Annotated in this window: 176 protein-coding genes, 1 tRNA gene and 3 pseudogenes; 73 read left to right on the forward strand and 107 right to left on the reverse strand. The window is 62.3% G+C overall.

Translation table 11 applies throughout. From position 1 onward, the window contains the following. From ACFX5Q_RS16625 to ACFX5Q_RS16640, 4 genes are all read left to right on the forward strand, one after another. Nucleotides 1-230, forward strand: a 230-nt coding sequence (locus ACFX5Q_RS16625) for a DUF982 domain-containing protein (protein WP_404279696.1), incomplete at its 5' end; no start/stop codon positions are given. Between the two features lie 25 nt (nucleotides 231-255). Then, complete coding sequence (locus ACFX5Q_RS16630) at nucleotides 256-501, forward strand: DUF982 domain-containing protein (RefSeq protein ID WP_404279698.1); 246 nt, start codon at nucleotides 256-258, stop codon at nucleotides 499-501. A 428-nt stretch (nucleotides 502-929) separates the two neighbouring features. Next, on the forward strand, nucleotides 930-1178 hold the full coding sequence (locus ACFX5Q_RS16635) for a hypothetical protein (RefSeq protein ID WP_404279700.1): 249 nt from the start codon (nucleotides 930-932) through the stop codon (nucleotides 1176-1178). Nucleotides 1179-1190: 12 nt separating this feature from the next. Next, complete coding sequence (locus tag ACFX5Q_RS16640) at nucleotides 1191-2396, forward strand: tyrosine-type recombinase/integrase (protein ID WP_404279702.1); 1206 nt, start codon at nucleotides 1191-1193, stop codon at nucleotides 2394-2396. A gap of 260 nt (nucleotides 2397-2656) precedes the next feature. Here ACFX5Q_RS16640 and ACFX5Q_RS16645 read toward each other — a convergent pair whose 3' ends face one another. Beyond that, nucleotides 2657-3052 (reverse strand): VOC family protein, encoded by a 396-nt coding sequence (locus tag ACFX5Q_RS16645; RefSeq protein ID WP_404279704.1) that lies wholly within the window; start codon nucleotides 3050-3052, stop codon nucleotides 2657-2659. Nucleotides 3053-3291: 239 nt separating this feature from the next. Here ACFX5Q_RS16645 and ACFX5Q_RS16650 point away from each other — a divergent pair, with 239 nt between their 5' ends. From ACFX5Q_RS16650 to ACFX5Q_RS16660, 3 genes are all read left to right on the forward strand, one after another. Continuing rightward, on the forward strand, nucleotides 3292-3597 hold the full coding sequence (locus ACFX5Q_RS16650; RefSeq protein WP_404279706.1) for a ribbon-helix-helix domain-containing protein: 306 nt from the start codon (nucleotides 3292-3294) through the stop codon (nucleotides 3595-3597). A 187-nt stretch (nucleotides 3598-3784) separates the two neighbouring features. Further along, entirely contained in the window at nucleotides 3785-4258 is a 474-nt protein-coding gene (locus ACFX5Q_RS16655) for a hypothetical protein (protein WP_192259834.1), read from the forward strand. A gap of 102 nt (nucleotides 4259-4360) precedes the next feature. Continuing rightward, complete coding sequence (locus tag ACFX5Q_RS16660) at nucleotides 4361-6448, forward strand: sigma-54-dependent Fis family transcriptional regulator (protein ID WP_192259835.1); 2088 nt, start codon at nucleotides 4361-4363, stop codon at nucleotides 6446-6448. A gap of 105 nt (nucleotides 6449-6553) precedes the next feature. On the opposite strand, the gene ACFX5Q_RS16665 is transcribed toward ACFX5Q_RS16660, so the two are convergent. The 10 genes from ACFX5Q_RS16665 to ACFX5Q_RS16710 form a co-directional block, all read right to left on the reverse strand. Continuing rightward, nucleotides 6554-7189: a DUF1097 domain-containing protein gene (locus ACFX5Q_RS16665; RefSeq protein WP_192259837.1), complete on the reverse strand. Its 636-nt coding sequence runs from the start codon at nucleotides 7187-7189 to the stop codon at nucleotides 6554-6556. Further along, nucleotides 7190-7879, reverse strand: a complete 690-nt coding sequence (locus ACFX5Q_RS16670; RefSeq protein ID WP_404279709.1) for an MIP family channel protein — start codon at nucleotides 7877-7879, stop codon at nucleotides 7190-7192. 71 nt (nucleotides 7880-7950) lie between these two features. Beyond that, nucleotides 7951-8994 (reverse strand): NAD(P)-dependent alcohol dehydrogenase, encoded by a 1044-nt coding sequence (locus ACFX5Q_RS16675; RefSeq protein ID WP_192259839.1) that lies wholly within the window; start codon nucleotides 8992-8994, stop codon nucleotides 7951-7953. A 38-nt stretch (nucleotides 8995-9032) separates the two neighbouring features. Further along, on the reverse strand, nucleotides 9033-10664 hold the full coding sequence (locus ACFX5Q_RS16680; protein WP_404279711.1) for a molecular chaperone GroEL: 1632 nt from the start codon (nucleotides 10662-10664) through the stop codon (nucleotides 9033-9035). Nucleotides 10665-10740: 76 nt separating this feature from the next. Continuing rightward, nucleotides 10741-11538: an iron-sulfur cluster assembly protein gene (locus ACFX5Q_RS16685; RefSeq protein WP_404279713.1), complete on the reverse strand. Its 798-nt coding sequence runs from the start codon at nucleotides 11536-11538 to the stop codon at nucleotides 10741-10743. 5 nt (nucleotides 11539-11543) lie between these two features. Then, nucleotides 11544-12566, reverse strand: a complete 1023-nt coding sequence (locus ACFX5Q_RS16690; RefSeq protein WP_404279715.1) for an amidohydrolase family protein — start codon at nucleotides 12564-12566, stop codon at nucleotides 11544-11546. 73 nt (nucleotides 12567-12639) lie between these two features. Next, the gene (locus tag ACFX5Q_RS16695) at nucleotides 12640-13011 is read right to left on the reverse strand and encodes an MmoB/DmpM family protein (RefSeq protein WP_404279717.1); all 372 of its coding nucleotides are present in this window, start codon (nucleotides 13009-13011) and stop codon (nucleotides 12640-12642) included. Nucleotides 13012-13029: 18 nt separating this feature from the next. After that, a complete protein-coding gene (locus ACFX5Q_RS16700; RefSeq protein ID WP_404279719.1) occupies nucleotides 13030-14088 on the reverse strand; it encodes an aromatic/alkene monooxygenase hydroxylase subunit beta in 1059 nt (352 codons plus the stop codon). 49 nt (nucleotides 14089-14137) lie between these two features. Beyond that, nucleotides 14138-15199: an NADH:ubiquinone reductase (Na(+)-transporting) subunit F gene (locus ACFX5Q_RS16705; RefSeq protein ID WP_404279721.1), complete on the reverse strand. Its 1062-nt coding sequence runs from the start codon at nucleotides 15197-15199 to the stop codon at nucleotides 14138-14140. Nucleotides 15200-15252: 53 nt separating this feature from the next. After that, a complete protein-coding gene (locus ACFX5Q_RS16710; protein WP_352531471.1) occupies nucleotides 15253-16926 on the reverse strand; it encodes an aromatic/alkene/methane monooxygenase hydroxylase/oxygenase subunit alpha in 1674 nt (557 codons plus the stop codon). Between the two features lie 561 nt (nucleotides 16927-17487). Here ACFX5Q_RS16710 and ACFX5Q_RS16715 point away from each other — a divergent pair. The 5 genes and pseudogenes from ACFX5Q_RS16715 to ACFX5Q_RS16735 form a co-directional block, all read left to right on the forward strand. Continuing rightward, the gene (locus tag ACFX5Q_RS16715) at nucleotides 17488-17964 is read left to right on the forward strand and encodes a hypothetical protein (protein WP_404279723.1); all 477 of its coding nucleotides are present in this window, start codon (nucleotides 17488-17490) and stop codon (nucleotides 17962-17964) included. A gap of 12 nt (nucleotides 17965-17976) precedes the next feature. Further along, nucleotides 17977-18288: a hypothetical protein gene (locus tag ACFX5Q_RS16720; protein ID WP_192259862.1), complete on the forward strand. Its 312-nt coding sequence runs from the start codon at nucleotides 17977-17979 to the stop codon at nucleotides 18286-18288. Nucleotides 18289-18302: 14 nt separating this feature from the next. After that, nucleotides 18303-19430: a WD40 repeat domain-containing protein gene (locus tag ACFX5Q_RS16725; RefSeq protein ID WP_192259864.1), complete on the forward strand. Its 1128-nt coding sequence runs from the start codon at nucleotides 18303-18305 to the stop codon at nucleotides 19428-19430. A gap of 14 nt (nucleotides 19431-19444) precedes the next feature. Next, a complete protein-coding gene (locus ACFX5Q_RS16730; RefSeq protein ID WP_404279726.1) occupies nucleotides 19445-19636 on the forward strand; it encodes a hypothetical protein in 192 nt (63 codons plus the stop codon). Nucleotides 19637-19754: 118 nt separating this feature from the next. Next, a pseudogene (locus ACFX5Q_RS16735) lies at nucleotides 19755-19896 on the forward strand (short-chain fatty acyl-CoA regulator family protein); the annotation flags it as partial. Nucleotides 19897-20033: 137 nt separating this feature from the next. Here ACFX5Q_RS16735 and ACFX5Q_RS16740 read toward each other — a convergent pair. The 11 genes from ACFX5Q_RS16740 to ACFX5Q_RS16790 form a co-directional block, all read right to left on the reverse strand. After that, nucleotides 20034-20318, reverse strand: a complete 285-nt coding sequence (locus ACFX5Q_RS16740; protein WP_404279728.1) for a muconolactone Delta-isomerase family protein — start codon at nucleotides 20316-20318, stop codon at nucleotides 20034-20036. Nucleotides 20319-20335: 17 nt separating this feature from the next. Beyond that, nucleotides 20336-21949 carry a GMC family oxidoreductase gene (locus tag ACFX5Q_RS16745; RefSeq protein WP_192259868.1) on the reverse strand — a complete coding sequence of 538 codons (1614 nt, stop codon included), beginning with the start codon at nucleotides 21947-21949 and terminating at the stop codon, nucleotides 20336-20338. 78 nt (nucleotides 21950-22027) lie between these two features. After that, nucleotides 22028-22804, reverse strand: coding sequence for an enoyl-CoA hydratase-related protein (locus ACFX5Q_RS16750; RefSeq protein WP_404279729.1), 777 nt, complete (start codon nucleotides 22802-22804; stop codon nucleotides 22028-22030). Between the two features lie 3 nt (nucleotides 22805-22807). Continuing rightward, entirely contained in the window at nucleotides 22808-23773 is a 966-nt protein-coding gene (locus ACFX5Q_RS16755) for a dihydrodipicolinate synthase family protein (protein ID WP_404279731.1), read from the reverse strand. Between the two features lie 63 nt (nucleotides 23774-23836). Next, nucleotides 23837-24784 (reverse strand): substrate-binding domain-containing protein, encoded by a 948-nt coding sequence (locus ACFX5Q_RS16760; RefSeq protein WP_404279733.1) that lies wholly within the window; start codon nucleotides 24782-24784, stop codon nucleotides 23837-23839. Nucleotides 24785-24867: 83 nt separating this feature from the next. Next, a complete protein-coding gene (locus ACFX5Q_RS16765) occupies nucleotides 24868-25863 on the reverse strand; it encodes an ABC transporter permease (RefSeq protein ID WP_192259876.1) in 996 nt (331 codons plus the stop codon). Further along, complete coding sequence (locus ACFX5Q_RS16770; protein ID WP_404279736.1) at nucleotides 25856-26698, reverse strand: Cof-type HAD-IIB family hydrolase; 843 nt, start codon at nucleotides 26696-26698, stop codon at nucleotides 25856-25858. Before ACFX5Q_RS16770 ends, ACFX5Q_RS16765 begins: the two co-directional genes overlap by 8 nt. 8 nt (nucleotides 26699-26706) lie before the next feature. Further along, a complete protein-coding gene (locus ACFX5Q_RS16775) occupies nucleotides 26707-28176 on the reverse strand; it encodes an aldehyde dehydrogenase family protein (RefSeq protein ID WP_192259880.1) in 1470 nt (489 codons plus the stop codon). Between the two features lie 8 nt (nucleotides 28177-28184). Next, nucleotides 28185-29678 carry a sugar ABC transporter ATP-binding protein gene (locus tag ACFX5Q_RS16780; protein WP_404279738.1) on the reverse strand — a complete coding sequence of 498 codons (1494 nt, stop codon included), beginning with the start codon at nucleotides 29676-29678 and terminating at the stop codon, nucleotides 28185-28187. 51 nt (nucleotides 29679-29729) lie between these two features. Continuing rightward, nucleotides 29730-30560: a 3-ketoacyl-ACP reductase gene (locus ACFX5Q_RS16785; RefSeq protein WP_404279739.1), complete on the reverse strand. Its 831-nt coding sequence runs from the start codon at nucleotides 30558-30560 to the stop codon at nucleotides 29730-29732. Next, on the reverse strand, nucleotides 30560-31777 hold the full coding sequence (locus tag ACFX5Q_RS16790) for a CaiB/BaiF CoA-transferase family protein (RefSeq protein WP_192259886.1): 1218 nt from the start codon (nucleotides 31775-31777) through the stop codon (nucleotides 30560-30562). The genes ACFX5Q_RS16785 and ACFX5Q_RS16790 overlap by 1 nt, the downstream gene beginning before the upstream one ends. 178 nt (nucleotides 31778-31955) lie before the next feature. On the opposite strand from ACFX5Q_RS16790, the gene ACFX5Q_RS16795 reads away from it, so the two are divergent. Continuing rightward, complete coding sequence (locus tag ACFX5Q_RS16795) at nucleotides 31956-32978, forward strand: LacI family DNA-binding transcriptional regulator (RefSeq protein WP_404279741.1); 1023 nt, start codon at nucleotides 31956-31958, stop codon at nucleotides 32976-32978. 192 nt (nucleotides 32979-33170) lie between these two features. Here the strand turns inward: ACFX5Q_RS16795 and ACFX5Q_RS16800 are convergent, their stop codons facing one another. Then, nucleotides 33171-33869: a TetR/AcrR family transcriptional regulator gene (locus tag ACFX5Q_RS16800; protein WP_404279743.1), complete on the reverse strand. Its 699-nt coding sequence runs from the start codon at nucleotides 33867-33869 to the stop codon at nucleotides 33171-33173. Between the two features lie 198 nt (nucleotides 33870-34067). Here ACFX5Q_RS16800 and ACFX5Q_RS16805 point away from each other — a divergent pair, with 198 nt between their 5' ends. The 7 genes from ACFX5Q_RS16805 to ACFX5Q_RS16835 all read left to right on the forward strand — a co-directional run bounded on the left by ACFX5Q_RS16805 (nucleotide 34068) and on the right by ACFX5Q_RS16835 (nucleotide 41202). Continuing rightward, nucleotides 34068-34934, forward strand: coding sequence for a shikimate dehydrogenase (locus ACFX5Q_RS16805; RefSeq protein ID WP_404279968.1), 867 nt, complete (start codon nucleotides 34068-34070; stop codon nucleotides 34932-34934). 19 nt (nucleotides 34935-34953) lie between these two features. Further along, nucleotides 34954-35940: a TRAP transporter substrate-binding protein DctP gene (dctP, locus tag ACFX5Q_RS16810; RefSeq protein WP_404279745.1), complete on the forward strand. Its 987-nt coding sequence runs from the start codon at nucleotides 34954-34956 to the stop codon at nucleotides 35938-35940. A gap of 78 nt (nucleotides 35941-36018) precedes the next feature. Next, nucleotides 36019-36537 carry a TRAP transporter small permease gene (locus ACFX5Q_RS16815; protein WP_404279747.1) on the forward strand — a complete coding sequence of 173 codons (519 nt, stop codon included), beginning with the start codon at nucleotides 36019-36021 and terminating at the stop codon, nucleotides 36535-36537. Continuing rightward, nucleotides 36534-37835, forward strand: a complete 1302-nt coding sequence (locus ACFX5Q_RS16820; protein ID WP_404279749.1) for a TRAP transporter large permease — start codon at nucleotides 36534-36536, stop codon at nucleotides 37833-37835. Before ACFX5Q_RS16815 ends, ACFX5Q_RS16820 begins: the two co-directional genes overlap by 4 nt. A 20-nt stretch (nucleotides 37836-37855) precedes the next feature. After that, entirely contained in the window at nucleotides 37856-38290 is a 435-nt protein-coding gene (locus ACFX5Q_RS16825) for a type II 3-dehydroquinate dehydratase (protein ID WP_404279751.1), read from the forward strand. 226 nt (nucleotides 38291-38516) lie between these two features. Then, entirely contained in the window at nucleotides 38517-39236 is a 720-nt protein-coding gene (locus tag ACFX5Q_RS16830) for a cyclase family protein (RefSeq protein ID WP_404279753.1), read from the forward strand. Nucleotides 39237-39318: 82 nt separating this feature from the next. After that, complete coding sequence (locus ACFX5Q_RS16835; RefSeq protein ID WP_404279755.1) at nucleotides 39319-41202, forward strand: bifunctional sugar phosphate isomerase/epimerase/4-hydroxyphenylpyruvate dioxygenase family protein; 1884 nt, start codon at nucleotides 39319-39321, stop codon at nucleotides 41200-41202. Between the two features lie 340 nt (nucleotides 41203-41542). On the opposite strand, the gene ACFX5Q_RS16840 is transcribed toward ACFX5Q_RS16835, so the two are convergent. The 7 genes from ACFX5Q_RS16840 to ACFX5Q_RS16870 all read right to left on the reverse strand — a co-directional run bounded on the left by ACFX5Q_RS16840 (nucleotide 41543) and on the right by ACFX5Q_RS16870 (nucleotide 46989). Beyond that, a complete protein-coding gene (locus ACFX5Q_RS16840; RefSeq protein ID WP_192259904.1) occupies nucleotides 41543-41779 on the reverse strand; it encodes a hypothetical protein in 237 nt (78 codons plus the stop codon). Between the two features lie 28 nt (nucleotides 41780-41807). Then, nucleotides 41808-42092 (reverse strand): MurR/RpiR family transcriptional regulator, encoded by a 285-nt coding sequence (locus ACFX5Q_RS16845; RefSeq protein WP_210388208.1) that lies wholly within the window; start codon nucleotides 42090-42092, stop codon nucleotides 41808-41810. A 30-nt stretch (nucleotides 42093-42122) separates the two neighbouring features. After that, the gene (locus tag ACFX5Q_RS16850; RefSeq protein WP_203277285.1) at nucleotides 42123-43139 is read right to left on the reverse strand and encodes a Gfo/Idh/MocA family oxidoreductase; all 1017 of its coding nucleotides are present in this window, start codon (nucleotides 43137-43139) and stop codon (nucleotides 42123-42125) included. A gap of 32 nt (nucleotides 43140-43171) precedes the next feature. After that, nucleotides 43172-43966: a hydroxypyruvate isomerase family protein gene (locus ACFX5Q_RS16855; RefSeq protein ID WP_192259910.1), complete on the reverse strand. Its 795-nt coding sequence runs from the start codon at nucleotides 43964-43966 to the stop codon at nucleotides 43172-43174. Nucleotides 43967-44044: 78 nt separating this feature from the next. Next, entirely contained in the window at nucleotides 44045-44833 is a 789-nt protein-coding gene (locus tag ACFX5Q_RS16860) for an ATP-binding cassette domain-containing protein (RefSeq protein ID WP_404279759.1), read from the reverse strand. Further along, on the reverse strand, nucleotides 44833-45936 hold the full coding sequence (locus ACFX5Q_RS16865; RefSeq protein ID WP_192259912.1) for an ABC transporter permease: 1104 nt from the start codon (nucleotides 45934-45936) through the stop codon (nucleotides 44833-44835). The genes ACFX5Q_RS16860 and ACFX5Q_RS16865 overlap by 1 nt, the downstream gene beginning before the upstream one ends. A 102-nt stretch (nucleotides 45937-46038) precedes the next feature. Continuing rightward, a complete protein-coding gene (locus ACFX5Q_RS16870; RefSeq protein WP_192259914.1) occupies nucleotides 46039-46989 on the reverse strand; it encodes a sugar ABC transporter substrate-binding protein in 951 nt (316 codons plus the stop codon). Between the two features lie 178 nt (nucleotides 46990-47167). Between ACFX5Q_RS16870 and ACFX5Q_RS16875 the strand changes: the two genes are divergently transcribed. Both ACFX5Q_RS16875 and iolE read left to right on the forward strand, forming a co-directional pair. After that, the gene (locus tag ACFX5Q_RS16875; RefSeq protein ID WP_203277929.1) at nucleotides 47168-48163 is read left to right on the forward strand and encodes a LacI family DNA-binding transcriptional regulator; all 996 of its coding nucleotides are present in this window, start codon (nucleotides 47168-47170) and stop codon (nucleotides 48161-48163) included. 87 nt (nucleotides 48164-48250) lie between these two features. Further along, nucleotides 48251-49174: a myo-inosose-2 dehydratase gene (gene iolE, locus ACFX5Q_RS16880; protein WP_192259916.1), complete on the forward strand. Its 924-nt coding sequence runs from the start codon at nucleotides 48251-48253 to the stop codon at nucleotides 49172-49174. A 154-nt stretch (nucleotides 49175-49328) separates the two neighbouring features. On the opposite strand, the gene ACFX5Q_RS16885 is transcribed toward iolE, so the two are convergent. The 14 genes from ACFX5Q_RS16885 to ACFX5Q_RS16950 form a co-directional block, all read right to left on the reverse strand. Further along, nucleotides 49329-50156, reverse strand: coding sequence for a 3-methyl-2-oxobutanoate hydroxymethyltransferase (locus tag ACFX5Q_RS16885; RefSeq protein WP_192259918.1), 828 nt, complete (start codon nucleotides 50154-50156; stop codon nucleotides 49329-49331). Nucleotides 50157-50187: 31 nt separating this feature from the next. Next, nucleotides 50188-50502 carry a MocE family 2Fe-2S type ferredoxin gene (locus ACFX5Q_RS16890; RefSeq protein WP_192259928.1) on the reverse strand — a complete coding sequence of 105 codons (315 nt, stop codon included), beginning with the start codon at nucleotides 50500-50502 and terminating at the stop codon, nucleotides 50188-50190. 45 nt (nucleotides 50503-50547) lie between these two features. Beyond that, nucleotides 50548-51633, reverse strand: a complete 1086-nt coding sequence (locus tag ACFX5Q_RS16895) for a fatty acid desaturase family protein (protein ID WP_404279970.1) — start codon at nucleotides 51631-51633, stop codon at nucleotides 50548-50550. 82 nt (nucleotides 51634-51715) lie between these two features. Then, entirely contained in the window at nucleotides 51716-52897 is a 1182-nt protein-coding gene (locus tag ACFX5Q_RS16900; protein WP_192259930.1) for an aldose 1-epimerase family protein, read from the reverse strand. A gap of 4 nt (nucleotides 52898-52901) precedes the next feature. Continuing rightward, nucleotides 52902-53678: an ATP-binding cassette domain-containing protein gene (locus tag ACFX5Q_RS16905; protein ID WP_192260139.1), complete on the reverse strand. Its 777-nt coding sequence runs from the start codon at nucleotides 53676-53678 to the stop codon at nucleotides 52902-52904. Nucleotides 53679-53680: 2 nt separating this feature from the next. Then, a complete protein-coding gene (locus tag ACFX5Q_RS16910) occupies nucleotides 53681-54685 on the reverse strand; it encodes an ABC transporter permease (protein ID WP_246501960.1) in 1005 nt (334 codons plus the stop codon). A gap of 58 nt (nucleotides 54686-54743) precedes the next feature. Next, complete coding sequence (locus ACFX5Q_RS16915; RefSeq protein ID WP_192259934.1) at nucleotides 54744-55688, reverse strand: substrate-binding domain-containing protein; 945 nt, start codon at nucleotides 55686-55688, stop codon at nucleotides 54744-54746. A 25-nt stretch (nucleotides 55689-55713) separates the two neighbouring features. Beyond that, complete coding sequence (locus ACFX5Q_RS16920) at nucleotides 55714-56628, reverse strand: sugar phosphate isomerase/epimerase (RefSeq protein WP_192259936.1); 915 nt, start codon at nucleotides 56626-56628, stop codon at nucleotides 55714-55716. 55 nt (nucleotides 56629-56683) lie between these two features. Further along, nucleotides 56684-57769 carry a Gfo/Idh/MocA family protein gene (locus ACFX5Q_RS16925; RefSeq protein ID WP_192259938.1) on the reverse strand — a complete coding sequence of 362 codons (1086 nt, stop codon included), beginning with the start codon at nucleotides 57767-57769 and terminating at the stop codon, nucleotides 56684-56686. A 35-nt stretch (nucleotides 57770-57804) separates the two neighbouring features. Beyond that, nucleotides 57805-58866 carry an ABC transporter ATP-binding protein gene (locus ACFX5Q_RS16930; protein WP_192259940.1) on the reverse strand — a complete coding sequence of 354 codons (1062 nt, stop codon included), beginning with the start codon at nucleotides 58864-58866 and terminating at the stop codon, nucleotides 57805-57807. A gap of 1 nt (nucleotide 58867) precedes the next feature. After that, entirely contained in the window at nucleotides 58868-59959 is a 1092-nt protein-coding gene (locus ACFX5Q_RS16935; RefSeq protein ID WP_192259942.1) for an ABC transporter ATP-binding protein, read from the reverse strand. Then, the gene (locus ACFX5Q_RS16940; RefSeq protein WP_192259944.1) at nucleotides 59956-60915 is read right to left on the reverse strand and encodes a carbohydrate ABC transporter permease; all 960 of its coding nucleotides are present in this window, start codon (nucleotides 60913-60915) and stop codon (nucleotides 59956-59958) included. Before ACFX5Q_RS16940 ends, ACFX5Q_RS16935 begins: the two co-directional genes overlap by 4 nt. Then, nucleotides 60912-61772, reverse strand: coding sequence for a carbohydrate ABC transporter permease (locus ACFX5Q_RS16945; protein WP_064988056.1), 861 nt, complete (start codon nucleotides 61770-61772; stop codon nucleotides 60912-60914). Before ACFX5Q_RS16945 ends, ACFX5Q_RS16940 begins: the two co-directional genes overlap by 4 nt. A gap of 82 nt (nucleotides 61773-61854) precedes the next feature. Beyond that, a complete protein-coding gene (locus ACFX5Q_RS16950) occupies nucleotides 61855-63468 on the reverse strand; it encodes an extracellular solute-binding protein (RefSeq protein ID WP_192259953.1) in 1614 nt (537 codons plus the stop codon). A 357-nt stretch (nucleotides 63469-63825) separates the two neighbouring features. On the opposite strand from ACFX5Q_RS16950, the gene ACFX5Q_RS16955 reads away from it, so the two are divergent. After that, nucleotides 63826-64854, forward strand: a complete 1029-nt coding sequence (locus tag ACFX5Q_RS16955; protein WP_192259955.1) for a LacI family DNA-binding transcriptional regulator — start codon at nucleotides 63826-63828, stop codon at nucleotides 64852-64854. A 173-nt stretch (nucleotides 64855-65027) separates the two neighbouring features. On the opposite strand, the gene ACFX5Q_RS16960 is transcribed toward ACFX5Q_RS16955, so the two are convergent. The 10 genes from ACFX5Q_RS16960 to ACFX5Q_RS17005 form a co-directional block, all read right to left on the reverse strand. Next, complete coding sequence (locus ACFX5Q_RS16960; RefSeq protein WP_404279767.1) at nucleotides 65028-66089, reverse strand: ABC transporter ATP-binding protein; 1062 nt, start codon at nucleotides 66087-66089, stop codon at nucleotides 65028-65030. A gap of 9 nt (nucleotides 66090-66098) precedes the next feature. Next, nucleotides 66099-66911: a carbohydrate ABC transporter permease gene (locus ACFX5Q_RS16965; protein ID WP_404279769.1), complete on the reverse strand. Its 813-nt coding sequence runs from the start codon at nucleotides 66909-66911 to the stop codon at nucleotides 66099-66101. Continuing rightward, nucleotides 66911-67783 (reverse strand): carbohydrate ABC transporter permease, encoded by an 873-nt coding sequence (locus ACFX5Q_RS16970; protein ID WP_404279771.1) that lies wholly within the window; start codon nucleotides 67781-67783, stop codon nucleotides 66911-66913. The genes ACFX5Q_RS16965 and ACFX5Q_RS16970 overlap by 1 nt, the downstream gene beginning before the upstream one ends. A gap of 81 nt (nucleotides 67784-67864) precedes the next feature. Further along, nucleotides 67865-69157, reverse strand: a complete 1293-nt coding sequence (locus ACFX5Q_RS16975; protein WP_404279773.1) for an ABC transporter substrate-binding protein — start codon at nucleotides 69155-69157, stop codon at nucleotides 67865-67867. Nucleotides 69158-69222: 65 nt separating this feature from the next. After that, nucleotides 69223-70239: a Gfo/Idh/MocA family protein gene (locus ACFX5Q_RS16980; protein ID WP_404279775.1), complete on the reverse strand. Its 1017-nt coding sequence runs from the start codon at nucleotides 70237-70239 to the stop codon at nucleotides 69223-69225. After that, nucleotides 70236-70952: an N-acetylmannosamine-6-phosphate 2-epimerase gene (locus ACFX5Q_RS16985; RefSeq protein ID WP_404279777.1), complete on the reverse strand. Its 717-nt coding sequence runs from the start codon at nucleotides 70950-70952 to the stop codon at nucleotides 70236-70238. Before ACFX5Q_RS16985 ends, ACFX5Q_RS16980 begins: the two co-directional genes overlap by 4 nt. Before the next feature lie 87 nt (nucleotides 70953-71039). Continuing rightward, on the reverse strand, nucleotides 71040-71927 hold the full coding sequence (locus ACFX5Q_RS16990; RefSeq protein WP_404279779.1) for an N-acetylmannosamine kinase: 888 nt from the start codon (nucleotides 71925-71927) through the stop codon (nucleotides 71040-71042). Beyond that, the gene (locus ACFX5Q_RS16995; protein ID WP_404279781.1) at nucleotides 71911-72738 is read right to left on the reverse strand and encodes a MurR/RpiR family transcriptional regulator; all 828 of its coding nucleotides are present in this window, start codon (nucleotides 72736-72738) and stop codon (nucleotides 71911-71913) included. Before ACFX5Q_RS16995 ends, ACFX5Q_RS16990 begins: the two co-directional genes overlap by 17 nt. Nucleotides 72739-72760: 22 nt before the next feature. After that, nucleotides 72761-73885 (reverse strand): enhanced intracellular survival protein Eis, encoded by a 1125-nt coding sequence (gene eis, locus ACFX5Q_RS17000; protein WP_404279783.1) that lies wholly within the window; start codon nucleotides 73883-73885, stop codon nucleotides 72761-72763. Between the two features lie 230 nt (nucleotides 73886-74115). Then, the gene (locus tag ACFX5Q_RS17005; RefSeq protein ID WP_404279785.1) at nucleotides 74116-74328 is read right to left on the reverse strand and encodes a hypothetical protein; all 213 of its coding nucleotides are present in this window, start codon (nucleotides 74326-74328) and stop codon (nucleotides 74116-74118) included. A 411-nt stretch (nucleotides 74329-74739) separates the two neighbouring features. Here ACFX5Q_RS17005 and ACFX5Q_RS17010 point away from each other — a divergent pair, with 411 nt between their 5' ends. From ACFX5Q_RS17010 to ACFX5Q_RS17020, 3 genes are all read left to right on the forward strand, one after another. Further along, nucleotides 74740-76125 (forward strand): site-specific DNA-methyltransferase, encoded by a 1386-nt coding sequence (locus ACFX5Q_RS17010; RefSeq protein WP_404279787.1) that lies wholly within the window; start codon nucleotides 74740-74742, stop codon nucleotides 76123-76125. 327 nt (nucleotides 76126-76452) lie between these two features. Continuing rightward, on the forward strand, nucleotides 76453-76887 hold the full coding sequence (locus ACFX5Q_RS17015) for a DUF5681 domain-containing protein (protein WP_404279789.1): 435 nt from the start codon (nucleotides 76453-76455) through the stop codon (nucleotides 76885-76887). Then, nucleotides 76880-78355 carry a hypothetical protein gene (locus ACFX5Q_RS17020; protein WP_404279791.1) on the forward strand — a complete coding sequence of 492 codons (1476 nt, stop codon included), beginning with the start codon at nucleotides 76880-76882 and terminating at the stop codon, nucleotides 78353-78355. Before ACFX5Q_RS17015 ends, ACFX5Q_RS17020 begins: the two co-directional genes overlap by 8 nt. Here the strand turns inward: ACFX5Q_RS17020 and ACFX5Q_RS17025 are convergent. After that, complete coding sequence (locus tag ACFX5Q_RS17025) at nucleotides 78318-79064, reverse strand: TIGR04141 family sporadically distributed protein (protein WP_404279793.1); 747 nt, start codon at nucleotides 79062-79064, stop codon at nucleotides 78318-78320. The genes ACFX5Q_RS17020 and ACFX5Q_RS17025 overlap by 38 nt on opposite strands. 940 nt (nucleotides 79065-80004) lie before the next feature. Between ACFX5Q_RS17025 and ACFX5Q_RS17030 the strand changes: the two genes are divergently transcribed. The 5 genes from ACFX5Q_RS17030 (at nucleotide 80005) to ACFX5Q_RS17050 (ending at nucleotide 87911) form a co-directional block, all read left to right on the forward strand. Further along, on the forward strand, nucleotides 80005-83988 hold the full coding sequence (locus ACFX5Q_RS17030) for a hypothetical protein (protein ID WP_404279794.1): 3984 nt from the start codon (nucleotides 80005-80007) through the stop codon (nucleotides 83986-83988). A 2-nt stretch (nucleotides 83989-83990) separates the two neighbouring features. Then, nucleotides 83991-84932, forward strand: coding sequence for a DUF3800 domain-containing protein (locus ACFX5Q_RS17035; RefSeq protein ID WP_404279797.1), 942 nt, complete (start codon nucleotides 83991-83993; stop codon nucleotides 84930-84932). 407 nt (nucleotides 84933-85339) lie between these two features. Beyond that, nucleotides 85340-85714 (forward strand): DUF3489 domain-containing protein, encoded by a 375-nt coding sequence (locus ACFX5Q_RS17040; protein ID WP_404279799.1) that lies wholly within the window; start codon nucleotides 85340-85342, stop codon nucleotides 85712-85714. A gap of 5 nt (nucleotides 85715-85719) precedes the next feature. Continuing rightward, the gene (locus tag ACFX5Q_RS17045; protein ID WP_404279974.1) at nucleotides 85720-86226 is read left to right on the forward strand and encodes a DUF2924 domain-containing protein; all 507 of its coding nucleotides are present in this window, start codon (nucleotides 85720-85722) and stop codon (nucleotides 86224-86226) included. Next, nucleotides 86223-87911, forward strand: a complete 1689-nt coding sequence (locus ACFX5Q_RS17050) for a recombinase family protein (protein ID WP_404279802.1) — start codon at nucleotides 86223-86225, stop codon at nucleotides 87909-87911. The genes ACFX5Q_RS17045 and ACFX5Q_RS17050 overlap by 4 nt, the downstream gene beginning before the upstream one ends. 215 nt (nucleotides 87912-88126) lie before the next feature. Here ACFX5Q_RS17050 and ACFX5Q_RS17055 read toward each other — a convergent pair. Beyond that, nucleotides 88127-88202: transfer RNA gene (locus ACFX5Q_RS17055), tRNA-Ile, on the reverse strand. A 133-nt stretch (nucleotides 88203-88335) separates the two neighbouring features. Between ACFX5Q_RS17055 and ACFX5Q_RS17060 the strand changes: the two genes are divergently transcribed. Continuing rightward, nucleotides 88336-89061 (forward strand): SIMPL domain-containing protein, encoded by a 726-nt coding sequence (locus ACFX5Q_RS17060; protein WP_404279804.1) that lies wholly within the window; start codon nucleotides 88336-88338, stop codon nucleotides 89059-89061. 179 nt (nucleotides 89062-89240) lie between these two features. Here ACFX5Q_RS17060 and ACFX5Q_RS17065 read toward each other — a convergent pair whose 3' ends face one another. Together ACFX5Q_RS17065 and ACFX5Q_RS17070 are read right to left on the reverse strand one after the other, a co-directional pair. Further along, nucleotides 89241-89591, reverse strand: coding sequence for a hypothetical protein (locus ACFX5Q_RS17065; protein ID WP_404279806.1), 351 nt, complete (start codon nucleotides 89589-89591; stop codon nucleotides 89241-89243). Between the two features lie 239 nt (nucleotides 89592-89830). After that, nucleotides 89831-90277, reverse strand: coding sequence for a YcgN family cysteine cluster protein (locus ACFX5Q_RS17070; protein WP_404279976.1), 447 nt, complete (start codon nucleotides 90275-90277; stop codon nucleotides 89831-89833). A 229-nt stretch (nucleotides 90278-90506) separates the two neighbouring features. Here ACFX5Q_RS17070 and ACFX5Q_RS17075 point away from each other — a divergent pair, with 229 nt between their 5' ends. Together ACFX5Q_RS17075 and ACFX5Q_RS17080 are read left to right on the forward strand one after the other, a co-directional pair. Continuing rightward, on the forward strand, nucleotides 90507-92657 hold the full coding sequence (locus tag ACFX5Q_RS17075; RefSeq protein ID WP_404279809.1) for an OmpA family protein: 2151 nt from the start codon (nucleotides 90507-90509) through the stop codon (nucleotides 92655-92657). A 318-nt stretch (nucleotides 92658-92975) separates the two neighbouring features. Further along, nucleotides 92976-93468, forward strand: a pseudogene (locus tag ACFX5Q_RS17080) (TIGR00645 family protein). 16 nt (nucleotides 93469-93484) lie between these two features. Here the strand turns inward: ACFX5Q_RS17080 and ACFX5Q_RS17085 are convergent. The 3 genes from ACFX5Q_RS17085 to ACFX5Q_RS17095 all read right to left on the reverse strand — a co-directional run bounded on the left by ACFX5Q_RS17085 (nucleotide 93485) and on the right by ACFX5Q_RS17095 (nucleotide 96154). Continuing rightward, entirely contained in the window at nucleotides 93485-94351 is an 867-nt protein-coding gene (locus tag ACFX5Q_RS17085) for an SDR family oxidoreductase (protein WP_404279812.1), read from the reverse strand. 268 nt (nucleotides 94352-94619) lie between these two features. Next, nucleotides 94620-95273 carry a response regulator transcription factor gene (locus tag ACFX5Q_RS17090; RefSeq protein WP_404279814.1) on the reverse strand — a complete coding sequence of 218 codons (654 nt, stop codon included), beginning with the start codon at nucleotides 95271-95273 and terminating at the stop codon, nucleotides 94620-94622. A gap of 8 nt (nucleotides 95274-95281) precedes the next feature. Then, complete coding sequence (locus ACFX5Q_RS17095; protein ID WP_404279815.1) at nucleotides 95282-96154, reverse strand: S1C family serine protease; 873 nt, start codon at nucleotides 96152-96154, stop codon at nucleotides 95282-95284. A 168-nt stretch (nucleotides 96155-96322) separates the two neighbouring features. Between ACFX5Q_RS17095 and ACFX5Q_RS17100 the strand changes: the two genes are divergently transcribed. Next, a complete protein-coding gene (locus tag ACFX5Q_RS17100; protein ID WP_404279818.1) occupies nucleotides 96323-97273 on the forward strand; it encodes a S1C family serine protease in 951 nt (316 codons plus the stop codon). A gap of 12 nt (nucleotides 97274-97285) precedes the next feature. On the opposite strand, the gene ACFX5Q_RS17105 is transcribed toward ACFX5Q_RS17100, so the two are convergent. Beyond that, on the reverse strand, nucleotides 97286-98188 hold the full coding sequence (locus ACFX5Q_RS17105) for an arginase family protein (RefSeq protein WP_404279820.1): 903 nt from the start codon (nucleotides 98186-98188) through the stop codon (nucleotides 97286-97288). A gap of 101 nt (nucleotides 98189-98289) precedes the next feature. Next, a complete protein-coding gene (locus ACFX5Q_RS17110; protein ID WP_404279822.1) occupies nucleotides 98290-98715 on the reverse strand; it encodes a VOC family protein in 426 nt (141 codons plus the stop codon). 66 nt (nucleotides 98716-98781) lie between these two features. Here ACFX5Q_RS17110 and ACFX5Q_RS17115 point away from each other — a divergent pair, with 66 nt between their 5' ends. Then, nucleotides 98782-99390 (forward strand): helix-turn-helix domain-containing protein, encoded by a 609-nt coding sequence (locus tag ACFX5Q_RS17115; protein WP_404279824.1) that lies wholly within the window; start codon nucleotides 98782-98784, stop codon nucleotides 99388-99390. 45 nt (nucleotides 99391-99435) lie between these two features. Here ACFX5Q_RS17115 and ACFX5Q_RS17120 read toward each other — a convergent pair whose 3' ends face one another. Further along, complete coding sequence (locus ACFX5Q_RS17120) at nucleotides 99436-100395, reverse strand: LysR family transcriptional regulator (protein WP_404279826.1); 960 nt, start codon at nucleotides 100393-100395, stop codon at nucleotides 99436-99438. 108 nt (nucleotides 100396-100503) lie between these two features. On the opposite strand from ACFX5Q_RS17120, the gene ACFX5Q_RS17125 reads away from it, so the two are divergent. Beyond that, the gene (locus ACFX5Q_RS17125; protein WP_404279828.1) at nucleotides 100504-101145 is read left to right on the forward strand and encodes an FMN-dependent NADH-azoreductase; all 642 of its coding nucleotides are present in this window, start codon (nucleotides 100504-100506) and stop codon (nucleotides 101143-101145) included. Nucleotides 101146-101362: 217 nt separating this feature from the next. On the opposite strand, the gene ACFX5Q_RS17130 is transcribed toward ACFX5Q_RS17125, so the two are convergent. Further along, a complete protein-coding gene (locus ACFX5Q_RS17130) occupies nucleotides 101363-101656 on the reverse strand; it encodes an HlyU family transcriptional regulator (protein ID WP_192182855.1) in 294 nt (97 codons plus the stop codon). Between the two features lie 59 nt (nucleotides 101657-101715). After that, entirely contained in the window at nucleotides 101716-102357 is a 642-nt protein-coding gene (locus ACFX5Q_RS17135) for a TetR/AcrR family transcriptional regulator (RefSeq protein ID WP_404279831.1), read from the reverse strand. Nucleotides 102358-102523: 166 nt separating this feature from the next. On the opposite strand from ACFX5Q_RS17135, the gene ACFX5Q_RS17140 reads away from it, so the two are divergent. Together ACFX5Q_RS17140 and ACFX5Q_RS17145 are read left to right on the forward strand one after the other, a co-directional pair. Continuing rightward, nucleotides 102524-103201 carry a PspA/IM30 family protein gene (locus ACFX5Q_RS17140; RefSeq protein WP_404279833.1) on the forward strand — a complete coding sequence of 226 codons (678 nt, stop codon included), beginning with the start codon at nucleotides 102524-102526 and terminating at the stop codon, nucleotides 103199-103201. A 59-nt stretch (nucleotides 103202-103260) separates the two neighbouring features. Next, nucleotides 103261-103521, forward strand: a complete 261-nt coding sequence (locus ACFX5Q_RS17145; RefSeq protein ID WP_404279835.1) for a YiaA/YiaB family inner membrane protein — start codon at nucleotides 103261-103263, stop codon at nucleotides 103519-103521. A 95-nt stretch (nucleotides 103522-103616) separates the two neighbouring features. Here the strand turns inward: ACFX5Q_RS17145 and ACFX5Q_RS17150 are convergent, their stop codons facing one another. From ACFX5Q_RS17150 to ACFX5Q_RS17175, 6 genes are all read right to left on the reverse strand, one after another. Next, a complete protein-coding gene (locus ACFX5Q_RS17150; protein ID WP_404279837.1) occupies nucleotides 103617-104282 on the reverse strand; it encodes a PadR family transcriptional regulator in 666 nt (221 codons plus the stop codon). 161 nt (nucleotides 104283-104443) lie between these two features. Then, nucleotides 104444-104812, reverse strand: a complete 369-nt coding sequence (locus tag ACFX5Q_RS17155; protein ID WP_404279839.1) for a thiol-disulfide oxidoreductase DCC family protein — start codon at nucleotides 104810-104812, stop codon at nucleotides 104444-104446. A 117-nt stretch (nucleotides 104813-104929) separates the two neighbouring features. Further along, nucleotides 104930-105223 (reverse strand): GYD domain-containing protein, encoded by a 294-nt coding sequence (locus ACFX5Q_RS17160; RefSeq protein WP_192182849.1) that lies wholly within the window; start codon nucleotides 105221-105223, stop codon nucleotides 104930-104932. Nucleotides 105224-105417: 194 nt separating this feature from the next. Then, on the reverse strand, nucleotides 105418-107445 hold the full coding sequence (gene rpoD / locus ACFX5Q_RS17165) for an RNA polymerase sigma factor RpoD (protein WP_404279841.1): 2028 nt from the start codon (nucleotides 107443-107445) through the stop codon (nucleotides 105418-105420). Between the two features lie 363 nt (nucleotides 107446-107808). Continuing rightward, complete coding sequence (gene dnaG / locus ACFX5Q_RS17170; RefSeq protein ID WP_404279843.1) at nucleotides 107809-109752, reverse strand: DNA primase; 1944 nt, start codon at nucleotides 109750-109752, stop codon at nucleotides 107809-107811. A gap of 137 nt (nucleotides 109753-109889) precedes the next feature. Continuing rightward, entirely contained in the window at nucleotides 109890-110261 is a 372-nt protein-coding gene (locus ACFX5Q_RS17175) for an RcnB family protein (RefSeq protein WP_404279845.1), read from the reverse strand. A 389-nt stretch (nucleotides 110262-110650) separates the two neighbouring features. Between ACFX5Q_RS17175 and ACFX5Q_RS17180 the strand changes: the two genes are divergently transcribed. The 3 genes from ACFX5Q_RS17180 to ACFX5Q_RS17190 all read left to right on the forward strand — a co-directional run bounded on the left by ACFX5Q_RS17180 (nucleotide 110651) and on the right by ACFX5Q_RS17190 (nucleotide 113946). After that, complete coding sequence (locus tag ACFX5Q_RS17180) at nucleotides 110651-112312, forward strand: Na/Pi cotransporter family protein (RefSeq protein ID WP_404279847.1); 1662 nt, start codon at nucleotides 110651-110653, stop codon at nucleotides 112310-112312. A 136-nt stretch (nucleotides 112313-112448) separates the two neighbouring features. Then, entirely contained in the window at nucleotides 112449-112658 is a 210-nt protein-coding gene (locus ACFX5Q_RS17185; protein ID WP_006200031.1) for a DUF2061 domain-containing protein, read from the forward strand. A 106-nt stretch (nucleotides 112659-112764) separates the two neighbouring features. Further along, nucleotides 112765-113946, forward strand: coding sequence for an MFS transporter (locus tag ACFX5Q_RS17190; protein ID WP_404279850.1), 1182 nt, complete (start codon nucleotides 112765-112767; stop codon nucleotides 113944-113946). Between the two features lie 6 nt (nucleotides 113947-113952). Here ACFX5Q_RS17190 and ACFX5Q_RS17195 read toward each other — a convergent pair whose 3' ends face one another. The 3 genes from ACFX5Q_RS17195 to ACFX5Q_RS17205 form a co-directional block, all read right to left on the reverse strand. Continuing rightward, nucleotides 113953-114510 carry a GNAT family N-acetyltransferase gene (locus ACFX5Q_RS17195; RefSeq protein ID WP_404279852.1) on the reverse strand — a complete coding sequence of 186 codons (558 nt, stop codon included), beginning with the start codon at nucleotides 114508-114510 and terminating at the stop codon, nucleotides 113953-113955. A gap of 45 nt (nucleotides 114511-114555) precedes the next feature. Beyond that, nucleotides 114556-115281 (reverse strand): DNA helicase, encoded by a 726-nt coding sequence (locus ACFX5Q_RS17200; protein ID WP_404279854.1) that lies wholly within the window; start codon nucleotides 115279-115281, stop codon nucleotides 114556-114558. A 204-nt stretch (nucleotides 115282-115485) separates the two neighbouring features. Next, nucleotides 115486-115935 carry a GatB/YqeY domain-containing protein gene (locus ACFX5Q_RS17205; protein ID WP_404279856.1) on the reverse strand — a complete coding sequence of 150 codons (450 nt, stop codon included), beginning with the start codon at nucleotides 115933-115935 and terminating at the stop codon, nucleotides 115486-115488. Nucleotides 115936-116197: 262 nt separating this feature from the next. On the opposite strand from ACFX5Q_RS17205, the gene carA reads away from it, so the two are divergent. Then, nucleotides 116198-117415 (forward strand): glutamine-hydrolyzing carbamoyl-phosphate synthase small subunit, encoded by a 1218-nt coding sequence (gene carA, locus ACFX5Q_RS17210; RefSeq protein WP_404279858.1) that lies wholly within the window; start codon nucleotides 116198-116200, stop codon nucleotides 117413-117415. Between the two features lie 42 nt (nucleotides 117416-117457). Here the strand turns inward: carA and ACFX5Q_RS17215 are convergent, their stop codons facing one another. Together ACFX5Q_RS17215 and ACFX5Q_RS17220 are read right to left on the reverse strand one after the other, a co-directional pair. Beyond that, on the reverse strand, nucleotides 117458-118726 hold the full coding sequence (locus tag ACFX5Q_RS17215; RefSeq protein WP_404279861.1) for a TCR/Tet family MFS transporter: 1269 nt from the start codon (nucleotides 118724-118726) through the stop codon (nucleotides 117458-117460). A gap of 152 nt (nucleotides 118727-118878) precedes the next feature. Continuing rightward, a complete protein-coding gene (locus ACFX5Q_RS17220; RefSeq protein ID WP_404279863.1) occupies nucleotides 118879-119805 on the reverse strand; it encodes a neutral zinc metallopeptidase in 927 nt (308 codons plus the stop codon). 14 nt (nucleotides 119806-119819) lie between these two features. Here ACFX5Q_RS17220 and ACFX5Q_RS17225 point away from each other — a divergent pair, with 14 nt between their 5' ends. Genes ACFX5Q_RS17225 through ACFX5Q_RS17240 form a run of 4 tightly spaced genes read left to right on the forward strand, consistent with a single transcriptional unit; the run spans nucleotide 119820 to nucleotide 122062 of the window. Beyond that, nucleotides 119820-119975: a hypothetical protein gene (locus ACFX5Q_RS17225; RefSeq protein ID WP_404279865.1), complete on the forward strand. Its 156-nt coding sequence runs from the start codon at nucleotides 119820-119822 to the stop codon at nucleotides 119973-119975. 32 nt (nucleotides 119976-120007) lie between these two features. Then, nucleotides 120008-120298: a hypothetical protein gene (locus tag ACFX5Q_RS17230; RefSeq protein ID WP_404279867.1), complete on the forward strand. Its 291-nt coding sequence runs from the start codon at nucleotides 120008-120010 to the stop codon at nucleotides 120296-120298. Nucleotides 120299-120303: 5 nt separating this feature from the next. After that, nucleotides 120304-121773, forward strand: coding sequence for a hypothetical protein (locus tag ACFX5Q_RS17235; RefSeq protein ID WP_404279869.1), 1470 nt, complete (start codon nucleotides 120304-120306; stop codon nucleotides 121771-121773). Continuing rightward, nucleotides 121673-122062 carry a hypothetical protein gene (locus ACFX5Q_RS17240; RefSeq protein WP_404279871.1) on the forward strand — a complete coding sequence of 130 codons (390 nt, stop codon included), beginning with the start codon at nucleotides 121673-121675 and terminating at the stop codon, nucleotides 122060-122062. The genes ACFX5Q_RS17235 and ACFX5Q_RS17240 overlap by 101 nt, the downstream gene beginning before the upstream one ends. A gap of 28 nt (nucleotides 122063-122090) precedes the next feature. On the opposite strand, the gene ACFX5Q_RS17245 is transcribed toward ACFX5Q_RS17240, so the two are convergent. Together ACFX5Q_RS17245 and mntR are read right to left on the reverse strand one after the other, a co-directional pair. Next, nucleotides 122091-122279 (reverse strand): hypothetical protein, encoded by a 189-nt coding sequence (locus tag ACFX5Q_RS17245; protein ID WP_006200039.1) that lies wholly within the window; start codon nucleotides 122277-122279, stop codon nucleotides 122091-122093. Between the two features lie 83 nt (nucleotides 122280-122362). Then, nucleotides 122363-122818, reverse strand: coding sequence for a manganese-binding transcriptional regulator MntR (mntR, locus tag ACFX5Q_RS17250; RefSeq protein WP_192182838.1), 456 nt, complete (start codon nucleotides 122816-122818; stop codon nucleotides 122363-122365). A 238-nt stretch (nucleotides 122819-123056) separates the two neighbouring features. Between mntR and ACFX5Q_RS17255 the strand changes: the two genes are divergently transcribed. From ACFX5Q_RS17255 to ACFX5Q_RS17265, 3 genes are all read left to right on the forward strand, one after another. Continuing rightward, nucleotides 123057-124424 carry an Nramp family divalent metal transporter gene (locus tag ACFX5Q_RS17255; RefSeq protein WP_404279873.1) on the forward strand — a complete coding sequence of 456 codons (1368 nt, stop codon included), beginning with the start codon at nucleotides 123057-123059 and terminating at the stop codon, nucleotides 124422-124424. A gap of 54 nt (nucleotides 124425-124478) precedes the next feature. Then, nucleotides 124479-125315: a protein-L-isoaspartate O-methyltransferase gene (locus ACFX5Q_RS17260; protein ID WP_404279876.1), complete on the forward strand. Its 837-nt coding sequence runs from the start codon at nucleotides 124479-124481 to the stop codon at nucleotides 125313-125315. 121 nt (nucleotides 125316-125436) lie between these two features. Then, on the forward strand, nucleotides 125437-126087 hold the full coding sequence (locus ACFX5Q_RS17265) for a dihydrofolate reductase family protein (protein ID WP_404279878.1): 651 nt from the start codon (nucleotides 125437-125439) through the stop codon (nucleotides 126085-126087). Nucleotides 126088-126132: 45 nt separating this feature from the next. On the opposite strand, the gene ACFX5Q_RS17270 is transcribed toward ACFX5Q_RS17265, so the two are convergent. Next, the gene (locus tag ACFX5Q_RS17270; RefSeq protein WP_404279880.1) at nucleotides 126133-127002 is read right to left on the reverse strand and encodes a LysR family transcriptional regulator; all 870 of its coding nucleotides are present in this window, start codon (nucleotides 127000-127002) and stop codon (nucleotides 126133-126135) included. Nucleotides 127003-127098: 96 nt separating this feature from the next. Between ACFX5Q_RS17270 and ACFX5Q_RS17275 the strand changes: the two genes are divergently transcribed. Beyond that, nucleotides 127099-127698 carry a LysE family translocator gene (locus ACFX5Q_RS17275; protein ID WP_404279882.1) on the forward strand — a complete coding sequence of 200 codons (600 nt, stop codon included), beginning with the start codon at nucleotides 127099-127101 and terminating at the stop codon, nucleotides 127696-127698. Nucleotides 127699-127717: 19 nt separating this feature from the next. Here ACFX5Q_RS17275 and ACFX5Q_RS17280 read toward each other — a convergent pair whose 3' ends face one another. Next, nucleotides 127718-128512 (reverse strand): SDR family NAD(P)-dependent oxidoreductase, encoded by a 795-nt coding sequence (locus ACFX5Q_RS17280; protein WP_404279884.1) that lies wholly within the window; start codon nucleotides 128510-128512, stop codon nucleotides 127718-127720. A 180-nt stretch (nucleotides 128513-128692) separates the two neighbouring features. On the opposite strand from ACFX5Q_RS17280, the gene ACFX5Q_RS17285 reads away from it, so the two are divergent. Next, nucleotides 128693-129148 carry a MarR family winged helix-turn-helix transcriptional regulator gene (locus ACFX5Q_RS17285; RefSeq protein ID WP_404279888.1) on the forward strand — a complete coding sequence of 152 codons (456 nt, stop codon included), beginning with the start codon at nucleotides 128693-128695 and terminating at the stop codon, nucleotides 129146-129148. 23 nt (nucleotides 129149-129171) lie between these two features. On the opposite strand, the gene ACFX5Q_RS17290 is transcribed toward ACFX5Q_RS17285, so the two are convergent. Beyond that, on the reverse strand, nucleotides 129172-130350 hold the full coding sequence (locus ACFX5Q_RS17290) for an MFS transporter (RefSeq protein ID WP_404279890.1): 1179 nt from the start codon (nucleotides 130348-130350) through the stop codon (nucleotides 129172-129174). Nucleotides 130351-130567: 217 nt separating this feature from the next. Here ACFX5Q_RS17290 and ACFX5Q_RS17295 point away from each other — a divergent pair, with 217 nt between their 5' ends. The 4 genes from ACFX5Q_RS17295 to carB all read left to right on the forward strand — a co-directional run bounded on the left by ACFX5Q_RS17295 (nucleotide 130568) and on the right by carB (nucleotide 136625). Further along, a complete protein-coding gene (locus tag ACFX5Q_RS17295; RefSeq protein ID WP_404279892.1) occupies nucleotides 130568-130927 on the forward strand; it encodes an ArsR/SmtB family transcription factor in 360 nt (119 codons plus the stop codon). Nucleotides 130928-131024: 97 nt separating this feature from the next. Beyond that, on the forward strand, nucleotides 131025-131783 hold the full coding sequence (locus ACFX5Q_RS17300; protein ID WP_404279895.1) for a metallophosphoesterase family protein: 759 nt from the start codon (nucleotides 131025-131027) through the stop codon (nucleotides 131781-131783). 174 nt (nucleotides 131784-131957) lie between these two features. Next, nucleotides 131958-132755 carry an SH3 domain-containing protein gene (locus tag ACFX5Q_RS17305; RefSeq protein WP_404279897.1) on the forward strand — a complete coding sequence of 266 codons (798 nt, stop codon included), beginning with the start codon at nucleotides 131958-131960 and terminating at the stop codon, nucleotides 132753-132755. 366 nt (nucleotides 132756-133121) lie between these two features. Beyond that, nucleotides 133122-136625: a carbamoyl-phosphate synthase large subunit gene (gene carB / locus ACFX5Q_RS17310; protein ID WP_404279900.1), complete on the forward strand. Its 3504-nt coding sequence runs from the start codon at nucleotides 133122-133124 to the stop codon at nucleotides 136623-136625. A gap of 144 nt (nucleotides 136626-136769) precedes the next feature. Here carB and ACFX5Q_RS17315 read toward each other — a convergent pair whose 3' ends face one another. The 5 genes from ACFX5Q_RS17315 to ACFX5Q_RS17335 all read right to left on the reverse strand — a co-directional run bounded on the left by ACFX5Q_RS17315 (nucleotide 136770) and on the right by ACFX5Q_RS17335 (nucleotide 139798). Continuing rightward, nucleotides 136770-138134 carry a caspase family protein gene (locus tag ACFX5Q_RS17315; RefSeq protein ID WP_404279979.1) on the reverse strand — a complete coding sequence of 455 codons (1365 nt, stop codon included), beginning with the start codon at nucleotides 138132-138134 and terminating at the stop codon, nucleotides 136770-136772. Continuing rightward, complete coding sequence (locus ACFX5Q_RS17320) at nucleotides 138080-138280, reverse strand: hypothetical protein (protein ID WP_404279902.1); 201 nt, start codon at nucleotides 138278-138280, stop codon at nucleotides 138080-138082. The genes ACFX5Q_RS17315 and ACFX5Q_RS17320 overlap by 55 nt, the downstream gene beginning before the upstream one ends. 195 nt (nucleotides 138281-138475) lie before the next feature. Continuing rightward, on the reverse strand, nucleotides 138476-138868 hold the full coding sequence (locus tag ACFX5Q_RS17325) for a Rid family hydrolase (RefSeq protein WP_404279905.1): 393 nt from the start codon (nucleotides 138866-138868) through the stop codon (nucleotides 138476-138478). Between the two features lie 72 nt (nucleotides 138869-138940). Beyond that, on the reverse strand, nucleotides 138941-139408 hold the full coding sequence (locus ACFX5Q_RS17330; RefSeq protein WP_404279908.1) for a hypothetical protein: 468 nt from the start codon (nucleotides 139406-139408) through the stop codon (nucleotides 138941-138943). Next, nucleotides 139409-139798, reverse strand: a complete 390-nt coding sequence (locus tag ACFX5Q_RS17335; RefSeq protein ID WP_404279910.1) for a DUF6152 family protein — start codon at nucleotides 139796-139798, stop codon at nucleotides 139409-139411. A 278-nt stretch (nucleotides 139799-140076) separates the two neighbouring features. On the opposite strand from ACFX5Q_RS17335, the gene ACFX5Q_RS17340 reads away from it, so the two are divergent. Further along, nucleotides 140077-140397, forward strand: a complete 321-nt coding sequence (locus ACFX5Q_RS17340) for a DUF1476 domain-containing protein (RefSeq protein WP_404279913.1) — start codon at nucleotides 140077-140079, stop codon at nucleotides 140395-140397. A gap of 7 nt (nucleotides 140398-140404) precedes the next feature. Here ACFX5Q_RS17340 and ACFX5Q_RS17345 read toward each other — a convergent pair whose 3' ends face one another. The 5 genes from ACFX5Q_RS17345 to ACFX5Q_RS17365 all read right to left on the reverse strand — a co-directional run bounded on the left by ACFX5Q_RS17345 (nucleotide 140405) and on the right by ACFX5Q_RS17365 (nucleotide 145719). Continuing rightward, complete coding sequence (locus ACFX5Q_RS17345) at nucleotides 140405-140869, reverse strand: cupin domain-containing protein (RefSeq protein WP_404279916.1); 465 nt, start codon at nucleotides 140867-140869, stop codon at nucleotides 140405-140407. A gap of 283 nt (nucleotides 140870-141152) precedes the next feature. Beyond that, the gene (locus ACFX5Q_RS17350) at nucleotides 141153-141896 is read right to left on the reverse strand and encodes a DUF899 family protein (protein WP_404279982.1); all 744 of its coding nucleotides are present in this window, start codon (nucleotides 141894-141896) and stop codon (nucleotides 141153-141155) included. A 566-nt stretch (nucleotides 141897-142462) separates the two neighbouring features. Then, the gene (locus ACFX5Q_RS17355; protein WP_404279918.1) at nucleotides 142463-144049 is read right to left on the reverse strand and encodes a heme peroxidase family protein; all 1587 of its coding nucleotides are present in this window, start codon (nucleotides 144047-144049) and stop codon (nucleotides 142463-142465) included. Between the two features lie 270 nt (nucleotides 144050-144319). After that, nucleotides 144320-144808: a GNAT family N-acetyltransferase gene (locus ACFX5Q_RS17360; RefSeq protein ID WP_404279920.1), complete on the reverse strand. Its 489-nt coding sequence runs from the start codon at nucleotides 144806-144808 to the stop codon at nucleotides 144320-144322. A gap of 5 nt (nucleotides 144809-144813) precedes the next feature. Continuing rightward, nucleotides 144814-145719 carry a transglycosylase SLT domain-containing protein gene (locus ACFX5Q_RS17365; protein ID WP_404279922.1) on the reverse strand — a complete coding sequence of 302 codons (906 nt, stop codon included), beginning with the start codon at nucleotides 145717-145719 and terminating at the stop codon, nucleotides 144814-144816. Between the two features lie 168 nt (nucleotides 145720-145887). Here ACFX5Q_RS17365 and ACFX5Q_RS17370 point away from each other — a divergent pair, with 168 nt between their 5' ends. Further along, nucleotides 145888-146454 carry a methylated-DNA--[protein]-cysteine S-methyltransferase gene (locus ACFX5Q_RS17370; protein WP_404279923.1) on the forward strand — a complete coding sequence of 189 codons (567 nt, stop codon included), beginning with the start codon at nucleotides 145888-145890 and terminating at the stop codon, nucleotides 146452-146454. Between the two features lie 11 nt (nucleotides 146455-146465). On the opposite strand, the gene ACFX5Q_RS17375 is transcribed toward ACFX5Q_RS17370, so the two are convergent. Next, nucleotides 146466-146795 (reverse strand): hypothetical protein, encoded by a 330-nt coding sequence (locus tag ACFX5Q_RS17375; RefSeq protein WP_404279925.1) that lies wholly within the window; start codon nucleotides 146793-146795, stop codon nucleotides 146466-146468. 334 nt (nucleotides 146796-147129) lie between these two features. On the opposite strand from ACFX5Q_RS17375, the gene ACFX5Q_RS17380 reads away from it, so the two are divergent. Next, complete coding sequence (locus ACFX5Q_RS17380; protein ID WP_006202464.1) at nucleotides 147130-147342, forward strand: cold-shock protein; 213 nt, start codon at nucleotides 147130-147132, stop codon at nucleotides 147340-147342. Nucleotides 147343-147683: 341 nt separating this feature from the next. Here ACFX5Q_RS17380 and ACFX5Q_RS17385 read toward each other — a convergent pair whose 3' ends face one another. The 3 genes from ACFX5Q_RS17385 to ACFX5Q_RS17395 all read right to left on the reverse strand — a co-directional run bounded on the left by ACFX5Q_RS17385 (nucleotide 147684) and on the right by ACFX5Q_RS17395 (nucleotide 150131). Continuing rightward, nucleotides 147684-148292, reverse strand: a complete 609-nt coding sequence (locus ACFX5Q_RS17385; protein ID WP_404279928.1) for a glutathione S-transferase family protein — start codon at nucleotides 148290-148292, stop codon at nucleotides 147684-147686. A gap of 85 nt (nucleotides 148293-148377) precedes the next feature. Next, complete coding sequence (locus ACFX5Q_RS17390; RefSeq protein ID WP_404279930.1) at nucleotides 148378-149238, reverse strand: EAL domain-containing protein; 861 nt, start codon at nucleotides 149236-149238, stop codon at nucleotides 148378-148380. Further along, entirely contained in the window at nucleotides 149235-150131 is an 897-nt protein-coding gene (locus tag ACFX5Q_RS17395; RefSeq protein WP_404279932.1) for an EAL domain-containing protein, read from the reverse strand. The genes ACFX5Q_RS17390 and ACFX5Q_RS17395 overlap by 4 nt, the downstream gene beginning before the upstream one ends. 200 nt (nucleotides 150132-150331) lie before the next feature. Here ACFX5Q_RS17395 and ACFX5Q_RS17400 point away from each other — a divergent pair, with 200 nt between their 5' ends. After that, on the forward strand, nucleotides 150332-151534 hold the full coding sequence (locus tag ACFX5Q_RS17400; protein ID WP_404279934.1) for a pyridoxal phosphate-dependent aminotransferase: 1203 nt from the start codon (nucleotides 150332-150334) through the stop codon (nucleotides 151532-151534). A gap of 73 nt (nucleotides 151535-151607) precedes the next feature. Here the strand turns inward: ACFX5Q_RS17400 and ACFX5Q_RS17405 are convergent, their stop codons facing one another. Together ACFX5Q_RS17405 and ACFX5Q_RS17410 are read right to left on the reverse strand one after the other, a co-directional pair. Then, complete coding sequence (locus ACFX5Q_RS17405) at nucleotides 151608-152003, reverse strand: cupin domain-containing protein (protein WP_404279935.1); 396 nt, start codon at nucleotides 152001-152003, stop codon at nucleotides 151608-151610. A gap of 151 nt (nucleotides 152004-152154) precedes the next feature. Beyond that, complete coding sequence (locus tag ACFX5Q_RS17410) at nucleotides 152155-152703, reverse strand: isoprenylcysteine carboxylmethyltransferase family protein (protein WP_246801245.1); 549 nt, start codon at nucleotides 152701-152703, stop codon at nucleotides 152155-152157. A gap of 137 nt (nucleotides 152704-152840) precedes the next feature. Here ACFX5Q_RS17410 and ACFX5Q_RS17415 point away from each other — a divergent pair, with 137 nt between their 5' ends. The 4 genes and pseudogenes from ACFX5Q_RS17415 to ACFX5Q_RS17430 all read left to right on the forward strand — a co-directional run bounded on the left by ACFX5Q_RS17415 (nucleotide 152841) and on the right by ACFX5Q_RS17430 (nucleotide 157338). Then, the gene (locus ACFX5Q_RS17415) at nucleotides 152841-153707 is read left to right on the forward strand and encodes an alpha/beta fold hydrolase (protein WP_404279938.1); all 867 of its coding nucleotides are present in this window, start codon (nucleotides 152841-152843) and stop codon (nucleotides 153705-153707) included. A gap of 28 nt (nucleotides 153708-153735) precedes the next feature. Next, a pseudogene (locus ACFX5Q_RS17420) lies at nucleotides 153736-153960 on the forward strand (EAL domain-containing protein); the annotation flags it as partial. Nucleotides 153961-154117: 157 nt separating this feature from the next. After that, nucleotides 154118-156169 carry an elongation factor G gene (locus tag ACFX5Q_RS17425; RefSeq protein ID WP_404279940.1) on the forward strand — a complete coding sequence of 684 codons (2052 nt, stop codon included), beginning with the start codon at nucleotides 154118-154120 and terminating at the stop codon, nucleotides 156167-156169. A gap of 671 nt (nucleotides 156170-156840) precedes the next feature. Continuing rightward, a complete protein-coding gene (locus ACFX5Q_RS17430; RefSeq protein WP_404279941.1) occupies nucleotides 156841-157338 on the forward strand; it encodes a methyltransferase family protein in 498 nt (165 codons plus the stop codon). Nucleotides 157339-157405: 67 nt separating this feature from the next. Here the strand turns inward: ACFX5Q_RS17430 and ACFX5Q_RS17435 are convergent, their stop codons facing one another. Both ACFX5Q_RS17435 and trxB read right to left on the reverse strand, forming a co-directional pair. Continuing rightward, entirely contained in the window at nucleotides 157406-158302 is an 897-nt protein-coding gene (locus tag ACFX5Q_RS17435; protein ID WP_006202475.1) for a LysR family transcriptional regulator, read from the reverse strand. A 71-nt stretch (nucleotides 158303-158373) separates the two neighbouring features. Further along, nucleotides 158374-159348, reverse strand: a complete 975-nt coding sequence (gene trxB / locus ACFX5Q_RS17440; protein WP_404279944.1) for a thioredoxin-disulfide reductase — start codon at nucleotides 159346-159348, stop codon at nucleotides 158374-158376. A gap of 243 nt (nucleotides 159349-159591) precedes the next feature. Between trxB and ACFX5Q_RS17445 the strand changes: the two genes are divergently transcribed. Further along, the gene (locus tag ACFX5Q_RS17445) at nucleotides 159592-160068 is read left to right on the forward strand and encodes an Lrp/AsnC family transcriptional regulator (protein ID WP_006202477.1); all 477 of its coding nucleotides are present in this window, start codon (nucleotides 159592-159594) and stop codon (nucleotides 160066-160068) included. Between the two features lie 89 nt (nucleotides 160069-160157). On the opposite strand, the gene ACFX5Q_RS17450 is transcribed toward ACFX5Q_RS17445, so the two are convergent. The 4 genes from ACFX5Q_RS17450 to ACFX5Q_RS17465 all read right to left on the reverse strand — a co-directional run bounded on the left by ACFX5Q_RS17450 (nucleotide 160158) and on the right by ACFX5Q_RS17465 (nucleotide 163639). Next, nucleotides 160158-160802 carry an HAD-IIIA family hydrolase gene (locus ACFX5Q_RS17450; protein ID WP_404279946.1) on the reverse strand — a complete coding sequence of 215 codons (645 nt, stop codon included), beginning with the start codon at nucleotides 160800-160802 and terminating at the stop codon, nucleotides 160158-160160. Next, entirely contained in the window at nucleotides 160795-161367 is a 573-nt protein-coding gene (locus tag ACFX5Q_RS17455; protein ID WP_006202479.1) for an SIS domain-containing protein, read from the reverse strand. The genes ACFX5Q_RS17450 and ACFX5Q_RS17455 overlap by 8 nt, the downstream gene beginning before the upstream one ends. Nucleotides 161368-161374: 7 nt before the next feature. Beyond that, nucleotides 161375-162862 (reverse strand): D-glycero-beta-D-manno-heptose-7-phosphate kinase, encoded by a 1488-nt coding sequence (gene rfaE1, locus ACFX5Q_RS17460; RefSeq protein WP_404279949.1) that lies wholly within the window; start codon nucleotides 162860-162862, stop codon nucleotides 161375-161377. A gap of 144 nt (nucleotides 162863-163006) precedes the next feature. Then, on the reverse strand, nucleotides 163007-163639 hold the full coding sequence (locus ACFX5Q_RS17465) for a LysE family translocator (protein ID WP_404279951.1): 633 nt from the start codon (nucleotides 163637-163639) through the stop codon (nucleotides 163007-163009). 161 nt (nucleotides 163640-163800) lie between these two features. On the opposite strand from ACFX5Q_RS17465, the gene rfaD reads away from it, so the two are divergent. The 3 genes from rfaD to waaC are packed head-to-tail and all read left to right on the forward strand — an operon-like array spanning nucleotide 163801 to nucleotide 166711. Beyond that, on the forward strand, nucleotides 163801-164751 hold the full coding sequence (gene rfaD / locus ACFX5Q_RS17470) for an ADP-glyceromanno-heptose 6-epimerase (protein WP_404279953.1): 951 nt from the start codon (nucleotides 163801-163803) through the stop codon (nucleotides 164749-164751). Beyond that, entirely contained in the window at nucleotides 164724-165731 is a 1008-nt protein-coding gene (waaF, locus tag ACFX5Q_RS17475; protein WP_404279955.1) for a lipopolysaccharide heptosyltransferase II, read from the forward strand. The genes rfaD and waaF overlap by 28 nt, the downstream gene beginning before the upstream one ends. Further along, nucleotides 165728-166711 (forward strand): lipopolysaccharide heptosyltransferase I, encoded by a 984-nt coding sequence (gene waaC, locus ACFX5Q_RS17480; protein ID WP_404279957.1) that lies wholly within the window; start codon nucleotides 165728-165730, stop codon nucleotides 166709-166711. Before waaF ends, waaC begins: the two co-directional genes overlap by 4 nt. A gap of 232 nt (nucleotides 166712-166943) precedes the next feature. Here the strand turns inward: waaC and greA are convergent, their stop codons facing one another. Together greA and ACFX5Q_RS17490 are read right to left on the reverse strand one after the other, a co-directional pair. Next, complete coding sequence (gene greA / locus ACFX5Q_RS17485) at nucleotides 166944-167417, reverse strand: transcription elongation factor GreA (RefSeq protein ID WP_006202485.1); 474 nt, start codon at nucleotides 167415-167417, stop codon at nucleotides 166944-166946. Between the two features lie 272 nt (nucleotides 167418-167689). Continuing rightward, on the reverse strand, nucleotides 167690-168223 hold the full coding sequence (locus ACFX5Q_RS17490) for a tetratricopeptide repeat protein (protein WP_404279959.1): 534 nt from the start codon (nucleotides 168221-168223) through the stop codon (nucleotides 167690-167692). A gap of 180 nt (nucleotides 168224-168403) precedes the next feature. Here ACFX5Q_RS17490 and ACFX5Q_RS17495 point away from each other — a divergent pair, with 180 nt between their 5' ends. The 5 genes from ACFX5Q_RS17495 to ACFX5Q_RS17515 all read left to right on the forward strand — a co-directional run bounded on the left by ACFX5Q_RS17495 (nucleotide 168404) and on the right by ACFX5Q_RS17515 (nucleotide 172952). Further along, a complete protein-coding gene (locus ACFX5Q_RS17495) occupies nucleotides 168404-168829 on the forward strand; it encodes a DUF3775 domain-containing protein (protein WP_006202487.1) in 426 nt (141 codons plus the stop codon). A gap of 76 nt (nucleotides 168830-168905) precedes the next feature. After that, a complete protein-coding gene (locus ACFX5Q_RS17500) occupies nucleotides 168906-169808 on the forward strand; it encodes an extensin family protein (RefSeq protein ID WP_404279961.1) in 903 nt (300 codons plus the stop codon). A gap of 123 nt (nucleotides 169809-169931) precedes the next feature. Beyond that, the gene (locus tag ACFX5Q_RS17505; RefSeq protein WP_404279963.1) at nucleotides 169932-170756 is read left to right on the forward strand and encodes an extensin family protein; all 825 of its coding nucleotides are present in this window, start codon (nucleotides 169932-169934) and stop codon (nucleotides 170754-170756) included. Between the two features lie 74 nt (nucleotides 170757-170830). Further along, on the forward strand, nucleotides 170831-171538 hold the full coding sequence (locus tag ACFX5Q_RS17510; RefSeq protein ID WP_192183834.1) for an LssY C-terminal domain-containing protein: 708 nt from the start codon (nucleotides 170831-170833) through the stop codon (nucleotides 171536-171538). A 103-nt stretch (nucleotides 171539-171641) separates the two neighbouring features. Next, entirely contained in the window at nucleotides 171642-172952 is a 1311-nt protein-coding gene (locus ACFX5Q_RS17515; RefSeq protein WP_404279966.1) for a hemolysin family protein, read from the forward strand. Nucleotides 172953-172996: 44 nt separating this feature from the next. Here the strand turns inward: ACFX5Q_RS17515 and ACFX5Q_RS17520 are convergent. After that, the coding region (locus ACFX5Q_RS17520) for a hypothetical protein (protein ID WP_404279985.1) at nucleotides 172997-173225 on the reverse strand (229 nt) is incomplete at its 5' end.

The following is a 173225-nucleotide window of genomic DNA, read 5'->3' on the forward strand; positions in this document are numbered from 1 at the left end:
TGCTCGAGGAATGGCCGCCATCGAAGCGGAACGCTGCTCATGGCATCGCGCTCAATGCCTGCAGGGCAGCCCTCGCCGGCAAGGTGGATGCCGAAACCGCTCGCAGCACTTTTGTTGCCTTCGCCCGTCGCATGGATTTGCTTGTACTGGCCGCAGGGGACATCGTCGCGGCTAACGCAGTCGGCGCCTTGGGCGTCGCTTCGGGAAGCCATTACAACAAGTCGATGTAATCGAACCGTGGGAGCGGAGGAAGCTATGAGGGATATTCGATTTCCTGAACCAGTGAGACTGCGCCTGAAACCCTCAAGGGAGCGCATGGTTGCCAGTTGCTCGGAAGCGCTCGAGTGCCTCCACGACCAATGGCCAGAATGGGCGAGAGGACCGAGCTATCGGGCAGCGTGCCGCACTTGCCGCGACTCCTTGGAGGGTTGGCGGGCTCCGCAACAAGCAAGAAGGGCATTCTTAAAAGCGGCCCGTCGTGCCGGTCTGGTCCAACCCTGATGGCTGGGTGCAACTAAGCAAAGGATGTCATCGCCGAGTCAGGTCTTGGTCCGCAAACGTCGCGATCTGTATGTTTCTAATGGCAACTGACTAAATGTCTGAAAAGCGCCGGGAACCGTGCAATCCGTCATTTGACAATCCTCTCAATCAAACCTGTGCATTTGAAGCAGGTTGTGGCAGCACCGAGATCGGTTCTATCATGCGCAGCATCGTAGAAAATATTGCAGGTTTTCCGAATGGGGGGAAAGGTGGTAGCGCTCTCCCGACTCGAACCCCTGAACTCACACAACCATCCTATTTGTACGCCCCGACCGCAATTTACCGCAGGGCTTGATCGGCGCCCTTCCGGCGGAGGTTGATACAATCTAGATCCTGATCTCTGAACGGAAGTCCGTGCACCAGGGCGGACACATGCCGGCGGCGAGATCATGAAAAGCGACACCCTCTCCTATCCTCCTCGCGGCCTCTCACGCGAAGAAGCCGCCCGATATGTTGGCGTGGGCATAACCAAATTCGACCAGATGGTTGCTGACCGCCGCATGCCGAAGCCGAAGAAAGTTGACGGCCGTGTGATTTGGGATCGCCTTAAACTCGAAGCGGCGTTTGCCGAACTACCTGGAGACGATGAAGAGAATATCGTCGACTTCCTGCTGCAAGGGAATCATCGCAGAGAATAGATTCATTCTACCATGACCGACAAATATCCCGGCCTCTCCTCCTACACCGATCGCCATGGAAAACTTCGCTGGCGCTATCGAACGAAAGAGCGTGTAGTGAGTCTACCCGCTCCCAATCAGCCAGGATTCAAGGACGCATACCAAGCAGCGGTCGAGGGCCGGAAAGTCCCCAAGGCTCCCGTCGTTCGTATGCCTGGAGCCTCCCTGCCCGGTACATTTGGAGCGGCCTTTCAACGGTTGAAGATCTCAGTCAAGTGGCTGGCGCTGGACGAAGCCAGCAAGCGCAAGAACACGAGGCTGATTGAAGAATTTCTAGAACTGCGAGTGGTCCCTGATCACCCACTCATCTGGCGGGAGGTAGCGGTTAAGAACCTTAGACGTATCCATATTGAAGAGCTTCTTGGCCGCTTCATCGCCACGCCCCATAAGGCCAAGCATCTGCTGGTGGGCATACGCAAGCTAGTTTATGTCGCGCTGCGGCAAGACTGGATCGAAATCGATCCCACAGCGGCGGTCGAGTGGCGGCCCGCCTATGCCGGTTGGAAAGCCTGGTCGCGCGAAGCGATGGCGCAATTCGAAAACCGTTGGCAGCTCGGCACCGCGGCACGCACTTGCTACGGTTTGGCGCTTTGGCTCGGCAACCGCCGCGGCGACGTCGCGGGCCTGCGCTGGGATCAGAGGGTCACCCGCCGTGTGTTCATCGATGGTGTCGAGCGTCACTTCGACGGGTTTGATATCGTTCAGGCCAAGAACAAGGGACGAACAGGTGGCAAACGGCTTTTCGTGCCGATCACACCGATGCTGTCTGAGATCCTTGATGCAGCCGACAGGCGCGGCGAGACCGTTCTGGTCAACGGCTATGGTGAGCCCTTCTCCGCCAAGTCACTGACTGGGATGATGGCGCATTGGTGCAAGCTTGCCGGTCTTCCGAAGGGTCTGACCCTACATGGTCTGAGGAAGTCGCTCGGTGTTTATCTGGCGGAGGCCGAGGCCTCAACCAGACAGCTCATGGACGTACTAGGGCACGACGATATCGATCATGCGGAGCTCTATTCGCGCGAGGCATCGCAGGTACGGCTGGCGGTCCAGGGGATGGATCGAGTCGTGCGTCTCGTGGCGCGCAAGCCGATGCTTGGCGAACCTATTGGCGAACCTCGTGGCGAACCACCCTCTAACGCATTGATAAATAACGACAATGGTGGTGGAGGCAGTCTGTAGCGAACCCGTCTCCGACCAAAATTCCCTGATAAACGCCGAAAAACAGGGAAACTGCGCGAAAAGCCGCGAAATTGGCAAAATTGAAGCTGTGATTGACACGTAATTTCAATTGCTTAGACATCAGATTCCCTAGCAAAACGATCAGGGAATATATCTCGACAACAGGGAAATTAGTTCTGCAATGCAGTGAATGGATTGACCGAGCAGGAATGTCGTACGTTATCAGCGTCGTCGACCGCCGCTGAGGGGCGCAACGTCCCCTATTTGTAGCGTCCGTGGCGCTGCAGCACCTCGATCTGGTAGCCGTCGGGGTCGGCCACGAAAAAGAACCGCGCCCGCAGCACGCCTTCGTGGTTGAACTCGACAATTTTTCGCGGATTGAAACCTTCTGCCACCAAGCGCCTGTGTTTTGCCTCGATATCGTCGACGCAAAGAGCCAAATGACCATAGCCGTCGCCAAGCACGTAGGGCTCTGCCCTGCCCTTGTTGATCGTCAGTTCAAGCTCGAAATCGGCTTCCGCACTGCGCAGATAGACCAGTGTGAACGTGTCGAAATCCAACCGGTCCGCAACATCGAGTCCGAATGCACTTTTGTAGAAACTGACCGATAGGTTCTCGTCTACCACCCGGATCATCGAATGAATCGCTTTCGCCAAAGGAGCCTCCAGCCTGCCGCGTGGCCTCGGATACCGCCGACGATGGCCCATTGGTTGCATAAAGGGGTGGCAGCCGGTTACCACGTCAGGAAATTGGCGTAAGGCTGGTTCACGCACTAAGGTCCGATTGTAGTCACTGCAAATTGAGCGGAAAATGCGCTTCGGGTTGGTATCATCTCGGCGAATGGGCCCAGAAGCCGCGCCTTCGCCCAAAGCGACATCAAACGGGAGGTCTTCGCATGTGTAAGGTCTTTGCCGGGCAGGATCCGGAAGGGTATCGCCTAATCAATCGCTCAGTTCGAATAGGTGGCCATTCGACGAGCATCCAGCTCGAGGCCACTTTTTGGACGCTGTTGGACGAGATCGCCCAGGGACAGGGGATGACGGCGCCGAAATTCCTCTCGACGCTTTACGACGAAGCGCTGGAGATCAACGGCCATATCCCGAACTTTGCCTCCATGCTGCGCACCACGTGCGCGCTCTACCTGCGCGACAGGCAACCACTCGACAGCGAACCCTCGGAATTGAGGAACAAGGCAGCCTGACCCGCGGACATTGCTCACGTTCGAATACCGGAAATCCGGTGTAGCAGCCGCCTGCTACCACCGACCCACATTTTGGTGCTATGTGTGTGATATGAATGGCGAACTCCACCGGGGCGGTGTAGAGTTCACCTCAAAAGAAGATAAAGAGCCGTATCGACGGCAACGCTGAGCGAATCTGGGAGGATTCATGGTCGAAATCATCTCCAAGCGGGATGGCCCGCGGCGCGAGGACATGCAGGTCAAAAGACTGATCGAGCAGAACCGCTCGACCATCGTTCGCCTTGCCGACCAGATCAGCGGCGGCGGCTATTCGGCTTCAAGGAAGCCACGCCAGCAACCAAAGGCGGAAGGCCTGATCATCCATGTTGGCGGCGGCGCCGCGCCTGTGGCCGAGGCCAAACCGTCTATCCATGTCACCATGAACGGCCGCGTGATCTCAAAGGATCAGAACACAGGCCGCCAACTTCATCACATCGGCGATATCCGCAACCGGAGCGGGGACCAGATCTTCGTGCTGGCGACAAAGCAGAACGGCTTCTTCTCGCCGGTCGACGAAACCGTCGGCGAGGCGCTAGCCGATCTGGACGGATCCCGCCTCACCGCCACCTATACCGAAGACCAGCTTGCCGCCGATATCGGCGCAAAACTCGGCATCGGCTGACCGGGCAGACGCCTGGGCGTGCTCCTCACGTCCAACCCGCGGCAGCATACGAACGCGACAGCATACAGAAATGGCATGCCTCAAAGGTTCTGTGATGACTGAATGAAACGCGAGATAGGCCCCCATCAGATGAAGATCGATGCTCTTCCGGCGCGTGCGTCGGCGACCGCCGGGCAAATGGTTCTGGGGAACATCGATTATGACGAGCGCGCCACCATGCGCGCCTGGGAAAGTTTTCTGGCCGACGAGCCCAAATGTGCCCGCGATCCTGTCCATCCAAGCCACGTCCGCTCCCTCATTCACGATTCCTGGTATCGCAGCGCCACCGGCGGCATCAACGCTCAAGGGATTGAAGCGCCTCTAAGCAGCGATCGCGACGAGATCGAATATTTGACCCGCGCCAATGCAGAACTGCTTTCGGCGGCGCGCCGGTCGTTCGCCTCCCTTGGCCAGTTGCTGGACGGGACAGGCGCAATGCTGGTTCTAGCCGACAGCGACGGTGTGCTGATCGATGCCATCGGCGACAAGAAGACGCTGCATGACGGCATGGATATCCACCTCGCCATCGGCGGCAAATGGAACGAGGGCGCCGTCGGCACCAACGGCATCGGCACGGCGCTGTGGACCGGTCAGCCGACCTTCGTCCATGCGGCCGAGCATTTCTGCGCCGGCATCAAATCCTGGACCTGCGCCGGCGCGCCGATCCGCGATCCGCTGGACGGCAAGATCATCGGTGTGGTCGACCTATCAGGCTATTCGCCGATCTTCCGGCCGCACAACACCGCGCTCGTCGCCGCCACAGCCCGGCAGATCGAAAAGGCATTGGCCGAACAGCAGCAGGAACAGCGCACCCGCCTGCTCGAAGCCTTCATCTCGTCGGCTCCCAGCTACCGCCGAAAAGACGGGCTGGTGATTGTCGACCATCGCGGCCGCGCCATCTTCTGCAACAACGTGCCTGACGGCGAGACCACCGAGATGATGGACGGCCCGATGGAGCCAGGCCGTGGCCGCTGGCTGATGAACCTTCCGTCGTCCGGCTCCGACGCCGACCTTGCCAAGGCGCTGCCGGCGCATCTGCGATCCTGCCACATCACACCGCTCAAGCTCGACGGCGACCTCCGCGGCGCGGCGCTGGTATTCCCCCCCGTGCCGGCAGTCTCCAGCTTCGCAGTGGTCCACCGGGAAGTGAACAAGCATCTTCAGGATGCTGTCGCCTTGATCGTCGGCGAAAGCGAAGCGCTGCAGGCCGCCATTGACGTCGCCTGCCGCGTCGCTCGGTCGAGCAGCGTCACATCGCTGTTGGTCGAAGGTGAGACAGGCGTCGGGAAAGAGTTGTTTGCACGGCTTGTCCATGCCGGCAGCCGACGCACGGCGAACGACCCGTTCATTGCGATGAATTGCGGGGCGATCACCAGGGACCTGTTTGGCAGCGAATTGTTCGGCCATGTCGCCGGCGCCTTTACCGGCGCCTCGCGTGAGGGCAAACCGGGCGTTTTCGAGCTCGCCAATGGCGGCGTCCTCAGTCTCGACGAGATCGGCGAATTGCCACTCGAGATCCAGCCATTTCTGCTGCGTGTCCTGGAAGAGCGCGTGGTCAACCGCCTTGGCGACAGCCGGGGTCGCCCGGTGGATGTGCGCCTGGTCGCCTCGACCAATCGCGATCTCAAGCAGGAAGTTGCCGCAGGCCGCTTCCGCCGCGATCTCTATTATCGAATTGGCGCGGTCTCGATCACCGTCCCGCCGCTGCGCGAGCGCGGCGACGATGTGCTGCTGCTGATCGAACATTTCAACCGGCAGATCGCGACCTCGGCAGGCGAAGACCCGCTGGAATTCTCGCACCAAGCGCTAGACGCGTTGCTCGCCTATCATTGGCCGGGCAATGTGCGCGAACTGAAGAACCTCGTTGGGCGGTTGCACATCCTGGCGCGCGGCGGCACCGTTGAGCTTCAGGATCTCCCCGGGGAAATCAGTGCGGGCAATCGCAACAATATGACCATGCACGGCGATCATCCTGCAGCCATGCTCGAAGCACCGGTGTGCACATTCGAGGATGCGGAATGTCAGGCGATCAAGAACGCGCTTGCCGCAGAGAGTGGCAATCTGAGCAAGGTCGCCCTGAGGCTCGGTATTTCGCGGCCGACGCTCTATCGCAAGCTCGGCCAATACGGGATTCGACGCGGTTTCCTCTAGGCCCAGGCCCGTTCACCGGCACAACAAAAAACCCGCGGCATTCGCGCCGCGGGGTTGGGAAATTCGTCAATCGAGATTGCCTTCAGGCAGCGGTCGCGGGGATGATCAGGCCTTTACGACAGCACCGGTCACTTTCTCCGAGACGTAGCCGAGGATGTTGCCGATGATCAGCGAGATAACCACAGCGGTCGCGACCTTGGCGATGCCGCTGATGCCTTCGCCATAGGCGGCGGCGCCAAGCAGAAAAAGCGCGGCGGTCGTTGCATAGCCATAGACCGCCGACGGAATGGCGCTCAGCAATGGCAGCTTGGCGGCGAGAATCAGGACGACGATTGAAATGCCGACGCAAATGCCGGCCATGATCGCCGTAACACCAGTGGACGTCAGTGCTATCAATGCGCCGGCGGCGCAGATCGCTCCCCAGAGGTTTGCAACCGCCGAATTCTTGAAACCGGCTTCCTTGCCGCCACAGTGATAGAAACTTCCCCAACCGACAAACACCGCCCAGATCAGCAAATAGGGGTTTCCGATGGTGATCGCCGCCCACGTTGCAATGCCGCCCATAATGCCGATGACGACGGCCAACCCTGTGACAAGATCCATATTGTCCTCCCGTTTTTCCAAAGCTCGAAGCAAAGAAACTCGTTTCAGGATCGCGCTTCGCTGACGTCCCGACACGGAAAACGCCATGGCATCAGCCACAGGGTTCAGGAAGAAAAGCTTGCCGGGTCCGGCAAGCAATCAGGCCGGCTGAGCCGCCGGTTCACCCGCGCCGATCACCCCAGCGCGCAATGCCAGTCCGGCTGCGGCCGCGCCAAGGCACGGCGCCACGATATAGAGCCAGAGCTGCGACAGGGCAGCTCCGCCGGCAAAGAGCGCCGGGCCGAGCGAGCGGGCCGGATTGACAGACGATCCGGAGACGGCAATGCGGGCGAGATGGATCATGACCAGCGTCAGCCCGATCGCCAGGCCGGCCAGGGGGCCGGCGCCGCCTTCGGCGGTGGCGCGAAGGATGACGAGCAGAAACAGGAAAGTGGCGACCGCCTCGAACAGGAACGCCGAGGTCACCGAGTAGGTCGACCAGCCATTCTGGGCAAAGCCGTTCGCCGCCACGTCGTAGCCACCACCCTTGCCTTGCACGATCACATAAAGCACCGCCGATGCGATGATCGCTCCAACGCATTGCGCAATGACGTAGCCGATAAGATCGTTCGATTTCATGCGGCCGGAGATGAAGAAACCGAGGCTGACAGCCGGATTGAGATGGGCGCCCGAAATCGGCCCGATCGAATAGGCCATCGCCACCACCGACAGGCCAAAGGCCAAGGCGACGCCCAGCAGACCGACCTCGGAGCGCATGAACAGAACCGTCGCGCAACCGAAGAAGACCAGCGCGAAGGTTCCGATGAATTCACAGATGTATTTGTTCATATCTTTTCTCCCTCTGGATGATGATGGGTACCGGACATCGCACCCGTCCGCGCGAGGTCCGGTCCAAAGTTTCAAGGCACGATGACGCCGCGGCCGGTGAACCGCCGGTTCTTGAAATCGTCGAGGGCGGTGTTGATGCTGGCGAGGTTGTATTCGGTGTAGTGCATCTTCACCTTGCCGTCGGCGTTGAGCTCCATCAGTTCGACGAGCTCGGTGAAATTGCCGACCAGGCTGCCGCCGATGTTGATCTCCTCGATGACAAGGTGCGCGGTCGGTACGTTGATGTGGCCGCCATAGCCGACGACGAACAGTTGGCCGCCCTTGCGCACCATCTTCCAGCAGATGTTCTCGACGCCGAGTTCGCCGACGAAGTCGATGACCACATGGGCGCCGCCGCCGGTGATCTGGCTGACCTCCTCGACGATGTTCGGCCCGCCATCAAGAACGTAGTCGGCGCCAAGATCCCTGGCCAACACCTGTGCTGCCGGCTCGCGATCAACGGCGATGATGCGGCAGCCCGAGATCGCGTGCAGCGATTGCAGCGCGATATGGCCGAGCCCGCCTATGCCGAGCAGCACACAGTAACTCCCCGGCCTCAAGAGCTTGGCCGCCCGCTTGGCGGCGCGGTAGGCGGTGATGCCGGCATCGGCCAGCGGCGCCACTTCGATCGGCGTGATGTTGGCGTTCAGCTTGATCAGCGAGCGTTCGCTGGTGATGAAATACTCGGCGAAACCGCCATTCATGCCAAGGCCAGGAAACTGGCCGTTGTCGCAGTACATGTCCTCGCCGTGTCGACAGTTGAGACAGATGCCGCACGAGCGGAAGGGATGGCAGATCACCGCGTCGCCGCGCTTGACCGATCTGACGCCGCTGCCGACCTCCTCGACCCAGCCGGCATTCTCGTGGCCCATAATGTAAGGCAACAGCGTGCCTTCTGGATCCATCGTCGGCTTCCACACGCCTTCGATGATGTGCAGGTCGGTGCGGCAGAGGCCGGCGGCGCCAACCCGCACGATCACCTCGTCGGGGGCGGTGATCGTTGGCGCCTTGACCTCCTCGATCTTGAGCTGGACGTTCATCTTCGGGTCGTATTCGTAAAGTCTGGCAGCTTTCATCGTCGTATCCTTTCGACGTCGAGATTGTTCGGATTGCTTCAGGCGCGGCCGAGCTTTTCTGAGCCGCCGCCGCGAGCCGGTCCGGCCGTCGGGTCCTCGTCCTCGGCGAGATGGCCGATCAACGTTTCCGTGGTCAGGATCAGCGTCGCCACCGAAGCTGCGTTGGCGAGTGCTGTGTAGGTGACGCGGACCGGATCGATGATCCCTGCCTCGAACATGTTTTGGTAGCTGCCGGCGGACGCGTTGTAACCGTAGCCGCCATTGATGCGCGTGACTTCCGCCACCACCGCTTCGGGATCGGCGCCGGCATTGGCGGCGATGCGCCAGAGCGGTCGCGACAGCACCGACCGCACCAGGCGCACGCCTTCAGCGACATCGCCGTCGACGCCGGCCGCCACCTTGTCGAGCAGCGGCGCGATCTGGGCAAGCGCCGAGCCACCGCCGGCGACCACGCCCTCCTCCGATGCTGCGCGCACCGCATTGAGCGAATCCTCGATGAGCTGAATGGTTCGCTTCTGCTCGACCGGCGTAACACCGCCGGCGTAAAGGATCGCGGTGCCGCCAGAGAGCTTGGCCAGGCGTTCGCGCAGCTTGTCCTGATCGATGTTCGGCGGCGAGGCTTCATACTGCCGCTGCACCTGGGCGCGGCGCGAGGCGATTGCCGCATGGTCGCCGCCGCCACGAATGATCGAGGTATAGGACGCACTGGTCTTCACCCGGTCAGCCGTTCCGAGATCGTCGCCAGTGATGTCCTCCAGCCGGCCGCCAAGGTCGCGGGCGATCACCTTGCCGCCGGTGATGATGGCCAGATCCTCCATCATCGCCTTGCGCCAATGGCCATATTCCGGAGGATGCACGACGAGGTATTTTCCCGGTCCCTGCTTGCCGAGCAGCGTCACCACCACTTCCGGCGACATCTCCTCGGACACGATCAGCAACGGTCGGCCGGCCTCGTCAGCGATGCGGCGAACCGCATCGAGTTGCCCGGGCTCCTTGATCTTGAGGTCGGTCATCAGGATGTAGGGCCGTTCGAGAACCGCCTCCATCTTCTCCTGATCGGTCACCATGTGATGAGACAGGTAGCCGCGTTCGAAGGACATGCCCTCGACGACATCGAGCGTGGTCTCGGTGGTGACGCTGAAGTCAGTGGTGATGACGCCTTCGGCCCCCACCCGTTGATGAGCTTCCGCCACCAGTGCGCCAAGCTTGGCATTGGTGGCCGCGATGTTAGCGACCGAAGCCAGGATGCCGTTGCCCTTGGCGGGCTTGGCCGATGCCTTGAGCGCCGCTACCACCGCCGCCACGGCAAGGTCGATGCCCTTGCAGAGGTCGACGGATTTCGCGCCGCGTTCATTCGCCTCCACACCGCCCTGGATGAGCGCGTTAGCGAGCACGATGGCAGTCGTGGTGCCGTCGCCGGCGACCTCGTTGGTCTGCATCGACACTTCGCGGACGACCTGCGCGCCCATGTTTTCGAAACGGTCGTGCAGTTCGATTTCGGAGGCGATGCTGACGCCGTCGCGGGTCACCATCGGCGTGCCGATGGGCCGGTCGATCATGGCGTTCATGCCTTTGGGGCCGAGCGTCGGCTCGACGGCAGCGGCTAGCCGGAAGACGCCACGGGCGAGAGCACGGCGGGCCTCGGAATTGTGAAGCATTATTTTAGGCATGATTCCTCCTTCCGCCTTACGGGCGGGTTGTTGGTTAGGGGCCTCGTGCAAGGGAGGCCGTTGTTTCAGCTCTGCTTCAGGCGGTCGGCGCGGCTCGTGCCGGCACGCGGTCCATGATGAAATCGACCAACATCGGTTCGCCTTCGACTACATCAAGCTCCTTGTATCTGGTCTGCTTGAGCCCACGGCAAAGCGCGCCGTTGAACTCCATATTGACGCGCACACCGCGCAGTTCAGCGAGATGGGCACCGAGTGCTTCGGCCGGTATGCCTTGCCCTTCCCACGTCATGAAGACGGGATCATCCGCCCGGCGGTCGGGAAAGCGTTCAAGCAAGGCCGCCCTGTACCTCGGCTTTTGTTTGGCCGCTTCGCCCGCCTCGAACCGCGCCACGTCATATGCCGGCAGGTCCATGCCGAGGATTTCCCGATCCGTCAGACCGTGCTGCCGAAGGCCACGCAAGACCGCCTCCTGGCGCCGCTTGAATGCCTTCATCCTGAAGGTTTCGCGCAAAGCGCCAAGATCCTGATCCTCGGCAAGATCGGCGAAAATATCGCCGAACGTCTTGCCGGCTTCCATGCCGCGATTGACCTCTTCCGCGAACATGTGGTCGTGCAGCTTGACGCGATAGGCCGGCGACCAGGAGAGCTGGTCGAGCGCCTTGCGGACGCCGTCCAGCATCAGGAACGCGAAGTTGGGCGAGCACCAGTAGGTCGGCAGGCGGAAATCGACCTCCACGCTGCCATCGCCCTTCACCGCGGCCCGCTCGACAAAGCCCATCTCGGTGACGGGTTCGTCGAGTTCCGGGTCGTTGACCTCACCAAGGCGCCGCCAGAGTTCGTTCTCGCGGTTGCCGGAAACGCTGGCGGTTGCCATGGCTCCTACTCCGCTGCGATGCTGAAGGGCGAAGTGGCGAGCGCCTTCTTCTTGGCTTCGATATCGATGTTGTAGAGACGCGCGGCGTTGAGGCCCAGGATCTTCTCCTTGATCTCGTTGGTCAGTTGCACACCACGTTCTGCGGCGATGTCCTCTGGAATCTGGTAGGCCCAGAATTTCTCGACCAGCCAGCGCGGCGTCCAGATCGCGTAGTCGGAACCGAACAGGATCTTCTCCGGCCCGATCCAGAACAGCAGTTCGGCGATGACCTCGCCGAAATAGCGCGGGCGAGAATGGATGAAGGGCAGCGCCACCGCCAGCCCGCCATAGACGTTGGTTTCCTGCGTCGCGATCCAGCAGAAATCGTCGAGGCGCGGCAGGCCGCAATGCTCGACAATCCAGTTGAGGTTCTGGAAATCCGTCGCCGCATGATCGACGTCATGCACGTCGAAGGCGTCCTTGCTGAGCGGTATGATGGTTGGACCCTTGTGGACGTGGATGTTCTTGATGCCCAGCTTGTCGCAGAGTTCGAAGCATTTGTAGGCATCGGGGTCCGTGAGCTTCCAGCCCTTGGAGGCGCCATTCCATTCGGCCGTGTACATCTTCACGCCCTTGACGTCATAGGTCTCCTTGAGGAAGTGGATGTACTCAAGTGCCTTCTCGCCGTCGCGCGGATCGAAGGCGCCATTGACGATGAAACGCTCCGGATAGCGCTTGGCCACTTCGGCGTTGCGCTCGATCGTGTTGAAGCCCTTCTTGTAGAAATCCTTGAGATAGGTCGACTGGACGATCGCCACATCATCGGGACCGTCGATGAACAGGTCACGATAGAGATCGTCGGCGCTGTATTTCTCGAACTTGCTCTTCTCCCACAGCTGGTCCTTGGGGCTCAGCCCCGTATGATAGGCGTAGAAGCAATCGATGAACTGCTTGCCGTGAATATTCTTCTGGTTCTCCGGGCTGCCGTCCCAGAAATGGGTGTGGCCGTCGACCACGAAAATATCCTTGCCTTCCGGTGTTCTAAACATTCTTCCCTCCGCAAAGTGGGTGTTGATCGGTTAGGCGCGCCGCAACCAGGCGGCGCGCCTGAATTTTTGGCGTCTATTCGATGTATTCGAAAATCTCGTCCATGTTGCCGAACAGGATCACGGTGTTGTCGTCGATGCGCACCATCCGCCCGTAGTGGGTCGAGCTGTTGACCTCGAAGGTTTCCGCTGTCATCTCGCGGCCGAGATACTCGCTGATCTCGTCCATCTTGAAGATCAGCTTGCCGCTGCCATCGATGCGGATCATCGCCGGTTGGTAGGTGACGATTACGTTCGGCTTCAGGCCCATGAATTCAGCGATGGCCCTGGCTTCCACGGAGTCGTTCATGGTGACGCCGCACTGATGCGAAATCGTCTGTTCGAAGGTGATGTCCTTCATCGCCCTGAAGATGTTGGATTGCGATGCGTCGCGTGCTGCTGTTGACATGACGGTTTCTCCTTGGTGTCAGCGCTTGAGGCCAAGTTCGCCGAGTATCTGCCCAATCCGTTCCTCGGATTTGGCGCGGACATCGGCGAAAGCGACCGGCTTGGAATGCGGCATCGACCAGATCGGCTGCAGGCCGGTGGCTGCCTTGTCGGCGAGCGCGCCGTGCTTCTTGACCCAGCCCTGGAAGAGCTTCTTGTTCGCCGCGCCATGCTTCTCGTCATTGGCGAGGATGTGCATGAGGTCGATCGTGTTGGCGAGGTTGCGCTCGTAGTCGGCTTCCGCCGCCGAGATCACCGCAGGCGTGATGAAGTCGTGGTTGGCGGCTGCGATCTGCATCAGGAAGCCTGAGCGGAACACTTCGCCGACCAGCGGTTCGAAGACGATGTTGATGGCAAAATACTGTTCGAGATAATCGGTCGCGCCCATGATGGTCTCGACCGCTTCGCGGGTACCTTGCCAGTTCTGGTCCTCAAGCCATGACTTCTTGCCAAGTTCGTCGTCCCAGCCGGGCAAGTCCATGCCGATTTCGGCGAGGTAGAGCGTGATGTCCTGGGCAAGCCGCAGCTTGTAGGACGAGTTGGTCAGCGTCGCGTTGTTGATCATCTGGGTGTAGCCGTAACGCTGCGCCTGCATCAGCGAGGTGCCGAGGCCGAATTCGGCGTGTTTCCAGGCGCCGAGCTGCGTCTGCAGGATCTTGACCCAAGCCTTGTCGAAGGTCTTCGGCGCCCCCGACTTGCGGGCATTGTTGATGACGCTCTGGACCATCGTCTCGATTTTCGACTGGCGCTGGTAGTGCGTGCGTTCCCACTCCTGATCGGGGGCGCGGTAGGCATGCCAGTTGGAGCTCTGCGCGGCGGTGTTCTGCTTGACATAAGCGCCCTTGCCGTCAGCGAAGGAGATGATCCAGTCCTGGATCAGGTAGCGCTCAGGGTCAGGCTGCACGTCGACCGTCATGTCTTCGTAGTGCGTGGCGCGCTGGCCCTTCGGGTCGAAATACCGGTACTTCCGGCTGTCGGAGTCGGCAAAGATCGCCGCGCCGGCGGCTCCGGATCCGACTGAACTCGAAATAGCTGGCATAGTCTTCACTCCCTTGTTGCAATTGTGGTTGCAGTCGCGTGGCCGCCCCTCAGTGGGTCGGCGTAGCCCCTGCCGATGTGGTGAACTTGTCGAAGAAGATCCGCTCCGTTTCGAACCCGTTCATGAACAGAACCGGCTGAAGCGCATCGATCATCGGCGGCGGCCCACAGGCATGGACATCGCCCTGCCCGTCGACCGCCAGTTGCTTGAGCTTGGCGTCGACACTCTGGTGTACGAAACCGCGTTCGCCCTCCCATTCGGCGTCATCAGTCGCGTGCGACAGCACGGGAATGAAAGTGACATCCGAATGCTGGCCGATCAGCGCGGCGATCCTGTCGAGATAGAACAGGTCGTTGCGCGTCCTGGCACCGTAGAAGAAATAGACCGGACGTTTCTCGCCGCTCTTCAGATGGTCGTTGAGGATCGACCAGATCGGCGACAAGCCCGAGCCGGCTCCGACCAGGACTAGGGGGCCTTGCCGTTCTTCCCGACGGAAACAGGTTCCGTAGGGGCCGACGACGGTGACTTCGGCTCCAACCTTGATTCCTCCGGAATCGAGTTCTCCGGAGAACTTTCCCTCAGGGTATTTTTTGATGATGAAGCAGAGTTTTTGGGTTTGGTCCGGCGTATTTGCCATGGAGAACGAGCGCGTAATCGTCTCCCCTTTTTCCGTGGTAACCGTGATGTCGACATATTGCCCCGCCCAGAACTTTATCGGCGAGCCGAGTTCGATCTCGATGCCGCGAATGTCGTGGGTCAGGTGCTCGATAAGAGCAATCCGGCCCTTGAACGTCTTCACGGCGATCGCTTTCGCCAAAATCTCCTCGTCGTAGTTGAGAAGCTCGACTTCCAGATCGGAGTAGGCGATGCAGCGGCACAAAAGGACGTGACCGCTCTCCTTCTCCATGTCGTTCAGCGCGAAGGTCGAGTATTTGAGCATGTCGACTTCGCCATCGAGCAACACGCTCTTGCAGGCCGAACATTGCCCTTCCTTGCAGCCGTGCGGCAGTGCGATGCCCTGGCGGAAAGCGGCATTGAGTACCGTTTCGCCATGCTCGACGTCGAATTCGACGCCGACCGGGCTAAGCCTGACCGTGTGGGTTTCCGACATACGGACCTCCAGTAAAAGGAAGGGGGCGGGACGAACCCGCCCCCTTGGCCTGATCAGTTGCAGGGATTGATGGTGAAGCCCTTGGCGTAGTCCGCCAGGTGCTGCGCGCGTGCTTCCGGCGTCATGCCGCGGAGCGCGTTCAACGGCGATCCCAGCTTGTTGCCGCGCACGTCGTCCAACGTCCACATCTCCTTGTCGTCGAAGCGCATATGCGGCTGTGGAACGAGTGTCTTGCCATCGGAGCGGACGAAGTTCAGGTCCTTGATGGCATCGGCCAGATCCCAGCCGTCATAGAGCGTCTCCCACTCGCGCTTGCCGCTGAAGCGGCCCATCGCGGGTGTCGGACGGCCCTCATATTCGTCGGCGAAGGCCACGGTCGCGGTCCACTTGTCGAGCTCATGGGCGAAGGTGTGCAACTGGCCATCGATCTCGCCGACCACCATGTCTTCGCGGATCAGGCAGGGAACGAGGCAAGACCAGCAGCGGTGCGGATAGACGTAACCGACGTCGCTGTTGAACAGGAGCACCTTCTCGCCCTTGTGGCTGAGCTTGGCGTACCATTTCCAGAAGTCGCCGAATTCGGCGTACCAGCCCGGATACTTGTGCTCGAACCACTCGAAGTCCTTGTCGGTCTGGGCTTCGATGCGCCAGAAATTGACCGGCCAGCCGACCGCGAAGAATTGTCCGACCTTGTGGACATAATTCTTCTTGGTGATGCGTTCCCAAGCCGCCTGGACGTCGTCGTGATGGACCTTGATGCCGTATTTCTCGAGCGGCAGCATGTAGGTGCGGTAGTAGTCCTCATAGATCCAGCGGTGCCACATTTCCGCGTAAGACTCCTTGTTCTTGTCGCGGTTGGTGGTGCCGTATTCGATGAAGGTGCCGATGGCCGCATCGACGATCGCGTGGTTCTGCCAGAAGGCGTAGCGCAGGTCGCGCTCGAGCAGCAGGTGGTTCTCCGGCTCCTTGAGCGCCGCCATCAGCAGCGAGTGGCCATTGCCGATATGCCGGCTCTCGTCGGACTGCACCGACAGGAAGACGGTGGGCAGCGCATAGTCGCCATTGCGGGCGGCTTCCGAAGGCATGGCGACAAACAGCGTGTTGGTGAAGGCGGTCTCGGCGACCACGGTCAGGTACATGCAGGCGGCGGTCATGGTGTCGCCGGTGATGAAGCCTTCCGCGAACTGCCGGCCGATGGTCGTGGCGTAGCATTTTCCGAAGGCTTCTTCCGTGATGTCGAAGCCCGCCGGGTCGATGTAGTTCTCCATGTACCATTTCTTCAGGTTCATCTGGATCGTCGAGTGGCGGAACTCGTCGATCATCTGCATCGTGAAGCCGGTTCTGAGTTCCTCGCCGGGTGCGATACGGGCGACCATTGCCATCGAGCGGGCAGCGGAGATTTCCGGGAATGGAATGATCGCCAGGAAGAGTTTCATCCACTCGACCCAGCGCGGTTCCACATTGCGGAACATGTCGCCGCGCAGCGCCGCGTCCAGCGCACCGTAGACCCGGTTGTCCTTCTCTTCCTGCATCGGGAAGTAGGACCGCAGAACCTGTTTCATCGGGTCGCGCGGTGTCTTGTTGATCTTGTAGTCTGTCGGAAACGTCATCGCTTCCTGGACGTAGGAAGGATTCCAGCCGAGATCGGCAATCTTCTTGGTTGCCTCGCCCACGGAGATTCCGCGTTGCGAGGTAATCTTGTTGAGCGTCAGAGACGTCATGGTCATAAGCCTCCACCAGGTTTGAACCACGGATCCCTTGATCCGAGGCGTGAGACGGCAAACAGCGCCGCCAGTGAGAATGCGAACGGCACGACAAAGGGATGCGCATTCAGGCGCGAGCCATAGTCCGGCCATTCAAGTGGATCGCGGCAAAGGTGTTGGAGGCGTCTGGCAGGGTCCGAGGCGCCAACCGCATTTGCGGTGGGCGCATCGAAGCGGATGTGACCTGCTTCCTCCGTTCCTTCGTTCTTTTGGCACCGCGTCAAAGCGCGATGGGCTTCTTCTGGAAATGTACAAAGCAAGCGCCGTGCCAATCTGAAAATGGCGCTCACGGCGGGGCTCAAAACAAAATCGCTGCTCTTTCGGTGCGTGAGAAGATATCCGACTGTAACGTTATTTTACAATTGTAAAGTACGCCTGTAATATTTGGTATCTATTCGCAACTGCAATATATTTAGTTAGCAAATGCAGCAAATGCGAAAACAAACATCACCCTATTCAATTCTTTCTTTTTATCTACTATTTGAAGGCGACGGCTCTTGGACGGGCCTAGCGCTGGAGAGAGCCATGCCGAACGATACGGACAGAAGGGGGACGCCCGAGCCAATGTCCAGCCAGGCCGACGGCGTGACCGGCGATCTTGTCAGGCTGATGCCCCGCGATCTGGTCTTTGTCATGCGCTTCATGGGCGAAAGCCAATATCGCCTGCAGAGCCATTTCCAGGACTTCATCCGGGCCGAGCTTGCTGCCGGCGGCGTCACCGCGGAAACGCATCCGATGATCCATCTGTTCATCGAGAACCATGCGATCCTATTGCGGGACTTCGTGTTTTCCGGCGTTTCGCTGTCGCGCCAGTTTCGCGTCGACGAGATCGAGCGCCTCACCGGCGATACGACCTCGATAATCCGGGTCGACATCTGGGATCAGCTCAAGAGCCACATCGAAACGGCTGAAAGGCAGTTCCAATCGCAGGCCGGCGCGTTGCCAAAATTGCTGTCGGCCTTCGAAAAACCGCCCGGACCGATGGCGGGGAGCGAAAAATGACAGGAGGATCCGATGGGTCAAACTTCCAAGCATGACACGCTGCTCGCACGCCGGCTTGATCTTGTCGCCAACGTCTCCGCGCTCACTGCCGAGGCGCTGCGGCTCAATCAGAAACGCGCCGGCATCGAGATGGATGTGCTGCGCCTGGAACTCGAAATCGGCAGGAACGGCCCCAGCCCGCAACTGGTGCGGGACTTGCATGAAGCGCAGGAGAGAGCCGCGGCAATCATGCACGAATGCGCGGCGTGCGAGGACAGCATCGTTGCCGCGGAAGGCGACGTCGAGGACGTCGACCGCAGCCTCGCGGCAACGGATGGAAACTGACGAAGGGAACCGCCATGAACCAGCACGCGATACAAAACCTGACCTTGTTCGACCTGCTGGCGCGAAGCTGGCGTCGCCCGTCGGCGATCGCCGATCTGCGCTTCAGCGCCGATGGCTCGTCGGTCGCCTTCACCTGCGTAGATGGAACAGTCGCCATAGCCGCGGTCGCGGACCAGGAGCCGCCGGAATCGCGGATCAGGGTGAGCGGCGATCTCGGCCAGACGACGATCCGGCCAAGGGAGAAATTGCCGGCGCCATTGATAGCCACCGCTGCGATGGGAGATGGCAACGTTCCGCTCGCCAGCTACCTTGCCTCCGGTTTTCTTATCGGAACGGAAGCCGGCGAAGCGGTGCATCTGACCGCGGACGGCAATGTGATGGAGACGCTGGTCAAGGTCGACGGACCGGTCGTCGCCGTCGACCACAGCCCCCGGACGGCCATGACAGCCGTCAGCAACGGGCAGGATGTCTTCCTGTCACGCGGCCAAGGCGATGCAGTGAGACTGCGACACGGTGCGACACCGTCCACTAATGGGCTTGCCTTTTCGCCAGGCGGAAGGCGCCTCGCCTATGGCCTAGACGACGGACTGTCGATCTGGATGGTCGAAGGCGACGCCACCCTGATACGCGATATCGCCTTTTCAGCGCGTCCGATATCGATCCGCTGGAGTGGCGACGGCACCTGGCTGGCCTGCGGGCTCGAAACCGGAGGCTTTGCTCTGGTCAGCATGACCGATGGCCGAGCTGAGATCGTCGCGGGATTTCCATCGCCGGTCCGGACAGTGTGCTGGAGCCTGCCGGAGAACGCGCTTTTTGCATCGGGCGCCTTCCGGATCGCCGGCTGGTCGATGACCGCGCCACCACTTGACGGCGAAACCTCTGGCGCGCTGGAGACCGGTCGCGCCGGGCTGGTTCCGGTCGAGACAGTGGCTGCGCACCCGGAGAAAAAACTGATTGCCGCCGGCTATGCCAACGGTCGGATCACCATCGCCCAGATCGGCGCCCGGGACGAACTCCTCGTCAGCCCCCTGGGCAGCGCGGTGACCGCGCTTGCATGGTCCGGCGACGGACTGCACCTTGCGGTGGGCGCCGTCGACGGCACCGCCGCGATCGTCACCTTTCCCTCGCAGATGTTCAAATAGCAAAGATAGCCCGCATGCAACAGGAGCACAAAATGCAAACCGAACCCTCCCCCGAGGACGAAAGCAAGGACGAATTTTTCGATCGGCTCGCCAAACTGTCGGAAGAAATGGTGGCCAAGCACGGCAAGGATTTCAGTATGGGCGCGTTGGTGCTTGCCGCCCGCTGGATTGCCGAAAACCGCGTCGGCCAATTGACGACCAACTAGGCTCACGACCGACCAATTGCGCTCACAAGCCATGCTCAGAAGGAGCTTCAGGCGGCGCCATGGCTTGCGGTCGTCTTGATCGCGAGACGCTCGCTGACTCCCAACTCGCCATGGTCGCGATCGCGCCGGAAACATCACCAAGCGTCATAGCGCTGCGAAACTGCAATTCGCTCGCTTCGGGGCAGCATGCCCGCTCTGGAATGTACATCCAGGCATTTGAAACGCCGGGCCGACGCTGCCATCAATCAGGAATCTGCCCGTATCGTTCCGTGTAGTTCCGCAACAGCCGAAGAGTCGAACTTAGCGACCCTATTTCTCCCTCGCGCAAATGAGCCGACATTCGGAACCCAGCAGGCAACTACTCAGCGCCAACAGCGGGCCTTCGGTTTAAGCTTTCTCACGGCGGGCTGAAACCAGCGTAGGGCTTCAGCGGAACGATTTCGAAATCGAGCATCCCTGCCCTCGCCAGCGGCAGCGTCGCCAGCCTCTCACGAACTTCGCTCTCATCCTTTGCCTCAACGACCTGGCAGGCGCCGGGCATGTCGCCGCGATGCCAGATCTGGCGCGTGAAGCCGATGCTATAGAGATGGCGGGCCTGTGCCCCCTCGCTGGGTACCAGCTGTTCGAAATCCGCGTCGCTGAATTGGTTGGTCCGGCGGCGAGACAAAACGAGGAATTGCATAGGTTTGGCCCCTGTACTCAGGCGACTGCTGCCATCGCGTGATGGGAAGGATCAGACCGGACGCCCTTCACCAGATCGGCGCCTTTTTCACCAATCATCATCGTCGGCCCATTTGTATTGCCGCTGATCAGCACCGGCATGATCGATGAGTCGATCACTCGCAACCTGTCGATGCCACGCACCCGCAATTCCGGGTCGACGACCGCGGTCTCGTCGACGCCCATCTTGCAGGTGCCGACGGGGTGATAGTCGCAGCACGCATATTGCCTGATGTAGGCCATCAGTTCCTCGTCGGTCTTCGCAGCCGGCCCAGGCAGCCGCTCGATCTTGATGAACTTGGCGATTTCGCTTTGCGCCAGCACCTCCCGGATGATCCGTACCGATTTCAGTGCCATGCCGCGATCATAGGGATCAGAAAGATAGTTGGGGTCGACCAGCGGCTCGTCGGCGGGGTTCGACGAGCGCAGCTTCACCGAGCCGATGCTACGTGGTCGAAGGAATGTCGAGTTGATGGTAAAACCATGCCCGTCGAGCCGCGTCTGGCCGCCGCGCACCACCATCGCTGGCGCGACGTGGATTTGCAGGTCGGGTCGCTCCGCTCCCTCACTCTGGAAGAAACCGCCGCCCTCGACTATGACCGAGGCGGCAGGGCCATTGCGATAGAGCAGCCAGCGAATGCCGTGCAGGAGTGCCTTGGGATAGCGATCCTGGCCGTCATAGCTGATCGGGTCCTTGAGCGTCAGATGAACGTTGGTGCAGAGATGGTCCTGGAGGTTCCGGCCGACACCGCTGAGATCGGCGATCGGCGCGATCCCGAGAGCTTTCAACTCGTCGGCCGGTCCGATACCGGACAGCATCAGCAGGCGCGGCGAGTTGATGGCTCCTGCCGATACGACCACCTCGCTTTCGGCCCGCAGCACCTTCCGCAATTTGCCCTCGGAAAGTTCGACGCCGACGGCGCGGCCGTTCTCGACGACGATCCTTGTGACCCGGGCGTGTGTCCTGACCGTCAAGTTGGGCCGCCTGCTGACGGGATGCAGATAGGAGACAGCGGACGAGCGGCGGCGGCCATCGCGGCAGGTGACCTGGTAGAAGCCGGCGCCATACATGGTGTCGCCATTGAAGTCGGGATTGTACGGCAGGCCATATTGTTGCACGGCGCGAACAAAGGCCCGGGTCAATGGATGCGGGCCGACCTGATCTGAGACTGCAAGCGGACCGCCCTGCCCGTGATAGCGATCGGCGAGCCGATCATTGTCCTCGGATTTGCGGAAATAGGGCAAGATATCCTCATAAGCCCAGCCGTCGTTTCCGAGTGCTGCCCAATTGTCGTAGTCCTCCTTTTGGCATCGGATGTAGATCATCGCGTTGATCGAGCTCGACCCGCCAAGTGTCTTGCCCTGCGGATACCAGATGGAGCGGTTGTCGAGGTTCTTCTGCGGCACTGTGTGGAACCGCCAGTTGACGCCCGGCCCGAACAGCTTGCCGATGCCTCCAGGAATATGGATCATCGGATTCCAATCCCGGCTGCCGGCTTCCAGCAGCAGGACCTTGACTTGGGGATCCTCGGACAAGCGGTTTGCCAGCACGCAACCGGCCGAGCCCGCGCCGACAATGATGTAATCCCACATATTCTGCCTCCACTCGCGCCCGAAGGCGCCTACCCGCCGACGCCGCCAAACCGGCCGCCGGCCCCTTGCTCCTCAGTCCTATTTGCCCCTGAAGGCCGGCGCCCGTTTCTCGGCAAAGGCTCGCAGCCCTTCAATCCGATCCTCCTTGCCGAACGCCTCGACGGTCAGCCGGTGCTCAATCTCGAGCCCGCTTTGCAGCTCGGTTTCGAATGCCGCCTGAACGGCCTTCTTGGCATAGGGCGTGATGGCAACTGACTTGGCGGCGATCGCACCGGCGATCTCCAGCGCGCGCGGCAGGAGCCTGTCGGCCGCCACAACCTCGCTGACCAGTCCTTTGCGCTCGGCGAGCGTCGCGTCGACCATGTCGCCGGTCAGCACCATCTGCATGGCAAAGGATTTGCCGACCAGACGCGGCAGTCGCTGCGTGCCGCCATCGCCCGGGAATGAGCCGATCTTGATTTCCGGCGTCGCGAATTGAGCTGTCTGCGAAGCGATGATGATGTCGCACAGCAGCGCAAGCTCCAGCCCGCCGCCCAGCGCATAACCATTCACGGCGGCGATAATGGGCTTGGAGAAGCCCTCGATGGCGCGCCAGCATGCCAGGCGCTCCGGATCGGTATAGGAGGCGACGCCGCGTTCCAGCATGTCAGAAATGTCGGCGCCCGCCGCAAAGGCGCGACCGGCACCCGTCAGCACCAGGCAGCCGACCTCTGTGTCGGCGTCAAAGCCAGCAAGCAGTTGACTCAATTCGCCTAGCAGCGCTTTGGACAACGCGTTCAGCTTGTCCGGCCGGTTGAGCGTCAGCAGCCGGATGCCGGGCGCCGGTTCCACTGCCTGAACGAGGCGGTTTATCATCGACTAGGCGACCTTCCTGTAAAGCGTCTCCGCGCTCAATTCGGCAGCAGCCAGCAGTCCCCGGATCTTCTCGATCTCGGCGGGGCTTGGCTTCATCAGTGGAGGCCGGACATGAGCTTCGTCCAGTCGACCGAGCAGCACCAGCGCCTCTTTCATGCGATTGTGCATATCGAGAAGCGGCGCGTCATAAAAGGCCCGGACCGTCGGGTAGATGCGGTCGTTGATCGCCTTGGCAGTCTTGAGATCGTTTGCCTGCACCGCGCGGAATAGCGCAACCTGAAGGCTGGCGATGACGCTGCCGGCACCTGACAGGAGCCCGTCGCAGCCAAGCGCCAGCGAACCGAGCAGCCAGGCGCTGTGGGTGGTGAGGGTGTTGACCGGACGGTCTAGGGCTTTCAATTCGCGGATCTGGCGTTCATGCAAATTGCCGTCGCCGCACTGGTCCTTGATCGCGACGATCGAAGGAAAGCGGCGGCAGAGTTCGAGCAACGTCGGCAGTGGGTAGGCAAGGTTCGATGCCAGTGGATACTGAAACAGAATGATCGGCAGGTTGGACGCATCGGTGATGCGCTTGAGATGCTCGACGATCATCTCTGGCCGCAAGTGCCCACCGAGAGTCATGAAGTCCGGCGGGAAAACCAGCAGCGCGTCGGCACCCTCCCGCTCCGCGTAAGCGGCGATGCGCGCGGCCTCAAGGCTGGAGTTTGTATAGACGCCGACAATGGTCGGAACCTGGTCCAGCAGCACATCCTTGGTTACCACGATCGCGCGGTATTGTTCGTCGATGGTGAGGGCATGCACTTCGGCCGCATGACCATTGATGGTGATGCCGGAAATGCCGTCGACTGACGAGACATCAGCGAGGTGCTTGCGGTAGGCGCTCTCGTCGACAGCCAGATCGGCGGTGAACGGCATCAGGCAGGCGGGAATGACCCCATGGGCCGCAAACGGTTTCTTGTCGCTCATCATCCAGTTCCTATTTGAAATTTCGGGACGCCGCGCCAGTGCGGCGTCCCGTTGCCCAGGGAGGACTTAGAAGCCCTTGCCGATCATGTCGGCGATGTTGTCCGGGGTCACTGAGACCGTTGGCAAGGTGATCGTCTCCGGGACCTCTTCACCCTTGGCCACCTTGTAAGCGGTCTCGATCCCTTCGGGCGCCACGAACGGATAAACGAAGGTTGCGGCGAGCTTGCCCTGTTTGACCGCCTCGAAAGCAGTCTCCTGGCCGTCGATACCGACCACCGCCACTTCATTGAGCCGGCCGGCGGCCTCCAGCACCTGGATAGCGCCGAGTGCCATTTCGTCATTGTGCGCGTATACCGCCTGGATCTGGCCGGGACCAAACCGCTGCACCATGTCTTCCATGAACTTCACCGCCTTGTCGCGGGTGTAGTCACAGTTCTGCGATGCGACCACCTTCATGTCCGGGTGCTTTGCGATCGCTTCCGCAAACCCCTTGTTGCGATCGATGGTGGCCGATGCCCCCGCCGTCCCCTGCAACTCGATGATGTTGCCCTTGCCATTCAACTTCTTCGCAAGGAACTCGCCTGCGCCAACGCCGAGCGGCAGGTTCTCGCCGCCGACATGAACGGTGACGGGCGTGTTGACCTTGCGGTCGAGAGTCACAACCTTGATCCCGGCGTCCATTGCTTCCTTGACGACCGGAGTCAGTGCCTGCTCGGTAAGCGGCGAGATCATCAGCACCTTGATGCCTTGTGCGATCAGGCTTTCGACGTCTGCCACCTGCTTGGAAGCATCGTTGTTGCCGTCAGTGACGATAAGATCGACATCCGGATAATGCTCGGCCGCATACTTCTTGTTGCCCTCCACCATGGCGACGCGCCAAGGATGGTTCATGGTGCCTTGACTGAAGCCGATCTTGATCTTGTCCTGAGCCAAGACCGCGCCCGGCATCATGGCGCCCAGTACCAGGTTGGCGGCAAGTGCTGTGGTGCGTAGGAAATGTCTGCGACTGGTCATTTTTTCACTCCTCCATTGTTTTTCATTTCAGGCTCCAAAGCGCGACGGCCGGCCCGTCTGGCAAGTGCCGCCGCGCATGGATGTCAGGACCGTCTTTTGTGACGGTAGACCTCGAACATCACCGCGGCGATGATGATGGCGCCCTTCACGATCTGCTGCGTGAATGGCGATATGCCTAGCAGATTCAATATATTAGCCATGACAGCTATGATTGCGGCGCCGATCACGGTGCCGATGACGCCGCCTTCGCCGCCAAACAGGCTAGTGCCGCCGATGACGACGATAGAGATGGCCTCGAGTTCGAGATTGGTGCCAGCGGTGGGCTCACCAACGGTCAGACGCGATACAAAAACCAGGGCGGTCAGCGCCGACAGCACTCCTGAGATGGCATAGACCGACATCAGCACGCGCGGCACGTTGATGCCGGCAAGCCGCGCCGCCTCGGTGTTTGAACCGACCGCGTAGATCTGGCGACCGAAAGGCGTGTGTCGCAGGACAACGAAAGCCGCGGCGGCTATGGCAACGAATATCCAGATCGGTACGGGAATGCCGAAGAGAAAACCGCTGCCCAGATAGGAGAAAGCATCCGAAGCATCGCCAAGCGTCTTCGGCTCGCCGTTGGCAATTGTCATGGCAATGCCGCGCCCCATCACCAGCGTGCCGAGGGTCATGATGAAGGGCGGCATGCCGAAGAAAACGACGCCAGCTCCGTTGATGGCGCCGAACACGGCTCCCATCCCCAGCGCCGCGATCATCGCCAACGGGATTGGAACGCCAGATGAGAGCATCAGCGCTGTGGCAACCGCGACGACGCCGACGATGGATCCAACGGAGAGATCGATGCCGCGTGTCAGTATGACGAAGGTCATGCCGACGCTGACGATGCCAAACAGCGCCACCTGGCGGCCGACATTCAACATGTTGCCGGTCTGGATGAAGCTCGGCGACAGATACACCGCGAATGCGCACAACACGATCAGGACCCAGAGCAGGCTAAGGCTTTGCGCCCAGCCTCGCAACCGACCCACCGACCCCGGCCGGATCGACGCCAATCCTTGTCCCGCTGTCATCTCAGCCATTCCTTCCTCCCGTTTCGTCTGCCATTGCGAGGGTCGATTGCCGTTGCAGCAGCCAGGCCACCGCATCGGCCAGCCCGCCCTTGTCGCAGGACGGCCCAAGGAAATGCGCGAGCCGCTTGGCTTCCGGGACCGCGTTTTCGACCGTGACTGCCGTTCCGGCCCAGGCCAGCATCTCAAGATCATTCTCGGCGTCGCCGGCGGCGGCGCAGTCCTGCGCGGCCATTCCGAGTTCGGCCGCAACGGTTGCAATGGCGGTCTTCTTGGAGATGCCGAGCGGACCGATCTCAAGCAGACGTGGATGCGATCCCGATACCGACAGGCACCCGCCGAGCTGCACGCGGAGAGCTTCAAAGGCTTCACGGTCTGTGGGCTGCGCGGCGACACACATGATCTTGCCCGGTTCCCCCGGCATGTCTTCCAGCGCCTTCGCCACGATCAAAGGTTCTGTGGTCACGCCAGCTTCACGTGCGATGATCGGGTCTTCGGCAAGTGCGTGAATGGCGTGACCGGTAAACCACATTGGCCGAACGCCCGCCGCTTGCGCCGTAGCCATGGTGTGTAGCGCATCGGTGCGGCCAATCCGCTGCTCGGACAGCGCAACGCCGGTCGAGACATTACCGATCCAGCCACCGTTGAAGCAGATAGCGAGGCCCGCAATCCCAAGCTTCTCCGCATAGGGCTTTAGCCCGAGCGGCGAGCGCGCCGTTGCCAGAACAATCATGATGCCGGCCTCTCGTGCCACGTGCAGAGCGTCGGCCACACGCTGCGGAAGCACATGGTCGTGCGTCAGCAAGGTGCGGTCGACATCGGTGACGATAAGGCGCGGAATGGTCATGACCCGCCTCAGACCGGAAACACCGGAGCGCGCGGCCCGGTCTGAATGAGAAGCGTCTTGAGTTGGGTGAACTCTTCAAAGCCGGCCTGGCCCATCTCGTAGCCGAAGCCGGATCCCTTCACCCCAGTGAGCGGCAGTTGCGGGGCGCCGTCGATGATTGTGTTGGCCTGCACCCAGCCGCTCTTCAACCGCTTGGCGACGGTCAGGACCGTGTCGATATTCTTCGACCAGATGTAGTTGGACAGGCCATAGGCAGTATCATTGGCCAACCGCACCGCGTCATCCACCGTATCGAACCGTGTGATGCTGAGCACCGGGCCAAAGATCTCTTCGCGGAAGATGGTCATATGCGGCTCGACCCGGTCGAAAATGGTCGCTTCGTGAAAATGACCGACCGCCCCTGCCGCTACATCGCCGCCGAGTACCAGTTGGGCACCTTCCTCGATCCCGCTTTTGACGAAGCCGGTCACCTTGGCCAGATGATTGTGGTCGATCAGCGCGCCGACATCGGTGTCGTCGTCGAACGGATTGCCGACCTTCATCTTGCGGGAGCGCGCCACCACCTTGGCGATGAAATCGTCAGCGATGGACGACTGTACGAACAGCCGTGACCCCGAAACGCAGCACTCGCCATTGTTGAAGAACACGCCCATCAGCGCGCCATCCGCCGCGGCTTCCAGATCCGCATCGGCAAAGACGATATTGGCCGACTTGCCGCCCAGTTCGACCGAGGATTTGACCAGATGACGGGACGTGTTGCCGACGACACGGCTGCCGGTGCGCGTCGAACCGGTGAAGGAAACGAAGTCGACGCCCGGATGCCCGGTCAGATGGTCGCCGGCGGTGGCGCCATAGCCGCTGACGACATTGAAGGCGCCGGCCGGCACGCCTGCCGCCGCCGCAAGCGCGGCGATTTCGAACGCGGAGCCTGACGTAAACTCGGATGGCTTCAGCACCACAGTGCAGCCGGCAGCGAGCGCGAACGGGACTTTCTGCGACAGGATCAGCGCCGGGAAATTCCATGGCGTGACCAGTGCCACGACGCCCACTGCTTCGCGGCTGATCAGCGCCGTCTTGCCATCGCCGATGTTCGTGTAGGTCAGGCCCGCCATCTGCATGGCCAGCGAAGCTGCATAGCGTGTCAGGCCGGCTGCACCATCAATATCGCCGCGCGCAAAACGAACTGGCTTGCCGACCTCCTCGACCTCAATCCTGACCAGCCTGTCGCGATTGATGCGGATCAAATCGGCAAGACGGTTCAGGACCTCGGCGCGCTCCATGCCGCTCATACGCGGCCACGGCCCTTCCTCAAATGCGATGCGCGCCGCCTCGACGGCAAGATCGACATCCTCGGGCGTGCCATCAGCATAGCGGGCGACCAGGTCACCTGTGGCCGGCGACCGGCGCTCGATTGAGCCGGAGCCTGAATCGTCGACAAACCGCCCGCCGATGAATTGTTGATAGCTGCGCGTGCTCATGTCGTTCCTCACTGCCAAACCGCATGGGCCATGATTGTTTCCTCGGTCGCGCCCTCGGCCTCGAGAACCGCCGAAATGGCCCCCTCGCGCATGACGATGATGCGATTGCAGAGGCCAAGGATTTCTGGCAATTCCGACGAGACCATCAAGACACTTGCACCGCGCTTCGATGTCAGTTCGGCGAGCAGGTCGTAGATTTCGCGCTTAGCTGCCACGTCGACGCCGCGCGTCGGTTCGTCGACCAGAAGGATTTCCGTCCCCGCATGCAGTTGACGGGCGATGCCGCATTTCTGCTGATTGCCGCCCGACAGCGTGCGGACCTTGGCGCTGGGGCTCGGCGTCTTGATGCGCATCTGCTGGATGAACCGGGAGACAGCCTCGTGCTCGCGCCAGCCACTGATCAGGCCGCCGCGGGTCAACGGCGCCATCTGGGAAACGGTGACGTTGAATGCGACCGACTGGTCGAGGAAGAGCCCCTCGGTCTTGCGATCCTCCGGCAGCAGGCCGACGCCGTGCGCAAGCGCCCGACGCGGTCCGTCGATGGCGACCAATTGGCCGTCGATCCTGATTTCGCCGCCGTCGAGCGCATCGGCGCCGGCGATGGCGCGCAACACCTCGGTCCGACCCGCGCCGGCAAGGCCGCAGATGCCGACAATCTCGCCGCGCCTAACATTGAAGGAGATATCCTTCAGCACGCCGGCCCGCGACAGGTTGCGTACGTCTAAGCGAATCTCGTCGCCGGGCTGCGAGCGCGGTGGAAACACGTCTTTGAGTTCACGCCCAACCATATGCCGGATGAGATCGGCTGTGGTCGTCTGGCCAAGCGGCATCGAGGCTACGACCTGGCCGTCCCGCAGCACGGTGACCTCGTCGCAGATCTCATAGAGTTCCTTCAGGCGATGGGTGATGTAGATGAACGAAACGCCGTGCTCGCTGCTCAGCCGCCTGATCGTCTTGAAAAGATGCTCAAGCTCAACGTCGCCCAGAACAGCGGACGGCTCATCGAGCACCACGATGCGAGCGTCGCGGGCAATCGCCTTGGCTATCTCCACCATCTGGCGCTGCGCGACGCTGATCGTGTCGATGCGCGCTGCCGGATCGACACGGAAGCCAAGCCTGTCGAGCACATCCTGAGCTGCGGCTTTGGCCCGGCGCCAGTCGATCGTGCCCAGACGCGTTTTCGGCAGGCGGCCGATAAAGATGTTTTCAGCCACCGTGAGATGCGGAGCCTGGGCGAGTTCCTGATAGATGACCGCGATTCCGAGCTCGAGCATCCGCTCAGGCGTCGGCGCCGCCACCACATCTCCGTCGATGGCCACTTCACCCTCGTTGGCCAGGAACGCGCCAGACAGGACGCGCATCAATGTCGACTTGCCGGCGCCGTTTTCACCGATGACGCCGTGCACGCTTCCCCTGCTGACGGCGAAGCTGACATTGTTCAGCGCATACACGCCCGGAAAGCGCTTGTGGATGCCGCGCATTTCGAGAACTGCATCCTTCATCACGTCGTCTCCCAAACCGAGAAATCGTTTTCTGGGCTCCTCAAAAAAAGCTCACAGGCGGTGCAACTGCATGCCGCCGCCGATGTGGTAGATATCCCCGGTGCTGAAGGGCATGCCGCCGACGGCCAACGTCGCCACGCCGCGGGCGATGTCTTCGGGCTGCCCCCACCGCCTGATTGCCGAGAGTTGTCCGGCCTCGACCTGCCCCGAATACTTATCGTAGACATCGGCGGTCATGTCGGTCTGGATCAGGCCTGGGCGAATCTCGTGTACCCGGATGCCTGCATCCGCCAGACGAATGGCGAACTGCTGGGAAGCCATCGAAAGTCCGGCCTTGGATATGCAGTACGGCCCCTTTTCCGGAGAGACTAACCCCGCGTTCGCAGAGGTGATCGTCACCACCGACCGTTCGAGCCGGGCTTGCGGCCGGGAAATCATCGCGCGGGCTACGGCCTGGGTGAAGAAGAACGTGCCGCGCAGATTGATGCCGACGAGCCGGTCGAAGCTCTCCTCGGTAACATCGAGAAGATCGCCGCGCACGGAAACCTGGACGCCGGCGTTGTTGACCAGGCAAGTGGTTCCCCCTAGATCGGCTTCGATGCGCTCTATGAACGCCGCATTGTCCGAGGTCTCGGATATGTCCTTGCGATAAAAGGCGGCATTTCGTCCGTGCGTGCGGGCAAGGTTGACGGTCTCGCTGGCATTCTCGTCGTCGACTATGTCGACTACAGCGATATCGAAACCCGCCTGCGCGAGTTCACAACAGATGGCCCGCCCGATGCCGCGACGGCCGCCCGTCACAATGGCAAGTCCGCGGTTGAGGGATGCCGGCTTTTCAGGCATCGCGGAGGAAACTGCAGAGGAAGGGGCTTGGTCCAGCATCACGAAGCCTTCCGTTCCATGTCATCGCCCTTTTCGCGGGAAGCGACCACAGCCTTCGACGCCAGCAGGCGCTGAACCTCGTCATCGGCATAGCCAAGCTCATCCAGAACCTCGCGCGTGTGCTCGCCGATCTCCAAAGCGAGGTATCGCAGCGCGGGCACCTCGCCGTCGTAGCGGTTGGGATGGTTGATAAGGTGGATCGTTCGGCCGCGCACGTTCACCTGCCGGAACACTTGCGCGTGGCTGAGCTGCGCGTCGGCCAGCAGATCGTCATAGTAATTGATGGGCGCCCACCAGATGCCATGGCGGTCAAAGCGCTCGGCGAGTTCGGCCACCGCGAACTGGGCCGTGGCACTGGCCAGCCGGCGAGCATAGTCGTCGCGTTTAACGTAGCGGTCGACACCGGCTACCTCGCGAAGCCCTTCGCTGTCGAGCGCTTCGGCCAGCACGGATGCATCACACAGCGACACCACCACGTGGCCATCGGTAGCAGGATAGACACCGTAGGGCGCGGCATGGAACCACGTCGCCAGATTCGCCTCGCGGTTCAGCACCTCGCGAGTCATGCCGCCGGCGAAGTAATTGACCAGCGCCTCGCCCTGAAGGTCGATCGCTGAGTTGATCAGGCTTGCCTCGACGCGCGTACCTTTGCCGTCGCGCAGGCGGCGCACCAGCGCACCCAGGATGCCCATTGCAAGCAATGCACCGCCATGCTGATCGACAATTGCTGCCCCTACCGGCGTGGGGCCGCGCTGCGGGGTTCCGGTGACGCTCATGAGGCCCGAACGCGCCTGGGCAAGAAGATCCTGGCCAGGCTTCAGCGCCATCGGGCCTGTCGCGCCAAAACCGCTCGCCGACGCAAAAATCAGATTGGGATTGATGTCCCGGAGCGCATCATCGTCAAAGCCGAGCTTGGCGAATACACCGGGCCGGAAATTCTCCATCACCACATCGGCGCCGGCGATCAGGCGGCGGGCGACCTGCTTGCCTTCGGTGCTCTTCAGGTCAATGCCGATGGAGCGCTTGTTGCGGTTGGCGCAGAGATAGAAGCCACTGATCCCTTCCACATAGACGTCCGCACCCGACCAGCGGCGTTCATGGGCGCCATCAATGGGTTCGACCTTGACGACATCTGCGCCCATGTCGGCGAGATATTGAGCCCCCGCAGGACCCTGCAGAAAATGGCAGAAGCTGACGACTTTGATGCCGCTGAGCATTTCTCTTCCCTTGTTTCTGCGCTATGAGTTGCGCATTTGTGAAATCGTTTTCACGCCTTTTCTCATCGCTGTCAAGCCCAATTTGAAAGGCTTTCTCCAAGAAAGATGATGTAGCGTTCAGAAAAGAAATGTGTCATCTGGAAAACGGTTTCTCAAAAACCGTCGGATTCGAGGCTCAATGGATATCGAGGATGGCGGCGCAAAGCTGATTGACGTGGCCAGGCTTGCTAACTGCTCGCCGGCCACCGTCTCCCGCGTGCTCAACGGCAATCCCAACGTGAACGAGGTCGTGCGGGATCGTGTTGTCCGGGCGGCGCGCGATCTCGGCTATGTGCCCAATGGTTCCGCCAGGGCGCTGCGGTCGACCCGGACAAGGTTGGTCGGCGCGATCATCCCCACATTGGACCACGCTATCTATGCCACGATGGTCGATGGACTTCAGGCGCGGCTTTCCGAAAAAGACGTTTCGCTCATCATCAACACCTCGGGGTACGACATCGATCTTGAGTACGAGCAGGCACGTCTACTGGTCGAGCGCGGGGTCGAATCGGTGGTGCTTGTCGGGTCAACGCACCGGCCAGCCACTCTGGCCATGTTCGAACAGAAGCGCATCAACTATGTGTACACCTACACGTCAAAGGCGACAGAGGCCGGTGCAGCCGTGGGGTTCGACAACGAAAAGGCAGGGCGAACGGCCGCCCGTTACCTCCTCGACCTCGGCCACACCAAATTCGCGATGATCGCCGGCATCACCCAGGACAATGATCGCGCGGCCGGCCGCCGCGACGGTTTCTTGATTGAACTCGAACAATCAGGCATCGATCGACGCATGGTTCCGGTCGTCGAGGGAGCCTACAGGTTGGATGACGGCCGCACCTGCATGCAGCGGCTGATGGGCGACGCCAGGAGGCCTACTGCGGTATTTTGTGGGAGTGATATTCTCGCCGCCGGCGCCATCAAGTACTGCCACGCCGAAGGCATCGCAGTCCCGCAAGAGGTTTCGGTTGTCGGATTCGACAATCTGGAGATTGCAGAATTGACCTCGCCCGAACTGACCACACTGGAGGTGCCCGCGCGCGACATGGGCCGGATTGCCGCCGACTACATCCTGGCCTCACCATCGCAGCGACTGCATCTCAGACAACAGGAACTGGCCATTAGGCTGATTGTTAGGGGAAGCACGGCTGTCGTGAGACGCTAAAAACAGGCGGTCGCGTGAGCCGTACCCATCCTGAGGCGATTGGACCGAATGACCACTAGGGGCCGAAAGCGGACCGGCGGCTCTTGGCGTCCGAAGAACGATAAGAGGACGTGCAGGCCAGTGGGACAAGGTCTGCAGCAGGCCCGCAACAGCCTCTCAGCTCTCAAAGCTGAATATCGGGAAGCACGACGATCAGGGGCGTGCCGCTCCACGAGTGCGCCCTTTCGGATGGCCGGGTTTCAGCGCAAGGCCGACGACCATTTCCACCAAATGCTCTCGCAGCGAGCGCTGCCCGTCCACAGTGTAGAGCGTGCTGCCAAAAATGCGTGAGAAGGTGGCATGGTTGGAGACGTTGAAGAAGCTCGACGCGCTGATGTGCCAGTGCAGTTCGAGAGGGGACACGTCTTCACGAAAAAGGCCATCCGCACGCCCGCGCCGGCAGATCGCCTCAAGCTTTTGAATTGCCCCTGCATTCAACAGCCTGATCAGCTCTGATTGTTCTAGATACACGCCATGATGGACGTTTTCGATCATCACGATCCTGATGAAATCCGGATGGCGGCTGTGATGATCGAAGGTGAACTCGGCGAGCCGCTTGAGTGCCTCGACCGGCGACAGATGATCAAGCTCCAGCTCCTCCTCGCCCGTTCGCACCTGCCGGTAGGCTTCCTCGAGGACGCGGCCGTAGAGCCGTTCCTTGTCGCCGAAATAGTAGTAGATCATCCGCTTTGACGTATGCGTCTTTGCCGCGATCTCGTCGATGCGCGCGCCCGACAGGCCGTTTGCGGCAAACTCGGTCATCGCCACCGCGAGTATGTTCTTTTGAACGCCGGCGGGATCCTGCTTCCACCCGCTGCGGCCGCCCGCTGCCACCTTCTCGTTCAGCACCATCTCATCACTCATGTCCGCTCCTCGCAATCGTGACACCAGCACCTGAGTCTAGCAAATTAACCGAATGGTACAAAGTTGTTGACGAAATTAACTGAATGGTACAAAGTTGCCTCCAGTTCGATTTGGGAGGATCGCTTGGCCTCGTTGGCCACCACCACTGCGGAGAAATGGGAGACGCCTCCCAGTTCGCGCCGCATATTGGTCGGCTTGCTTGGGCGCGGAATTCAGCTGTCCCGGACGCCCGCGATGCACGAGGCGGAAGGCCGTGCCCAGGGACTCTCCTGCGTTTATACGCTGCTCGATACCGAAACGATGGGTGAGACTGCCCCGCCTTTGGCCGATCTCATCGCCTTTGCCGGGCACTTCGGCTTTACCGGCTTCAACGTCACGTTCCCCTACAAACAGGAAATCATCCCGCTGCTCGATGAGCTTTCCGAGGCGGCCGAGATCCTTGGCTCGGTCAACACCGTGGTGTTCCGGGGCGGCCGGCGCATCGGCCACAACACCGACAAATGGGGGTTCAAGGAGAATTTTCGCCACGGGCTGGCCGGAGAGAAGCGTCGGAAGGTGCTCCTGCTGGGAGCCGGCGGCGCCGGTGCCGCCGTGGCCCAAGCCTTGTTCGAAAGCGGTGTCGAGACGCTGCTGGTGACCGACTTGCAGGTTGATCGGGCCGAAGCGCTGGCGTCGCGGCTCAGGTCGGCCGGCCGCACGCAAAAGGTGGAGGTCGTCTCGGACCTCGCTGAGGCCTCGGCTCGCGCAGACGGCATCGTCAACGCGACGCCGGTCGGGATGGAAAAGGTGCCTGGCATGCCGATCGCCGCCGATCTGTTGCGACCGGAGTGCTGGGTCGCCGACATCGTCTACCTGCCGCTCGAAACGGAACTGCTCAGGCAGGCACGGCAACGGGGCTGCCGCACGCTCAGTGGCGAGGGAATGGCCGTGTTCCAGGCCGTGCGGGCTTTTGAACTTTTCACCGGACTTGCGCCCGATGTTGAACGGATGAAGGCGGCGTTTTCCGCCTTTGGGAGAGTCCGTGATCCGGCCGACACAGGACTTGGACAATAGCCAATAGGGAGGAAAGACCATGACTATCAATGCCACACGCAGGGAACTCCTGGTCGGGGCGGGCGCGTTCGCCACGACGGCAGCCTTTCCGGCACTCGCCCAGGACAAGCCGAAGCTGCGCTTCTCGGCCGTGTTCTCCGAACAGGACATCCGCGCCGACATGATGAAAATGTTCGCCGACTCGACCAAGGATGACTTCGTCTTTGAGGGCTACTACGGCGGCAATCTGTTCAAGCAGGGTACCGAACTCGTTGCCCTGCAGCGCGGCAATCTCGAGATGGGCAACATCGCACCGCAGGATATTTCCAAGCAGATCCCGGCATGGTCGATCGTCACCGCCGCCTATTTGTTCCGCGACGCCGCGCATTTGAAAACCTTCTTCGCCGGCGATCTCGGCGCAGAGATGAAGAAGATGACCGAGGACCAGCTTGGCGTGCGCGTGCTCGGGCCAACCTATTTCGGCGCCCGGCAGATCGGCCTCAAGCCGGACAAGAAGATCACCACGCCGGCCGACATGGCGGGCATCAAGCTGCGCATGCCGGGCGGTGACGCCTGGCAGTTTCTCGGCACCGCGCTCGGGGCCAATCCCGTCGCGATGGCTTACGCCGAGGTCTACACCGGGCTGCAGACTGGTGCGATCGACGGCCAGGACAATCCGCTGCCGAACGTCGAGAACATGAAGTTCTACGAGGTCATGTCGCAGATCGTGCTGACCTCGCACCTGGTCGGCTTCGATCTGCTGACCGTGTCGAAGAAGGTGTGGGATGACATGGGCGCGGACAAGCAGGCGAAGTTCCAGGCCGCCGCCGACGCCGCCATCGAATTCAGCACGCAGAAGCACCTTGCGCGCGAGAAGGAACTGGTCGAGCTGTTCAAGGGCAAGGGCCTCAAGCTCTACGAGCCCGACATCGCCGCGTTCCGCAAATACGCTCAGGAGAAATACCTGTCGTCGGACCTCGCCAAGGATTGGCCGGCCGGCATGGTCGACAAGATCAACGCGCTCTAAGCCAGGAGGTGCGACGGGCATTGCCTTGCGCCGCTCCTCCTCATACTGGAAATGGCTTTCACAGGCGGAGAAGCCCGCGTGAACCCTTCGCTCCGAAATCTTGGCCGCTGGCTATACCGGCGCGCCGAGAACGTCCTCGCCGTCATGCTGGCCGCAATGTTCGCCGCCTTCCTGCTGCAGATCGTCTTTCGCTACCTGCTCAACATGCCGATCGGCTGGACCAACGAAATCAGCGTGATCCTGTGGATCTGGCTGGTGCTGTGGGGTGCAGCCTTCGTTGTCCGCGAGGAGGAGGAGATCCGCTTCGACCTCTTCTACGCATCGGCCCCACCGCGCGTTCGCCGCATCATGTTCCTCATCGCGGCCGCTTCGCTGATCGCGCTCTACGCGATTTCGTTTTCTGCCGTGCTCGACTACGTGACGTTCATGAAGGTCGAAAAGACCGCCTATTTGAAGATCCGCTTCGACTGGCTGTTCTCGATCTACATCCTGTTCGTCGTGGCTATCATTGTCCGCTACCTCTGGCTGTCTTGGCAGGCCGTGTTCGGCAAGGCGCCAAAGGAGTTCGATCCTACCAAGGCGGGGTCGGGCGTATGAATCTCGCCAGCCCGTTCTCGATCTCGGTCGTCGCGATCACCGTGCTTGCCTTCCTCGGACTGCCGATCGGGCACTCGATGATCGCCGGCTCGATCCTCTATCTGCTGCTGGCAGGGCTCGATATGGGGACGGCGGCCGAGCAGCTCCTGAACGGGATGTACAACAACTACATCATCCTCGCCGTGCCGCTGTTCATCCTGGCTGCGGAGCTGATGAACATCGGCTCGATGACCGAGCGCCTGCTGCGCTTCTGCGATGCCGTGGTCGGCCGGTTCCGGGGCGGTCTCGCCTACGTCAACGTCGTCCAGAGCATCATCTTTGCGGGCATGTCGGGATCGGCCATCGCCGATGCAGCCGGCACCGGCAAGATGATGCAGATGATGATGACCAAGGACGGCAAGTACACGCCGAGCTACGCCGCGGCGCTGACGGCCGTGACCGCGGTCATCGGGCCGATCATCCCGCCGTCGATCCCCATGGTCATCTATGCGCTCGTGTCCGACGCCTCGATCGGCTACCTGTTCCTCGGCGGCGTCATCCCCGGCCTGCTGATGGCGGCGGCGCAGATGGGGATCGTGGCATACCAGGCGCAGCGCAACAACTTTCCGGTCGAAGCGCCGACACCGCTGCGCGAACTGCCGGGCGTTACCTGGCGTGCCTTCCCCTCGCTTATGATGCCGGTCGTCCTGCTCGGCGGTATTTACACCGGCGCCACCACGCCAACCGAAGCGGCGGCCGTGGCCGCGGCCTATGCTCTGGTCATCTCAGTCGTGCTTTACCGCAGTGTCAGCTTCGCCAACTTCTACCATTCCGTGCTGGCCAGCGCGCGCACCTCGGCCTCGATCGGCATGCTGATCGCCGGCGCCCTGGTCTTCAATTATGTAGTCACCGTCGAAAACATCCCTGAATCGATCAAGGCCGTTCTCACAAGCTGGGATCTTTCGCCGATCGGCTTCCTGATCCTGGTCAATATCCTGCTGCTGCTGCTCGGCTGCGTGCTCGAAGGCACCACGATTCTCCTCGTGATCGTGCCCGTCCTTATCCCGACGGCGCGCGCGCTCGGCATCGACATGGTGCATTTCGGGGTGATGGTGGTGGTCAACATCATGCTCGGCCTGGTGACGCCGCCATACGGTCTGCTGCTGTTCATCATGACGAGGATCGCCGAGGTGCCGCTCAAGGACATCGTCCGCGACGTACTTCCGTTCCTGTGGGCGATGATCGCCTCGCTGGCTCTCATCACTTTTTTCCCCGAACTCGTGCTCTGGCTGCCCCGCCTGCTGGGCTACCAGGGCTGATCGAAGACAAAGGAGCCGTCATGGCGAAGCCAATCTACGTGATCAACGGCCCGAATCTGAATCGGCTCGGCAAGCGCGAGCCGGAAATCTACGGCACGACGACGCTGGCCGAGATCGAGGCCTTCTGCCGCGATGCGGCCGGCGACACGCCCGTCCGCTTCCATCAGTCGAACAGCGAAGCCCAGATCATCGACTGGATCCACGAAGCGATCGACGAGGGAGCCGGGATTGTCATCAACCCGGCCGGTTTCTCCTTCACGTCGATTGCGATCCTCGACGCGCTGAAGATGTTTTCCGGGCCGATCATCGAGCTTCACATCTCGAATATTCATAGGCGCGAGGAGATCTACCACCGATCGCTTGTGTCGAAGATCGCGACCGCGGTCATCGCCGGCCTCGGGCCTCGGGGATATGCCACCGCCGTGAAATCATTGAGGGAGTTGGCCGACGAATAGCGATGGTCGGCGATCTACCAGGCACCACTCGCCGCAAGAATGAACGAACTGGTTAGTACAATAGTCGTTTCAAGTTTTGACTGGACTTAACAACGAAGGGAAGGAAAGCCACATGTGTCCTCCAGGATGCCTACATTCGATCTGCGAAAACGCCTCTCGCAGAGGCCTTCTGAAAGCCGGATTTACGCTCGGCCTTGGCGCTGCAGCGGCAGCCGCGCTTCCAACCGTGCCGCGAGCCGAGGCGGCGACGACGAGTTTTACCGACACGGTCGACCTCTCTCACGCGCTCTATGAAGGGTTTCCAACCTTCAGCGGCGAGAAATGGTTCACGGTTGAGCATCTCGTTACCTTCTCCAAGGACAAGGTGAACCTCAATCGTTGGACGATCGTCGAGCACAGCGGCACCCATATGGACGCGCCTATCCACTTCTCCGCCGACGGTTTGACGGCCGACATGATCCCGATCTCTGATCTGATCGTCCCTGTCGCCGTCATCAACATCGCGGCGCGCGCCGCCGAGAACGCGGACACATCGCTCACGCCGGAGGACATCAAGGCGTGGGAGACAAAGAACGGACCACTCCCGGAAGGCTGTTGCGTGGTGATGAACTCGGGATGGCACAAGCTGGTGGGCGACCCGAAGTTCACCGGCAACGACAATGAGAAGAGAAATCACACCCCCGGTTTTCATGTCGAGACCGCGCAGTTCCTAATTGGCGAGCGAAAGGTGAAGGGGATCGGCGTCGACACGCTTTCACTGGACACAGGGCTTAACTCGAGCGGAGCGTTTCCCGTCCACTACGAATGGTTGGGCAGCGGTCGTTGGGGCGTGGAATGCCTGGCGAATCTCGACGCAATCCCTGAATCCGGAGCGCGTCTCTTCCTCGGGATTCCCAAGGTGAAAGGCGCGACCGGCGGGCCCACCCGCGTCATCGCGCTTCTTTGATGCGAGCAGGAACGTCAGCTTACCGATCCTATCTGCTCCTTGGACTTGGCCAAGTCCAAGGAGCATGGCTTGGACCTCGGCGATGAAAACCTCGATCGCCACCGTCTCGATCAGCGGTGACCTCCGCGAGAAGCTCGCGGCCATCGCCGCGGCCGGCTTCGACGGCGTGGAAATATTCGAGAATGACTTTCTTGCTTACGACGGCAGTCCTGCCGAAGTCGGGCGGATGATCAGGGACCACGGTTTGGAGATCACCCTCTTCCAGCCTTTCCGCGATTTCGAAGGAATGCCAGAACCGCAACGTTCGCGTGCCTTCGATCGAGCGGAACGCAAGTTCGATCTGATGGGCGAGCTGGGTACCGATCTCATGCTTGTTTGTTCCAACGTCTCGCCCGCCGCACTCGGCGGCATCGACCGTGCCGCCGACGATTTCCATGCACTCGGTGAGTTGGCGGCGAAACGGGGCCTGCGCGTCGGCTACGAGGCGCTCGCCTGGGGGCGGCATATCGGCGACCATCGCGACGCATGGGAGATCGTCAGGCGGGCGAACCATCTCAACATCGGACTGATCCTTGACTCCTTCCACACCTTGGCCCGACGGGTGGATGTGGAGACGATCCGCGCCATCCCCGGCGATCGCATTTTCATCGTCCAGCTTGCCGACGCTCCGCTGATCGACATGGACCTGCTGTACTGGAGCCGCCATTTCCGCAACATGCCGGGCGAAGGTGACCTGCCGGTGGTCGACTTCATGCGAGCGGTCGCGGCAACCGGCTACGACGGGCCGTTGTCGCTCGAAATATTCAACGACCAGTTCCGCGGCGGATCGCCCAGGTCTATCGCGGTCGATGGCCACAGGTCCCTGATCTACCTCATGGACCAGGTTGCGCGCGCCGAGCCGGACATCACGATCGACATTCCGGCTTTGCCGGAACGTGTCGCGGTCAGCGGCGTCGAGTTCGTCGAGTTCGCTGCAAACGAGACCGAGGCTGAAGAGTTGGTGCTGCTGCTGCGTGCCATGGGGTTCTCGCTGGTCGGTCGCCACAAGAACAAGGACGTGGTGCTGCTTCGCCAGGGCGCCATCAACATTGTCGTCAACACCGAAAAGGAAGGGCTGGCGCACTCCTCGTACCTCGTTCACGGCGCTTCTGCCTATGCGTTCGGCCTGAAGGTCGACGACGCGGCCGCAACCGTGGCCCGCGCTCGCGCATTGGGCGCCGAGCCCTTTGAACAGCGCCATGGTCCCGATGAGCTGGCGATACCGGCAATACGCGGGGTCGGAGGCGGCGTGATCTACTTCATCGACGGCAAGAGCGAGTTGGCTAACGTCTGGGAGATCGAATTCGAACCGGTCAACGACGCCGGCGACGACGCCGGGCTGATGGCAATCGACCACCTCGCTCAATCAATGAACTATGAGGAGATGTTGACCTGGCTGCTTTTTTACACATCGATCTTCAGGACAAAAAAATTGCCCATGGTGGATGTGATCGATCCGGCCGGCGTCGTGCGCAGCCAGGTCGTGGAGAGCGATGATGGCGGGCTTAGGCTTACTTTGAACGGTGCGGAGAACCGCAGGACGCTGGCCGGCCATTTTATCGCTGAGAGTTTCGGCTCGGGCGTGCAGCATCTGGCCTTCTCCAGCCGCGATATCTTCCAGACCGCCGACCGCCTGACCGAGCTCGGCTTCAAAGGGTTGGAGATTTCCCCGAACTACTACGACGATCTCGAAGCACGCCTCGGGCTCGAACCGGAATTTACAAACCGGTTGCGGGCCCGAAACATCCTCTTCGATCGGGATGAGGGCGGTGACTATTTCCAGCTCTACAGCCAGACCTACGGCGAAGGTTTCTTCTTCGAGATCGTCGAGCGTCGCGGCTATCGCGGCTATGGGGCGGCAAACGCTCCGTTCCGCATTGCCGCCCAGAAGCGAACACTGCGGCCCATAGGCATGCCAAGGATCTAACCTTTCGACATCACCGAAAAGCGAAATGTCCACTTGGGTCAAAAGCTGCCTTGGCTCCGCCTTCGCTACTAGTGCAAACGTGCCGCCTCGCCTGTGTGCTCGGATGTCTGCTTTTGGGATGCGGCTAAGTCTGCTCAACGGCCGGCATGAGGCGCAAAGCTGTCGTTCAAAGGTAGCACGCTTGGAAGTTCGTGCCGACGCGCTATCTGGCGCATGTGCCAGAAGTCGCTGCCTTCAAAGCTATCCAAAAACCGAATCTAGTGTCCCACTTGTCCATAAGCAACCGCAATTCAGGCTGACGCGCGACGCAGAAAGTTCGAAAAGCTTCCAGGAATCCCAGTCAAACTGGATGCCCTTTAGACAAGACGGTTCCCGAGGCTTGCTCCGAAGATAGAGCCCCAGTGGTTTCCACAAGCAAATCAAATGGTTGCCGAAATACAGCGCGAATCTCGCCGTGTTCCCACGTGCAGTGCGACAGCAGCAGATTCAGAAGCCGTTTCTTCTCACCGGGGGCCTGCCGGACAAACAGTTGGCGGGCGTTGCGTGCCAACTCCAGCAAGCGCACGCCATCCTCCATGTATGATCCATCCCTGCATTGGTTGGAGCTAACCAGCCTTCAGGCTTGTTGCCTTCCTTAGGTGCAGCCGAAAAAAACCCCTGAAGTCTCGAAAATCGGCGAAACCGAGGCCCGTAGCGGCGCGCACCACCGTAGAGGGCGAGACGGAGCATTCGGCGGCGATCGAGCTGACGGTGCCAAAAGCTATCACGTCTGGCTTCGCCAGTGCCATCCGAGCAACTTGTTCCTGCTGCTCCGGAAGTGTGATCGTCCGTGAGGCAATCATGCCTTTGAGGTCGCTCACGTCGCTTGGCCGTTTGATGGCCTCGTGCATGACCACACTCCTCTGTAGCTCCAGAAGCTTCTATCGCAGCGGAATGGCTTGCTTCTTCGAGACGGACTCGATGCAGGCAAGCGCAATTTTTAGAGCGTTGCGCGCGTCCTCGCCCGTCGGTCCTTCAACTTTACAGGTACGAGAGGCTCGAACGAACGAGGCGAGCTGCGCCGTGTAGCCTTGGACGAAATGGTCGGTGTCGCGGCGCCAGGTATCGTTCGACAGGCCGTTCTTGTCGAAGAGCGTCATGCTGGAGCGACGAACGTCGCCCATGGTCACCATGCCGCCGGAGCCGAAGACCTCGCCGCGGATGTCATAGCCGTAGAGTGCCGAGAAGCTTGCTTCGGCGACGGCAACGGAGCCGTTGTCGAACCGGACTGTGACTACCGCTGTGTCAAGGAAGCCGTTTTCCCTGAAATCCGGCCGCACTAAAGCGTCGGCTACAGCAGACACCTCTACCGGCTGCGCGCCCGGATTGAGCCACAACAGCGTGTCGAAGTCGTGGATGAGCGTCTCGTAGAAGATGGTCCAGAGCGGGATCCGCGCCGGATCGGCGCCGAACGGGCCTGGATCGCGCGTGAGAGAGCGAAGGAGCTGCGGCGTCCCGACTTTCCCGGCATCAATCGCTGCTCGCCCCTCAGCAAATGCCTGATCCCAGCGCCGGTTGAAGCCGACCTGGAGCGGAACGCCCGCCGAGCGCGCCGCGGCGATTGCCCGGTCGGCATCTTCCAGGGTCAATGCCATCGGCTTCTCGCAGAAAATCGCCTTGCCTGCCTCGGCTGCCTGCACGAGGACATTCGTGTGAAACCGCGCTGGAGTGGCGATGATCACGGCCTCCAGTCCCGGATGGGCAAGGAGGTCAGCAACATCCGTGTACGCACTTTCGACGTCAAGTTTGTCGGCGAGGTTGGCTGCGGCGTTTGGCGCCGGATCCGCGATGGCAACGAGATCGGCGTCGACCAGGCGGCGTGCGACAGTCTCACCGTGGAAAGATCCGATGCGGCCGGCACCAATGAGACCGACATTGACGGGTTTGCTCTTGGGCATTCGAGAGGTCCTATGAATGGGTTGGTGGTAAATCAGATGGTGAAGGCGTCGCGGAAGGCTCCCAGCGCGGCTTCGGGATCGCCGGCGGCCCACGCTTCCATGCCGACGGGGCCGGAATAGCCAATGGCCTTCAGGGCCGTGGCAATCCCGCGCCAGTTGATCTCGCCAGTACCCGGTTCGCAGCGACCCGGAACGTCCGCTACCTGGATCTCGCCGATCCACGGCAGGCACTTGCGGCAAAGCTCAATCAGGTTCCCCTCGCCGATCTGGGCGTGGTAGAGATCGAGGTTCAGGCGCAGCCGCGGGTGGTTGACGTTCGAAACCAGGGCCAGCGTGTCCTCAGCGCGGCCGAAGGGCACACCTGGATGATCGACCGGCAGGTTGAGGTTCTCGAGCGTGAAGGTGACCCCTTCCTTCTCGGCCAGTTCGACGACGCGGCAGAGTGTGTCGCGCGCCTTCAGCCACATGGCACCGGTCACCACTTCGATGGGCTGGACGGGGAGGCCCCTGTCCCCCAGACCGGTACCGTGAAGGTTGAGGCGCTGCACACCGAGCCGCTTGCCGACCTGCGCAGTCTCGCGGGCCGTTCTGATCAGTTCGGCCGCGCCTTCGTCGTCGGTCAGACGACCGGCAAGGTAGCCGTTCATGATCGTGAAGGTCGCGCCAGTTGCTTCCAGCTTATTGAGGTCGTGCTCCGGCCAATTCCAGAGACCGACACCAAAGCCCATCTCCTTCAGGCGCGAGGCGCGCCAATCGATCGGCTTGTCGCACCACAGCATCTCGGCGCAGGCTGCGAGGGGGAAAGGAGAGGTTGTAGGTCCACTCATTGGCGGTTCTCGTATTCTGGGTATGACGACGGGTGGTGCGGCGCGATTGCGCCGCACCGACATGTGAAAAGCTCTCGATCAGATCGTTCCGCCGAGTTCCTCTGAGAGCGACTGCAGCTCCTTGCCGCCTGCCATCAGGTTCTGGAGCTCGTCGATGCCGATCTGATCTTTCCTATAAGTGCCGAGCGTCTTGCCGCGATTGAGCACCGTGAAGCGGTCGCCGACGGCATAGGCGTGACGGACATTGTGGGTGATGAAGATCACACCGAGACCCTTGTTGCGGACCTGGCCGATGTACTTCAGCACCATGGAGGTCTGGGCAACGCCAAGAGCGGACGTCGGCTCGTCCAGGATGAGGACCTTGGCGCCGAAATAAACCGCGCGGGCGATCGCAATACACTGACGCTCGCCGCCTGAAAGCGTTCCAACGGCCTGCTGAGGGTCACGCACGTCGATGCCGATCCTGTGCATCTCGTCTCGTGTGATGTTGTCGGCGTGCTCCATATCCATGCGTTTGAAAGGTCCGAAACCGACCACGGGCTCGCGTCCCATGAAGAAGTTGCGGGTCACCGACATCAGCGGGATCATGGCAAGATCCTGATACACGGTGGCGATGCCGGCATCGAGGGCATCGCGCGGTCCCGAGAACAGGCGCGGCTGGCCTTCGACCAGGAATTGTCCGGACGTCGGCTTGTGCACGCCGGCGAGCGTGTTGATCAGCGTCGACTTGCCAGCGCCGTTGTCCCCCAATAGGCAAAGCACTTCGTTCGCATTGACGCTCATCGACACACCGTTGAGCGCAATGACCGAACCGAAATGCTTGACGATGTCTTTGACCTCGATGAGGGGCGTTTGGGACGTGGCCATCAGCGTTCTCCCGTTACGCGCTTGCGAATGACGTTGTTGAAGATGACCGCGATCAGCAGCATGCCGCCGAGGAAGACGAGGTACCAATCCTGGTCGATCGAGGTGTAGGTAAGGCCGATCAGAACCATGCCGAACACGATCGACCCGAAGAAGGCGCCGATTGCCGAGCCATAGCCTCCCGTCAGCAGGCACCCGCCGATGACAGCTGCGATGATCGCCTCGAACTCCTTCTGGAAGCCGCGGCGGGCGTCGGTCGAACCGGCATCCAGAACAGTGAGAATGGCAACCAGAGTGGCGCAGAGCGCTGTGATTACGAAGAGCGTTGTCTTTACCCTTGCGACCGGCACGGCCGATTTGCGAGCAGCGCGGGGGTCACCGCCGGCGGCGAAAATCCAGTTGCCAAAGCGCGTCCGCAGCAGAACCCATGTTGCAAGAAGGGCGATCGCGATGAACCACAGGATCTCGACGGGAATGCCCGGCACCTTTGGAGCGCCGCTGGGGAATACCTCGATGATGCCCTTCGAGGCCAGCCATGAAAACAGACCAGAAAAAGCGTCTCCCGAGAAGAACGGCGCAAGCGGGCTGCCGGCGACTGCCTCCTTCATGCCGCGAAGCTGGGTGGAACCGCCGCTTGCCCATTTCAAGCCGACCAGCGTCAGCCCGCGTAAAATGAAGAGAAAGGCAAGCGTAACGATAAAGGAGGGCAGGCCGGTGCGCATGGTGATCTGCGCGTTGGTGACGCCGATGAAGACCGCGAAGGCGACGGCAACGATGATCGCGACGCTGAGCGGCGCATGCCAGACGACGAGCGCGGTGCCGAAGACCAAACCGGCAAAGGCCACCATCGATCCGATCGAAAGATCGAACTCGCCACCGATCATGAGCAGCGCAGCGCCGATGGCCAAAATGCCAAGCTGGGCGGCTGGCGCCATGAAGTTCATTATTCCGGCGAGCGTGAACATCGCCGGATTCGCGGTGAAAAAGAAGAAGATTGATACGAGCACCAGGCCCGCAACGGCGCCGAGTTCGGGTCGCCGCAGAAGCGCGGTCATCGAGGAGACCTTCTTCAGCCGCTCATCGGAATGAGATGTGGTCGCAGTCATTATTCTTTCCTCCCGATTTTGGTCCAGATGCTGGCGGACGTGGTCCGCCTTCCGGCACTTGCAAAGGCGGCCCCCGCCGAAGCGAGGGCCGGCAGCTTCGCATTAGCGGATGCCTTGGGAGGATTTCTCGATGACGGAAGCGGCCGTGTCCTTCTCGACGAAGCTCGGACCGGAGGGCACATTGCCAGCGGGGATCGTACCGTAGCGGGCATAGAGCGCGAGGAACGTCACCGGCAGATAGCCTTGCAGATAGGGCTGCTGATCGACCGCGAACAAAGCCTTGCCGTCGGCAACCGCCTTCAGGAAGCCCGCCGACAGGTCATAGGAGGCAACCTTCACCTTGTCGCCGACGCCCATCTTCTCGACGACTGCGACCGCACGCTCGCCGACGAGCGGGGCCGAGAGACCGAGCACCACGTCGATCGACGGATCGGATGTGAGCGCGGCCTGGATCTTCGCTTCGATTTCGGCCGGATCGGCCGTTGTCGGCAGCACGGTCACCTTGCCGCCCTCAAAACCCTTTTCGGTGCCGGCACAACGCTGGTCGAGAGCGGCATTGCCCACTTCCTGGTTGACGCAGAGAACGTGCTTCAGGCCGAGGGATTTCAATTTCTCGCCGACCTTGATGCCCGCTGGGCCTTCGTCCTGGCCAACATGCAGCTTGATGCCGAGCTTCTCTGCCGCCGAGATGCCTGAATTCATCGAAATCACCGGAATGCCGGCCGCGACAGCCTTCTCGATTGCCGGACCGAGCGCATCCGGGTCAGGGTCCGAGATGACGATGCCGGCAGGCTTCTGATTAGCGGCAGCCTCGATCAGTTGGCCCATTGCCACCATGTCGAAGGTTTCCGGAGCGCGATAGTCGACTTTGACATTGCTGTCCTTCCCGGCCTGCATCATCCCGTTCTTCACGATGGACCAGAATGGATCTGACGCCTGTCCGTGGGTGACCGCGATAATGGAAATATCCTCAGCTCTGGCGCTGATGGCCACTGAAGCTGCTGCACCGAGGATGACGGCACCGACTGCGAGTCTCTTTAGAATGGATTTCATCTGCTCCTCCTAACGTTGCCGTCTCCTCCTGAGGCGGCAAAAAAGCGAATGCTACCGGGTGCAAATGCGTTTGCTACCGGGTGCAAACGCGTGCATCATAGCTTTTGATACGCTAAAAGCAAGCGTTCATTTCACGGAATCAGAAAATGGAATGGACGTTTCATTTTGTGGAGGCTTCATGAGAAGGCGGGCAACGGCGAAGAACGTGGCAGATGCGGCCGGCGTCTCAAAATGGACAGTTATCCGTGCGTTCACGCCGGGCGCATCGATTACCGAGGAGAGCAAACGTAGGGTTCTGCAGGCTGCAGCGGCGCTTAACTACTCGCCGAACCTCCTCGCCCGCAGCTTGGCCACCAATCTTACGCATCAGGTGGCGATCTTCGTCGACGACTTTGCCAACCCTCAGAAGTTGCCCTTCCTGGAGACTTTGACCGATCGGCTGCAGGCTGAAGGGCTGGTCGCCATGCTGATCAACATCAACAATCACTTCGATCATGTGCGTGCCCTGCTCAACGCGGATCAGCGCCAGGTCGATGCCATCATCATGTTCGGCACTGCTTTTCGCAGCGAAACGTTGAATGACAGGCGGCTGGGCCGGAGCATGCCGCCGATGTTCGTGCTGGCAAGGGACAGCCAGATTGATGGCGTGCCTGCCGTTGTCTGTGACGCCGAGCTGGCGTTGAAGGAGATCGTCGATCATCTTTATGAAAAGGGATACCGGCGTCCGGGCTTCATGGCTGGGGCGCCGGCCCTCTCCACGGCGCTCAGGCGCCGGCATCATTTCATCGATTTCTGGAAACAGAAGGGTGTAGACGAGACCGCGGTGATATCGGCGGAAAGGTATAGCGCGCAGGCCGGAGCAGAATCCGTTCGCCACTATCTTCAGAATACGGACGCCAAGGATAGGGTCGACGTCCTCATGTGCGAGAACGACATCCTGGCCATCGGCGCGCTTGACGAAATCCGCGGGCAGTTTGGCTTGCGTGTGCCGCAGGACATGGCCGTCATCGGCTTCGACAATTACGAGCTGGGCGGAGCATCGGTCTATGGCCTTTCCACATACGAGCAGCCGAAGGACGAAATGGTTGAGGTTGTCATCGAGATGATTACCGGGCGGCGGCCCCCTGAGACTGTCACACTGCCGGGAAAGCTCATCGTCAGGAATTCTGCCTGAGATACTTCTCAGAGCCAATCGGGGAAACGGCGAACGTTGTCCTGCCTAGGCCTCTCAGTTCCAATCGAACATTGTGCAGGGAATGCAATGACCCAGATTGATATCTTGCTGCCGCCCGACGTGCGACTAGCCGTCAGTCCGCTGTCCTGGGCGAACGACGTTCTTGAAGACCTTGGCGCGGATATACCGCTGGAAACCTGCCTGCGTGACGCCGCCGATGCTGGATATCATGGCGTGGAGCTCGGGCGAAAGTTTCCGCGAGATGCAAACACCCTGAGCCCGCTGCTTGCTAGCCATGGTCTCGCCCTGGCGTCCGGCTGGCATTCGGGAAAACTAGCTGAACATGGCGTTGGCGAAGAAATGGAAGCGGTCGCCAGCCATGCCGGCCTCCTGCACGCGATGGATTGCAAAGTGATGGTTTACGGCGAGGTCGCGATGATGACGCCGGGATCGCCGCTCGATGTTCCGATGTCAAAGCGAGTAATCATGCCAAAGGCGGACATGGCTGCGTATGCTGCGCGGTTGACCGAGTTCGCGAAGCGTCTTGCCGAGGAGTACGATCTTAAACTTGCGTACCATCATCATCTGATGATGGTTGCCGAGACATTCGACGAGATCTCGGGAATCTTCGACAAAGTGGGACCACAGACAGGCTTGCTGCTCGACACCGGTCACGCCGTGGCAGCCGGCTTTGACTACGTCCGACTGATCGAGCGCTTTGGAGACCGTATCAACCATATCCACCTCAAGGATATCCGCAGGCCGGTTCTGGAAGAAGTCCGTACCGGCGATCTGAGCTTCAATGCCGGTGTGCGCAGGGGAGTATTCACAGTGCCGGGAGATGGGATCGTAGACTTCGTCCCAATTGCCCGCTTTGTCAGGGATCAAGGTTATGGCGGGTGGCTCGTGGTCGAAGCCGAGCAGGACCCAGCGGTCGCCCCACCCCGTCTCGCCGTCGCACGAGCCTTTGAGCATATGTGCGATGTTTTCGCCAACCGACCAGATGCGTAGTGGAGGTTCAGTGCTGGCGTTATCAGGACCTCTAGTGTAGCCGCAGGACAATGTCTGCTTTCAGGAAGCGGCCAAGCTGGTCCTAGGGTCGACATGAGGCGCAAAGCAGCCGTTCCGGCGGCCGACCATGGGAATTCGAATTTGTTGCGCGCCGCTAGGCCAGACTATTGGAGAGAGTAGAGTTCGCCTTATTCAGGTGTTCAAAGAACAGGGTTAGTTCGTCCGGAGCCATGTGCACGATATGCCTGTCTTCCGGGTAGCCGCCGCTGTTGACGTCCGCGACATATTCGGAAAACGCCGCGATGCGCTCTTGTTGCAGCCGGTCATATTCGGCGGCGAAGTTGCGGTAGACTTTCGAATGGCGCGGCATGTGACCGCGATTGGTGCCGAGAATATCCTCGGCGAACAGATATTGCGCGTCGCAGCCCGTGCCCGCGCCCATCGACAGCATGATGAGCGGGGTGCGCTCGGAGATCGCTTTCGCCACTTCCACCGGAACCACCTCGATCTCAGCGCCGATAGCGCCGGCGGCTTCCAGCTGCTTGACCGCCTCGAACACATGCATGGCGGTGTCGGCGGTCTTGCCGACCGCCTTGAAGCCGCCGGTCCAGGTGGCGCGCGAGGGGATCAGGCCGACATGGCCGATGACGGGAATGGCATCGTCGGCCATGCGCTTGATCGTGGCATAGCCGGCGCTGCAATAGACGGCGTCGGCGCCCGCCTTGTAGAGGCGGAACGACCAGCGAACGAAATCGTCGGCCGTGCCGATCTCGAAAAAGTTGTCGCCCGGCATGGTGAAGAGGCTGGGCGCGGCATCGCGATATTGCGGATTGAGAACCAGTTCCGGCGGCACCGAGACAATGTCGATGCCGGCCCGCTCGGCGGCCTCCGCTTCTTCCAGCGTCAGCACGCGCAGCATGGTCAGTTGTCGCTTGCCCTTCATGGCGCGCAGATCGGCAACGGTCGGTCTCTTTCGGCTCATCGCAATGTCCCTGTTGATTTCGCCCACCGCCTTAGCCGATCTCGATCATCACCTTGCCGGCCTCGATCTTGACCGGATAGGTCTTGAGGTTGACGCAGACCGGCGCGCCCTTGGCCTGGCCAGTCTTGTAGTTGAAGCGGCCATTGTGCTTGGGGCATTCGATGATGTCGTCCATCACCAGCCCCTCGGCGAGATGCGCCTTTTCATGCGTGCAGAACCCGTCGGTCGCGAAGAACTCGTCGTCCGGCGAACGATAGATCGCGAAAGTGCGGCCGCCATGGTCGAAGCGGATCACATCCTCCTCGTCCACGTCGTCGACCGCGCACGCTTCAACCCACTCCGCCATCATCTTTCTCCGGCCATCATCTTTTTCTGGATTACCACGCGACACCTATTCGGCGGCCGCGGCCGTTATGTCGAGATCGTGGAACTCGCCGCGATAGGGCTTGGCCGTCGGCGGCAACTCGCGCTTGAGATAATAGTCCTCGTATTTGAGCTGCCTGAGCAGCACCGGCCACACCTCGCGATAGGCGTGCCACATCGATGGGTTCGGCACCGGAAGGTCGTGCTTGATCAGCTCATGCAGCTTCGGCAGCGCGTGATAGGGTACCATCGGGAACATGTGATGCTCCACATGGTAGTTCATGTTCCAGTAGATGAACCGGCTGATCGAGTTCATGTAGACCGTGCGCGTGTTCAGCCGGTGATCGGTGACGTTGTCGGCCAGCCCGATATGCTGCAGGAGGCCGGTAAGCACCATGTGCCAGGTGCCGTAGAGGCGCGGCAGGCCGATCAGCACCAGCGGTATCCATGATTTAAGCGCGATCGCGAGAGCGATCGTCGCGGCGTAGACGACCATATGCCACCGAGCCGCGATCACCGCCTTATGCTGCTCCATTTCCGGGATGTAGCTCTTCTCGTCCTCCGATAATTTGCCGAACGCCTGGCGCACCAGTGTCGGCAGCGAATAGCGGAAGTCGAGGATGCCGGTGAAGGCGAGCGCCGCCTTCAAGAGATCCGGCGGCCGCATCACCGCGATCTCGGCGTCGCGGCCGACGATGATGGTGTCGGTGTGGTGGCGCGCATGGCTCCAGCGCCATTGCACCGGATTGCGCATCAGCATGAACGAGGCGATGTGGTAGACGACATCGTTCATCCAGCGCGTGCGGAAGGCCGTGCCGTGGCTGCATTCATGCCAGCGCGAGTCGCTCGACGAACCGTAGAGCACGCCATAAACGAATAGAAACGGCACGACCCACCATGTGCCCCAGAACCAGATTATGCCGGCGGCCGAGCCCAGGATCAGCACGATCCAGATGAGGGTGTCGCGGATCGCCGGCCCGTCGGAGCGCTGCATCAATTCCTTCATGGTCTTGCGCGACACGTCGGTGTGGTACCACTCGGCCGAGGCAAGTCCGGTCTCGATCGCCCGTCGCGTGCCTTCGCCGACAAGGCTGTAGTCGCGCTTCTTCGCCATCGTCACATTGGCCTCCAATATTCACGCACCGCTGGTAATCCGGTCCGCCGGCCGAAGGGCTTGCCAAGGATAATTGTCACGCTCATGTCATGCCCGCCAGTCTTGGAAACATGCCGGACGGCTGAGGGTAATCCTGCTCGGGCTGGCGGGCGATCGCCGCGATCCTGCCTTCGGCGCCGGCGATCGCCTCCTTGCCGTCGAGGACGCGGAAGACCGCGTCATAGGCGCGGGTCTCGCCGTGCTCCAGCCAGATCATCTCGCCACGCTCGCGCGCGGCAAGATTGCCGAGCACATGGTGTGTTGACGGTTCGATGCCAAGCGCATACTGCCCGGCCTGGAAATTCTGCCACTCGTAACAACAAGGCAGTTGGTCCTTGCGGGTGACGACCTCGAAGCCGAGGCCGAGGCGGTCGTTGACTACGGCCACAGGCACCTCGCCCCTGGCGTCGGCGCCGAGCTCATGCTGCCACACCTGTTCGCTGAAACCGAACTGAGGCGCCGGCACGGTCCGGTAGCCGATCTTCTGCGCTTGGTAGCGCTCGCCGGCATGCGCGGCCCAGACCACGTCGCGGATCGGCGCCAGGTAGCGCGAACCTTCGTCGAGCAGCGGATGCCCGACATTGACATGGTAGAAATACATGTGCGGCGTGCGGTGGAAGCCGTGATTGACGACGCGGTCCGAAACCCGGATTTCACTGCCGCCGAGATCGGCCTCGATGCGGCGGATGAGGTGCAGATCCTCGCCGAACACGCTTGCCTGCTGGACGATGCCTTCCGCCCACAAAACACAGCGGTCGCCGTCCCAGCTTTCGCCATAGCCGGTCAGCCGCGCGGGGATGGTTCCAACGCGGCCGTGCAGTGAATGCGTGACCGTCTTGCGTCCAGGATAATTATAGTTTTCGGCCGGAACCTCGTTGCGGCCGAGAATGTGGTCGAGGCCGCAGGTGACGAGCAGGCCGGAGAAGGATCGCCCCCAAGCAAACCCATCCTCGCCTTCATAGTCGTGCAGGCCCGGGTTGCGGAACCCGCTCGGCGAATGCCAGCCGATGGCCTGGCCCTTATATTCGCAATCGGCGATGTCGAGCGCCCGGTCGACGAGCGCGGTGAAGCGCATGCCCGAGCCGGTGCGGAACTCGAGCATGCGGATGCCGCGCTCGACACCGTCGCCAAGCGTCATCAGCCGCACGCCGGCGAATTGCGACAGCATGCCGGAACGTTCGGCGACCTGCCGGCGCGAAAGCATCTGGCCGTAGAGCTTCACCATGCCGTCACAGCGCCCTTTTCATCAGGGACGACAGGTCGGCGCCGGTTATCAGGCTTTCCACCGTCAGAAGGTCGGTGTCGGCGACGGTCTGCTCGGCGACGATCTCGCCGCGCCGCATGACGACGATGCGGTCGGCGACTTCGAACACATGGTGGATGTTGTGGGTGATCAGGAGCACCGAATGCCCTGCCTCGCGCATCTCTTTCACGAAGCGTAGCACGCCATGCGTTTCCTCGACGCCGAGATTGTTGGTCGGCTCGTCGAGGATAATCACCCTGGCGGCGAACTGCATGGCGCGCGAGATCGCGATCGACTGCCGCTCGCCGCCGGACAGCGTTGAGATCAACGCGTCAGCGTCGAGCTTCTTCGAGATGCCGACACGCTTCAGCAGCGCCGAGGCAGCATCGCGCAGCTTGGCGAGATCGAGCGGCGCGAAGACGCCGAGCCATTTGAGATTGACCGGCTCGCGGCCAAGGAACAGGTTGCGCGCGATGCTGAGGTCGGGCGCCAGCGAGGTGTCCTGGTGGATGGTCTCGATGCCGAGATCCATCGCCTCGCGCGTCGAGCGGATCGAGACCTTCTCGCCGCGCACATAGATATCGCCGCGATCGATTGGGAAAAAGCCGGAGATCGCCTTGATCAGCGTCGACTTGCCGGCGCCATTGTCGCCAAGCAGCGCCACCACCTCGCCCTCCTTGAGCGTCAGCGAGGCATTCTTCAGCGCGCGCACGCTACCGAAGGATTTTTGCAAATTCTGCAGCCGGAGCACTTCCTGCATCATCATCAGCTCCTCGCAGCGTTTTTCTGCAGCAGCGCGTGCAGGATGAGCATGGCGAGTATAATGACGCCGACGAAGATGTTGTAGGCGAGCCCGGGCACGCCGACGAGCACGATGCCGTTGCGGATCGCGCGCAGCATCAGCGCGCCCACGATGGTGCCGAGGATCGTGCCGCGGCCGCCGGTGAGCGCCGTGCCGCCGACCACCACCATGGCTATCACTTCGAGCTCATAGCCGGTTCCCGCCACGGGCGAGGCCGCCGAGATGCGAAAAGCGCTGATCATGCCGGCGAGCCCGGCAAGCACCGAGGTCAGGATGAACAGCCATATCTTGACGGCATCAGCCGGCACGCCGCGCGCCACCGCCGCGCTGCGGTTGGAGCCGATGGCGCTGATCCAATTGCCGAGCTTGGCGTAGCGCAGCACATAGACCGCAAGCAGCGACAGCCCTATGAACCACCAGAGCGAGGTATAGAAGCGAAACGCGCCGATGTTGAAGCTGCCAGCAAGCAGCGTGACGAAGAAGCCCGGCTGGTCCCAGGACTTCAGCGGAAAGCCCTGCGTGATGTAGAGCGCCGCCCCGCGCACGACGAGCAGAATCGACAGCGTCACCAGGAAAGACGAAATGCCGATCTTGGTGACGATCAGCCCGTTGATCGCACCGATCGCGATGCACAGGACAAGCCCGGCCAGCAAAGCGATGCCGATAGCCCAGCCGCCGTTCTGCACCAGAAGCATCACCACCACCGGCGCCAGTCCGAACACGGCGCCGACGGACAGGTCGAATTCGCCCGCCGTCAAAAGCAGCGTCATGCCGAGCGCGATGATGCCGAGCTCTGGCAGGAACGCCATCATGTTGGAGATGTTGAGCGGCGACAGGAAATTGCGGTCGGCGATGGCGAATACCGCAAGCAGGACAATGAGGATGACGAGCGAGGAGAATTGCGGCGAGCGTATCAGGCTCGATCTGCGTTTCCCGACAGGCATCTCGTCTTCTGCGGCGATCGTCATGACTGTTTGAACCATGCTTGAAGGACGCCCGCCGCTTTCGCAGCGGGCGCTGCTTTTCTCACTTCTTGTCGTAAAGCTTCAGGATCGGGTCGACGCTGGAGGCGTCGTAGAGACCGAAAGTGTGGATGTCGTAGCCGATCGGTTCGCCCGACGCGGCGAGCCCGAGCAGTGCCACCGGCATGAAGCCCTGCGCGGACGGGTACTGCCAGGCGGCGGCGTTGACGAAGCCATCCTTGACGGCCTGCGCCGTCTCCTTGGAATTGCCCCAGCCAACAACCGGGATCTTGCCCGCCGGCACGCCCGCGCCGTCGAACACACGCTTGACGCTGGCCGCGACGGAATCGCCGAGCGCGATGATGGCCGGCGGATTGTTGGCAACCATATAGTCGGTCATCTTGGCGATGATGCCGGCCGGATCGGTGCCGCAATCGACCACGTCGTATTTGATGCCGAGCGGGTCGAAAACGCTGGCGATCCCCTCGGTTTCCAGCTGCTGATAGCTGGCGCCGGGAACCTCCACCGGCAGGAACACCTTGTCGCCCTGCTTCACCATCTTGTGGTCGACGAGATACTTCGCCCAGATCGCGCCGGCCTCCTTGAGATCTGCGCCGACATAGGCCTGGCGCCCGGTCGCCGGATCGTCGGTGTTGAAGAACACGATCGGGATGCCGGCCGCCTTGGCCGCCTTCACTTCTTCCGTCCACAGGCCGGGCTGCGCCGACGTGGTGGCGATGCCGTCGGGCTTGGCGGCAAGGGCCGAGTTGAAGGCCTCCTTCTGCGCCGCCATGTCGCCGCCGCTGAAGGAGATCTTGCAGGTCACTTTGAGCTGGTCGCAGGCCTTGGTCGCGCCGGCGTTCCAGTCGATCCAGAAGGCATCGGAAGGTCCACCATGCGACAGCAGATAGAAGGTCTTCTGGCCATCCTGTGCCCGCGCCGTCGTACCGAGGGCGACGCCGGCGAGCACTGTCGCGGCGGCCGCCAATTTACAAGCGAATTTCAACATTCTTTCTTCCCTCTGTTTGGAGCCATCACAGGCCGTTGGCGCGGAACTTCCCGTCGAGGAATGTCTTGGCGCGCGGCACGTCGTCTTCCGACAGATGCTCGATGATAACGGGGATGTTCGGATGCTTTTCCGACAGCCGCTTGAGGTAGAGATCGTAGTTCAGCGAGCCGAGGCCGGGCGCCGGCAGTTCGATTTCGCCGACGCCACGGAAGGTGTGGCTCTCCAGTGCATCCTCGTCACCGATATCGACGTGCTTCTCGGACTTGTCGCCACCCGAACGCTTGACGTCCTTGGCGTGCGCAATCCTGATCTTGTCGGTCAGCGTGTCGAACACCTGGTTGAGGATCTGGTCCATCTTGTCGATGTTGTGCGTCTCGAAATAATTGGTCGGATCCATCAACAGCCCAAGGCCGGGGTGGTCGACCTGCGCGAACATCTTCACCGTTTCCTCGACCGAGCCGACGACGTTGTTCACATAGGTTTCGAGCAGGAACACAGCGCCGTGGTCGTAGGCTGTCTGGGCAAGGTCGGCGATCACCTTGCGGCATTCCTCAAAACCTTCCTCAGTCTTGTTCTTGGGGTGATGCACCCAGTCAGATTCGGTGTTGTAGGTCCCGGTTTCCGAGATCACGTAAGGCGAGCCGAAATGGCGAGCGTTGCGGATGATCTCCTTGAGATAGCCGACGCGCTTGTCGCGCTCGGCCTTGTCGGGATGGATGATGTTGGTATAGCCCGACACGCAGCAGGCCGGCAGATTGTGGTCGCGGAAGACATCGCGCACCTTCTTCGCCTTGTCCTTGGTGATCTGCCCGGCCGACAGGTCGACATCCTTGAAGTGCAGGTCGAGCTGCACCGTGTTGAAACCGAGGCCGCGGATTTTCTTCGCCGTCTCTTCGAGGCCGTACGGGAAATAGCCCGTGAAAATACCTGCCTGCATCATGGTGTGAATTCCTCCCTGTAAGCGATTCAGTTGTCTGGTGTTTCAGTTGCGGTGATCAGATAGCGATTTCGGAAAGCCTGATCGTGCGGCCCTCCGCCATCGAGCGGTAGCCGGCCTCGACCAGCGCCATCGTCTTGACGTTGTCGGCGACCGACAGCGCCGGCGGCGAGCCTGTCTTCACCGCATGCTGCAATTGTTCCATCACGCCGATGAAGGCATGCGGGAACCACATCGTGTCCCAGCTTGGGCTCACCCACTCGCCGCCGGTCGTCTCGGCCGAGGCATAGGTCAGCGTCGAAGCCGCCCCTGTCGGCCAGCCGATCGTGCCCTTGGCGACGCCCTTGGTACCGTCGACACGCCAGTTGATGTGCTGGTCGTCCTTGTAGCCGTCCTGGCGCGGGCCGGACCAGACGTCCTCCAGCGACACGGCAAGCACGCCCGACGGGAAGCGCAGCGTCGAGACGGTGATGCCGTCCAGATGGTCGAATGTCGTGCGCGGATCCTTGCGCGTCAGCGTCGTGATCTCGTCCGGGTCGCCAAACAGGAAGCGCAGCACGTCGAGATGGTGCACGCTCATATTGGCGAGCGTCAGCCTGTCGTAGTCCTCGAGGAAGGTCTGCCAATGCGGGATGGCATGCATGTCGATCTGCGCGAAGACGATGTCGCCGAGCGCGCCGCTGTCGATGATCTGGTCCAGCACGCGCATCGACTGGTCATAGCGCATGTTCTGGTTGACCGAGAGGATCTTGCCGGCCTTCGCCGCCTCGTCGCGCAGCTTGACGGCTTCCTCGACCGACAGCGCCAAGGGCTTCTGCGCCAGGATGGCCTTGATGTGCTTCTGCTTCAGCGCATGGCGGATCAGCGCCGGCTGCAGGTCGGGCGGAAAGGCCAGATCGATGATCTCGACGTTGGTGTCCTCGATAAGCTGTTCCGGCGTGTCATGCACGGTCGGGATGCCCCAGCGTGTCGCGACCTTTTGCGCGTTCGCGGGCGTGCGTGAGGCGATCGCCACCACCGGAAAGCCTGCCTCCTTGTAGGCTGCCAGATGGCACTCGGCCATGATCATGCCGGCACCGACGCAGCCGATCTTGTATTCCTTGGTGCGGACCTTCACGTCCGGCTCGAAGCCTTTGGCTGTCATGCTTTCCTCCCGAAACTCTGTCCTCGCGGCCGCAATCATCTCGCCAACGCGCCTCCGCTCTGCCCGAAATAATGCACGCGGGCCGGCTCGCAGGATATCGCCACCATCGCGTCAGGCCTGATGTCAGGCTGGCCGCGCAACAGCGCCTTCAGTCGCGCCTGCCCGGCGGCGAGTGTCACGACGGTGTAGCCGCCGAGCGGCTCGACCTCGAACACCCGTGCCGGGCGGCCCGAGCCCCCGCCCGCCCAGGGGTTGACCTTGATGTCTTCCGGCCTCAGCCCGATCTCGACAGCATCAACGGGAGCAGCCTTGTCGGCAATCTGGATCGTGCCTTCGGCCGCTTCGACGCCGCCCTCGCCCCGAGCCGATTTGAGGATGTTCATGACAGGCGAGCCGAGCAGCCGCGCCACATAGGTGTTGGCCGGCCGGTCATAGATCTCGGCCGGGGCGCCGATCTGCCGGATCCTGCCATTGTCCAGTATGGCGATACGATCGGCGATCGACATCGCCTCTTCCTGGTCGTGGGTAACATAGATCAGCGTCTTGCCGAGCTCGCGCTGGATACGCTTCAGCTCGACCCGCGTCTCTTCGCGCAGCCTGGCGTCGAGTGCTGAGATCGGATCGTCCATCAGATAGGCATTGGGATCGCGCACCAACGCACGCGCGATCGCCACACGCTGGCGCTCGCCGCCCGAAAGCTGCGCCGGCTGCTTGTGCAGGATGTGGCCGATATGCAGCTTGGCCGCGACGTCGGCGACCCGCTTTTTGATCTGGAGCTCGGCGACGCCGCGTTCGACCAGCGGAAAGCGCACATTGTCGAGCGCGCTCATATGCGGGAACAGCGCCAGATTCTGGAACACCATCGCCACATTGCGCTCCGCCGGCGAGGCAGCGTTGACCGATCTGCCGCCGATCAGGATTTCTCCGGTATCAGGCGTCTCCAGCCCGAGCACCAGGCGCAGGATCGTCGACTTGCCCGACAGCGGCGGCCCGAAGAAACAGAAGAACTCGTTGTCGTTGACGGTGAACGAGGCGTCGTCGACGGCGAGTGTGTTGCCGTAGCGCTTAGTCACATTGCGAAAGACGATGTCAGCCATCTCAACCTGCTTTCATCGCAACACCAGAGGAGGCATCGAAGACACGTACCGACGACGCGTCGGGGGCGACAACTGCGGTTTGCCCGATCGCCAGCCCGACATCATTGTCGAAGACCGCCTTCACGGCGCCCTCGCCTTGGCCGAGATGGACGATGGTGCGCGCGCCGATGCGCTCGACGAAGGTGACAGGCATGGCAAGCCCGCGCCCGTCTTGCGCCAAAGCCACCTGCTCCGGTCGGAAGCCATAGAGCACATCGCCGCGTGCACCGCGCAAAGTGGCCGCCAGTTCATCCGGCAGCGGCGGTGTGATGCCCAGCGGCCTGAGATCGACGACCAGGCCGCGATCACTCTCCGCCGGCCTGCCCTTGAGCAGGTTCATGCCCGGCGCGCCGATGAAGCGGGCGACGAAGACATTGACCGGATTGTTGTAGACTTCGAGCGGCGTGCCGACCTGCTGCAGCACGCCGTGGTCCATGACGGCGATGCGGTCGGCCATGGTCATGGCTTCGAGCTGGTCGTGGGTGACGTAGACCATGGTCTGCCTGAACTGGCGCTGCAGCTGTTTCAGCTCGATGCGCATGACAGCCCGGAACGCCGCATCGACATTGGACAGGGGCTCGTCGAGCAGGAAGATCGCCGGCTCCATGATCGCCGAGCGGCCGATCGCCACGCGCTGCAAGATGTTGACCGAGAGCCGGTCGGCCTTGCGGTCGAGCAGCGGCGTTAGTTGCAGCAGCTCGGCGATGGCGCCGACGCGGCGGTCGATCTCGGCTTTGGCGGCGCGGCGCATCCTCGGCCCGTAGGCGAGGTTCTGGCGCACCGTCATATGCGTGAAAATGGCATAGTTCTGGAAGACGAAGCCGACGCCGCGCCGGCCCATCGGCACGCCGGCCATGTCGCGCTCGCCAAACAGGATCCTGCCGCTGGTCGGCTCTTCCATGCCGGCGATCATGTTCATCGTCGTCGACTTGCCGCAGCCAGACGGCCCAAGCAGCGCCATGAACTCGCCATCCGCTATATCGAGATCCATGGTCTTCAGCGCGGTGAAGTCACCGAATGTTTTGGTGAGGTTGCGCAGTTGGATCGCGCTCATGCCGGCACCTGCCTTGCCCGCGCCATTCGCTTCATGGCGAACACGGCAACGATGGAGAGCACGATCAGGATGGCGAGCGCGATTGCCGCGACATAGCCCCAGATCAAATCCTGAGTGGTGACCTTGTAAATGTAGACCGAGATCGTTTCGGTGGCGACGCCGGGACCGCCGCCGGTCATGATGTAGAGCGTGTCGAAGATCTTGAAGTTCTCGATCACCCGGATCGCCAGCGCAATGATGATGATGGTCTTCATCTTCGGCAGCACGATGGTGGTAAAGCGCTGCCACGGATTGGCGCCGAGCAGCGTGGCGGCCTTCATCTGGTCCTCCGGAACGCCGACGAGGCCGGCCAGCAGGATGAGGAACATCAGCGGCGTCCACTGCCAGATGTCGGCGATCATCACCGCGATCAGCGCCAGGGTCGGGTCCGACAGCCAGGCGATGGTGACCTGCGTGCCCGATATGGCGGACAGGATGTCGTTCACTGGCCCGCCCGACTGGAACAGCATGAAGAACATGTAGCCGGCCACCGCCGGCACCACCATCATCGGCATCAGCAGGATCGAATAGAAGATGCGCTTGCCCGGGAAATCGTCGGCGAACAGCGTCGCCAGCGCGAGGCCCAGCAGGAATTCCGCCGGCACGCAGACGATCATGACGATGGCCGTGCGCTTCAGCGCGCTCCAGAAGCGCGCATCGGCTGCAAGGTCGGTGTAGTTCGCGAAACTGTTCCACATCTCCCAGGCATTCCACCAGCCGAGGCCCGAAAGCGGCGACCAGTCGGTGACGCTGATGTAGAGCTGCATCAGCAGCGGGAAGACCGAGATGAACAGCACCAGGATCTGCGCCGGCAGCGTCAGCCGGAAGCCGAGCCGCGCGCCTTCGTCACGCAGGGCCGGCTTCAAACGCGCGGCACCCATGTCGTCCTCCGAAACAGTCACAGTCACCGCGCTCATTGCTTGAGCGCCCCGAAGGTGAGACCACGCACCAGATGGCGCTGGATGGCGATGCCCATGATGACGGGCGGCACGGCGGCGATGAGCCCCAGAGCCGCCTTGGCGCCATAGAGCTGGCCGGTCATCGAGGACGACAGCGAGGCCATGTAGACCGGGATCGTCACCCATTCGCGCGTCGTCAAAAGCAGCGCGATCAGATAGTCCGACCAGTTGAGGATGAAGACGAAGAGGGCGGCACTTGCGAGCGGCGCGCGCATCATCGGCAGCGTGATGCGGGTGAAGACGCGCAGCCGCGAACAGCCTTCGACCAAAGCGGCTTCCTCGATCTCGCGCGGCATGTCGTCGAAGAAGGTCTTCATCAGCCAGAAGGCGAAGGGCAGAGTGACGATGCCGTAGATCAGCGCCAGGCCCCACCAGCTGTCGGTGAAATTCAGGAACGACCACATGATCATGACAGGGATCATCACCGCCATCGGCGGAAACAGCCGCAGCTGGATCAGCGCCAGCGGCAGGTTCTGGCCCGAGCCGAAGCGCGACAGGCCGTAAGCCGCGGCCGTGCCCGCCGACATGGCGATGGCGGTGCCGAATACCGCCGACAGAAGCGACGACAGGATCGGCTTCAGTGCGGTGCGGTCGAGCGCGACGATCAGGCTGTTGGTGGATTCGCCGAACACGAAGCGGAAATTGCTGAGCGTCGGGTTCTTCGGCCACCATGTCAGGTCGGCACCGGTCGCCGACCATTCGGCGATCGGCTTGAAGGCCATCGACACCATCCACAGGATCGGCACCAGCGTCACCGCCATCGCCGCGAGGATCGCGGCGTAGCGGAATATCTCGAAAGGAACGGAACGCTTCATCTGGCTGCTTTTCCTGGTGGCGTTGAGTGCGGAGGGGAAGAGCCTTCGCCCCTCCCCTCCGGCTCTGATCCAGGGAGACGGATCAGCTGATCGGATCGAGAACGGTCGGCCAGGCCTCCTTGTTGGTTCGGATGGCTTCGAGCAATTTGTCCTCGCCAATGCGCCGGGCGATCTTCTTCCACTCGGTCTCGGTGTCGGCCATCGCCTGCTCCGATGTCTTGGCCTTGGTCAGCGAGGCCATGAGGTTTTCGTCGAGCGCGTTGTGGAAGGCGGTTGCGCCGGGATAGTTGATGGTCGGCACCGTGCGGGCGACCGTCTCGCGCACCACGTCCATGTGGTAGGCGTGATAGGTCTGGCGTACCAGCGGATCGGAGAAATCCGAAAGCCGGAACGGATCGAGATAGCCGCCCGGGTTGGCGCTCATCCAGGCATAGATGCGGGCCGAGCCCAGCCATTGCAGCAGGAGATAGGCGACCTCCTGGTTTTTCGACTGCGACGAGACCATGCCGGTCAGCGAGAACCACAGCACCGAGCGGCTGATCAGCTTGCCGTCGATCTCGCGGCCGGGCGGCAGCATCGAGCCGATCTTGCCCGTGACGGCCGAATCCTTGTTGCCGGCATTGTCGAGGAATTTCGGCAGGTTGGAGAAGGCGCAGGTCATCGCCGCACCGCCCTTGGCGAAATTGCCGTACTGTTCCGGCCAGCCCCAGGAGATCGCATCCGGGGAGTGGTGGACGAGCGATTCGACATATTCGTCGGTGGCGGCGATGCCGTGTTCGGAATTGATCAGCGGCTTGCCGTCGTCGCCGAACAGGAACTGGTTGGGCGAAGCCATGGAGACATAGCGCTGGTACCAGTTGGTGTAGCCCCAGCCCTGGTTGCGCAGGTCGGTCGAGCCGAACAGGCCCTTGTCCGGGCGCTGGAAGAAGGCGGCGATGTCGCCGTGCTGCTTCCAGGTCTTCGGCGGCGCCAGATCGTAGCCGTACTTGTCCTTGAAAGCCTTCTGCTCGGCTGCGTCACCGAACAGGTCGGTGCGGTAGACCCAGGTCTGGAAGTCGCCGTCCAGCGACACGCCATAGTTCGAGCCGCGATATTTGTTGAGCAGCGACACGCCCTTGGCACCATCGACATAGCCGGTCTTGGGATCGTCCCACTCAGGCTTGTACTGGGCAACGAAGTCGTCGAGCTTGGCGATGCCGCCGGTCTCGGCGAGGTCCCCGAGGCGGTTCCATTCGGTCGAATAGATGTCATAGGCCCCACCCTTGGTGGAGATGTCCTGCATCGTCTTGGTGAATTCCTGGCCGTTCGGCAGGCCGACGATTTCAATCGGAATGCCGGTCTCTTTTTCCCAGAGATCCTTGATCGACGGCGCGCCGGCCGGGAACGGCTGCGTCAGCTGGCCGATCGAGCCGTCCGAAAGACCGAGCACGATCTTGGCCGGCGCCTTGCCGGCGCCCTTCAGCGCCTTGGCCGCGTCGATGGCGCGGCCCTCCGGCGTATCGGCGCCATACTGGTAGCGCTCGGCGCCCTCGAAGCCGGTCGGGCCGCCGATCATGCCGGGTGCCAGTGCGTCGGCGGCATAAGCGCGGCCGGGACGAATGAATTGCGGTGCGATACCCGTGGCGGCTACGAACACCGCCGCCTTTCCTCCGGACGCCAGCAACCGGCGTCGCGATATGCGGATCAGATCAGACATTGGAATTCCTCCCTCAGGGCTCACGTTTCCTCCACGAGCCCATGAGGGATATTGACGGCAGTATCGAAAGGCTGTCAACATCATAAATAATCAAAATACCTCACAACATGGCAATGAAGCGAGGAAATGCGTCACACCGGGGTCCATATGCCGCTCCAGATGCCTCGATTTGATGGGAAATGTGTCTTCTCATCCCGGAATAGCCGTGCGGGGCAAGCTGATTTAGTCCGACGGCTTGCGCTTCGGCCAAGGCCGGATACATCATTTCCCATCAGAATCGCCGATGGCGAGAAGTCGTGGCCATCGGGCCGGCTGCCGGCATTGCGTGATCCTGATGCGTTGAGGAGATGAAAGACGGTGCGTTCCACCCTAACTGACGTAGCCCGGGAAGCCGGCGTTTCCGCCGCCACCGTCGACCGCGTGCTGAACAACCGGCCCGGCGTGCGGGCGCGCACCCGCGAGATCGTGCTCGAAATGGCGCAGCGCCTTGGCTACATCGCCGAAAGCCCGAACGGGGTGCCGCCGCGCGTTTTGCACGGCGAGGTCATCCGGCTCGACTTCGCGCTGCCGGCCGGCACCAACTCCTTCATCAAGCTGCTGCACCGGCACATCGAGGCGCAGGCATCGGCGCGGCCCGATCTCGACGTCCGCGTGACGACGATCGAAGGCTTCAACCCCGACCGGCTCGCCCGCCTGCTGCAGGACCTGCACGGCCAGACGCAAGGCGTCGGCGTCATCGCGCTTGACCACCCGACGGTGCGCGAAGCGATCCGCTCGCTGTCGGCGAGCGACATCAAGGTCGTCACCATCGCCTCCGACATCCTGCATGTGCCGAGGGTCGCCTATATCGGCATCGACAACCGCGCCGCCGGTCGTCTGGCCGGCTATCTGCTGAACCGCTTCATGGGTGTGGGCCGTCCGGGCAAGGTCGCGCTGTTCGCCGGCTCGCTCGCCTATCGCGGCCATGAGGAGCGCGAGATGGGTTTTCGCCACATCCTCGCTGAGGAATCGCCCAATCTGGAGATTGTCGAGATGCGTGAAATGCTCGACGACCGCGAGAAGGCCTATTCAGAGGCGTCAGCCCTGCTCGAGCGGCATCCGGACCTCGCCGCGATCTACAATGTCGGCGCCGGCAACACCGGCATCGCCCGTGCGCTCAAGGAGCGCGGGCGCGCGAAGGAGATCATCTTCCTCGGCCACGAGGTGACGGACGGCACCAAGGAGTTGCTGCTCGACGGCACACTGGATGCGGTGATCGACCAGAACCCGCGCGTCGAGGCGCGCGAGGCGCTCAACATCCTCTCCCATTCCGTCAGGAGCCTGTCCTACGAGCTGCACCAGCCACGGCTGCAGGTAATTTTTCGCGAGAGCATCCCGGAGATTTGAAGGGGCTATCCCCCCACCAGTAACGTGAATCATGAACGTTGTTGCTTTAGCTCTCGCGGATGGCGATTTGGGCCAATATCCGACTCGGGGCCGCGAGCAGACAGTCCGCTTACGGATGCTTCAGACCGAAGCCCTCTCTCCCTTGCGAACTGTGCGCAAACCTGGGTAGGGCGTCAGCGAATGCGGCTTCCTTCTCCATCGAACACCCGCGCCCGGGTCGGCTGAAAGCGCAGCGTGATCATCTCGCCGAAACCCGGCTGGTCCTCGCGCCGTTCGGCAACCACGCTCTCGCCGCTCGCCAGGGCGCCGTGCACGTAGGAGGTCGATCCCAGACGTTCGGTAACGTCGACTGAGAGCGACAGGGTTACACCCTCTTTCTCGTCGAGATGCTCGGGCCTGATGCCGAGCGTGACGGCCCGGCCGTTCTCCAGCCTCGTTGCCAGATGCGTTATGTCCACCTTCGCCTCGCCGGCGAGCAGTGCCTTGCCGTCATCCGCCACAGTCGCCTTGAGGAAATTCATGCGCGGCGTGCCTATGAAGCCGGCCACGAAGGCATTGTCTGGATCGTCGTAGAGTGAGAGTGGCGTGCCGGTCTGCTCGATCTTGCCTGCCTTCAGCACGACGATCTTGTCGGCCAGCGTCAACGCCTCGGTCTGGTCATGCGTGACATAGACCATGGTGCGGCGGATCGACTGGTGCAGGCGCTTGATCTCGGCGCGGAGCTCGGTACGCAAGGCGGCGTCGAGGTTTGAGAGCGGCTCGTCGAACAGGAACAGGCGTGGATCGCGCACCAGCGCCCGGCCGATGGCGACGCGCTGGCGCTGGCCGCCGGAAAGCTCGCGTGGCAGCCGTGACATGAGCGGCTCGATCTGCAACAGGCGCGCAACGTCCGCGACCTTCTCGCCCGATGTCTCGCGGTCGAGGCCGCGCATCTTCAGCGGAAAGGCAATGTTCTGCGCCACCGTCATGGTTGGATATAGCGCGTAGGACTGGAATACCATGGCGACATCACGGTCCCGCGCGGTAAGATTGGTGACGTTGCGGTCGCCGATAACGATAGTGCCGGAATCGATCGGGTTGAGCCCGGCGACCGCATGCAGCAGCGTTGACTTCCCGCAGCCGGACGGGCCGAGCAGCACGACGAACGAGCCCTCCTCCACCTCGACCGAGACGTCGTCCAGAACCCGAACCGCGCCGTAGGATTTCGATACCGACCTGATCGAGAGTTGCGCCATCGAAACTTCCTATCCCTTCACGCTGCCAAGCGTCATGCCGCGCACGATCTGCCCCTGCACCAGGACGCCGAGCACGATCATCGGCAGCATGATGAGGGTGGCGGCCGCGGTCAGCGCGCCCCACTGGATGCCTTGGAATGTCAGGAACGAGGTTATCGAAACCGGTAGCGTCTGCGTGTCGCGGCCGGTGAGCACCAGAGCGACGAAGAACTCGTTCCAGGTGAACAGCACGCACAGGATCAACGTGGCGACGATGCCGCCCCGTGCCGCCGGCAGATAGACGTGCCAGAAGACCCTGAACTCGCGCGCGCCGTCAACGCGGGCGGCATCGCGCAATTCTTTCGGAATGTCGTCGAAGAAGGTGATCAGCAGCGAAATGGCGAAGGGCACGTTGACGAAGGCATAGGCCGCGATCAGCAGCCAGTGCTTGTTCAACGCGCCGATGCGGGTCGCCAGATAATACATCGGAATGACAAAGAGCAATGCCGGCGCAATGCGCAGGCTGAGGATGAATTTCTCCTTGGAGCGGCGCAACTCGGCGGGCTGCTGCGCCAGCCCGTAGGCGGCGATCGAGCCGATGGCCACGGCAAGCGCGCTGGACAGGATCGAGATGATGAAGGAGTTGGCGAAAGCGCTCAGGAACCCGCGATTGGCGAACACGGTGCGGTAGTTGTCGAGCGTCGGACTGAACAGCCAGACGGGCGGGATGGCGAAGGCATCGCGCGTCGTCTTGAAGGAGGTGACGACCACCCAATAGAGCGGGAACAGCACTGCCAGCAGCAGAAGCAGCAGACCGACGTAGAACAGCGCGCGCCTTGCCATCAGCGGTCCCCCGTCTTCGGGAACAGAACGCTGTACATGGTCAAGAGCGCGACATTGGTGAAGATGGTCAGGATGATGGCGATGGCGAGCGAATAGGAAATGTCGAAATTGGTGAAGGCGACGATGTAGCCGTAATAGTTCAGCGTCTCGGTCGACAGCGCCGGGCCGCCGCGGGTCATGATGTAGAAAAGGTCGAAAGCCTTGATGCTGTCGATCGCCCGGATCAGCGCGACGATGGCGAGCGCCCGGCGCAGCATCGGCAGCAGCACATACCAGGTGACCTGCCATTCGCGGGCGCCGTCGACGCGGGCGGCATTGAGCGGATCGGTCGGCGCCGATTCAAGCGCAGCCATCACCAGAAGGATGACGAAGGGTGTCCACTGCCAAATGTCGGCGATCAGCACCGCAAACAGCGCGATCTGAGGGCTGCCCAGCCAGTCGACCTGGGCGAAGCCGACCAGCGACAAAAGGTAGTTCGCCATGCCGGTGGCAGGGTCGAAGAGGAAGCGCCAGGTGAGGCCGACCACCACAGGCGTCATGATGATGGGAACCAGAAGCAGCGTCCGCACCAGCCGCTTCATGGCGAAGTCGCGGTCGAGGAAAAGCACCACCGCAAGGCCGAGCGCGATCTCGATCACGGTCGCCAGCGTCGTGAACAGCACGGTACGCCAGAGTGCGGCCATGGCGCGCGGATCGCCGAGGAAGCGGATGTAGTTGTCCAGCCCGACGAATTTTTCCCGCCCTGCCCGCATCAGCGAGAGGTCGTGCAGCGATATCCAGATGACGAACAGCGTCAGCGCCACCGACGCCACGGTGAGGCAGACGATAACCGGCTGGAAGAAATGCCTGGTCGGATCCGACGCTGTGGCCACGGTGCTCAATCCATCAACCTCGCCATTGATCTCGCCCTGCCGCGCACAGGGAGCGCACGCGGCAGGGCACGCCTCTTCGCCTTATCGGGCGAGCGCGGCGTTGTTGGCGTCGTCGGCTTCCTTCAGGGCGTCGGCGGCGCTTGCGGTTCCGGCTAGCGCCTTGGAGACGGCGATGCCGGTGTTGTTGATGATCTCGTTCGCCTGTTCCACGGTCGGCAGGTATTGCGGATTGCCGGCGTTGATCGCGGCGATCATGCCTTCCTTGAAGGCGCCGTAGCGCTTGCCGAAACTGTCGCTGTTGAGCGCCGAGAGCGATGTCACGCCGGAGTTGGGATCGGTCTCGATCGACTTCAGCTGCTGCTCCTTGGCGGTCGCCCACGCGGCGAAGAGTGCTGCCGCTTCCTGGTTCTTGGATTCGGCCGAAACATACATCGAATGCACCGCGAGCGAGGAGGAGCCACCCTTGGGCGAGGTCGACTTCATTGGCACCGGCACGTAGCCGACCTTGCCGACCACCGTCGAGACCGCAGGATCCTCATTGTAGGCGCCGTTGACAGTGGCATCGAGCGTGATCGCCGCCTTGCCCTGCTGGAACAGCAGCCGGTTCTCCTCCCAGCCGAAATTTGCGACGCCGACCGGGCCATAGTCCTTCAGCACTTTGGTGAAGGCGTCGAGCGCGGCGATGCCTTCCGGTGTCGCCAGTGCCGACTTGCCGTCGGCGCCAAGGAAGGAGCCGCCGAAGCCCCACAGATAGGCCGCCCAGACATAGACGCCCTGGATGCCCTGTTGGCCGCGCATGGTGATGCCGGCAATCTCCTTGTTGGTCTTTTCTGAGATGGTCTTCGCGGCGTTCTCGATGTCTTTGAAGGTCTTGGGTGCTGCCAGCCCGTACTTTTCGAAGAGGTCCTTGCGGTACATGACGAAGGTGCTCTCGCCATAGACCGGTAGGCCGTAGACCTTGCCGTCGAGCACGTTGGTGTCGAAGTAGCCGGGCACGAAATCGGCCTTGTCGAAATTCTCCTTGTGCTTGGCCAGGAAATCGTCGAGCGGCACAATGTAGCCGGACTTCACGAAACCCGGCAGATAGATGATGTTGTTCTGGACGACGTCGTAGCGGCCGGACTTGGAGGAGAACTCCAAGAGCTCCTTCGCCGTGATATCGGCCTCGGGAACGACTTCGATAGCCACATCGATGCCCGTCTTGTCCTTGAATTCCGGCAGCATCTTCTGGATAGCGTCGGTGGTCGGATGGCCCTCGAGCAGCACCGAGATCTGCACACCGTTGAAGGCCTTATCGTCGGCCGAGGCCGGCAAGGCCGTGACAAGTGTGGCCACCGCCGCGGTAAGCATCAACACATTGCGTCTGTTCAGCATGTTTTCGTCTCCCATTGTTGGGCCGCTTGGCCTCGTTCAGTTTCGCGCCGTCGGTTTGCCTGAGTTCAACCGAGGCGCACGATTTCGCCGCTCTCCGCCGATTGCATCATGGCAAGGGTCAGTTCGAGCGAACGAAGGGCTTCCCGGCCGGTGGCGATCGGCATCGCCGCGCCATCCAGCCAGTCGATCAGGCCGGCGAGTTGGCGCGCCAGATCGCCATCGATGCGGCCGTTGAGCAGGGGCCAGTGCTGGGTGTCGATCTCGCGCGACCCCTCATTGCCGGCGAAATAGAGCCCGCTGTCGCCGCACTGGACCTCGAAGGATCCGTTCGTGCCGATCAGCTCCATGCGCGCATCGATCATGTGGCGCGCGCCTGACGGCAGCGACCAGGCGCTCTCGAAATTGACCACCGTGCCGCCGGAAAAGCGCACGATTGCCGCGATGCTGTCCTGCGTGCCGGAGGCGCCGAGCAACCTGTCGGTCTGTTGCGCGTAGACGGAGACCGGCGTCTGGCCTTCCAGCATCCACAGCACCATGTCGACGTCGTGAACGGTGACATGCAGCGCCAGCGGCAGCTTGCCGCCATAGCGTTTCGGCCCTTCAGTACGGGCGCTGTTGCGGCGGGCATAAATGTGGATCGGCTCGCCGATCTTGCCCGAAATCATCAGCTCCTTGGCACCGGCGTAACGCGGGTCGAAGCGCAGCAGGTAGCCGACGCCGAGCTTGACCTTGGCCGCCTCGCAAGCGGCGATGATGGCCTTGGCGTCCTCGACCCTTGACGAGATCGGCTTCTCGACGAAGACGTTGATTCCGGCTTCGGCGACGGCTACCGCCGGCGCCAGATGCAGATTGTCGGGCGTGCAGATCGAGACGAGATCGACATCGCGCTCGGCGGCCAGCAACGCCTGGTGGCTGTCATAGACCTTGCAGCCCGGAGCCTTCGCCGCCACAGCTTCGGCCAGGGCGCGATTGGGATCGACGATGGCCGCGAGTTCGGAGCCCACCATGTTGGCGAAGATGCCGGCATGCATGGAACCCATGAAGCCAGCACCGATGACGGCGACGCGGCGGCGCTTGATCATTTGGGGTTCCTTTTCAGTTGCGGACGGGCGCTCCAGGCGGCGACTTCGTCGGCGAAACGGCGGGTGATGGCATCGGGCCGGGTGATGGCACCGCCGACAACGATGAAGCGGGCGCCGAGCTGGAAGCAGCGGACGGCTTCCTGCGGGCTCCAGATGCGGCCTTCTGCGACGAAGGGCAGGCCGGCGCGGGCGAACTCTTCCATCAGGTCGAAGGCGGGGCCGCGCTGCTCGCTGGAGTAATCCGTGTAGCCGGCCATAGTGGTGCTGACGAGGTCGGCGCCGGCATCGAGCGCTCGCCGGCCTTCGTCCAGCGTGGCGACATCGCCCATCGAGAGCCGCCCCCTTACCGCGATGGCGGCGAACATATCCTTCAAACTGGCCGGACGCGGCCGGCTGGTGGCGTCGATGGCGACGATGTGGGCGCCGGCCTCGACAACCGCAGCGACGTCGTCGAGCGAGGGCGTGATGTAGACCTCGGTGTCGTCGCGCTTCGCCTTGATCAGGCCGATGACCGGAACTTTCACCATCTTGCGGACAGCGGCGATGTTCGCTGCGCCTTCGATACGGATGCCAGAAGCGCCGCCCAGCACGACGGAGCATGCCATGGCCGCGATGTGGCCGGGAGCGTCGAGCGGCATGCCGGGCTCGGCCTGGCAGGACACGACCATCGTTCCATCGAGTGTGGCGAACAAATCGCCCTGCTTGGCCTGCACCGGGGCATCTCCTGGTAGAGCATTACCCCGCTAATCAAGCGTCGATGAAAGTTTTTGTCAAGAAGATATTTTGGATGACAATTTCCATCATACTCTTAATCGGGCGAGCATGGCTGCGCCCAGCAGCCCAGCATCGGCGCCGGCTTGCGCGGCGACGATGGGGCGCTGGAAGATGCGCGGCAGGTCGAGCGAGCGCACCCGCAACGCTTCGATGAAGCCAGGCGCGAGGCCAACGCCGCCGCCAATGGCGAAGCAGTCGACATCGACCGACGCCGTCAGGTCGGCGAAGCCGTTGACCAGCGCATCGACCGCGCCGGCAATGATCTTGGTGGCAACGCCGTTGCCTTCCGCCGCCGCCGAGAACACATCGGGCGCCGCGACTTTGCGGCCGAGGCGTTCGCTGCCGAGCCGTGCGAGCGCCGTACCGGAAGCGACGGTCTCCAGGCAGCCGTGCCGGCCGCAGCCGCAGAGAATGCCGCCAGGCTCGGAGCGCGTATGCCCGACATGGCCGGCGAGGCCGGTGGCGCCGCTTTCCAGCCTGCCATCCACGACAAGACCGCAGCCAATGCCGGTTGAAACGGTGAAAAAGGCGAAGCTGCGAAAACCCTTGCCGGCGCCAAGCGTGTATTCGGCCCAGGCGGCCGCCTGCGCATCGTTGACGACGAGCGGCGGCATGCCGAAGGCGCGTTCGATCACCGAAGCCAGCGGGTAGCCGTCCTCGATCGGCAGGGTCTGAGGGTTGAGCGCGGTCAGCGCGCCGTCGCGCACGATGCCAGTGGTGGCGACGGCGACCGCGCCGAAGCCGCCGTCCTGCGCCAGCTCGGCGATGGCTGCGATGAGATCGTCGCCCCTGCCGGTGCGCGGCGTCGGCGCCTGGCGCCGGTTGGCGATACTGCCGCCGCTCACCTCGGCGGTGGCGATCTTGGTGCCGCCAATGTCGATGGCGAGCACCGGCAAATCAGAAGCTGCGGTCACTCACGACCTCCGCCGTGCGGCTGAGCTCGACCAGCCGCTTCGGATCCTGCCTGGTCATCTCGGCCACCAGCGCATCGACGATCAGCAACTGGCTGATCTTCGAGGGGAACGCTCCGCCGGTGAGCGGCGTCTCCGGCCAGGAAGCGATCAGCGCCAGGTCGCAGGCGGCGATCAGCGGGCTCTTCGAACGGTTGGAGATGCCGATGACGAAGGCACCCTTGGAACGCGCGAGCTCGGCGATGCGCACGGCATCGATGGTCGAGCCCGAGCTTGAGATCACCACTTGCACAGTGCCGGGCTGGGCGGTTCCCGCCGCCATCACCGCCAGATGCGCGTCGCCCATCGCTCGGCTGAACTTACCGATGCGGGTCATCTTGTAGGCGAGGTACTGCGCCGTCACGGCGGAAGCGGCGATGCCGAAGCATTCGACCGCAGTCGCGCCGAGAAGCTTACGCGAGGCGGTGGCGATGTCTTCCCGCACGATCAACTGCTCGGTCTCGCGCAGCGACATGATGGCGGTTTCGACCAGCCGCTGGATGTCGTCTGAGGGCAAGCCGCTGTCTCGCACCCGCTCGTCGGTCGCCAGTTCCTTGGCCAGCGCCAGCTTGAAGTCCTGGAACCCGGAAAAGCCCTGATCGCGGCAGAAGCGCATGACGCTCGCCTCCGACGATCCAGACACCTCGGCGAGTTCGGTGATGCTCTGGCGCAATGTTGCGTCGGGCTGCGCCAGCACCATCTCGGCGACGCGCGCCAGCGCCGGCGTCATGTCGCCCGCTGCTGCTCTCAGCGAAGCTATCAGCGCGTGTGTCATGAAGGTTCCTGCGTCTGTTGGTTCAAAAATGCTCCGCCACCCAAGGCGGCGGTCCGGCGAAGAGCTGGTCACAGCGGCGTATGTCGGCCGAGTCACCTGCAAGGAGCCCATACTGCGCCAGTTTCGAGGCGCTGCGAAAGCCCGTGAACAGCTGGACGAAAGCCGGCGCCTGCATCGACACCGTCGGGCCGGTTGCGCCCTCGCTTACTTGAACCCTATTGCCGTCTATCTCAACCTGAAACGCGGCCTCGCCAAGGCGGAGTGCCAGCCTTGCCTGGTCGATATGGTAGCCACGCTGGCGCAAGGCGGCGACGGGGTCGAGAACCCGCAACAGCCACTCCTCCTGATGGGCAAGCCGCCAGCCCTTGTCAGGCATCGCCGCCACCAGATCGTCCTGCGGGGCGCCGTGCCAGCGCACCATTCGATAGACGGAGCGGAACCGGGCGAGAAAGGAAAGCAGGCCAAGCGCCGCTTCTGGCGAGGCCGCGTGCCAGTCCCTCACATCGAGGCGGGTCTTGTCGCCCATGTCGAGGATCAGATAGGCACCCTCGGCCAGATAGGCTGCGAGCGCGTCGGTCGGGGCGCGTCGCAACTCGTTCCAGTGCGCGGCCGCGCGCGTGAGGAGGCCAGATTCCCGAAGCGTCTTTTCGGTATAGGCGCTGGCAAGACGCGGATCGTCGAGTTCGACGCGCTCGAAGGCGAGACGACTCAAGGCGGGCAGCGCTGCTGTCTCGGCCTCGTAGACGATTTCATGGCCGGCGAGTTCGAAGCCGGCCTTGCGGTAGACCGGCCTCGTCGAGGCGAAGAGTGTGGCGATGGCAGCCCCATTCGCCTTTGCTTCCTCGCAGAGCGCATCGACGAACGGCACGGCCAGCCCCTGCCCGCGCCGCTCCGGCGCGATCGCAACATGGGCGATGTTGGCCGCCCGCACCGGCCTGCCGTGGAAGACATGCGCCGTCTCGAGCAGCGCCGCGCACACCACCGGACGGCGGTCCTCGCCGCGAATGAGCCGCAGCGTCTCTATCCCAATGTTGATGATGTATTCGTGCGAACGCGCCTTGCTGAAAGCGAAAGCCCAGCTCAGCAAGCTGGCGATATCGGTGACATCTTCATTAGTCGCCGCCTCAATTGTGAAGTTTTTTTTCATGCAATCCCCATTCATAACGCTTTTCATCATAGCGGGAAAATGAGGACGCGCAATGGGGCTGCTCAACCCCGACAAATTCGCCTCGGCATCGCTTTAGCGATGGATTGCAAGGCGTTGTAAGTTACGGCGGTCGGAATCCGGGCCACTGGGGCGGAGCAAAAGCAGGCCTTGAAGGTCTTGGCGACGGCCGCCCGCGAGCGAGCGGCCTTTTGAAGCTGGAAGAATGAGGCTCAGGAGTAGCCTGGTTTTGCTCCGCCGCGACGGTCGTGAAGGCGGCCGGCGACCGGCGGATTGCCACGGACGGAAGGCATGTCCTGCCAGAGATCAAAAGTTCGGTTCTTGCCAAGGGGAGGCGTGGTGCCGCCAAGAGGATCCCAATCGGTGACGACGCAGTAGGGAAGCGTCAGCGCCTCTTCCAGCCTGACATAGGGACGGAAGTTCATGCCCGCTACACTAAGCAAACGGCAGAGGCGCAGATCCTGAAGCGAAATAAATCTACCAACCCTTTCGGAAACCGGACTGTGTCGTACCCTAACGATCTCGTGCGCGCATTGCCTGCATGTTGCTGGCGCCTCAAACGGACCACTAGCAGCAGCGCGTTCCAGACTGCATATTATGCGACCTAAATCGGCGAAAAGTCGGAGCCCTAGCCTAGAACTCGTCCGACAGCTCGGATACCCAAGTCGAAACCCCGCCGTCAGGCCGCACCATGAGTTGCATTTTCGCCACTTGGCTCGAAAATCTCTTAGCGATTTTCAGATTTCTGATCCAAACCCAGGCTCCAGCGCGGTCACCTTGCCCAAAATCCATTATATATAGGGGCATGGGCTCCTCCATGCGCAATGGAGGTCACCGTGACAAATCACCTCGAAATGCACCTCACTCCCATTTCGGAGCTGAAGGCCTCACCCTTCGCCTCGCGCAACCATCCGCGCGAGAAGCGCCGCAAGATAACAGCCCACATAAGGAAATACGGGCAGCTTAGCCCCCTGCTCATCGAAGAGGGTGGATATATCGTCGACGGGCACGCGAGATTAGAGGCTGCTCGCGATGCAGGGCTCACTCATGTTTTGACGATCGACATCTCCCACCTGACTGAACCCGACAGACGCGCTGTCCGCTTGTCAATGAATCGCCTGGCAGAGGGTGGCGTCTGGGACAAGAAGGCACTCGCACGAGAGTTCAATTATTTGATTGAAGTCGGGTACGATATTGATCTCACCGGCTTCGACACCGTCGAAATCGAGAACGTCATTGAGATCATCGATGAACCTTCCGGCGCGCAGGAGCATATCGATGTTAGGATGGTCTCCGATATACCCGTGTCCAGGTATGGCGACATATGGAGCCTGGGCCAGTCTGCAACGGCGCACAGAGTCGCGTGCGGCGATTTTCGCGATCAATCGCTTTCGCAGGCTTTGTTTGAGTCCCGAAATGCGGCGATAAGCTTTGGGGATCCTCCCTACAACGTTCCGATAAACGGCCACGTTTCAGGCTTGGGGAAGCCGTCTCACAACGAATTCGCAATGGCCTCTGGAGAGATGAGCAGCGCCGAGTTCAACGCCTTTCTCCGCTCGACGCTGTCCGAAGTCTTTGCCAACCTGTGCGCAAGTGGACTTGCCTATGTCTGCATGGACTGGCGTTCAATCGCAGCCTTGATCAACGCAGGTGAGTCGCTCGATCTCGAGCTGATCAACTTGGCGGTCTGGGTCAAAACCAATGCGGGCATGGGTAGTTTCCTGCGCTCGCAGCACGAATTGATCGCTATCTTCAAGCGGGTCGGTGAGCCTCACTGCAACAATGTACAGCTTGGGAAGCACGGGAGGTCGCGCTCCAATGTTTGGCACTATCGGGGCGTCAACGTCATGGGGCCGGAGCGGCACTTGCTCGCCGAACATCCGACCGTAAAGCCTTCAACGATGGTTGCCGACGCGATCCGCGATGCGAGCTTGCCAGGCGACATTGTATTCGACCCATTCTTGGGGTCGGGAACAACATTGATCGCGGCGGAACGCACTCACCGGACCTGCTACGGGATCGAGATCGAACCAACTTTTGTCGACCTCGCCATTCGCCGTTGGCGAGCCGAGACCGGTAGGGACGCTGTGCGCGTTGGCGACGGCATGACCTTCTGCGAGGCCGAGAAGCTCTCCAACGCAGAACCAAGGGCTCGCGGTGTCTCAAAAACCCCGCCGCTTCTACAGAGCCCCAAGCCGCCAGGTGCGTCCGAGAATTTCTGAAGGGCCTCCAATGTCGCCGGTGGCGGTAACCGACCTTGGCGCAGCGTATCTGGAGCGACCAGGTGTCACCCTGGTCGCTCCAAATCGACCGCCCCGAAACTGCTTAAACTTATCTTATGAGCCAGCGCCGGCGCGAGACCCGTCGCGCCCTCCCCCTCCGTCTCGCAGGGTTCCGAAGGGTGCAGAGGAGAAGTCCATGCATTCGAATAAACGAAGGCTTCCAAACGTACGCTGTCGCCTTGCCGAGAATGTGCTCGGCCAGCAGTCGCGCTCAGATATCGCAGCGCGCAGTCGGCTGTCAGTCCTTGCAATCCCGGGTAGCCTGTCATGAGCGACTCCGAGGACGACTACGAGATTGGCTACGGCAAACCACCGAAGAAATCGCGCTTCAAGCCCGGCCGTTCCGGCAATCCGCGAGGCAGGCCGAAGGAGATCCGAAGCATCGGAACCGAACTCCGCGCCGAACTTCGGCAGAAAGTGACCGTTCGCGAGAACGGCATCGAGCGGAAAATCACAAAAGCGGCCGCACTAGCAAAATCGGTCTTAGGTCGAGCGCTCGCGGGCGACAACCGAGCCTTCGGTGAACTCGTCAAGCTGCTGCCCCACGAGTTCAAGGTTCCCACTGACAGTCCCCCACACGATGACGAACCGATCAGCGCCAGCGATGTCGAAATCCTTGAGAAGTTCGTGGCGCGAAGGCTGCAACAGAAACAGGCGACCGCGTCGGTGCCGCAATCGACCACGGAGCAGGAAGATGACTAACCGCGAATTGGTTTACGCCGCGAAGCGCCGGTCTTTTGTTGCATTCGCACAAGCTGCTCTGGAGCTAATGGTCCTAGGCTATCAACATGGCCCTTACATCGATCTTGTTGCTGCCTACGCGGAAGACCTGACTTTTCCGACAACGCTTCAGCAGGTGGTAATCAACATGCCGCCGCGACACGGTAAGTCTTACCTTCTGGTGGCTTTGGCAGCCTACTTCTTAGCCACCCATCCCAAGAAGGAGGTAATGCTGATTGTCTATGGCAAGGCGCTTGCCGTGGATTTGGCAGGCAAACTCAAGATGCTGATGGAGAGCGCATTCTTCCGCAATTTGTATCCAACTTTTGCTCTTCAGCCGAGCCGCGAGATGCTGACCGACTTTCGTACCTCCGCAGGCGGCGGATTTCTGGCCACCAGCATGGAAGGCGGTATCCAGGGACGTGGGGCCGATCTCATCCTGATCGACGATGTGACCACTGCACAGAATGCCCAATACGAGTCAGCGCGCACGCAAGTGAGAGACATTTATCTCAATACAATCGCAACGCGCCTCAACAACGCCGGTGCGATCTTCATGCTGTGCCATCGCTACCACGAGGATGATTTGACCCCCCTACTCGTCAAGCTGGGTTTCCGTCACGTGGTCATCCCGTTTCGGGCCATCGACGATGAACACATTGAGCACAATGGAGTGATTTTCGACCGACGAAAAGGCGAAACGCTAAGGTACTTTCCTCAGGACGTTCTCGCCGCAATCGATGCCCTGCCGGCATATGTCTATTCCACGCAGTACCAGCAGCATCCCGTTCCACGCGAGGCGGGAACGATCAAACGGTCGCATTTCCCTATCGATGAAAGTCGACCAGGTGACGGGCAGATAGTTGTCTCATGGGATTGTGCCTCCAGCACAATCCCAGGGTCGTCCTACTCTGTCGGTCTGGTGATGCTTCGTTTCGAACAGGTGCACTATTTGCTGCAGATCGTTCGTGGGCGCTACGACTTTCGGAGGTTAAAGGCCGTTGCGCTGGAGGTGAATGAGCGGTTCAGACCGACACATCATCTGGTTGAAGCCGCCTCAACCGGGTTCGCGTTGGCCTCAGAGTTGCGAGAGCACGGACTGAACGTCATTGAGGTGAAGGTCGGTGGGGCGTCCAAGATCGATCGCCTCGACGCCGTTGCTGGGAAGATCTATGGCCAGCAGGTTCATGTCGTACGGGATACGCCCGGTGTCGAGGACTTCCTCGACGAATTGACCGCATTCCCCTTCGGAGCCAATGACGACCAGGTGGACGCCTTGAGCCAGTATCTGAAGTGGGTGGCAGACAGTCCCCCGCCTGCTCGGCACGACCTAGAGATACGCCGCGTCGATCGACCCCATCGCTACGAAAGCATCCAAAAAATGGTGCCGGGGGTGCGATTGCCCGGCCAATCTATCTGGCACCATCATCGCAGAAAGCGGAGCCGGTAAGATGAAGCGGCATGATGGAAACCGAACCCGAGCCCGGGCGGGCGTCACCTACATTAGGCAGCCGCGCGTCCGCATCGAATTGATCAGAAGCGAGGCCCGATGGTCGCTGGAGACTGTTCACGATCCTGTACGGAAAGATATCGGTACCTTCTGGTCTGACTGGGCCACGAACGAATGTTAAGTCAGTTGGCGTACCGCCTGCGACGCGCGCCAAGTCCCGCAACATATCGACACCAAAGGCTTGGAGATCGCTGTCGCGACTCGCCTGCACACGTTTTTGAAACGTCACGGCGTCGGGCGTGGCAAGATCGAGCGTGCGAAGCTGACCTCTAGGCACGGTATTAAGTGTGACCTTCAATCCGAACTGGCGCTCGAAAGCATCGTCGTTGAGCGCAATGTGGATATGCCCGAAGCAAATGGCGGCAGTTCTATCTCCGATCGGCAGGAACACCGCCGCCCCCGCACCACTGGCAAAAATGTCTGCCGGCAGGTCCGCACTCTGCGGGCTGAGAAAATCTACCCAAGATGGCGGGTTGGAATAGATCTGACCGATATACAGCGATGCCCCTTCCACGCCATTCCAGGGCCGCTGCGCCAGAGCACGGTCGCTTCCCTGAGCAAAAGTGGGCGTGAACGCGTCAACTATAGTTCGGCCTTCACGCAATAGACGAATGTTGAGCGTGCGAAGACGCGCCTTTTCTCCGGCCATTTTAGCTCCCCCCCGGAGACTATTATCAGAGTCCGCAACTCGCTTCCATATTGGACTGGCGCCCCGGCCAAGCCGGCCGGGCTCCTGTCTCACTACGCTCGACGGAATCCGCTCGGACGGCTTGGGAGCAACAATGTGAAGGCTGCGACCGAACTGAGGCGCACCCCGGTTGGCGGGTCCGCTGGGAAAGTGGAGCCGCTTTCCCTCAAACCTCCGTTGCCTCGGCTAGCTCTAAGGCATCTTCACAGCGTTCGATGCCGGCAGTCGCCTGGCTGCCGACTCATATTGGGAAATACCCATCGTCGTTCTCCTTCGGCCAACTTTGGGCATTGGAGAAACGATCTGAGCGTCTTGGGCGGCGCGGTGGGCCGGAAGCGGGCCAGCGGCTTGCAATTGGTCCAATGTTCCACAGTTAGCTCTTCACCTCAGCGCCCCTACTGCCTCCGGCGTGAACATTTTGGGGCGGCCTGTCGGATTCCGCTGACAGGCCGTATCAGCGGCATGAGAAGCATCGTGCTGCTCGGTTGTTTTTCTCTTGTTCCGCTGCGCGTGATAGTAAGGTGTCGCACGCATCCCAAATGGAATCAGATGACCGAAAGCGACTCCGAATATCAATTTATAGAGCTGAACCGCACTTTTTCACGAGCTGTCCAAGTACGCCAACGAGGACGATGAGCTCGACCTAAGTCATGCGTTTCATGTCGGTGATCGGCTTTCTTGGTCCGACCTGATTGAACGGTACCGCGTCATTATCCTGTCAGAAGCCGGTTCAGGAAAAACAGCTGAAATTCGGAATATCGCCCTCGATCTACGTTCCCAAGATAAGTCAGCGTTTTTCATCCGTCTCGAGCATGTACCCAACGATTTCGAGGACGGATTCGAGGTCGGGACGTTTGAAGAGTTCGAGTCGTGGCTGGCATCGAATGATGAGGGATGGCTTTTGCTGGACTCCGTTGACGAGGCGCGCCTGCGCAATCCAGCAGACTTCGTGCTCGCAATTAAGAAGCTAGGAAGGCGGATCGCAACGGCGAAGGATCGCACGCACATCGTTGTCACCGGACGAACCAATGCGTGGCGCCCCAAGACCGATCTTGCGCTTTGCATCACTCATCTGCCTTTCACACCTGCCACGACGACGGCGAAGGAAGACGAGGCTTCCGACACCGACGATACGATTGAGGACGCTGTTGAGACTTCTGATAGATCGGCAGAAAAGTCCCAGCCCGTCTTCAAGATCGTCACGTTGGATGACCTTTCTCGCTCTCAGATCGAGGCATTTGCAAATGCCCGTGGCATCAAGGACACCAAAGCCTTCATCGAGGCCATCGAGCGCGCCGATGCATGGTCCTTCACGTCAAGACCACAGGATTTGATGGAGCTGACGGAATTCTGGCTTGATCAGGGCCGCATCGGAAGCCGCCTGGAAATCATGCGCAACAGCATCTCCAGGCGCCTCCAGGAGAGAGACCAAGAGCGCGTCGACGTATACCCCCTAGCGCCTCAGAAAGCTCTGCAGGGAGCAAGGCTGATAGCCGCAGCGACCACGTTGGCCCAGGACTCGACTATCCGAGTTCCGGATGGGGCCGAAAATTCGAAAGGCATTGCTCTCCACGACGTGCTTCCTGATTGGGACGACAGAGAATGCTCAACGCTGCTGTCCCGCCCGATATTCGACGAAGCAATTTATGGAACTGTGCGCTTCCATCATCGGTCCGTCCGCGAGTACCTCGCGGCCGAATGGTTCGCTGATCTGCTGAGCCGGGAAACCTCGCGACGAAAAATCGAAACCCTCTTCTTCACCAATCAGTACGGGCTGGGCATCATCGTCCCCACGCTTCGCCCGATCTTGCCCTGGTTGGCTATTCTCGATCCCAAGATCCGAGAGAGGTTGCGAAAAGTTGCCCCTGAGGCGGTTTTCGAAGGCGGCGATCCGAGCCAGTTGCCGTTGGAGACACGAAGGCTTATTCTCCATGAAGTCTGCGAACAACTGGCGAGCGGCACATCCGGCCGCTCGATGACTGACTACGCGGCTGTACAACGCTTCTCCAATCCCGATCTGACAGACGATGTGCGCAGCCTTCTAAGCAAGTATGCGACCGATGAAGAACTGAAAGCTTTTCTGCTCCGAATGGTTTGGCTGGGCCAGCTCTCCGGTGCATTGCCCGAGGCAAAGCAGATCGCGCTTTCACCTTCCGCTTCACAGTACACGCGCATTGCCGCGTTTAGAGCAGTTCGGGCAGTCGGGCCCGCGCGGGATCAAGAAGACATCCGCAAAAGTTTTCTCGCAGAAGCGACGGAACTGAACCGCGACTGGCTTGCGGAATTGACGAAGGAAACCGCTCCGACGCCGGACACGATCAAGTGGCTGCTTGAGTGCTTGGGTAAAACGGACGAGAAAGAACGGTACAGCGTCGATCGCCTTTCCGACGCTGTGAGCACTTTCGTTCAGGCCGCCGACCTCGATCAACTGCCAGAGTTGCTCATTGGCTTTGATCAATTGCTCAACACACCGCCGGTGGTGGAAAGGCGCCTTTGCGAAATATCGCAGAAATTCACCTGGCTGATGTCGCCCGCTTCACAAGCAGCCGAGCGCCTGATTCAAGCCCGCCACGCAGCGTCACTACAACCCGCCGTGCTAGCTATCCTCGATAAATTCGGAATGGGACGCCACTATCTCGACAGCGAACTCAACGATGCGAAAACGAAGTTCTCAACACTTGTGCCAGAGTGGCCAGAACTGAATAGGGCGCTGTTTTGGTATGAGATTGACGTCGCGAGAGAACGGCGAGACAAAAAGCGCAACGAACGGCTTACCGATTTCTGGCCGGTCTTTGTCATGGAGCCGTTCTGGCGCTTTGGCGCGGAGGATTTCGACTACGTCTCCGAACAACTTGCAACTCAGTCTTTCCAAGACGACAAGCTCGTCGCGCTGTCGTTGGCTTTCAGACTCTACATCACAAATGACCGGCCGCGTTTGTGGCGTGAAAAGCTCAAGCGGCTCGTCTCTGGCAACACGGAGTTGTCGGATGAGTTGGACAAGCTCCTCAATCCGTCGGCACAAGGAAAAGATGCGCGCGCGTGGAAACGCCAGGAAGCGCAGTGGAAGAGACGCTCGGAGGAAAGAAAGCGAAAAGAGGAAAAGAACCTCGCTGACTCAAAAAAGTATCTGAGCGAAAATCTCGACAAATTGCGCGACCCAAGTCTGACCAAATCTGGGTATGTCTTCAACGGCCTAACCTACCTTCACGACCGGATGCGCCGCGATAGCGATCGCTCCGGTCGGTGGACACATGGCAACTGGAAGATTTTGGAAAGCGAGTTCGGCGAGGACGTCGCTCAAGCCTTCCGAGATGGGATTGTTGCCCATTGGCGCCGCGAAAAGCCTGTCATTCGCTCCGAAGGTGCGCCAGAAAACTCGACACCAATGTCGGTAATTCTGGGCTTGGCCGGACTCGAAATCGAAGCACAGGAGACACCAAATTGGGCGCAAAGTCTAAGCGAAGCAGACATCGAACTCGCCTGTCGCTATGCCTCGTTCGAATTAAACGGTTTCCCAACCTGGTTTCCCAAGCTCTTCGAGGCGCATACGAGCACCGTCACGGATTTCCTTCTTCAGGAGGTTCGCTTCGAGCTTTCAAAAGCGACACCTGAGAAGGAGGATCACTACGTCCTCAGTGACGTTAGCTGGTCCGGTGAATGGAGTTGGGCCACCCTCGGCCCGCACATCGCAAATCTAGTGAAGGAATCTGAGCCTGCAAACGCAGCCACGTTGGGCAAGCTCCTCAAGATTTTGCAGGGATCAGCACTGTCCGATGAAGCAATATCGGAACTCGCCTCGCAAAAAGTCCGGTCGGTACATACTCCAGAACATGTAGCGCACTGGTACGCTGTCTGGGTAGGTGTTGAGCCTGAAGTCTCAATTTCCGACCTTGCGGCCTATTTTGAAAAATTGTCGGAGGGCGAGGCGCGAACAGAATTCGCAATGAGCTTCGTGACAAATCTATGGGGCGGCCGCAGAAGCGAAGCCAGCACCAGGGCTAGATATCAAACACCTCGACATTTGAAGACCCTCTATCTGCTCATGCACGGTCATATCCGGCGAAGCGAGGATATCGATCGCGCCGGCAAGGGCATCTATTCACCAGGTTTGCGCGACAATGCGCAGGACTCAAGAAACGGGCTTTTTGATCTGCTGAACAAGATACCCGGCAAGGAAGCCTTCCTGGCACTGCAAGAGATATCTCAATCCCACCCGGAGGTGGAATCCCGTCCATGGTTCGCCCACTTGGCAAAGGTGAAGGCCGAGCAGGATTCGGATATCGTGCCGTGGATGCCTGCGCACGTCCGCGACTTCCATGACAAGTTGGAGCGAACACCTGCCAATCACCGAGAGCTGGCGGAGCTTGCGGTGATGCGGTTCCTCGATTTGAAGGATGATCTGGAGAACGGAGACAGCAGCATCGCGGCAATACTCAAAGCCGGTGCGACGCGTGAAACCGATATGCGGAAATATATCGGGCGTGAGCTTCGTGAAAAGGCGTCCGCCCGCTATTCCGTTCCGCAAGAGGAGGAGTTTGCCGATGCCAAGAAACCCGACATCAGGTTTCACGGGATGGGATTTGATGCACCCGTGCCGGCAGAGTTGAAGCTGGCCGACAAGTGGACTGGCCCCGAACTTTTCGAGCGGTTGGAGAACCAGCTTTGCGGCGACTATCTGCGCGATAACAGATCGACGCGCGGCATTTTCGTTCTCGTGCGCAATGGTGAAAAGGCCGGCTGGGACGTGCCAGGAGGAGTCAATCGGGTTGATTTTGAAGGCCTGATTGCGGCGCTCCAGAACCGTTGGGAGGAGATTGCGCATGCGTTTCCGGGGGTAGATGAAGTCACGGTTATCGGCGTAGACCTCCTGAAAAGAGCTGCGTAGAAATGCGGGGAAGACAAAGCTCTGTCCTCCTTCAGGCGTTCTGCGACGACTCAGCCAGTGACAAAGGAGACAAGCGGCTGTTCATGGCCGGCTACCTCAACCGAGCCGACAGATGGCAGCTCTTTTCCGAGGCATGGCGCGAGGAGCTACAGGCGCGGCCCTCGATCGCCTACTTGCGAATGGTCGAAGCGAACAACCTTCGCGGCGAGTTCAAAGGATGGACGAAGGAGGCTCGCGATCAGAAGCTGAAAGGTTTGGCACGGGTCATAAACCATTTCGAGCCCCTGTCTTTCCAGTTCACGATCAATCGCGGCGAGCATTTTCGCGTTCTTACCCCCGTCTCGCCTCGCGGTCTGGGCAGTCCGCACTTCATCTGCTGCTTTAGCGTGATATCCGGCGTTGCGCGCTACGTCGCAGAAATCAAAGCCAAGACTCGAATCGAATACATATTTGACGGACAAGACGGCGTAAGCGCAGACATGTCCCTCTTGTTCCACCAGATGAAGCGAAACATCCCCCGCAGAGCCCGAAGTCTAATCAACGGCGTCCCTGCCTTTGAGAACGACAAACTCCTGCCGCCGCTCCAAGCGGCGGACATGCTGGCTTGGCATTTGCGCCGGGAGCATGAGAACCGAGCGTCCCCTGACGATATTCTCCCGATGGCTGACCTGCTGAGGAATCCGAAGGGACATTTGGAATCCCATGTCGATGATGCCCACCTCTACAAATGGGCCGAGCATCATGAAAAGCAGGAAGGGGTTCAATTCTTAAAGAGCAAAGGGCAATGGCAGGAATTCAGACGAGACCTGGTGCGTTTTGCCGAGGCGGGAGCAATCCCGCCGAAAGGCAGCCGGCTCTCACACCTCCTTTTTAGATTGCGCATTCACTTCTTGGCCGCGCTGGCCCGGCGGAACTTGAGAAAGCGCGGCCCCCCTCGTTCCTGAACCAGGATTGACTGGCTGTTGCCGTCTCCACTCGCGTCGTTGCAGTCGCTCCAGCCCGACATAGTGGGTCCGGTTGTCGCCTCACACCTTCAACCTTGCAACCGCAGAGGAATGGGCCGCCGGAACATCCTAGACGCCGTGGGATTAAACGACCGGTTTGAGGACTGACAGTGCCGGACCTCAACGACCGAGTTGAGGCGCAAAGCTGCCGTTGGGGAACCTGTCGAATAACCACGAGGGAGCGACATTCGACTGGACTTCATACGGCAACGAAGCATTGGTTGTTCCCAGCGCAGCAGAAGAGCAGCGGATTAAGACCAAGCAGAATCTCCAGCCCGCCAGGACAGCGGGCTTCGGTCAGTACAAGCGCCGGAATGGTCCGGGCTTCTAACTGATGGAGACCTGAAATGGCTATCCTCAATAACACCACCGCCAAGGCCGACAACACCGAAGCAGGCGAGACGGCGTCCAGCGTCGACAACAGCACCCCCACCCGGAAGCCGCGCGAGAAGTCCGGTGTGACCGCCTCGGTGATCGTCAAGAAGGCAAAGGATGAAGGTCCCGTAACGCCTACCAAAACCGACATGGTCCTCAAGAAGCTGAAATCGGCCAAGGGTGTCACCATCCAAGTCTTGATGGATGCAACGGGATGGCAGGCGCATTCGGTGCGGGGTTTCCTCTCCGGTACCGTCAAGAAGAAGCTCGGCCACAAAGTCCTCAGCGAAACCGGCAAGGACGGACAACGGCGATACCGCATTGTCGAGGCGAAGACCGCCGGTTGACCTTGATGCGCAAGAGACGGGATTTGGATAGTGAGATCGCCGGAGTCGGCGATCTCACGCGTGATGAACTCACAGCAGCCTGGACAAAGGCCCATGGCTGCGCGTCGCCCAAAGGGGTCAAACGTGGCTTGCTTGAGCGGTCGGCTGCCTGGCATCTCCAGGCCAAGCGATTGGGCGGTTTGACTTCGACCGTTAAGAAAACACTCGGGACAAGCAACCCGCATCGGACCAACTTGGATTCTGTCCTACCGAGCAATACTGGATCGGATCGCCAGGACGGAGTTCCATCCGTCCGTCCAACATCATCGGACAAGGCATTGAAGTCATCGCTACGATCCCTTCCGCCAAGGGCCGGCTCCCGCCTAATGCGGGAGTGGAATGGCCAGATGCACATCGTCGAAGTTGTCGACGACGGCTTCGTGCTCGACGGCAAAACGTACGGATCGCTGTCGGCAGTCGCCCGCCGCATCACCGGCGCCCATTGGTCTGGGCCGAGGTTCTTCGGCCTATGACAGCAACCCCTCGCCTCAACTGTGCCATCTACACTCGCAAGTCGACCGAAGAGGGATTGGAACAAGAGTTCAATTCGCTCGATGCACAGCGCGAAGCTTGTGTGGCCTTCATCGCATCACAGGTAGGTCTCGGCTGGAAGCTGGTGCCAAACCGCTACGATGACGGCGGCATCTCGGGCGGTACGATGGAGCGCCCTGCCCTGCAGCGTCTGCTGCAAGACATCCGGGACAAAAAGGTCGATGTGGTGGTGGTCTACAAGATCGATCGCCTTACCCGTTCGCTGACAGACTTCTCCAAGATTGTCGAGATCTTCGATGCCAGCTCCGTCTCGTTTGTCTCGGTAACCCAGCAGTTCAACACCACCACCTCTATGGGCAGGCTTACGCTCAACGTGCTTCTGTCCTTTGCTCAGTTCGAGCGAGAGGTCACAGCCGAGCGCATCCGTGACAAGATCGCTGCATCGAAGAAGAAAGGCATGTGGATGGGGGGCATGGTGCCCTTGGGCTACCGCGTCGAGTACCGCAAGCTGGTGATCGACGAAACCGAAGCGCAGACAGTCAGACACATCTTCACCCGCTATCTCGCCCTGAAGTCGGTTCGGGATCTTGTCGACGAGATTGCTAGTGATGGGCTTTCGACACGGACGCGACAACGCAAAGACGGATCAGTTGCCGTCACCATGCCGTTTGGTCGCGGCAACCTTTACCACCTTCTTTCGAACCCGATCTACATCGGCAAGATCAGGCACAAGGATCAGGTCTACGACGGCGAGCACGAGCCAATCGTCACGTTGGCAATGTTCGACGAGGCCCAGGCGCTGCTTGCCTCACAGGCGCCGCGGCGGCGAAGTGCTTCCAATGTCACACAACCTCATCTGCTCACCGGTCTGCTCTTCGATGAGGCCGGTGAGAAATTGCGATCGGTTCATGCCAACAAGCAAGGTGTCCGCTATCGCTACTATGTCTCGAAGCAATTGGTCGACCAGCGGCGAAACGGGTCCGCGGGCTGGCGTCTTCCTGCGCAGGCTATTGAGTCAGCTGTTGAACATCGCCTGAATCGGATTCTCAGCGATCATGCTCAACTGTCTGATTGGATTCGGCAATGGGCCGACGCTGGCGAAACCCAGTCGGCGATGCGGCGAGCCGACGAGATGCCGTCGCGTTTGACGTCGGGCACTTCAGACGCGAAACGATCTCTGCTCCAAAGGATCGTTAGCAGGATCACCCTCAAGCCCGGATCATTGACCATCGAACTGGATCGCCGCTCGCTCTCAGAATTGCTTCTCGACCGGCTTCTGCCACCCAGCGATGGTGCCCAGGTAACTTCCATCGAATGTCCAATCGGTATGAAGCGGCGCGGAGTCGAAACGCGGATCGTGCTTACAGACGGATCTGACAGCAACCGAAAACCCGATGGCACTTTGATCGACCTTCTGCGTCGAGCCCACTTGTACCTCCACCAACTTACGGACGGAGCCAATCGCAGCCTCACTGAGGTTGCCATGCTCAACGGCACCGATACATCTGAGGTCAGCCGCCTCCTGCCCTTCGCGTTCCTCGCTCCGAAAATTGCGGCCAACATCGTTGCAGGTGATCAACCTGTTGAACTAACGGCGCACCGGCTGTCCCGATTGGCGGACCTCCCCCTTGCTTGGACTGACCAGGCTGTACTTCTGGGCTTCTAACCATCCGGCGAGCATCTCGCTTACCAGTCGACCATCGCTTTGGCAAACACTTGGCTACGGAATTCGCCCGACAGAGACGGACGACTAAACGTCAGGTGTTTTGGACGTTTACTGCGGCGTCTCAGCCAAGTGTTGCCCACTACTCGGCGCTAACCCACGGAAATGTCGGAGCTATTCTGAGACGGTCGAAAATCCCGAAAAACGGGAGGACTGGATGGTGGGCCCGGAGGGACTCGAACCCCCAACCAAGCGGTTATGAGCCGCCGGCTCTAACCATTGAGCTACAGGCCCCACGCGGCTGGATTAGTGTTTTTCCCCGGCCGGCACAAGGCTTTCCGGATGGGCTGGCGGCGATCGCCCAAATCAGCCCATATTCGCGCCCTAGTTGCCAGATGCGACTGGATCGCAGACCGAGGAGATTTTGATGACCAGACATCTTTTGCCGCTGACACTCATGCCCTTGGCGCTCGCCGCCGCGATTGCTTTTCCGGCGATGGCCGGCGCCGCCGATTCGCAGCCTGCGGCTCGCATCATCGTGTCGGGCGAAGGCCAGGCGACCGCAGCACCCGATCTGGCGCTGCTGACGCTCAGCGTCATGCGCGAGGCCAAGACGGCGCGCGCAGCGCTCGATGCCAACAACGACGCCATGGCCGCCGTGATCGCGGCGATGAAATCGGCCGGCATCAAGGACCGCGACCTGCAGACGGCAGGCATCCAGATCAACCCGCGCTACAACTACACCAACAAGCCGGACGGCAGCCAGGAGGCCGAGCTCGTCGCCTACCAGGTGACCAACACGCTTTCGGTGCGTATCCGCGACATCGACAAGACAGGCGATATCCTCGACAAGGCGGTGTCGCTCGGCGTCAACCAGGGCGGCGGAATCGCCTTCTCCAACGAGGATCCGTCCGCCGCCGTGACCGAGGCCCGCAAGAAGGCGGTCGCCAACGCCATGGCCAAGGCCAAGACCCTGGCCGAAGCCGCGGGCGTCGGCATCGGGCGGGTGCTGGAGATCACCGATCAGAACATCGCCCCGCCCCCAATGCCGATCAACGCCAAGGCCTTCGATGCCGCGGGCGCAGCGGTTCCGGTGCAGGCCGGCGAAAACTCCTACGCGGTGCAGGTCACCGTCATCTTCGAGCTGAAGTAAGCGCCGTCAGCCGCCATCGACGGGACGAAAGTCGGATCGGCACAAGACATGAAAAACCCCGGAGGACTGGTCCTCCGGGGTTTTTTGAGCCGCACCCTTCCGTCCTGGCGAAAAGGGACTCTGCTACTCAGGGCTGATCTTCGCAGAAGATCATGCCCAAGGCTGATCTTCAGCCGATCCTAGCGATAGATGACCGGGCAACCGCGCTCGTTGGCGAATACGACCACGACGCGATCGCCATACTGGCGGCCCGCGACCTTGACCGTGCGGCGGCTGACATCAACGATGCGGACACGGTGCAGGCCCATGCGCTCGGCCTTGTCGAGGGCGCGGTCCGGCGAACAGCCACGGCGGCGCCAGTCGCGCTCACGGCGGTAGCCATCATCATCCCCGCTATAGACACCGACGCGCGGTTCATTGTTGTTGCCGAAGCCGAGATAGATGCTATCGGCATGGGCGACCGGGATGGCGGCCAGCGTGCCGAGGCCGACCAGGGCCGAAAGGGTTGCCGTCTTGATGGTGTTGAACATCGTCTTCTCTCCTTGTTGAGGGCTCTCGCCCGTCCTCGTGAACCGATGCGGCAACAATGCACTTGCCAGTCTGAACTCTTTGCGAACCGTCCATTCATCTTCGGTTCATGTGGCAAATCATCGGTTGGCGATCGGAACTCAAACGCCCTATCGCCTCGCCGGTTCCGGGCAAAGCCGGGTCGGCGCGTGGTATTTGCTACCGCTTTGCGGCGAAAATCGAGCTTGCGGCGAAAATCGAGTCAGGGCTCGTCGTCGAGCATATAGTCGAAATAATCGTCTGGTTCGGCCAGGTCCGTCTCGTTGGCCTTGACCCGGCCGCGGATCGAGATGCCGGCTTCGTGCACGGTCTCGGCGCTTCCCGAAACCAGCCTGTGCCACCAGTAGAGATCATGCCCCTCCGCCACCAGCCGGTAGGCGCAGGTCCTGGGCAACCAGGTGATCGTGCGCACATTCTGCGGCGTCAGCCCGACACAATCGGGAACGCGCGCCAGCCGGTTGGCATAGTCGGCGCAGCGGCAGCTTTCGGCGTCGAACAGCCTGCAGCCGACGCTTGTCCAGTAGATTTCGCCGGTGTCCTCGTCCTCGAGCTTCGACAGGCAGCATTTGCCGCAGCCGTCGCAGAGCGATTCCCACTCGGCCGGCGTCATCGCCTCGAGCGTCTTGGTTTTCCAGAACGGCGCGTCCATTGTGCCGATGTGGCCCTCACCGACGCCAAGGTCAAGCGCCATCATCGCTGCAAAGGCGGCCTGTGCCACTCGATCGCCGCAAATGCGGCCGGCACCATACGAAAAACACGAAGTTGCCTTCAAAAGGCCGGTCAATCGTCCTTCGTTGCCAGTAATGCCCCGCAAGCCGGAACCAAATCCGGATGATGAAAGTTTGGGCAGGGATGGGACCCCATAAGGAGAATTTGAGATGAAACGCCAACCACGGATTCTGGCAGGCACAGCAATTGGCCTGCTGATGGCATCCGCGCCGTTGGGCGCGTATCCGCTGCAGGACAGTGCCGCTTTCGCCCCTCTGCAGCACACCGCCGCACCGCTGATCCTGGCGCAAGCAGCCTGTGCCGAAGGCGAATCGGCAGAGGCCTGTGCGCAGAAACAGCAGGGGGAGCCGGAGCAGAAGCCTAAACGCAAGAAGCAGGAACCGGAACAGCAGGCCGCGCCGGCGCAGGGCGAGCAGGAGCAGCAGCCGCGCAGGAAGAAGCGTGATCAACAGCAGCAAACCGAACAGGCTCCGGCCGAACAGGCCGCGCCTGCCGCTGAGGAGCAGTTGCCGCGCAGGAAGAAACGCGACCAGCAACAGCAGATCGAGGCCGCACCTGCCGAACAGCCCGCCGAACAGGCGGCCCCGGCAAACGAAGAGCAGCCGATCAAGCCGCGCAGGAAGAAGCGCGACCAGCAGCAGCAGATCGAGGCCGCGCCTGCCGAACAGCCCGCCGAACAGGCGGCTCCGGCAAACGAAGAGCAGCCGATCAAGCCGCGCAGGAAGAAGCGCGACCAGCAGCAGGAGGCCGCACCTACCGAACAGCCCGCCGAGCAGGCGGCCCCGGCAAATGACAACAACCAACAGCCCCTGCGCAAGAAGCGCAAGCAGGATCAGCAGATCGAAGCCGCGCCCGCCGAGCAGGCGCCGGCCAAGAAGGCAGCGCCGGCCGGCGAGCCGGTTCCGCAGGCCGAACCGCTTCAGCCCGAGCAGCAGGCAGCACCCGCCGAGGGCGAACAGCCTCAGGGCAAGAAGAAGCGCGGCAAGAAGCCTGTCGGCGAACAGCCGGTGACGGGAGAGCAGCCGGCCACCGGAGAACAGCCGTCGACGGCCGAACAACCCGCAACTGGCCAGCAGCCCGTGACCGGCGAACAGCCGGCCCAGGGTGAAAATGCGGCCCAGGGTGAAGCCCCGGCCGACAAGGACGCAGCCCCCATCCTCGACAGCCAGAAGGACGTCCTGCGCAGGCGCAAGGGCAAGAGCGGCCAGCAGGGAGGCGAGAATGCGAGTGGCGAGCAGGCCAACCAGCCCGCCCAGCAGAATGGCGAGCAGGCGCAAGTTCCAGAGCCTGCCCCGGTCGACCAGGGACCGCCGCCCACCGACGACAAGTCCGCCCAGCAGGCAATCCAGCCTGAAAAGATCGCCCCGGTTACGGAGGAAAAGGGCAAGCGCGTCGAGCGCGCGCCCGATGAGAACGTCCGCGACCGCCGGCGTCCGAAAGGCGTCGACGTCGTCAGGGAACTCGGCGACCGCGTCATCCTGCAGTTCAACAACCAGACGATCGTGGAAAGCAATGACGCTCCGCGCATGCACCGCGGCGCCAGGAACGTGTACTATGAGGATCTGTCGGGCGATCGCACCCGGGAAATTGTCGAGCGTGACAACGGCGTCCGGATCGTCACCATCCGCAACCGCTACGGCGACGTCATCCAGCGTTCGCGCATTGCGCCGGATGGACGCGAATATGTGCTGAGCTATGTCGATGAGCGGCACTATGAGGATGACGGCGACTGGCGCGATCCGGGCGACGACCTGCCGCCGATGCGGCTCACCATTCCGCGCGAGGAGTACATCCTGGACTCCGAGGAGGTCGAGGATCCGGACGACTACTACACCTTCCTCGAACAGCCGCCGGTGGAGCGGGTCCAGCGCCTCTACTCGATCGACGAGGTCAAGCGTTCGGCCCGCGTGCGCGACATTGCCCGCCGCGTCGATCTCGACACGTTGAACTTCGAATTCGGTTCGGCCTCCATCTCCGATACCGAAGTGCAGAAGCTCGACGGCGTCGCCGGCGCCATGGAGAAGCTGTTGAAGAAGAACCCGGCGGAGACCTTCCTGATCGAAGGCCATACCGACGCCGTCGGCACGCCGGAGGCGAACCTCGCTCTGTCCGACCGGCGCGCCGAAGCGGTCGCCGAGGCGCTCACCAATGCCTTCGGCATCCCGCCGGAGAACCTGACGACGCAGGGCTATGGCGAGGAGTACCTCAAGGTCGACACGTCGGGTCCCAACCGTGAGAACCGCCGCGTCGCCATCCGCCGCATCACCTCGCTGGTGGCGCCGGTAGCCAGCGCGAATTAGTGCATGATTCCAGAAGCCTGAGCCGGCTTCCGGAATCACGATTACAAGAGCAGGCGCATCCCGTTTTGCTGGGATGGCCTGCTCGCGAGGGAGCACACTCAAGAAGAATTGTAGCCGGCGATTCGGTGGAGATCATTGAATAGCCGCATTGACAACCCCAGATTTCGGAAGGGCGTTCCCTGCCCTGTCCCGACTCCAGCGGGACACATGAGCCCCGCCGGTCCCCTCCGGCGGGGTTTTTGTTTCCCTCGACGACCGCCCTTGCAAACCGTGGCGGCCTGCCCGAATACGACAGTGCCAAAAAGACCGGAACCAAATATGAAACGTCTCGAACTCGCCGCCACGCGCCGGCTGCTGGTCGTGTTCTATATCGGGCCTGGCACTTGCCATCTATGCCCTGTCCTTCGGCAAGAAACTCTACGAGTTCGTCACCGTGGCGTTCACGCTTGGCGATACCGACACCATCCTCAAGATGCTCGGCCTGATCGATGCCGCACTTGTCGCCTCGCTGGTGGTGATGGTGATCATCTCGGGCTACGAGAACTTCGTCAGCCGTTTCGATGAAAATGACGGCGAGGTGCACTGGCTGGGCACGATCGATGTCGGCTCGCTGAAGGTCAAGGTCGCCTCGACCATCGTCGCCATCTCGTCCATCCACCTGCTGCAGGTCTTCCTGAACTCGGTTTCCTATACGACCGATCAGTTGATGTGGCTGACCATCATCAACCTCGCCTTCGTGCTGTCGGCCTTCATGCTGGCTTACATCGACCGGCTGATGGGCTTGGGCAAAGGCAAGAAGGCCGAGGAATAAGGGCGCGCAGCGCCCGTCAGTAGATGCTTTTGATGTTGGTATCGGTCCGGGCGAACACCTCGTCCGGCACAAAAAAGTCGCCGGCGAGCGGTCCCGTCGCCCCAGGCGAATAGACGGAAAAATCGCTGACGCCCTCGGCGCGCAGCACTTCCTCGTCGATGTAGAAATTGCCGGTCGCCTCGCGCGACGGCCGCATGAATATCGCATGCGCGGCATCTGCCATGATGTCGGGCGAACGGCTCATCGCCACCACCGTCGCCCCACCCAGCAGGTTGCGCACCGCCGCCGTGTCGATGGTCGAGATCGGCCACAGCGAGTTGACGGCGATGCCGTCCCTGGCGAACTCGGCACTCATGCCCAGCGTGCACATCGACATGCCGAACTTGGCCATCGTGTAGGCGACGTGGTTCTTGAACCATTTGGCCTTCATGTCGAGCGGCGGCGCCAGATTCAGGATGTGAGGATTGTTGGCCAACTTCAGGTGCGGAATGCACATTTTGGACACCAGGAACGTGCCGCGCGTGTTGATCTGGTGCATCAGGTCGTAACGCTTCATGTCGGTCTCCAGCGTGCCGGTGAGCTGGATGGCGCTGGCGTTGTTGACGCAGATGTCGATGCCGCCGAACTTTTCGACGGTCTTGGCGACAGCTTCGGCGACTTGCGCCTCCTCCCGAATGTCGCACAAGACGGGCAGCGCGTGGCCGCCAGCCTGCTCGATCTCTTCGGCAGCCGTATAGATCGTACCCGGCAGCTTCGGATGCGGCTCGGCGGTCTTGGCGGCGATCGTCACATTGGCGCCGTCGCGCGCTGCGCGCAGCGCAATCGCAAGGCCAATGCCGCGCGATCCGCCGGAGATGAACAGCGTCTTTCCCTTGAGCGACATTTTTTCCGCCTCCCTTGCAGCACGACAGGTGCGAACCTTTGCGCGGCGGGCAACCGCAGCGCAAGGGCCGAAAGCATGCAAAGCTGGTTACGCTGCGTAGGGTCGAGAAACTGGTGAAGCCGGACCAGGGTCTGTTGAGATTCAGGTCAGGCCGAGCCGAGAATGGTGAGTTCCGAGAACCGGAGCGGAGCGTACTTGAAGTACGTGAGCACCGGAAGCGCAGAAACTCGCCGTTCGCAGGCCGGCATCACCTGAATATCAGCAGACCCTAAACCAGCACCAGGCCCTGCCGCATGGCGATGGCGATGGCATCGGTGCGGTTGGCGGCGCCTAGCTTGATCAGGATTGCGGCGACGTGGAACTTCGCCGTGTGCACGGAAATGTTCAGCCGCCTGGCGATCACCTTGTTGGGCGCGCCTTCGGCCAGCAGCGCCAGCACTTCGCTCTCGCGCGGCGACAGCGCCGGCCGGCCGACTTTGTCATCCGCCGGTTCCTCGTCGAACAGATCGCCGTCATGGAAAGCGAAATCGTCATGCCGGTCGGGCAAGGCACGGCCTCCACCCGAAATCCGGTAGCCCGCCGCCGCCAGCCGCACGGCAGCGGCAATCAGCAGGTCGTCGGCCGTCGCCGGCAGCACGGCAAGCAAATTGTCGGCCTCCCGCTCCTGGGTGGCTCGACGGGACAGCAGCACCCGAGGTGTCGCGAGGTCGATGCCGCCCTCCAGACCGCTCTCGTCGACGATAGCCATATCCGCCGTCAGACTGGAGTTGCTCGCGTACATGACCGGCAGCAGATCATCGGTCGCGGCAAGAGCAGTCGACAGCCGTTCGGCGCGCGCGGCATCGCCGAGCGCGATCAGCACCGTCAACCGGTGGCCCGCTAGGTCGCGTCTCGCGATGCTGTGGCTTGCGCTGTCCGCCATCGATCCTCTCAGCTCAGCGGCTTCTCGCCGATGGTCACCGCGACATCGCGCTGTTCACCGCCACGCACCACGCCGAGCGTCACCGAGGCACCGGCGCTGTCCGGCCCGAGCTTGCGGATCAGGTCACGCGGCCCATGCACGGCCTCTCCATTCCAGGAGACGACGATGTCGCCGACATAGAGGCCGGCGGCCTTGGCCGGACCGCTGTCGTCGAGGCTCATCACCATCGCGCCATGCGCGTCGCCATTGCGGATCGGATGCAGGCCGGCGCCGAGATAGCCACGCGCGACATGGCCCTTTTCGCGCAACGTCGACACCGCCCGCTCGATCGTCTCGTAGGGCATGACCAATGCCCGCCGCCGCGGCCCGAACAGAAGCATGCCGATCAGCCCGCCTTTGGCGTCGAGCACCGGGCCACCCTCGAAGCGGCCGCCGGCATTGACGGCGAGGTTGATGCGCCGGTCGATCGTGCCGCCGCGCATCGAGCGCCAGGCCGGGCCGACCTCGCCGACCGTCCCGAACACAGCAAGTGCGGCACCTTCGCTGTTGCCGACGGTGATGGCCAGATTGCCCGGCCGCACGGCATCCGCCTTGGCCAGCGGCGCGGCATTGACCGCTTCGGCAGGTTTCAGCAGCGCGACGCCGGTCGAAGGATCGCGCCCGACCAGTTCGGCCTTCACCTTCCCGCCGGAAGCCAGCTTCAGCTCGATCTCCTCACCTGCCTCCACGACCTCCTCGGCGGTGACGAAATAGCCGTCGCGCCAGTGGAAGGCACTGGCCGTGCGACCGTGATGCGTGGCGAGGCTCGCCGTCGCCGGCGCTGCGGTTGCCGCGACATCGGCGATGGCATCGGAAAACGCGCTCAGATTGAAGTCGCTCATGATTGGTCTCCTGGGTTTCTCATGTCCCAGATATCGCTGCCTTGCGCGAGGGTTGGTACTCGCCTGACGGCTAGTTGCCGGTGTGACTGGCCATCTGGTCAGGTCGCGGCCGAACAGGCCGCTCCGCACATATAGTCATCCTGATGCCTGATGACACGGAGCCTCGAAATGGCCCTGCCCGCCCAGAAACTGCAATCCGACGACACGCTTCTCGATGCCTATTCGACGACCGTCGCCGACGCGGTCGACCGCATCGGTCCGGCCGTCTGCCGTATCGAGCGTATCGGCGGTCAGGGCGGCCATGGCTCCGGCTTCGTCATCGCGCCGGACGGGCTGGTCGTCACCAATTTCCATGTCGTCGGCGATGCGAAAACAGTGCGCGTGTCGATGCCTGACGGCGCCTCGCGCGAAGGCCGCGTGCTCGGCCGCGACCCCGACACTGACATCGCGCTGGTGCGCGCCGACGGAAGCTTTGCCGATGTCGCGCCACTGGGCGATTCCAAGCGTCTGCGCCGCGGCCAGATTGCGATCGCCATCGGCAATCCGCTCGGCTTCGAATGGACCGTCACCTCCGGTGTCGTCTCGGCGCTTGGCCGTTCGATGCGCGCCTCCACCGGCCGGCTGATCGACGACGTCATCCAGACCGACGCAGCACTCAACCCCGGCAATTCCGGCGGGCCGCTGGTGTCCTCGGCCGGCGAGGTGATCGGCGTCAACACCGCCATGATCCACGGCGCACAGGGCATCGCCTTTGCGGTTGCCTCCAACACCGCCAATTTCGTCATCTCGGAAATCATCCGCTTCGGCCGCGTGCGCCGCGCCTTCATCGGCGTCTCGGCCGACACGACAAACCTGCCGCGCCGCGCCGCTCTTTTGTCGCAGGTGTCAAGCAATACGGCCGTGCGCCTGCGCAGCGTCGAGAAGAACGGCCCGGCTGCGAAGGCCGGCCTGAAGGAGGGCGACATCATAGCCGCCATCGACGGCCGTCCGGTCACCGGCGTCGACGATCTCGTGCGCATGCTCGACGCCGAACGCATCGGCCGCGAAACGCTGTGCACGGTGGTGCGGCGGACCGGCATCAGCCAGGCGACGGTGACACCGGTGGCGAGGGCAAGTTGAGGCCTATCGTTGCTAGAGCATCCGTCCGAGCAGCGACACCAGCAGCCGCGCGAGGTCGCCATTCGGGTCGAGGTCGGGATCGTAGATCGTCATGTCCATGCCGGTGCAGAGCCGGTCCGCTGCCAGCGCTGACAGGATCGCGACGAGATCGTCGGGATCGATGCCGGGACTGCCTGGGGAATCCACCGCCGGCATGACCGTCTGGTCGAGCACGTCGATATCGAGATGCAGCCAGTAAGGACAATCGGCACGCGCCAGCGTCGCTCTCGTCGTCTCCAGCACTTTTGCGGCGCCAAGGTCCCGTACGGCAAAGACATCGATGCGAGTGATCGCAGTCGCATTGATGTCGGGCCAGGCAAAATCGGCATCGCGGCTCTCGCGCTCGCCGATCTGCACCACCGCCGCGTCGGCGACGAGCGGACCGGCAATGCCAGGCCACTCCGTCAACAAAGGCTCGCCGCGTCCAGTTGCGAGCGCCAGGTCCATGCCGGCAGCCGAACCGGGCATGGCGTCAACGTCGTAATTGCCGGGATGGCGGAAATCGCTGTGGCCATCGACATGGACCAGTGCGACCGCGCTTGAGCGTCGCGCCGCCGCCAATGCACCAAGCAGGATCGAACAATCGCCGCCGATGACCAGCGGGAACTCGCCTTGCCCGAGGGCACCGGCGACGATCTCGGCAAGGTCGAGATTGAAGCGGCGTATCGCCGGACCATTGCGCAGCCGGGTGCCCGGTTGCGGTTCGGTGCTGTAAGCGGGCCTTTCGAGATCGACCACCCGCACTGGCGCCAGCACCTCGACGAGGCCGGCGTCGCTCAGCGCCTGCGGCGCGCGCCAGGTGCCGGGCACATGGCCCGGCCGCAAGGGGCGGAGGCCGAGATTGGAAGGCGCACGAACAAGGCAGATGTCACGCATGCGACAGGACCAGCTTCAACACAGCTCAGCATAGACCGCATCGCTCGGCCCCGGCCACAGGGCCGGAGCCGCTGCCGACATTTGCTGCCATCGGCACGGGTTCAGGCGTCGGCCGCGCCCTCCGAGAATTGCGCCTGGAACTCCGGGCTGAGCGGGATCGGTTTGATCACGTCGATCAGCACGCCATTGGGATCCTTGGTGATGAAATGGCGCTGGCCGAAGGGTTCGTCGCGCAGGCTGCACAGGATCGGCAGGCCGGCGGCAAGGAGCCGTTCATAGATCGCGTCCGGGTTCCTGACCTCGAAATTGATCAGCAGACCCGACGTGCGCCCTCGCCCTTCCTCGGGTATCGTCTCGTGGTCGCCCTGGACGATACCGAGATTGACGCGGCGATCCTCGGTCGACTGCAGATGCACATACCAGTCGCTTTCGAACAGCGGTTTGAAGCGGAAGTGCTCGATATAGAAGGCTTTCGTTCCAGCCACGTCGCCCGTCATCAGCACCGGATAATAGCTCGTCGTCTTCATCTTTCTTTCTCCCATCGAATAACATACAGTCTGCATGTAAATTTCAATAACATACAGGCTGCATGTATGCAACGAGAAACCGCGCGCCGCTCCAACCGTGATCGAACCGAAGCGACGCGCGCCGACCTGATCGCGGCGGCGCGAAAGCTGTTCATCGAAAAACCCTATGCCGAGACCGGCACGCCCGAGATTGTCGCCGCCGCCGGCGTCACGCGCGGCGCGCTCTATCATCATTTCGCCGACAAGCAGGCGCTGTTCGCCGCCGTCGTCGAGCAGGAGGCGGAGGCCGTCGCCGCAGAGGTAGATCGCGCTTCGCCGCCCTCGCTATTTGCCCGCGATGCGTTGATCGCCGGCTCGGACGCCTATCTCGCCGCCATGCGCTTGCCCGGCCGCACCCGGTTGCTGCTGCTCGACGGGCCGGCCGTGCTCGGTCGCGCCGGCATGGACGACATCGACAACCGGCACGGCAACCGCTCGTTGCGCGAGGGCCTCGTGGCTGCGATGCGCGAGCAGACGATGATAAGATTGCCCGTCGACGCACTGACCGCGCTGCTTGCCGCCGCCTTCGACCGTGCAGCCCTTGCCATCGAGGCAGGAGGCTCGATCGAAGACCATCGGGCCGTCCTCGTTGCACTTATCGATGGGCTGTCTCCGGCGGCTCCTCGTCGCGCATGACCCCGAACCAAAGGTTCGGAAAGGATCATGCGCAAAATCAAAGTGCTACAGCGTCCTTTGCGCGTCCTCAGGGACGCGCGGCGCTGTAGGCACCTGGCCCGGCTCGAACTCGTTGAAGCAGCCGAGCTGGCGCTTGAACTGGTCGATCAGCCAGGCAGCCACGGGCTTCGGGCTGCGGTCGCTGCGATGCATGGCAAACAACGGCGAGCGCACCTCGCTGAACGGCTCCAGATCGATTTCCACCAACCGGCCGCTCGCCAGATCGTCGGCGATCAGCCAGCGCGGCAGCCCGCCCCAGCCCAGCCCCTCGCGCATCAGCATATGCTTGGTGCGCAGGTCCGTCAGCCGCCAGGTGCGATAGGCGAAGACGCCAAAGTCGCGCCCCTTGGTGCGCTCGGACTGGTCGGTGACGACGAGTTGGATGTGTTCGCGCGCATCCTCGATCGCCACAGGCTTCGGAAGCAGCGCCAGCGGGTGGCTGGACGCGGCAGCCAGCACAATCGACATGAAGCCGATACGCACAAGATGCACGTCGACCTCGCCCAGCAGGCCGCCGACACCGAGATCGGCCTGCCCGCTGACGACATGATCGGGGATCAGGCCGAGTGTGCCGATGTGCAGGCGCAGCATCACGGTCGGAAACTGCGCCTCGAACGCCTTCAGCACCCGCACCAGCACCGGTGAGGGCAGCGCCGCGTCGACCGACAGCGCCACCTCGGCCTCCAGTCCCTGATGGTGGCCGTCGACGCGCGAGCGGATGCGCTGCAGCACACCGGTCATGCGCCGCGCATCCTCCAGCATCGCCCGGCCGATCTCGGTCAGTTGCGGCTCGCGCGTGCCCTCGCGCTCGAACAGTTTCAGCCCGAGCTGCGCTTCGAGATTGGCGATGCCGTAGCTGATGACGGACTGCGCCCGGTTGAGCTTGCGGCCGGCGGCCGAGAAACTGCCGGTTTCGGCGACCGTCACAAAAATCTGAAGCTGGTCGAGTGTCGGATTGGGCTGCATTGCCATATCCAATTTATAGATGGGTCATATAGAAAATATACCAGTTTTTCGAATGGATCGATAGTCCCATATGTGGCGGGACAATTCATTCCAACCCTGGAGAGCCCCATGTCCATCCTTCTTGTCACCTCGAGCCCGCGCGGCGCTGCCTCGCACTCGACCCGCATCGCCACAGAATTCGCCGAGAAGCTCATCGCCGCCGATCCTTCGAACACGCTGGTCGTGCGCGACCTCGTCGCCAACCCGCTGCCGCACATCGACGTCGACTACTCGACCGGCATCTATACGCCGGCTGAATCCCGCACCCCGCGCCAGGCCGAAGTCGTCGGCGTTTCCGACGCCGTGCTGGAAGAACTGTTTGCCGCCGACACGGTGATCCTCGCCACCGGCTTCATCAACTTCAACATCTCCTCGACGCTGAAGTCCTGGGTCGATCACGTCGCCCGCTCCGGCAAGAGCTTTTCCTATGGCGAGAACGGCCCCAAGGGCCTCGTCACCGGCAAGAAGGTCTATATCGTGCTGGCCTCCGGCGGCATCTATTCCGAAGGTGCGGCCGTGCAGTTCGATCACGCCATCCCTTACCTGCGCAGCGTGCTCGGCTTCATCGGCATGACCGACGTCGACGTCATCCGCATCGAAGGCGTCGCCATGGGTGCCGACGCAGTGACGGCGGCTCTCGCCAAGGCAACCACCAAGGTCGACGCCGTGGTGGCGGCGACTGCCGGCGAGCATGTCGCCGCGGCAGCGTAAGCCACCCCGTTACCCATAGTTCGAAATCAAAAGGCAGGCACCAGCACGGCGCCTGCCTTTTTGATGTCAGAACGCCAGCAAGGGTGTGTTGAGATTCAGGTCAGGTCGAGAATGGTGGTTTCCCAGAACCGGAACGGAGCGTACTTTGGGCACGTGAGTACCGGAAGCGCAGGAAACCATCGTTCGCAGGCCGGCATCACCTGAATATCGACATACCCTACCCGAACATCCTCTCGCCCTGCTCGTCGACCAGCTGGATGCCCTTCTTGATCGAGATGTCGATGGCGTCGTCGAGCCCGGCGAAGCGGTCGGCGCGGATGAATTTGTGTTCCTTCAACACGCCGTCGACTTCCTTCGAAACCACGCCGCAGGTCTGGTACTGGCCTTCGGCCTTGTAGGGCGTGGCGCTGATCAGGAAGCCCTTGTGCTCGACCTGCTTTGCCGGCGCGGCGCTCTTTGGCTCGCCTGCATCACCGCCGCCACCGCCGAAAAGTCGTTTCAGAAAAGACATGGTTCAAATCTCCACTTTCGCCCCGGCGCCAAGGCATCGCCGGCGCCGACCGTCACGATTCACGACGGTGCTGTCTCAGCATGATCGAATGTCCCGCCGCGTTCCAGTCCCTTGATGAAGACGGCGACCAGCAGCTCGACCTGCTCCCAGGTTTCATCGGCCTGCCGTCCTGCGGAATTGGCTGCATAGCCGCTGGTCACGATGCCATGCACGCTTGACCACAAGGTTCGGGCGGCGATCCGCAGCCGGGTCTCGTCGAGGCCGAAGCGGCCATCGGCAAGCACCTTGGCGATGATCTGCAGCAAGGCGCTGAGCCGCGCCTCGTAGGCATCCGGCTCCGCATGCGGCAGCTGACGACGATTGAAGGCGAGCAAGGCCGGCCAACTCGCCGGATGCGCCGCGACGAACCCGGCATAGGCGCGCGCCAGCGCCAGCAGGCGTTGGCGCGTATCGGTCACGCCGGCTTCCTGCAGCTCGGCCATTGCAGCGGCGCCGGCCTCGCCCAGCCGACCGAGCAGCCGCATGTTCACCGCGCGGTGTAGATCGTCGATGTCGCGGAACAGATTGTAGATGGAGCCGACGGCGATCCCGGCCTGCGTGGCGATGGTCCTGGCTTTCAGGTTCTCCGCCCCGCCCGCCTCGATCAGATCTTCGGCGATGGCGATGACACGCTCGCTCATCTCTTCCTTGTCCAGTGCCAAACCTGCTCTCCGTAAATCCTGTCAACCCGCGCGCGACGGCGGCAAGGCTGCCCGTGTTTACCATGATCCAGCGCTCATGAACAGCGTTCAAAATTCTTCTTGAACACAGTTCATTTTCTGCTACAGTGCATTAGTGAACAACGTTCATAACCGGAGGAACAAACAAATGCTCAGTCTTATCAGGACATTGCTGGACGGCGCCAGCGCCAAGGCCGAGGACCGGCTGAAGGACCAGTTCGCTGTCGATCTTCTCGCCCAGCGCATCCGCGATGCCGAAGCCGGCCTCGCTTCCGCCAAGCAGACACTCGCCTCGCTGATCGTGCGTCAGCGCGCCGAACAGGCCAGCCTCGACCAACTCGACCGCCGCATCGCCGATCTGGAGGAGCGCACCCGCAGCGCCCTTGCCGCCACCAACGAGCCCCTCGCCCGCGATGGCGCCGGCGCCATCGCCGAGCTGGAGAACGAACGCGAGGTCCGCCGTGCCACCGTGCGCAGCCTGGTGGAAAAGACCTTGCGTATGCGCATGTCGCTGGAACAGGCGCACCGGCGCATCGTCGACCTCAACCAGGGCATGATCTCGGCCCGCGCCATAGACGCGGAACAGAAGGCGCAGCGCCGGCTGAACCGGTCCATCGGCCGGACGGCGAGCCTCAACGAGGCCGAGGCGCTGCTGGCCCGCATCAGGGAGCGCAGCGATCCGTTCGAAGAGGCAAGCATTCTGGACGAGATCGATGCAGGTCTCAGCCAGGAAGCCATTCGCGGCAGGCTGGAGGACGCCGGCCACGGCTCCTCGACCAAGGTGCGGGCACAAGATGTGCTCGACCGTCTGAAATCCACCCACTGATCCACCAAAGCCGATTCCTCACCAATCCCGATTCTTCACCAACCAAACGGAGAAAGACTATGAACGCCAATCAGACCTACATCATGTTCAACAGCATCTCGGTCGGCGCCGCCTACTTCATGCTCGGCCTGTCGCTGTGGCTGGCCCCGGTCGACCTGTCGACCAAAGGCTACTGGGGCATGGGCATCCTGCTCCTCACTGGCAGCCTCGTGAACCTGGTCAAGTACCGCATGGACGAACGCCTTTCGGCCGAAATGACCGCCAAGATCGAAAAGGCGCGCAATGAAAAGCTGATCAGCGAGTATGTCGGCAAGGAATGATGCCTGCCGCACATTCCTGAACTCACCAGACCAAATGAAAAAGCCCGGATCTCTCCGGGCTTTTTTCGCTTGCGGCGATGGAGAAGCTAACGCCTTCAGCGGCGCGACAGCGCCTCGAGAGCTTCGGCGGCATCTTGCAGGATGCTCATCGCCTGGGCCTGCGTGTCTTCAGGCGCATCGACGATGTCGCTGAGCGCGGCGCGCAGCCTGTGGCGTACGGCGCGGAACGCATCGCGCTTTTCGTGGCGCCCACGCCGGCCGCCCTCCTCGCCGTCGTCGTTCCAGCCGAACCAGTCGCGCGCCTTGGCCATCTTGCGACCGAAGCGCTCGAGATGGTCGAGCACATGGTCGATCATCTCGCGGTTTTCCTCGAGATGCGCCTGACCCGCCTCGGTGATCGAAAACACCTTCTTGTTGCCTTCCGCCGAGGAGGTGGCATAGCCGGCCTCTTCCAGGAAGGTCAGCGTCGGATAGACCACGCCCGGGCTCGGGCTGTAGACGCCGCTGGTACGCTCTCCCAGCGCCTTGATGATGTCGTAGCCATGGCGCGGCGCCTCGGCCAGCAGCGACAGCGTGATCAGCTTGAGGTCGCCGTCGGCCAGCATGCGCCCGGCGCGGAACACGTCGCCCGGCCCGCCGCGGCCGCCGCCCCTCATGCCGTGCCCGAACGGACCGAAACCGCCGCCGCGGCCGCCGAACTTGCCGGCCATATGCATGAAAGCCCGCAACGGGTGCTCGCCGAAATGATGATGTCTGTGCATGGATTGCTCCTTGAGTTATGTCTTACGATATATCTTAATTAGGCATCAGCGCCGATCGAGTCAAGATATATCTTACGATGTATCTGAAGATGGCGCCAGCCGGATTGAAGTCGAGGGTGCGCGCTACGAATGCCGGGCTGGGCTTGCAAACAACGCGCCGGCTACCAGCGGCCCTTGCGCCGGTTCCAGGCATAAAGAAGATCGGCGAAAAGATCATAGGCGAAACGCGTCAGCGGCAGGAGAAGCGGATTGCCGAACAGAGCCGCCAGCCAGCCCTCGCCCGGCGTCGCCTTCCAGACGGCAATCGCGACATCGGCACCGACCAGCAATCTGCCGTCGGCGTCGGTGGCATGCAGACGGCGGCGGATATCTTCCAACGAGGCGCCGTATCCGGCGAGCGCCGCCGGCTCGAGATTGATGTCGCGGAATTCGATCCGACCGGCCTTGACCGTCTCGATCAGCCGCCGTTTCTGCCTGCTGATGCCGGCATCGCAGACCGGGCAGCGTGTGTTGTACCAGATGGTCAGCATGGCTCCGGCATTCGGTTGGTAACGCAGCCCGAAGGACCACGGACGATCGGGCGCCGTCAAGACGGCGCCCGCGTGGGCTGCGGCGAACGAAAATGATCCGGGCTTAAAATCCGAGCCCTATCCGAGCGAGGAGATGATCTCGCGATAGGCGAATTCCGGGAAGGCCTTCAGCGTCCGTGTCTTGACGTTGCCGCCGGTCGCCAGCATCAGCGCGAAACGAGCGAGCACCGCGTCATCGGGGGCTTCGACAATCGCCACCATGTCACATTCGCCCATGGTGAGATAAAACGCCTTGAACGATCCGCCCATGTCCCCCAAGAGCTTCTTGGCGGCGTCCAGCCGCTTCGGCGAGTCGCGCACATTCTTTGCGCCCTGCTCGGTCCAGTTGATAAGCACGATGTAAGTCGTCATGGCACACCTCCGTCCGGGCCACGGAGCACGGCGGCAGGTCGTGACCTGCGCCGGGGCGGGCATCCGGGTTATCGCCCAGAACATGCATCCGACCTGTGAAGTATCCTCCCGACAGAGATGGGCGACAAGAGCCGTCACGCCAGCAACAAAGGGCGCCATCGGCGCCCTTCGAAAATTGTCTGTTGCTGTTGGTGTCAGCTATCCAGGAAGCTGCGCAGCTTCCGGCTCCGGCTCGGGTGCTTGAGCTTGCGCAGCGCCTTGGCTTCGATCTGGCGGATACGCTCGCGGGTGACCGAGAATTGCTGGCCAACCTCTTCCAGCGTATGGTCGGTGTTCATGCCGATGCCGAAGCGCATGCGCAGCACGCGCTCCTCGCGCGGCGTCAGCGAGGCCAGCACGCGCGTCGTCGTCTCGCGCAGATTGGCCTGGATCGCCGCGTCGATCGGCAGGATTGCCATCTTGTCCTCGATGAAGTCACCGAGATGCGAATCCTCCTCGTCGCCGACCGGCGTTTCGAGCGAGATCGGCTCCTTGGCGATCTTCAGCACCTTGCGCACTTTTTCGAGCGGCATGGCGAGCTTTTCGGCCAGTTCCTCCGGCGTCGGCTCGCGGCCGATCTCGTGCAGCATCTGGCGCGAGGTGCGCACGATCTTGTTGATCGTCTCGATCATGTGCACCGGAATGCGGATGGTGCGCGCCTGGTCGGCGATAGAACGGGTGATCGCCTGCCGGATCCACCACGTCGCATAGGTCGAGAACTTGTAGCCGCGGCGATACTCGAATTTGTCGACCGCCTTCATCAGGCCGATATTGCCTTCCTGGATCAGGTCGAGGAACTGCAGGCCGCGATTGGTGTACTTCTTGGCGATGGAGATGACGAGGCGCAGATTGGCCTCGACCATTTCCTTCTTGGCGATCGCCGCTTCACGCTCGCCCTTCTGCACCTGGTTGACGATCTTGCGGAATTCCAGGATCGAGATCGCCGTTTCGGTGGCCAGATGCTGGATCTCGGCGCGCAGGTCGCGGATCGCGTCCTTCTCGTTCTTGGTGAATTCCTTCCAGCCGCGCGACGTCAGATTGGCGATCGAGCGCGTCCAGTTCGGATCGAGCTCCGAGCCCTGATACTCCTTGAGGAACTCCTCGCGGCGCACGCCATAGCTTTCGGCCAGGCGCAAAAGCTTGCCTTCGTTCTGCACCAGGCGCTTGTTGATGTCGTAGAGCTGCTCGACCAGCGCCTCGATGCGCGCCGTGTTGAGCGACAGCGACTTCACCGCCTTGATCAGCTGGTCCTTCAGCTCCTTCAGCCGGCGGTCCTGGCTGGGCGACAGCGTGCCGGCGGCGGCCAGCCGGTTCTCGACCTGCTGGTCCTGCAGCTTTCTGAGCTTCTTGTAGGTGTCGGCGATAACGTCGAGCGTCTCCATCACCTGCGGGCGCAGTTCCGCTTCCATCGCCGCCAGCGACAGGCTGGCCTCGTCCTCGTCTTCCTCGTCGTCATCCGTCAGCCCGCGGGTGTCGCCGCCGACATTGGTGATGTCTTCTTCCTCGTCGCGCGATGCGCGGCGCGGCTTGTCTTCGACCTTGGGGGCTTCCTCGATGCGCTCGACCACCGGCGCCTGCTTGGCCTCCGGCCCGGCATACGTCGCCTCGAGGTCGATGATCTCGCGCAGCAGGATCTTCGCTTCGTTGAGCTCGTCGCGCCAGATGATGATGGCCTGGAAGGTCAGCGGGCTTTCGCACAGGCCCGCGATCATCGTCTCGCGGCCGGCCTCGATGCGCTTGGCGATGGCGATTTCGCCCTCGCGCGACAACAGCTCCACCGAGCCCATCTCGCGCAGATACATGCGGACCGGATCGTCGGTGCGATCGGTCGGCTCCTTCTTGGTGGTGGTCGCGGCGACAGCGGTACCGGTCTGCTCGGCCAGTTCGTTGGCGTCTTCCTCGGCGTCTGCCGCGGTGTCGCCAGTCTCGGCTTCCTCGCCCTGCTCGTCGTCCTCGACGACATTGATGCCCATGTCGGACAACATCGCCATCGTGTCCTCGATCTGCTCGGAGGTCACTTCCTCCGAGGGCAGCACCGAGTTCAACTCATCCATGGTGACATAGCCGCGCTTCTTGGCGGCTTTGATCATCTTCTTGACAGCATCGTCGGAAAGGTCGAGCAGCGGGCCATCGGTGGCGCCTTCACGTTCGGTCTCGACCTCTTCCTTTTCCTTTGTCGCCATTCTTTATCGTCTCCAAGCGGCTCTGTATCGAAACCGCGTAAGCTGCCGCGCCGGTCAAATCGGATGCGCTCGCTTCAAACGCACGTCACCGGGCAAGTAACCGCATCTCTCGTTAAGTCCAGATTAACCCTGGTATCTGTGGCAGGCCTGCCGCCTGTCCAGTGACCAGTACCTCACATCGCTCATTTCCCGTCGACGCCGGGCACGGGTTAACGTTTCGAATCGTCCTGATTCCGCCATTCTGCCAGAAGGTCAAGCGCCTCTCGCATGATTCGCATGAAAAAAGCGAATCAATTACCCGACTTAGGGGCGTCTAAACGACGCGCGGCACATTCCCACTTCATTCTTGGCGCAGGATTCCACCTATACGCGACCAGCCCTGCCCGAGGACACGCCGAACCCTTCGATCAGCGCTTCCGTTGCCTGCACATCGTTGAATTGCGCCTGAATCTCGACCAGATGCCGGAAGTTTTCGTCCGACGGATCCTGATCGAGCGCTGCCTGCGCCTGTTTCAGCTCCCTATGTAAGGTGCGCGCGCTGCGCTGCAAGTGCAGTGCCTGGTTGAAGGCGTCGCGGGCATCCTCAAGGGCGGCGGTTTCCAGCGCCGGCCATTGCCGCGCGCGCTTGATCAGCGCCACTGCGCGCTCCCAGATGTCGCCGCAGCCGGCCCGTTCGACCGTCGCGATAACCGCGCCGCGATCATTGGCCATGTCATGCGCCATCGCATCGAGGATGGCGGCGTGCAGCCGCTTCAGGTCGGTGTTGGCGAGATCGAGGAATTCGACATAGGCAAAGTTCTCGTCGATCAGCGCCGGATGGTTGATCAGCGCCACGATGATCGTCGCCTCGCGCACCGACATGCCCTCGGCGCCGCGCTTGACCAGCGCCGAACGTCCGAGGCTTTCGGTGATCGCGGTGCGTCCGCCGGCGTTGCCGCCCCGCGCGAACTGCCCGCCCGGCCCCGCACCCTTGCCGCGCTCGCCGGGCCGGCCGCCCTGATGACCTTGCCGGGCGCCGCGCTGGGCACCGAAGAAGCTTAGCACCCGCTCGCGCATTTCCTGTTGGTAGTGATATCGCAGGCTTTCGTCGCGGATGCGGCTGGTCAGCTCGCGCAGCGTCTTTTCCAATTCCGCCCGCCGTTCCGGCGTGTCGAAGACGCCGCCTGACGTCTCGCGCATCCACAGCAGATCGGCGAGCGGCCGCGCTTCCGCGAGCACGACGCGGAAGGCGTCCGCACCATCGGCCTTGACCAGATCGTCGGGATCCTTGCCTTCGGGCAGCAGCGCAAAACGCGCCGAGCGTCCCGGCTGGACCGCCGGCAGCGCCAGATCGGCGGCGCGCCACGCCGCCTTCAGCCCAGCCTGGTCACCGTCGAAGCATAAGATTGGCTCGCCGGCCATGCGCCACAACAGCTCGAGCTGGTTCTCGGTAAGCGCGGTGCCGAGCGGCGCCACGACGTTTTCGAAGCCGGCCTGCGCCAACGCGATCACGTCCATATAGCCTTCGACGGCAATGACCGTGCCGCCCTTGGCCAATGCCTTTCGGGCGCGGGCGAAATTGTAGAGCACATTGCCCTTGTGGAAGAGCTCCGTGTCGGGCGAATTCATGTATTTGGCCAGCGCATCGGGCGCCAGCGCCCGCCCGCCAAAGGCGATGATCTTGCCTCTGGAGTCGGGGATCGGGAACATGATGCGGTCGCGGAACCAGTCATAGGAGACCGGGATGTCGTCGCCATGGCGTACCAGCCCGCAGGCCTCGATATCGGCTTTTGGAACGCCCCTGGCGGCAAGATGCTCCTTCAGCGCGTTGCGGCTGTCCGGCGCATAGCCGAGGCGGAACGATTGCTGCGTCGCCGATGTCAGTCCGCGCTCACGCAGATAGGCGCGCGCCTTTGCGCCTTCCGGTCCCTGCAGCCGCTCCTGGAAGAAGGTGGTCGCCATCTCCATAACGTCGGTCAGGCTGGCGCGTTCCTTTTCGCGCCGTTCCTCCTGTTCGTCGCGCACCGGCATCGGCACGCCGGCCATGTCGGCGATCTTCTCGACCGCTTCGGGAAAACTCATCCCGTCGAGCTCGGTCAGGAACTTGAAGTGATCGCCCGACACCGAACAGCCGAAACAATGGTAGCGACCCTTCTTGTCCTCGCAGTGGAAGGACGGGCTCTTCTCGCCATGGAATGGGCAGCAAGCCCAATAGTCGCCACGCGGCGCGTTGGTCTTCTTCCGGTCCCACGCGACACGCTGGCCGATCACCGATGAAATCGGCACGCGGTCGCGGATCTCGTCGAGGAAGGCGGGCGGAAAGCGCATCAGGGAAACTCTTTTCCGTCCATATAATCACGCTTGCTAGACCCGACGACTCCTAATGCCGGCCGTACCCGGTTTTCACAGGGCAAAAAAGAAGGCGGCCCTGCCGGCCGCCTTCCTGCGGTACAATTCGAGATAGATCAGTGGGCGGCGATGGCGCCGAAGACGATGCCCGACAGGATACTGACCAGCACATAGTCGTTGCCGACGCGGATCCACTCCTGGCCGGGGCCTGGACGACGCAGGCCATAGCGGCCGTAGTCGTGGATCGCCTGGTGGCGCTTCCAGCTCGAATATCTCTGGCCGTTGCGCCAATGGTTGCGCTTCACCACAACGACCTTCTTCCTCACCACGACCTTCTTTTTCACGACATGCCTGTCGGGCTTCTGCCAGTCGACCTGGCTGTAGTTCGACTGCGGCGCGACGGGCGCGTTGAGCGGCGCGGCCTGGCCCGAGAAGGACGTGGCGGCCAGCATCGAGGCGGCGACAGCGGAAAGAACGAGACGTTTCATGACAGGTGCTCCTTGGTTGTCGATACCCAAGCAATAGGGCGTCAAGGATGAACCGAAACTGAACGCCAAGATTACGTTTCTGTAATGATTTCCAATATTTAGATGATCTAATTCAACGTCACTCTTAGACTTGGTTGGAAACGGATGCAGGAGTCGGGCGGCATCGCTGTCCTGGCGCCGGCTGGCCATGCAACCAATCTGTCGTCCATCCATTTCCGACACGCCCTGTCGCGCGCCAGCAGCCGGCCAAGTCAGGCAAAATTTATTATCCGGCTAAAAGCAATGAGAGTATGCTCGACCCTTACAATGCCCATGATTCGCGCCCTTCTTGACCTCTTCGACGGCATGGCCCCCGCGCCCCGCGCGTCTCTTGAATTGCGAGCCCAGGCATGAGCGGTTCGGTCGTCCTTTTGCACCTTGCCGGCGCGGTGGCGCTGATGCTGTTTGCCACCCGCCTGGTCAAGACGGGTGTCGAGCGCGCCTATGGCGACGTGCTGCGCCACCGGCTGCGCGCCACCATGCGCAATCCGCTGATGGCGGTGCTGGCCGGCTGCGGCCTGTCGATCGCTCTGCAGAGCTCCACCGCCGTCACGCTGCTGGTCGGCTCCTTCGCCGGCGCCGGCATCGTGTCCGGCATGTCCGGCCAATTGGCAGTGCGCGGCGCCGAGATCGGCTCGGCGCTGGTGGTCAAGCTGCTGACCTTCGACCTGTCGCTGCTGGTGCCGGTCTGCCTTGTCGCCGGCACCGTCATGTTCATGGCCACCGAGCGGCGCGACTGGCGCCAGTTCGGCCGCATCCTGATCGGCATCGGCCTGCTGATCCTGTCGCTGGAAATGATCGGCCAGGCATCGGAACCGCTGCGCCAGAGCACGCTGATGCCGGTCATCGTCAACTACTTCGCCGGCGATCCGGTCACCGCCTATCTTCTGGCGGCATTGATCACCTGGCTGTTCCATTCCTCGATCGCCGCCGTGCTGTTGATGGTCACGCTGGCCGGCCGTGGCTTCATCCCGCCCGAGCTTGGCATCGTGCTGGTGCTCGGCGTCAATCTCGGCTCCTCGATCATTGCGCCGCTGCTGACCCGCAATGCCGAGCCCGGCGTGCGCGTCGTGCCGATCGGCAATCTCCTGATGCGCGGCATGGGCTCGCTGGTCATGCTGATCCTGTTCCTGACCTTCAAGCCGCCTGTCGCCTTCCTCGGCGCCAGCGTGCCCGACCAGATCGTCCACGCCCACATCCTGTTCAACGTTCTGATCCTGCTCGCCGGCCTGCCATTGGCCGGTCTCGTCTACCGCGCTTCGGAGAAGATCGTGGCGCTCGGCACCAAGTCGGAGCCGGCCGCGCTCGACGTCATCGAACTGTCCGCTCTGAACGAAAGCGCTCTCGATACCCCGAGCCAGGCGCTGGCCAATGCCACACGCGAGGTGGTGCGGGTCTGCGAGACGGTCGAGATCATGCTGAAGCGCATCATCGAGCTCTACGAGAGTGCCGACGCCGACAAGATCAAGGCGCTGGCGGCACTCGACGATCGAGTCGACAAGAAGCATGCGGCGATAAAACTCTATCTGGCCAAGGTCACCAAGAACCCGCTCTCCGAAGACGAGGCGCTGCGCTGCCAGGAACTGATCGGTGCCTGCGTCAAGCTGGAGCAGGTCGGCGACATCATCGTGCGCAACATGCTGGTGCATGTCAGGAAGAAGCTCGAGCGCGGTCTGGAGTTCACGCATGAAGGCTGGCGCGAACTTTGTGCCTTCCACGCCTCGGTGCTCGCCAATGCCAGGCTTGCCTTCAACGTGCTGGTGTCGCGCGATGCCGAGACAGCGCGCCAGCTTGTGCTGGAAAAGGACCGCCTGCGCGACCGCGAGAAGGAAACCAGCGCCAGCCATTTCCTGCGGCTGCGCGACGGCACCGCCAAGAGCGTCGAGACCAGTTCCATCCACCTCGACACCATCCGCGACCTCAAGCAGATCAACTCGTTGCTGGCGTCCATGGCCTACCCGGTGCTGGAGGAACGCGGCCTGCTCGGTGGCTCGCGGCTGAAGGCCGGATAGCGAGCCGGAAAATTGCGGCCGCGACACCCAACTTGGGAACAAGGTTCCGCCATCGGTGCCAGAGCGGAAAATTAGTCTTTGCTCCTCCAGCCATCCGTCGGCTAAGCATCGGACCAGGTCCATCGGGAGGATAGGTTTGGATACCCATTCGCGCAGCTTCGCCAAGGCGCTTTCGTGGCGCGCAACCGGCACCATCGATACGATGATCATCTCGCTCGTAATCACCGGCAGCATCAAGCTTGCCGCGGCCATCGGCGCGACCGAGGTTGTCACCAAGTCGCTGCTTTATTATCTTCACGAGCGGGCGTGGCTGAAAATTCCCTACGGAAGGAAGACCGCTTCCTAGCCCTTGCTGATCAAGAAAAGCTAAAGCGGCGTCGACAATTTCTGCATTGCCGGCAGCGTCTATCCGTGGTTTGAGGCCAACTCATCTTGGGATCGCTTGCTGCGCCATGCTTCCTCTATTCGCCCTGTTCATTGCCGCCTTCGCCTTCGGCACCACGGAATTCGTCATTGCCGGCGTGCTGCCGCAGGTCGCCGACGGCTTGAGCGTGTCCATTCCCACCTCGGGCTACCTCGTCTCGGGCTACGCCTGCGGCATAGCGATTGGCGGCCCACTGCTGACGCTCGCCACCAAGAGCTTTTCCCGCAAAGCCCTGTTGTTCGGCCTTTCGACAGCTTTCACCATCGGCCAGGCAGCCTGCGCGCTGGCGCCCGACTTTGCCTCCATGCTGCTTTTGCGCATTGCGGTCGCCGTGGCGCATGGCGCCTATTTCGGTGTCGCCATGGTGGTCGCGGTCGGCCTTGTCCCCGAGGACAAGCGCGGCATGGCCGTGGCGGTCATCCTGTCCGGCCTCACCGTCTCCAACGTCATCGGCGTGCCGGCCGGCACGGCAATCGGCACTCTGTGGGGCTGGCGCGCCACCTTCTGGGTGATGTGCGCTCTTGGGGTAGTGGCGACCTTGGCCATGCTGGCGCTTTTGCCGCGCACGGCAGGCGCATCGAACCAGCAGGCAGGCTTTGCCCGCGAGGTGCGCGTGCTGGCACGCCAGCAGGTCTGGACCTCGCTCATCCTGATGCTGATGCTGATGATCGGCCAGTTCACCCTGTTCACCTACATCACCCCGACGTTGCTTGAAGTTACCGGCCTCGACAAGAACCTGGTGCCCTGGGTGCTTCTGCTCAATGGCGTCGGCGCCACGATCGGCGTCTTCGTCGGCGGCAAGCTCTCCGACTGGAAGCTGATGCCGTCGCTCATCACCTTGCTCTGTCTACAGGCGGTCACGCTTGCGGCGATCTATGTCGTCAGCCCCTATCCCTTGCCGATGATCGTTGCGATCGTCGTCTGGGGCGGCCTCAACTTCTCCATCGGCACACCGATCCAGACCCGCATCCTGGCCTGGACGGCGGATGCATCGAACCTCGCCTCCTCTCTCATCCCCTCCGGCTTCAATGTTGGCATTGCGCTCGCCGCGTCGCTCGGCGCCGCCATGCTCAACGCCGGTTACGGCTATCGCACCTTGCCGGTGGTTGGCGCCATGGCCATGCTGGTGGCAGTGGCGGTGGCACTTGCCTCCTATGTCTGGGAAGGACGCAGCCGGGCAACGCCGCCGCTGCCGGCCGCCGCCGAATAGCGCAGCTTACAAATCAATCCGGAACCGCAAACTCTCCGCCCCGCCATAGGCGGCATCCTCGAAGAAGCGGCCGACGAGCTTGCCGCCATTGGCCAGGATCACCTTGTGCGACGCCGGATTGTGCGGCTTGGCGGTGATTTCCACATAAGGCAGGCCGACCGCCCTCGCCTGGTCCAGCATCAGCCGTACCGCTTCGGTCGCATAGCCGCGCCCGCGCTTCCACGGCACCACGGCATAGCCGATATGACCAAGCACATGCGGCGGCAGCACCGCTGTGCCGGGCTGCCAGCGAAAGCCGATCGATCCGGCGGCTTCACCATCCCAGATCCAGCGCCGGAAACCCGGCAGGCGCGGCACCTTCCTGCCGTCGGGCAGAGTGATCGGCGGCCCCTTGCCCCCGGGATCATCGAGGTCGGCGAGGAAGGCCACAGGATCCTGCTCGATGGCCGCAAGCTGCTCGCGCGTGGCTTCCTCAAGCCGCACATTGTCCGGCGACCAGCCGCGCTCAAGTGCGGCCTTGTAGGACGGCAGATGCTCGAGCGCGGGTTTGACGATTTCGATCATGATCTGTTGCTCCAGGCCCTTGAACCCTAGGGGCCATTGCAGCGCTCATTGCCGGGAAGACATTGCCGCCTCGAACCGGATTTCACCCTTGTTCAGGAAACATGTCTTGTCGAACAGCGTCAGATCCAATGGGTTCGGCAGCCGGACATCGCCGGTATCGGGAAACGGCTTCTTCGACGCATCGTATGATCGATCGATCTGCGAGATAAAGACCAGCACCAGTCCCCTGTCGCGCGCAAAGGATCGCAGCATAGGAACCTGGACCGCCAGCTCAGGGTTCTCCCGCTTCTGGTCGAGCAGTTGCAGGTAGTCGATAACCACCAGCGTCCCGCGCGGCGCCGACCCCAACCTTCCGATGATGTAGTCGGCGCATATCGCATCCGAATTGTCGAATTCGAACACGCCATTGAAATGCGCCGGCTCTACCCCGATGGCGCGAAACCGATCCAGGACATCTGCTGGCGTATATTCCAGCGTGAAGAAAACACCCCGATTGCCGGACCTCATGGCTTCCACCGCGAGCTCGAGGCTCATCAGGGTTTTGCCGTGGCCCGGCCGGGCGCCAACCAGAACCAGATCGCCGGGCATCAGCCGCGCGAACAATTTGCCGGCAGGCGTTGTCGCGGATGCCTTGGCCAAAAGCAGGCCCCAGCCGGCGAAGCCTTCTTGTGCCGCGACACGGTCGAGCGCCTCGTGAAGGGGGAGGTTTTCTTTGCGGGATAAAAGTCTGGCCTGACGTTTCAGGGAGTAGATAGGCGCTGACAGCCTCATCGAAAAACCTCCTATTACGAGCAGTCTTCGCAATCCCTCCTTATGCCTGGTGCTCGAACAGTCGGTTCGGTGATCAAAGGGCCCCGCATGAACAATACTTTCCCGATGGAGGGAGGAGGCGTGGGCGCGCCAGAATCAGATCATAGCCGAATCCCTGCAGATCGAAAACGCCTCGCACACCCTGAAAGCTGGCTGCCAAAATCCCTACTGAAGCAGGCCTTTGACGATGCCGCTCGCTTTGCCGAAATCCATCTGGCCGGCGTATTTTTGCTTGAGCGCGGCAATCACCTTGCCCATGTCCTTCTGGCTGGCAGCCCCCGTCGCCACGATCGCTTCGCGCGCCGCGGCCGTCACTGCGGCATCGTCCAACTGCGTCGGCAGGAAGCCGCGGATGATCTCCATCTCGCCGCGCTCCTGCGCGGCAAGCTCGGGCCGCTTGCCGTCCTCGAAGGCCTTGGCCGATTCTTCGCGCTGCTTCACCATCTTGGCCAGGATCTGCAGGATCTCTTCGTCGCTCGCCGGCTCCTTGGCCGAACCGCGATTGGCGATGTCGCGGTCGTGGATGGCGGCCTGGATCAGCCGCAGCGTCGGCAGCCGGTGCTTGTCCTGCGCCTTCATCGCGCTCTTGAGGGATTCGGCGATTTTGCCACGCATGATGCTCTTCTCCTTCGATCGGCGCGGACCATAACCCCGCCGAAAGCACAAGGCAAATCCCGAAGAAGCGAGCAAACCACTGATATTGTTAGACGAAATAAATCGATGCCGGTCACTGGCTGTATCATTGACCGTTCTGGCGCCTTCCCCTATGTACTCGGCCTTGCATAAGACAATGAATTGATGCGCGGAGGCTCGAGAAATCGCTGCCGCGCCGTTTGCTGCACAGGACAATCCGCAAGCAGCCTTTAGGAGTGCCGCCATGGCGACGATGACCGCCGCGTCTACCCCCGCTTGGGCCACCGAGAAGCCGACCGCCCTTTTGGTGCTGGCCGACGGCACCGTCATCGAGGGCCGCGGCCTGGGCACCACGGGTTCCGCCGTCGCCGAGGTCTGCTTCAACACGGCGCTGACCGGTTACCAGGAAATCCTCACCGACCCGTCCTATGCCGGCCAGATCGTCACCTTCACCTTCCCGCATATCGGCAATATCGGCACCAATGACGAGGACATCGAGGACCTCAATCCGGTTGCCCGCGCCGGCGCCGTCGGCGCCGTGTTCAAGGCCGATGTCACCAACCCGTCCAATTACCGCGCCGCAGGTGGTCTCGACCAGTGGCTGAAGAAGCGCGGCATCGTAGCCCTTTCGGGCATCGACACCCGCGCGCTCACTGCGCTGATCCGCGAGAAGGGCATGCCCAACGCCGTTATCGCGCACGCGCCCGACGGCGCCTTCGACCTCGACGATCTGAAGCGCCGCGCCGCCGCCTGGTCGGGCCTGATCGGGCTCGACCTCGCCAAGGAAGTCACGTCAGGCCAATCCTCGGTCTGGCGCGAGACGCCCTGGGTTTGGAACGAAGGTTTTGGCGAGCAGGCCGAGCCGTCGCTGCATGTCGTCGCCATCGACTACGGCGTCAAGCGCAACATCCTGCGCCTGCTTGCCGGTCTCGGCGCCAAAGTCACCGTGGTACCGGCAAAGACCGGCGCCGAAGAAATCCTCGCCATGCAGCCCGACGGCATCTTCCTCTCCAATGGCCCCGGCGACCCGGAGGCTACTGGCGACTACGCCGTGCCGGTGATCCGGGACCTGCTCAAGACCGACATCCCGGTGTTCGGCATCTGCCTCGGCCACCAGATGCTGGCGCTGGCGCTTGGCGGCAAGACCGCCAAGATGCATCAGGGCCATCACGGCGCCAACCATCCGGTCAAGGACCACACCACGGGCAAGGTCGAGATCGTCTCGATGAACCACGGCTTTGCCGTCGACGCCGACTCGCTGCCCGATGGCGTCGAGGAGACCCACGTCTCGCTGTTCGACGGCTCCAACTGCGGCATCGCGTTGACCGGCCGCCCCGTGTTCTCGGTGCAGCATCACCCCGAGGCCTCGCCCGGCCCGCAGGACTCGCACTATCTGTTCCGTCGCTTCGTCAACCTGATCCGCGAAAAGCACGGTGAGGAATTGCTGGCGGAGCGCGCTTAAAGCCGGACGCGCCGCCTTCATCTTCTCCGTGCTTCGCGAATCTCAAACCGCGTCGGTCACCGTCTCCTGCGCATGCATGCGCTCGACTTCGTTCGGCGTCGGCTTGGCCACTTTGGTGACGAAGACGACGAGTGCCAGCGTGAGGAAAACCGCGCCGAGCAGATAAGGCGCGCCACCGAAGGTCACCGGTGCGTTCGGCCCCGTGAACCAGGAAAAGATCCCCGTATAAAGCAGCGGCGTGATGATCGAGGTGATCGAGAAGATCGACGTCATAGCACCCTGGAGTTCGCCCTGCGCCGACGGCGGCACCTTGGCGGCGGCGAGGCTCCTGAGCGGCGGATCGGCCAACGCTTCGAGGCAGCCGGCGACGATCACCGCATAGATCATCCAGCCCTGCCATGCGAAGGCGTAGCCGAAGGCGCTGAGCGCGGTGAAGGTAAGGCCGATAACCGCCGTCCTCCATTCGCCAAGCCTGGGGATCACGCGCGGCAGGACCGTCGCCATGATGATCGCTCCGCACAGGCCGAAGGCGCCGAGCGAGAAGCCGATCTGCTGCTCGCTCCAGCCATAGCGGTAGTTGGAGACGAACGACCAGACCGCCGGATACATCATGTGGCCGAGCGTCATCAGGAAGAAGGCGAGGCCGATCCAACCGATGCCTTGGTAGTTGCGCATCTGCATGAGCGTGCCGACCGGGTTCGCGCGTTTCCACTCAAAGCGGCGGCGGTGCTTGTCGTCGAGCGTCTCCGGCAAGAAAAACAGCGCAATCATAAAGTTCACGAAAGCCAGCCCGGCGGCGAAATAGAACGGCACGCGCGGCCCGAACGTGCCGAGCAGCCCGCCCAGAACCGGTCCGATGACGAAGCCGACGCCGAAGGCGATGCCGAGCAGGCCGAAATTCTTGGCCCGGTTCTCATCGGTCGAGATGTCGGCGATGAAGGCGGAGGTCGTCGAATAGCTGGCGCCGGAAATGCCGGCCAGTACGCGCCCGATGAACAGCATCGGGTACGACCAGGCGACGGCGCAGATCAGATTGTCGATGGAAAACGTCAGCACGGAGGCAAGCAGGATCGGCCGACGCCCGAACCGATCGCTCAAGCCTCCCATGACGGGCGCGAAAACGAACTGCATCGCTGCATAGGCGAAGAACAGCCAGCCACCCTCGATCGCGGCCTCGCTGACGCCGACGCCGGTGAGCTCCTGCAGATAGGCCGGCAGTACCGGCATGATGATGCCGAAGCCGATGATGTCGAGCAGCAGAGTGGTAAAAACGAGCGCAAGGCCCCGCTTGGCGGTTTTGGGATCGATCATGATCGGTCAAGCTCCTCTGGCCGCCTCGGGGCAAAGGCGGACGCACTTTATAGGCGAGCGCCCAGCCGGGAACAATAAGGGAACAGGATGCTTCCATCCTGACATCCCCTGACGGCAATGCCGCCGTCAGATCAGCGAGGAAACCGGCCGCTTCAGATCGGGTTGTTGAAGGTATCGCAGTCTGAAAGCTTGCCGCTCTTGTAGCCGCGCGCCAGCCAGGTCTGCCGCTGCTGCGAGGTGCCGTGGTTGAAGCTTTCCGGCACGACATAGCCTTGCATCTTCTTTTGCAGCGTATCATCGCCGATCTGCCTGGCGGCGTTCAGCGCCGATTCCATGTCGCCCTGTTCGAGAATGCCCTTTTGCGCGGTGAAATGCGCCCAGACGCCGGCGAAGCAGTCGGCCTGGAGTTCAACCTGCATCGACATGTGGTTGGCCTCGGCCTCACCCATGCTCTGCCGCATCTGGTTGAACTTGGGCAGGATGCCGGTCAGGTTCTGCACATGGTGGCCGACTTCATGGGCGATCACATAGGCCCGAGCGAATTCACCAGAGGCGCCGAACTGCTGGTCGAGCTGCTGGAAGAACGTCATGTCGAGGTAGACCTTGTGGTCGCTGGGGCAATAGAACGGCCCGGCCGCCGACGAGGCAAAACCGCAGGCCGAGCGGATCTGGCTGCTGAACAGCACCAGTTTCGGATCCTCATAGGTCAGGCCCTCGGCCTGGAAGATGCCTTTCCAGGTGTCCTCGGTTTCGGCAAGCACGGTCGAAACGAACTGCTTCATCTCGTCGGAAGCGGGCGCTCCCGTGCCGCCACCCTGGTCGCCGCTGTTGTCGGTGATCTGGCCACCGCCGCCCGGCACACCGGTGTCGCCGCCGCCCAGTATCTGAGACGGATCGAAGCCGAAATACCATCCGGCAAGGACGACAAGGATGACAATGAAGATGCTCGAACCACCGCCGGCGCGTCCGCCGATCGGTATGCGGAACTGGCCGGGGCTGCCGCCGCCCAATCCACCACCGCCGCCACCGCTGCGCTGGTCCTCGACATTGTCACTCTGACGACGGCCTCTCCAGAGCATGGCAACTCCCCGCGATGCAAATTCCAAACGGTCAGGACGACATCCCGATGCCGGCCACACCCAACAAACAATTATCCCAATGGTTGCAGCAAGTCACAGCATTTTTCGCGCCGATGGAGCGCCGGCCTGGCGGCTTCGCCGCTCTGGCCGAGACGGCGCAAGGTCTGTAGCATGCCTCTTCGACAAGGGTTGCGAGGGGCACTTGCGGACGATTGGCCGGTTCCTGCTGTTGCTGGCGGCATTGATGGGTCCAGGCATCGGGACAGCCGGTGCCGTCACCCTCGATTCCAGCGTCGCCGTCACCGACCCCGAAACGCTGCAGGCGCTCGAGCGCAGCGGCTTGTCGATCAGCCCCTTGCTTGGTCCGGCGCTTGGGCTGACGCGCGACGTCGACAATCGCGGCCTGTTTTCGGTGCGCGCGCTGACCCCGGTCCGTAACGCCGTCAAACAGCAGATCGCCGACGAGCCCGGCAACAGCCCTGACCCTATGTAGCGGCATTGGCAAAGTCGAAGGACAGCAGCCAGAAATTCAACCCGAAATACATTGACGATGACGGCTCGACGCTGGACCTGACCGGAATCGTCAACCGCATGGATCGCGGCTATCTCGGTCACACCGAATGCGGCGAGATCCGCCTGATCTACCGCTTCCACTATTCGGTCGAGGAGAAGGCCGGACAGCGCATCTCGTCCCGCCTGCCTTTGACCATGAGCCTGGTCTTCAACGCCAAGCCCACGGCTGCCCCAGATCGCGCGTCGAAGGACCGGCCGCGCTCGACCAGTGTCTCGTGCGCGGATGTGGCAAAGCGCTGGCTGGCTGCCGGACAGAAGGACCTTGCGCCCGACCAGCTTGCGGCTTGGCTGCGCTCCGACGAAGGTCCGCTGGCCGGTACCATGCTCAATTCCTCGCAGATCATGCGGCTCGAACTCAACATGCAAGTGCTGCGCCTTTCGGCCTCGACCCGCCGCGATTTTGGCGGCCATGCCGAATACCTGCTCAAGATATTCAAATGGGATCCGGCCACGGCCACCTTCCAGGAATCGAAGATGGAGAACCAGATCGACAGGAAGGTGGTGCTTGCCGACAGGCAGGCATTCTCGAAATGGCTGCTCACCGACCGCAACATCTACGACCTCGATCGCGGCCGGCTGGTCATCGACGAGAAATTCCTGGCGACCAGCGCCGTCTCGGTGGCGCCGGGGGGCATGAGCCGCTCCCAGAACAACATCGCCCATGGGCTGCTCGACGACGATGCTGTCGAAAAGGCGTTGAAGGACTATCTCGCCAGGGGCAACCAGCTTCGCGCCGTAAAATCGGTGGCCGGCTTCAATTTGCTCCTCAACGAGATGACCTGCACCGGCTGCCACCAGACGCATGGCATCGCCGGGTTCCACTATACCGGCGCCGATCCGGCCAGCGAACCGCGCCGCAATGCCGTCTTCGTGCCGGGCTCCGCCGTCTTCTTCGCCGACCTGCCGCGCCGCCGCGCCATCGTCGAGGAGTTCGCCGCCGGCAGGCATCCTGATTTCAGCCGGGGCTTCGCCGCCCGTCCGGATCAGAAATACGCCGAAGCGCTGAAGGGCACCGACCTCTATGATGGCTGGGGCTCGATCTGCTATCGCGGCACGGATGCCATCTTCAAGGACTGGAGCTGTGGCGAAGGCCTGCGCTGCGCCGGCGTCCACGAAAGCGCCATCCATCCAGGCTTCGGCACCTGCGTCAGCGAAGCAGGGACCGCGGTCGGAGACCCCGTCGAATTCGGCGAGATAAAAATGTCGAAATGGGGCAACGACCAGTACTGCCGTCTGTCGCCGGCCACCGCGAAGGCCTGCGGTATCGACCCGGCCAGAGACAAGAAGCCGCTGGGTGAAGCTTGCAGGCTATGGCGCGGCGCGCCAGCGCTACGACAATCCCGAACAGAAGACCGGCGGCTTTCCAGGCGGCATGCTGCGCAAGGCAAGCTGTGAAAAGCTACCCGACGAAGCAACCTGCGGCCGGCTTGCCAAGACCGGCTTCAACGACTGCATCGGTTCCGGCAAGGATCACAAATTCTGCACCAGGGAATTCACCAAGACCGCCGGCCTGCGCGCCTGCGACAAGGCCCATCCCTGCCGCGAGGACTATATCTGCACCGCCGGCTATGACGATCTGGCCGAAGCAAAGCCTGGCAAGGGCACCTGCATCCCGCCCTATTTCATCTTCCAGTTCCGCGTCGACGGCCATCCGCGCAGTTGGGTGCAGGACACGCAGGACTGAAATGTGATTTGGCCGCGAGCGAACAGCCTTAGCTCTTCTGCTTGGTGCCGGCGCTCTTGCCGTCGGAACTTTTCGAGCGCTCCTCGAAGCGGGCGGCGCCCTTCTTCAGCGGCCGGCCGGTGTCGGCTTCGGTCTTGCGTTCGTTCTTTGCCGCGGCTTGCTTCAATCCTTTGGCAGCCTGCTTGCCTTTTGCGGTCGGTGCCTGTTCCACGCCCATGATGTCCTCCTCGCCGCGCCAATCGCGCGGCATGACATCAAACGCACCGGCGATATCTCTGTTCCGGCAGGTCGAAAAAGAGATCAGCGCGGCGCCGTCATCGCCTTGCGAAACGCCTCGAGCGTCTCGGCGCTGACATGGTGCTCGATGCCCTCGGCATCGATGCGCGCTGTTTCAGCGCTGACACCGAGCGAGCGCAGAAAAGCTTCCACGGTCTGGTGGCGGATGCGGCTCTCTTCGGCAACCTTGCGGCCGGCCTCGGTCAGGAACACGCCGCGATAGGGTTTTCTGGAGACCAGTCCCTCGGTGCACAGCCTAGTGAGCATTTTGGCCACGGTCGGTTGGGCGACGCCCAGCCTGGCCGCGATATCGACCTGCCGCGCCTCGTTGCCATCCTCGATCAGGTCGGCGATCAGCTCGACATAGTCTTCGACGAGCGCGCTGCGGCGTGCTTCACGCGTCTGCCGAAACCCTTGCGAATGAACGTCGGCATCGGGAAGCGGCTTTTCGCGTCGAACCGGTCTGTTCCTCAGCGCCAATACGCGCTCCTCCTTGGCAGCTTGAAGTCTGAATCGGCTTCGCACTCATAGCACGGACCCGGATGGTCTGGCCGTTTATTTGCATTCCAGGGCAGGCGCAACCGGCGTTTGCGGTTATCCGTCCGGGGCATCAATCGGCACATCACAAAAGCATGATCAATGAAATATAGCATATTGCATAATGTTGAGCCTCGACATAGGTAGGAAGCACAGCCATCCATTCAAGCGGACCCCCTCCATGTCAGACGCCGAAGCCACCGTAGAACCCCGATCCGCGTGGCGATTTGCCAGGCCGGACGAAGACGACCAGCCCAGCCTCCGCGAGGTCAACGCCTCGATCGCCGTGCCGCAGTCCGGCTTCTGGCTGCGCCGGCTGTTCGCCTTCATGGGACCGGGCTACATGGTTTCGGTCGGCTACATGGACCCCGGCAACTGGGCGACCGATCTCGCCGGCGGCGCCCAGTTCGGCTACACGCTGCTCTTCATCATCATGCTGTCGAACCTGATGGCGATCCTGCTGCAGGCGCTTTCCGCCAGGCTCGGCATCGCCACCGGCCGCGATCTTGCCCAGGCCTGCCGCGCCTATTATCCGCGCCCAGTCAATTTCCTGCTCTGGATCGCCTGTGAACTGGCCATCATTGCCTGCGACCTCGCCGAGGTCATCGGCACGGCGATCGCCCTGCAGCTTCTGTTCGGCATTCCGCTGATCGGCGGCGCCATCATCACCGCGCTCGACGCCTTCCTGCTGCTTCTCTTGATGAACAAGGGCTTCCGTTTCCTCGAAGCCTTCATCATTGCCCTGTTGATCATCATCTTCGGCTGCTTCGCCATCCAGATCTTTGCCGCCGCACCGCCGGTCGGCTCGATCCTGCATTCGATGTTCGTGCCGTCGTCCGCAATCGTCACCAATCCGGAGATGCTCTACATCGCCATCGGCATCATCGGCGCCACCGTGATGCCGCATAACCTCTATCTGCACTCCTCGATCGTGCAGACCCGCGCCTATGAGCGCACCGAAAAAGGCAAGCGCGACGCCATCAAATGGGCGACCATGGACTCGACCATCGCGCTCATCCTGGCGCTGTTCGTCAACGCCTCCATCCTGATCGTGGCCGCGGTGGCCTTCCACAACACAGGCCACCAGGACGTTGCCGAGATCGGCCAGGCGTTCGAACTTCTGTCGCCGCTGCTTGGCCTCGGTATTGCCTCGATCCTATTTGCGGTGGCGCTGCTGGCCTCCGGTCTCAATTCGACGGTCACGGCAACGCTTGCCGGCCAGATCGTCATGGAAGGGTTCCTGCGCCTGCGCATCCCGCAATGGGCACGCCGCCTCTTGACGCGCGGCATCGCCATCATCCCGGTGGTGGTGGTGACAGCACTCTACGGCGAAAAGGGAACCGGCCAGCTCCTGGTTCTCAGCCAGGTGATCCTGTCGATGCAGCTGCCCTTCGCGGTGGTGCCGCTGGTGCAGTTCGTGTCCGACAAGAAGAAGATGGGCAACCTCGCCATCCCCCGCAGTGTCGCCGCCCTTGCCTGGGTGGTCGCCGCCGTCATCCTGGTGCTCAACTTCAAGCTGCTCTACGACACCGTCGTCGGCTTCGGCTGAGTTTCTTCCTACCATCGCGACAAAGCTGCGGCCTGCGCTATCTTCTGCAGCGCCATGAACAGGATCGAGGACGCCAGGAGATTCTACGCACGGCTGATGGCGGCCCATGCCGCATCGGCGGATCCGCGTCTCGAGGAGGTGATCGCCGCGGTGCCGCGCGAGGCCTTTCTCGGTCCCGGGCCATGGACCATCATTGCCGGCAACGGCAAGGTCGAGACGCCGAGCGCCGATCCGGTTCACATCTACCAGAACGTGCTGGTGGTGCTCGACGCCGACAAGGGCATCAACAACGGTGAACCGTTCCTGCACGCCATGTGGATCGGCAGGATCGCGCCAAAGCCTGGCGAGGCCGTCACCCATATCGGCGCCGGCACCGGCTACTACACCGCCATCTTGGCGAAGCTTGTGGCACCCGGCACCGTCACCGCCATCGAGCTGGATCCCGGCCTCGCCGCCCGGGCGAAGAAAAACCTCGAACCCTATGGCAATGTTTCGGTTGTCCACGACAACGCCGTCGAAAGCGAACTCCCGCCTTCCGATATCATCTATGTCAATGCCGGTGTCATGGCGCCGCCTTCTTGCTGGCTGAAGGCGCTAAAGCCCGGCGGTCGCTTGATCTTCCCGTGGCGTCCGGCCGATCGCGTTGGCCTGGCAATGGTGGTGACCCGCACCGCGCAGGGTTTGGCCTGCGATCCGTTCATGGGCTCATGGTTCATCCCTTGCGTCGGCGCCTCGCTCGCCGGCCCGGCGGCGAAAATCCCCGACCGCCAACAGGCCGCGAGCAGCCGCTCGATCTGGCTGACGGCCGACAAGAAGCCGGACCGCACGGCCACTGCCATCATCGGTGATATCTGGTTCTCGTCGCGGGCCCTTGGCAGGCGGCGGCGATGAGCACCGCTCAGCTATTGGGCCACGGAAATTTATCCGTCGCGTGTCGGACGGCTGTCTGTCCGCCCGTCCTTAGGTCGAAATCCGGCCCTGACGGCGCGGATCATCGAAAGGGAGAAGACCAATGAGAAAGATCATCGCCGCTACATTCGTCAGCCTCGACGGCGTCATGCAGGCGCCAGGCGGTCCGGAAGAGGATCCGGTCGGCGGCTTCAAGTTCGGCGGCTGGACCTTTCATTACTTTGACGAGGTGGCGGGCGCGGCAATGGATGAAATGTTCTCCAAGCCCTTCGCCCTGCTGCTCGGCCGCAGAACCTACGACATCTTCGCCGCGTACTGGCCGTATCAGAAAGATTCGATCGCAGATGCCTTCAACCCTGCGACCAAGTATGTGGCGACGCATCGGCCGGATACCCTGACCTGGCAGAACACGAAATCGCTTGGGCCTGATATCGTCGCGACGTTGCGCCGCCTCAAGCAGGAAGATGGACCTGACCTGCTTATCCAGGGATCGGGCAATCTGATCCAGACCCTGCTCGCCAACGGGCTGATCGACGAGATCCGGCTGATGATCTTCCCGCTGTTGCTGGGCAAGGGCAAGCGGCTGTTCGGCGATGACGCGATGCCGGCCGCCTTCAAGCTTACCAAGTCGCAGACTTCCAGCACCGGCGTCATCATGGCCACCTATGAGCGCGGCGGCGAGATCAAGACCGGGTCGTTTGCCACGGAGAAGCCTTCGGAAGCCGAGCTCGAACGGCGCAAGAACTGGAAGTAATCCGAGGTGAAATTCGGGCGGCCGGATAATCGGCCGCCCCACCTCTCACGCCGCCTGCTGCCGCCGCGCCAACCCGTCGCGGATATGAGCCGCAAACTCTCGTGCAGCGGGTTCGATGCCATGCTTGGGCAGGTGCAAATTGATCGCAAAATTCGGCAAGGCCGGCAGCTCGGCATCGGAAGGCAAAATCTCGAGATCCGCCGGCACTGTCGAGGCGAGCCAGGTGGTGACGGCGAGGTCGGAACGCACCGTCGCCGTCGTCGCGTCGATGTTGCCGTTCTCGAACACGGTGCGCCATTCCAGCCCATGTTCGTAGAGTGCTGAAATCACCGCCGGGCGGAAAGCGCAGGTGTCGGCAACCATCGACACCGGCAAGGGGCGCTTTTGGCGGGCGACGCCACCTCTGGCGCCGACCCAGACCAGCCGGTCGATGAGCAGGCATTCGCCGGCGGACGGGCCGACCTGCTCTTCGATGACGGCGAGATCGATCGTCCCGGCTGCGAGCGCCGCGGCGAGCTCAGGCGAGGAGGCGCAGAGCAGCGATATCTCGATCTGCGGATATGTCCCGGCATAGGCCTTCAACACCGGAGCAAGCAGCGTGCCGACAAGGTCATAGGGCACGCCGAGTCGCACTTGCCCGGTTACCGCATTGCCTGCCATCTCGGTCCAGATCTCGTCATTGAGCGACAGCAGCCGCATGCCCTTGCCGAGCAGCCGTTCGCCGGTGCGGGTGAGTTTTAGACCGCGCCGGTCGCGTTCGAACAGGCTGGAGCCCAAAATATCCTCCAGCCGCTTGATCTGCTGGCTGACGGCGCCTTGCGTCAGATGCAGTGCATTCGCCGCCGCCGTCATGCTGGCCTTGTCGGCGACGGTGACGAAGGTGCGGATCAGGGCGGTGTCGAGATTACGGATCATGCTTTGTATTATGAATGCTAATGCAATCCATGGCAAACATTGCATTTACTGATGCCGGGCAATCTCTAGAAATGCTGGTTCCACGCAGGAAACAGCATGCTCGAGACCGTCCTTCCCCTTATCCTGTTCGCGCTGGTCTCCACCTCGACGCCGGGCATTGCCACGACCTTGTCGACGGCCTCAGGCGCGCAGTTCGGCTTTCGCCGTTCCATTCCGCTGATGGCCGGCAGTGCCGCCGGCCTGGCTTCGGTGGCTGCCGCCGGTGCCGCCGGGCTTGCCGGCCTGCTCGCCGCCGTGCCGTCGCTGCAACTGGCGATGAAGATCGCGGGATCGGCCTACCTTGTCTGGCTTGCCTTCAAGATCGGTCGCAGCGGCCCGCCCAATCTCGATGTGTCGATGGCAAAGCCGAACAGCTTCTTTGGAGGTGCCAGCGTGCAATGGATGAACCCAAAGGGCTGGGCCATGGGGCTGGGCGCTGCCGCCTCGTTCGCAGCGCTGGCCGACGGCCCGCTGCAGCTCGCGCTGCTGCTCGGCGCTGTCTTCGGCCTGGCGGCGGCGCTGTCGCTTTCGCTGTGGTGCGTGGCCGGCACGCTGCTTGCGCGGCTGCTCAAGACAGAGCGGCAATGGCGGGCGCTCAACATCCTGCTTGGCCTGGTGCTCGCCACCTCGATCGTGCCGATGTGGCGGCCGGCCTGAGACCGGCCGCCTTAGTGTTTTAAGCCACGTAACGCGCCGCCGGCTTGCCGGCGATCAGGCTGACGTAAAAACTATCCCTGGCGCCGATATACGCATCGAGCTTGGCCGGATCGGCGAGCCCCGGCGCAGTCACCGTCTCGCCCTGGGCAAAGCCGGCAAGCGCCGCATCGACCAGATCGTCAACGGTCATCACCCAGTCCTGGTTGAGAGAGTTGAGATCGGCGCCGGCCAATTCCCAGAAGTCGGTGCGGATCGGCCCGGGCAGCACGACCTGGACCTTCACCCCGGTGTCGGCAACCTCGCGCTGCAGCGCCTCGGTGAAATTGACGACATAGGCCTTGGTGCCACTGTAGATGCCGCCGATTGCGGTGCCATAGGCGGCCACCGAGGCAATGTTGACGATGGCGCCGCGGTTGCGTGCGAGCAGCCCTGGAAGCACCGCGCGTGTGAGCCTGGTCAACGCCACGACATTGACCTTGATCATACGCTCGGTCGCATCGGCTTCGGCGTCTGCCACGATCTGCTGGCCGCCAAGGCCGGCATTGTTGACGAGCAGCGTCACGCTCTCATCGGTGGCGATCGCCTGCTCGACCCGGCGGACATCGCCATCATCGGAGAGATCGGCGCCGATCACCTTGACCTTGCGGCCATAGGCGTAGCCCAGTCTGTCCGCCAGTTCCTGCAGCCGGTCGGCGCGGCGCGCCACCAGTACCAGGTCGTAGCCCTGTGCGGCCAGCCGATCCGCATAGACGGCGCCGATGCCCGACGAAGCGCCGGTGATGACGGCCGTGCCCTTATTGTCCTTCGTGCTCATTGTCCTGTTCCTTTTTGCTGCCAAGCGGGACGAACCCGATGGCGTTCGCCCGCGTCAGATTTCAATTAATGGCATATGCCACTTTCGTGAAATAGGCATATGCCACTATCTTGTCAACGGCGGCGACAAAAACTATTCCTGCGGCAGGCCGGCGGATCCATTCGCCGCCAAGGAGCCGTCATGACCAAAGCCGCCCTGCCGGGACTTACCCTTTGCAACAACGCCACGCTGCGGCGCGCCGGGCGCAAGCTTGGCCGGTTCTATGACGATGTGTTGGCGCCTTCGGGCCTGAAGGGCACGCAATACGGCCTGCTCTATCAGATCCATATCGGCACTGAGCCGGCGATGGGCGCCATAGCCGAGGCGCTGATCATGGACCTGTCGGCGCTCGGCCACACGCTGAAGCCACTGATCCGTGACGGTTATGTCGAGACCTTCGCCGACAAGGACGACCGCCGCGTCAAGCGCGTGCGGCTGACGCCGCAGGGCGGGCTCAAGCTCGATGAGGCGACCAAGCTGTGGACCATCGCGCAGCAACGTTTCGAGGCCATGGTCGGCAAGGACCAGGCGGCGAAGCTGCGCGCGGCGCTCGATGAGATCGCCGCGCTGGATTTCGATATGCCGACGGCCAGATAAGCGGCCGGCGACTTTGTAAAAGACTACTCCGCCGGAACCGCGACCGGCCGCGCCAGCATCCGCCCGGCCAACACGACGCCGAGCCCGATCAACGGGAACGCCGCGGCGATCAGGCCGAGATCGGCCGGCGCGCCGTAGCGCAGCACGGCACCGCCGACCACCGCGCCCAGCGCCACGCCGAGATAGAGCGCCGAGGCATTGAGCGACAGCACGATCGGAGCAGCATCGGGCGCCAGCTTGATGATGCGGCTGGCCTGCGCCGGCGGGAAGGCCCAGCCGACAATGCCCCACGGCACCATCATCGCCATCAGCGCCGGCCCGGCAATATGGTGCGGCAGGAAGGTCGGGATGACCGACAGCATGACCAGCATGGCCGCGCTCAGAGCCAGCGACCAGCCGACGGTGCGCGTCGCGCCGAAACGGTCCGCCGCTTGCCCACCGGCGATGTTGCCGATGACGGCGCCGACGCCGAAGGCGAGCAGCATGCCGGGCAGCGCCAGCGCGCTCAAGCCACCGCCCTCGATGGCCAGAGGCGCGACATAGGAAAAGACGGTGAAGGCTCCGATCAGTGCCAACATCGTCGTCAGCAGGATCGGCATCACGCCGGGACGCAACGCGGCCGCCAGCCGGCGCTTCAGCGGCAGCCTGGTGCCGACGATGCCGCGCGGCAGCCGGTACCACAGGATGGCGCCGGCCAGCGCACCAAGTCCGGCTATGGCAAAGAAGGTGCCGCGCCAGCCGGCGACGGTCGCGACGAGCGCGCCGAGCGGCGCACCGAGGGCAACTGCCACCGTGGTGCCGCCGACGACGACGGCAATGGCGCGCGCCCGGTGATGGTCGTCGACCAGCGCCACCGCCGTGCCTTGCGCGGTCGCGGCGAACAGGCCCGACGACAGCGCCATGATGATGCGGGCGATCAGCAGCAATTCGAAGGACGAGCTCAGCGCCGCCACCAGATTGCCGACCACGAAGAACACCAGCGTCCACAGGATGACGCGGCGCCGGTCCCATTCGCCGGTCAGCGTCGCCAGGATCGGCGTGCCGACCGCATAGGCCAGCGCGAAGGCGGTGATCAGCGTGCCGGCGAGCGGAATGGAGATACCGGCGTCGCTGGCGATGTCGGGCAGAAGGCTGGAGATGACGAAGCCTTCGGTCGAGATCGTGAACGATCCGAGCGCAAGCCAGAAGAGGCGCTTGTCCATGGCGGGTGTCCTTAGTTCAAAAGTTATTGAACAATTGGATATAACAGGGCATGATGTCAATGAAGCCACGGAAAAATAGCTGAAGCCTGCTGACAGCCCTGTGTCAGGACAAGCGGTGGATTCGATAAGCTCTTTGCACCCGCCATGGGACGCCGTGTGCAACCACTGACGGAGGAGACGCGTTGAAATCGGCACCATTTGAGCCTAATTCTGCGGCATGACGCTACCCCACCCCAACGCTGACCAGATCAGCCTGCCGATCGTGCTCGCTGTGCTCGGCGACCCGACCAGGCTCGCCATCGTCCGCTATCTCGCCAGCAAGGAGGGCGTGGCGCTGAACTGCAGCCAGTTCCTCGATCTCGGTTCCAAGACCAATCTCAGCTACCATCTGGCCAAGCTGCGCGAGGCCGGCGTCACCCGCGCCGAGGTGGTCGGCACCAACCGGATGATCACGCTGCGCCGCGCCGATCTCGACGCCCGCTTCCCCGGCCTGCTCGACAGCGTCATTGCCGCGGCCGGCGAGGACAAGGCACTGCCCGCGGTCGGCGGCCACGACGAGATCGAAATCCAGGCTTGAGGCCGTTTCCCCGCCCCCGCGCAGCGGGGAAGAGGAACCCAAGTTCTGCAAGGTCCACCCTTCCCGACCAGTCATTCGTAAACCCACGGAGCTCCCCATGCGCATCGCCGTCCTCGCCGACATCCACGGCAATGTCCTGGCACTGGATGCCGTGCTCGACGATCTCGAACGCCGCGGTGGTGCTGATCTCACCGTGAATCTCGGCGACTGCGTCTCCGGCCCGCTGTGGCCGCGCGAGACCATGGAAAAGCTGGGGGCGCTCGACCTGCCGACGGTGCGCGGCAACCACGACCGCCGCGTTGCCGTCGACCCGGCCGACGACACAATGTGGCCCTCCGACCGCTATGCGCAGGAGCGGCTGACGGCGGCGCAGCGCGAGGCGCTGCTTGCCTTGCCCTTCACGCTGGAGATCGTGCCCGGCGTCATCGCCTTCCACGCCCGGCCGGACCATGACGAGAAATACCTTGCCGACGCGATTACCGACGGCCAGCTGGTGCGCGCGCCGCTCGCCACCATAAGGCGAAGGCTGAAGCCGATCGATCCCGCCTGCCGCATCGTGCTCTGCGGCCACAGCCACCGCAGCGAGCTGCTCCGCGTTCCCGGCGGCCCGGTCATCTTCAATCCGGGCAGTGTCGGTTGCCCGGCCTATGACGATTCGACCCCACCGGCGCATGTCTCCGAGCAGGGCTCGCCGCATGCGCGCTACGGCATTGTCGAGCTGGATGTGCCCGGCCGTCCCGACCGTTTCGAGGCGTTTGCCGTCGACTACGACCATGAGGCTGCGGCGCGGCAAGCCGAGCAGGCCGGAAGGCCGGAATGGGCGCATGCGCTCAGGACAGGGTTCATGTCAGGCTGAACCTACTGGTTCATGCCTCAAGACTGAACGCAGAATGCGTTCATACCCCCGCTGAATAAGCAGCAGCATCTTTTCGGGATGACATGGCATCGCGTCGTCCCTTATAAAACGCTCCGGCAAGCGGCGACGACTTCTGAGTCGAGCCGCGCTCTAACGCACGCCCACGGCCAGGTGATGAGGCGCACGATTACGCTCCCGAAGACGCTGTACCTCGTGATTGCGGCTCCGTTTCTGCTGGCGGCACTGCCGGTCAGGGCCGAAGCGCCTGCACCTGTCGTTTCCTATGTCAGCGGTCTCGCTCCCGACGATCTCCTCAACATCCGCGCCGCGCCGTCGGCGATCGGCAAGACGGAGGCGCGCCTGCCGGTCGGCGCACCCCTCAAGAACTTCGGCTGCGCCGACGTCAACGGCAATCCGTGGTGCAAGGTCGAAGAGGTCGACAACCCGCAAGTTCGCGGATGGGCTCCGGCGCGCTACCTCAACCCGGCCAGCGTGGTGGTGCTGACGGAAGCGGATATGGCATTTTCCGCCCAACCGAACTCTGCGGCCGCGACGCCGCCGCCCGACCTGACAGCGCGCCTGGGTGCGGACGAGATGACCGATCCCGAAGGCACGCCGAAATCCGCCGAGGCTATCGGCAGGACCGCCATGCAGGATGCCTATGGCCTGGCATTCGCGACCGTTGAAACCGCCTCGACTGGAGGGGCACCCACCGAAATCCCCTGCGCGCGCCATGTCGGCCAGCCAATGACCCGCTGCGAGACAAGCGTCGCGCATACGGGTGGCGACAGCGCGGTGACCGTGACATGGCCGGATGGCGGCACGCGCATCATCAGCTTTCACGGCGGCCTGCCGACCGGCTCGGACTCGTCAGACGAGTTCCGCTTCACCCGCGAGGGCAGCCTCAACATGATCCGTATCGGCACTTCCGAGCGCTTCGAGATCACCGACGTGGTAGCGACCGGAGGTTAGGTAGATTCTCCGCGGAGGGCGGCGGGACAGCGCCCCCCTCTGGCCTGCCGGCCATCTCCCCCACACGGGGGGAGATCGGCAGCTTCAGCGCCTCCGCCTTTCTTCACCGACCAAAACTGGCGAAGGCGGTCGCGACGTCCAATCTCCCCCCAGTGGGGGAGATGTCCGGCAGGACAGAGGGGGGCGCGAAGGAACGAGGCGCTTGTTGGGGGCAGCCCCTACAAACCCGCATTTTCGGGGTTACATCAATCAAAACTCTTCCCTATAAGGCCCTCCTAGCCTGATACCAGAATCGCAAGCACAACCGGCCGGGTCTTCCCGCCCGGTTTTTCGTGCAAGCCGCTCGCCCAACGGAACGCCTCGCCCATGCCAAGACGCACCGACATCAAGTCGATCCTGATCATCGGGGCCGGCCCCATCGTCATCGGCCAGGCCTGCGAGTTCGACTATTCCGGCACCCAGGCCTGCAAGGCGCTGAAGGAAGAGGGTTTCAGGGTCATCCTGGTCAATTCCAACCCGGCCACCATCATGACCGACCCGGAACTGGCCGACGCCACCTATATCGAGCCGATCACCCCGGAAGTGGTGGCCAAGATCATCGCCAAGGAGCGGCCCGACGCGCTGCTGCCGACCATGGGCGGCCAGACCGCGCTCAACACCGCACTGTCGCTGCGCCGCATGGGCGTGCTCGAGCGTTACAATGTCGAGATGATCGGCGCCGATGCGCATGCCATCGACAAGGCCGAGGACCGCGCGCTGTTTCGCGAGGCGATGAGCAAGATCGGCCTTGAAACGCCGAAGTCCATGCTGGCCAACGCCACCGACGTCAAGAACGCCGACCGCAAGACGCATGAGGCCGAGCGCGCGGCACTCAAGGCCGAGAAGCCCGAGAACCTCGACGCCGCGCTCGATGCGCTGGAGACCCGCTGGAACCTCGGCGAAGGCGACCGCAAGCAGCGCTACATCAGTCACGCCATGGCGATCGCCGCCCAGGCGCTCGACCATGTCGGCCTGCCCGCCATCATCCGCCCCTCCTTCACCATGGGCGGCACCGGCGGCGGCATCGCCTACAATCGCGCCGAATTCTACGAGATCGTCCAGTCCGGCCTCGACGCCTCGCCGACCACCGAAGTGCTGATCGAGGAAAGCGTGCTCGGCTGGAAGGAGTATGAGATGGAGGTCGTCCGCGACAAGGCGGACAATTGCATCATCGTCTGCTCGATCGAGAACATCGACCCGATGGGCGTGCACACGGGCGATTCCATCACCGTCGCCCCTGCCCTCACCTTGACCGACAAAGAATACCAGATGATGCGCAACGCCTCGATCGCGGTGCTGCGCGAGATCGGCGTCGAGACCGGCGGCTCCAACGTGCAGTTCGCCGTCAACCCGGCCGACGGCCGCCTGGTGGTGATCGAGATGAACCCGCGCGTCTCGCGCTCGTCCGCTTTGGCCTCCAAGGCGACCGGTTTCCCGATCGCCAAGATCGCGGCAAAGCTCGCCGTCGGCTATACGCTGGACGAGCTGGAGAACGACATCACCGGCGGCGCGACCCCGGCCTCCTTCGAGCCGTCGATCGATTACGTGGTGACCAAAATCCCGCGCTTTGCCTTCGAGAAATTCCCCGGCGCCGAGCCGGTGCTGACCACCGCCATGAAGTCGGTCGGCGAAGTCATGGCCATCGGCCGCACCTTTCAGGAATCGCTGCAGAAGGCGCTGCGTGGTCTCGAAACCGGCCTCACCGGTCTCGACGAGATCGAAATCCCCGGCCTTGGCCATGGGACCGCGCCCGCCAGCCATGTCGATGACCGCAACGCCATTCGCGCAGCACTCGGCACGCCGACGCCCGACCGGCTGCGCATGGTGGCGCAGGCGATCCGCATGGGCACCTCGCTGGAAGACGTGCACGCCATGTGCAAGATCGACCCGTGGTTCCTCGAGCAGATCGCCGGCATCCTCGCCATGGAAGAGCGCATCCGCGAGCACGGCATCCCGGAGGACGCCGCCAACCTGCGCATGCTGAAGGCGATGGGCTTCTCTGACGCCCGCCTCGCGTCGCTGACGAAGACCGACGCCGAAGTGATTCAGAAGGTTCGCGAAAGGCTCGACGTTCATCCGGTCTACAAGCGCATCGACACTTGCGCCGCCGAATTCGCCTCGCCCACCGCCTACATGTACTCGACCTATGAAGTGCCGTTCGCCGGCGCTTTAGCCAACGAGGCAAAAGTCTCGTCGCGCAAGAAAGTCGTCATCCTCGGCGGCGGTCCGAACCGCATCGGCCAGGGCATCGAGTTCGACTATTGCTGCTGCCATGCCGCTTTCGCGCTGCGCGACGCCGGCTATGAAGCGATCATGATCAACTGCAACCCGGAGACCGTGTCGACCGACTACGACACCTCCGACCGCCTCTATTTCGATCCGCTGACGGCCGAAGACGTGCTGGAGATCCTGCGTGCCGAACAGGCGTCGGGCGAGCTGGTCGGCGTCATCGTCCAGTTCGGCGGCCAGACGCCGCTGAAGCTGGCGGACGCGCTGGAGAAGGCCGGCATCCCGATCCTCGGCACCTCGCCCGACATGATCGATCTGGCCGAGGACCGCGACCGCTTCCAGAAGCTGCTGCACAAGCTGAACCTCACCCAGCCGAAGAACGGCATCGCCTATTCGGTCGAGCAGGCCCGCCTCGTCGCCGGCGAACTCGGCTTCCCGCTCGTGGTGCGCCCCTCCTATGTGCTCGGCGGCCGCGCCATGCAGATCATCCATGACGAGGGCATGCTGCAGACCTACCTGCTCGACACCGTGCCCGGCCTGGTGCCGGAGGACATCAAGCAGAAATATCCCAACGACAAGACCGGCCAGATCAACACGCTCTTGGGCAAGAACCCGTTGCTGTTCGACACCTATCTGTCGGGCGCCATCGAGGTCGATGTCGACTGCCTCTGCGACGGCAAGGCGACCTTCGTCTCCGGCATTTTGGAGCATATCGAGGAGGCCGGCATCCATTCGGGCGACAGTGCCTGCTCGCTGCCGGTGCATTCGCTGCCTTCGGACCTGGTGGATGAGCTGGAGCGCCAGACGGCGGCCCTTGCCCGCGCGCTCAATGTCGGCGGCCTGATGAACGTGCAGTACGCGATCAAGGACGGCACGGTCTATGTGCTGGAGGTCAACCCTCGCGCGTCGCGCACCGTGCCCTTCGTCGCCAAGACCATCGGCCGTCCCATCGCCAAGATCGCCGCCCGCATCATGGCCGGCGAGACACTGGAAGACGCCTTCGCCCATTACGGCCCGATGCCCGATCCGCGCAATCCCGGCCACATCGCGGTCAAGGAAGCGGTGTTTCCCTTCGCCCGCTTCCCCGGCGTCGACATCTTGCTCGGACCGGAAATGCGCTCGACCGGCGAGGTCATGGGCCTCGACCGCGACTTCGCGTTGGCCTTCGCCAAGAGCCAGCTCGGCGCCGGCGTCGACCTGCCCCGCTCCGGCACGCTGTTCGTCTCGGTGCGCGACGAGGACAAGAAGGGCATATTGCCGGCGGTCAAGCGCCTCGCCGGCCAGGGTTTTAAAGTGATGGCCACATCAGGCACCGCCCGCTTCCTCGCCGAGAACGGCGTCGTCGCCGAAAAGATCAACAAGGTGCTTGAGGGACGCCCGCACATTGAGGACGCCATCCGCAACCGCCAGGTCCAGATCGTCTTCAACACCACGGACGGTCAGAAGGCGGTGTCGGACTCGAAGTCACTGCGCCGGGCGACGCTGATGCAGAAGGTGCCGTATTACACGACGCTGTCGGGCGCGGCTGCGGTGGCCGAGGCCATTGCGGCGCTGAAGGCGGGGAGCCTGGAGGTCAGGCCGCTGCAGGAGTATTTTGCTTGAGGCGGTTTAACTCCTCGTCTCGTTCGTTGGGGAGCAATACCCATTCCTAGCCGTCACTATCTCGATTTCGCACCAAGCGCTTCTGTGAAACAAATCTCACAACCTTAAACCTTGACCTCTACAAAAATGAAATCGCATAGCCATTCAATCCCCCAATGGGTTCGCGGCGCTGTCTGTCAAATCAACATCTATATCAAGAAATTCCTTTCCAATTGCACTTAAAATATATTCGCCGAACTCCTTTAACTTTTCTCGAAAATAACCTCCCACATCCTTCTCATTCTCAAGGAAAACCTCGCCTACAAACCATTTCGTTTTACTGCTATCCTTATACTTCCCGAACCCCTCCTCGATCGACTCAACAGTTCGAGAAAAACAAACCGCCTTTGTTCTGGAAAAAATGGGAACGAAATAGAACGTGTACCTCTTCAGCGACGCATATTTTGGCTCAAGATTCACTATCATCCCGACATAGCTAAATTCCTCGGTCTGAGAAAATCCTGTAACGAACCACTCACTAAATATCTTCGTCGTATACAGTGCGTCGTCATCTTTATTTGGAAATAGGCTACTTAAGTTTGAAAGAGAGAAACCTGCTCCCCCTTTCAAAACTCTTCGAGATACCTGCCTATATTCTCCAGTAGCTTTAGCAAACAGAGACGGAGACGACTTATCCTTGTTAAGCCAATTTCCAATCACTTCTGCGTCCGGAAAGTCAAGCGAATTAGACGAAGTGGAAGGAGTAGCCTCAAACAACTCTACCACGCTTTTTCCGAGAACCGCTTCGACTTTAATTCCCTTAATACCATCAAGAGATCTCTGAATATAGGCTTTGTCTTTATATGACTCAGCAGCATTCTTCACGGCCTGCAATAAACTCAGGACATGCGCCTGAGGCGCACCTTGCACTCCGCTCGCTTCGGGACTCTTTTGATCTGCCATATAAGAATCTATTACCGTGCGTATCGATTCTGGAATATCCATAAAAACATCAGTAAAGTCGGCTTGTATTGCGAACAGCGGTTTTTGTCTGGCATTCCCACTAAAATCGTCAGAAATATAATCTACAACATCTTTGTACCTTATAGTGCGGGCGTCATGTTTACAGACCGCTTGCAGGAAACTTTTTGTAAAATAACTTAACTGCGTATCAGCATATGAACCTTGGTCATTCTGAGTAGAAAACATAAAGTAGCAAGTTTTGAAATTATCCTTTGTCGATTTGACGTATTCACCAACGTTATCGGCATCCTTTATGTAACCAACGCCAGAGTTGCAAGCGTCAACAATTTTGATTGTCTTTTCTGGCTTTAGAGACCTGAAAAGATTGTCCAGCTCCGAGTTTTCCAATGACGTCTGTCTTAATTTGTTGCTATTATAATCGCTCAGTATGTAGTAAAATTCACTACCATCATAATGGCCATGCCCAGAAAAATAGAAGAAAAGTTCATCTACTATATTACATTTATAAATTCCGCCAAACGCTCTTTTGTTGGAGCACTCTTTAATTCTTCAGAAATTGCCAGACAATCTTCGAATTTTTGCGAAGAATCTATTAATTTTTTGACTGCCTCTGAATCGTTTAAACAGGCAGGCAGATTGCTGACGGCATTGCCGCTATAATCACTGACGCCAACTATGACCGCTATATTCATCTCACCTCACCCCCCAAGTCTTTCAATTCTCGGTCACCCTGTTCGAGAACTGCCAATCTCTCGTTCGGATAGACGTCTGCGCTAGCTTAGTCCTATTCGCCCGTGCCGCGCAATGAAGGTCAGAGCATCGGACAATAAGTTGCAGAGCATCGAGGCCCGACTAATCGCCTTCTCTTTCGCAGGGGAAGGAACAGATCACGCCACCGCCACGCACTCGATCTCGATATCGAACTCCATCGGCCATGACGCCACCGGCACGAAACTCCGCGCCGGCGGGTTCGTCGAAAAGTACTTGGCATAGACCCGATTGATGGCGGTGTAGAAGCCGGAATTGACGGCGTAGATGCGCACCATCACCACGTTGTCCAGCGAGGTGCCCGCCGCTTCCAGGCAATGTTTCAGCGCCTTCAGTGACGCATCGGTCTGCGTTTCGATGTCGCCGCGCACCATCTCGCCGGTCACCATGTCCACCGGCGGCGTCGCCGAGATGAACACGAAGCCGTTGGCCTTCACCGCCGTCGAGCACGGCAGGCCGAGCGCCCGCACCTTGTCCGACATCACCGGCACCTCGATGACTTCCTTCTTCATGGCAATCCTCCCTTTGTTTGCAGGGAGCTTATCCGCCCACCTTGGGAAGGCCAGTGCCGGCGCTCACTTTGGTCAGAGAAAACCGATGAACCGCCCGGCGAAAAGCACCGAAGTCCACAGCACCATCGAGAGCACGGCCAGGATGGTTGTAGTCCCGCCGGCCGGTACGTCGCCGCCTGTTGTGTGGCTGAGGCGCATGAAGGCGAAAAAATTGAGGCCGGCGAGCAGGATGAGGGTTATCTTGGCGAGGAAAATCGGCATCGCCGCATAGGTGCTGGCCTTGACCGAAAACAGCAGCGAGCCGGTGACCAAAGCGCCGGCGAACGCGCTCAATGCTATGCGGCGCAGCAGCGCGACGAACGCCGCGTAGGGCAGCGCGCGGAAGGCGCCGCAGACCCGCAAGTCCATGAGCATGACGCTGATCAGCAGCGCGCCGATCGCCATGATGTGGAGCGCATTGACGATCGGATAGGCGATGAAGGAGGCCTTCAGTCCCCGCACGAAGGCGAGCTGCTCGATGCCGGCGAGGAACTCGGCCATTTACGCCGGTGGCACGCGGTCGGGATAGACATCGTACGTCTTGCCGCCGACGATGACGCGGACCGCCTTCATGCGCTTTTCGGTCTCGTCGAGCGAGCGGTTGCCGATCGCGGTCACCTCGTCGCCGACCTTGGCGACCTCCTCGGTAAAGCCGGCGGCGATCGTGCGGGATGGCGGCGCCATCTCCACCCGCCAGGCCTCACCCTCCGCGTCGACATCCAGCGTGGCATGCGGATTGCCGATATAGATGGCCGTGATCTTGCCCCTGAGTTCGAAGAACCCGTCCGCCGTCCACGACCAGCCATGATGGGCATAGGCCGCGGTGCCGGCGGCAAGCATCACCGCCGCTGTCAGCGCGACGCTGCGTATCTGGTTGAAAGGTGACTGCATCGCTCGTCTCCTCGGTTCATCCAGCAGGCATTCGAGAGTAGGTCACGGCACGCCAACGTCAACTCACATCGGAACGAATGCCTCTGGCATTGTGAGAATTTGCAACGGATCCGATCAGGATCGGTGCGGTGCCGTTCATCCAGGCGCCGGCTCGATCACCGCCATGAACGATCCGGCCTTGCTAATGACATCCATGCGCGCCACTCTCGCCCCACCTGGCCGCTCTTCCCCCAGACATCGGGTTAAGGTCGGTCTCACATCTCTGAACGAGGCAAACCATGAGCAGCATGAGAGACCGTCAGGAAGGCTTCGAAAAGAAGTTTGCGATGGACGAGGAAACGAAGTTCAAGGCCATGGCGCGCCGCAACAAGCTGCTCGGCCTGTGGGCCGCCGAAAAGCTCGGCAAATCCGGTGAGGATGCCGACGCCTATGCGAAGGAGGTCGTGCGTTCGGACTTCGAAGAGGCTGGCGACGACGACGTGTTCCGCAAGGTGCGCGCCGATTTCGACGCGGCGGGCGTCGCCCAGTCGGATTCTCAGATTCGCGCCGCCATGGCAGAACTGCTGGTGACCGCGGTCGAGCAGATCAGGACGATCTGAGCACCGCTTACCCCTGCCCCGGATACGGCGTGCCATCCTTGTGCAGGAAGCGGCCGTCGGAGTTCGGGCTCATCATGTCGATGTCGGAGCAGGTGGTGACATCGTCCGGATTGCGCGAGCCGACTTCGAGGTAACGAGCCGTGACTGACGACCGGTTGATCATGTGGTGTCCGTTGCCGCTGTTCCTGGCGAAGGTGGCGCAGTCGCCTGCCTTGAGCAGCGTCTCGCCGCCGTCCTCGACCAGCGTCAGTTCGCCTTCCAGCACATAGACGAACTCGTCCTCATGGCTGTGCCAGTGGCGCTGGCTGGACCAGCCGCCGGGCGGCAAGGTCATCAAATTGACGCCGAAATCGCTGAGACCACCCGCATCGCCGAGGCGCCGCCTGGTGCGGGTTGCGCAAGGCTCATCGAAAGGCGCCGGATAGGGCGAGCCCTTGCGGGCGGGCACGGCAGATAGGTCGATCTTGGGCATGAACTTCTCCCTTCGGTCGGTGCCGAAATTGTAGACGATGACTGCCGTCGAAGCGCCTTCCCTTCTCCCCTTGTGGGAGAAGGTGGCCGAGCGAAGCTCGGTCGGATGAGGGGTGCTCCAGCTTGGCGATACGCCTACTCACAACCGCCCATAAGCGCCGAAGATGGCGCAGAATTGTCACCGTCTCATTTCTTCCAACACCCCTCATCCGTCTCGGCGCTGCGCGCCGATCCACCTTCTCCCACAAGGGGAGAAGGCAAGGTCTTCGCTTCGCCCTACCCTCTCAATGACAGCACCCCTCGCCATACTGCAGCTGTTCATTCCAGTTCGGTCGGCCCGCCGGGGTAAAATCCATCAGGTTCCACAGGATCTCGCAGGTACCGATGGCGCGCGGGTCCTGGCCGGGTTCGGGCGGCGCGAAGCCGAGCTCCGACGACCAGAAATGCCTGACACCATCGCCGTCGCGGTGGAACACCGACAGCACCGGCAGTTGCGCGCCGTCTTCGGCCTCGGCCTGATAGTCGCGCTTGAAGCTGTTGCCGGCCGAGGAGATGAGCCGCATGTTCTTCCAGCCGCGGTCGCGGCCGAGCGTCAGCAGATTGTCGAGTGCGGTCCTGGCCACCACGACGAAGTTGAAGCCGGCGGCCTCGAGATGGCCGACGGCGCCGTCGAACTGGTCGAGCAGCGCGGTGCAGGACGGGCATGGCTGATCGACCCGGGCGAGCTTCGCCGTACCGCCGCTGGTCGCCACCTCGCGCGTCTCCTGCGGATGACGCGGGAACATCATGCTGTAGAGGATCAGCGTGTCCTTGCCGGGCGCAAACAGCTCCGACAGCTTTATCCGCGCCGGCTTGCCGTCCGGCCCAAGCCCGTCGAACACATAATCCCGCGGCACCAGCCCACCCTTGGGCAGCGCGCGCCGGGCGACCGCCACGTCCTCCATGGCGCGGCGCAACTCGATTTCCTTCTGCAGCAGTTTTTCGCGGGCGGCGCGGTATTCGCTGGATTCATTGGGAAAGCTGATCATCGTCATCTCCATCTCCTGACGACGCGCCCGTTGCCGGCGACGCGCCTTGCCTCTCAAGGACGCACGGCGCGGCACGGTTCCGACATTTTTGCGCGCCCGGAACGGCGATGAAATGCGATACCTTGCCGGGGTGCGAAGCTACGGCGCCGGCACCGGGCAGTTCAGCTCGCCTTCGGGGCAATTGAGATAGGTCTGGAAATCCTTCAGCCGGTCGTTGGTGCGGCCGCGCCTGGGCGATCGAGCTCAAGAAGAAGATCGGCAACGCGCCGGATATCTGAAGTGCAAGGGCGCATAAGCAAGCGGGCCCCGAACCCGCCCCGGGACCCGCCCTGGAGTGGCTGACACATGCCGGCGCAGCCGCCCCGATGCCTTGCAAGCCCTCGATCCCCCGATCGGCGCCCCGCGTGGCATGACGCAGGGGTAGCATCTGGGCGCGGCGGCCTATGTGAAGCAGTTCACAAAGCCGCTGCGAAGCCGGAGGATTCCACGCCAGGGCCGAAGATTCGTGCCCGCGGGCCGAAATCTCGTGCCCCGATTGAAACACAACCGGGGCACGAACACGCTGATCAGTCGCCGATCGGATTGAGCCCCTTGTCGGGGTTGGCCGGGTCGGCCGCCTTGGCGACGAACTTCAACAGGTCGGTCATGAAGAACGTGCCTGGCTTCGCCGCGGGCAGGTCTGGCTTCCAGCCCGGCTTGGACAGGAAGGACTCCTCGTCACCCTGGACGAGGCCGACAAAGACCTCGCCGACGATGCGCGCGCCCACCGGTCCGAGCCGCTCGCCGCCGCCCTTCACCTGCGCTTCCTTCAGTATGTAGTACCAGAGCGGCGTGTTGGTGTGGAAATTCAACGACTTGGCCACCGCACCGTCGGGTCCGGACGCGATCTCGTCCGGAGTGATCGGCGTGAAGGTGATCTTCTTGCGCATCTCCTTGGCCACCGCCTGGCCCGAAGGCAGGCCGAGGCGCACACCGCGCTTCAGGTTGCGGAAGGCGAGGCTCGCCTCCGGGCCGGTGGCGCCGGGCAGCTTGTGCAGGGCATCGGTCAGCAACGGGTCGATCTGGTGCGAGAAATTGAACTCGAACTGCGCGGTGTTGGCCGGTGGCGGCAGTTCGAAGAAGCGCCGCCAGTCGATCACCCAGTTGCTCGGCAAGGTGCCTTGACCAGGCACGCTGCTGGACAGACTGCCGGAAAGATTGCTGAAGCGGAAAAGGGTCGCGAGCCTGGCTTCCGCAATATGCGGAATGGGTGTCCTGAAAATGCGGTTGTGGCTGTATTTCTCGCGCACCATGGAGTGTCCGAGACGGTAGGCTGCGGCCGAGAACTCCCACGGCATGAACGGCTTGGTCTTGAAGCGGTAGAACTTGCGGCCCTCCTGCAGGATCTTCGCCACGAAGCCCTTCTCGGTCAGCCGCTCGACCCAGTCGTGCAGCACCAGCCATTGATAGTGCCAGCGCACGGTGCGCGCCGCGTCCTCGAACAGCTTGTCATCGGGCACCCCTTTGGCCTTCAGGTGATCGATCACCGCATTGTGGAATTTCAGGAACGCCAGGTGGATCTGCGCCACCAGCAGGTTCTCGTCATTGCGATGATCGCCGATCAGGGCGACGCCCTGCATGTTGCGCGGCAGATCGTTCGGCAGTTCGGGCACCTGCCCCACCCGGTCGCCGTTTTCTTGCGAAGCCTGCGCGGTGCCGATCAGCAGCTTCGGCGAATCCACCGCGCCACTGCCGCCAGGGGCTGGCTCGCGCGCGAACAGGAAGCGATGCGGACCGGGACCGGCGCCGTAGACGCAATCGAGGTCGAGGCTCGGCGAGCGGAAGTTCTTCACCATCCCCGGATCGGCCAGCGCAAGGCTGAGCGGCGTCATGTCGAGCGTGATGTCGTGATCGACGAATTGGCCGAGATAGGTGAACCCGGACGGGATCTTCTTGTTGTCGTGCGGATCGGGATTGGGCTGGTCGACCGGCGCCGGATCCTTCATGGCTTTTGCCAGCGTATCAAGGTCGGCATCGCTGGCGGTAAAGGCGGGCAAATTCTTGAACATGAAATCGAAGAAGCCAGCACCCAGCTTTCCGCCGGGCACGATGGCCGCCGCGGCGCCGGCCTTGGCCTTCTTGGCCCCGGGCGCGGCCGCCATCTTGGCGGCCATCGCGACCTGTTCAATCGCCTTTTCGGCGAACACTTGCCGGCTAACAAAGCCGTGCCCAATTCTCTTTCGAAGGTTTGGTCCTGCCATAGTCTCGTCCCTCCATTTTGAAATTCGACTATCCAAAATATTTGGTCAGATGCACTGCGTGACGAAAATCTATTAGCAGTTACTTTTTGCCGGACGCTGTGAAGCGGTTCACAAAGCCGCCATGCTTCCCACCACGAAGCGTCGCGATGACAAGACAGCGCCAAAATCTTGGTAAACGGGAACTTAACCTTCCCAGGCGACCGGTATCATGCCCAGCCGCTCGTAGAGCCTGACAGCGGCGGCATTCTCCACCGTGTTGGTCTTCAGGTCGACATGAGAGGCGCCCCGGTCGCGGAAGGCGAGGAAGGCGTGCCGCATCAACGCCTCGCCGATGCCCAGGCCGCGTGCCTCGGGATGGACGGCGAGGTCTTTCACGAAGGCCGTTGCCCAGCAAAGTGCGGCAGCCGCCAGCCGCCCCTTGCCGTCGATGACGAGGAAACACAAGGCCGGGTCGAACTCCGCATCATCGGAAATTCGTGGCCACCATTCCTCGAACGGCCCGTCGGCGCCATCATCGAAGACTTCCGTCAGCAGGGCGTGCAGCGGCACCGCATCGGGCGCCGCGAAGCCGCGCATGACAAAGCCTTCGGGCCAGCGCGGTGGCAGCAGCGTGTCGTCGAGGATCTTGCGCAGCCGGATGTCGTCTGGTGCCGGCGGACGCGGTTCAGGCATCGTGCTCAGGCATCGGGCGGCAAGCGCCGCCGCGTGCGGTCGGTGCCGAGGCCGGTCGCCTCGAGCAGGCCCTCGCGCTTGGCGTCGTAATAATAGCCGCTCTGGTAGAGTTGGTCGGCGCGCTTGGCATTGCCGCCCGACACCAGCCAGGCACCGCGCAGATACTTGACCGCGTATTTCAGATTGGTCTCGGCATCGAACAGGCCGGCTGCCGGCCCAAGATAGCCCATGCCGCGCGCCGTGGCGTGCTTGATCTGCATCAGCCCCCAATGGCCGCGATTATAGGCCTTCGGGTTGAAGGTGCTCTCGCGGTTGACGACATGGCGCACCAGGTCGACCGGCACCTGGTAGAGCGCGGAATATTTCTCGATCAGCCGCTCGATCTCGCCGCGGGGGCCTGTCGCGTGCTCGACCGGTGGGCCGGCCGGGGCAAGCAGGGCCGGGTTCTCAGGCACGACATAGGCGACCTGCTGGACGCCGGGCATAGCGGCTGTCTTGACCGTCTGTCCGGTGACCGGCATGGCCATCGCTGCCGTTGCATAAACAGGCGCCGGCTCGACCGAACCGGGGCTGGTCGGAGAGGTTCCGGCCATCACCGCGGGCTGGGCGGCCAGCGGCGTCGGCCCGGCAAAGGCTGCCGGCTGCGCCGGTGGTGGCAAGGGCTCTCCTGGCGTCGCTGCGACAGCATCGCCGGTCAGCGCCGCCGTCTGCACCGGGACCAGGCCGGACGATTCCGGCAGCACCGCTACCGTGTCGGGCAATGCCAGTGTCGGGCTGTCATCCTCGACGGCTGGGGTGGCGGCCGCGGCAAGCGCCGGCGCCACCTTCATCTGCGACGTCGAGGTGCAGCCGCTCAGGCCGGCCGCGGCGATGAGCACGCCGATCGCAGAAAAGATGAATTTTGCTGGCAAGCCGCGCACGGGTCCGGTTCATCGGGTTGTTAAGAAGTCCTTACACCAGCGCTTTTCCTCCGGCAATCCGGGCCAGCAGAAGGTTTTCGGGTGGTCGGAGCGACCGGGAACTGCCATATTGTTCCTGATTTGTACTGAATTCCCTCCCATCCACGGAAGGAGCATGTCATGGGAACCACCTCTCACACCGCCGGCCATGCGGTCTTCGAAACCGTGCTCGGCTTCATGGGCATCGCCTGGAGCGAGGCGGGCCTGATGCGGCTCTGCCTGCCGGAGCGCAACCGCGACACGGTGGAACGCCGGCTGCTGCGCCACCCCGGTGTTGCTGCATCGGGTGAACAGCCACGCTGGGTCGTCGGGCTGATCGCCTCGATCAAGGCCTATGCCACGGGCGAGGACGTCGATTTCTCCGGCGTGCCGGTCGATCTCGCCGGCATCGACGATTTCCGCCTCGCCATCTATGACGCGGCACGAAAACTCGGCTACGGCGAAACCACCACCTATGGCGAATTGGCCAAGCGCGCCGGCCATGCCGGCTTGCCCCGCGAAACCGGGGCGGCGCTTGGCGCCAATCCGGTGCCGCTGGTCATCCCGTGCCACCGCATCCTTGCCGCCGGCGGCAAGATCGGCGGCTTTTCGGCGCCCGGCGGCTCGGCCACCAAGGAAAAGATGCTGGCCATGGAAGGCGTGCGGGTCGGCCCGCCGCCGGTCGCGCAGGCTTCGTTCGGGTTCTGATACAAGCTGCCTTAGTTGTGCTTGAGGATGCGGCGGCGGAAGTGGCGGTCGAAATCCGGCCGCTTGCAGATATAGACCGGGCAGGATTTCGTGTCGGCGCTTGGCACGTAGGCGCGAGCCCTGATCTCACCGATGTCGCAGAAGCGCTCACTCTGCACATAGCGATTGTAGAGCGGCAGGCCCGGCACGCGCGCCGACTGGTAACGCAGGATGACCGCGCCCTGGCGCGCGATCGTCGCCTGCACCTTGCCGCAGCTCATGCGTGTCGGATCATGGCGCGAAGCCGCCTGCGCCCCGGCGGCCACCAGCGTCAGGCAGGCGGCAAGCAGAATCGTTTTCATGGCCCTCTCCGAAACCCGATCGGCGCCCGCCGCATCGGCCCGAAAATCGCAATCGATTTTTCGGGAAAGCACGATGCCCAGCCTCCAAAGGCACGCGATCCAATCGCCACGCTTCCACGCGATTGGGGCGGCCGTTGGGCAATGCCGCAATCACGCCCTTCTCACACAGTCTTGTTTTCGACGCGGAAACAGCCTATATGGCTCCCATTGATATTTCGGCCGATCGATCGGGCCTCGCGATCTTCGCGTTTGCTGACGTCTATCTCCAAAATCTCGATACCACCGGCTGGACCTCGGTCCGGTCAAACTAAAGCAAATGTGAAGGACTATCGAAATGGCAACTGGTACGGTCAAGTGGTTCAACGCCACCAAGGGCTTCGGCTTCATTCAGCCTGACGCGGGCGGCGCGGACGTTTTCGTCCACATCTCCGCTGTCGAGCGCGCTGGACTGTCGACCCTGGTCGAAGGCCAGAAGATCAACTTCGAGATCGAGCAGGACCGCCGCACCGGCAAGTCCGCTGCTGGATCTCTGAGCAAGGCAGCCTGATTTGGCGATAGCGCGCGCCGGACGAAGGTTCGGGGCGCGCGGCAAGTCACGGATGTACTGACGGTCGCGCGAGAAGCGCGCCGGAGCGGAAGGGACCCGACAAGCCGAAGCAGCGGATTGCTGCCGGCCCGGCCCCAACGCTCCCGATCAGGCTACCGGAATGGGAAGGCGGGATTTTATCCCGCCTTTTTATTTGTCTGAATTTCAGACGCCGACAATTGGCGAAACCGGCGGTGCTGCTCCTTCTCCCCGTATATAGTGACGGGGAGAAGAACGCCCTCGCCGAACATTTCGCCAGTCGTCGACGTTGCTTTGCAAAATCGGCAACGCACACCAACAAATCAGGGCAGCCATTCCATCGGCACATGCGCCGGATCCGCCTCCACTCGGGCAAGCCAGGCGGACACTGCCGGATAGGCATCGAGCTGGAAGCCACCCATCTCGGCCGTGTGCGTATAGGCATAGAGCGCAATGTCGGCGACGCTGAACGCGCTGCCCGCGAAGAAGTTGTTTTCCTGCAGATGCCGGTTCATCACGCCGAGCGCCTTGTTGCCGCGCTCCAGCGTCAGCGCCAGCCGCTCCGGCGTCGCATCACTAGCTCTTTCAGGGAAGGTCAGCAGCGCCTTGCGCACGGCGATGTAAGGCTCGTGGCTGTACTGCTCGAAGAACAGCCACTGATAAGCAAGCCCCCGCTGGTAGCGGTCGGCCGGCAGGAAGCGCGTGCCTTCGGCAAGATAAAGCAGGATGGCGTTGGATTCGGCGAGCCGCCTGCCGTCGTCGAGCTCGAGCAGCGGCACCATGGCGTTCGGGTTTTTGGCGACATAGTCGGCCTTGCGGGTGTCGCCGGTGTGCGAACTCACCTCGACATTGGCAAAGGCGATGCCGAGCTTGGCCATCAGCAGGCGTGGCTTGTAGCAATTGCCGCTGTCGATCATTCCGTAGAGTATCATCGCCGCTCCCTCGCGCGTTCAGCCCGCTGCAAGGCTCTATCGCGACGCGGAGGAGATCATCCAGTGATTTGTTTTGGCGTTCCCATCAGCGCCGCTGATGCAACGGCACGACCTTGTTGTCCATGCCGAGCAGCGCCTCGATGGAAAGCGGCTCTTCGTTGAAGATCGTGCCGGCCAGCGCCGGCCGAGCGAGGTGGAATCCCTGCAGCAGGTCGACGCCGCCGTCGAGCGCCACCCGCAGATGCACCGATTGCTCGATCCCTTCGACCAGCACCTTGGCGCCGCGATCGTGCAGCATCGAGACAAGCGGCCGGAAGAAGCGTTCGGCGGCGGCATGGCGGCAGAATTGCGCAAACCATGTACCGTCGATCTTGACGATATCGGGCGAAAGCAGCGCAATCCGCTCCTCCGTCGAGTGCCTGGTGCCGAAATCGTCAATGGCGATGCGGATGCCGTGGCGGCGCATTTCATGGACCAGGCTGACAAGCACCTTGTCATCGGCCGCCTGCTCGGTGATCTCGCAGACCAGCATGCCCGGATGGAGGTCGAAGTCGCCGAGATGCCTGGTCATCAGCCGGATTTCGGCCAGCGCGCGTCCGAGATGGTCATTGACCAGCGGATTGTAGTTGAAGAACAGGTCGAGCCCTTCGACGCCGATGTTGCGGAAGTTCCTCAGATGCAACATCCGGCACATCGTCTCGACGAACAGGCGATCCGCCGCCGCAATGCCATCGAAGAACACCGGCGGGGCAACCGGCCTGCCGGCGCGATGCGGCTCGATCAGCCCTTCGACGGCGACCGCCGTCAGCGTTCCGCTGCGCGGCGTGAAGATCGGCTGATAGGCGCTTCTCAGCCGGAAGGCGCCGTAGACGCCATATTCGATACCGACCTCGTCGGCAAAGATCGCGTCGGCGGCATCGCGCCGCCTGTCCGGCCGCGCGCTCATGGCGCCACCTTGCGCCCAAACACCCTCGCTGGCCGACCCGAGGGCGTCACGGCCGGGCTGGCGGGTGCCTTGGCCCTGCTGTCTGTCGCCTGCGCCTGTACGTCCTTGCCGAAACCACGAAAACTGGTCGGTGCAAGCTCCGGCCGCGCCAACACGAAGCCCTGCACCATCGAAGCGCCGGACTTTTCCGCCAACTCGAGCTGCCAGCCTTCCTCGATGCCTTCGAATACCGTGCGGATGCCTTGCTGTTCGAAGCTCGTCACCATGGCGGTCAACAGCGCAAAGCCGGCGCCGGACTCCATCAACTGCGTGATCCAGTGCGCGTCGAACTTGACGATATCGGGCCTGAGCTCCTTGATGCGGTTGATGTCGGAATCGTCGGCGCCGTAGTCGTCGACCGCGATGCGAAAGCCGTTGGCCCTCAGCGCCTCGACGAAGCTGTAGAGGGTTTCCTGCGATGCCGACTTCTGCTCGGTGACCTCGCAGACGATGCGGCGCGGATCGATGCCTGCCTCGTGCAGCACCAGCCTCATATCGCGCAGCGCCATGTCGGCAATGGCGCGGTCGCTGAACACCGACGGGTCGAAATTGATGAAGATCGATGCCTCTTCCGGCAGGCAGGCACCGGCATTGAGGAGATGCAGTGTCCTGGTCAGCGCCTCGATGTGCAGGCGGTCGGCTGCCGGACAGGTGCTGAAAAAGCCCATCGGCGCCTGCGGCTCGCCGTCACGAAACGGCCGGATAAGTCCCTCGAATGCGACGACCGACAACTTGCCTTCCTTGAAGGCGAAGATCGGCTGGAAGGCGCTCTGCAGCGTATAGATGCCCCAGACACCGCTGGAGGTGCCGTCATCGTGACGGATGATGTGGGCAAGCCCGATGCTACGCGACACGGTTCCTCGCTCCGCAAGACTGGCGGAATATGGGTTGCGATCCTGCCGTCCAAGGTTCTACCGGCCGTTGATGAATTTATTGTTGCCGCGGATTTGAGGTCTGGTTCATCCGACAATGCTTGCGCTTGGCGGCATGATGCGACAAGAGAAGCGCCGCGGCCGCTCCTGGCCGCGCCGATCGTCCCTGGAGATATCTGGTCATGGCCTTTCTTGCCGACGCCCTTTCCCGCGTAAAGCCTTCCGCGACAATCGCGGTGACGCAGAAAGCGCGCGAGCTGAAAAATGCCGGCCGCGACGTGATCGGGCTGGGCGCCGGCGAGCCGGATTTCGATACGCCCGACAACATCAAGAATGCGGCGATCGAGGCGATCCGCCGCGGCGAGACGAAATATCCGCCGGTCTCCGGCATCGCGCCGCTACGCGAGGCGATCGCCAAGAAGTTCAAGCGCGAGAACAATCTCGACTACCGGCCGGAGCAGACCATCGTCGGCACCGGCGGCAAGCAGATCCTGTTCAATGCCTTCATGGCGACGCTGAACCCCGGCGACGAGGTCATCATCCCCCGCCCCTACTGGGTCAGCTACCCCGAAATGGTGGCGATCTGCGGCGGCACGTCGACCTTTGCCGACACCTCGATCGACAACGGCTTCAAGCTGACGGCGGACGTGCTGGAAAAGGCGATCACGCCGAAGACCAAATGGCTCTTGATGAACTCGCCGTCGAACCCGTCGGGCGCCGCCTACACGGAAGCCGAACTGCGCGCTCTGGCCGACGTGTTGTTGAAGCATCCGCATGTCTGGACGCTGACCGACGACATGTACGAGCACCTGACCTATGGCGACTTCGTCTTCAAGACCATCGTCGAGGTCGAGCCGAAGCTCTACGAGCGCACGCTGACCATGAACGGCGTGTCGAAAGCCTATGCCATGACCGGCTGGCGCATCGGCTACGCGGCGGGCCCGGTAGCACTGATCAAGGCGATGGACATGATCCAGGGCCAGCAGACCTCAGGCGCCTGCACCATCGCGCAATGGGCGTCGGTCGAGGCGTTGAACGGCCCGCAGGATTTCATCGCCAAAAACAAGGCGATCTTCCAGGGCCGGCGCGACCTTGTCGTCTCGATGCTCAACCAGGCGCGCGGCATCACATGCCCGTCGCCGGAAGGCGCCTTCTATGTCTATCCGTCCTGTGCGCAGTTGATCGGCAAGACGACGAAGGCCGGCAAGGTGATCGACACCGACGAGACCTTCTGCTCGGAGCTGCTGGACGCCGAGGGCGTGGCGGTGGTGTTCGGCTCGGCCTTCGGCCTCGGCCCGAACTTCCGCATCTCCTACGCCACCTCGGAGGCCCTGCTTGAAGAGGCCTGCACCCGCATCCAGCGTTTCACTGCCTCACTGACCTGATTGGGCATAGTGTTGTTGCCAAGAAAAACCCGGCCGCGGACGGCCGGGTTTTTTGTTTCAAAACAACAAGATATCAATCGCCAACCTGCTCGTCGGTGACCTGTTCCAGCCAGTCCGCATGGACGCCGTCGAGCGCCTCCTGCATGGCGATATGCGTCATCGCCGTTTGCGCGCCGGCGCCATGCCAGTGCTTTTCGCCGGGATCGAACGAGATGACGTCGCCGGCTTTGATCTCCTGGATCGGGCCGCCCCAAGTCTGCGCGCGTCCGGCGCCGGATGTGACATAGAGCGTTTGGCCAAGCGGGTGTGTGTGCCAGAAGGTGCGTGCGCCAGGCTCGAAGCTGACCAGGGTGGCCCTGAGCCGGGCCGGCGCTTCCTTCTCGATGATCGGTGTCTGCAGCACGCGGCCGGTGAAGTATTTGTCCGGAGCGATAATGGTCGGCACGCTGCCGCAGGCAATAATCTTCATGGTACTGATCCTCAAGCTGACGGCGCGGCAATCGTCGATCCGGTGGCGCCGATCATGGAAGCGAGCGGCACTCTCGTCCGATATCGGCTGTTGCGCAACCGCCTCCTCGACACCGTCCAGCAAGCGGCACGCACGGATAATTGCGGCAGCGCTACCCCAGCCGCGGCCAGAACAGGCCGGCTCGCTTGCGATGGGCCGCATAGGCGTCGGCCAGTTCGGTGCGCGAAAACTTCTTCTCTTCGTCCAGAGCCGCGATCACATAGATCACGATTATCCCGGCAACCGGCACCACCGCCAGGATCGACCAGGTGGCGATGCCCCATCCGATCCAGAAGATGATGTAGGATGTGTAGAACGGATGGCGGATATAGCCGAACGGACCGTCGGTCACCAGGCTATGGGGATTGTCCTCGGCAAAGGCAAAGCGCAGCCGCGCCTTGCGCGACGTCGAGATCGCCCACCAGAACAGGGCAGAGCTGACCAACTGGATCGCCAGCCCGGCGATCAACGCTAGCGGCGGCTGCGGCAGGATCCAGAGTATCGCCAGAAAGAACAGTGCCGTCGCGGCCACGACCGCTGAAATCACCCTCGCGCCGGCAGACATTGTCGTCGCCTGGAAATGGGCACGCATCGACCAGAGATACTGGCCGACCGTTGCAATGCTGCTGATCGAGAGAAGAAGATCGAGCCCGCGTTCCATCACCACCCCCCATCGTTAGGATTCGGCCACTATAAACGGTCGCCGCTTATAAATCCTTTCTTAACCAGAAACTTAAAGGCGGTGTAGACCCCGCTGTGCGATGTTGCCGGCCACGCAATCCGGAGGTTCAATCCAGCATGGCCGTTGCCGAGCGCATGATCCGCACATCACAGGCCGATTTGCGCCTCAGCGAATCGTCGGGCCTTGGCATGCCGATCCTGATGATCCATGGCTCGGGCAGCTCGCGCGCCGTGTTCGCCAGGCAGTTCGACAGCCCGCTCGCCGATGCCCACAGGCTGATCGCCTTCGACCTTCCCGGTCATGGCGGATCGTCTGACGCTCACGACCCGGCAACAGCCTACACGATCGCCGGCCTGGCCCGGTCGACGGGTGAACTCCTCGACCGACTGGCCATCAGGCGTGCCATCGTTTTCGGCTGGTCGCTCGGTGGCCACGTCGCCATGGAGTTCGCGGGTTTCCATCCGGCAATCCGCGGACTGATGCTGACCGGCGCCCCGCCTGTGTCCAAGGGGCTGTTCGGCATGCTGCGCGGCTTCCATGCGCATTGGGACATGCTGCTCGCCTCCAAGAAAATCTACTCGGAGCGCGATGCCGAGCGTTTCGAGGCATTGTGCTTCGGCGACAGCGCCGATCCGTCCTTCCGTCAGACCATACTGCGCACGGACGGCAGGCTGCGCGCCACGGTGACGCGCAGCATGATGAGCGGCGACGGCGCCGACCAGAGGCAGGTGGTCGAGCAGGCCGCATTCCCGGTTGCGATCGTCAACGGTGAAAATGATCCGTTTGTCCGGCTCAGTTACTTCGAGGCGCTGCACTACGGCGCTCTGTGGGAACATTGCCATGTCGTCCCCGGTGTCGGACACGCCCCCTTCTGGGAGCGGCCGGACCTGTTCAATCCGATGCTGTCGCGCTTTGCCGACGCGGTCGAGGCGCAGAGCGCGGATGGCGCCCTGGTGAGGCAGCGCCGAAGCCAGGCCGGTTGAACGGACCGCGTCGGCGACGATGCCAACCCACGATCAGGTCGCCCAGATCTTCGTTTCTGCGCTGGCGCAGATCGCGCGTATCCAGCATGTCACCATCGTTGCCGAAGGCATCGAGACGGAAGAAGAATTCACCCTCGCCAGGGCCGCCGGCAGCAACCGCTTCCAGGGTTACTTCTTCGGCAGGCCGGGACCGCGCGACAAGGCCGGCGCCCTGCTTGCCGCGCGCACCGGATCGCTCGCCCGCACCGCCTGAGACAACCAAGCCGGCGAATTTCCTATTTTCCTTGCCCTCCCCGCGAACCCGTGGGACGATGCTATCGGGCAGGTGGCGAAACGAAAAGAACCCCCGCCCGCGACGGCCGTACAGGCCGGCCGCCGCTCCCAGGGAAACGCCTGAGTGGAGGTCAGCCATGGGTACTCGCGCCGGAGGACGACGCACGGGACCGAAATGCATTGCCATAGTCGGTCCCTTCGCAAGCGGTAAAACGACACTTCTCGAAGCCATACTCGCCCGCACGGGCGCCATTCCCCGCCAGAATCCCGTTTCGTCGGGAAGCACCGTTTCCGATCATTCGCCCGAGGCGCGCGCTCACGCCATGAGCGTCGAGGCGACCTTCGCCACGACCGAATTCATGGGCGAGCAGCTTACCTTCGTCGACTGTCCCGGCTCCATCGAATTCTCTTTCGAGGCCGAGCCTGTGCTCGCCGCCTGCGACGTCGCCGTCGTCGTCGCCGAAGCCGACGAAAAGAAGATTCCCGCCCTGCAGCTCATCATGCGCAAGCTCGACGATCTCGGCGTGCCGCGCATCCTGTTCCTGAACAAGGTCGACAAGGCGATCGCGGGCGTGCGCGACACGCTGAAGATGCTGCAGCCGGCAAGCTCGGTGCCGCTGCTGCTGCGTCAGATTCCGCTGCGCAAGGACAGCGTCGTCATCGGCTCGATCGATCTGGCCTTGGAGCGCGCCTACATCTATCGCGAGTATGCCGAAAGCGAGGTCGCCGACATCCCGGGCGACGACAAGGCGCGTGAGCTTGAGGCGCGCTTCTCCATGCTGGAGACACTCGCCGACCACGACGACCAGCTCATGGAGCAGCTGCTCGAGGAGATCGAACCGCCGAAGGACGAAATCTTCGACGACCTCGCCGCCGACCTGCGTGAAGGCATAGTGACGCCGGTGCTCATCGGCACCGCCGAGAAGGGCAATGGCGTGCTGCGTCTGCTGAAGGCGATCCGTCACGATGCGCCCGACGTCGAGGCGACGCGCAAACGCCTGGGCGCCCCCGACGGCAATCAGACGGTGGTCCAGGTGATGAAGACCATCCATACGGCGCATGGCGGCAAGCTGTCGGTCTCGCGCGTGCTCTCCGGCCAGGTCGCCGACGCCGCCGAACTCTTCCTGTCAGGCGGCGAAACGGCAAAAGTGTCCGGCATCTACAAGATGCTCGGCAAGGACCAGTCCAAGCTCGCCATCGCCAAGGCAGGCGACACCGTCGCGCTCGGCAAGCTCGACACCGTCAAGACCGGCGAAACGCTGAGTTCGGGCAAAGGCGGCATCAAACCGCTGGCCACGCTGGCGCCACCGCAACCGGTCTTCGCTTTCGCGCTGCGGCCGAAGGAACGCAAGGACGAGGTCAAGATGTCGGCGGCCATCCAGCGTCTTGCGGAGGAGGATCCCTCGCTCAGCCTGCGCCACAACCAGGATTCCGCCGAGACCGTGCTGTCGGGGCATGGCGAGATGCATCTGCGTGTCGTGCGCGAGCGCCTCGAAGGCAAGAACCAGATCCCGGTCGAGGGCCACACACCGGCCGTGCCCTACCGCGAGACGATCCGCAAATCGGCGCAGCAGCGTGGACGCCACAAGAAGCAGTCAGGCGGCCACGGCCAGTTCGGCGATGTGGTGATCGAGATCAAGCCGCTGCCGCGCGGCTCGGGTTTCCAGTTCACCGACACCATCACCGGCGGCGTCGTGCCGAAGACCTACATCCAGTCGGTCGAGACGGGCATCCGCGATTATCTGAAGTCCGGCCCGCTCGGCTTCCCGGTGGTCGACGTCGCCGTCAACCTGTCCGACGGCTCCTACCATGCCGTCGATTCCTCGGACATGGCCTTCCAGATGGCCGCCAAGCTGGCGATGAAGGAAGGCATGGCCGCCTGCTCGCCGGTATTGCTCGAGCCGGTGATGAAGGTCGAGATCGTCACGCCGTCCGAAGCGACCTCGAAGATCATTGCTCTCATCCCGCAGCGGCGTGGCCAGATCCTCGGCTATGACGCTCGGCCCGACTGGCCGGGATGGGACGTCGTCGAGGCGACCATGCCGCAGGCGGAGATCGGCGATCTGATCATCGAACTGCGCTCGGCAACGGCGGGCGTGGCCAGCTATCGCGCCGTGTTCGACCATATGGCCGAACTCACCGGACGTCTGGCCGACGAGGCGATGAACACCAGCGGCAAGGCTGCGTGAGAAAGCAAAAACGGCGCCCGGGTTTCCGGACGCCGTCTATTGCGGACCGTCTCCTGGGAGGCAAACGGCAGGTCCGCCGCATCGCTCTGCCGATGGCTGACGGATAAAAATGGTTCGGACGCGGTAGCCGCCTGAGCCCGGTCCGTCCGAGTGATGCCCCCATCTCCCGGACGAGCCAACCGCGTCCTATGATCTGCTTAATCGATGGAGCGCGTCTGCGCCATGTTACCCGAGGTTACATGTCACTGTTACGTGGCAATGCCGATCGACTTTTTTCGAGGTCAGTGGACTTCGGGCAACAAAAAAGCCGGATCAATAAAGATCCGGCTGAATTTGATTGGAAGTGCCTGTTAGGGCTAACCTCCAGAGGGGAACACTCGAGGGCGCTAATGGGAGGAGAACGCGCCCAGGAGATGATCTATATATGTGCTCATCATGCCCAAGAAACAAGCATCTATTTTGCAACACACGCATGCAAAAAGACGCAGGCTGTGGTCCAACCCATTCCCAGGCACGATAGGACCAGGAAAATCGCCGGAAATTGACGAAGGTTTCGCGGCCAAACCCGTTGCGGAACGCCGAACCAGCCCGATTTTGCCACCCAAACACAGAAACCGCCCGATGATGCGGAATCGGGCAGTGTCCGTTCAATTCTACGGCAGGATTTCGTGATGCGCACAATTCAGGCAATCGCCGGCAGCGCATTGTTCTTCATTGCGGCACCCGGTGTCGTCGCGGGCGTGATGCCATGGGTGCTGACCGATCGCTATCGTTTGCCGCTGTCGACGCTGCCGGGCTTGGTCCCGGCCGGCTGGATCCTGATCCTCGCGGCGGTGGCCCTGCTGCTCCATTCCTTTGCCCGCTTCGCGCTCGAGGGGCTGGGCACACCAGCACCGGTGGCGCCGACTGAAAGACTGGTCGTCGGCGGCATCTACCGCCATGTCCGCAACCCGATGTATGTGGCCGTGCTCTCGATCATCCTCGGCCAGGCGCTGCTGTTTTCGAGCTGGGCCGTCTTCGGCTACGGCATCGTCGCCGCCGCGGCCATGGTCTCGTTCGTCAGGTTCTACGAGGAGCCGACGCTCGCCCGCCGCTATGGCGCGGAATACGAAGCCTATCGCCGGGCCGTCCCCGGCTGGCTGCCTCGCCTGACGCCTTGGCGGGGGTGAGCCGCGTTGTCTCAGGGTATGTCGAGATTCAGGTCAGGCCGGCATCACCTGAATGTAGGCCTACCCCTCAGAAGGACCAACTGCGCGCCTTGGCGATGATGAAATCGCGGAACACATGAAGCTTCGCCTGGTTCTTCATCGCATCCGGATAGGCGAAGTATGTGTCGAAGGACGGCACTTCGGTCTCCGGCAGCAACTGCACCAGGCCTGAGTCCTTGTTGATCACGTAGTCGGGCAGCATGGCGATGCCGGCGCCGCCCTGCACGGCGCGCTTGATCGACAATATGTCGTTGATCTGCAGCGTCGGCACCCTTTGCCCGCCTTCGAAATCGCCGACGGTCTCCAGCCAGTTCAGCTCCGACAGATGCGACGGCACCGGCACGCCGAAGGTGACGATGCGATGCGTCCTCAGTTCGGCAACCGAGGCCGGTTGACCGTGCTTGGCGACATAGGCCGGCGAGGCATAGAGATGGAAATGCACGGTGAACAGCCGGCGCTGGATGAGATCCGGCTGCTGCGGCTGGCGCAGCCGGATGGCGCAATCGGCCTGACGCATGGTGAGGTCGAGTTCCTCATTGGCGAGGATCAGCTGCAGGCTGATCTCGGGATAGAGCTCGATGAACTCCTGCACGCGTTCGGTCAGCCAGCCGGCACCCAGCCCCACCGTGGTCGTGACCCGAAGCACGCCGGACGGCCGGTCCTTGGCTTCGGTCAGCCGCGACTTGATCGTCTCCAGCTTCATCAGCACGTCATGCGCGGTGCGGAACAGCATCTCGCCCTGTTCGGTCAGCACCAGGCCACGGGCGTGACGGTTGAACAGCGGCACGCCGACGTCGTGCTCCAACGCGCTGACCTGCCGCGAGATCGCCGATTGCGACAGGTGCAGTGTCTCGGCGGCATGGGTGAACGACCCCGCCTCCGCCGCAGCGTGAAACACGCGTAGCTTGTCCCAGTCCAGCGCCATGATTCCCCTCGCTCTGTTTTGGCGTCTGAATGAAAAATCAGGCTTTTAAACGACTTTCTCAAGTCGCTACGTTACTCCGCCGCCTCGCGGTGAACCTCGATACCGGCGAGATACTTTTCCGCCTCGAGCGCGGCCATGCAGCCGAGCCCGGCAGCCGTCACCGCCTGGCGGTAGATGTCATCGGTAACGTCGCCCGCCGCGAACACGCCGGGCACGTCGGTGCGGGTCGAGTCCGGTGCCGTCCACAGATAGCCATTGGGCTTCTGCTTCAGCTTGCCGACGAACAGCTCGACCGCCGGCGCATGGCCGATCGCCACGAACACACCATCGACCTTCAGCTGCGTCACCTCGCCGGTTGCGATGTTGCGCAGCTTCAGCCCTTCTACCGAAGGCGGCAGCGGCGCCTTGCCGGGCTGGCCGGTGATCTCGTCGACGATCGTGTCCCAGATGATGCGCACGTTTTCCTTCTTGAACAGCCGCTCGCGCAGGATGCGCTCGGCGCGGAAATCGCCGCGCCGGTGAATGACCGTCACGCTCTTCGCCAGGTTGGAGAGATAGAGCGCCTCCTCGACCGCCGAATTGCCGCCGCCGATCACCGCGACGTCCTTGCCGCGATAGAAGAAGCCGTCGCATGTGGCGCAGGCCGACACGCCGAAGCCCATGAAGGTCTGTTCGGTCGGGATACCCAGCCATTTGGCCTGCGCGCCGGTGGCGATGATCAGCGCATCGGCGGTGTAGGTGGTGCCGGAATCGCCCTTGGCGCGAAACGGCCGCACATTGAGGTCGACCTCGGTGATGATGTCGTTGATGATGTCGGTGCCGACATGCTCGGCCTGCTTCAGCATCTGTTCCATCAGCCACGGGCCCTGGATCGGATCGCCAAAGCCCGGATAGTTTTCGACATCGGTGGTGATCATCAGCTGACCGCCCTGCTGCAGGCCGGCGACCAGCATGGGTTTCAGCATGGCACGGGCGGCATAGATCGCCGCCGTATAGCCGGCGGGTCCGGAACCGATGATGAGAACAGGCGCGTGTTTGGTGGTCATGAAAAGCCTCTGTGGAGGGCAGCCAGGGATTGCGGCATGGAAATCACGCCTGATGTCGCGCGTAATGTAAGTGCTGCCCGTGACGCCAGCAAGGCAAGTTGGCCTTCGTCCCCGGAAAGCTTCGGCGCCGGCATATCCGGCAATATCCGTGTCCGGATCAAAAATCGTCGGCAGAGGGATGGAATGCATCCCGGAGTCTAATTAGAAATCACGAAAGATTCTTGCGCGCGGGGAAAGCCGACAATGCCGCTCAAAGCCGACCTCGACGCCATCGACTGGAAAATCCTGCGCGAACTTCAAAACGACGGACGCATGACCAATGTCGAACTGTCGAGCCGTGTCGGCATTTCGGCTCCGCCCTGCCTGCGCCGCGTCCGGCGGCTGGAAGAAACCGGCATCATCCGTGGCTACCGCGCTTTGCTCAACGCGCCGGCGCTCGGCATGGATGTCGTCGCCTTCTGCCTCATCGGCCTGCATCACCAGGCAGACGCCGAGCTCAAGACCTTCGCCGAGCGCACGCGCGGCTGGCCCATCGTGCGCGACGCCTGGATGGTTTCGGGCGAATCCGATTTCCTGCTGCATTGCGTGGCAAGCGACCTCGGCACGTTCCAGACCTTCGTCATCGAGGAGCTGGCCTCGGCGCCGAATGTCGACACGGTGCGCACGGCGCTCACCATTCGCCGGGTCAAGGATGAGGGCCTGGTGGCGTTTCCGGCCTGATCGATAACCTCGTCCGGTGGTATCCGACAATCTGAAAATCACGGAAAACCAGCAGCGTAGCGCCGGTTCCTGAATTTGCGGGAAGCGCTTCAGAGTGCCTCTATTGCGGCCAGCAATCCGTCCAGATCTTCGCGGTCGCGCAGCGGCGAAACCTTGAACCCTGCCTGCTCGGAGGCATCACCATCGATCAGCCAGCCGCTCGACAGGCCGGCGCGCTGTCCCGCCTCCATGTCCGCCTGTTTGTCGCCGACGATCAGCGAGCGCCGGAGATCGAGTTCGAGACGTTTCGCTGCCTCGAACAGCATGCCCGGATTGGGCTTGCGCATCGGATGGCTGGCGACCGTCAGCAGCCCGGTGCCTGCGTCGTGGTAGGCGCAGGCGAGAACCATGCCGACGAATGCACTCCTGTCCCGCAACAGGTCGAGCACACGGCCATTGACCGCGGCGAACTCATCCCAACCGGAATAACCGCGGGCGATGCCGGACTGGTTGGTTACCACCACCACAGGGATGTTGGCCCGATTGGCGGCCGCAATGGCAGGCGCGATGTTGTCGCGCAGCACGATGTCGGCCGGGTCGTCGGGATAGCCGGTATCGACGTTGATGGTACCGTCGCGGTCGAGGAACAGCGCTGGCCTGTTGGCAGGAAAGACCGTGCCGCCGATCCGCTCGATCCATAGCCCCGGCTCGACGAGCGGGTGCGGCGAAGTCTCGACGGCAGCCTTGTCAGCCATCGCTGAGACGGGCTTCGACGACCGCGCACAGATGGTGGTAGAGGCAAAGATGCCCCTGCTGGATGATCGGCGTCGAGGTCGAGGGCACGTTGAGCAGGATGTCGGTCAGCGGCTTCAGCTTGCCGCCAGTGTCGCCGGTCATGCTGACCACCGTCATGCCCATCTTGCGCGCCTGCTCGGCGGCGGCAAGGATGCTCGGCGAATTGCCGCTGGTCGAGATGGCGAGCAGCACCGCACCGGCCGACCCGTGCGCCTCGACCTGGCGCGAAAACACCGTGTCGAAGCCGTAGTCATTGCCCCAGGCGGTCAGCACCGCCGCGTTGGCCGGCAACGCGATGACATTGTAGGCCTTGCGCTCCTTCAGGAAGCGGCCGACCAGTTCGCCGGCGATATGGATGGCATCGCTGGCCGAGCCGCCATTGCCACAAATCAGCAAGGCCTTGCCTTGCGAAAGCGCTGTGACAACAGCACTCACCGCCCGCTCCATCTCGCCCGTCAGGTCGCGCTCGGCCATCGCCGAGATCGCGGCCGCCGAGCGGACCAGGTAATCGTTCAGTTCGGACATGATACCCTCAGTTTGTGGTAGCGCGCAGTCTGCCGATGGTGCCGGTGGTGCTCTTGCCGGCGACGAGATCGACCAACACCACGCGCCCGCCCGCCTTCTGCACGACGTCGGCGCCAACCACGGTGTCGACCGTGTAGTCGGCGCCCTTGACCAGTATGTCGGGCAGCAAGGCCTCGATCAGCGCCAGCGGCGTGTCCTCCTCGAAAACGACGACAGCATCGACCGAGGCAAGGGCGGCGAGCACGCAGGCGCGGTCGTGCTGGTCGTTGACCGGGCGTCCCGGGCCCTTCAGCCGCCGCACCGAGGCATCGCTGTTGAGACCGAGCACCAGCCGGTCGCACTGGCTGCGCGCCGCATGCAGCAGGCTGACATGGCCGGCATGCAGGATGTCGAAGCAGCCATTGGTGAAACCGACGCTCAGGCCCTCATCCTTCCACGCCGCGACCATGCGTGCGGCCGATGTGGCATCAAGGATGGCATCCTTGTGGGCGGTCGGTCCGTGCGACCGAAACAGCGCGCCGGTGAGTTCCTCGACCGTCAGCCGCGCGGTGCCGCGCTTGCCGACCACCACACCGCCCGCGGCATTGGCGATGGAGGCGGCCATCACACGATCGGCGCCCGCGGCGAGTGCCAGCGCAAACGTCGCAATGACGGTATCGCCGGCGCCCGAAACGTCGAAGACTTCCCGCGCCTGCGTGGCGATGTGGCGGGCATCGTCAGGGCCGATGACACTCATGCCCTTTTCACTGCGAGTCGCCACGACGAAGTCAAAATCGTGTGCGGCGATCAACTCCCGCGCGGCGGTGACGATCTCGTCATCGGCAAACACCGCGTGGCCGACGGCCTCGCCGAGTTCCTTGCGGTTGGGCGTGATCGCGGTCGCGCCGGCATAGCGCGCATAGTCGCGGCCCTTCGGGTCGACCAGAACCGGCTTTCCCGCATCGCGGCAGATCGAGATCAGTTCGCCGGCGACGCCGTCGAGCAGCATGCCCTTGCCATAGTCGGACAGGATGACGATGTCGGCCCGCGCAAGTGCGGCACGGAAATGCCCAACCAGCGTCGCCCGCTCGCTGGCCGCCAGCGGCTTCACTTCCTCCTCGTCGAAGCGCAGCACCTGCTGGTTGAGCGCGCTGAAGCGGCTCTTCGACGAAGTCATGCGGTCGCGGTCCTGCGCTAGGCCGCCGGTATCGGTGCCAAGCTCGCCCAGAATCCGCATCAGATTGTCGCCGGCCACGTCGGTGCCGATAACCGAGACCGGGATCGCTGCGGCACCCAGCGAAACGATGTTGGCGACGACATTGCCCGCACCGCCCATCGCCAGCATCTCGCCGCGCCCGTGCAGCACCGGAATCGGCGCCTCGGGCGAGATGCGCTCGATGACGCCGCTGACGAAACGGTCGAGGATGAAGTCGCCGACCACCAGAACGGTGACGTCACCAAAGCGCGCGATGGCGCGGTGCAGCGGTTCGGGAGAAGGCGGATTGTGCTTGATCATGTTACGGGCAACGCGCGGGAAAAGCCTGTTTTGAAAACGTTCCGGAGTTCGATCGGCAGGGCCGGTCGTTCATGGCGAAGCCGATATACCGCAATTCGAGCCAGCGCAACGGCGGCCGGGTCACGGTCAAGTATGGCTGATGGGTCAACTCTTCTGCAGGGCGACATGCACGCCCAGCCCGACCAGCACGGCGCCGCCCGCCCGCTGCATCATGCGCTGCGCGCGGCCTGAACGCCGCAGCCGCGCAATCATCGCACCGGCCAGGAACACGCACATGATATCGGCAGAGGAAAACATCAAATTGACGATCGTCCCAAGCACGACGAATTGCAGCCACACCGGAAACGCGGCCGAGGCATCGATGAACTGCGGCAGGAACGCCATGAAGAAGATCGCGGTCTTCGGATTGAGCACCTCGACGGTGACGCTCTCGAAGAAGGCGCGGCGTGCCGATTTCCGGTCGATGAGCGGCAACGCCGCATCGCCTTGCGCCCTGGCGCGAAACAGCGAAACGCCGAGCCAGATCAGATAGAGCGCGCCGATGAGCTTGACCGCCATGTAGAGCGGCGGCACGGCGTGGAACAGCACGGACAGGCCGGCAGCAGCGGCAATGACATGCACATAGCCGCCGAGATGGATGCCGAGCGCCGCCGTCAGCCCGGACCAGCGCCCGCGCGCCATGGTCTGCGCCGCGGCATAGAGCATGGCCGGACCGGGGATATAGGCAAAGATCGCCGTGGTGGCGAAAAAGGCGATAAGCAGTTCGGTCGACGGCATTGCCTTGTCCCTCATTATGCGCCGGGCGGCACGAGCCGACTGAAGCGGGAGCTTTGCGGCGCCACTGTGGCGAGCGCTCGTCATGCCTGCCTGCTTTATCGACAGGCCGGCACACCTCCCTTATAAGGCCGGAATCGGCAAGCGAAACCAGGGCCAGCAACATGATCATCGTCACGGGCGCCGCCGGCATGATCGGCTCGAACATCGTCGCCGCGCTCAATGCCGAAGGTCATGACGACATCCTCGTCGTCGACGACCTCACCGACGGCCACAAGATCGCTAACCTCGCCGACTTGCAGATCGCCGACTATCTCGACAAGGACGATTTCCTCGCCCGCCTCGAAGATGGCGGGCTCGGCCGCATCGAGGCCGTCTTCCACCAAGGCGCCTGCTCGACCACCACCGAGTGGAACGGCAAGTTCATGATGGACGTGAACTACGCCTATTCGAAGCGGCTGCTGCATGCGTGCCTGGCGCTGCGCGTCCCCTTCCTCTACGCGTCCTCGGCTTCGGTCTATGGCGGCGGCGCCGAGTTTCGCGAGGAGCCGCAATATGAGCGGCCGCTCAACGTCTACGCCTATTCCAAGAAACTCTTCGACGACTATGTCCGGCGCACCGTCTTCGACACCGATCATTCGCCGGTGGCGGGGCTGCGCTATTTCAACGTCTACGGACCGCGCGAGGCGCACAAGGGCGCCATGGCCTCGGTCGCCTTCCATCTGTTCAATCAGGTCGAGCGGGGACAGAACCCAAAACTGTTCGGCGCCTATGGCGGGTTCGGACCCGGCGAGCAGAGCCGCGACTTCATCCATGTCGGCGATGTCGCCGACGTCAATTTGTGGCTGTGGAAGCGGGGCTCGAGCGGCATCTTCAATTGCGGCACCGGCCGCGCCCAGCCGTTCCGCGCCATTGCCGAAACGGTGATCGACACGCTGGGCAAGGGCGAGATCGAGTTCATCGAATTTCCCGACCATCTCAAGGGCAGCTACCAGAGTTTTACGCAAGCTGATATGTCCCGCTTGCGCGCAGCCGGCTACAATGGCCAATTCCGCACCGTCGAAACCGGCGTCAGAGACTATGTCGAATGGCTGAAAGCCCAACGATCCTCGTGATCGGCCCACGCTGGGTGGGTGATATGGTGATGGCGCAGTGCCTGTTCTCGGCGCTGAAGCAACAATATCCGAACGCCGCCATCGACGTGCTGGCACCGGCCTGGGCAGCACCTTTGGTCAAGCGCATGCCCGAAATCCGCCAGCAGATCGACTTTCCGCTGAAACCCGGCGCGCTCGAATTCCGCATCCGCCGGCGTTTCGGCCGCCTGCTGCGCGGCCGCTACGACATGGCCTATGTCCTGCCGGGCAGCTGGAAATCGGCGCTGATCCCGTTCTTTGCCCGCATCCCGCGCCGCGTCGGCAACCTCAGGGAAATGCGCTACGGCCTGCTCACCGACATCGTGCCGCTGCCCGCCGCGGTGAAGCGGCGTACGGCGCAGGCCTATTTCAGTCTTGCCAGGGGCGGAACGTTCCAGGCGCCCAGGCTCACCGTGGACGCGGGCAACCAGGCGGCCCTGCTCGAACGCTTCGGGCTGAAGGCGGAGAAATTCGTGGCACTGATGCCCGGCGCCGAGTTCGGACCTGCCAAGCGTTGGCCGAGCGAAAGCTATGCCGGCCTCGCCCGCGAGATGATGGCCAAAGGCCTGAAGGTGGCGCTGTTCGGCTCGAAGAACGACGCCGACGTAACTGGCGAAATCGCCGCCTTGGCGCCAGGCGCTGTCGATCTGGCCGGCAAGACGCGGCTGGAGGACGCCATCGACCTGATATCAGCTGCCAAGCTCGCAGTGTCCAACGACAGCGGCCTGATGCATGTCGCCGCCGCCGTCGGCACGCCGGTCGTCGCCATCTATGGCTCGACATCGCCCAAAAATACGCCGCCGCTGGCGGAACGCTCCGAACTGGTCTGGCTCGGCCTGTCGTGCTCGCCCTGCCACCAGAAGATCTGCCCGCTCGGCCATCTCAATTGCCTGAAGACGCTTGAAGTCGGACAGGTTGTCGCGGCGGCTGACCGCTTGCTGGAAATACCGGCCGCCGCATGAAGGTGCTGATCGTCAAGACCTCCTCGATGGGCGATGTCATCCATACGTTTCCGGCCGTCGAGGATGCCCGCCGCCATCGCCCGGACGTGTCATTCGACTGGTGCGTGGAGGAGGCTTTTGCCGGCATTGTTGGCCTGCATCCCGCGATCGGGAAAATCCACACCGTAGCTATCCGGCGCTGGCGCAAGCGGCTCTTCGACAGCGACACTTGGCGCGAGGCCACAAACCTGCGCCGTGCCTTGCGGGCCTGTCGCTACGACCTTGTCATCGACGCACAGGGCTTGCTGAAGTCGGCCCTGGTGGCGAAGCAGGCTGCGGCTCCGATCGCCGGCTTCGACCGCTCGAGCGCACGTGAACCGTCGACTACCTGGTTCTACGACCGCCGCTACGCCGTGCCGCGCGACCTGCACGCTATCGAGCGTACAAGGCGGCTCTTCGGGATGGCGCTCGACTACCAGCCCGATCTTTCCGAACTCGGCTCCGGCATCGTGCCGCCGGCCGACGGCCTGACTGGGGTCAGCGGCAAAACCGCCGTTCTGCTGCACGGCACCAGCCGCGAGGACAAGAAATGGCCGGTGGCGGACTGGATCGAAACCGCCCGGCTGGTGGTCGACAGGCAGATGACGCCGGTCGTCACCTGGTCGAACGAGCCGGAAAAGGTTGTGGCCGAAGCGATCGCCAAGGCTGTTCCGCAGACCGTGCTGGTGCCGAAATCGCCGCTCGCCGTCATTGCGGCGATCATCGGCCGATCGGCCTTCGTCATCGGCGCTGACACCGGCCTTACCCACCTCGCCAGCGCCTTCGGCCTGCCGACGGTCGCGGTGTTCCTGGCCACCGAGCCCGGCCTGACCGGCCCGCGCGGGCCGTACGCATCGACGCTTCTGTCTGCGCCTGGGGACCGTGTTGAGCCGGGAGAGGTGATGGTGGAGGCTGAAAGGCTAATGGAAGGACAGACGCTTGGTCAGACCAGCAAGAATTGATTTTGATCAATTCAATCGGAAAGGTCAGCGCTGCCCCTCATTGCCTTACCGGGCATTTCTCCCCGTAAACGGGGAGAAAGAAGCTGGCCGCAACGCTGGTGATTGGCGAAATCGTCTATGACGGCGTCATTCTCCCCGTTTACGGGGAGAAGATGGCGGTAGCCAGATGAGGGGCGGCGCAACGTATTGATATTGTAGGTTTCTGCCTAAGGGCAGAACGACAGCCAGTGCCTCAAATAAACTGCACCTGGACGATCTCATAACCCCTGGCACCACCTGGTGCATTGACCTCGATGGCGTCGCCGACCTCCTTGCCGATCAGCGCACGGGCGATTGGCGAGGAGATCGAGATGCGGCCCGACTTCACGTCGGCTTCCTGGTCGCCGACGATCTGGTAGGTCTTCTTCTCTTCGGTGTCCTCGTCGACCAGCACCACAGTGGCGCCGAACTTGACCTTGTCGCCGCTGAGCTTGGTGACGTCGATCACCTCGGCCCGCGCAATCAGATCTTCGAGCTCGTTGACGCGACCCTCATTGTGGCTCTGCGACTCTTTCGCAGCATGGTATTCGGCGTTTTCGGAAAGGTCGCCATGCGAGCGCGCTTCGGAGATCGCCTCGATGATGCGCGGCCGCTCTTGCTGCTGGCGCCAGCGCAGTTCTTCCTTCAATGACGCGAACCCCTCGCCTGTCATCGGGACCTTGTTCATGATGCCTGACCTTTCCTGCCGCTACCCCCGCGTTTCGGGGATAGCCTTGTCGATGGGTACAAAAAGAAAACGGTCCGGCAGCCTCGGGCTAACGGAACCGTTTCACCGCAATTTGGCTGAATATAGCAATCTTCACGCGTTTTTCACGCCCAAAAATGGGTTTTTGAAAAATCCCCCGCCGATTCCGAACCTGACGTCGCGGCAGGTGCGCGGGAGGCAACAAAAAACCGGCTGCGATCGCCCGCAGCCGGTCCAATGCTTGGCGGATCGGATCAGCTCCGCATGAAATGATCGATCTGCTGGGCCAGCATGCCGTATTCGCGCGAACCCTTGCCGGTGCGCTTCTCGATCTCGCTGAGTTGCTCGCGGGCGCCGGCGAGATCGCCCATCTGCAGATGTGCCTCGCCGAGATATTCGCGCACCAGCGTATAGTCAGGGTTGATGCGCAGCGCTTCCTCGTAATAGCCGAGGCCGACTGTGATGCGGCCGGAATGGCGATGCGAATAGCCGAGATAGTTGAGGATGCGCGGATCCTGCTTGTTCGCGGCAAGGCTGAGCACGGCGATCGCCTCGTCATAGCGCCCGGCCATCGCCAAATCGTGGCCTGCTTCATAGATGTTGTCGTCGTCCAGTATGCCGTATTTCGGCGTGACACACTTCTTCAGCTTCTTGTCCCAGACCTCACCTTTCCTGCACTTGGGGGTGTCGCCACCACCGCCACCGCCTTCACCAGCCGTGAATGCGGGGGCTGCAAACAGCGGCAGGGCGGCAATAGCCATGACCTGAATCAGCAAACGTCTGCGCATCGAAGCCTCCTTGAGAATGACAATGCGATACTAACGCAGGTGCCTCGTCGTTTCATCCCGGAAAGAAACAGCGGCCGCCAACATTTGCAGTTTGACGCCCGCAAACCGAAGATGACGTGACGAATGCCGTAAATCCGCTATCATCCGGCAAACGGCCAATGGAGCATGCGGAGAAGGCCCGTGCAGCAGCGCCTCGAAAGGGAATGGGAGCTTTCGATCGGCCCGGACACCGTGCGCCTGTTCATACTCAAGGCGAAGGCGCTGAGCGCTGCCGTCAACGAAGACTATGCCGATGGTGCCGAGCATGAGATCGAACTCGACGGCCAGTCGCACGACAACCATCACCATGACGGTCTCGCCGAGGAAAGTTCGGAAAACCTCACCGAGGAGGAATTTCGCGAACTGATCAACGACCTCAATGTCGACGAGGCGGCCGAACTGGTCGCGCTGGCCTGGGTCGGCCGGGGCGACTACGACGCATCGGAATGGGCCGACGCGCTGGCGGCCGCGCGCGAGCGTGCCAACAAGCGCACGGCGAAATATCTGCTCGGCATGCCGCAGCTCGCCGATTGGCTGGAAGAAGGACTGGAAGTGATCGGCGCGTGACATTGCGGTTACCGATCGTGATCGGCCGAATGCGCCTTCCGAGGCAACTTCCGCACGGCCCCGCCGTTTGGGGGCGATGGCGGCGCTGACCTTCCCCGGATTTTACAGATTGGCGCTGCCTTTGGCGGCGGCGATGCTGTTGGCGGGGCCAGTGCTCGCCAAGGCTCCGAAACTTCCTGAATCCGTGCCTGTGCCCGAGCTCAATCAACCGGGACCAACGCCGGAACCCGAGCCGGCGGACGTTCCGGTTCCCGAGCCGCGCCCGACCAACGCGCCGTCCGGCCCGTCCGAACCGCCGGCAACGGCACCCATGCCTGCCGAAAAGCCGACGCAGGCAGAGCCGCCGGCTAGCGCGCCGGGCCCGCCGGAGAAACCGCCGGAGGAAAAAAAGACCCTTCCCGATCCGCGATCGGCCTCAATTCCCGCCGGTGAAATGCCCGAGGAAGAACTGGCCTGCCGGCGACGGCTGAAATCGCTGGGCGTCGACTTCGAGGAACACAAGGCCGAGCACGATCAAGAGATCGGCTGCTCGATCCCCTACCCGATCACGCTGAAGACACTCGGAAAATCCGTCGCGATCACCCCTGCCACCGAGCTGAATTGCGCCATGGCCGAGGCGTCGGCACGCTTTGTCGCCGATGTCGTCCAGCCCGTGGCGAAAGCCGAATTCAGCGCCGACCTGAAGTCGATCGGCCAGGCCTCCGCCTTCGTATGCCGGCCGCGCCATAACGGTGGAAAGCTGTCGGAGCACGCCTTCGGCAACGCGCTCGACATTGCAACCTTCACGCTCTCGGACGGCAAGAAGATCGAGGTCGGCCCGACGCCGCCCGAAAAGGACGCGAAATTCCTGAACGCGGTGCGCAAGGCAGCCTGCGGGCCGTTCAAGACCGTGCTTGGCCCGGGCAGCGACGCCGACCATTCGCTGCACTTTCACTTCGACCTTGAGCCGCGTCGCCACGGCGGCACTTTCTGCCAGTGAGCGAAAGGCGAGGTGTAGAGAGCGGCGCGCCGCAATTTGGCCGCAGCCGTGAACGCCGGCGCTGATTTTTCCTTTACTCTTGGCGACTAGACTTGTGCCATCCGGGGACAGGGATGCCTTTCAATGGCCGGAAGATCTGGCGCCATGTTTGCCATGGCACGGTACAAGAAACATGCGCGCATCGCCGTCGGGCGGCTGGCGACAGTGCTTGCGATTGCGGCGGTGTCGGCCTGCACCACCGGAGATGTCTTCTCGCTCCAGCCCGCCGTCGATGTCGGCAGCCAGACCGCCGCGGTGCCCACCGCCGTCCCGGAATACCAGGGCATGCAGCGTCTCGTTCCCTCCAACCCCTATATGACAGCCGCCTATCCGCGCATGGACGAGCCGATGTCGCCTCTTGAACAAATGCCGGCCAGCGAGATCGACTGTCGCAGCGAGCTGAAGCGCCTCCGCGTCGCCTACACCGATCTGGCGCCGATCCATGAAGGACAATGCGGCATCGACTATCCGGTCAAGGTCTCGGCCATCGGCAGCATCCAGATGAAACCCGCCGCGACGCTGACCTGCGACATGGCCGCCACCTTCGCCGGCTGGACGAAGAACGAACTCGTGCCGTCCGCCCGCTGGCGCTATTTCTCCGGCGTCAAGACCATCCACCAGGGCTCCAGCTATTCCTGCCGCAACATCGCCGGCGAAGGTGTGTTGTCCGAGCACGGCAAGGGCAATGCGCTCGACGTGATGAGCATCGAGCTCAACAATGGCGACGACATCGACGTGCGCAAGCCCGGCCTGTTCGCCTTCCGCACCCGCGGCTTCCTCAACACCGTGCGCGCCGACGGCTGCCAGTATTTCACCACCGTGCTCGGTCCCGGCTACAATTACGACCACCGCAACCATTTCCATTTCGACATCAAGAACCGCAAGAACGGCTACCGCGCCTGCCGCTGAGCCCAGACGGATGACCTCTGCCCAAGGCTGGCAACGCCGCATAGAATGATGCCGTACATGTTCGGCGGTATCGGATGAGCCAACGCACCCTTCGACGACGCGCCGCAATCTGGCTGGCGGCGTTCTGCGCCTTCTATTTGGCGCTCGCCTATTTCGCGGCGCCCGAATTCTGGACGTGGCGGGACCGCGGCTTCCGCACGCAGCGCTTCGAGATGATCACGCACACGCCGCAAGGCATCCCGGGCGACCCGATCAATGTCGGCCTTGTCGGCACCGAAAAGGAGGTCGTCCACGCCTTCGCCGTCGCCGGCTGGGATACGGCAGACGCCGTCACGCTGAAGACGGCGATCGAGATCGGCGAAAGCGTGCTGTTCGGCCGCCCCTACCCTGACGCTCCGGTCAGCCGGTTGCTGTTCGAAGGCCGCGCCCAGGATCTGGCCTTTGAAAAGTCGGTCGGCGACAGCGCCGACCGGCGTCACCACGTCCGCTTCTGGCAGGCCGACGCCCGCGGTGACGATGGGCGGCCGCTCTGGCTCGGATCCGCCAGTTTCGACCGTGGCGTCGGCCTCAGTCACGACACCGGCGCCATTACCCACCATATCGGTCCCGACATCGATGCCGAGCGTAACTTCCTGATCGGCGACCTCCGCGCCGCCCGCATGCTGATCTCGACCAGTGACATACCAGGGATCGGCGCGACGAAGACCGGGCGCAATGGCGGCGGCGATCCCTATTTTACCGACGGCAAGGCAGTGATTGGCATGCTCAGGCAATTGCCTTGAGATCATAGGTCCGGGTTCGGATTGAAATGGTCGTGAGGCGTGATCTTCTAAAAATCATGGCTGACTATTTTCGAAGACCTCGCCGCAATGCTATTGACCGCGCATGCTTTACGTTGAAATCGCCACCGTGGTCGTCCTCATCTGTGTGAACGGCCTTCTGTCGATGTCGGAACTTGCGATCGTCTCGTCACGGCCGGCCCGCCTCAAGACGATGATCGACCGCAACGTCAAGGGTGCCGGCCGCGCGCTGGCGCTTGGCGCCAATCCTGGCAAATTCCTGTCCTCGGTGCAGATCGGCATCACCCTGGTCGGCGTGCTCTCCGGCGCCTTCTCCGGCGCCACGCTCGGCGCGCGGCTGGCGCAGTTCCTCGCATCGACCGGTATTCGTGAAAGCGCCGCTGACCCGCTCGGCGTAGGCATTGTCGTTGCCGCCATCACCTATGGCTCGCTGATCGTCGGCGAGTTGGTGCCCAAGCAGATCGCGCTGCGCGATCCCGAACGCGTTGCCGCGAGGGTCGCGCCGGCGATGACCATCCTTGCCACCGTCGCAGCGCCGCTCGTTTTCCTGCTCGACATTTCCGGTCGCGCGATATTGTGGCTGCTTGGCCAGCGCGGCGAGAGCGAGGAGAAGGTCACCGACGAGGAGATCAAGATGCTGGTCGCCGAGGCCGAGCACCACGGCACCATCGAATCCGACGAGCGGCGCATGATCGCCGGCGTCATGCGGCTCGGCGACCGCGCCGTGCGCGCGGTGATGACGCCACGCACCGAGGTCGACTGGATCAACCTGCAGTCCGACGAGACCACCATACGCAAGCTCTTGATGGAGACCCAGCATTCGCGCCTGCCGGCCGGCGACGGTGGCGTCGACGCCATGATCGGCGTCGTCCAGACCCGCGACGTGCTGGCGGCGATCCTCGGCGGCAGGGCGCTGGAGCCGCGCCGCCATGTGCGCGCCGCCCCCATCGTCCATGACCAGGCCGATGCACTCGACGTGCTGTCGAAACTGAAGGAATCGGATGTCCCGATGGCCCTGGTTCATGACGAGTATGGCCATTTCGAAGGCATCGTCACCCCGGCCGACATTCTAGAAGCCATCACCGGAGTCTTCCGCGCCGACCTCGACGCCGGCGAAGAGGAAAACGCCGTCAAGCGCGAGGACGGCTCATGGCTGCTCGCCGGCTACATGCAGGCCGACGAGATGGCAGACATTCTGGGCATCGACCTGCCGGAAAACCGCGACTACGAGACCGTCGCCGGCTATGTCCTGTCACACATGCACCATTTGCCGGCGACCGGCGAATGCGTCGACGCGCAAGGCTGGCGCTTCGAGGTGGTCGACCTCGACGGCCGCCGCATCGACAAGCTCATCGCCACGCGGCTGGCGAGCGGCCACCGCGAAGTGGTGCGCTGACGGACGCATGTCGGCTTGACCCAACGAAGACATTCACGCCGCAGCTAGAGCCTGGCAGCTTTGCGCCGCATATAGGTCGTAGAGATCGGCTTTGCGGCTTCCCGAAAGCAGATGAGGTGGATGGCTCCCGCTCCCGGCATCACAGTCCACAGTGGGTTTGCTGTCAGGCAACCCGAGCTAAGGAGCCATCCGCCATGCAGATTACCACCGTGGGCCTTGATCTGGCCAAGCGCATTTTTCAAGTTCACGCCGTCGACGCGTCTGGAGACGTTG

It is taken from the genome of Mesorhizobium sp. IMUNJ 23033 (genome assembly GCF_044778005.1).
Lineage (GTDB): Bacteria > Pseudomonadota > Alphaproteobacteria > Rhizobiales > Rhizobiaceae > Mesorhizobium > Mesorhizobium amorphae_A.

Excerpts from the sequence above, each read along its gene's own strand:
- carB (WP_404279900.1), top strand. The coding sequence starts at position 133,122 with ATGCCAAGACGCACCGACATCAAGTCGATCCTGATCATCGGGGCCGGC.
- ACFX5Q_RS17075 (WP_404279809.1), top strand. The coding sequence starts at position 90,507 with ATGAAACGCCAACCACGGATTCTGGCAGGCACAGCAATTGGCCTGCTG.
- ACFX5Q_RS17020 (WP_404279791.1), top strand. The coding sequence starts at position 76,880 with ATGACTAACCGCGAATTGGTTTACGCCGCGAAGCGCCGGTCTTTTGTT.
- ACFX5Q_RS17370 (WP_404279923.1), top strand. The coding sequence starts at position 145,888 with ATGGGAACCACCTCTCACACCGCCGGCCATGCGGTCTTCGAAACCGTG.
- ACFX5Q_RS16895 (WP_404279970.1), bottom strand. The coding sequence starts at position 51,633 with ATGGCGAAGAAGCGCGACTACAGCCTTGTCGGCGAAGGCACGCGACGG.
- ACFX5Q_RS16660 (WP_192259835.1), top strand. The coding sequence starts at position 4,361 with ATGAAACGCGAGATAGGCCCCCATCAGATGAAGATCGATGCTCTTCCG.
- ACFX5Q_RS17090 (WP_404279814.1), bottom strand. The coding sequence starts at position 95,273 with ATGGCGGACAGCGCAAGCCACAGCATCGCGAGACGCGACCTAGCGGGC.
- ACFX5Q_RS17150 (WP_404279837.1), bottom strand. The coding sequence starts at position 104,282 with ATGCACAGACATCATCATTTCGGCGAGCACCCGTTGCGGGCTTTCATG.
- ACFX5Q_RS16960 (WP_404279767.1), bottom strand. The coding sequence starts at position 66,089 with ATGGCGCAACTCTCGATCAGGTCGGTATCGAAATCCTACGGCGCGGTT.
- ACFX5Q_RS17155 (WP_404279839.1), bottom strand. The coding sequence starts at position 104,812 with ATGCTGACCATCTGGTACAACACACGCTGCCCGGTCTGCGATGCCGGC.
- ACFX5Q_RS17015 (WP_404279789.1), top strand. The coding sequence starts at position 76,453 with ATGAGCGACTCCGAGGACGACTACGAGATTGGCTACGGCAAACCACCG.
- dnaG (WP_404279843.1), bottom strand. The coding sequence starts at position 109,752 with ATGCGCTTTCCGCCCGCCTTCCTCGACGAGATCCGCGACCGCGTGCCG.
- ACFX5Q_RS16650 (WP_404279706.1), top strand. The coding sequence starts at position 3,292 with ATGTGTAAGGTCTTTGCCGGGCAGGATCCGGAAGGGTATCGCCTAATC.
- ACFX5Q_RS17515 (WP_404279966.1), top strand. The coding sequence starts at position 171,642 with ATGCTTTACGTTGAAATCGCCACCGTGGTCGTCCTCATCTGTGTGAAC.
- ACFX5Q_RS17390 (WP_404279930.1), bottom strand. The coding sequence starts at position 149,238 with ATGAGCGCGCGGCCGGACAGGCGGCGCGATGCCGCCGACGCGATCTTT.
- ACFX5Q_RS16710 (WP_352531471.1), bottom strand. The coding sequence starts at position 16,926 with ATGACCATGACGTCTCTGACGCTCAACAAGATTACCTCGCAACGCGGA.
- ACFX5Q_RS16760 (WP_404279733.1), bottom strand. The coding sequence starts at position 24,784 with ATGACCAGTCGCAGACATTTCCTACGCACCACAGCACTTGCCGCCAAC.
- ACFX5Q_RS17100 (WP_404279818.1), top strand. The coding sequence starts at position 96,323 with ATGGCCCTGCCCGCCCAGAAACTGCAATCCGACGACACGCTTCTCGAT.
- ACFX5Q_RS17385 (WP_404279928.1), bottom strand. The coding sequence starts at position 148,292 with ATGATACTCTACGGAATGATCGACAGCGGCAATTGCTACAAGCCACGC.
- ACFX5Q_RS16670 (WP_404279709.1), bottom strand. The coding sequence starts at position 7,879 with ATGAACAAATACATCTGTGAATTCATCGGAACCTTCGCGCTGGTCTTC.
- iolE (WP_192259916.1), top strand. The coding sequence starts at position 48,251 with ATGACCCAGATTGATATCTTGCTGCCGCCCGACGTGCGACTAGCCGTC.
- ACFX5Q_RS16865 (WP_192259912.1), bottom strand. The coding sequence starts at position 45,936 with ATGACTGCGACCACATCTCATTCCGATGAGCGGCTGAAGAAGGTCTCC.
- ACFX5Q_RS17200 (WP_404279854.1), bottom strand. The coding sequence starts at position 115,281 with ATGAGGCTGTCAGCGCCTATCTACTCCCTGAAACGTCAGGCCAGACTT.
- eis (WP_404279783.1), bottom strand. The coding sequence starts at position 73,885 with ATGAAAAAAAACTTCACAATTGAGGCGGCGACTAATGAAGATGTCACC.
- ACFX5Q_RS16780 (WP_404279738.1), bottom strand. The coding sequence starts at position 29,678 with ATGAAGGATGCAGTTCTCGAAATGCGCGGCATCCACAAGCGCTTTCCG.
- ACFX5Q_RS17060 (WP_404279804.1), top strand. The coding sequence starts at position 88,336 with ATGACCAGACATCTTTTGCCGCTGACACTCATGCCCTTGGCGCTCGCC.
- ACFX5Q_RS17300 (WP_404279895.1), top strand. The coding sequence starts at position 131,025 with ATGCGCATCGCCGTCCTCGCCGACATCCACGGCAATGTCCTGGCACTG.
- ACFX5Q_RS16680 (WP_404279711.1), bottom strand. The coding sequence starts at position 10,664 with ATGCCTAAAATAATGCTTCACAATTCCGAGGCCCGCCGTGCTCTCGCC.
- ACFX5Q_RS17400 (WP_404279934.1), top strand. The coding sequence starts at position 150,332 with ATGGCCTTTCTTGCCGACGCCCTTTCCCGCGTAAAGCCTTCCGCGACA.
- ACFX5Q_RS17490 (WP_404279959.1), bottom strand. The coding sequence starts at position 168,223 with ATGCGCAGACGTTTGCTGATTCAGGTCATGGCTATTGCCGCCCTGCCG.
- ACFX5Q_RS16695 (WP_404279717.1), bottom strand. The coding sequence starts at position 13,011 with ATGTCAACAGCAGCACGCGACGCATCGCAATCCAACATCTTCAGGGCG.
- waaC (WP_404279957.1), top strand. The coding sequence starts at position 165,728 with ATGAAGGTGCTGATCGTCAAGACCTCCTCGATGGGCGATGTCATCCAT.
- ACFX5Q_RS17140 (WP_404279833.1), top strand. The coding sequence starts at position 102,524 with ATGCTCAGTCTTATCAGGACATTGCTGGACGGCGCCAGCGCCAAGGCC.
- ACFX5Q_RS17320 (WP_404279902.1), bottom strand. The coding sequence starts at position 138,280 with ATGAATATAGCGGTCATAGTTGGCGTCAGTGATTATAGCGGCAATGCC.
- ACFX5Q_RS16850 (WP_203277285.1), bottom strand. The coding sequence starts at position 43,139 with ATGCCCAAGAGCAAACCCGTCAATGTCGGTCTCATTGGTGCCGGCCGC.
- ACFX5Q_RS17410 (WP_246801245.1), bottom strand. The coding sequence starts at position 152,703 with ATGGAACGCGGGCTCGATCTTCTTCTCTCGATCAGCAGCATTGCAACG.
- rfaD (WP_404279953.1), top strand. The coding sequence starts at position 163,801 with ATGATCATCGTCACGGGCGCCGCCGGCATGATCGGCTCGAACATCGTC.
- ACFX5Q_RS17430 (WP_404279941.1), top strand. The coding sequence starts at position 156,841 with ATGCGCACAATTCAGGCAATCGCCGGCAGCGCATTGTTCTTCATTGCG.
- ACFX5Q_RS16720 (WP_192259862.1), top strand. The coding sequence starts at position 17,977 with ATGGGTCAAACTTCCAAGCATGACACGCTGCTCGCACGCCGGCTTGAT.
- ACFX5Q_RS16920 (WP_192259936.1), bottom strand. The coding sequence starts at position 56,628 with ATGATGCAGGCAGGTATTTTCACGGGCTATTTCCCGTACGGCCTCGAA.
- ACFX5Q_RS16875 (WP_203277929.1), top strand. The coding sequence starts at position 47,168 with ATGAGAAGGCGGGCAACGGCGAAGAACGTGGCAGATGCGGCCGGCGTC.
- ACFX5Q_RS16790 (WP_192259886.1), bottom strand. The coding sequence starts at position 31,777 with ATGCTCAGCGGCATCAAAGTCGTCAGCTTCTGCCATTTTCTGCAGGGT.
- ACFX5Q_RS17070 (WP_404279976.1), bottom strand. The coding sequence starts at position 90,277 with ATGGACGCGCCGTTCTGGAAAACCAAGACGCTCGAGGCGATGACGCCG.
- ACFX5Q_RS16775 (WP_192259880.1), bottom strand. The coding sequence starts at position 28,176 with ATGAGCACGCGCAGCTATCAACAATTCATCGGCGGGCGGTTTGTCGAC.
- ACFX5Q_RS16715 (WP_404279723.1), top strand. The coding sequence starts at position 17,488 with ATGCCGAACGATACGGACAGAAGGGGGACGCCCGAGCCAATGTCCAGC.
- ACFX5Q_RS16890 (WP_192259928.1), bottom strand. The coding sequence starts at position 50,502 with ATGGCGGAGTGGGTTGAAGCGTGCGCGGTCGACGACGTGGACGAGGAG.
- ACFX5Q_RS17505 (WP_404279963.1), top strand. The coding sequence starts at position 169,932 with ATGGCCGGAAGATCTGGCGCCATGTTTGCCATGGCACGGTACAAGAAA.
- ACFX5Q_RS16825 (WP_404279751.1), top strand. The coding sequence starts at position 37,856 with ATGGCGAAGCCAATCTACGTGATCAACGGCCCGAATCTGAATCGGCTC.
- ACFX5Q_RS16965 (WP_404279769.1), bottom strand. The coding sequence starts at position 66,911 with ATGGCAAGGCGCGCGCTGTTCTACGTCGGTCTGCTGCTTCTGCTGCTG.
- ACFX5Q_RS17295 (WP_404279892.1), top strand. The coding sequence starts at position 130,568 with ATGACGCTACCCCACCCCAACGCTGACCAGATCAGCCTGCCGATCGTG.
- ACFX5Q_RS16905 (WP_192260139.1), bottom strand. The coding sequence starts at position 53,678 with ATGATGCAGGAAGTGCTCCGGCTGCAGAATTTGCAAAAATCCTTCGGT.
- dctP (WP_404279745.1), top strand. The coding sequence starts at position 34,954 with ATGACTATCAATGCCACACGCAGGGAACTCCTGGTCGGGGCGGGCGCG.
- ACFX5Q_RS16845 (WP_210388208.1), bottom strand. The coding sequence starts at position 42,092 with ATGCACGAGGCCATCAAACGGCCAAGCGACGTGAGCGACCTCAAAGGC.
- carA (WP_404279858.1), top strand. The coding sequence starts at position 116,198 with ATGGCGACGATGACCGCCGCGTCTACCCCCGCTTGGGCCACCGAGAAG.
- ACFX5Q_RS17280 (WP_404279884.1), bottom strand. The coding sequence starts at position 128,512 with ATGAGCACGAAGGACAATAAGGGCACGGCCGTCATCACCGGCGCTTCG.
- ACFX5Q_RS17035 (WP_404279797.1), top strand. The coding sequence starts at position 83,991 with ATGCGGGGAAGACAAAGCTCTGTCCTCCTTCAGGCGTTCTGCGACGAC.
- ACFX5Q_RS17340 (WP_404279913.1), top strand. The coding sequence starts at position 140,077 with ATGAGCAGCATGAGAGACCGTCAGGAAGGCTTCGAAAAGAAGTTTGCG.
- ACFX5Q_RS17255 (WP_404279873.1), top strand. The coding sequence starts at position 123,057 with ATGTCAGACGCCGAAGCCACCGTAGAACCCCGATCCGCGTGGCGATTT.
- ACFX5Q_RS16755 (WP_404279731.1), bottom strand. The coding sequence starts at position 23,773 with ATGATGAGCGACAAGAAACCGTTTGCGGCCCATGGGGTCATTCCCGCC.
- ACFX5Q_RS17305 (WP_404279897.1), top strand. The coding sequence starts at position 131,958 with ATGAGGCGCACGATTACGCTCCCGAAGACGCTGTACCTCGTGATTGCG.
- ACFX5Q_RS17115 (WP_404279824.1), top strand. The coding sequence starts at position 98,782 with ATGCAACGAGAAACCGCGCGCCGCTCCAACCGTGATCGAACCGAAGCG.
- ACFX5Q_RS16885 (WP_192259918.1), bottom strand. The coding sequence starts at position 50,156 with ATGAGCCGAAAGAGACCGACCGTTGCCGATCTGCGCGCCATGAAGGGC.
- trxB (WP_404279944.1), bottom strand. The coding sequence starts at position 159,348 with ATGACCACCAAACACGCGCCTGTTCTCATCATCGGTTCCGGACCCGCC.
- ACFX5Q_RS17465 (WP_404279951.1), bottom strand. The coding sequence starts at position 163,639 with ATGCCGTCGACCGAACTGCTTATCGCCTTTTTCGCCACCACGGCGATC.
- ACFX5Q_RS17290 (WP_404279890.1), bottom strand. The coding sequence starts at position 130,350 with ATGGACAAGCGCCTCTTCTGGCTTGCGCTCGGATCGTTCACGATCTCG.
- ACFX5Q_RS17455 (WP_006202479.1), bottom strand. The coding sequence starts at position 161,367 with ATGTCCGAACTGAACGATTACCTGGTCCGCTCGGCGGCCGCGATCTCG.
- ACFX5Q_RS17225 (WP_404279865.1), top strand. The coding sequence starts at position 119,820 with ATGCAAATTCCAAACGGTCAGGACGACATCCCGATGCCGGCCACACCC.
- ACFX5Q_RS16745 (WP_192259868.1), bottom strand. The coding sequence starts at position 21,949 with ATGTGGGATTACATCATTGTCGGCGCGGGCTCGGCCGGTTGCGTGCTG.
- ACFX5Q_RS16785 (WP_404279739.1), bottom strand. The coding sequence starts at position 30,560 with ATGCTGGACCAAGCCCCTTCCTCTGCAGTTTCCTCCGCGATGCCTGAA.
- ACFX5Q_RS17145 (WP_404279835.1), top strand. The coding sequence starts at position 103,261 with ATGAACGCCAATCAGACCTACATCATGTTCAACAGCATCTCGGTCGGC.
- ACFX5Q_RS17040 (WP_404279799.1), top strand. The coding sequence starts at position 85,340 with ATGGCTATCCTCAATAACACCACCGCCAAGGCCGACAACACCGAAGCA.
- ACFX5Q_RS17275 (WP_404279882.1), top strand. The coding sequence starts at position 127,099 with ATGCTCGAGACCGTCCTTCCCCTTATCCTGTTCGCGCTGGTCTCCACC.
- ACFX5Q_RS17325 (WP_404279905.1), bottom strand. The coding sequence starts at position 138,868 with ATGAAGAAGGAAGTCATCGAGGTGCCGGTGATGTCGGACAAGGTGCGG.
- ACFX5Q_RS17445 (WP_006202477.1), top strand. The coding sequence starts at position 159,592 with ATGCCGCTCAAAGCCGACCTCGACGCCATCGACTGGAAAATCCTGCGC.
- greA (WP_006202485.1), bottom strand. The coding sequence starts at position 167,417 with ATGAACAAGGTCCCGATGACAGGCGAGGGGTTCGCGTCATTGAAGGAA.
- ACFX5Q_RS16685 (WP_404279713.1), bottom strand. The coding sequence starts at position 11,538 with ATGGCAACCGCCAGCGTTTCCGGCAACCGCGAGAACGAACTCTGGCGG.
- ACFX5Q_RS17175 (WP_404279845.1), bottom strand. The coding sequence starts at position 110,261 with ATGAAACGTCTCGTTCTTTCCGCTGTCGCCGCCTCGATGCTGGCCGCC.
- ACFX5Q_RS16800 (WP_404279743.1), bottom strand. The coding sequence starts at position 33,869 with ATGGTGCTGAACGAGAAGGTGGCAGCGGGCGGCCGCAGCGGGTGGAAG.
- ACFX5Q_RS17375 (WP_404279925.1), bottom strand. The coding sequence starts at position 146,795 with ATGAAAACGATTCTGCTTGCCGCCTGCCTGACGCTGGTGGCCGCCGGG.
- ACFX5Q_RS17360 (WP_404279920.1), bottom strand. The coding sequence starts at position 144,808 with ATGCCTGAACCGCGTCCGCCGGCACCAGACGACATCCGGCTGCGCAAG.
- ACFX5Q_RS16975 (WP_404279773.1), bottom strand. The coding sequence starts at position 69,157 with ATGCTGAACAGACGCAATGTGTTGATGCTTACCGCGGCGGTGGCCACA.
- ACFX5Q_RS17065 (WP_404279806.1), bottom strand. The coding sequence starts at position 89,591 with ATGTTCAACACCATCAAGACGGCAACCCTTTCGGCCCTGGTCGGCCTC.
- ACFX5Q_RS16925 (WP_192259938.1), bottom strand. The coding sequence starts at position 57,769 with ATGACAGCCAAAGGCTTCGAGCCGGACGTGAAGGTCCGCACCAAGGAA.
- ACFX5Q_RS17260 (WP_404279876.1), top strand. The coding sequence starts at position 124,479 with ATGAACAGGATCGAGGACGCCAGGAGATTCTACGCACGGCTGATGGCG.
- ACFX5Q_RS17125 (WP_404279828.1), top strand. The coding sequence starts at position 100,504 with ATGTCCATCCTTCTTGTCACCTCGAGCCCGCGCGGCGCTGCCTCGCAC.
- ACFX5Q_RS17380 (WP_006202464.1), top strand. The coding sequence starts at position 147,130 with ATGGCAACTGGTACGGTCAAGTGGTTCAACGCCACCAAGGGCTTCGGC.
- ACFX5Q_RS16700 (WP_404279719.1), bottom strand. The coding sequence starts at position 14,088 with ATGCCAGCTATTTCGAGTTCAGTCGGATCCGGAGCCGCCGGCGCGGCG.
- rfaE1 (WP_404279949.1), bottom strand. The coding sequence starts at position 162,862 with ATGATCAAGCACAATCCGCCTTCTCCCGAACCGCTGCACCGCGCCATC.
- ACFX5Q_RS17105 (WP_404279820.1), bottom strand. The coding sequence starts at position 98,188 with ATGCGTGACATCTGCCTTGTTCGTGCGCCTTCCAATCTCGGCCTCCGC.
- ACFX5Q_RS17085 (WP_404279812.1), bottom strand. The coding sequence starts at position 94,351 with ATGTCGCTCAAGGGAAAGACGCTGTTCATCTCCGGCGGATCGCGCGGC.
- ACFX5Q_RS16835 (WP_404279755.1), top strand. The coding sequence starts at position 39,319 with ATGAAAACCTCGATCGCCACCGTCTCGATCAGCGGTGACCTCCGCGAG.
- ACFX5Q_RS16795 (WP_404279741.1), top strand. The coding sequence starts at position 31,956 with ATGGATATCGAGGATGGCGGCGCAAAGCTGATTGACGTGGCCAGGCTT.
- ACFX5Q_RS17025 (WP_404279793.1), bottom strand. The coding sequence starts at position 79,064 with ATGGCCGGAGAAAAGGCGCGTCTTCGCACGCTCAACATTCGTCTATTG.
- ACFX5Q_RS17415 (WP_404279938.1), top strand. The coding sequence starts at position 152,841 with ATGGCCGTTGCCGAGCGCATGATCCGCACATCACAGGCCGATTTGCGC.
- ACFX5Q_RS16630 (WP_404279698.1), top strand. The coding sequence starts at position 256 with ATGAGGGATATTCGATTTCCTGAACCAGTGAGACTGCGCCTGAAACCC.
- ACFX5Q_RS16995 (WP_404279781.1), bottom strand. The coding sequence starts at position 72,738 with ATGACACACGCGCTGATAGCTTCGCTGAGAGCAGCAGCGGGCGACATG.
- ACFX5Q_RS16910 (WP_246501960.1), bottom strand. The coding sequence starts at position 54,685 with ATGACGATCGCCGCAGAAGACGAGATGCCTGTCGGGAAACGCAGATCG.
- ACFX5Q_RS17050 (WP_404279802.1), top strand. The coding sequence starts at position 86,223 with ATGACAGCAACCCCTCGCCTCAACTGTGCCATCTACACTCGCAAGTCG.
- ACFX5Q_RS16740 (WP_404279728.1), bottom strand. The coding sequence starts at position 20,318 with ATGCAATTCCTCGTTTTGTCTCGCCGCCGGACCAACCAATTCAGCGAC.
- ACFX5Q_RS17160 (WP_192182849.1), bottom strand. The coding sequence starts at position 105,223 with ATGACGACTTACATCGTGCTTATCAACTGGACCGAGCAGGGCGCAAAG.
- ACFX5Q_RS17095 (WP_404279815.1), bottom strand. The coding sequence starts at position 96,154 with ATGAGCGACTTCAATCTGAGCGCGTTTTCCGATGCCATCGCCGATGTC.
- ACFX5Q_RS17345 (WP_404279916.1), bottom strand. The coding sequence starts at position 140,869 with ATGCCCAAGATCGACCTATCTGCCGTGCCCGCCCGCAAGGGCTCGCCC.
- ACFX5Q_RS17045 (WP_404279974.1), top strand. The coding sequence starts at position 85,720 with ATGCGCAAGAGACGGGATTTGGATAGTGAGATCGCCGGAGTCGGCGAT.
- ACFX5Q_RS17110 (WP_404279822.1), bottom strand. The coding sequence starts at position 98,715 with ATGAAGACGACGAGCTATTATCCGGTGCTGATGACGGGCGACGTGGCT.
- ACFX5Q_RS16750 (WP_404279729.1), bottom strand. The coding sequence starts at position 22,804 with ATGATAAACCGCCTCGTTCAGGCAGTGGAACCGGCGCCCGGCATCCGG.
- ACFX5Q_RS17355 (WP_404279918.1), bottom strand. The coding sequence starts at position 144,049 with ATGGCCGCCAAGATGGCGGCCGCGCCCGGGGCCAAGAAGGCCAAGGCC.
- ACFX5Q_RS17130 (WP_192182855.1), bottom strand. The coding sequence starts at position 101,656 with ATGTCTTTTCTGAAACGACTTTTCGGCGGTGGCGGCGGTGATGCAGGC.
- ACFX5Q_RS16765 (WP_192259876.1), bottom strand. The coding sequence starts at position 25,863 with ATGGCTGAGATGACAGCGGGACAAGGATTGGCGTCGATCCGGCCGGGG.
- ACFX5Q_RS16900 (WP_192259930.1), bottom strand. The coding sequence starts at position 52,897 with ATGGTGAAGCTCTACGGCCAGATGCTTTCGCGCCGGCAGGTCGCCGAA.
- ACFX5Q_RS16855 (WP_192259910.1), bottom strand. The coding sequence starts at position 43,966 with ATGAGTGGACCTACAACCTCTCCTTTCCCCCTCGCAGCCTGCGCCGAG.
- ACFX5Q_RS17405 (WP_404279935.1), bottom strand. The coding sequence starts at position 152,003 with ATGAAGATTATTGCCTGCGGCAGCGTGCCGACCATTATCGCTCCGGAC.
- ACFX5Q_RS16915 (WP_192259934.1), bottom strand. The coding sequence starts at position 55,688 with ATGTTGAAATTCGCTTGTAAATTGGCGGCCGCCGCGACAGTGCTCGCC.
- ACFX5Q_RS16705 (WP_404279721.1), bottom strand. The coding sequence starts at position 15,199 with ATGTCGGAAACCCACACGGTCAGGCTTAGCCCGGTCGGCGTCGAATTC.
- ACFX5Q_RS16770 (WP_404279736.1), bottom strand. The coding sequence starts at position 26,698 with ATGACCATTCCGCGCCTTATCGTCACCGATGTCGACCGCACCTTGCTG.
- ACFX5Q_RS16820 (WP_404279749.1), top strand. The coding sequence starts at position 36,534 with ATGAATCTCGCCAGCCCGTTCTCGATCTCGGTCGTCGCGATCACCGTG.
- ACFX5Q_RS16675 (WP_192259839.1), bottom strand. The coding sequence starts at position 8,994 with ATGAAAGCTGCCAGACTTTACGAATACGACCCGAAGATGAACGTCCAG.
- ACFX5Q_RS16930 (WP_192259940.1), bottom strand. The coding sequence starts at position 58,866 with ATGGCTGACATCGTCTTTCGCAATGTGACTAAGCGCTACGGCAACACA.
- ACFX5Q_RS17330 (WP_404279908.1), bottom strand. The coding sequence starts at position 139,408 with ATGGCCGAGTTCCTCGCCGGCATCGAGCAGCTCGCCTTCGTGCGGGGA.
- rpoD (WP_404279841.1), bottom strand. The coding sequence starts at position 107,445 with ATGGCGACAAAGGAAAAGGAAGAGGTCGAGACCGAACGTGAAGGCGCC.
- ACFX5Q_RS16640 (WP_404279702.1), top strand. The coding sequence starts at position 1,191 with ATGACCGACAAATATCCCGGCCTCTCCTCCTACACCGATCGCCATGGA.
- ACFX5Q_RS16690 (WP_404279715.1), bottom strand. The coding sequence starts at position 12,566 with ATGTTTAGAACACCGGAAGGCAAGGATATTTTCGTGGTCGACGGCCAC.
- ACFX5Q_RS17245 (WP_006200039.1), bottom strand. The coding sequence starts at position 122,279 with ATGGGCGTGGAACAGGCACCGACCGCAAAAGGCAAGCAGGCTGCCAAA.
- ACFX5Q_RS16950 (WP_192259953.1), bottom strand. The coding sequence starts at position 63,468 with ATGTCTGATCTGATCCGCATATCGCGACGCCGGTTGCTGGCGTCCGGA.
- ACFX5Q_RS17190 (WP_404279850.1), top strand. The coding sequence starts at position 112,765 with ATGCTTCCTCTATTCGCCCTGTTCATTGCCGCCTTCGCCTTCGGCACC.
- ACFX5Q_RS17180 (WP_404279847.1), top strand. The coding sequence starts at position 110,651 with ATGAGCGGTTCGGTCGTCCTTTTGCACCTTGCCGGCGCGGTGGCGCTG.
- ACFX5Q_RS16840 (WP_192259904.1), bottom strand. The coding sequence starts at position 41,779 with ATGGAGGATGGCGTGCGCTTGCTGGAGTTGGCACGCAACGCCCGCCAA.
- ACFX5Q_RS17500 (WP_404279961.1), top strand. The coding sequence starts at position 168,906 with ATGGCGGCGCTGACCTTCCCCGGATTTTACAGATTGGCGCTGCCTTTG.
- ACFX5Q_RS16725 (WP_192259864.1), top strand. The coding sequence starts at position 18,303 with ATGAACCAGCACGCGATACAAAACCTGACCTTGTTCGACCTGCTGGCG.
- ACFX5Q_RS17205 (WP_404279856.1), bottom strand. The coding sequence starts at position 115,935 with ATGCGTGGCAAAATCGCCGAATCCCTCAAGAGCGCGATGAAGGCGCAG.
- ACFX5Q_RS17265 (WP_404279878.1), top strand. The coding sequence starts at position 125,437 with ATGAGAAAGATCATCGCCGCTACATTCGTCAGCCTCGACGGCGTCATG.
- ACFX5Q_RS17270 (WP_404279880.1), bottom strand. The coding sequence starts at position 127,002 with ATGATCCGTAATCTCGACACCGCCCTGATCCGCACCTTCGTCACCGTC.
- ACFX5Q_RS16945 (WP_064988056.1), bottom strand. The coding sequence starts at position 61,772 with ATGAAGCGTTCCGTTCCTTTCGAGATATTCCGCTACGCCGCGATCCTC.
- ACFX5Q_RS16940 (WP_192259944.1), bottom strand. The coding sequence starts at position 60,915 with ATGAGCGCGGTGACTGTGACTGTTTCGGAGGACGACATGGGTGCCGCG.
- ACFX5Q_RS16730 (WP_404279726.1), top strand. The coding sequence starts at position 19,445 with ATGCAACAGGAGCACAAAATGCAAACCGAACCCTCCCCCGAGGACGAA.
- ACFX5Q_RS17005 (WP_404279785.1), bottom strand. The coding sequence starts at position 74,328 with ATGAACTTCCGTCCCTATGTCAGGCTGGAAGAGGCGCTGACGCTTCCC.
- ACFX5Q_RS17215 (WP_404279861.1), bottom strand. The coding sequence starts at position 118,726 with ATGATCGATCCCAAAACCGCCAAGCGGGGCCTTGCGCTCGTTTTTACC.
- ACFX5Q_RS16860 (WP_404279759.1), bottom strand. The coding sequence starts at position 44,833 with ATGGCCACGTCCCAAACGCCCCTCATCGAGGTCAAAGACATCGTCAAG.
- ACFX5Q_RS16870 (WP_192259914.1), bottom strand. The coding sequence starts at position 46,989 with ATGAAATCCATTCTAAAGAGACTCGCAGTCGGTGCCGTCATCCTCGGT.
- waaF (WP_404279955.1), top strand. The coding sequence starts at position 164,724 with ATGGCTGAAAGCCCAACGATCCTCGTGATCGGCCCACGCTGGGTGGGT.
- ACFX5Q_RS17435 (WP_006202475.1), bottom strand. The coding sequence starts at position 158,302 with ATGGCGCTGGACTGGGACAAGCTACGCGTGTTTCACGCTGCGGCGGAG.
- ACFX5Q_RS17220 (WP_404279863.1), bottom strand. The coding sequence starts at position 119,805 with ATGCTCTGGAGAGGCCGTCGTCAGAGTGACAATGTCGAGGACCAGCGC.
- ACFX5Q_RS17510 (WP_192183834.1), top strand. The coding sequence starts at position 170,831 with ATGAGCCAACGCACCCTTCGACGACGCGCCGCAATCTGGCTGGCGGCG.
- ACFX5Q_RS16655 (WP_192259834.1), top strand. The coding sequence starts at position 3,785 with ATGGTCGAAATCATCTCCAAGCGGGATGGCCCGCGGCGCGAGGACATG.
- ACFX5Q_RS17195 (WP_404279852.1), bottom strand. The coding sequence starts at position 114,510 with ATGATCGAAATCGTCAAACCCGCGCTCGAGCATCTGCCGTCCTACAAG.
- ACFX5Q_RS17425 (WP_404279940.1), top strand. The coding sequence starts at position 154,118 with ATGGGTACTCGCGCCGGAGGACGACGCACGGGACCGAAATGCATTGCC.
- ACFX5Q_RS16635 (WP_404279700.1), top strand. The coding sequence starts at position 930 with ATGAAAAGCGACACCCTCTCCTATCCTCCTCGCGGCCTCTCACGCGAA.
- ACFX5Q_RS16935 (WP_192259942.1), bottom strand. The coding sequence starts at position 59,959 with ATGAGCGCGATCCAACTGCGCAACCTCACCAAAACATTCGGTGACTTC.
- ACFX5Q_RS17285 (WP_404279888.1), top strand. The coding sequence starts at position 128,693 with ATGACCAAAGCCGCCCTGCCGGGACTTACCCTTTGCAACAACGCCACG.
- ACFX5Q_RS17350 (WP_404279982.1), bottom strand. The coding sequence starts at position 141,896 with ATGATCAGCTTTCCCAATGAATCCAGCGAATACCGCGCCGCCCGCGAA.
- ACFX5Q_RS17120 (WP_404279826.1), bottom strand. The coding sequence starts at position 100,395 with ATGCAGCCCAATCCGACACTCGACCAGCTTCAGATTTTTGTGACGGTC.
- ACFX5Q_RS16980 (WP_404279775.1), bottom strand. The coding sequence starts at position 70,239 with ATGATCAAGCGCCGCCGCGTCGCCGTCATCGGTGCTGGCTTCATGGGT.
- ACFX5Q_RS17335 (WP_404279910.1), bottom strand. The coding sequence starts at position 139,798 with ATGCAGTCACCTTTCAACCAGATACGCAGCGTCGCGCTGACAGCGGCG.
- ACFX5Q_RS17450 (WP_404279946.1), bottom strand. The coding sequence starts at position 160,802 with ATGGCTGACAAGGCTGCCGTCGAGACTTCGCCGCACCCGCTCGTCGAG.